208 protein-coding genes, 6 tRNA genes, 2 pseudogenes and 1 riboswitch (2 of these 217 cut by a window edge) are annotated in these 223665 nt (G+C 62.1%); of the genes and pseudogenes, 129 read left to right on the forward strand and 87 right to left on the reverse strand.

Features of this window, described 5'->3' with window-relative positions; translation table 11 throughout:
• The 14 genes from ILFOPFJJ_RS22320 to ILFOPFJJ_RS22385 all read left to right on the forward strand — a co-directional run.
• Nucleotides 1-141 carry the 3' end of a deoxyguanosinetriphosphate triphosphohydrolase gene (locus tag ILFOPFJJ_RS22320; RefSeq protein WP_173512750.1) on the forward strand. The gene continues 1077 nt to the left of window position 1, outside the view, so 141 of the gene's 1218 nt are visible here — the last part of the coding sequence; its start codon lies beyond the left edge, outside the window; its stop codon occupies nucleotides 139-141.
• A 96-nt stretch (nucleotides 142-237) separates the two neighbouring features.
• Complete coding sequence (argS, locus tag ILFOPFJJ_RS22325; RefSeq protein WP_173512751.1) at nucleotides 238-1998, forward strand: arginine--tRNA ligase; 1761 nt, start codon at nucleotides 238-240, stop codon at nucleotides 1996-1998.
• A 63-nt stretch (nucleotides 1999-2061) separates the two neighbouring features.
• Nucleotides 2062-5058 carry an SPOR domain-containing protein gene (locus tag ILFOPFJJ_RS22330; protein ID WP_173512752.1) on the forward strand — a complete coding sequence of 999 codons (2997 nt, stop codon included), beginning with the start codon at nucleotides 2062-2064 and terminating at the stop codon, nucleotides 5056-5058.
• A gap of 139 nt (nucleotides 5059-5197) precedes the next feature.
• On the forward strand, nucleotides 5198-6214 hold the full coding sequence (nagZ, locus tag ILFOPFJJ_RS22335) for a beta-N-acetylhexosaminidase (protein ID WP_173512753.1): 1017 nt from the start codon (nucleotides 5198-5200) through the stop codon (nucleotides 6212-6214).
• A 75-nt stretch (nucleotides 6215-6289) separates the two neighbouring features.
• A complete protein-coding gene (locus ILFOPFJJ_RS22340) occupies nucleotides 6290-7108 on the forward strand; it encodes a segregation and condensation protein A (RefSeq protein WP_173513324.1) in 819 nt (272 codons plus the stop codon).
• On the forward strand, nucleotides 7101-7829 hold the full coding sequence (scpB, locus tag ILFOPFJJ_RS22345; protein WP_173512754.1) for an SMC-Scp complex subunit ScpB: 729 nt from the start codon (nucleotides 7101-7103) through the stop codon (nucleotides 7827-7829). The genes ILFOPFJJ_RS22340 and scpB overlap by 8 nt, the downstream gene beginning before the upstream one ends.
• A gap of 81 nt (nucleotides 7830-7910) precedes the next feature.
• Entirely contained in the window at nucleotides 7911-9020 is a 1110-nt protein-coding gene (locus ILFOPFJJ_RS22350; RefSeq protein ID WP_173512755.1) for an ABC transporter ATP-binding protein, read from the forward strand.
• A 91-nt stretch (nucleotides 9021-9111) separates the two neighbouring features.
• Nucleotides 9112-9318 carry a twin-arginine translocase TatA/TatE family subunit gene (locus ILFOPFJJ_RS22355; protein WP_173512756.1) on the forward strand — a complete coding sequence of 69 codons (207 nt, stop codon included), beginning with the start codon at nucleotides 9112-9114 and terminating at the stop codon, nucleotides 9316-9318.
• Between the two features lie 71 nt (nucleotides 9319-9389).
• Nucleotides 9390-9995: a Sec-independent protein translocase protein TatB gene (gene tatB, locus ILFOPFJJ_RS22360; protein WP_173512757.1), complete on the forward strand. Its 606-nt coding sequence runs from the start codon at nucleotides 9390-9392 to the stop codon at nucleotides 9993-9995.
• The gene (gene tatC, locus ILFOPFJJ_RS22365; protein ID WP_173512758.1) at nucleotides 9992-10834 is read left to right on the forward strand and encodes a twin-arginine translocase subunit TatC; all 843 of its coding nucleotides are present in this window, start codon (nucleotides 9992-9994) and stop codon (nucleotides 10832-10834) included. The genes tatB and tatC overlap by 4 nt, the downstream gene beginning before the upstream one ends.
• 146 nt (nucleotides 10835-10980) lie before the next feature.
• Entirely contained in the window at nucleotides 10981-12264 is a 1284-nt protein-coding gene (serS, locus tag ILFOPFJJ_RS22370; RefSeq protein ID WP_173512759.1) for a serine--tRNA ligase, read from the forward strand.
• A gap of 25 nt (nucleotides 12265-12289) precedes the next feature.
• Complete coding sequence (gene surE / locus ILFOPFJJ_RS22375) at nucleotides 12290-13060, forward strand: 5'/3'-nucleotidase SurE (RefSeq protein WP_173512760.1); 771 nt, start codon at nucleotides 12290-12292, stop codon at nucleotides 13058-13060.
• Nucleotides 13057-13710, forward strand: coding sequence for a protein-L-isoaspartate(D-aspartate) O-methyltransferase (locus ILFOPFJJ_RS22380; RefSeq protein WP_173512761.1), 654 nt, complete (start codon nucleotides 13057-13059; stop codon nucleotides 13708-13710). The genes surE and ILFOPFJJ_RS22380 overlap by 4 nt, the downstream gene beginning before the upstream one ends.
• Nucleotides 13711-13962: 252 nt before the next feature.
• Nucleotides 13963-14613, forward strand: a complete 651-nt coding sequence (locus ILFOPFJJ_RS22385; protein WP_173512762.1) for a biotin biosynthesis protein BioC — start codon at nucleotides 13963-13965, stop codon at nucleotides 14611-14613.
• 108 nt (nucleotides 14614-14721) lie between these two features.
• On the opposite strand, the gene ILFOPFJJ_RS35165 is transcribed toward ILFOPFJJ_RS22385, so the two are convergent.
• Nucleotides 14722-14916, reverse strand: a complete 195-nt coding sequence (locus tag ILFOPFJJ_RS35165; protein ID WP_246299733.1) for a hypothetical protein — start codon at nucleotides 14914-14916, stop codon at nucleotides 14722-14724.
• A 13-nt stretch (nucleotides 14917-14929) separates the two neighbouring features.
• Here ILFOPFJJ_RS35165 and ILFOPFJJ_RS22390 point away from each other — a divergent pair, with 13 nt between their 5' ends.
• A complete protein-coding gene (locus tag ILFOPFJJ_RS22390; protein ID WP_246299734.1) occupies nucleotides 14930-16306 on the forward strand; it encodes a peptidoglycan DD-metalloendopeptidase family protein in 1377 nt (458 codons plus the stop codon).
• Nucleotides 16307-16379: 73 nt separating this feature from the next.
• On the opposite strand, the gene ILFOPFJJ_RS22395 is transcribed toward ILFOPFJJ_RS22390, so the two are convergent.
• A complete protein-coding gene (locus ILFOPFJJ_RS22395) occupies nucleotides 16380-17255 on the reverse strand; it encodes an ATP-binding protein (RefSeq protein WP_173512764.1) in 876 nt (291 codons plus the stop codon).
• 307 nt (nucleotides 17256-17562) lie between these two features.
• Here ILFOPFJJ_RS22395 and yajC point away from each other — a divergent pair, with 307 nt between their 5' ends.
• From yajC to ILFOPFJJ_RS22420, 5 genes are all read left to right on the forward strand, one after another.
• The gene (gene yajC, locus ILFOPFJJ_RS22400) at nucleotides 17563-17895 is read left to right on the forward strand and encodes a preprotein translocase subunit YajC (protein ID WP_153442401.1); all 333 of its coding nucleotides are present in this window, start codon (nucleotides 17563-17565) and stop codon (nucleotides 17893-17895) included.
• 50 nt (nucleotides 17896-17945) lie between these two features.
• The gene (gene secDF, locus ILFOPFJJ_RS22405; protein WP_173512765.1) at nucleotides 17946-20516 is read left to right on the forward strand and encodes a protein translocase subunit SecDF; all 2571 of its coding nucleotides are present in this window, start codon (nucleotides 17946-17948) and stop codon (nucleotides 20514-20516) included.
• Between the two features lie 2 nt (nucleotides 20517-20518).
• Nucleotides 20519-20905 (forward strand): Mth938-like domain-containing protein, encoded by a 387-nt coding sequence (locus tag ILFOPFJJ_RS22410; protein ID WP_173512766.1) that lies wholly within the window; start codon nucleotides 20519-20521, stop codon nucleotides 20903-20905.
• An 18-nt stretch (nucleotides 20906-20923) separates the two neighbouring features.
• Nucleotides 20924-21766 carry a phytoene/squalene synthase family protein gene (locus tag ILFOPFJJ_RS22415; RefSeq protein WP_173512767.1) on the forward strand — a complete coding sequence of 281 codons (843 nt, stop codon included), beginning with the start codon at nucleotides 20924-20926 and terminating at the stop codon, nucleotides 21764-21766.
• A 117-nt stretch (nucleotides 21767-21883) separates the two neighbouring features.
• Nucleotides 21884-22348 (forward strand): hypothetical protein, encoded by a 465-nt coding sequence (locus ILFOPFJJ_RS22420; protein WP_173512768.1) that lies wholly within the window; start codon nucleotides 21884-21886, stop codon nucleotides 22346-22348.
• Nucleotide 22349: 1 nt separating this feature from the next.
• Here ILFOPFJJ_RS22420 and trmFO read toward each other — a convergent pair whose 3' ends face one another.
• The 3 genes from trmFO to ILFOPFJJ_RS22435 all read right to left on the reverse strand — a co-directional run bounded on the left by trmFO (nucleotide 22350) and on the right by ILFOPFJJ_RS22435 (nucleotide 24683).
• The gene (gene trmFO, locus ILFOPFJJ_RS22425; RefSeq protein WP_173512769.1) at nucleotides 22350-23777 is read right to left on the reverse strand and encodes a methylenetetrahydrofolate--tRNA-(uracil(54)-C(5))-methyltransferase (FADH(2)-oxidizing) TrmFO; all 1428 of its coding nucleotides are present in this window, start codon (nucleotides 23775-23777) and stop codon (nucleotides 22350-22352) included.
• 199 nt (nucleotides 23778-23976) lie between these two features.
• Complete coding sequence (locus tag ILFOPFJJ_RS22430) at nucleotides 23977-24120, reverse strand: DUF1127 domain-containing protein (RefSeq protein WP_173512770.1); 144 nt, start codon at nucleotides 24118-24120, stop codon at nucleotides 23977-23979.
• 419 nt (nucleotides 24121-24539) lie between these two features.
• Nucleotides 24540-24683, reverse strand: a complete 144-nt coding sequence (locus tag ILFOPFJJ_RS22435; protein WP_168799006.1) for a DUF1127 domain-containing protein — start codon at nucleotides 24681-24683, stop codon at nucleotides 24540-24542.
• 1069 nt (nucleotides 24684-25752) lie between these two features.
• Here ILFOPFJJ_RS22435 and ILFOPFJJ_RS22440 point away from each other — a divergent pair.
• The 4 genes from ILFOPFJJ_RS22440 to tig all read left to right on the forward strand — a co-directional run bounded on the left by ILFOPFJJ_RS22440 (nucleotide 25753) and on the right by tig (nucleotide 29531).
• A complete protein-coding gene (locus tag ILFOPFJJ_RS22440) occupies nucleotides 25753-26856 on the forward strand; it encodes a DUF2157 domain-containing protein (protein ID WP_173512771.1) in 1104 nt (367 codons plus the stop codon).
• Complete coding sequence (locus tag ILFOPFJJ_RS22445; RefSeq protein ID WP_173512772.1) at nucleotides 26853-27446, forward strand: GDYXXLXY domain-containing protein; 594 nt, start codon at nucleotides 26853-26855, stop codon at nucleotides 27444-27446. The genes ILFOPFJJ_RS22440 and ILFOPFJJ_RS22445 overlap by 4 nt, the downstream gene beginning before the upstream one ends.
• A gap of 341 nt (nucleotides 27447-27787) precedes the next feature.
• Nucleotides 27788-27872 (forward strand) — tRNA-Leu (locus ILFOPFJJ_RS22450).
• Nucleotides 27873-28049: 177 nt separating this feature from the next.
• Nucleotides 28050-29531: a trigger factor gene (gene tig, locus ILFOPFJJ_RS22455; protein WP_173512773.1), complete on the forward strand. Its 1482-nt coding sequence runs from the start codon at nucleotides 28050-28052 to the stop codon at nucleotides 29529-29531.
• A 105-nt stretch (nucleotides 29532-29636) separates the two neighbouring features.
• Here tig and sthA read toward each other — a convergent pair whose 3' ends face one another.
• On the reverse strand, nucleotides 29637-31040 hold the full coding sequence (sthA, locus tag ILFOPFJJ_RS22460) for a Si-specific NAD(P)(+) transhydrogenase (protein ID WP_173512774.1): 1404 nt from the start codon (nucleotides 31038-31040) through the stop codon (nucleotides 29637-29639).
• 221 nt (nucleotides 31041-31261) lie between these two features.
• Here sthA and ILFOPFJJ_RS22465 point away from each other — a divergent pair, with 221 nt between their 5' ends.
• The gene (locus ILFOPFJJ_RS22465; protein WP_246299735.1) at nucleotides 31262-32305 is read left to right on the forward strand and encodes a magnesium and cobalt transport protein CorA; all 1044 of its coding nucleotides are present in this window, start codon (nucleotides 31262-31264) and stop codon (nucleotides 32303-32305) included.
• Nucleotides 32306-32340: 35 nt separating this feature from the next.
• Here the strand turns inward: ILFOPFJJ_RS22465 and radC are convergent, their stop codons facing one another.
• From radC to phaC, 4 genes are read right to left on the reverse strand one after another with little or no spacing between them, the layout of a single operon-like run.
• The gene (gene radC / locus ILFOPFJJ_RS22470; protein WP_210267547.1) at nucleotides 32341-33087 is read right to left on the reverse strand and encodes a RadC family protein; all 747 of its coding nucleotides are present in this window, start codon (nucleotides 33085-33087) and stop codon (nucleotides 32341-32343) included.
• A 38-nt stretch (nucleotides 33088-33125) separates the two neighbouring features.
• Nucleotides 33126-33965, reverse strand: coding sequence for a type I methionyl aminopeptidase (map, locus tag ILFOPFJJ_RS22475; RefSeq protein ID WP_173512776.1), 840 nt, complete (start codon nucleotides 33963-33965; stop codon nucleotides 33126-33128).
• Between the two features lie 29 nt (nucleotides 33966-33994).
• Nucleotides 33995-34714, reverse strand: coding sequence for a DNA/RNA nuclease SfsA (gene sfsA, locus ILFOPFJJ_RS22480; RefSeq protein ID WP_173512777.1), 720 nt, complete (start codon nucleotides 34712-34714; stop codon nucleotides 33995-33997).
• A gap of 11 nt (nucleotides 34715-34725) precedes the next feature.
• On the reverse strand, nucleotides 34726-36573 hold the full coding sequence (gene phaC / locus ILFOPFJJ_RS22485; RefSeq protein ID WP_173512778.1) for a poly(3-hydroxyalkanoate) polymerase subunit PhaC: 1848 nt from the start codon (nucleotides 36571-36573) through the stop codon (nucleotides 34726-34728).
• 212 nt (nucleotides 36574-36785) lie between these two features.
• Between phaC and ILFOPFJJ_RS36245 the strand changes: the two genes are divergently transcribed.
• From ILFOPFJJ_RS36245 to recJ, 4 genes are all read left to right on the forward strand, one after another.
• Complete coding sequence (locus tag ILFOPFJJ_RS36245) at nucleotides 36786-37091, forward strand: SHOCT domain-containing protein (RefSeq protein WP_173513325.1); 306 nt, start codon at nucleotides 36786-36788, stop codon at nucleotides 37089-37091.
• A gap of 125 nt (nucleotides 37092-37216) precedes the next feature.
• Complete coding sequence (locus tag ILFOPFJJ_RS22495; protein ID WP_173512779.1) at nucleotides 37217-38434, forward strand: LL-diaminopimelate aminotransferase; 1218 nt, start codon at nucleotides 37217-37219, stop codon at nucleotides 38432-38434.
• Between the two features lie 78 nt (nucleotides 38435-38512).
• Entirely contained in the window at nucleotides 38513-39835 is a 1323-nt protein-coding gene (locus ILFOPFJJ_RS22500; protein WP_173512780.1) for a homoserine dehydrogenase, read from the forward strand.
• A gap of 132 nt (nucleotides 39836-39967) precedes the next feature.
• Nucleotides 39968-41770 (forward strand): single-stranded-DNA-specific exonuclease RecJ, encoded by a 1803-nt coding sequence (gene recJ, locus ILFOPFJJ_RS22505; protein ID WP_173512781.1) that lies wholly within the window; start codon nucleotides 39968-39970, stop codon nucleotides 41768-41770.
• A gap of 80 nt (nucleotides 41771-41850) precedes the next feature.
• Here the strand turns inward: recJ and ILFOPFJJ_RS22510 are convergent.
• The 4 genes from ILFOPFJJ_RS22510 to ILFOPFJJ_RS22525 form a co-directional block, all read right to left on the reverse strand.
• Nucleotides 41851-41926: transfer RNA gene (locus ILFOPFJJ_RS22510), tRNA-Glu, on the reverse strand.
• Nucleotides 41927-42099: 173 nt separating this feature from the next.
• Nucleotides 42100-42175, reverse strand: a tRNA-Glu gene (locus tag ILFOPFJJ_RS22515).
• Between the two features lie 110 nt (nucleotides 42176-42285).
• Nucleotides 42286-43635 carry a YcbK family protein gene (locus tag ILFOPFJJ_RS22520; protein ID WP_173512782.1) on the reverse strand — a complete coding sequence of 450 codons (1350 nt, stop codon included), beginning with the start codon at nucleotides 43633-43635 and terminating at the stop codon, nucleotides 42286-42288.
• A gap of 399 nt (nucleotides 43636-44034) precedes the next feature.
• On the reverse strand, nucleotides 44035-44475 hold the full coding sequence (locus tag ILFOPFJJ_RS22525; RefSeq protein ID WP_173512783.1) for a VOC family protein: 441 nt from the start codon (nucleotides 44473-44475) through the stop codon (nucleotides 44035-44037).
• Nucleotides 44476-44669: 194 nt separating this feature from the next.
• Here ILFOPFJJ_RS22525 and ILFOPFJJ_RS22530 point away from each other — a divergent pair, with 194 nt between their 5' ends.
• The 9 genes from ILFOPFJJ_RS22530 to ILFOPFJJ_RS22570 all read left to right on the forward strand — a co-directional run bounded on the left by ILFOPFJJ_RS22530 (nucleotide 44670) and on the right by ILFOPFJJ_RS22570 (nucleotide 49286).
• Nucleotides 44670-45248, forward strand: coding sequence for a cold-shock protein (locus tag ILFOPFJJ_RS22530; protein ID WP_173512784.1), 579 nt, complete (start codon nucleotides 44670-44672; stop codon nucleotides 45246-45248).
• Nucleotides 45248-45727, forward strand: a complete 480-nt coding sequence (locus tag ILFOPFJJ_RS22535; protein WP_173512785.1) for a DUF192 domain-containing protein — start codon at nucleotides 45248-45250, stop codon at nucleotides 45725-45727. The genes ILFOPFJJ_RS22530 and ILFOPFJJ_RS22535 overlap by 1 nt, the downstream gene beginning before the upstream one ends.
• A gap of 91 nt (nucleotides 45728-45818) precedes the next feature.
• A tRNA-Pro gene (locus ILFOPFJJ_RS22540) sits at nucleotides 45819-45895 on the forward strand.
• A gap of 381 nt (nucleotides 45896-46276) precedes the next feature.
• The gene (locus ILFOPFJJ_RS22545; protein WP_173512786.1) at nucleotides 46277-46582 is read left to right on the forward strand and encodes an ETC complex I subunit; all 306 of its coding nucleotides are present in this window, start codon (nucleotides 46277-46279) and stop codon (nucleotides 46580-46582) included.
• 36 nt (nucleotides 46583-46618) lie between these two features.
• Nucleotides 46619-46695: transfer RNA gene (locus ILFOPFJJ_RS22550), tRNA-Arg, on the forward strand.
• 815 nt (nucleotides 46696-47510) lie between these two features.
• Complete coding sequence (locus ILFOPFJJ_RS22555) at nucleotides 47511-47744, forward strand: hypothetical protein (RefSeq protein WP_173512787.1); 234 nt, start codon at nucleotides 47511-47513, stop codon at nucleotides 47742-47744.
• Nucleotides 47726-47926 carry a hypothetical protein gene (locus ILFOPFJJ_RS22560; RefSeq protein WP_173512788.1) on the forward strand — a complete coding sequence of 67 codons (201 nt, stop codon included), beginning with the start codon at nucleotides 47726-47728 and terminating at the stop codon, nucleotides 47924-47926. Before ILFOPFJJ_RS22555 ends, ILFOPFJJ_RS22560 begins: the two co-directional genes overlap by 19 nt.
• A gap of 248 nt (nucleotides 47927-48174) precedes the next feature.
• A complete protein-coding gene (locus ILFOPFJJ_RS22565; RefSeq protein WP_173512789.1) occupies nucleotides 48175-48507 on the forward strand; it encodes a hypothetical protein in 333 nt (110 codons plus the stop codon).
• A 326-nt stretch (nucleotides 48508-48833) separates the two neighbouring features.
• Entirely contained in the window at nucleotides 48834-49286 is a 453-nt protein-coding gene (locus ILFOPFJJ_RS22570; RefSeq protein ID WP_173512790.1) for a BA14K family protein, read from the forward strand.
• Nucleotides 49287-49412: 126 nt separating this feature from the next.
• Here the strand turns inward: ILFOPFJJ_RS22570 and ILFOPFJJ_RS22575 are convergent, their stop codons facing one another.
• From ILFOPFJJ_RS22575 to ILFOPFJJ_RS22585, 3 genes are all read right to left on the reverse strand, one after another.
• The gene (locus ILFOPFJJ_RS22575) at nucleotides 49413-49586 is read right to left on the reverse strand and encodes a hypothetical protein (RefSeq protein WP_173512791.1); all 174 of its coding nucleotides are present in this window, start codon (nucleotides 49584-49586) and stop codon (nucleotides 49413-49415) included.
• A 318-nt stretch (nucleotides 49587-49904) separates the two neighbouring features.
• On the reverse strand, nucleotides 49905-50168 hold the full coding sequence (locus ILFOPFJJ_RS22580; RefSeq protein WP_173512792.1) for a hypothetical protein: 264 nt from the start codon (nucleotides 50166-50168) through the stop codon (nucleotides 49905-49907).
• Between the two features lie 214 nt (nucleotides 50169-50382).
• Nucleotides 50383-51030 carry an outer membrane protein gene (locus tag ILFOPFJJ_RS22585; protein ID WP_173512793.1) on the reverse strand — a complete coding sequence of 216 codons (648 nt, stop codon included), beginning with the start codon at nucleotides 51028-51030 and terminating at the stop codon, nucleotides 50383-50385.
• A 274-nt stretch (nucleotides 51031-51304) separates the two neighbouring features.
• Between ILFOPFJJ_RS22585 and ILFOPFJJ_RS22590 the strand changes: the two genes are divergently transcribed.
• Nucleotides 51305-52351: a GlxA family transcriptional regulator gene (locus tag ILFOPFJJ_RS22590; protein ID WP_210267529.1), complete on the forward strand. Its 1047-nt coding sequence runs from the start codon at nucleotides 51305-51307 to the stop codon at nucleotides 52349-52351.
• 7 nt (nucleotides 52352-52358) lie between these two features.
• On the opposite strand, the gene ILFOPFJJ_RS22595 is transcribed toward ILFOPFJJ_RS22590, so the two are convergent.
• Both ILFOPFJJ_RS22595 and ILFOPFJJ_RS22600 read right to left on the reverse strand, forming a co-directional pair.
• Nucleotides 52359-52658, reverse strand: a complete 300-nt coding sequence (locus tag ILFOPFJJ_RS22595) for a hypothetical protein (RefSeq protein ID WP_173512794.1) — start codon at nucleotides 52656-52658, stop codon at nucleotides 52359-52361.
• A gap of 466 nt (nucleotides 52659-53124) precedes the next feature.
• Nucleotides 53125-53532: a DUF1236 domain-containing protein gene (locus ILFOPFJJ_RS22600; RefSeq protein ID WP_173512795.1), complete on the reverse strand. Its 408-nt coding sequence runs from the start codon at nucleotides 53530-53532 to the stop codon at nucleotides 53125-53127.
• Between the two features lie 518 nt (nucleotides 53533-54050).
• Between ILFOPFJJ_RS22600 and ILFOPFJJ_RS35170 the strand changes: the two genes are divergently transcribed.
• Nucleotides 54051-54350 carry a hypothetical protein gene (locus ILFOPFJJ_RS35170; protein WP_246299736.1) on the forward strand — a complete coding sequence of 100 codons (300 nt, stop codon included), beginning with the start codon at nucleotides 54051-54053 and terminating at the stop codon, nucleotides 54348-54350.
• A gap of 198 nt (nucleotides 54351-54548) precedes the next feature.
• Here ILFOPFJJ_RS35170 and ILFOPFJJ_RS22605 read toward each other — a convergent pair whose 3' ends face one another.
• The 3 genes from ILFOPFJJ_RS22605 to ILFOPFJJ_RS22615 form a co-directional block, all read right to left on the reverse strand.
• The gene (locus ILFOPFJJ_RS22605; protein ID WP_173512796.1) at nucleotides 54549-59285 is read right to left on the reverse strand and encodes a beta strand repeat-containing protein; all 4737 of its coding nucleotides are present in this window, start codon (nucleotides 59283-59285) and stop codon (nucleotides 54549-54551) included.
• A gap of 287 nt (nucleotides 59286-59572) precedes the next feature.
• Nucleotides 59573-60343, reverse strand: a complete 771-nt coding sequence (locus ILFOPFJJ_RS22610) for an outer membrane protein (RefSeq protein WP_173512797.1) — start codon at nucleotides 60341-60343, stop codon at nucleotides 59573-59575.
• Between the two features lie 247 nt (nucleotides 60344-60590).
• Complete coding sequence (locus ILFOPFJJ_RS22615; RefSeq protein WP_173512798.1) at nucleotides 60591-61595, reverse strand: GlxA family transcriptional regulator; 1005 nt, start codon at nucleotides 61593-61595, stop codon at nucleotides 60591-60593.
• A 439-nt stretch (nucleotides 61596-62034) separates the two neighbouring features.
• On the opposite strand from ILFOPFJJ_RS22615, the gene ILFOPFJJ_RS22620 reads away from it, so the two are divergent.
• The 3 genes from ILFOPFJJ_RS22620 (at nucleotide 62035) to ILFOPFJJ_RS22630 (ending at nucleotide 64470) form a co-directional block, all read left to right on the forward strand.
• Nucleotides 62035-62325 (forward strand): metal/formaldehyde-sensitive transcriptional repressor, encoded by a 291-nt coding sequence (locus tag ILFOPFJJ_RS22620; protein ID WP_173512799.1) that lies wholly within the window; start codon nucleotides 62035-62037, stop codon nucleotides 62323-62325.
• On the forward strand, nucleotides 62322-63272 hold the full coding sequence (gene dmeF / locus ILFOPFJJ_RS22625) for a CDF family Co(II)/Ni(II) efflux transporter DmeF (RefSeq protein WP_173512800.1): 951 nt from the start codon (nucleotides 62322-62324) through the stop codon (nucleotides 63270-63272). The genes ILFOPFJJ_RS22620 and dmeF overlap by 4 nt, the downstream gene beginning before the upstream one ends.
• A 121-nt stretch (nucleotides 63273-63393) precedes the next feature.
• Nucleotides 63394-64470: a diguanylate cyclase gene (locus tag ILFOPFJJ_RS22630; protein ID WP_173512801.1), complete on the forward strand. Its 1077-nt coding sequence runs from the start codon at nucleotides 63394-63396 to the stop codon at nucleotides 64468-64470.
• A gap of 146 nt (nucleotides 64471-64616) precedes the next feature.
• Here the strand turns inward: ILFOPFJJ_RS22630 and ILFOPFJJ_RS22635 are convergent, their stop codons facing one another.
• Nucleotides 64617-64814: a hypothetical protein gene (locus ILFOPFJJ_RS22635; protein ID WP_173512802.1), complete on the reverse strand. Its 198-nt coding sequence runs from the start codon at nucleotides 64812-64814 to the stop codon at nucleotides 64617-64619.
• A gap of 123 nt (nucleotides 64815-64937) precedes the next feature.
• Entirely contained in the window at nucleotides 64938-65282 is a 345-nt protein-coding gene (locus tag ILFOPFJJ_RS35175) for a hypothetical protein (protein ID WP_246299737.1), read from the reverse strand.
• A 228-nt stretch (nucleotides 65283-65510) separates the two neighbouring features.
• Between ILFOPFJJ_RS35175 and ILFOPFJJ_RS22645 the strand changes: the two genes are divergently transcribed.
• The 3 genes from ILFOPFJJ_RS22645 to ILFOPFJJ_RS22655 all read left to right on the forward strand — a co-directional run bounded on the left by ILFOPFJJ_RS22645 (nucleotide 65511) and on the right by ILFOPFJJ_RS22655 (nucleotide 67346).
• A complete protein-coding gene (locus tag ILFOPFJJ_RS22645; RefSeq protein WP_173512803.1) occupies nucleotides 65511-66401 on the forward strand; it encodes a LysR substrate-binding domain-containing protein in 891 nt (296 codons plus the stop codon).
• A 126-nt stretch (nucleotides 66402-66527) separates the two neighbouring features.
• On the forward strand, nucleotides 66528-66839 hold the full coding sequence (locus ILFOPFJJ_RS22650) for an ArsR/SmtB family transcription factor (protein ID WP_173512804.1): 312 nt from the start codon (nucleotides 66528-66530) through the stop codon (nucleotides 66837-66839).
• A gap of 39 nt (nucleotides 66840-66878) precedes the next feature.
• Nucleotides 66879-67346: an SRPBCC family protein gene (locus ILFOPFJJ_RS22655; protein WP_173512805.1), complete on the forward strand. Its 468-nt coding sequence runs from the start codon at nucleotides 66879-66881 to the stop codon at nucleotides 67344-67346.
• 23 nt (nucleotides 67347-67369) lie between these two features.
• Here ILFOPFJJ_RS22655 and ILFOPFJJ_RS22660 read toward each other — a convergent pair whose 3' ends face one another.
• The gene (locus tag ILFOPFJJ_RS22660) at nucleotides 67370-67621 is read right to left on the reverse strand and encodes a hypothetical protein (RefSeq protein WP_173512806.1); all 252 of its coding nucleotides are present in this window, start codon (nucleotides 67619-67621) and stop codon (nucleotides 67370-67372) included.
• 172 nt (nucleotides 67622-67793) lie between these two features.
• Between ILFOPFJJ_RS22660 and ILFOPFJJ_RS22665 the strand changes: the two genes are divergently transcribed.
• Nucleotides 67794-69782 (forward strand): BTAD domain-containing putative transcriptional regulator, encoded by a 1989-nt coding sequence (locus ILFOPFJJ_RS22665; RefSeq protein WP_173512807.1) that lies wholly within the window; start codon nucleotides 67794-67796, stop codon nucleotides 69780-69782.
• A gap of 80 nt (nucleotides 69783-69862) precedes the next feature.
• On the opposite strand, the gene ILFOPFJJ_RS22670 is transcribed toward ILFOPFJJ_RS22665, so the two are convergent.
• Nucleotides 69863-71017, reverse strand: coding sequence for a M20 aminoacylase family protein (locus ILFOPFJJ_RS22670; protein ID WP_173512808.1), 1155 nt, complete (start codon nucleotides 71015-71017; stop codon nucleotides 69863-69865).
• Entirely contained in the window at nucleotides 71010-72257 is a 1248-nt protein-coding gene (locus ILFOPFJJ_RS22675; RefSeq protein WP_173512809.1) for a diaminopropionate ammonia-lyase, read from the reverse strand. The genes ILFOPFJJ_RS22670 and ILFOPFJJ_RS22675 overlap by 8 nt, the downstream gene beginning before the upstream one ends.
• A gap of 216 nt (nucleotides 72258-72473) precedes the next feature.
• Between ILFOPFJJ_RS22675 and ILFOPFJJ_RS22680 the strand changes: the two genes are divergently transcribed.
• Nucleotides 72474-72953 (forward strand): Lrp/AsnC family transcriptional regulator, encoded by a 480-nt coding sequence (locus tag ILFOPFJJ_RS22680; RefSeq protein WP_173512810.1) that lies wholly within the window; start codon nucleotides 72474-72476, stop codon nucleotides 72951-72953.
• Between the two features lie 59 nt (nucleotides 72954-73012).
• Here the strand turns inward: ILFOPFJJ_RS22680 and ILFOPFJJ_RS22685 are convergent, their stop codons facing one another.
• The 9 genes from ILFOPFJJ_RS22685 to ILFOPFJJ_RS22725 form a co-directional block, all read right to left on the reverse strand.
• Entirely contained in the window at nucleotides 73013-75061 is a 2049-nt protein-coding gene (locus ILFOPFJJ_RS22685; protein ID WP_173512811.1) for an ASKHA domain-containing protein, read from the reverse strand.
• 21 nt (nucleotides 75062-75082) lie between these two features.
• Nucleotides 75083-75418 (reverse strand): hypothetical protein, encoded by a 336-nt coding sequence (locus tag ILFOPFJJ_RS22690; RefSeq protein WP_173512812.1) that lies wholly within the window; start codon nucleotides 75416-75418, stop codon nucleotides 75083-75085.
• Between the two features lie 2 nt (nucleotides 75419-75420).
• Complete coding sequence (locus ILFOPFJJ_RS22695) at nucleotides 75421-76383, reverse strand: methyltetrahydrofolate cobalamin methyltransferase (protein WP_173512813.1); 963 nt, start codon at nucleotides 76381-76383, stop codon at nucleotides 75421-75423.
• A 232-nt stretch (nucleotides 76384-76615) separates the two neighbouring features.
• Complete coding sequence (locus ILFOPFJJ_RS22700; protein WP_173512814.1) at nucleotides 76616-77707, reverse strand: methylenetetrahydrofolate reductase; 1092 nt, start codon at nucleotides 77705-77707, stop codon at nucleotides 76616-76618.
• On the reverse strand, nucleotides 77704-78291 hold the full coding sequence (locus ILFOPFJJ_RS22705; RefSeq protein ID WP_173512815.1) for a methylenetetrahydrofolate reductase C-terminal domain-containing protein: 588 nt from the start codon (nucleotides 78289-78291) through the stop codon (nucleotides 77704-77706). The genes ILFOPFJJ_RS22700 and ILFOPFJJ_RS22705 overlap by 4 nt, the downstream gene beginning before the upstream one ends.
• The gene (locus tag ILFOPFJJ_RS22710; RefSeq protein ID WP_173512816.1) at nucleotides 78284-78586 is read right to left on the reverse strand and encodes a virulence factor; all 303 of its coding nucleotides are present in this window, start codon (nucleotides 78584-78586) and stop codon (nucleotides 78284-78286) included. Before ILFOPFJJ_RS22710 ends, ILFOPFJJ_RS22705 begins: the two co-directional genes overlap by 8 nt.
• A 531-nt stretch (nucleotides 78587-79117) precedes the next feature.
• Nucleotides 79118-79297, reverse strand: coding sequence for a hypothetical protein (locus tag ILFOPFJJ_RS22715; protein ID WP_173512817.1), 180 nt, complete (start codon nucleotides 79295-79297; stop codon nucleotides 79118-79120).
• 475 nt (nucleotides 79298-79772) lie between these two features.
• On the reverse strand, nucleotides 79773-79970 hold the full coding sequence (locus ILFOPFJJ_RS22720) for a hypothetical protein (RefSeq protein ID WP_173512818.1): 198 nt from the start codon (nucleotides 79968-79970) through the stop codon (nucleotides 79773-79775).
• A 27-nt stretch (nucleotides 79971-79997) separates the two neighbouring features.
• Nucleotides 79998-80819, reverse strand: coding sequence for a formyl transferase (locus ILFOPFJJ_RS22725; protein ID WP_173512819.1), 822 nt, complete (start codon nucleotides 80817-80819; stop codon nucleotides 79998-80000).
• Between the two features lie 325 nt (nucleotides 80820-81144).
• On the opposite strand from ILFOPFJJ_RS22725, the gene ILFOPFJJ_RS36505 reads away from it, so the two are divergent.
• Complete coding sequence (locus ILFOPFJJ_RS36505; protein ID WP_376741443.1) at nucleotides 81145-81282, forward strand: hypothetical protein; 138 nt, start codon at nucleotides 81145-81147, stop codon at nucleotides 81280-81282.
• 15 nt (nucleotides 81283-81297) lie between these two features.
• A complete protein-coding gene (locus tag ILFOPFJJ_RS36510; RefSeq protein ID WP_376741448.1) occupies nucleotides 81298-81408 on the forward strand; it encodes a DUF2798 domain-containing protein in 111 nt (36 codons plus the stop codon).
• Between the two features lie 10 nt (nucleotides 81409-81418).
• Here the strand turns inward: ILFOPFJJ_RS36510 and ILFOPFJJ_RS22735 are convergent, their stop codons facing one another.
• Complete coding sequence (locus tag ILFOPFJJ_RS22735; protein ID WP_173512820.1) at nucleotides 81419-82039, reverse strand: DUF1638 domain-containing protein; 621 nt, start codon at nucleotides 82037-82039, stop codon at nucleotides 81419-81421.
• Nucleotides 82040-82117: 78 nt separating this feature from the next.
• Here ILFOPFJJ_RS22735 and ILFOPFJJ_RS22740 point away from each other — a divergent pair, with 78 nt between their 5' ends.
• Nucleotides 82118-82237: an entericidin domain-containing protein gene (locus tag ILFOPFJJ_RS22740; protein WP_376741449.1), complete on the forward strand. Its 120-nt coding sequence runs from the start codon at nucleotides 82118-82120 to the stop codon at nucleotides 82235-82237.
• 111 nt (nucleotides 82238-82348) lie between these two features.
• Here the strand turns inward: ILFOPFJJ_RS22740 and ILFOPFJJ_RS22745 are convergent, their stop codons facing one another.
• Nucleotides 82349-83047: a cobalamin B12-binding domain-containing protein gene (locus tag ILFOPFJJ_RS22745; RefSeq protein WP_173512822.1), complete on the reverse strand. Its 699-nt coding sequence runs from the start codon at nucleotides 83045-83047 to the stop codon at nucleotides 82349-82351.
• 524 nt (nucleotides 83048-83571) lie between these two features.
• Here ILFOPFJJ_RS22745 and ILFOPFJJ_RS22750 point away from each other — a divergent pair.
• The 5 genes and pseudogenes from ILFOPFJJ_RS22750 (at nucleotide 83572) to ILFOPFJJ_RS22770 (ending at nucleotide 89419) form a co-directional block, all read left to right on the forward strand.
• On the forward strand, nucleotides 83572-85146 hold the full coding sequence (locus tag ILFOPFJJ_RS22750) for a trimethylamine methyltransferase family protein (protein WP_173512823.1): 1575 nt from the start codon (nucleotides 83572-83574) through the stop codon (nucleotides 85144-85146).
• A gap of 107 nt (nucleotides 85147-85253) precedes the next feature.
• Entirely contained in the window at nucleotides 85254-85952 is a 699-nt protein-coding gene (locus ILFOPFJJ_RS22755; RefSeq protein WP_173512824.1) for a 4Fe-4S dicluster domain-containing protein, read from the forward strand.
• A 530-nt stretch (nucleotides 85953-86482) separates the two neighbouring features.
• Nucleotides 86483-86818, forward strand: a pseudogene (locus tag ILFOPFJJ_RS22760) (phosphodiester glycosidase family protein); the annotation flags it as partial.
• A gap of 76 nt (nucleotides 86819-86894) precedes the next feature.
• On the forward strand, nucleotides 86895-87422 hold the full coding sequence (locus ILFOPFJJ_RS22765) for an RNA polymerase sigma factor (RefSeq protein WP_173512826.1): 528 nt from the start codon (nucleotides 86895-86897) through the stop codon (nucleotides 87420-87422).
• Entirely contained in the window at nucleotides 87419-89419 is a 2001-nt protein-coding gene (locus ILFOPFJJ_RS22770) for a vWA domain-containing protein (protein WP_173512827.1), read from the forward strand. Before ILFOPFJJ_RS22765 ends, ILFOPFJJ_RS22770 begins: the two co-directional genes overlap by 4 nt.
• Nucleotides 89420-89609: 190 nt before the next feature.
• On the opposite strand, the gene ILFOPFJJ_RS22775 is transcribed toward ILFOPFJJ_RS22770, so the two are convergent.
• The gene (locus ILFOPFJJ_RS22775) at nucleotides 89610-89954 is read right to left on the reverse strand and encodes a hypothetical protein (protein ID WP_173512828.1); all 345 of its coding nucleotides are present in this window, start codon (nucleotides 89952-89954) and stop codon (nucleotides 89610-89612) included.
• A gap of 126 nt (nucleotides 89955-90080) precedes the next feature.
• Between ILFOPFJJ_RS22775 and ILFOPFJJ_RS22780 the strand changes: the two genes are divergently transcribed.
• Entirely contained in the window at nucleotides 90081-90719 is a 639-nt protein-coding gene (locus tag ILFOPFJJ_RS22780) for a helix-turn-helix transcriptional regulator (RefSeq protein WP_173512829.1), read from the forward strand.
• 55 nt (nucleotides 90720-90774) lie between these two features.
• Nucleotides 90775-91926, forward strand: a complete 1152-nt coding sequence (locus ILFOPFJJ_RS22785; protein WP_173512830.1) for an aminotransferase class I/II-fold pyridoxal phosphate-dependent enzyme — start codon at nucleotides 90775-90777, stop codon at nucleotides 91924-91926.
• A gap of 84 nt (nucleotides 91927-92010) precedes the next feature.
• Here ILFOPFJJ_RS22785 and bmt read toward each other — a convergent pair whose 3' ends face one another.
• Together bmt and ILFOPFJJ_RS22795 are read right to left on the reverse strand one after the other, a co-directional pair.
• On the reverse strand, nucleotides 92011-93030 hold the full coding sequence (gene bmt, locus ILFOPFJJ_RS22790) for a betaine--homocysteine S-methyltransferase (protein WP_173512831.1): 1020 nt from the start codon (nucleotides 93028-93030) through the stop codon (nucleotides 92011-92013).
• 111 nt (nucleotides 93031-93141) lie between these two features.
• A complete protein-coding gene (locus ILFOPFJJ_RS22795) occupies nucleotides 93142-94017 on the reverse strand; it encodes a LysR substrate-binding domain-containing protein (protein WP_173512832.1) in 876 nt (291 codons plus the stop codon).
• Nucleotides 94018-94123: 106 nt separating this feature from the next.
• On the opposite strand from ILFOPFJJ_RS22795, the gene ILFOPFJJ_RS22800 reads away from it, so the two are divergent.
• Nucleotides 94124-94534 carry a tautomerase family protein gene (locus ILFOPFJJ_RS22800; protein ID WP_173512833.1) on the forward strand — a complete coding sequence of 137 codons (411 nt, stop codon included), beginning with the start codon at nucleotides 94124-94126 and terminating at the stop codon, nucleotides 94532-94534.
• Nucleotides 94535-94645: 111 nt separating this feature from the next.
• Here the strand turns inward: ILFOPFJJ_RS22800 and ILFOPFJJ_RS22805 are convergent, their stop codons facing one another.
• From ILFOPFJJ_RS22805 to ILFOPFJJ_RS22815, 3 genes are all read right to left on the reverse strand, one after another.
• Nucleotides 94646-95692 carry a quaternary amine ABC transporter ATP-binding protein gene (locus ILFOPFJJ_RS22805; protein WP_173512834.1) on the reverse strand — a complete coding sequence of 349 codons (1047 nt, stop codon included), beginning with the start codon at nucleotides 95690-95692 and terminating at the stop codon, nucleotides 94646-94648.
• Nucleotides 95685-96593, reverse strand: coding sequence for an ABC transporter permease (locus tag ILFOPFJJ_RS22810; RefSeq protein WP_173512835.1), 909 nt, complete (start codon nucleotides 96591-96593; stop codon nucleotides 95685-95687). Before ILFOPFJJ_RS22810 ends, ILFOPFJJ_RS22805 begins: the two co-directional genes overlap by 8 nt.
• A gap of 255 nt (nucleotides 96594-96848) precedes the next feature.
• On the reverse strand, nucleotides 96849-97847 hold the full coding sequence (locus ILFOPFJJ_RS22815) for an ABC transporter substrate-binding protein (protein WP_173512836.1): 999 nt from the start codon (nucleotides 97845-97847) through the stop codon (nucleotides 96849-96851).
• Between the two features lie 139 nt (nucleotides 97848-97986).
• Here ILFOPFJJ_RS22815 and ILFOPFJJ_RS22820 point away from each other — a divergent pair, with 139 nt between their 5' ends.
• The 3 genes from ILFOPFJJ_RS22820 to ILFOPFJJ_RS22830 all read left to right on the forward strand — a co-directional run bounded on the left by ILFOPFJJ_RS22820 (nucleotide 97987) and on the right by ILFOPFJJ_RS22830 (nucleotide 102409).
• Nucleotides 97987-98364, forward strand: coding sequence for a hypothetical protein (locus tag ILFOPFJJ_RS22820; RefSeq protein ID WP_173512837.1), 378 nt, complete (start codon nucleotides 97987-97989; stop codon nucleotides 98362-98364).
• Between the two features lie 686 nt (nucleotides 98365-99050).
• Nucleotides 99051-100523, forward strand: a complete 1473-nt coding sequence (locus ILFOPFJJ_RS22825; protein ID WP_173512838.1) for a cobyric acid synthase — start codon at nucleotides 99051-99053, stop codon at nucleotides 100521-100523.
• A gap of 128 nt (nucleotides 100524-100651) precedes the next feature.
• Nucleotides 100652-102409, forward strand: coding sequence for an adenylate/guanylate cyclase domain-containing protein (locus ILFOPFJJ_RS22830; RefSeq protein ID WP_173512839.1), 1758 nt, complete (start codon nucleotides 100652-100654; stop codon nucleotides 102407-102409).
• A gap of 24 nt (nucleotides 102410-102433) precedes the next feature.
• On the opposite strand, the gene ILFOPFJJ_RS22835 is transcribed toward ILFOPFJJ_RS22830, so the two are convergent.
• The 3 genes from ILFOPFJJ_RS22835 to ILFOPFJJ_RS22845 all read right to left on the reverse strand — a co-directional run bounded on the left by ILFOPFJJ_RS22835 (nucleotide 102434) and on the right by ILFOPFJJ_RS22845 (nucleotide 105721).
• Entirely contained in the window at nucleotides 102434-103093 is a 660-nt protein-coding gene (locus ILFOPFJJ_RS22835) for an aspartate/glutamate racemase family protein (RefSeq protein WP_173512840.1), read from the reverse strand.
• Nucleotides 103090-104553, reverse strand: coding sequence for an MFS transporter (locus tag ILFOPFJJ_RS22840; protein WP_173512841.1), 1464 nt, complete (start codon nucleotides 104551-104553; stop codon nucleotides 103090-103092). The genes ILFOPFJJ_RS22835 and ILFOPFJJ_RS22840 overlap by 4 nt, the downstream gene beginning before the upstream one ends.
• A 325-nt stretch (nucleotides 104554-104878) precedes the next feature.
• Nucleotides 104879-105721, reverse strand: a complete 843-nt coding sequence (locus ILFOPFJJ_RS22845; RefSeq protein WP_173513327.1) for a MurR/RpiR family transcriptional regulator — start codon at nucleotides 105719-105721, stop codon at nucleotides 104879-104881.
• Nucleotides 105722-106428: 707 nt separating this feature from the next.
• Here ILFOPFJJ_RS22845 and cobU point away from each other — a divergent pair.
• Genes cobU through ILFOPFJJ_RS22870 form a run of 5 tightly spaced genes read left to right on the forward strand, consistent with a single transcriptional unit; the run spans nucleotide 106429 to nucleotide 113407 of the window.
• Nucleotides 106429-106956, forward strand: a complete 528-nt coding sequence (gene cobU, locus ILFOPFJJ_RS22850) for a bifunctional adenosylcobinamide kinase/adenosylcobinamide-phosphate guanylyltransferase (protein WP_173512842.1) — start codon at nucleotides 106429-106431, stop codon at nucleotides 106954-106956.
• A 3-nt stretch (nucleotides 106957-106959) separates the two neighbouring features.
• Nucleotides 106960-108024 carry a cobalamin biosynthesis protein CobW gene (gene cobW / locus ILFOPFJJ_RS22855; protein WP_173512843.1) on the forward strand — a complete coding sequence of 355 codons (1065 nt, stop codon included), beginning with the start codon at nucleotides 106960-106962 and terminating at the stop codon, nucleotides 108022-108024.
• Nucleotides 108025-108035: 11 nt separating this feature from the next.
• Complete coding sequence (gene cobN / locus ILFOPFJJ_RS22860) at nucleotides 108036-112325, forward strand: cobaltochelatase subunit CobN (protein ID WP_173512844.1); 4290 nt, start codon at nucleotides 108036-108038, stop codon at nucleotides 112323-112325.
• A gap of 12 nt (nucleotides 112326-112337) precedes the next feature.
• Nucleotides 112338-112982 (forward strand): cob(I)yrinic acid a,c-diamide adenosyltransferase, encoded by a 645-nt coding sequence (cobO, locus tag ILFOPFJJ_RS22865; protein ID WP_173512845.1) that lies wholly within the window; start codon nucleotides 112338-112340, stop codon nucleotides 112980-112982.
• Nucleotides 112982-113407 (forward strand): EamA family transporter, encoded by a 426-nt coding sequence (locus tag ILFOPFJJ_RS22870; RefSeq protein WP_173512846.1) that lies wholly within the window; start codon nucleotides 112982-112984, stop codon nucleotides 113405-113407. The genes cobO and ILFOPFJJ_RS22870 overlap by 1 nt, the downstream gene beginning before the upstream one ends.
• An 83-nt stretch (nucleotides 113408-113490) precedes the next feature.
• On the opposite strand, the gene ILFOPFJJ_RS22875 is transcribed toward ILFOPFJJ_RS22870, so the two are convergent.
• The 3 genes from ILFOPFJJ_RS22875 to ILFOPFJJ_RS22885 form a co-directional block, all read right to left on the reverse strand.
• Nucleotides 113491-114168 (reverse strand): methyltransferase family protein, encoded by a 678-nt coding sequence (locus ILFOPFJJ_RS22875; RefSeq protein ID WP_173512847.1) that lies wholly within the window; start codon nucleotides 114166-114168, stop codon nucleotides 113491-113493.
• Nucleotides 114168-114980, reverse strand: a complete 813-nt coding sequence (locus tag ILFOPFJJ_RS22880) for a sterol desaturase family protein (RefSeq protein WP_173512848.1) — start codon at nucleotides 114978-114980, stop codon at nucleotides 114168-114170. The genes ILFOPFJJ_RS22875 and ILFOPFJJ_RS22880 overlap by 1 nt, the downstream gene beginning before the upstream one ends.
• A gap of 401 nt (nucleotides 114981-115381) precedes the next feature.
• Nucleotides 115382-116167: a TSUP family transporter gene (locus ILFOPFJJ_RS22885; protein WP_173512849.1), complete on the reverse strand. Its 786-nt coding sequence runs from the start codon at nucleotides 116165-116167 to the stop codon at nucleotides 115382-115384.
• A 420-nt stretch (nucleotides 116168-116587) separates the two neighbouring features.
• Here ILFOPFJJ_RS22885 and ILFOPFJJ_RS22890 point away from each other — a divergent pair, with 420 nt between their 5' ends.
• The 6 genes from ILFOPFJJ_RS22890 (at nucleotide 116588) to ILFOPFJJ_RS22915 (ending at nucleotide 122105) form a co-directional block, all read left to right on the forward strand.
• A complete protein-coding gene (locus ILFOPFJJ_RS22890; RefSeq protein WP_173512850.1) occupies nucleotides 116588-117049 on the forward strand; it encodes a cobalamin biosynthesis protein in 462 nt (153 codons plus the stop codon).
• A gap of 136 nt (nucleotides 117050-117185) precedes the next feature.
• The gene (gene cobA / locus ILFOPFJJ_RS22895) at nucleotides 117186-118028 is read left to right on the forward strand and encodes a uroporphyrinogen-III C-methyltransferase (protein WP_173512851.1); all 843 of its coding nucleotides are present in this window, start codon (nucleotides 117186-117188) and stop codon (nucleotides 118026-118028) included.
• Nucleotides 118025-119329: a cobyrinic acid a,c-diamide synthase CobB gene (locus ILFOPFJJ_RS22900; protein WP_173512852.1), complete on the forward strand. Its 1305-nt coding sequence runs from the start codon at nucleotides 118025-118027 to the stop codon at nucleotides 119327-119329. The genes cobA and ILFOPFJJ_RS22900 overlap by 4 nt, the downstream gene beginning before the upstream one ends.
• Entirely contained in the window at nucleotides 119326-120327 is a 1002-nt protein-coding gene (cobD, locus tag ILFOPFJJ_RS22905) for a threonine-phosphate decarboxylase CobD (RefSeq protein WP_173512853.1), read from the forward strand. Before ILFOPFJJ_RS22900 ends, cobD begins: the two co-directional genes overlap by 4 nt.
• Complete coding sequence (gene cbiB, locus ILFOPFJJ_RS22910; RefSeq protein ID WP_173512854.1) at nucleotides 120328-121311, forward strand: adenosylcobinamide-phosphate synthase CbiB; 984 nt, start codon at nucleotides 120328-120330, stop codon at nucleotides 121309-121311.
• A gap of 41 nt (nucleotides 121312-121352) precedes the next feature.
• Complete coding sequence (locus tag ILFOPFJJ_RS22915) at nucleotides 121353-122105, forward strand: glycerophosphodiester phosphodiesterase (RefSeq protein WP_312032729.1); 753 nt, start codon at nucleotides 121353-121355, stop codon at nucleotides 122103-122105.
• A 32-nt stretch (nucleotides 122106-122137) separates the two neighbouring features.
• Here the strand turns inward: ILFOPFJJ_RS22915 and ILFOPFJJ_RS22920 are convergent, their stop codons facing one another.
• Entirely contained in the window at nucleotides 122138-122875 is a 738-nt protein-coding gene (locus tag ILFOPFJJ_RS22920; protein WP_173512856.1) for a Crp/Fnr family transcriptional regulator, read from the reverse strand.
• Nucleotides 122876-123124: 249 nt separating this feature from the next.
• On the opposite strand from ILFOPFJJ_RS22920, the gene hemN reads away from it, so the two are divergent.
• The 7 genes from hemN to ILFOPFJJ_RS22955 all read left to right on the forward strand — a co-directional run bounded on the left by hemN (nucleotide 123125) and on the right by ILFOPFJJ_RS22955 (nucleotide 130152).
• Nucleotides 123125-124474 carry an oxygen-independent coproporphyrinogen III oxidase gene (gene hemN / locus ILFOPFJJ_RS22925; protein WP_173512857.1) on the forward strand — a complete coding sequence of 450 codons (1350 nt, stop codon included), beginning with the start codon at nucleotides 123125-123127 and terminating at the stop codon, nucleotides 124472-124474.
• A gap of 111 nt (nucleotides 124475-124585) precedes the next feature.
• Nucleotides 124586-124873 carry an acyl carrier protein gene (locus tag ILFOPFJJ_RS22930; protein WP_010969581.1) on the forward strand — a complete coding sequence of 96 codons (288 nt, stop codon included), beginning with the start codon at nucleotides 124586-124588 and terminating at the stop codon, nucleotides 124871-124873.
• A 224-nt stretch (nucleotides 124874-125097) separates the two neighbouring features.
• Complete coding sequence (locus tag ILFOPFJJ_RS22935) at nucleotides 125098-125574, forward strand: 3-hydroxyacyl-ACP dehydratase FabZ family protein (protein ID WP_173512858.1); 477 nt, start codon at nucleotides 125098-125100, stop codon at nucleotides 125572-125574.
• A 2-nt stretch (nucleotides 125575-125576) separates the two neighbouring features.
• Nucleotides 125577-126779, forward strand: coding sequence for a beta-ketoacyl-ACP synthase (locus ILFOPFJJ_RS22940; protein WP_173512859.1), 1203 nt, complete (start codon nucleotides 125577-125579; stop codon nucleotides 126777-126779).
• A 13-nt stretch (nucleotides 126780-126792) separates the two neighbouring features.
• A complete protein-coding gene (locus ILFOPFJJ_RS22945; protein WP_173512860.1) occupies nucleotides 126793-128076 on the forward strand; it encodes a beta-ketoacyl-ACP synthase in 1284 nt (427 codons plus the stop codon).
• 113 nt (nucleotides 128077-128189) lie between these two features.
• Complete coding sequence (locus ILFOPFJJ_RS22950; protein WP_173512861.1) at nucleotides 128190-129218, forward strand: zinc-binding dehydrogenase; 1029 nt, start codon at nucleotides 128190-128192, stop codon at nucleotides 129216-129218.
• 10 nt (nucleotides 129219-129228) lie between these two features.
• Nucleotides 129229-130152: a lipid A biosynthesis lauroyl acyltransferase gene (locus ILFOPFJJ_RS22955; protein ID WP_173513328.1), complete on the forward strand. Its 924-nt coding sequence runs from the start codon at nucleotides 129229-129231 to the stop codon at nucleotides 130150-130152.
• Nucleotides 130153-130162: 10 nt separating this feature from the next.
• On the opposite strand, the gene ILFOPFJJ_RS22960 is transcribed toward ILFOPFJJ_RS22955, so the two are convergent.
• Both ILFOPFJJ_RS22960 and ILFOPFJJ_RS22965 read right to left on the reverse strand, forming a co-directional pair.
• Nucleotides 130163-133198 (reverse strand): AAA family ATPase, encoded by a 3036-nt coding sequence (locus ILFOPFJJ_RS22960; RefSeq protein WP_173512862.1) that lies wholly within the window; start codon nucleotides 133196-133198, stop codon nucleotides 130163-130165.
• Nucleotides 133182-134564 carry a hypothetical protein gene (locus ILFOPFJJ_RS22965; protein WP_173512863.1) on the reverse strand — a complete coding sequence of 461 codons (1383 nt, stop codon included), beginning with the start codon at nucleotides 134562-134564 and terminating at the stop codon, nucleotides 133182-133184. Before ILFOPFJJ_RS22965 ends, ILFOPFJJ_RS22960 begins: the two co-directional genes overlap by 17 nt.
• Nucleotides 134565-134968: 404 nt before the next feature.
• Here ILFOPFJJ_RS22965 and ILFOPFJJ_RS22970 point away from each other — a divergent pair, with 404 nt between their 5' ends.
• Nucleotides 134969-135679, forward strand: a complete 711-nt coding sequence (locus ILFOPFJJ_RS22970; protein ID WP_173512864.1) for a PAS domain-containing protein — start codon at nucleotides 134969-134971, stop codon at nucleotides 135677-135679.
• Nucleotides 135680-135917: 238 nt separating this feature from the next.
• Here ILFOPFJJ_RS22970 and ILFOPFJJ_RS22975 read toward each other — a convergent pair whose 3' ends face one another.
• Nucleotides 135918-136136, reverse strand: coding sequence for a hypothetical protein (locus ILFOPFJJ_RS22975; RefSeq protein ID WP_173512865.1), 219 nt, complete (start codon nucleotides 136134-136136; stop codon nucleotides 135918-135920).
• Nucleotides 136137-136167: 31 nt separating this feature from the next.
• Complete coding sequence (locus ILFOPFJJ_RS22980; RefSeq protein WP_173512866.1) at nucleotides 136168-138087, reverse strand: hypothetical protein; 1920 nt, start codon at nucleotides 138085-138087, stop codon at nucleotides 136168-136170.
• A gap of 296 nt (nucleotides 138088-138383) precedes the next feature.
• On the opposite strand from ILFOPFJJ_RS22980, the gene ILFOPFJJ_RS22985 reads away from it, so the two are divergent.
• Complete coding sequence (locus tag ILFOPFJJ_RS22985; protein WP_312032730.1) at nucleotides 138384-138842, forward strand: GNAT family N-acetyltransferase; 459 nt, start codon at nucleotides 138384-138386, stop codon at nucleotides 138840-138842.
• Nucleotides 138843-138867: 25 nt separating this feature from the next.
• Here ILFOPFJJ_RS22985 and ILFOPFJJ_RS22990 read toward each other — a convergent pair whose 3' ends face one another.
• Nucleotides 138868-139377: a hemerythrin domain-containing protein gene (locus tag ILFOPFJJ_RS22990; RefSeq protein WP_173512867.1), complete on the reverse strand. Its 510-nt coding sequence runs from the start codon at nucleotides 139375-139377 to the stop codon at nucleotides 138868-138870.
• A gap of 192 nt (nucleotides 139378-139569) precedes the next feature.
• Between ILFOPFJJ_RS22990 and ccoN the strand changes: the two genes are divergently transcribed.
• From ccoN to ccoP, 4 genes and pseudogenes are all read left to right on the forward strand, one after another.
• The gene (gene ccoN, locus ILFOPFJJ_RS22995) at nucleotides 139570-141189 is read left to right on the forward strand and encodes a cytochrome-c oxidase, cbb3-type subunit I (RefSeq protein WP_173512868.1); all 1620 of its coding nucleotides are present in this window, start codon (nucleotides 139570-139572) and stop codon (nucleotides 141187-141189) included.
• Between the two features lie 12 nt (nucleotides 141190-141201).
• Nucleotides 141202-141933, forward strand: coding sequence for a cytochrome-c oxidase, cbb3-type subunit II (gene ccoO / locus ILFOPFJJ_RS23000; protein ID WP_173512869.1), 732 nt, complete (start codon nucleotides 141202-141204; stop codon nucleotides 141931-141933).
• Nucleotides 141934-141947: 14 nt separating this feature from the next.
• A pseudogene (locus ILFOPFJJ_RS35185) lies at nucleotides 141948-142097 on the forward strand (cbb3-type cytochrome c oxidase subunit 3); the annotation flags it as partial.
• 87 nt (nucleotides 142098-142184) lie between these two features.
• Entirely contained in the window at nucleotides 142185-143048 is an 864-nt protein-coding gene (gene ccoP / locus ILFOPFJJ_RS23010; RefSeq protein WP_173512871.1) for a cytochrome-c oxidase, cbb3-type subunit III, read from the forward strand.
• Between the two features lie 41 nt (nucleotides 143049-143089).
• Here the strand turns inward: ccoP and ILFOPFJJ_RS23015 are convergent, their stop codons facing one another.
• Nucleotides 143090-143386 (reverse strand): hypothetical protein, encoded by a 297-nt coding sequence (locus tag ILFOPFJJ_RS23015; protein WP_173512872.1) that lies wholly within the window; start codon nucleotides 143384-143386, stop codon nucleotides 143090-143092.
• 11 nt (nucleotides 143387-143397) lie between these two features.
• Nucleotides 143398-143688: a hypothetical protein gene (locus tag ILFOPFJJ_RS23020; protein WP_173512873.1), complete on the reverse strand. Its 291-nt coding sequence runs from the start codon at nucleotides 143686-143688 to the stop codon at nucleotides 143398-143400.
• A gap of 323 nt (nucleotides 143689-144011) precedes the next feature.
• Between ILFOPFJJ_RS23020 and ILFOPFJJ_RS23025 the strand changes: the two genes are divergently transcribed.
• Nucleotides 144012-145790: an SLC13 family permease gene (locus tag ILFOPFJJ_RS23025; RefSeq protein ID WP_173512874.1), complete on the forward strand. Its 1779-nt coding sequence runs from the start codon at nucleotides 144012-144014 to the stop codon at nucleotides 145788-145790.
• Nucleotides 145791-145800: 10 nt separating this feature from the next.
• Here the strand turns inward: ILFOPFJJ_RS23025 and ILFOPFJJ_RS23030 are convergent, their stop codons facing one another.
• The gene (locus tag ILFOPFJJ_RS23030) at nucleotides 145801-145995 is read right to left on the reverse strand and encodes a hypothetical protein (RefSeq protein WP_173512875.1); all 195 of its coding nucleotides are present in this window, start codon (nucleotides 145993-145995) and stop codon (nucleotides 145801-145803) included.
• A gap of 143 nt (nucleotides 145996-146138) precedes the next feature.
• Nucleotides 146139-146351: riboswitch (cobalamin riboswitch) on the forward strand.
• Between the two features lie 108 nt (nucleotides 146352-146459).
• Here ILFOPFJJ_RS23030 and ILFOPFJJ_RS23035 point away from each other — a divergent pair.
• From ILFOPFJJ_RS23035 to ILFOPFJJ_RS23050, 4 genes are all read left to right on the forward strand, one after another.
• Nucleotides 146460-146924: a DUF1636 family protein gene (locus ILFOPFJJ_RS23035; protein WP_173512876.1), complete on the forward strand. Its 465-nt coding sequence runs from the start codon at nucleotides 146460-146462 to the stop codon at nucleotides 146922-146924.
• Nucleotides 146925-146941: 17 nt separating this feature from the next.
• The gene (locus tag ILFOPFJJ_RS23040; protein ID WP_173512877.1) at nucleotides 146942-147838 is read left to right on the forward strand and encodes an ABC transporter ATP-binding protein; all 897 of its coding nucleotides are present in this window, start codon (nucleotides 146942-146944) and stop codon (nucleotides 147836-147838) included.
• Entirely contained in the window at nucleotides 147835-148782 is a 948-nt protein-coding gene (locus tag ILFOPFJJ_RS23045) for an ABC transporter substrate-binding protein (RefSeq protein WP_173512878.1), read from the forward strand. The genes ILFOPFJJ_RS23040 and ILFOPFJJ_RS23045 overlap by 4 nt, the downstream gene beginning before the upstream one ends.
• 275 nt (nucleotides 148783-149057) lie before the next feature.
• Nucleotides 149058-150062, forward strand: coding sequence for a FecCD family ABC transporter permease (locus ILFOPFJJ_RS23050; RefSeq protein ID WP_312032731.1), 1005 nt, complete (start codon nucleotides 149058-149060; stop codon nucleotides 150060-150062).
• A gap of 79 nt (nucleotides 150063-150141) precedes the next feature.
• Here ILFOPFJJ_RS23050 and ILFOPFJJ_RS23055 read toward each other — a convergent pair whose 3' ends face one another.
• Complete coding sequence (locus tag ILFOPFJJ_RS23055; protein ID WP_173512879.1) at nucleotides 150142-150699, reverse strand: RBBP9/YdeN family alpha/beta hydrolase; 558 nt, start codon at nucleotides 150697-150699, stop codon at nucleotides 150142-150144.
• A 110-nt stretch (nucleotides 150700-150809) separates the two neighbouring features.
• Between ILFOPFJJ_RS23055 and ILFOPFJJ_RS23060 the strand changes: the two genes are divergently transcribed.
• From ILFOPFJJ_RS23060 to ILFOPFJJ_RS23070, 3 genes are all read left to right on the forward strand, one after another.
• The gene (locus tag ILFOPFJJ_RS23060) at nucleotides 150810-151283 is read left to right on the forward strand and encodes an Lrp/AsnC family transcriptional regulator (protein ID WP_173512880.1); all 474 of its coding nucleotides are present in this window, start codon (nucleotides 150810-150812) and stop codon (nucleotides 151281-151283) included.
• A 78-nt stretch (nucleotides 151284-151361) separates the two neighbouring features.
• The gene (locus ILFOPFJJ_RS23065) at nucleotides 151362-151922 is read left to right on the forward strand and encodes a DUF924 family protein (protein ID WP_173513331.1); all 561 of its coding nucleotides are present in this window, start codon (nucleotides 151362-151364) and stop codon (nucleotides 151920-151922) included.
• A gap of 47 nt (nucleotides 151923-151969) precedes the next feature.
• Nucleotides 151970-152437: a GFA family protein gene (locus ILFOPFJJ_RS23070; protein WP_173512881.1), complete on the forward strand. Its 468-nt coding sequence runs from the start codon at nucleotides 151970-151972 to the stop codon at nucleotides 152435-152437.
• Between the two features lie 19 nt (nucleotides 152438-152456).
• Here ILFOPFJJ_RS23070 and ILFOPFJJ_RS23075 read toward each other — a convergent pair whose 3' ends face one another.
• Genes ILFOPFJJ_RS23075 through ILFOPFJJ_RS23090 form a run of 4 tightly spaced genes read right to left on the reverse strand, consistent with a single transcriptional unit; the run spans nucleotide 152457 to nucleotide 156194 of the window.
• The gene (locus tag ILFOPFJJ_RS23075; protein ID WP_173512882.1) at nucleotides 152457-152669 is read right to left on the reverse strand and encodes a hypothetical protein; all 213 of its coding nucleotides are present in this window, start codon (nucleotides 152667-152669) and stop codon (nucleotides 152457-152459) included.
• Nucleotides 152670-152712: 43 nt separating this feature from the next.
• Nucleotides 152713-154428: a SulP family inorganic anion transporter gene (locus ILFOPFJJ_RS23080; RefSeq protein ID WP_173512883.1), complete on the reverse strand. Its 1716-nt coding sequence runs from the start codon at nucleotides 154426-154428 to the stop codon at nucleotides 152713-152715.
• 17 nt (nucleotides 154429-154445) lie between these two features.
• Nucleotides 154446-155678 (reverse strand): HlyD family secretion protein, encoded by a 1233-nt coding sequence (locus ILFOPFJJ_RS23085; protein WP_173512884.1) that lies wholly within the window; start codon nucleotides 155676-155678, stop codon nucleotides 154446-154448.
• 3 nt (nucleotides 155679-155681) lie between these two features.
• A complete protein-coding gene (locus ILFOPFJJ_RS23090) occupies nucleotides 155682-156194 on the reverse strand; it encodes a hypothetical protein (RefSeq protein WP_173512885.1) in 513 nt (170 codons plus the stop codon).
• 387 nt (nucleotides 156195-156581) lie between these two features.
• On the opposite strand from ILFOPFJJ_RS23090, the gene ILFOPFJJ_RS23095 reads away from it, so the two are divergent.
• From ILFOPFJJ_RS23095 to ILFOPFJJ_RS23105, 3 genes are all read left to right on the forward strand, one after another.
• The gene (locus tag ILFOPFJJ_RS23095) at nucleotides 156582-158861 is read left to right on the forward strand and encodes a hypothetical protein (RefSeq protein ID WP_173512886.1); all 2280 of its coding nucleotides are present in this window, start codon (nucleotides 156582-156584) and stop codon (nucleotides 158859-158861) included.
• Between the two features lie 285 nt (nucleotides 158862-159146).
• A complete protein-coding gene (locus tag ILFOPFJJ_RS23100; protein ID WP_173513332.1) occupies nucleotides 159147-161732 on the forward strand; it encodes a mechanosensitive ion channel family protein in 2586 nt (861 codons plus the stop codon).
• Between the two features lie 481 nt (nucleotides 161733-162213).
• Nucleotides 162214-162672 carry a DUF4168 domain-containing protein gene (locus tag ILFOPFJJ_RS23105; protein WP_173513333.1) on the forward strand — a complete coding sequence of 153 codons (459 nt, stop codon included), beginning with the start codon at nucleotides 162214-162216 and terminating at the stop codon, nucleotides 162670-162672.
• Nucleotides 162673-162818: 146 nt separating this feature from the next.
• Here ILFOPFJJ_RS23105 and ppk2 read toward each other — a convergent pair whose 3' ends face one another.
• On the reverse strand, nucleotides 162819-163733 hold the full coding sequence (gene ppk2 / locus ILFOPFJJ_RS23110) for a polyphosphate kinase 2 (protein ID WP_173512887.1): 915 nt from the start codon (nucleotides 163731-163733) through the stop codon (nucleotides 162819-162821).
• Nucleotides 163734-163961: 228 nt separating this feature from the next.
• Here ppk2 and ILFOPFJJ_RS23115 point away from each other — a divergent pair, with 228 nt between their 5' ends.
• Complete coding sequence (locus tag ILFOPFJJ_RS23115) at nucleotides 163962-164600, forward strand: hypothetical protein (protein WP_173512888.1); 639 nt, start codon at nucleotides 163962-163964, stop codon at nucleotides 164598-164600.
• Nucleotides 164601-164749: 149 nt separating this feature from the next.
• On the opposite strand, the gene ILFOPFJJ_RS23120 is transcribed toward ILFOPFJJ_RS23115, so the two are convergent.
• Nucleotides 164750-165658, reverse strand: coding sequence for a helix-turn-helix domain-containing protein (locus ILFOPFJJ_RS23120; protein WP_173512889.1), 909 nt, complete (start codon nucleotides 165656-165658; stop codon nucleotides 164750-164752).
• Between the two features lie 215 nt (nucleotides 165659-165873).
• On the opposite strand from ILFOPFJJ_RS23120, the gene ILFOPFJJ_RS23125 reads away from it, so the two are divergent.
• From ILFOPFJJ_RS23125 to ILFOPFJJ_RS23145, 5 genes are all read left to right on the forward strand, one after another.
• Nucleotides 165874-166533: a (2Fe-2S)-binding protein gene (locus tag ILFOPFJJ_RS23125; RefSeq protein WP_376741444.1), complete on the forward strand. Its 660-nt coding sequence runs from the start codon at nucleotides 165874-165876 to the stop codon at nucleotides 166531-166533.
• Between the two features lie 2 nt (nucleotides 166534-166535).
• Nucleotides 166536-167513: an FAD binding domain-containing protein gene (locus tag ILFOPFJJ_RS23130; RefSeq protein ID WP_173512890.1), complete on the forward strand. Its 978-nt coding sequence runs from the start codon at nucleotides 166536-166538 to the stop codon at nucleotides 167511-167513.
• Nucleotides 167510-169741: a xanthine dehydrogenase family protein molybdopterin-binding subunit gene (locus ILFOPFJJ_RS23135; RefSeq protein ID WP_173512891.1), complete on the forward strand. Its 2232-nt coding sequence runs from the start codon at nucleotides 167510-167512 to the stop codon at nucleotides 169739-169741. The genes ILFOPFJJ_RS23130 and ILFOPFJJ_RS23135 overlap by 4 nt, the downstream gene beginning before the upstream one ends.
• A 200-nt stretch (nucleotides 169742-169941) precedes the next feature.
• Complete coding sequence (locus tag ILFOPFJJ_RS23140) at nucleotides 169942-170541, forward strand: YdeI/OmpD-associated family protein (RefSeq protein WP_173512892.1); 600 nt, start codon at nucleotides 169942-169944, stop codon at nucleotides 170539-170541.
• A gap of 168 nt (nucleotides 170542-170709) precedes the next feature.
• Nucleotides 170710-172848, forward strand: a complete 2139-nt coding sequence (locus ILFOPFJJ_RS23145; protein WP_173512893.1) for a CHASE2 domain-containing protein — start codon at nucleotides 170710-170712, stop codon at nucleotides 172846-172848.
• 53 nt (nucleotides 172849-172901) lie between these two features.
• Here the strand turns inward: ILFOPFJJ_RS23145 and ILFOPFJJ_RS23150 are convergent, their stop codons facing one another.
• On the reverse strand, nucleotides 172902-173870 hold the full coding sequence (locus ILFOPFJJ_RS23150; protein WP_173512894.1) for a FecR family protein: 969 nt from the start codon (nucleotides 173868-173870) through the stop codon (nucleotides 172902-172904).
• A gap of 493 nt (nucleotides 173871-174363) precedes the next feature.
• Here ILFOPFJJ_RS23150 and ILFOPFJJ_RS23155 point away from each other — a divergent pair, with 493 nt between their 5' ends.
• On the forward strand, nucleotides 174364-174627 hold the full coding sequence (locus ILFOPFJJ_RS23155; protein WP_173513335.1) for a hypothetical protein: 264 nt from the start codon (nucleotides 174364-174366) through the stop codon (nucleotides 174625-174627).
• 229 nt (nucleotides 174628-174856) lie between these two features.
• Here ILFOPFJJ_RS23155 and ILFOPFJJ_RS23160 read toward each other — a convergent pair whose 3' ends face one another.
• From ILFOPFJJ_RS23160 to ILFOPFJJ_RS23170, 3 genes are all read right to left on the reverse strand, one after another.
• Nucleotides 174857-175276 (reverse strand): CBS domain-containing protein, encoded by a 420-nt coding sequence (locus ILFOPFJJ_RS23160; protein WP_173512895.1) that lies wholly within the window; start codon nucleotides 175274-175276, stop codon nucleotides 174857-174859.
• A gap of 145 nt (nucleotides 175277-175421) precedes the next feature.
• Nucleotides 175422-176081 (reverse strand): dihydrofolate reductase family protein, encoded by a 660-nt coding sequence (locus ILFOPFJJ_RS23165; RefSeq protein WP_173512896.1) that lies wholly within the window; start codon nucleotides 176079-176081, stop codon nucleotides 175422-175424.
• A gap of 130 nt (nucleotides 176082-176211) precedes the next feature.
• Nucleotides 176212-177261, reverse strand: a complete 1050-nt coding sequence (locus ILFOPFJJ_RS23170) for a GlxA family transcriptional regulator (RefSeq protein ID WP_173512897.1) — start codon at nucleotides 177259-177261, stop codon at nucleotides 176212-176214.
• A gap of 168 nt (nucleotides 177262-177429) precedes the next feature.
• Between ILFOPFJJ_RS23170 and ILFOPFJJ_RS23175 the strand changes: the two genes are divergently transcribed.
• Complete coding sequence (locus ILFOPFJJ_RS23175; RefSeq protein ID WP_173512898.1) at nucleotides 177430-178506, forward strand: class I SAM-dependent methyltransferase; 1077 nt, start codon at nucleotides 177430-177432, stop codon at nucleotides 178504-178506.
• On the opposite strand, the gene ILFOPFJJ_RS23180 is transcribed toward ILFOPFJJ_RS23175, so the two are convergent.
• Entirely contained in the window at nucleotides 178478-178897 is a 420-nt protein-coding gene (locus tag ILFOPFJJ_RS23180; RefSeq protein WP_173512522.1) for a hypothetical protein, read from the reverse strand. The genes ILFOPFJJ_RS23175 and ILFOPFJJ_RS23180 overlap by 29 nt on opposite strands.
• Here ILFOPFJJ_RS23180 and ILFOPFJJ_RS23185 point away from each other — a divergent pair.
• Both ILFOPFJJ_RS23185 and ILFOPFJJ_RS23190 read left to right on the forward strand, forming a co-directional pair.
• Nucleotides 178887-179459: a DinB family protein gene (locus tag ILFOPFJJ_RS23185; protein WP_173512899.1), complete on the forward strand. Its 573-nt coding sequence runs from the start codon at nucleotides 178887-178889 to the stop codon at nucleotides 179457-179459. The genes ILFOPFJJ_RS23180 and ILFOPFJJ_RS23185 overlap by 11 nt on opposite strands.
• 145 nt (nucleotides 179460-179604) lie before the next feature.
• Nucleotides 179605-180276, forward strand: coding sequence for a redoxin domain-containing protein (locus ILFOPFJJ_RS23190; protein WP_173512900.1), 672 nt, complete (start codon nucleotides 179605-179607; stop codon nucleotides 180274-180276).
• Nucleotides 180277-180290: 14 nt separating this feature from the next.
• On the opposite strand, the gene ILFOPFJJ_RS23195 is transcribed toward ILFOPFJJ_RS23190, so the two are convergent.
• The 3 genes from ILFOPFJJ_RS23195 to ILFOPFJJ_RS23205 form a co-directional block, all read right to left on the reverse strand.
• Nucleotides 180291-180698, reverse strand: coding sequence for a GFA family protein (locus ILFOPFJJ_RS23195; protein WP_173512901.1), 408 nt, complete (start codon nucleotides 180696-180698; stop codon nucleotides 180291-180293).
• A 72-nt stretch (nucleotides 180699-180770) separates the two neighbouring features.
• Complete coding sequence (locus ILFOPFJJ_RS23200) at nucleotides 180771-181034, reverse strand: hypothetical protein (RefSeq protein WP_173512902.1); 264 nt, start codon at nucleotides 181032-181034, stop codon at nucleotides 180771-180773.
• 97 nt (nucleotides 181035-181131) lie between these two features.
• Nucleotides 181132-182541, reverse strand: coding sequence for an adenylate/guanylate cyclase domain-containing protein (locus tag ILFOPFJJ_RS23205; protein WP_173512903.1), 1410 nt, complete (start codon nucleotides 182539-182541; stop codon nucleotides 181132-181134).
• 170 nt (nucleotides 182542-182711) lie between these two features.
• Here ILFOPFJJ_RS23205 and ILFOPFJJ_RS23210 point away from each other — a divergent pair, with 170 nt between their 5' ends.
• Nucleotides 182712-183575 (forward strand): alpha/beta fold hydrolase, encoded by an 864-nt coding sequence (locus tag ILFOPFJJ_RS23210; RefSeq protein ID WP_173512904.1) that lies wholly within the window; start codon nucleotides 182712-182714, stop codon nucleotides 183573-183575.
• Between the two features lie 62 nt (nucleotides 183576-183637).
• Here ILFOPFJJ_RS23210 and ILFOPFJJ_RS23215 read toward each other — a convergent pair whose 3' ends face one another.
• Nucleotides 183638-184177, reverse strand: a complete 540-nt coding sequence (locus ILFOPFJJ_RS23215) for an AAA family ATPase (protein ID WP_210267531.1) — start codon at nucleotides 184175-184177, stop codon at nucleotides 183638-183640.
• A 141-nt stretch (nucleotides 184178-184318) separates the two neighbouring features.
• Between ILFOPFJJ_RS23215 and ILFOPFJJ_RS23220 the strand changes: the two genes are divergently transcribed.
• From ILFOPFJJ_RS23220 to ILFOPFJJ_RS23230, 3 genes are all read left to right on the forward strand, one after another.
• Nucleotides 184319-185152, forward strand: coding sequence for a response regulator (locus tag ILFOPFJJ_RS23220; RefSeq protein ID WP_173512905.1), 834 nt, complete (start codon nucleotides 184319-184321; stop codon nucleotides 185150-185152).
• A 398-nt stretch (nucleotides 185153-185550) separates the two neighbouring features.
• The gene (locus tag ILFOPFJJ_RS23225) at nucleotides 185551-186843 is read left to right on the forward strand and encodes a GGDEF domain-containing response regulator (RefSeq protein WP_312032732.1); all 1293 of its coding nucleotides are present in this window, start codon (nucleotides 185551-185553) and stop codon (nucleotides 186841-186843) included.
• Nucleotides 186844-187052: 209 nt separating this feature from the next.
• A complete protein-coding gene (locus ILFOPFJJ_RS23230) occupies nucleotides 187053-187358 on the forward strand; it encodes a hypothetical protein (RefSeq protein ID WP_173512906.1) in 306 nt (101 codons plus the stop codon).
• A gap of 72 nt (nucleotides 187359-187430) precedes the next feature.
• Here ILFOPFJJ_RS23230 and ILFOPFJJ_RS23235 read toward each other — a convergent pair.
• Nucleotides 187431-187506, reverse strand: a tRNA-Lys gene (locus ILFOPFJJ_RS23235).
• A 304-nt stretch (nucleotides 187507-187810) separates the two neighbouring features.
• On the opposite strand from ILFOPFJJ_RS23235, the gene ILFOPFJJ_RS23240 reads away from it, so the two are divergent.
• Together ILFOPFJJ_RS23240 and ILFOPFJJ_RS23245 are read left to right on the forward strand one after the other, a co-directional pair.
• Nucleotides 187811-188557 (forward strand): cytochrome c biogenesis CcdA family protein, encoded by a 747-nt coding sequence (locus ILFOPFJJ_RS23240; RefSeq protein ID WP_173512907.1) that lies wholly within the window; start codon nucleotides 187811-187813, stop codon nucleotides 188555-188557.
• Nucleotides 188558-188776: 219 nt separating this feature from the next.
• Nucleotides 188777-189739 (forward strand): AEC family transporter, encoded by a 963-nt coding sequence (locus ILFOPFJJ_RS23245; RefSeq protein WP_173512908.1) that lies wholly within the window; start codon nucleotides 188777-188779, stop codon nucleotides 189737-189739.
• Here the strand turns inward: ILFOPFJJ_RS23245 and ILFOPFJJ_RS23250 are convergent.
• Nucleotides 189707-190918 carry a UbiH/UbiF family hydroxylase gene (locus tag ILFOPFJJ_RS23250; RefSeq protein WP_173513338.1) on the reverse strand — a complete coding sequence of 404 codons (1212 nt, stop codon included), beginning with the start codon at nucleotides 190916-190918 and terminating at the stop codon, nucleotides 189707-189709. The two genes, ILFOPFJJ_RS23245 and ILFOPFJJ_RS23250, sit on opposite strands and share 33 nt — an antisense overlap.
• 280 nt (nucleotides 190919-191198) lie before the next feature.
• Between ILFOPFJJ_RS23250 and pcsA the strand changes: the two genes are divergently transcribed.
• The 8 genes from pcsA (at nucleotide 191199) to ILFOPFJJ_RS23290 (ending at nucleotide 200083) form a co-directional block, all read left to right on the forward strand.
• On the forward strand, nucleotides 191199-191924 hold the full coding sequence (gene pcsA / locus ILFOPFJJ_RS23255) for a phosphatidylcholine synthase (protein ID WP_173512909.1): 726 nt from the start codon (nucleotides 191199-191201) through the stop codon (nucleotides 191922-191924).
• Nucleotides 191925-191933: 9 nt separating this feature from the next.
• Nucleotides 191934-192911: a quinone oxidoreductase family protein gene (locus tag ILFOPFJJ_RS23260; protein WP_173512910.1), complete on the forward strand. Its 978-nt coding sequence runs from the start codon at nucleotides 191934-191936 to the stop codon at nucleotides 192909-192911.
• A gap of 49 nt (nucleotides 192912-192960) precedes the next feature.
• Nucleotides 192961-194535: an ABC transporter ATP-binding protein gene (locus ILFOPFJJ_RS23265; protein WP_173512911.1), complete on the forward strand. Its 1575-nt coding sequence runs from the start codon at nucleotides 192961-192963 to the stop codon at nucleotides 194533-194535.
• Nucleotides 194525-195619: an ABC transporter permease gene (locus ILFOPFJJ_RS23270; RefSeq protein ID WP_173512912.1), complete on the forward strand. Its 1095-nt coding sequence runs from the start codon at nucleotides 194525-194527 to the stop codon at nucleotides 195617-195619. The genes ILFOPFJJ_RS23265 and ILFOPFJJ_RS23270 overlap by 11 nt, the downstream gene beginning before the upstream one ends.
• Entirely contained in the window at nucleotides 195619-196539 is a 921-nt protein-coding gene (locus ILFOPFJJ_RS23275) for an ABC transporter permease (protein ID WP_173512913.1), read from the forward strand. The genes ILFOPFJJ_RS23270 and ILFOPFJJ_RS23275 overlap by 1 nt, the downstream gene beginning before the upstream one ends.
• 38 nt (nucleotides 196540-196577) lie before the next feature.
• On the forward strand, nucleotides 196578-197648 hold the full coding sequence (locus tag ILFOPFJJ_RS23280) for a BMP family ABC transporter substrate-binding protein (protein ID WP_173512914.1): 1071 nt from the start codon (nucleotides 196578-196580) through the stop codon (nucleotides 197646-197648).
• Nucleotides 197649-197919: 271 nt separating this feature from the next.
• Nucleotides 197920-198666, forward strand: a complete 747-nt coding sequence (locus tag ILFOPFJJ_RS23285; RefSeq protein ID WP_246299769.1) for a FadR/GntR family transcriptional regulator — start codon at nucleotides 197920-197922, stop codon at nucleotides 198664-198666.
• A gap of 124 nt (nucleotides 198667-198790) precedes the next feature.
• The gene (locus tag ILFOPFJJ_RS23290) at nucleotides 198791-200083 is read left to right on the forward strand and encodes a hemolysin family protein (RefSeq protein ID WP_173512915.1); all 1293 of its coding nucleotides are present in this window, start codon (nucleotides 198791-198793) and stop codon (nucleotides 200081-200083) included.
• Between the two features lie 216 nt (nucleotides 200084-200299).
• Here the strand turns inward: ILFOPFJJ_RS23290 and ILFOPFJJ_RS23295 are convergent, their stop codons facing one another.
• From ILFOPFJJ_RS23295 to ILFOPFJJ_RS23315, 5 genes are read right to left on the reverse strand one after another with little or no spacing between them, the layout of a single operon-like run.
• Entirely contained in the window at nucleotides 200300-201511 is a 1212-nt protein-coding gene (locus ILFOPFJJ_RS23295; protein ID WP_173512916.1) for a molybdopterin molybdotransferase MoeA, read from the reverse strand.
• A complete protein-coding gene (gene moaC, locus ILFOPFJJ_RS23300) occupies nucleotides 201511-202005 on the reverse strand; it encodes a cyclic pyranopterin monophosphate synthase MoaC (RefSeq protein WP_173512917.1) in 495 nt (164 codons plus the stop codon). The genes ILFOPFJJ_RS23295 and moaC overlap by 1 nt, the downstream gene beginning before the upstream one ends.
• Nucleotides 202005-202820, reverse strand: a complete 816-nt coding sequence (gene trpC / locus ILFOPFJJ_RS23305) for an indole-3-glycerol phosphate synthase TrpC (protein WP_173512918.1) — start codon at nucleotides 202818-202820, stop codon at nucleotides 202005-202007. The genes moaC and trpC overlap by 1 nt, the downstream gene beginning before the upstream one ends.
• A gap of 15 nt (nucleotides 202821-202835) precedes the next feature.
• Nucleotides 202836-203849 carry an anthranilate phosphoribosyltransferase gene (trpD, locus tag ILFOPFJJ_RS23310; RefSeq protein WP_173512919.1) on the reverse strand — a complete coding sequence of 338 codons (1014 nt, stop codon included), beginning with the start codon at nucleotides 203847-203849 and terminating at the stop codon, nucleotides 202836-202838.
• A gap of 32 nt (nucleotides 203850-203881) precedes the next feature.
• Complete coding sequence (locus ILFOPFJJ_RS23315; protein ID WP_173512920.1) at nucleotides 203882-205774, reverse strand: peptidylprolyl isomerase; 1893 nt, start codon at nucleotides 205772-205774, stop codon at nucleotides 203882-203884.
• Between the two features lie 366 nt (nucleotides 205775-206140).
• On the opposite strand from ILFOPFJJ_RS23315, the gene ILFOPFJJ_RS23320 reads away from it, so the two are divergent.
• The 5 genes from ILFOPFJJ_RS23320 (at nucleotide 206141) to ILFOPFJJ_RS23340 (ending at nucleotide 212483) form a co-directional block, all read left to right on the forward strand.
• Entirely contained in the window at nucleotides 206141-207787 is a 1647-nt protein-coding gene (locus ILFOPFJJ_RS23320; protein ID WP_173512921.1) for a Na/Pi cotransporter family protein, read from the forward strand.
• Between the two features lie 150 nt (nucleotides 207788-207937).
• Nucleotides 207938-209308 carry a bifunctional UDP-N-acetylglucosamine diphosphorylase/glucosamine-1-phosphate N-acetyltransferase GlmU gene (glmU, locus tag ILFOPFJJ_RS23325; protein ID WP_173512922.1) on the forward strand — a complete coding sequence of 457 codons (1371 nt, stop codon included), beginning with the start codon at nucleotides 207938-207940 and terminating at the stop codon, nucleotides 209306-209308.
• 143 nt (nucleotides 209309-209451) lie between these two features.
• Complete coding sequence (gene glmS, locus ILFOPFJJ_RS23330) at nucleotides 209452-211278, forward strand: glutamine--fructose-6-phosphate transaminase (isomerizing) (RefSeq protein WP_173512923.1); 1827 nt, start codon at nucleotides 209452-209454, stop codon at nucleotides 211276-211278.
• Complete coding sequence (locus tag ILFOPFJJ_RS23335; protein ID WP_173512924.1) at nucleotides 211275-211772, forward strand: GNAT family N-acetyltransferase; 498 nt, start codon at nucleotides 211275-211277, stop codon at nucleotides 211770-211772. Before glmS ends, ILFOPFJJ_RS23335 begins: the two co-directional genes overlap by 4 nt.
• Nucleotides 211773-211790: 18 nt before the next feature.
• Nucleotides 211791-212483 (forward strand): DUF502 domain-containing protein, encoded by a 693-nt coding sequence (locus tag ILFOPFJJ_RS23340; protein WP_173512925.1) that lies wholly within the window; start codon nucleotides 211791-211793, stop codon nucleotides 212481-212483.
• A gap of 15 nt (nucleotides 212484-212498) precedes the next feature.
• Here the strand turns inward: ILFOPFJJ_RS23340 and recG are convergent, their stop codons facing one another.
• Nucleotides 212499-214604, reverse strand: coding sequence for an ATP-dependent DNA helicase RecG (gene recG / locus ILFOPFJJ_RS23345; RefSeq protein ID WP_173512926.1), 2106 nt, complete (start codon nucleotides 214602-214604; stop codon nucleotides 212499-212501).
• A gap of 121 nt (nucleotides 214605-214725) precedes the next feature.
• Here recG and ILFOPFJJ_RS23350 point away from each other — a divergent pair, with 121 nt between their 5' ends.
• Nucleotides 214726-215031: an FAD assembly factor SdhE gene (locus ILFOPFJJ_RS23350; RefSeq protein WP_173512927.1), complete on the forward strand. Its 306-nt coding sequence runs from the start codon at nucleotides 214726-214728 to the stop codon at nucleotides 215029-215031.
• An 8-nt stretch (nucleotides 215032-215039) separates the two neighbouring features.
• Nucleotides 215040-218549 carry a transcription-repair coupling factor gene (gene mfd, locus ILFOPFJJ_RS23355; protein WP_173512928.1) on the forward strand — a complete coding sequence of 1170 codons (3510 nt, stop codon included), beginning with the start codon at nucleotides 215040-215042 and terminating at the stop codon, nucleotides 218547-218549.
• A 54-nt stretch (nucleotides 218550-218603) separates the two neighbouring features.
• On the opposite strand, the gene ILFOPFJJ_RS23360 is transcribed toward mfd, so the two are convergent.
• Together ILFOPFJJ_RS23360 and ILFOPFJJ_RS23365 are read right to left on the reverse strand one after the other, a co-directional pair.
• Nucleotides 218604-219266 (reverse strand): DsbA family oxidoreductase, encoded by a 663-nt coding sequence (locus ILFOPFJJ_RS23360; protein ID WP_173512929.1) that lies wholly within the window; start codon nucleotides 219264-219266, stop codon nucleotides 218604-218606.
• Nucleotides 219267-219447: 181 nt separating this feature from the next.
• Complete coding sequence (locus ILFOPFJJ_RS23365; RefSeq protein ID WP_173513340.1) at nucleotides 219448-221235, reverse strand: extracellular solute-binding protein; 1788 nt, start codon at nucleotides 221233-221235, stop codon at nucleotides 219448-219450.
• A 386-nt stretch (nucleotides 221236-221621) separates the two neighbouring features.
• Between ILFOPFJJ_RS23365 and ILFOPFJJ_RS23370 the strand changes: the two genes are divergently transcribed.
• Nucleotides 221622-222245, forward strand: coding sequence for an invasion associated locus B family protein (locus ILFOPFJJ_RS23370; RefSeq protein ID WP_173512930.1), 624 nt, complete (start codon nucleotides 221622-221624; stop codon nucleotides 222243-222245).
• 164 nt (nucleotides 222246-222409) lie between these two features.
• Here ILFOPFJJ_RS23370 and hspQ read toward each other — a convergent pair whose 3' ends face one another.
• Both hspQ and glnA read right to left on the reverse strand, forming a co-directional pair.
• The gene (hspQ, locus tag ILFOPFJJ_RS23375; RefSeq protein WP_173512931.1) at nucleotides 222410-222739 is read right to left on the reverse strand and encodes a heat shock protein HspQ; all 330 of its coding nucleotides are present in this window, start codon (nucleotides 222737-222739) and stop codon (nucleotides 222410-222412) included.
• 175 nt (nucleotides 222740-222914) lie between these two features.
• On the reverse strand, nucleotides 222915-223665 hold the 3' portion of the coding sequence (glnA, locus tag ILFOPFJJ_RS23380) for a type I glutamate--ammonia ligase (protein ID WP_173512932.1). Its footprint extends 659 nt past the window's final position; 751 of the gene's 1410 nt are visible here — the last part of the coding sequence; its start codon lies beyond the right edge, outside the window — the gene reads right to left on this strand; its stop codon occupies nucleotides 222915-222917.

Here is a 223665-nt window from a genome sequence, read left to right on the forward strand (position 1 = left end):
CACTATTGGATCGACCAGATCGCCGGAATGGCGGAACCGGCCCGGGCACGCCACGTTGGAGATTATCTCGCCGGGATGACGGACACTTTTGCGATCAGTGCGCATAGGCGCTTGTTTGACCATACGCCTGATTTGCGGTAGTGACGCCCCGCCCGGAGGCTGCAGGTTCGTCGAACCCGGCCTCCTTTTGAGTTTTGCGCCATTCTCCAGTTTGGCTGGAAAAAGCGGACGGATCAGATGAACCTTTTCACAGACTTCGAATCAAGAATTAAAAACATTCTAGAAGCGCTTGATATCGTGCGTGAAAAGCGAGCCGACCTTGATTTCGGGCGCATCAATATCGAGCCGCCGCGCGATGCGAGCCATGGCGACGTTGCGACCAATGCGGCGATGGTTCTCGCAAAATCGCTGGGCATGAATCCGCGCGCGCTCGCCGACCTGATCGTAGAGAAGCTGCGGCAAGATCCGGAAATCACCGAAGTCTCCGTTGCTGGACCGGGTTTCATCAACGTTCGCCTGTCGGTCCCTTATTGGCAGAAGCTCCTGGCTTCGGTGGCGAGGGCCGGGACCGACTACGGTCGCAGCACCGTCGGTGCCGGGCGCAAGGTGAACGTCGAATACGTCTCCGCCAACCCGACCGGGCCGATGCATGTCGGGCATTGCCGCGGCGCCGTTGTGGGCGATGCGCTGGCCAATCTTCTCGCCTTTGCCGGCTACGACGTAACCAAGGAATATTACATCAACGACGCGGGCTCGCAGATCGATGTTCTCGCGCGTTCCGCGTTCCTTCGCTATCGGCAGGCGCTCGGCGAGGAGATCGGCGAGATTCCGCCAGGCCTTTACCCCGGCGATTATCTCGTGCCGGTGGGCGAGGCGCTGGCGGACGAATTCGGCACAAGCCTCAGGATCATGCCGGATGACAAGTGGATGCCGCTCGTCAAGGAGCGCGTGATCGACGCGATGATGGCGATGATCCGCGAGGATCTGGCTGCACTGAACGTCCATCACGATGTGTTTTTCTCCGAGCGGACGCTGCACGACAGCAACGCAACGCGGATCCGTACGGCAATCAATGACCTCACGTTCAAGGGGCACGTCTATAAGGGCACGCTGCCGCCGCCGAAGGGGCAATTGCCGGAGGATTGGGAGGACCGCGAGCAGACACTGTTTCGCTCGACGGAGGTCGGCGACGACATCGACCGTCCGCTGATCAAGTCCGACGGCAGTTATACCTATTTTGCAGCCGACGTTGCTTACTTCAAAGACAAGTTCGATCGCGGCTTCAACGAAATGATCTATGTGCTCGGCGCTGATCACGGCGGCTATGTCAAGCGGCTGGAAGCACTGGCGCGCGCCGTGTCGGGCGAGACAGCCAAGCTGACGGTGCTGCTTTGCCAGCTCGTCAAGCTCTATCGCGGCGGCGAACCGGTGAAGATGTCCAAGCGGTCCGGCGACTTCGTAACGCTGCGCGACGTAGTCGATGAAGTCGGCCGCGACCCGGTTCGCTTCATGATGATCTACCGGAAGAACTCGGAGCCCCTCGACTTCGATTTCGCCAAGGTCACCGAACAGTCGAAGGATAACCCGGTCTTCTACGTGCAGTATGCGCATGCGCGTTGCTGCTCTGTGTTCCGCCAGGCGGCGGAAGCCTTTCCTGACCTTGATCTCCCGTCGCTTGATCTTGCCGCAGCAGTGACGGGTGCAATTGTTGATCCTGCAGAGATGCAGCTTGTCGCCAAGCTCGCAGAATATCCCCGTGTCATCGAGGCGGCGGCACTCTCGCAGGAGCCCCACCGAATCGCTTTTTATCTGTATGATCTTGCCGCAGTCTTCCACGGACACTGGAACAAAGGTAAAGAAAATCCTGGATTACGTTTTGTTAACGATAAGGACAGAGAATTAAGCATTGCCAGACTCGGGCTGGTGCATGCTGTCGCCTCGGTACTCAAGTCGGGCCTGTCTATTACAGGCACTTCAGCGCCGGAAGAGATGCGGTAAGTATTGTCACCATTTCCCCACAATGCACTGGCAAACGAACGCAGGCAATTGTGAGTGGAGAGTATGGCAGACAAACAATTCGCACGAAGCGGGCCGGCTGAATTCGACGTATTGGCCGACGATGATCCGTTGAGCGAACTTGCCCGCATTGTCGGTTACGATGCTCGGCCAGCCGTTCAGCAATTGCAGGAACTGCAGCGTCACCAGGAGGCCGTCCGGCGGGGCCCCGCCTTCGACCTCGAGGAAGAGCTTCTTCGCGAATTTGACAGCTATGACGCTCCGCGTGCAGTTGCGGTTCATCCGGACAGCGGGCTTGTCGAACATCCGGTCGGCGGGGGCGTGACGGAGCAGCATCACGCCAATCCGGATGGCGCTCTGGCGCCCGCCGAGGCGATTGCCGAGAACTTCGCCCCTGTGGTCGAAGACAGCGTTTCTCCGATTTCCGAGCCGATCGAAGATCGACATGACGATTTGGCTTCGCTGGCTCCCGTTGTCGACGCCGCGGCGACGGCCGAACTCGATGCAGTCGACGTCGCCGAGTTTCCGGCGGTCGACCTGGAGCGCGAACTCGAACTTTCGCTCGGCTACGAGGACCTGTCGCTTGCTGAGGATGCGCAAGGTTCCAACGATATCCGCTCGAATGCCGGCGTTCAGTCGCACTCGGAGCAGCGTGAGGCGTTCGACGCGCCCGCTTTTGGTGCGTTGCATGTGCCTCTTGCTTTTCACGCGGCCGCCTTCGCCGGGGCGGACAAGCTCTCGGTAAGCTCGGAACCAGTCTTTATCGACATGGCGGACGAACTTGCCAGGCGCAACGAGGAAGCGGCTGCGGCTGCGGCTACTGACGTTGCCGTCGCAGCGCCGGTTGCCGCTTCGCCTAGCCCTCAGGACGATGTCGATCAGTTGCTTGCTGACGTTGAGCGTTTTCCAGTGCCGGTCGCGACAGGTTTGGTGGCAGCCGCCGTGGAGGCCCATCCGGCCGTTCATGCGCGCCCTGCTTCGCCCGTTAAGAAGAGTAGCTATCCTTTCAAGCCGACCTTCAGCCGTGCGACGCCGGTTGCGTCTGCGACTGGTGCGTCGCAGCAGCGCGCCTTTGCCGCGCCTATCATCGAACCGAACGTGGCGAAAATGCCCGCAGCGCCCGCCGCTTCGCCGGTGGCGACGCCGGCGCCCGTTCTGGCGCCCGAGCCTGTTCAGGAGTTGGAGCCTGTTCAGGAACTGGAGGCGGTCGAGTCGGAACCCAGCTTCGACATCGAGAATTTCGAACTGGAACTGTCTGAAATCGCCCTCGACATCGACCCGCCGAAAGATGATGTGCAGGGCGATGTCCAAACGGCGGCTGAACAGCCGGTTGTCGCTCATCCTGCATTGGTCGAGCCGGCGGCGCAGCCATTCCTGCAGGCGCTGTCGGTGCCCGTTGAGGCCGAAATCCGCCGCGACGAGCCGCAGGCGGCGACGCCGGTGATCGCAGATGAGGAGGCTTCGGTCGAGAGCGTATTGCCTTTCGATCCCGCAATGATTGCCGAGCCGGAGAGCGGCGTGGCGCCGATCGCGGACGTCGACGTGCCACAACTGCCGGCACTGGACGCCGAAGAGAAGCCCGTCGTCTATCCGACTGACTATGATCTGGATATCGATGCGGAGATGGCGCAGCTTTTTGGCGCACCAGCGCCACGGAGCGGTACGCGCGTCGACGATCACGGCGCTGATGCCGCCGCGCTGCCTGCTGCGAAGCCACATTCTCAGGCGGTGGCGGTCGATGATTTCGATGAATTCGAAAAGGCGATGGAAGAAGACTTCCAGCGGTCGATGGCCGAGCGTCAAAGCACGGCGCAGGATACAGAGCGTCTGGCGGCGCCGAGACTGGACCGCACCACGGAATACGGCGAGCGGGGCTACGGTCGCCGCTCGCAGCGTACGATGCTTCTGGCCGCCAGCGTAGCGGGCGTCATCATCCTCGGCGGGGCCGGGGTCTATGCCTGGATGGGTGGGAGCAGTGCCGTCCTGTCCGGAGATGGTCCGAAAATTATCCTGGCGGACAAGGAGCCGGTAAAGGTCGTCCCGGACGTGAAGGGCGGCAAGACCGTACCCAACCAGGACAAGGCCGTCTACGATCGGGTCGCCGGAGCGCAGGGGGATGCACCTCGCCAGGAGGCCTTGGTTTCGTCGACCGAGGAGCCGATGGATGTCGTCCAAAGAACGCTGACGCCGGAGACTCTGCCGCTGGAAGGCAGCGAGGGTGAGGAGGCGTTGACGGCCGCCTTGCCGGCGGAAGACGAGGAAGTGGCGCGCCTGCTGCCTGACGGAGAAACAAGCGATGCCGCGTCGGCCGAGGAGGAAAAAGCTCCTGCGGTTGCGCCGCGCAAGGTCCGCACGATGATCGTCAAGCCCGACGGCACGCTGGTCGCTCGCGAAGAGCCGGTGGCTCCGCCGGCGAATGACGTGACGGCAAGCGGCAACGATCAATCCATTCCCGCGACCGCCTCCGGTCAGGCCGCGGCCTCCGGTTCGAAGGGGGCGGCAACCGTCGCCGATGCGGGCTCTGAACTGCGCGCCGGGGAACAACCGGCCGGCGGAGCCGAAAAGGTCGCCCTTGCCGCGCCAGGCGATGCTTCGCTCGAGGAGCTCGCTCCGGTTCGCAGTGTGAAGACGACAGCGGTTGGCGGTCAGCTGGCACCTGTGCCGCAGACGCGTCCGACTGGCCAGGACGATGCCAGTGCTTCAACTAACGCAGCGAAAACGCCGGCGGAAAAGGAAGCCGTGACGGAAACGGCGAATGCCGCACCGGCCGCGCCGCTTGCGACCGCGTCCGTGCCGGCAGGCAGCTACGTGATCCAGATCGCATCGCTGCCCTCGGAAGCAGAAGCGCAGAAGAGCTACAACAATCTCTCCGCGAAGTTTGCGGGCGTGATCGGTGGCCGCGGCGTTGATATTCGCAAGGCTGAGATCAGCGGCAAGGGCACCTATTACCGGGTGCGTATTCCGGCCGGCACGCGGGAGGAGGCCAATGCCCTTTGCTCTCGTTACAAGAGCGCCGGCGGAAGCTGCCTCGTGACGAAGTAAGTCCGGGAATGAAACAAAACGAGGCGCGGCAGAAATGTCGCGCTCTTTTCTTTTGCGGGACGACACTTTGTCTGTGAATGACCGAGGAACTGCGGCTTTGTGACTTCGCGCCGAACGGTGCGCGCACTATGATTCTGGGATGAGCGAATCAAAAGCATTTATTTCCGGCTGCAAAGGCCTTTCCCTGACCGAAGAAGAGCGGAGGTTCTTCGACGGCGAGCGCCCATGGGGCTTCATCCTCTTCGGCCGCAACATCGGCGAGGAAAATCAGATCTCCGATCTTGTCGCTCAGTTGCGCGACAGCATCGGCAATCCGAATGCCCCGGTGCTGATCGATCAGGAGGGCGGTCGCGTCCAGCGCATCCGCCCGCCGCTGGTTCAGCAATACCCGAGCGGTGCCGCCATCGGTGAGATATATCGCCGGGACCCGGAGCAGGGCTTGCGCGCCGCGTGGCTTATGGGACGTCTCCATGCCTTTGATCTGATGCGGTTCGGGATCACGGTCGATTGCCTGCCGGTTCTCGATGTACCCGTGCCTGGCAGCCATGATGTCATCGGCAACAGAGCCTATGGCCACGATCCGGAGACGGTGACCGCGATCGGCCGCGCAATGAGCGAGGGGTTGAAGGCGGGCGGCATGCTGCCGGTGATGAAGCACATGCCGGGCCATGGCCGCACGTTCGTGGATTCGCACCACAATCTGCCCGTTGTGGAAGCCGGTATCGAGGAGTTGCAGCGAAGCGATTTCCTGCCCTTCATCGCCATGAAGGACGAAGTCATGGCCATGTCGGCGCATATGGTCTTTACCGCGATCGATCCCGACAATCCGGCCACGACCTCGCCAAAGGTCGTGCGCGAAATCATTCGCGGCCATATCGGTTTCGACGGGCTCTTGATGTCGGACGATGTTTCGATGAATGCGCTTGCCGGGGATATGGCCGCTCGCGCCCGCGGGATTATTGGCGCGGGCCTTGATCTCGTCTTGCATTGTCATGGCATAATGGAAGAAATGAGGGCCGTTGCGGATGTGGTTCCGGTTCTGTCGGGCGATCGGCTGCGTCGGGCGAGAGCTGCGCAGGCGGCCTTCGGGAAGCCGGACGATGCGGACCAGGAAGCATTGAGGACGGAGTTCAACGCGATGTTCGCCCTGGCTTAGGCGAGAAAGCGGCGGAAAGGCGAGTTGGTGAGCAATACGGGTGAATGGCAGCGCCAACCTGGAGCAAAGGCACCGATGGAGCCGTTGTGGCAGGAGGAGGCTGCCGATCGCGGATTGCATGAGGAAGCCCTCGTCGTCGACCTCTCCGGTTTCGAAGGCCCGTTGGACCTGCTTCTCCATCTCGCGCGCAGTCAACGCGTCGATCTTTCGCGCATCTCGGTGCTGGCGCTCGCGGAACAATACATAGCCTTCATCGAGCGCGTCCGTTCGATCCGCATAGAGCTCGCGGCCGACTACCTCGTCATGGCCGCGTGGCTTGCCTATCTCAAGTCCCGCCTGCTGCTTCCGCAACAGGCCAAGGATGAAGGTCCTTCCGGCGAGGAGATGGCCTCGGCACTGGCGTTTCGGCTGAAACGCCTTGAAGCCATGCGCGATGCAGCGACAAGGCTCGTCAACAGGAATCGCCTCGGCCGCGATGTTTTCCCCCGCGGGGCGCCAGAACATATCGTCGCCGAAAAGAGATCGGGTTACGACGCGTCCCTCTATGATCTGCTGACCGCTTACGCGAGCCTCAGGCAGCGCCAGGCGATAACGCAGGTGACGATCGAGAAGCGCCACGTCTGGTCGCTGTCCGATGCGCGCCTGATCCTGGCGCGGATGATCGGCAATCTCGACGATTGGACGGCGCTTGATCATTTTCTCCTCCGCTACATGACGAGCCCGAAAGAACGCGCAACGGCGATCGCGAGCTCCTTTGCCGCGTCACTCGAAATGGTTCGCGAGGGAAGGCTGGAGATACGGCAGGAGGGTGCCTTCGCGCCCATCTATTTACGGCGTGGACCAAAGCCGATCGATGCGGCAACCCTGGCGGAAATGGAGGCAGCGCGTGGCTGAAGCGCAGAAGTACTTGCCGGGGATGCCCGACGAAGAGATGGAGCACGAAGCGGTTACCCTCGATCCCAGGCTAGAGCGGGAAGCCGAACGGATCGCTGAGGCGCTGGTCTTCGCATCGGCTCAGCCTGTTTCCGAAACCTACATCGCGAGCCGGCTTCCCCGCGGTGCCGACGTCGGGCGGATCATGTCGCGGCTGAAGGCACATTACGCCCCGCGCGGTGTCAATCTCGTCCAGGTCGCAGACCACTGGGCCTTCCGTACGGCCGCCGATCTCTCCTTCGTCGTTCAGACGGACGAACAGGAGGTCAAGAAACTGTCGCGGGCAGCCCTCGAGGTGCTGGCGATCATCGCTTATCATCAGCCGGTCACGCGCGCGGAAATCGAGGACATACGCGGCGTACAGACATCGAAGGGAACGCTCGACGTTCTCATGGAGGCCGGCTGGGTGCGCTTTCGTGGACGCAGGCGGACTCCGGGACGGCCTGTCACTTTCGGGACGACGCGGGATTTCCTCGATCAGTTCGGCCTGGAGGAAATTCGCGATCTTCCCGGTATCGAAGAATTGAAGGGGGCCGGTCTCCTGTCCGGGCGCGTTCCCTCGAACCTGCACATTCCGGTTCCCGCCGGCGAGGATGAGCTCCCCGAGAACGAGGATCCCATCACGCAAATGGACCTCGAAGAACTCGGCCTCTTGACACCGAAGGCTGAAGAAGACGATTAAAAATCCTGACTAGGAATATCGGCTTTAGATCCGGGCACGGGCATTTTGCCGCGAAGCCGTCGGTTCGAGGAATGACTGAGCATGGTTTCAGACCCACACAACGGGGCCGTCATGGCAACGCGACGGTCCGGGGTGTCGTTCGCGGCGAGCCTGGCATTCGAGAATATCAGCCACCGCTATCATTCCAAGGAAACGATCAAGGGTGTCTCGCTCACGGCGAAAGCCGGAGAAGTGCTTTGTTTGCTCGGTCCTTCGGGATCGGGCAAGACGACATTGCTTCGCATTGCGGCCGGCATCGAGATGCAGACCGGCGGCCGTCTCCTCCTGAACGGCCAGGAAATCTCCGGCCCATCCGTCTTTCTCCCGCCGGAAAAGCGCGGTGTGGGGCTGATGTTCCAGGATTTCGCCCTTTTCCCCCACATGACGATCCGCGACAATGTCTGCTTCGGGTTGACGGCCTTGCCGAAGAAGGAGGCATTGGTGCAGGCGGATGCGGCGCTGGAACGCGTCGGCCTATTGCATTATGCCGACCGCTACCCACATGTGCTCTCGGGCGGCGAACAGCAGCGCGTGGCGCTTGCCCGAGCGCTTGCGCCGCGTCCGGCGGTATTGCTGATGGACGAACCTTTTTCGGGGCTCGACTCTCGCCTGAAGGATTCGATCCGCGCGGATACGCTCGCCATTCTGCGCGAGACGCGCGCAACGGCGATCGTCGTGACCCACGATGCGGAAGAGGCTATGCGCATGGCGGACAGGATCGCCCTCTTGAAGGACGGGCGCCTGGTTCAGGTCGGCACGGCGGACGAGCTCTATCGGAAGCCGCGCGATCTTTTTGCGGCCGGGTTCTTTTCCGAGATAAATGTCTTTGACGCGCGTGTGCGGGGCGGCCGCGTCGAAACGCCGCTCGGAGCCGTGCCCGCGGGACAATACAAGGAGGGGCAGCCCTTGAGCGTCGCGGTCAGGCTCTCCGGCGTTCACCTCAAGGAGGAGGGCGGCGACATCCCCGCGCGCATCCTGTCGAGACGCTTTCTGGGCGTTGTCGAACTGTTGGAGCTTGCTGTGCCGCAATTCGAGCGTACAGTGCGGGCACGTATCCGCGCCGATCTGTTGCCGCAAGGATTGCGTGATGTCACGCTTTCCGTTAACGAGCGCGACATATTGCTGTTTGAAAAAGACGTCTCGACATCTTAGGGTCCGTCGAGAACGAGGGCTTGCCGACGGCACGCCTGAAAATTGACAACGTAATGGGCTGTGGTTGAACGAGGCCCTAGGGAGTAAGTGCATGGGTTCCTTTAGCATCTGGCATTGGCTGATCGTCCTGGTGGTGATCCTGCTGCTGTTCGGCCGCGGCAAGATCCCGGAACTGATGGGTGATGTGGCCAAGGGCATCAAGAGCTTCAAGAAGGGCATGGGCGAAGACGACACCGCTCCGACCGACAAGACGATCGACGGCAAGACCGTCGAGCACAAGTCTGACGAAGTCCGCTAACGAGCAGAAGCTGGCGAGACCGGGCGGATACATGCCCGGTCGACCGCGTCACGGGTTGTAGGGCACGTTGGATGCTTGATATCGGCTGGACCGAGCTTGTTGTTATCGCAATCGTCTTGATTGTCGTCGTTGGGCCGAAGGATCTGCCGCCAATGCTGCGGGCCTTCGGTCGGATGACGACGAAGTTGCGCGGGATGGCCGCGGACTTCCGCCATCAATTTGACGAGGCCTTGCGCGAGGCGGATCTCGATGAAGTGCGCAAGACGATCAGCGATGCGCAAAGTCTCAATCCGACCGCGGCGTTGCGGGACGCCATGAATCCGTTGCGCCAGCTCGGAAACGAGATCAAGTCCGATCTGCAGAAGGCGACGACGCCCGATAAGCCGGCGCAACCGGCACCGGAGCAGCCTGCGGCCGAACCGGCGAAAGCCGAAGCTCCCGTGGAGGCCGTGGCGAAGCCCGCCGAAGTTCCGGCGGCTGCAAGCGAGCCGAAGATAGAAGAGAAGAAGGCGAAGAGCGCCGTCAAGGCCAAAGCCGCGCCGGCCAAGAAGCCTGTCGCCGCAACGGCAAAGAAAACCGCGACCAGGGCACCGGCAAAAAAGGCAGCGGCAACCGGGCAGGCCGAGACCAAGACGCAGAAGGCGCGCACGGCTTCGCGCAAGAAAGGTGACGCATGAGCGGCGATATCGAGGACCGGCCGCAGCCGCTGATCGAGCATCTCGTCGAGTTGCGCACAAGGCTGATGTGGGCGGTCGGCGCATTTTTCGTCGCCTTTCTCGTCTGCTTCTATTTTGCCAAGCAGCTGTTCAACTTCCTCGTCCTGCCGTTCAAATGGGCGGTGAGCTGGGCCGGCCTCAGCCATCGGAACGTCGAGCTCATCTACACTGCTCCGCAGGAGTTCTTCTTCACCCAGATCAAGGTTGCGATGTTCGGCGCTTTGGTGATCGCCTTCCCGGTGATCGCCTCGCAGGTCTACAAGTTCGTCGCGCCCGGTCTTTATAAGAACGAACGCGCAGCCTTCCTGCCGTTCCTGATCGCTTCGCCGGTCCTGTTTCTCCTCGGGGGCGCGCTGGTCTATTTCTTCTTCACGCCGATGGTCATGTGGTTCTTCCTCGCCATGGAGCAGGGCGGCGGCGAAGGGCAGGTGGCGATCCAGCTCCTGCCGAAGGTGTCGGAATATCTGAGCCTGATCATGTCGCTGGTGTTCGCCTTCGGCCTGGTTTTCCAGTTGCCCGTGGTTACGACGCTGCTTGCGCGCGTCGGTTTCGTCACGGCTCAGGGGCTCGCCGAGAAGCGCAAATATGCGATCGTCATCGCCTTTGTCGTCGCGGCCGTTTTGACGCCGCCCGACCCGGTTTCCCAGATCGGTCTTGCACTGCCAGCCATCCTTCTCTACGAAATTTCCATCTATACGGCGCGACTCGTCGAAAGACAGCGCGCGAGAGACGCACTCGCAAGCGAGATCGCCTCTTCGCAGGAAAGTTCCTCCGAGACGACCGGACCCGCGAAGGGCTGACTGTCTGACGTTCTCGCGCCGTGACCTGCAGCGCCGCGCGCCTGTTCGGACGCGCAAAGGCCGCTGTAGCACTTTGAATCCGCTGCATGATTCCTTGGATCGAAGCCGGTTTGAGGAGCATGGGGCAACCAACGCGTGGAACGATTATGCTCGATATCAAATGGATCCGTGAGAATGCCGACGTGCTCGACGATGCCCTGGCGAAACGGGGCGCGGAGCCGTTGTCTGCGTCGTTGATTGCGCTGGATGAGCGCCGCCGGTCAATTCTTCAATCGCTGCAGGACATGCAGTCGCGCCGCAACGCCGCCTCCAAGGAGATCGGCGCGGCGATGGCGCAGAAGAACGGCGAACTGGCGGAAAGGCTCAAAGCGGAGGTCGCCGAGCTCAAGAATTCCATGCCGCCCCTGGAAGAGGAAAGCCGTAGCATAGATGCTGAGCTTTCGGATGCACTCTCGCGCATTCCCAATATCCCGCTCGAAGATGTCCCGGTCGGTGCCGACGAGGCGGCCAACGTTGTGACGCGGGTTGTCGGCGCGAAGCCGACCTGGAATCACAAGCCGCTTGAGCATTTCGAAATTGGCGAGGCGTTGGGGCTCATGGATTTCGAAGGTGCCGCGCGGATTGCCGGCTCGCGCTTCACGATCCTGAAGGGGCAACTCGCCCGCCTCGAACGGGCGCTCGGCCAGTTCATGCTCGACCTGCACACGCAGGAGCACGGATATATCGAGGTGCAGCCGCCGCTGCTCGTCCGTGACGATGCGATGTACGGCACCGGGCAGCTGCCGAAGTTTGCGGAAGACCTCTTCCGCACCACGGACGAACGTTGGCTGATCCCGACGGCGGAAGTTCCGCTGACGAATATGGTTCGCGAGCAGATTCTCGACGGAGAGAAGCTGCCGCTGCGCTTTACCGCCTTGACGCCGAGCTTCCGTTCGGAGGCCGGTTCCGCTGGACGCGATACCCGCGGCATGCTGCGTCAGCATCAGTTCAACAAGGTCGAGCTGGTCTCGATCACCGATGCGGGAAGCTCCGTCGACGAACATGAGCGTATGACCGCCTGCGCCGAGGAGGTGTTGAAGCGCCTGGGGCTGCACTATCGGGTCATGACACTCTCGACCGGTGACATGGGCTTCGGTGCGCGCAAGACCTATGACCTTGAGGTCTGGCTGCCGGGTCAGGATACCTACCGCGAAATCTCGTCCTGCTCGGTCTGCGGCGATTTCCAGGCACGCCGCATGAACGCGCGCTACCGCACGAAAGAGGAGAAGGGAACGAGATTCGTTCACACGTTGAACGGTTCGGGCGTTGCCGTCGGGCGCGCGCTAATAGCCGTTCTCGAGAATTATCTGAACGAGGACGGCTCCGTCGCGGTGCCGGACGTCCTTGTTCCCTACATGGGCGGTCAACGGCGCATCGAGAAAACAGCCTGAGCGCGAGAAGCGGAAGAGAACCGGAATGCGGATCCTGCTGACGAACGATGACGGCATCCATGCCGAAGGACTTTCGGTGCTGGAACGGATCGCGAGGACAATTTCGGATGACGTATGGGTGGTCGCGCCGGAAGTGGACCAAAGCGGCCTTGCCCATTCGCTGACGCTTTCCGAACCTCTGCGTCTGCGCCAGGTCTCGGAAAGGCGCTTTGCCCTGAGGGGAACGCCGACGGATTGTGTGATCATGGCGGCCAAGAAGCTTCTCGACGGCAAGCCGGATCTGGTCCTTTCGGGCGTCAATGTCGGCGCCAACCTTGCGGATGACGTTACCTATTCCGGCACGGTGGCCGGCGCCATCGAAGGTACGCTTCAGGGAATCCGGTCGATCGCGCTCAGTCAGGCCTACCAGCACACGCTCGGCAGGGACGTTCCGTGGGACGTGGCAGAGACCCACGCGCCGGCATTGATCCGCACTTTGCTGGACGTCGAGTTGCCGGTTGGTACGCTCATCAACCTGAACTTTCCGAATTGCGCCGCCGAAGCCGTCGCGGGGGTGGAAGTCACCTCGCAAGGCAAGCTTGAGTTCGGGCTCACCATCGACGAGCGCACCGACGGCCGCGGTTTTCCGTATTTCTGGCTGCGCTTCGGCGAGCGCGCCGGCGATTTTCGTGACGGAACCGACATTCACGCTTTGCGCGAGAACAAGATCTCGGTAACCCCGCTTAAACTGGATTTGACCGACTATACCGTCCAGGATCGTATAGCGCGCGCATTGCGAGAAGGGACTGTCGCTTGAACGGACGCGTTTCCCAGCAGGAGGGATTTGCAGCGATGGTGCTGCGACTGCGCGGCGAAGGAATTGCGAATCACGATCTGCTGAAGGCGGTGGAACAGACGCCACGCAGCCATTTTGCTCCGCCGCAATACCAGGCCGAGGCCTATTCCCAACGATTGATACCGCTCGATTGCGGGTCGTTCATGGAAGGCTATGATTTCGCCGTGCGGCTGTTGCATTGCCTGAACATCAAGCCGGGGCAGCGCATTCTCGAGGTCGGCACCGGCAGCGGTTTCACGGCGGGCGTGATGGGGCGTATCGCCGAGCGCGTATTGACGATCGATCGATATCAGACACTGGTGGGTTCGGCGCAGAAAAACCTGGAAAAGGCCGGCATTCGCAACGTCGTCGTCAGGCAGGCCGATGGCAGCGCAGGCGTCCCGGGCGAGGGCACGTTTGACCGCATCCTGATCACGACCGCATTCAACAGCCTGCCTCGCATGTTCTCCGATCATCTCGTCTCCGGCGGAACCTTGCTGGTCCCGATCATGATGAGCGAAACGCTATGCCGGATCGTTCGCGTCAACCGCACCGGCAGCCGGTTCGATCGCGAGGACCTGTTCGACGCCCCGTACCTTCCGATCGTGCCGCAGCTTGCATCATTCCTCTGACGCGCACTTGCGATCTTCAGGAATTCAAAGTGCAGCGAGCATTGTGCGTCTGAAAGGACGCCTGGTGCTGTAAGTTGCCACTGCCGAATTGTATCTCCGGCTTTCCCCAAACAGACGGTTAATGGATTCTTAACGGAATCCAGCCCGGCGCAAGCTTGTCGCCATAGGCCAGAAAGGCACGACGGATTTTGGGCGCGGTATGCGCGTGTTCTGCGTTTTTCGTTTTGCTCGTGCAAATGACGGAGACGGCGGATGCAGATTGCGAACAGGTTGACTGCGGCAACGGCCGGCGACGGCTTGGGCAACCTCGCTGGACGTCCGGCCGGCCAGGTCGTTGCCGGGAGCAAGGACGAGAGCGGAACGCAAGTCTCGCAAGCGGGCTTCTTCGATCCGACACCGCGCATCTCGCTGTCGGTCGATGCCCTCCTCTATCTCAGCCGCACGAAAAAATCGCCGGAGCGATTGCCGCCTCTCACCAGGGAGGAATGGGACAACAAGCTCTCACCGCAGCTGGCGTCACGCGAATATCAAGCCTTCGGGAGGTTCGCCGAGACCGGCGACTACAAGGCTTATTACAGAGCCTTCATCGAGTACTACGACAGTCTCCGTCCAGAGGATCAGCACAGCCTGCGCTATTTCGGGACACGCGAGGCGGCTGTCGCCGGTTTGCGGTCGCTTGAATACGACGCTGAAAGCGGCCTCGATGTGGAGGCCAATTTCCAAACCCTGGTCAGCGTTTTCCTGGATGAGGATAAGGTCGCCCAGCCCGAAATCCCGCGCTCGTCTTCTCGGACAGGAGGCGGTCCGTTTGATTGGGACAAATCCAATATCAGTTACGAAGATCAACCGCCTGAGCCGAGAACCGTGTCTGAGATCGAGCGGCTCTATTCCGAGCTCTTTTAAGCCGGGTGCATGCCTTTCCCTTGCCAGGCAAGGAAGGACGTGGCGGCTATGGTTAGCGTTTCGTCAAATTGGGTGCCGTCCTTAACCGGCCGGTAACTCTAATGCGCTTTAATCATTCCACAGCGAGTTGCGTTCGGAGTGGGTAAGCGTCATGCGTAAATTTGTATCTCCCAGTGCAGGGAAGTCCACGATCCGCCTGTGTGCGGCGATCTTGCTGGCAGGCGCTGCCACCGGTTGCAGCTCGGATGTCAGCCGCTTCAGCGGACTTTTTTCAAGATCTGACGATATAACGACCAGTTCCATCCCGCAAAATACCATGCTGGTCCCGCGGGGCGATGTTGCGGCCGGCCAGCTTGCGGCGGCTCCGTCTGGTGGGGGCGGCGCGACTTTCGGTCAGCCGTATCCGGTGGCCAGCCAGAACACCGTTTATGCACCGGCTCCCGTTTCCAGCGCGCGCGTCGCCTCAACGCCGATGAGTGTTCAACGTACCGTGCTGGCGGACCCGTCCGTGGCTGCTCCGCGGTCGCAACCGCAGGCGCTTCCCGCCGAACGGCAGGCGCAGCCGGTGGCTGTCGCCAAGGCCGAGACTCTGTCTGCGACGGCAAGGGAGACGGCAGGCAAAGGTGGTTGGGGCACCCAGAACGCACCGTCGGTCATGGTTCGTCCGGGCGATACGGTCGCCACCCTCGCCAAGCGTTTCGGAGTGCCGGAGAGAGAGATCCTGAAGGCGAATGGCTTGAAGTCGGCAGGTCAGGTAGAAACCGGCCAGCGCCTTGTGATCCCGACATTCGGTGTTGCGAGCAGCGCTGCGAAGGCGGCCGCCTCCAGCTCGATCCCCGATCTCGATGGCGGTAACAAACGGCCGTCGCCGTTGCCGACGGAAAAACGCGAGGCGGCAATCCTTCCCGGCCAATCGCAGACGCGTGAGAAGAGCGAAAGCCGCAGCGATGTTGCCGCAGGCAAGCTTGCGTCCAAGGGAGAAGGCAGCGGCGGTGACGGCCTCTACACGGTGAAGCCGGGCGACTCGTTGAACCGTATTGCCAAGGCGAACGGTGTCTCCGTCAGCGCCTTGAAGCAGGCGAACGGCCTAACGGCCGAGGGGATACGCATCGGCCAGAAGCTGAAGATGCCGGGCGCGGCTCCCGCGGCGACGGATGCGCTGGCGACGGCTTCGGTGCCGACCAAGAAGGCAGAGACCAAGGTCGCTTCGCTCGAGCAGGGCAAGCCTGCCGAATACAAGCCGCCGGTCGCCAAGGAGAGCGTTTCGGAAGTCGCGATCAAGTCGGATATCGACGAGGACCTGCCGAAGTCGACCGGCATCAGCAAATATCGTTGGCCGGTGCGCGGCGCGGTCGTTGCCGGATACGGTGCGAATGTCGACGGCAACCGCAATGACGGCATCAACATCTCTGCGCCCGAAGGAACGCCGATCAAGGCGGCCGAAAATGGTGTGGTCATCTATTCCGGCAGCAGTCTGAAGGAACTGGGCAATGCCGTTCTGGTCCGCCACGACGACGGCACTGTTACGGTCTACGGCAATGCCTCCGAGCTCAAGGTGCAGCGCGGACAGAAGGTGCAGCGCGGCCAGACACTCGCTGCCTCGGGCATGACCGGCAAGGCGACCCAGCCGCAGGTGCATTTCGAGGTGCGCAAGAACGCTACCCCGGTGAACCCGGCGACCTATCTCGAATAGAGCAATTCCAGGAAAAGTGTCTAACGGTTTTCCGTCCGGAATGGCGTGATTTCAAAGAGTTGTGCCTCCGAAATTATGCGGGATCGCCGAGTTGCAGGCGGAGACGGCCGGCCAGATCCTGAATGAACTGCCAAGCGACGCGGCCGGATCTCGATCCCCGCGTCGTTGCCCATTCCAGCGCGTCCGCATGCAGCGTCTCCCGTTCGACCTGCAGGTCGTAGTAGCGGGCGTATCCGTCGACCATCGCCAGATAATCATCCTGGCTGCACTTGTAGAAGCCTAGCCAGAGGCCGAAACGGTCCGACAGCGAGACCTTCTCCTCAACCGCCTCCGATGGATTTATCGCTGTCGATTGCTCGTTTTCCATCATGTTGCGAGGCAGCAGGTGCCGGCGGTTTGAGGTTGCGTAGAGCAGAACGTTGGCGGGGCGGCCTTCAACGCCGCCGTCGAGAACCGCTTTCAGCGACTTGTAAGACGTATCGTCATGGTCGAAGGAAAGATCGTCGCAGAAAACGATGACCGGCATCGGCGCCGCTTTAAGGATTTCCATCAGAACCGGCAGGCTTGCGATGTCTTCCCGGTGCACTTCGACAAGCTTCAATGCACTGCCGGTTTCGTGTGCGACTCGTGCATGGACCGCCTTGACCAGCGAAGACTTGCCCATGCCGCGCGCGCCCCAAAGAAGCACGTTGTTCGCAGGATAGCCCTCGGCGAAACGAAGTGTGTTGTCGAAAAGGATGTCGCGCACGTGGTCGACGCCCGTAATGAGCGCGAGGTCGATTCGGTTCGGCTTCGCCACCGGCTGCAGATGGCGATTGGCCGGCGCCCAGACGAAGCATTCCGCCTGGCTCCAATCGTTCACGGCAGGCGCCGGTCCCGCGATCCGCTCGATAGCCGCCGAAAGCTTCTGCATCTCGTTGATCAGAACATCGATCTTGTTTTCCTGCATCTGCTTGTCTCCGGTACCGCGCGGCGCTTGGCGCTTCGTGCATCTGTAATTCCTTGAAATGCCGCAGGTTTGGTCTGCTGAAATTATCCGTAGACAAAGCCGCGCGGCAGCTTTTTTCCGGTAGCACGACGGTTTGCGCTGGAAAAGGCCAGGCGCGAGTGCTCGGGGGGTTCTCCTCCCGCGGAATTTGTGTCAGAGGCAGGAGAAACGGATAGGGGCGGCCGATTTGCGTCGCGGCGTCGCATCCCTATATTCCGGCGGATTTCGCGCGGGGGGATCCGCGCAATTTGAACTTAAGGAGTGATCGATGTTCATTACCGAAGCTTTTGCGCAGACTGGTGCCCCGAGCGCGGGCGGTGCAGACATTTTGATGTCTATTCTGCCTTTCCTCCTGATCTTTGTTGTCATGTATTTCCTGATCATCCGCCCGCAGCGCGCGCAGATGAAGCGTCGCGAGGAGTTGCTGAAGAACATTCGCCGCGGTGATCAGGTCGTTACCGGCGGCGGCATCGTTGGCAAGGTCACGAAGGTGGTTGATGATGCGGAACTCGAGGTCGAGATCGCCGACGGCATCAAGGTTCGCGTCGTCCGCAGCGGGGTCTCCGAGGTTCGCGTGAAGGGCGAACCGGTCAAGGAATAACTCGGGCACGAACCGCAACCGGCAGAGCCGGCGAATGGAGCATTTAGAGCATGCCCAAGTTCTCGCCGCTGAAAAACGCGATCATCTGGCTCGTCGTCCTGGCCGGTTTTGTTCTTGCTCTGCCCAACCTCTTTTCCAAGCAAGAACTTGCGGAATGGCCCGCCTGGGTGCCGCAGCGGCAGGTGCCGCTCGGCCTTGATCTTCAGGGCGGTTCCGATTTCACGCTAAAGTTGGTCCGCGACGATATCATCTCCGAGCGGCTCGAGACCACGATCGATGCGATCGGTAAGGCGCTTAGGGACGCGGATATCGCCTATACGGGCCTGTCGGGCAGCGGGCAGGCGATTCAGTTCCGGGTACGTGATGCGACGAAGGTCTCCGCCGCGCGCGACGCATTGCGTGAACTCACCGCTCCCGTCGACAGCGCCGGTCTCATTCGAAACCAGGTTCAGGAGCTGGTTTCGGAAGGAGCGGAGCAGGGCGAGGCGGTTCATCTGCGGCTCACCGACGAGGGTATAGATCTCAGGGTGGCCTCGGCGGTGACCGAAGCTATCGACGTGGTGCGCCGGCGCATCGGTGAAGTCGCCGTCGCGGAGCCATCGATACGCCGTAGCGGTAACGATCGTCTCGTCGTTCAAGTACCCGGATTGGACGATCCGCAGCGGCTGAAGGATCTCCTCAGCCAGCGCGCGGAGCTCACGTTCCGGTGGCTCGATCCATCGATGCCGGTGCAACAGGCGGTCGACACGAAACCGCCGGCAGCAAGCGAGGTCCTTTATTCGCTCGACGATCCGCCGGTTCCGTATCTGGTCGAAAGGCGAGCCTTCGTTGCGGTCAGGGATGTTGTCGAGGCGCAACCTGATTACGACCCCACAACCGGCGAGCCTGTTGTCAGCTTCAAGCTCGACGCCGACGCGCTGGCGCGCATCACGCCGCTTGTGGAGGCCGACTCCAGAAGGCAGTTCGCGATTGTACTTGACGGGCAGGTGGTGTCGACACCCGCGCTTGCCGATGCGATTAGCGGCGACACTGGTCGGATCTCTGGAAACTTGTCCGAGGACGGCGCCAAGAACCTCGCCGCTTTGCTGCGCGCCGGGCCACTCCCTGCGACCCTGACGGTGGTCGAGGAGCGCACGGTCGGCCCCGGTGTCGGAACCGACGCCATCGCAAGCGCGTGGAAGGCTGGTATGATCGCCGCGCTCGCGGTCGCAGCGTGCATGATCGCTTTCTATGGCTTCTTTGGCGCCATTGCGGTGGTTGCGGTCATTGTGAACGTGGTGCTGATCATTGCGGCGCTCTCCCTGATCGGCGCGACTTTGACCTTGCCGGGAATCGCCGGGATCATTCTCACGATCGGTGTCGCAGTCGACTCGAACGTTCTTATCTACGAGCGCCTTCGCGAGGAGGCGCGCGGCGCCGGACCGTTGCGAAAGGCGCTCGACACAGGCTTTTCACGCGTCTTCAGCAGCATCGTCGATGCCAATCTGACCATGGCGATCGCCGGTGCCATTCTGTTCTATTTCGGTTCCGGCGCCTTTCGCGGCTTTGCCGTGACGCTGGCGATCGGAAGCGTGACGACTATCCTGACGGCGCACAGCCTGACACGCCGTCTGGTTCGCGGCTGGTATCGTCGTCGCCGGCCTTTGCGGCTGCCGAGAGGCATTCGCACCGGCTTCTTCAGTGAGGCGGATATTCGGTTCATGGCGATCCGCAATCCGGTTTTTATTCTGATGGCGGCGCTGTCGCTTGCTTCGCTCATCTTGCTGGTCAGCCTGGGACCTAACTTCGGCGCGGACTTCAAGGGCGGGTCGATAATCGAACTGCGGGCGAAGTCTGGTGTGGCCGACGGTGCGGATCTCCGCGCTCGCCTCGACGAGTTGAACCTCGGGGAAGTCCAGGTGCAAGAACTCGGCACGGAACGAGACGTCCTCGTCCGCGTTCCTTCCCAGGAGGCGGGTGATAATGCCGAGCAGACAGCGATCGGATTGGTGCGCGCCGAACTCGAGGACCAGTACACATTCAGGCGGGTGGAGGTTGTCGGACCAGCCGTTTCCGGCGAGTTGATACGAGGCAGCAGCCTCGGCATCGGCGCAGCGGTTCTGGCCATTCTGCTCTACGTCTGGATCCGATTCGAATGGCGATTTGCTCTCGGTGCGATGATAGCCACCCTGCACGACGTATTGCTGACCATCGGCTTCCTTGTCGTCACGCGCACGGAGTTCAACCTTGCGAGCATTGCCGCCTTGCTGACCATCGTCTGCTTTTCACTGAACGACACCGTCGTGATTTACGATCGCATCCGCGAGAATTACGTGCGCTATCGAAAGATGTCCCTCTCGGTGCTGATCGACGCGTCGATCAACCAGACGCTTTCGCGTACGGTGCTGACGGCCGTGACGACAATATTGGCGCTCGCGGCGCTGTATCTGTTCGGAAACGGTCTTATTCGCTCCTTCAGCATGACGTTGCTTTTCGGGGTTGTTGTCGGAACGCTCTCGTCGATTTATATCGCAGGGCCGGTTCTCATCCTCTTCAACCGCAGAGGCGGCCGAGCAAGGGGCGGGCAGGATTCTGCCAGCGGTGATGATGAGCCGGCGAACACCGCAACAGGGACAGCCTGACGATGGCAAAAGGCATCGAAATCCGCGAAGCGCATTTTCCGGGACGGGCGCCGATAGACGCCTATGGAAACGGCGGCTTCCGCTTCGCAGACATGTCTCACCGCGGCTCCGTCCTGATGTTGCCGTCCGGCATCTACGCATGGGACGTGGTCGAGGGTGACCCGCTTTCGGTGGACAAATTCGAACGTGCGCTGGAGGAGGCGCGTGATATCGAGGTCCTGCTCGTTGGGACGGGGCGCGAAATCCGGCCGCTGCCCGCCGAACTCAAGGCGGCCTTGAGGGCGCAGAACATCTCCTCCGATCCGATGAGCACCGGGGCGGCGGTCCGAACCTATAATGTGATGCTCGCCGAATCGCGCGCCGTTGCCGCGGCCCTGATCGCGGTGTGATTTCGAAGGAAACTGCGCGTGCAAGAGGCCGATACCCAGATCCTCGCAACATTGCGGGACACAGATCGCGATCGATATCTGGCTTGCCTGCTTTCTCCACCTGAAAAGAGGCGCTCGCTTGCGGCGCTCTATGCGTTCTACGCGGAAATCGCCCGCGTGCGCGAGTTGATACATGAGCCGCTTCCGGGCGAAATCCGCTTGCAATGGTGGCGCGATGTTCTCGGAAAAGAGCAATCGGGCGGCGAGGGGCATCCGCTGGCGGAAGCGCTTCTGCAATGTGTTCGCGAACATCATCTGCCCGTCACAGTGCTCGAGAACATGATCGATGCGCGGATTTTCGACCTTTACGATGATCCGATGCAGGACAGGTCGGCGCTGGAGGGCTATGCCGGTGAAACCGCGTCGGCCCTCATTCAGCTTTCGTCGCTGATCCTTGATCCGTTGAATGCCGCCAAATCGGCGGAGGCCGCCGGACATGCCGGCGTCGCCCAGACGATCGCCGGCCTTTTGTTGCTTCTGCCTGTTCATTGCCGACGCGGGCAGGTTTACCTTCCGGCGGAACTCCTGCGCGCGACCGGGCTCGACCGTGAAATATTGCTCGCCGGCAGCGACACTGAAGCCATCGATAGGGCAATCCGTGCATTTTGTGGCTTGGGCCGGGATCATCTTGCCAAGGCGCGTGAAGGCATAGGCTCGATCTCTTCGGCGAATTTCTTCGCCTTTACCCCCGTGGCTCTAGCGGAACCGGTGTTCGACCGGGCGGAGGCGGCGGGGGCGAGTCTCCTTCAGCGACCCATCCAGCCATCCCAGTGGCAGCGGCAATGGCGAATGTGGCGCGCGAGCCGGCGCAACCGCTTCTGATCCGATGCCGGCGTCAGGCGAAGCGGCCCCGGAGTTGAATTTGGTCAAGCTGGCGCAAGTCTCACATCGTATAGGCAGGAGCTACCGGATTCATGCCGTCCGAAAGGGGCTCGTGTGATGTTGTGGCTTTTGCTCATCATGGTGGTTGTCGCCGTCGGCGCGTTCTACATCAGGATGAACGCCCGTGCCGAACGGGATTTCGACAATCCCGACGCGGGTTCGGCGATGGTCGAATTCGGCCGCGCTTTCCCCGACGAAGCAATCCGCGCCCTGCATTCAACCGTCGACAGGAAGGCGATCTTCCTCCGTCTGCATGACGGCAAGGCCGGCTTCATCCAATCGCACGGCACGCATTACGTCTGCCACGTCATTCATCCCGGCAAGGTGCGGGTCAACACGTCCGACAGCGGGCGCGGCTTGATCGTTCACTTTCCGGATTTTGCCTATCTGGACAACACATTCGAGTTCCGGACCGCGGCCGAGGCAGCGGAGGTCTCGCTCTGGCTGCTCGGCAGCTTCAACCCGAAGTCGGAATTCACCGACGAAGCCGGGAAGCCGCAGGCAGTCCAGGCGAACGAATAGCCTACGCCGTCTTCTGAGCGGGGACGCCGAGCCAGTTTGCGCAGTCGCCGAGAGCCCGCGCGGCTGTCGCCTGCTTCTTTGCCAAGGCCTTCTCCTTGCCGCGAAAGCGCTTGGCGCCATCCGGCTTTGCCAAGGCACCCGGCTCCAGCGGCGGAAACAAACCGAAATTGACGTTCATCGGCTGGAATGAGCGCTTGCCCGGCTCGTCGTCGGAGACGATGTGCCCGCCGGTGATGTGATTGAGCAGCGCGCCGAAGGCCGTCGTTGGTGGCGGTGGCGCCAGCGTTTCGCCCTTGCGCTCGGCCGCAGCGAAGCGGCCGGCAAGCAGGCCGATGCTGGCGCTCTCCACGTAGCCCTCGCAACCGGTGATCTGGCCGGCGAACCGCAGGCCCGGTCGGGACTTGAGCGTCAAGGTCGAGTTGAGCAGCGTCGGCGAATTGATGTATGTGTTGCGATGCAGGCCACCGAGACGGGCGAATTCGGCCTTTTCGAGTCCAGGGATCATCCGGAAGACTTCCGCCTGCGCGCCGTATTTCAATTTCGTCTGGAAGCCGACCATGTTGTAGAGCGTGCCGAGCGCGTTGTCCTGTCGAAGCTGTACGACGGCATAGGGTTTGACTGCGGGATTGTGCGCATTGGTCAGCCCCATCGGCTTCATAGGGCCGTGACGCAGCGTTTCGCGTCCGCGTTCGGCCATCACCTCGATAGGCAGGCAGCCGTCGAAATAAGGCGTGCCCTCCCATTCCTTGAAACCGGTCTTGTCGCCGGCGATCAGGGCGTCGACAAAGGCGTTGTACTGCTCCTCGGTCATCGGACAATTGATGTAGTCCTTGCCAGTGCCACCCGGGCCGACCTTGTCGTAGCGCGACTGGTGCCAGCAGATATCCATGTCGATCGTGTCGGTGTAGACGATCGGAGCAATCGCGTCGAAAAAGGCGAGGGCGTCGGCGCCGGTTTCCGCGCGGATCGCCTCAGCGAGCGCCGGCGCGGTGAGGGGCCCGGTGGCGATGATCGCCAGATCCCATTCCTTCGGCGGCAGCCCGGTGATCTCCTCGCGGACGACCGTGATCAAGGGATGATTGCCGACCGCGGTGCTCACGGCTGCTGAAAAGCCGTCGCGATCCACGGCGAGCGCTCCACCGGCGGGCACCTGGTTGCGGTCCGCAGCCTGCATGATCAGCGAGCCGGCAAGCCGCATTTCCGCATGCAGCACGCCAACAGCATTGCTGGTCGCGTCGTCGGAGCGGAATGAGTTGGAGCAGACGAGTTCGGCAAGGCCGTCGGTCTTGTGGGCATCGGTTCCGCGCACGCCGCGCATTTCGTGCAGGATGACTGGCACGCCGGCTTCGGCGATCTGCCACGCGGCCTCCGATCCGGCAAGACCGCCGCCGACGACATGAATGGGGGAATAGGAAGTGTTCGCTGTCATGGGCGGCTTCCTATCACAGGCGCCTCCCGGTTCCAATTGCAGAAACGAAAACGGCGCCTCTACAGCGCCGCGCGTCTTATCAGACGCGCAAAGGACGCTGTAGCACTTTGAATTGCTGCATGTTTTTATCCTTAAATCGGCTACGATTTAAGGAAACATGCAGCGGGCGCCGTCTTGAATGTTGGGATGTTCGTTCCGATTAGCGGAAGGAACGAGCCGCAATGTTGCGGATATCGTAGCGGGTAATCCCGATATCGCTGAGCGCGTGGTTCGAGAGGCTGCCGAGCTCGGCAACGGTGCGGCGATAGTTCATCCAGCTTTTTGCAATGCGAATCGGGTTCATGGTCGTGTCCTCAAGATCTGTTTGTCGCGACAGTGATTTGTCTGCGCCGTTGAGGTTCTTATACGCTTGTCTAATTGGCAGATGGAGTGCAAAGAAAATGCATCTGCTATGCATTTGTGCAGTGCATCGCCAGTTTTGTAAGCACGAGGCGAGCGCAGCTCGAAAATTCGCCACAGGTTAAGGATTGGCTGAACTGCTCGGCTGCTCGTTAATATGTTGTATTCCCGTAACTTTCGTTCGGACTTGGGAGCTGACGACGTCCTGGCGAAGAGCGCCGATTTCAGGTGCCGTCACAGCTTTCGCACGTGCGAAATCACGGCGCTGCGCGAGCTTGGTTGAACGGGATGGCTTGTAAAACAGAAAAACGCCCTCCAGCGAGGCTGGAAGGCGTTTTCAGAAGCAGGTATTCGCTGCTTGGATTACTTGATGGCCTGACGTGCAACGTAGGGAATGTCGCCGCGGCCGATGCCGAGGTCGTTCAGCTCACGGTCGCTCATGCGGCCGAGTTCGTTGCAGGTCTGACGATACTTGCGCCAGTTGTTGAAAGAACGTGCGAGGTTCATGATCCTATCCTTTCTAGGGTCGTTTGCCAGCGCTCTATCTCTCTTGCTGGCCGTCATCTGATGGTGTGAAATATAATCGATTTGATCGGCATATACAGAGACAATGCTGCATCGCACCCATGCATGGTGTGCAATCCTTGGCCTTCGCGTTAATTCACCTTTAGCTCCAACCTTTTCCGGCGCGTCGCCGATACGTCCCGGCTGTGGCGAGAGGATGGATCCGCTTGGGGGCAGAGATGCACAAAAAGCAACGCCCGCCGGGGAGGAGGTCCGGCGGGCGTTGCTTTGTTCTGATTGGCAACCGGGAGGAGGAGTGTCGCCAATCCGTATCGGGGGTGCGCTGGGAGGAGGAGTGCGCCGCCCCGATCGATGGTTGAAAAATAGGTCTCGGGACTCACTTTGTGTAGAGGCGATACCGAATGGCACCTATGCATATTATGCATGGCAATGTGGCAAATGCCGAGAAATTGCTCGAATATTGTGCAGCTGGGCGCTCTTGCGAGTTCAGCGCGGCAGAAAGCAAAACGCCCGCTGGGGGAGGAGGTCCAGCGGGCGTCGTGTAAATGATTGGCAACCGGGAGGAGGAGTGTTGCCAATCTTATCGGAGAAGCGTTGGGAGGAGGAGTACGCTGCTCCGAATTCTTCGAGCTTCCGCTCGGGTCTTTCCGGGTCCCGGAAGCGGGCGACCAATCCCGCTGGCGTCCGTTCGGTTCGTCACCTCGCGTCGCCTTCGATGGTTTGAATATAGTCGCTTTAAATCGATTTGTGCAGTGCAATATCCGCATGGAAGATATGCGGCTCGCGCAACTCCCGTGGCGCATTTCCATTGCGGATAAGCCGTTCACGCTACGGGAGGAAGAAGCCCGTTGTTTTTCTTTAAAACGCCGCGTGTCGTATCAGACGTGGGAAGGACGCTGTAGCACTTTGAATTGCTGCATGTTTTTATCCTTGAATCGGCGACGACTTAAGGAAACATGCAGTAGCCATTTTCCCTGATTTGCTATTCTCTGAAGCCGGGTCGCGGCGTCGGGAAGGCCCGATATGGCCAGGAGGACGGTCCGGAGGTGAGATGTATCGAGGACGCATTGAGCGGGATCTGAAGCGCTGGGTGGACCTCGGCCTGCTTCCCCAGTCGTCGGCAAGCGCGATGCTGGCGGAATATGACGCACGCGAATCCACTTTCAGCGTCGGCCGTGTCCTGTTGGCGCTGGCAGCACTGTTGCTTTCGGCCTCGCTGCTTTTGCTCATCGCGGCGAATTGGGAGGTATTGCCGCGCCTCGTCAGAGTCTCGGGCGTCGTCGCATTGATCTGGCTCTTCCATTTTCTCGGTGCCTATTTCCTCGGGCGCGGAGCCAAGGCGATTGGCGTCGCTCTGCTTATTCTTGGCACCATGTCCTTCGGCGCCGGCATCGCTCTGGTCGGCCAAATGTATCATCTGTCAGGCGATGCAGCGGATGCGATGCTTCTCTGGTTCGCCGGGGCATGCCTGTCGGCAGCGGCCTTCGCGTCGGCCGCCGTCACGACGATCGCCGCATGCCTTGCCTGGGCGTTTCTGATCACGCTGTTCGACAGCGGAGGACTTGTTCCGGCGATTGAGTCTTATTTCTGGGTCGTGCCGGTGCTGGCGGTCATCGTGCTCACGCTGGTCCGCTACGCCAATGCAGGGCGCACGCGCCATTTGGCTTATCTTCTCTGCGTCGCCTGGCTAGGCGCGCTTTACGTCGACAACCCGGGACTCTGGCTCGCAATCTCCTTCTTTGCCGCCGGTTTGATCGCCTTTCTCCTCGCGTCGCTGCCGCGATCGCCGCTGTATGGTCTCGCTTCCGAGGCCGGTTCCGCGCCTTCGTTCTATTCTTTCGCCGTTTCTGTCATCGGCCTTATCGCCTTGCAAAGTGAAGCGGAAGGCGTTTTGGCGGAGACAACCGTTGGCGTCGGCCTGCTTGCCGTTGCCCTCATGGGTATTGGAATTGTGGGCGCGCGCAACGGTGCGGTTCGTTATCTGGGCTACACGGTATTTGCTCTGGAGATCTTGTATTTGGCCTTCGAGACGCTCGGATCGATCCTCGGCACATCCGGCTTCTTCCTGATTTCTGGAATGGTCGTCGCGCTTGTGGCTTGGCTCGTCATCCGTGTTGAACGACGGCTTGGACGAGTGGGGGAGGCTTCTCAATGAACGCTGTTTTGCCTGGCGCCCGCTGGCGCAGTCCCATTGTCGCGGCACTTGCGGTCGCAGCGCTCCAGACGGCCGTGCTCGGATACATGATCGAAAGCCGCGCTTCGATCCTGCGCAACGGCAAGGACGTGCTTCTGAGAAGTGCGCCGGTCGATCCGCGAGACCTCCTGCGTGGCGACTATGTGATCCTGACCTACGACATCTCCCGCATCTCGCCCGATATCGTTGCTGGCGACTTGCCCGAGGAGACGACGAGGGCGGTGCTTTTCGTGCGGCTCAGAGAGCAGGCGGACGGTTTCTGGGGACCGGTCGAGGCATCGTTCGGGCCGCTGGCGCAAGCGCCGGACAGCGTCGTCATCAGATCGCTGCCGTTCTCCTACTATCCGCCACTTGGAACACCGCCGCAAACCTTGCAGCCGAACTACGGCATTGAGCGCTATTACGTGCCGGAAGGCGAGGGCCGTGTTCTTGAAACCGCCCGCGACGCCCATGCGCTTTCGGTCAACGTGCGGGTGAACGCGGATGGGCGGGCCCAGATCAGGCAGGTTTCCGTGAATGGGGCGCAGCTTTATGTGGAGCCGCTATATTGATGGTGCGTGCTGCTGCATGTTTCCTTAAATCGTAGCCGATCTGGGGATAAAAACATGCAGCAAGCCAAAGTGCTACAGCGTCCTTTGCGCGTCTGATAGGGCGCGCGGCGCAGTAGCGTTAAGGAGTTTCATTTTCTTGCCGGCTTCTTGGTCCAGAATAATTAGGAGAAGGTGAAGACACGGGCGTGCATTGGCGCATTTTCTCTTTGATCCGGCAAAAACGAGTGATATAGAGACGCCGCGCTCGGGAAAGCCCGAACCCTTCGCATGTCCAGAATATCCGCGGTGCTCCCGCTGGTTGTCTTGCGGGAAATGCGATCAGGCGGTGTGGTTGTCTGAACGCGGGTATGGTGAAATTGGTAGACACGCCAGATTTAGGTTCTGGTGCCGCAAGGCGTGGGAGTTCAAGTCTCTCTACCCGCACCAGGACAATACGGTTGCCAAACGTCGGAATTCGACGGTGAAGAGGGTTGGCGGAGTGCCATTTTGCTTGCAAAAAGGTCAAGGAATTGCGTAAAGCCACTCCCGGCAAATGGATCGGCTCACGTGCTCGCCAAACCTTTCGAGGCAAGAGCACTGTCAACGTGAAATGAAGGTTTGAACATGCAGGTTATCGAAACGCTCGCTCAAGGGCTGAAGCGCGAACTCAAGGTCGTCATCCCGGCCAAGGACATGGAAGCTCGGATGAATGAGCGTCTGGCCGAAGTGAAGGACCGCGTCCGCATCAACGGCTTCCGCCCGGGCAAGGTGCCGGTTGCGCATCTGAAGAAGGTCTACGGCAAGTCGATCATGGCTGATCTCGTCAACGAGATCGTTCGTGACAAGCCGACCGAAATCCTGACGGAGCGTGGCGAGAAGTCGGCAACGCAGCCGGAAATCGCGATGACCGAGGACGAGGCCGAAGCCAACAAGATCCTCAATGCCGAGGCCGATCTCGAATTCACTGTTGCCTACGAGGTCATCCCGAAGATCGAACTCAAGGATGTGAGCGGCATCAAGGTCGTCCGCGAAGTCGTCGACATCGCCGAAGACGAGGTCAACGAGCAGATCCTGCGCATCGCCGAAAGCGCCCGCACCTACGAATCCAAGAAGGGCAAGGCCGCCAATGGCGACCGCGTCACCATCGACTATCTCGGCAAGGTCGACGGCGTTGCCTTCGACGGCGGCAAGGATGAGGATGCGGAACTGGTGCTCGGCTCCAACCGATTCATCCCGGGCTTCGAAGAGCAGCTCGTCGGCGTCAAGGCCGGTGACGAAAAGACGATCACCGTGACCTTCCCGGCCGACTATCCGGCCGCCAACCTCGCTGGCAAGGAAGCAACCTTCGACGTCACAGTGAAGGACGTCGCCGCCGCCGCTCCGCTCGAGATCAACGACGAACTCGCCACCAAGCTTGGCCTCGAATCGGCTGACAAGCTCAAGGAAATCGTTCGCGGCCAAATCGAAAGCCAGTACGGCTCGGTTACCCGTCAGAAGGTCAAGCGCCAGATCCTCGACCAGCTCGACGAGCTCTACCAGTTCGAGACGCCGGAGCGCCTCGTCGATGCCGAATTCGAAAACATCTGGCGCCAGATCAACACCGACCTGCAGCAGGCCGGCAAGACCTTCGCCGATGAAGACACGACCGAAGAGGAAGCTCGCGCCGAGTATCGCAAGCTCGCCGAACGCCGCGTCCGCCTCGGCCTCGTTCTCTCCGAAATCGGCGAAAAGGCCGGTGTTCAGGTGAGCGACGACGAAATGCAGCGCTCGCTGTTCGAACAGCTGCGCCAGTTCCCGGGCCAGGAAAAGCAGATCCTCGACTATTTCAAGAACACCCCCGGCGCCGCCGCTTCGCTGCGCGCACCGCTGTTCGAAGAGAAGGTCGTAGATCACCTGCTTTCCGAAATCTCGGTAACCGACAAGTCGGTTTCCAAGGAAGAGCTGATGGCTGACGACGAGGAAGCCGAAGACAAGCCGGCCGCCAAGAAGGCGTCAGCCAAGAAGAAGGCTGCTGCAAAGGCCGAAGCTGCTGAAGGCGAGGAAGCCGCTGCACCGAAGAAGAAGGCTCCGGCCAAAAAGAAGGCCGCTGACGAGAGCGCCGAATAATCGGTTTCCGTCTGGCAGAATTTAAGAGGCCGCCTTCCAAGGCGGCCTTTTTCTTTGGGAAGGAAAAGCCGAAACGGCGGCTGAGATGGGAACCAGGAGGACGGTTTAAGCCGTCTTGATCTCGCCCATTCGGTTCCACGCGTCGAGGCCAGCGATTTTGTAGGCTTCGGCGAGCGTCGGATAGTTGAATGTGTTTTCGACGAAATATTCGACGGTGCCCTTCAGATTGAGAACGGCCTGGCCGATGTGCACGAGTTCGGTCGCGCCTTCCCCGATGATATGGACACCGAGCAGACGCCGGGTCTTCAGTGAGAAGATCATTTTCAAAAGACCGGAATCGAGACCCATAATGTGTCCGCGCGACGTTTCCCGGAACCGGGCGATGCCGCATTCATAGGGAATGCCGCGTTCCTTGACCTCTTCTTCGGAGAGGCCGCAGGTCGAGATTTCCGGCACGGCATAAATACCGTAGGGGAAATATTTCTGCGGCTCCTTCGCAATCGCGCCGACGGCGACGCGGGCGGCGACACGCCCCTGTTCCATGGAGGTCGAAGCCAGGCTCGGGAAACCGACGACGTCGCCGGCGGCATAGATGTTGGGAACCGAGGTCTGGAATGTTTCGGGGTTCACCTTCAGTCGCCCGCGGCTGTCCGCTTCCAGCCCGGCGGCAGGCAGGTTGAGCGCATCGGTGGCACCGATGCGGCCAGCTGCAAACAAGACCATCTCCGTCGTGATCTTGCGGCCATTGTCGAGTGTGAGCCGAACCTTACCGTCTTCGAGCCGCTCCACCTTCTCGGCCTTCTGACCGAGATTGAGCTTCATGTTGCGGTCGCGCAATTGATAGATGAAGTCCTCGACGATCTCTTTGTCGATGAAATCGAGCATAGTCGTCTTGGGATCGATGACCGTCACCTGCGTGTCCAGGGCGCTGAAGATCGTGGCATATTCGATACCGACGACGCCTGCGCCGATTACGACCAGCGAACGCGGCAGTTCCTCGATGTCGAGCAACTCGTCGCTGTCGACGACGGTCTTGCCGTCAAACGGGATGTAGTCCGGGCGGAAAGGTTTCGTTCCGACGGCAAGCAAGATGCTCGTCGCGGAAACAGGAATGCTCTCGCCGTCTTCCTTGACGACCTCGATCGTCGTCGGATCCACAAAACTTGCGCGGCCGCGGATGTGCTGGACGCGGTTCCGCGCGAATTGGTGTTCGAGCACCTCGACCTCGTGGTTGAGGGTGATGATGAGGCGACGGCGCAGATCTTCTGCGCTGATTTCCTGCTTCACCCGGTAGGAGCGGCCGTAAAAGCCCCGTTCGCGCCAGCCGGAGAGGTTAAGCGCAGTCTCGCGAAGCGTCTTCGACGGGATAGTTCCGGTATGGACGGAGACGCCGCCGACGCGTTTACCCTGCTCAATAACAAGTACTTTCTTGCCGAGTTTCGCGGCCTGAATGGCACCCCTGCGCCCCGCTGGGCCGCTTCCGATGACGATAAGGTCGAACTGGTTCATGAACGCTTCCCGTATGCGAAGGAGAATCGTTGTGCGATGCGGCAAATTTCACCCGCACGCGTTTATAGCGTCAATTGCGCAGTTTGATGAAGCGCGATGCGCACTGTTCTATCGTGGATGCGCCTGTGCGGAAATACGGCTATGTTGGCTCATTAGGCGTCGGGTATCGGGGGCACCCGCCTTTCGGTTTCTCGCGCGGCGAATTGCGGTGGAGTCTAGAAATGGCATCAGAGGCGACGGCGACCCCCCACCAGGTGACTGGAGCGATTCAAGCGGAAGTGGCAGTTCCGGCTCGCCCGGGCGTCGTAGCTGCCGCGGTATACCAGAACGGGCAGCGTCTGCGCGACATCCAGATCGAAGAGGCGGGACAATGGCGGGGCCGCGAAGACGTCGTTGTTTGGATCGGCCTCCACGAGCCGGATGAGATGCTGTTGCGCCAGATTCAGGCCGAATTCAATCTCCACGACCTGGCAATCGAGGACGCCGGAAAGGCGCATCAGCGTCCGAAGCTGGAAATCTACGGCGATGCGATCTTCGTCGTGGCGCGCACCGCCCATATGGCGGACGACCAGATTTCGTTCGGCGAAACGCATCTCTTCGTCGGTCGCGGCTACGTCATTTCCGTTCGTCACGGCGCGTCGACCTCTTATATGGCGGTCAGACAGAGATGCGAGGCATCACCCGCGGCACTCGCTCACGGTGAGAATTACATCCTCTATTCGATCCTCGACTTCATCGTTGACAACTATATGCCGGTGGTCGAGGCAATCCACAGCGAGGTCGAGGAACTCGAGGACCGGTTGCTGCGCGACCGCTTGGATAAGGCCGATATAGAACGGCTCTACCTGTTGCGTCGAAACCTCCTGCGCCTGCGCAATGCGGTCGTGCCGCTGGTGGACGTGTGCCGCCGGCACGAGCACCTGGAACTTCCAGGCATGGACGCGGCGATGCAGCATCTGTTCCGGGATGTGACTGATCATGTTCGACGGGTGCAGGAAGACATCGATGCGCTGCGCGAAGTGCTTGCCTTCACTTTCGAGGCGAGCCTGATGATCGGCCAGTCGGAGCAGACGGAAATCTCGCGCAAGCTCGCCTCGTGGGCCGCCATTCTCGCGGTCCCGACGGCGATCGCCGGTATCTACGGCATGAACTTCGAGGACATGCCCGAACTCAGGTTCCGCTACGGCTATTTTGTCGTTCTGGCCATAATCGTCGGACTGTGCGTTACCCTCTACCGGTTCTTCCGGCGTGCGAGATGGCTGTGAGGAGACGTTAAGGGATCGCGCAGTAGGCCCCAAGTCTAGAACAATCGAAGTCCTTTGAGGCTCGCGTGGCCGTCCTTGCCGATGATGATATGGTCGTGCAGGGCAATGCCGAGCGGCTTTGCGGCTTCGGCAATCAGCTTGGTCATCTCGATATCCGCGCGAGAAGGCGTCGGGTCGCCGGAGGGATGGTTATGGACGAGGATGAGTGCGGTCGCGGATAACTCGAGTGCACGCTTGATCACTTCCCGAGGGTAGACCGGCGTGTGATCGATCGTGCCTCGCTGCTGCACTTCGTCGGCGATCAGCGCGTTGCGCTTGTCGAGGAAGAGGATGCGAAACTGCTCCTTGGTCTCGTGCGCCATCGCCGCATGGCAGTAGTCGATAACGGCGCTCCAGGATGACAGGACCTGCTTCTCGCGCAGTTCGCTCTTCAGCATTCGGTGGCTGGCCGTGGCGATGAGCTTGAGATCGAGAGCGACGGATTCTCCAACGCCCTTGACCTCCTGCAACAGGTTGAGCGGCGCTCCGAAAACGCCGGCGAGCGTTCCGAAGCGGCTGAGCAGCGCCTTGGCAATCGGCTTCGTGTCACGACGGGGGATGAGCCGGAACAGAATGAGTTCGAGGATCTCGTAATCAGCCAGCGCCGCATCGCCATGTTCACGGAAGCGGTCTCGCAAACGATCGCGGTGACCATGATAATGTGCTTCTGCGGGCGGAGCAGCATTCACTTCGGCGTCGCCGACGCGCGGTTTTGGCTGCGCGAAAAACTGCCGCTCGTCCATCGGCTGCAACTCGCCTTCAGAGAGGGGCGGAGTTCTCGTCACGCGTTGCCCACTGCGGCAACGCCGGGCTTGAACAGGCCGGCCGGCGAAAGCGTGAAGATTTCGCAGCCGTCGGCGGTGACGCCGATCGTGTGCTCGTATTGCGCCGAGAGCGAACGGTCGCGCGTGACGGCCGTCCAGCCGTCAGAGAGAACCTTCACATGCGGGCGGCCCAGATTGATCATCGGCTCGATCGTAAAGATCATGCCTTCGCGCAGTTCGGGGCCCTCGTTGGCGCGACCATAGTGGAGGATGTTCGGGGCGTCGTGAAACAGTCGGCCGACGCCGTGGCCGCAGAAGTCGCGCACCACCGAACAGCGCTCCGACTCCGCGTAGGCCTGGATGGCCTCGCCGATCGCACCGGTGCGTGCGCCGGGCCGCACGGCCGCGATGCCGCGCATGAGGCATTCGTGTGTGACGTCGAGCAGCCGTTCCGCAGCACGCTTGACCTCGCCGACGGGGTACATGCGACTGGAATCGCCATGCCAGCCATCGACGACATAGGTAACGTCTATATTGACGATATCGCCTTCGCGCAGCGGCTTTTCGTTCGGAATGCCATGACAGACGACGTGGTTGATCGACGTGCACGAAGATTTCGTATAGCCGCGATAGTTCAGCGTCGCGGGAAGCGCGCCGTGATCCATGCCGAATTCGAAGACGAAACGATCGATCTCTTCTGTCGTCACGCCCGGCCGCACGCGGGGCACGAGTTCGTCCAGGCAACGCGCCGTCACCTGACAGGCTTTGCGCATGCCTTCGAAACCATCCGGTCCGTAGAGCCGGATGACGCCGGTGTTCTTGTACGGGGCAGCGCCAGCCTCGATATAAGTTACCATTCCAGAACTTTCATTGTTGCAAGCGCATGTCATAAATCAGCGAAGGCGGGGTCGTCCACAGTCATCGCTCCCGTTGGCACTATTTGCGAGGGCGATATCGCGCATTTGATGGCATAGGCCTCGACGCCTCGCACGGTCGCCCGTTCGAATGCACGAGCATAGACCGGATCGAGTTCGCGGCATATGCGGAACACATCGCAATCAGGTCTTTGGACAAGGTAGAGCATGATTGCGCGGTGGCCGGCCACCACCATGTCGCCGAGTTCCTCGAGATGCTTGGCACCGCGCTCAGTCGGGCTGTCGGGGAATTCGGCGAGACCCCGGTCACGGCTGAAGTGGACGTTCTTGACCTCCACATAGGCAAGGCCCTTCGTCGGGTCGCTGAGAAGGATATCGATCCTGGAATTGCGGCCGTATCTCTGCTCGCGTCGAAGTGTCTCGTAGGTGTGAAGATCACCGACGAGTTCAGCGGCGATCGCTTCCTCGGCAAGCCGGTTCGGCAAGCCTGTGTTGATGCCGACGAGTGTTCCGTCCGCTTCGACGATCTCCAGCATATGGCGGTATTTCCGTGTCGGGCTGTCGTGCTCCGAAAGCCAGATCGGGGAACCCGCGGTGGTCAATCCGCGCATCGAGCCGGTGTTCGGGCATGAGCCGGTAATTTTCGTTCCATCGGCAAGAATGGCGTCAAAAAGAAAGCGCTTGTAGCGCTGCACAAGCGTTGCTGGAACGAGCGGACGGGAGAAGTTCACGAGTGATCCGATCAGGCGCGGGCGCGTACGTAGGAACCCGGCGCTTCTTCAAGCGAGTTGAGCGGGCCGCCGGGCTTTCGGGCCGGAACGCGTTTCCTGTCGAGCTTTTCTGCCCAGCTGTGCCAATGCGGCCACCAGGAGCCAGGTGTTTCCTTCGCCTTGCTCAACCACTCGTCGATGTCGCCCTTGGCAGGCCCCCCGGTCCAGTATTGATACTTGCTCCTGTCCGGGGGGTTGACGACGCCGGCGATATGGCCGGAGCCTGACAGGACGAACGTGACCTTGCCGCCGAAGCAGCTGCTGCCAAGGAATACCGATTTGGCGGGGGCGATATGATCTTCCCTCGTCGCCAGATTGTAGATCGGGATCTTGACGTCAGCGAGCGATACTTTCCGGCCGGCCAGTACCATCTCCCCTTTGGAGAGCTTGTTCTCCAGGTAGCAGTTGCGAAGATAGAAAGAGTGGTTGGCTGCCGGCATCCGGGTTGAATCGGAGTTCCAGTAAAGCAGGTCGAAGGGCAGGGGCTCCTGTCCCTTCAGATAGTTGTTGACGAAATATGGCCAGATCAGTTCCGAGGCCCGGAGCATGTTGAAGGCGGTGGCCATCTTCGAGCCTTCCAGATAGCCGGTCGCACTCATATTCCGCTCGACCTGGCGGATCTGATCATCGTCGACGAAGACCTTGAGGTCGCCCGCATAGGTGAAGTCCACTTGCGTCGTGAAAAGCGTCGCCGAGCGGATACGGTCATCGCCTTCGGCGGCGTGCAGCGCCAGCGTGGCAGCAAGCAATGTGCCGCCGACGCAATAACCGATGGCGTTCACCTCGCGTTCGCCGGTCGCCTGCTCGATGATATCGAGAGCGAAGCCGATGCCTTCGCGCGCATAGGCCTCCCAGTCCTTCGAGGCATGGCGCTCATCGGGATTGACCCAGGAGATGACGAACACTGTGTGGCCCTGATCGACCGCCCATTTGATGAAAGATTTCTGCGGGTTGAGATCGAGGACGTAGAATTTGTTGATCCACGGCGGGCAGATCAGCAAGGGCCGCTTGAGCACGGTCTCGGTGCTCGCCTCATACTGGATGACCTGGCAGACATCGCTCTGCGCGATCACCTTGCCAGGCGTGATCGCGATGTTTTCGCCGATGGCGAACTTGCTCGTATCCGTCTGCCGCAACTTGAGATCACCGCGCCCGGCCGCGATGTCTTCCGCGAGCATCTGCATGCCCCTGACGAGGTTGGCGCCGTTTGACGCCACGGTTTCGCGATAGAGCTGCGGGTTGGTCGTGATGAAATTGGTCGGCGAAAGAGCGCTCGATATCTGACGAACGTAGAAGGCCGCCTTGTGCTTGGTGTGATCATCGAGCCCCTCGGCATCGTTGACCATTCGCTCGGCCCAGTCCGAGGTCACCAGGTAGGCCTGGCGAATGAAGTCGAAGAAAGGATTCTTCACCCAGTCCTCGTCCGCAAAGCGCTTGTCGGTGCGCTCGAGACTTGTCGGGTCGGTCGTGATGTCGCCGGCCATGCGCTGGAGGCTGCGCGACCAGATGTCGAAAAAACTGCCCATGAGATGCGTCTGGGCTTCCAGCGTTCGACGCGGATCGGAGAGCCAATACTCCGATATCTTGGACAACGTCTTGACCATGTCGGAAACGGGCTCGGCGAAAGTATGGCTCCTCTCGCCAGCTTCGCGCGGGGCAAGCCATGCAGAGGCTGCCTTGCCGAGTTGTTCTGCTGCGCGGGCCAGATTGACGGCCAGGCTTTCCGGGTCCTTCACGATGTAGGGCTCGACCGATTTCGGATCAAAGCCGGCAAAACCGCTTTTAGTACCGCCGTCCTCGGCCTTCCTGTCTGCTGTCACCCGGCGTCCTCCACAGCATCTTATCTGTTTTGCATTTTTACATTCTGCCCGAAAATGATTACAAGAGCTAGAGCGTTCAGCTTTCCAATGGAATCACAGGAAGCAAGTAAATCGCTTTGAATTCAAGTGGTTAAAGTGTCATCGGCATGTCTTTTCCGGGCGTGTGGTGCACTGGTCCATCCTCGCGCCGCAAAACAGGGGTCATCGCCAGCATGCTTGTCGTCGGAAAACAGGGCTCGATTTCTTGGGTTTTGGGTTTGCTCCTTGCGGGCACCCTTGCCGGATGCAGTTCAACGGCGGAACTCGCCACGTATCCGTCCGTCTATGGGCAAAAGCCGGCCGCCACTCTGCAAATGACCGACGAGGAGGCGGTTTCGATGCAGTCCCAGTTGACGGCGCTTGGTGCTGCCCGCAAATCCGGCGCAATTTCCGAGGCCGAATACCAGCGGCGCTTGAGGGAATTGCAGTTGCTGGCCGAGCAGCACGGTGCCGATACGCTGAAACAGATCGAGAATTAGCGCTTGCCTTTCACGTGATTTGGACGCAAAGCGTTCAATGGCCGTGATGGCGGCCATTCACCACCGCGTTTGCTTTCGCGAAAGCCGAACGGCTCGTGGAGGCTTGCGCCAAGCGAGGTTTGGAGATGGAAGAGTTTCATAAAGTCCGGCGTTTGCCGCCCTATGTTTTCGAACAGGTCAACCGTTTGAAAGCAAGCGCGCGAGCGGCCGGTGCTGACATCATCGACCTCGGCATGGGCAATCCGGATCTTCCCACACCGCAGTCGATCGTCGACAAGCTCTGCGAGGTCGTCCAGGACCCGCGCACGCATCGTTATTCCTCGTCGAAGGGCATCCCGGGGCTGCGCCGCGCCCAGGCCGCCTATTATGCCCGCCGCTTCGGCGTCAAGCTCAACCCCGAGACCCAGGTCGTCGCGACGCTTGGCTCGAAGGAAGGCTTCGCCAACATGGCGCAGGCGATCACCGCACCCGGCGATGTCATCCTTTGCCCGAATCCGACCTATCCTATCCACGCCTTCGGCTTCCTGATGGCAGGCGGTGTCATCCGCTCCATCTCGGTCGAACCCGATGACAGCTTCTTTGCGCCGTTAGAGCGGGCTGTACGGCATTCGATCCCGAAACCTCTGGCGCTGATCCTCAACTACCCGTCGAACCCGACGGCGCAGGTCGCCTCGCTCGACTTCTACAAGGAAGTGATCGCGTTTGCGAAGAAGCACGACATCATCGTGCTCTCGGATCTCGCCTATTCGGAAATCTATTTCGATGACGCGCCGCCACCCTCCGTGCTGGAAGTGCCTGGCGCGATCGACGTGACGGTCGAGTTCACGTCGATGTCGAAGACGTTCTCCATGCCCGGCTGGCGCATGGGCTTTGCCGTCGGCAATGAACGGTTGATCGCAGCGTTGACGCGGGTGAAGTCCTATCTCGACTATGGCGCGTTCACGCCGATCCAGGTTGCCGCGACACAGGCGCTCAACGGCGATGGCAGCGATATTGCCGAGGTGCGCAACATCTACCGGCGCCGGCGCGACGTGATGGTCGAGAGTTTCGGCAAGGCCGGCTTCGAGGTGCCACCGCCGCCGGCGACCATGTTCGCCTGGGCAAAGATCCCGGAGAAGTTCCGTCATCTGGGTTCGCTCGAGTTCTCGAAGCTCCTCGTCGAAAAGGCGGACGTCGCCGTGGCGCCCGGTATCGGCTTCGGCGAGCAGGGCGACGACTACGTCCGGCTGGCGCTCGTCGAAAACGAACACCGGATCCGACAGGCGGCACGCAACATCAAGCGCTTCCTGTCCTCGGCGGACGAGACGATGCACAACGTCATCTCGCTTAACGCACACCGCTAGGAAATCGGATAAATACCGATAAACAAACCAGAATAGCCCTGCCGCATTGGCGGGGCCTCTACATGTTAGGAACTTGCTATGGCAGATGCCCTCAAAATCGGCATTGCGGGCTTGGGGACGGTCGGTGCCTCGCTCGTGCGGATTCTCCAGGATCGTCATGAGATGCTGGCAACCACATGCGGGCGGGCGATCGAGATCATGGCCGTGACTGCGAGGGACCGGTCCAGGGATCGCGGTGTGAACCTCTCGGAGATCAAGTGGTTCGACGATGCGGTATCGCTGGCGTCCGAGGCGGACATCGATGTCTTCATCGAGTTGATGGGCGGTGCCGGAGATCCGGCCTATTCAGCCGTGAAGGCTGCGTTGCAGCGGGGCATTCATGTGGTCACCGCCAACAAGGCACTGCTCGCCGCGCATGGCATCGAGCTCGCGGGCATTGCCGAAGAGCATGGCGCACTGCTCAACTATGAGGCAGCGGTTGCCGGCGGCATTCCCGTCATCAAGGCGCTTCGCGAATCGATGACGGGCAATACCGTATCGCGCGTCTACGGCATCATGAATGGCACCTGCAACTACATCCTGACCAAGATGGAGAAGGAGGGGCTTTCGTTCGAAGACTGCCTGAAGGAAGCACAGCGCCTTGGCTATGCCGAGGCGGATCCGGCCTTCGACATCGAGGGCAACGATACGGCGCACAAGCTGTCGATCCTGACCAGCCTCGCCTTCGGTACCGCAATCGCTGCCGATGACATCTATCTCGAAGGCATCACCAACATCTCGATCGAGGACATCCAGGCGGCCGCCGACCTCGGCTACCGAATCAAGTTGCTCGGGGTCGCGCAACGCACCGAAAGCGGCATCGAACAGCGCGTTCATCCGACGATGGTGCCCTACGATTCCGTCATCGCACAGGTCGACGGCGTAACGAACGCGGTTGCGATCGAGTCCGATATTCTCGGCGAACTGCTGATGGTCGGCCCCGGCGCCGGCGGCGATGCGACCGCCTCGGCCGTGCTCGGCGACATCGCCGATATCGCCAAGAGCCGCCCGGGCGCACAACACGTACCGGCTTTCGGGCGCCCGGCGACCGCACTGTTGCCCAACAAGCGGGCCCGCATACAAAGCCACGAAGGCGGCTATTTCATCCGGCTGAAAGTTCTCGACCGCACCGGCGTCTTCGCCAATATTGCCGGGCATATGGCCGAAAACGATATCTCGCTCGAATCGATCATGCAGCACTCCAAGCACTATGTGGATTCTGCGGAGCCGAAGACGATCATCCTGGTGACGCATGCCACATTCGAAGCTTCCGTGCGCAAGGCGATCGTTGCGATCAAGGGCGAGGGCTATCTCGTTGGCGAACCGCAGGTCATCCGTATCGAACGGCCAAAGGCCGTGTGATCGCCGCTCGGCACATTAAATCTGTTGAGAAACGGCTCCGACGGGCATCTGGCCCGCCGGAGCCGTCTTCATGCGGGTTCTTCCAGCCTGAAATGTCCGCTAAGAACAGGGGACTGCAGGCGGGCGAATAGCATGGACGTATTGGCGGATCCGATCCAACGGGCATTTCTCGGCGTGGAACGCTCGGTGAGCGGGCAGCGCTGGGTGTCACGTCTGGATCAGGCCGGGCAAAATCGGGCACTAGCGATCAGCCAGGTACACGGCTATTCCGAGATGATTGCCCGCGTGCTCGCAGGCCGCGGCGTAGCGCTCGACGATGCCGCCGCCTTTCTCGACCCGACGCTCCGCTCTCTGATGCCGGATCCGGACACCCTGACCGACTGCCGCAAGGCGGCCGAGCGGCTGGCGCTGGCGGTGCGCCGCCGCGAGAAGGTGGTTATATTCGGGGATTATGACGTCGACGGCGCTGCCTCCTGCGCGCTGATGGTCCGATTCCTGCGCCACTTCGGCATCGAAGCCGACATCTACATTCCCGATCGCATCTTCGAGGGTTACGGCCCGAATCCGCAGGCAATAGAGCAACTGCTCGACAACGGTGCCGGCCTTATCGTCACTGTCGACTGCGGTTCGACCAGTCACGAGTCTCTCGCTGTTGCCGCCGGACGCAGCGTCGACGTCGTCGTCATCGACCATCATCAGGTGGGCTCTTCCCTTCCGCCGTGTCATGCGCTTGTCAATCCGAACCGCGAGGACGACTTGTCCGGGCAGGGGCATCTCTGCGCCGCAGGTGTTGTCTATCTCGTGCTCGTCAACACCCTGCGGGTGCTGCGCGGCCAAGGGGCCCCGCGCGCCGCTTCGTTCGATCTGTTGTCGCTGCTCGATCTCGTCGCGCTGGCAACGGTCTGCGATGTCGTACCGCTCAAGGGGCTCAACCGCGCCTATGTCGTCAAAGGCCTGATCGCCGCGCGGCATATGGGCAATCCGGGGCTTGCGGCGCTCCTCCGCAAGGCTGCAATTGGCGGCCCTGTGACGCCCTATCATCTTGGATTCCTGATCGGTCCGCGCATCAATGCGGGCGGGCGTATCGGCGATGCGGCTCTCGGCAGCCGGCTGTTGACGCTTGACGATGCCGCAGCCGCGGAATCGATCGCGGGCCGGCTCGACGAGCTTAACCGCGAGCGCCAGGCAATGGAGGCGGCAATGCTCGCCGAGGCCGAAGCGGAGGTGCTGGCGGAGTATGGGACTGGCGAGGCGGCCTCGGTGATCATTACGGCGCGGGAAAACTGGCATCCGGGCATCGTCGGGCTCATTGCCGCGCGCATCAAGGAGAAGTTCCGTCGGCCGGCTTTCGCGATTGCCTTTGACCCAAGTGGGCGAGGGACCGGCTCGGGGCGTTCGATCAATGGTTTCGACATGGGCAGGCTGGTGCGGGCGGCGGTCGAGAGCGGTCTCCTCTTCAAGGGTGGCGGCCATGCAATGGCGGCCGGCCTGACCGTCGAGCGCGCGAATCTCGGCAGACTTCGTCAATTCTTTGAAGAGCGTGCCGAAACTGTCGTGCGCGATCTGGTTTCCGCCGAAACGCTGAAGGTCGACGGAGCACTTGGGGCGTCAGGCGCGACGATCGAGTTGGTCGATCTTCTGGAGCAGGCCGGTCCCTACGGTTCCGGGCATCCGCAGCCGATCTTCGCCTTTCCGCAGCACCGGCTGCGCGACTGCCGGCAGGTCGGCTCCAATCACGTCAAGGTAACGCTGGAGGGCCAGGATGGCAGCCGGATCGACGGTATTGCCTTTCGCGCCACGGAAACGCCGCTGGGCGACTTCCTGCTCGGCAGCCGCGGCTCGACCATTCACGTCGCTGGATCGGTTTCGGCGGATCTTTGGCAGGGAACCCGCCGCGTCCAACTGCGCGTGACGGACGCCGCGAAGGCCACCTGATCGCATTCGTCGCGATAACAGCCCCACCTTCCAAATCAGCGACTTGGAAGAGAAACCTCAATAAGTTTGTGAGGAGAGAATGGCACGCCCAACGGGACTCGAACCCGTGTTTCCGCCGTGAAAGGGCGGCGTCCTAGACCGCTAGACGATGGGCGCCCAAGACGAGGTGGCTTATAGAGAAGCCTTGTGGTTCCCGCAAGTGATCAGCTGCCGCCAATTCGATTTTTCTTGCGGAAAACTTCTTGAAAGTTTTCGGTCTTCTTCAGGCAAGCATAAACGCGATGCGACAACGCAACCCTGAAGTATCCAGAACTATATCGAAGAAGGAATGGCACGCCCAACGGGACTCGAACCCGTGTTTCCGCCGTGAAAGGGCGGCGTCCTAGACCGCTAGACGATGGGCGCCCAAGACGAGGTGGCTTATAGAGAGCGCTTCGGATTCCCGCAAGCGGCTAAATTCATTTTTCTCAAAAAAATGACGATGCGATCGAACGGGCTTTCTTCGGGCGCTAAGGTTAGCCTTTACGTCTGCGGCAGCGCCAGTTCCAGTCCCGCTCAGGACCGATGTCGATGTGGACCGATTCCGTGTGGCAGTAGGTGCCGACGCCGCCGCGACCCGGAATGCTGCGCAGGAAGCTCGCGAGCTCCCACTTGTTGACACCCTTGATCTGTATGTCGGCCGCCGCGCACTGCGTGTGGAGAGATTGGCGTTTCCGGTTGACCTTGATCGCCCGGAGCCCGGAGGTCACCATTACCTTGCGGCCGTAGTGCCTCTCGACCGTCTTCAACATCTCGAGAAGCTCGGGCTTGAAGCAGCCGGTTTCCACTCTCTCTGTTTGCAGGATGAGGCCATTCGGCGCGAGACGCGCAAGCCCGGATAACGCCGCCGTTTCGACGGGTGCGTCCTCCTCGTCGGCAACGTGAGCTTCATGCTCCATGCTGAACAGGGGATTCATGTTGACGCCAGGCAACGACGCGTAGGCGAGGGAGGCAACCTGTGGCTGGCGCGCATTGCTGGCTGTGATCGTTTTCTTCTCGCTCAGCCGGGCGGTGCGTTCGCCGTCGGAGCGCGGCTTCTCCTTCCGCTTCGGAGCAAAGAGGCTCGCGAGCGTCCAGGTTTTGCTCGTTTCCTGCGTCTCGCTCTCTTTTCTCTCTGGATCGACAGGCTGATTGGGATTCGTTTGCTGAAGCGCCGCTGGATTCACCGAGGCAACTTCTACCGGCTGAAGCTCGGCCGGCATCTTGCCGGACAACGCCGCCTGTGCGCTGAGCGGCAACGGAACGGCGACCGGAATGTCGTTCCCTTCCGCTGTCGCAGGTCCGTTCGCTGCCGTCTCCGCAACGGTCTGCGCTTCAGCCGGCGCTTCATTGCTTGCGCCCTGTTGGGAAGGGGCGGCCGGTTCGGCCATGGTTTGCCCGTTGCTGAAGAGGCTGTTCGTTGTTGCATTGACCGCCGTTGGCTGGGGCAGGACACCGTTACCGGGCGCTGCAACTGCCGCTTCGTCGGCGTCGTTTTGGCCCTCGGCCGTGGCGGTGGGGTTTTGTCCATAAATGCTGGCCGATGTGGCGCGCAGGCCGGTGCCCTGCATCGTCAACGCTTGCTGTGTCGCCTCTGGACCGGTCTGGGCAGCGACGCCCGGCGCCTGCTGCGCCCCGTTGGCGGAGCTGGCCGCAAGCTCCGCTTCGCCGGCGTCGCCTTCGGCCTCGGCTGTCTGCGACGGTGTCGTCGATTGTTGCGGTTTCAGTGAAGCCGTTGTCTCGTCGCCAGCCGACGACATGCAACCTGCCAATGCGAACAATGATACGGATAATGCCGCCGCGCGCCCGAATGTCAGGAACGCGCACTTCGCCTCCAGATGTTGCAACGTCTTATCCCCGCTCTCCGTGCACGCTCGAGGCTTTCCCCCTCGTGCATGCATTAAGTCTCAGTTCCGAAACATCGCCCCAGAACAAACAACTCATTTTCCTCGCGGCGAGCAAATAGGCTCGCCACGGGAAAGGTCAGGCCAAGTAAAGGGCTTTGACGCGCAACTGGTTGCGAAGCAGAACCCCATTTCAACGTCTGGTGCGCAAAGTTAATGAACCTCGCCCAAATTGTAAACCTGGGCTAACCTTTTTGCACCTTCACAATAGATATGCGAAGGCCCGGCATCTGGCCGGGCCTTAAGACCGCTCGTCGATGTTCGGGCCTTGCCTTGTGTCATGCCACACGGGTCAAACCGCTGGCACGGTTCAGACGCTAGTCAGCCGGAATTGCGCGGAGCTTACCAGCTGCCGGTATTGCCCATGGATGCCCACGGCTCCTGCGCGGGCAGGTTCTCGCCCTTTTGCAGGATCTCGATCGAAATTCCGTCGGGCGAGCGCACAAAAGCCATGTGTCCGTCGCGGGGCGGACGGTTGATGGTGACGCCATTGTCCATCAGGTGTTGGCAGAAGCCGTAGATGTCGTCCACTTCATAGGCGAGATGACCGAAGTTGCGACCACCGCTGTAGTCCTCTGTGTCCCAGTTGTAGGTGAGTTCGAGGCAGGGGGAGCGTTCGTCGTTCGCCCGGTCGAGGTCGCCAGGCGCGGCAAGGAAGACGAGCGTGAATCGGCCTTTTTCGTTTTCGTACCGGCGTATTTCCTTGAGGCCGAAGAGCGTGCAATAGAAGTGCAGAGCCTGGTCCAGGTCTCTTACACGAACCATCGTGTGCAGATAGCGCATTGGGTTGTCCCTGTTTCTGAGAATATGGCGTATACTTAACCTGCAGCAAGCCAGAGGCAAGGCTGCGTCCCCATAAATGACCCCGGCCAAAATATGTCGTGGGACTTGCGCAGGCGCGGCGGGACGATGTTATTCTGGTCAATAAGAATCAGTTAACCGTATCAAGAGTTGCGCGTAAACGAGGGGCTGGGAGAATGGCGGATAGAACATCTTCGAAAGACGTCATCCACAATGACGACTTTGGCAATGACGCCCTTGACCTCATCGAAATTACCGGCGTTATCAAGTGGTTCGACGTAGCGAAAGGCTTCGGGTTCATCGTACCTGACAACGGCATGCAGGACGTTTTGCTGCACGTGACCTGTCTGCGGCGCGACGGCTATCAGACGGTTCTGGAGGGTGCGCGCGTTGTCGCTCTTGTTCAGAAACGGGACCGCGGATACCAGGCTTTCCGCATTCTTTCCATGGATCAGTCGACCGCCGTTCACCCGTCGCAGCTTCCGCCGGTCAGAACGCATGTTCAGGTCACGCCGACCAGCGGCTTGGAACGAGTGCTCGTCAAGTGGTTCAACCGCACCAAAGGCTTTGGCTTCCTGACGCGCGGCGAGGGCACCGAAGACATCTTCGTGCATATGGAGACGCTGCGCCGCTTTGGGCTTACGGAGTTACGGCCCGGGCAGGTGGTTCTGGTGCGCTTCGGCGACGGCGAAAAAGGTCTCATGGCTGCGGAGATTCATCCGGACGGCCCGACGCCAACCAGCCGGTCCCACTGATGATCCCGTCTCCCCGCATTTTTGCAAGAAGCGCCGTCACGGCGCTTTTTTTGTTGTCGCTGCTCGTCTCCGCCGTCTCCGCCGACATTTCCTTTGCCCGCGACAAGCTCCGCCTCCTGACAGGCGCCGGCCCCCGCGATCTGACGGTTGAACTCGCGGTCGATCCGGCCCAACGCGAGCAGGGGTTGATGTATCGCCGACAGATGGCGCCGGATCACGGCATGCTGTTCGATTTTGGAGAGACGCGCCGGGTGATGATGTGGATGAAGAACACTTACCTGCCACTGGATATGCTCTTCATCGCCCGCGATGGAACAGTTCGCACGATTCATGAGAATGCCGTGCCGTTGTCCGAGGCGATCATCGATTCGGGTGAACCGGTGGCATTCGTGCTCGAACTCAACGCCGGAACCGTGAGGCGCCTCGGCGTAAAACCTGGCGATCGGCTCGAGGGCTCCCGGATTCCGGCCACGAACTGAGTGCGTCGGGTCTCCCCGTGCCCTTCAACTGGGCACGAAAATTCATGTTGCAGGCACGAGGCGAAGCGTGTATCTCCGGGCCTCGTTGGCACGGAGTGTAGCGCAGTCTGGTAGCGCATCTGGTTTGGGACCAGAGGGTCGGGAGTTCGAATCTCTCCACTCCGACCACTAAATTCTCTGATTTATTTTCCTGTTTCTCGCCGCCGTGGCCGGAATTTGTGGTGCGGTGCCGCAATAGTAAGTTCTCCGACGCTCCGGTTCCGCCGGTAAGTAAGCAGCCGAGTCGCGGTGTCGGGAGCGAGTTTTCGATGCGGCACGCATGCTGTCGGAAAAGCCTCATTTTCGGTTCATTGGTCATTCCGTTTTGGATCAATCTGCGCTAAGGGAAGACACGAGGCGCGGGCGAAAGCCCGCTGCGCTGCTGCATAATTTCTTAATCGGAATCGATTTAGACTCAGGAATCATGCAGCAAATCAAAGTGTTTCAGCGATCGTTGGCGTCTGAGAAAGGCGCAGCGCTGCGATGGGTAAACGGGAGCCGTTCGAAACAATGTCCGCGAAGATCTATCGTCCCGCAAAGACAGCCATGCAATCCGGCAAGGCCAAGACGAATCTGTGGGTGCTGGAGTTCGATCAGGAAAGGCCGCGTACCATTGATCCGATCATGGGATACACAAGCTCCGGCGATATGCGCCAGCAACTGCGTCTCACCTTCGAAAGTGCAGAACAGGCCATCGCCTACGCCGAACGCAACGGCATCGATTACCGGGTGATTGCGCCGAAGGATTCGACGCGCAAGAATGTGTCCTATTCGGACAACTTCCGTTTCAACCGGATGCAGCCCTGGACCCATTGAGGTTCCTGGGAAGTCCGCGAGAGGGCGACGCCCAACGGCCCCTTAGCTCAGTTGGATAGAGCACCTGCCTTCTAAGCAGGTTGTCGCAGGTTCGAATCCTGCAGGGGTCGCCAACTTTCCAATATTGTCTCGTCCAGCCGAACAGCGCAGCAAGTTCATGAGCCGTCGCGCCCTCGTCGGCTAGTGGTCCCGCGATCCTGTGGGTGGTTTCATCGTCGCGCGCTCGCGAGGTGCATCTCCGCCAGCAGGTAAGCGGCACTTCTGACCAACTGTTCCTTCTTCGAATCGGCGGCCGCATCGCCGATAAAGCTCCACCGCGACTATCGCCGCCGCCGCTCCCTGTGTTTTGCTATTTTCTCCGGGGGGTCGATGAACAGCACGATTACAACCGCTGCTGCTACGAGCACGTAAGAAGGGATGCCTGTTCCTGCGCTCGCAAGTGCGGCGATCAGCATGGCAGCCGCAATATAAAGGACAATCGATGCGGGGCTGGATATAGCTCCCCAAGCGAAACTGGAAATGCGATCTCTCCATTCCGCGTCCGAAAAAGCCATAAGTAAAGATCCCCGTCGAACTGTCGTGAGGTGGTCGGCGACATTCGTAGCGCATCGTCGCCGCAACATCGTCGACAAACCATATCGCACCTGGCGGCACGGCGCGTCGGACCTTTGGACGTCCAAACGCAGCCCGGCGCCGGACTAAAGTCCGATATAACGTTGTCGCAGTGCAGCCACAGTTAACGAGCCTTGCCAAGGTCGGAGCATTGCCCTTGGCGCGCTACAGGGGGCTCTGGTAAGCTCGTTGAACAGGGAGCGAGCGGGGACGATCCGCTGACGTTTAATCTGCCATAGGAATGGCCGCGCGGTGCGGAAGGACCAAGCTGGGAACCTCCGGGCTGCAACTTTGTTAGACCGGTCAGGAGGAGCGCATGCCGCCACCAAAAGAGATGGACTTCGTATTGGCCAGTCTTCCTTTGAGGATAGGGACCTACGTTCCTGATGATCTCCTCGAAGATTGGTTCGCTCCCGGTACGGGAATGAATCCGCCGGCTCAGGCGGCATTGGCGGAAGCTGCGTCTTACGGCCGGCAATTCGAGTGCGAGTTCAAGCATTATCCCGAGCGCAAGGAAGGCGTTTTCTGGAAATGGGTACCAGCAATCTGAATGAGGGCAATCTGGAGGCGAAGGCCATTGCCGCGGTTGTCGAAGAACTTGAACGGCAGGCGGCCGAGAATCCCTCGAAACTGCGTGTCAGCCGTGCCGGAGACAAGCTCACGGTCGATGGTGAAATCGATGTCGACGCGGTCGTGATGGTGGTCGTCGGATCGATGGCAGGCGGTCCATAACCGGCAAGTAGCCATGGTCGGTCGGCCCGCGCTCGCCCACGGCGTTCCCGAGCGGGCCATCATTCATCGCACACACGTTCTCGCATGATCCGAGAACTCACCCCCAGTCCGCGATGGCCGACGGCAACACCGACAAATGTTCCCATTATGTTCTCGTCGAGCCAGCGGTTTTCTGGAACTTTATCCGCTCCAGCACCGTTCAAGTATCAGTTTAGCGGCAACTTAAATGAGGATATGGAGGAGAAGCCATGAACATTGGCAAGGTTCTCGCGACCGGATTGATTATGGCCGGCGCCCTGGCGGCCCTGCCATCTGCTTCGCCGGCCCAGTCTCTGGACTTGTACATCGGCCCAGGTGGTCCTGACGTGCAGATGCGTGACCGACGGTATGATGACGATTATCGACCTTATCGCGGCTGCAGCGAACGGCAGGCTATTCGCCGTGCCTACAGGCTGGGGCTACGTGATCCCGAGATTGAAGCGATTACGCGCAGACAGGTCGTCGTGGACGGCGTCGGTCGCCGGGGTCGATACACGACCGTGTATTTTGCAAATCGACCAGGCTGCCCTCGCATAGGCTGACGCCTGTTGGTTCGGTGATTTTTCCCTGATCCCCTAGCGGATCAGGGAAAGTCGTGTTCTGTGACGAGCCGGCTTGATGTCGGGCACAAGGATACCGCCCTCAATAAGTCGACAATCGTCGTCGGGCTCGGAAACAACGCAGATCTAAGACGCGACCAGTTTCTGCTCCCCAGAAGTCCGGCCACAGTTCTCCTCTGGTCTGTAGACTTCCCCATCGAGACGCGACTGATCTCGTGCGCGATGCGGTTTCACTGCCGCGCTCGTTCATACTCGGTTCAGTTGCCACAAGGAAAGATCGCCTCATCGGAAACAGATTCGGTGATACGATGAAGAAAATCGGCACATTGATCCTTGCGGCTGTTACGGCATTTACAAGCTATGCACCGGCTCAGGCCATGCCCTTTGCGCCAGTGTCGCAGTCCAACTCGAGCGGCATAGACTTGGTCCACCACAGGCCATGGCACCACGGTGGACCGCGTTGGCGCGGGTACGACGGGCCTCGCTACGGTCGGTACAACGGTTATCGTGGTTATCGCTATCGCCGCGACGGTTATCGCCGGCACAGTGACGGTTGGTGGTATCCGTTGGCAGCGTTCGGAGCGGGCGTGGTCATTGGAGGTGCAATCGCGGCACCACCGCCGCCGCGACGCGTCTATAGGGACTTCAGCCGAGCCCATGTGGATTGGTGCTACGCCCGATATCGTTCTTACCAAGCATACGACAACAGCTTCCAGCCTTACTACGGGCCTCGCCAGCAGTGTATCTCACCTTACTACTGAGCGTACTCGAAGCCGCTGATTGTTATATGTTTCGCTGAACACGGATCGGCGATTCAAAGGTGTCACAGCGCCGCATGCCTCAAAGGGATGCGGCGCTTTTGCGTTCAGCGCAGCGAGCAGGAATGCTTACTGTGTTGTCGCGGGTTGCTGTGGCGTTGCCGGTTGCTGTGGCGCTGGTTCCGTCGTCGTCGGAGCAGGAGCCGTCTCGGTTGTCTGTGGACCGGTTGCTGGCATCAGATACATCACGGCAAGGACGATAAGCGCGACAACGATGATGCCGATAACCACATTTCTGTTCATGGCGGCTCCCTCCTCAGGTTGGTCGTCTCACCGTGAATATTGGAGCCAGCAGTCGGATTTTTCAACCAGTAGAATTGAAGGCGTCCTCAATCTACCGAAGACTGCACTCGGATTTCGAGCCACGCGAACGGTGTCGCATGGCGTTGTGGTCGCGGAATCCACTTTGATCCGCAGTGCGTTGACAGCGACGAGTGCGCGGCTGAAGAGATCGATGTTCGGCGGCCGCAAGGTCCCGTCAGGCCGGAAAATCGCCGCTAACCCGTCGCGACAATTCAGGTTCATGCCGTACAGCCGGGTCGTTGCTAGCGGCCTTCGCCCCTATTCGGCCTTTGGCGGAGCCCGTCGGTCGAGCAGTTTCTGGAAGATGTCCGCCTGTTTTTCCGCAGCTGAGCGGATCGCGGCGAGGTGATCGAGCATCGAGCCGAAGGCAACCAGAATGAGGCCGCCTGCAATTGCCGGAAACGCCCAGGGGAGCACCGCCAGCAGGGTCCTGATATCGAGAGAAGGTATAAGCGTCATCGCCAGCAAAGCGAGCGTGCCGATCGTGATGATGCCACCCAGAAATTCGAGAAACTTTCCCATTGCTCCTCCCGTTTTTCCACCCCTTCGTGCGTGGCTCCTCCAGCGCCGCGTCTCACCGGATGCGCAAAGATCGCTGTAGCACTTTGAATTCCCGCATGTTTATCCTTAACAATAGGGCAATATTGCTTGACATCTTGCGCCCGGCTGGTGGTCTATCCTCAGAAAAAACCCCCGGGGGTAGAGCCGGGGGTGTTGATCGGGCCGATCGCAGGCGTCAGAATTTCACTCCGACGCCGACTGTGAATTGGTGTTGGTCGAGATCGACATTGACGCCACCCACATCCTTGTCGCCGAAATCATTGTAGCGATACTCGGCCCGACCGAAGACACTGTTGGTGAAGCCGTAATCGACGCCGGCTCCGATGGTCCAGCCGTTGAATGTCTCCTTCTCCTCCGAAGCGCCGGCAACATCGACGAAGCCGCGGGTCACCGCCCAGCCGCCGGTCGCGTAGAGCAGGGCTTTTTCGTTGAACGTGTAGCCGACGCGCCCGCGCACCGATCCGGAGACATCGGTGCCGACTTCCGTATTCGCGCCGAAGACTGTGAAGGTCTTGTCGTTCCAGTTGTAGGTGACGTCCCCTTCGATGCCGAAGACCCAGTCACCATGCTGGTAATTGTAACCAGCGAACGCGCCGAAGAGGCCGCCGTTGAAGTCTTCCGAGGCACTTGCCCCGGGGACGCTTAAATCGCTGTTGAGCCATCCGCCGCCGCCTTGAAGTCCGACATAGCCGCCGGTCCAGACGAATGTGGGGGCTGCTTCGACAACCGGCGCGGGCGCTGGAGCCTCCGTCAAGTCTGCTGCGTGGGATGTCCCTGCCAACAGCGACGCGCCGAAGATCGCAACAAGCACATTTCTGATCATCACAAATGCCTCCTGTTGTCCAACTGACGATATCAACTAATGGGCGACGAGTCTGCCAAAAATCAGGTGGGCCGAATCATGTGCATTCGCACAAAGAAAAAAACGGACCGGCGGGTTTGAATCCGGCCGGCCCGTCCCGGAAAAATCGCGGAAAGGGGAACGTCTCTGCGCGGGGCTGCAAACGCCGCGCGAAGGGAGATCGATTGCCTGTCGATAATGCCTGAAAGCCGTTTTCGGATTTGACATAAGCCGCATAAAATTTGACGTTATCCGCATGAGGGAACGTATTGAAAAACAATCTCCGATTGAGGTCGTGGTTGTCGTCCTGCCCGAGTCGTCGATCATGTCGCTGGCCTCTGTGCTGGATCCGATGCGCGCCGCAAATCGGGTGGCCGGCAGACAGGTCTTTCGCTGGCGGCTTCTGTCCGGGGACGGAGAGGCGGTCATGTTGACCTGCGGCGTGCCAATCAATGTCGACGGCCGATTCGCGCCGCCGCTCGGCGGTGATCTTCTCCTCGTGATCGGCGGCTTCAATCTCCACCGGCATGTCGGCAAGCGGTTTCTCGCCACGCTGCAGGAGTGCGCTCGCCATTTCGACATTGTGGCGGGCATCGAGTCCGGTTGCTGGCTGCTCGGTCGATCAGGACTTCTCAATGGCCGCAAGGCAACGGCGCATTGGGAAGAGCTCGAGGATTTCAGCCAGACTTTTCCTGCGCTTACCGTCATCGGTGACCGCTTCGTCACCGACGGCAAATATTGGACCTCCGGTGGCGCCTCGCCGACGTTCGACATGATGTTGCATCTGATCACCGAGAGGTTAGGCCCCGCTTTGGCGCTCGATGTTGCCAGCATCTTCGTTTACGACCAGATGCACAGCGCCACCGATGTGCAGCCCTTCGTGTCGCTCGGCCGCATCGAGGCCCGAGATCCCGAGCTCGCCGGCGCAATACGGCTGATGGAGCGCACCTTGGAGCGACCGATGACCGTGGCGGCGCTGGCACGGCGGTTATCCATCTCGCGGCGCAAGCTCGAACTCCTTTTCGCGAAAGGGCTCTCGATCAGTCCTGCGGCCTATTATCTTCGCCTTCGGCTTCAGGTGGCGCACCGGCTTGTTCGCGATTCAGGGATTCCGATTCGGGATATCGCGCTGCGCTGCGGCTTCGACAGCCTCTCTGCCTTCTCGCGCGCCTACAGCCGCGAATATCAAACAAGCCCACTGAAGATGCGAAGTGCCAATCGCGAAGAAACTGCTCTGCGTGCCGAAGCGGTGGCCGGTCGCAAAGCACGGATGAAACCGCTACGGATGTCAGACACGGGTTGAGGTGTCCTCAACGGGACGACTGGGCCGAATCGATCGCCGCGCAGGCCCTTTCGAACTCTTTGACCGTTTCCGGTGTATTGTCTTCGGGCAAGACGGCGTCGGCGGCATCGGCCTGACCTGCGACATCGCTCTCATAGACATAGGATTGAATGTAATAGGCGATCGCACCTTTCCAGACCCTGCGGCCGTCTATCTCCTCACAGGCAACCGCGTTCTCGAAGTCCGCTTGCAACTCTTCCACCGTAGCGACATTGGAGGGTACGTTCGTGGGCGCCAGGAGCGAAGCGACGAACAGGGCGGTAAACATCATGGCTGTCCTTTTGACGCAAGCTGCAGGGAAAACCGTTGGAAGGTTCGTTGGTTCCATCCGATAGAGAACGGAATGCGCACTGGCGGAAGAGCGAATTTGGCGACGCCGAGTTTTATCCGCCACGCGATGTGTATGAGCCACAGTTCGGGATTCGTCGAATTGTTGCGCGTCGCTCAACCGATGGGATTGCGAAACACGGGCGCAACCGTCACGAGAGTGTTTCGGACTCGGAGTTTGCTGAATTCCGGCGGGCGGAATCCGAAGATGGAGACGAGCGAGACGGGCGCGTCGAGCGCGTGATCAGGGCTCGGATTGATGCGGACCTACCATAAAGGGACGGAGCACCCGTGCCTCGTCCTGGCTCCGCATCTCAGAATGAGAGTGGAATGTGGCCGATAACCAACCCCACCCCCCTGCAGGGTAGGTGGGGCTGAGTGGTGGTGGGGTGTTGCAACTCGCCCGGTCAGTTGATGACCTGCACCACGGTGCGCGATTTCGGCTCGGCGATCACGCGCTGCTCGTTAACGACGGCATATGCGTAGGCGGGGTTCTCCGGCACCGGCGTCAGCACGACAGCCTCCGGAAGAGGCTTGCCGACAGCGATCGGCTGCTGCACGACGACGGATTGCTGCACCGGCTGCTGCTCGACGTAGGCGACGACCGGAGGAGGAGGCGGTGCGAGTGCGCCGCCTAGTGCGCCGCCGACTACGGCTCCAACGCCGGCCCCGATCGGGCCGCCGATTATGGCGCCAGTTGCAGCGCCGCCGACCATGCCCGTCGCAGTTCCGCCCTTACCCTCGTTGTTGGTCTGAGCGATAGCGGAACCCGCAAGCAATGTGGCTGCCGTTGCGATGAGTACAAGTTTTTTCATTGTCTCGTCCTCCTGTTGGATTCGTCAAAACAACGAACGGGCTGTGCAATGGTTCCGGTCTTGGGACTTTGGTCCGATTATCTTGAGGATCGCGCGAAAGTGAGCCTGTTCTTCATAGCTTTACTTTAGAAATTCATCCGATGGATAAAAATTACGGAGAAATAGTTGATCCGGAAATCACATCGACTCGTGGCAGCCCATCCACAATCACCCAATAGCTGGAAAGAACAACGCCGCTTGATCCAGAACAGCGACGACGTGACCGTGAGTCAGGCTTCGCGGTACCTTGTCGCTTGCGAATCCTCCGAATCGGCGCGCAAACAGGCTGTGTCCCGACGCGTTTCGGCGACTGTTGGCCGCGCGCGGCCGGCGCCGTCTGTGCCATACCGCCGGTCGACAACTATTTTTTCAAAGTCTCCGGCGATCGAGAGCGCGATTTGTGGCGGCGACGCGTGGGCCGTTCATCGGAGGTTCAGGCTTGACGGTGCAATGTAGTAGCAAGCGAAGGAGAGTATACGATGAAAAAACTCCTATCCGCCCTGACAGCCACAATCCTGGCCGTGTCCTTTGCCTTACCGCTAAACGCCGCACCGATTTTCGTGCCGAAATCCGAGCAAGTGCAGACCGGCCCTGTAGAACAGGTCAGACACCGGCGCCATCGCCATTGGCATGCGGATCGTCACTGGAACAGGCGTTACGCTTGGCGTTCCTGCCGCTATTATGGTCGGTGCTACCCTCGCCATTATGGGTACTACGGCTATCGTGACTACTACCGCTACCACCGGCGGCCGGGAGTCAGTATCTATTTTAACTTCTAGCCAGTAGCGCCCGCAGCATCGTCGCGTGCAAAGGGCTAAGTTCATGCGTTCGTTGCCAGAAATCTAGAACGCGGCTGGATTTCTGTGCTCGTCACAGGAGGCCAGCCACGGCGCGTCTGCGCCATGATTGACTTCACGCGTGACCTCCATGCGAGCTTTCCATTCGGACCCGCGCACTTGCGCGCTAGGCATTTCGCCTCACAGAAGGAAATCGCCAGCTGTGAGCGGCTTGAGTCCCGAAAGCTCGATCTGGAAGTCGGCGCGGCCGTCGCCGGTGACGTCGCCGTAGACGATCGTCTTGTCGTTGGCGGTGCCGGTGGTGTCGAAGGTCTTGTAGATCAGTTCTCCGGCCTTGCGCGTGAATTCGCCCTTACCGCGCCAGGTGAAGCCCTGGTTGCCGACAAGCGCGGTATTGGCGTCAATTGCCGTCAGGCTGATCACGTCGTCGCCATTGCCGAAGTCGGTAATGATGTCGCGATAGCCGGCGCCCGAGGCCGGGCCATAGGCGACATTGTTGACGTAGCCGGAGAAACCCTTTGCCGAGTCGTCTATCAGGTTGAAGACGAAGGTGTCGTTTCCTGCACCGCCAGTCAGCCGGTCCGCGCCGAGTCCGCCGACGATCGTGTCCTTGCCGGCCCCGCCATTGATCGTGTCATTGCCGGCGCCGCCGTCGAAATACTCGCTCGCGGCCGACGTGCCCGTCAGCGTGTTGGCGCCCGAACTGCCGACATAACGCTCGACGGCGTCGGCGACCGAGACCCGGACCGCTTTCGTCACTTCGGCGCCGGTCCCGATGGTCCTGTCGTCGACCAGGACGGAGACATCGAGGAAGGGATTGGTCTCGAAATCGAGCCGCGCGCCGGCCTTGAGCCACAGTGCGTTGTCATGGACGGCAAAGAGCGCGGAGTCGGCGCCCGCGAGCGTGAGGACGTTGCTGCCGAGCTTGTCGTCAGTGACGAGGAGATCGGCGACCTTGCGCTCGGAAGCGGTCGAGGCGTTTTCCGCGATGGCGGCGAGACGCTGCGTCAGGGCGAGCGACGGGGCGTCGTTGGCCGCGCTCACAGTGAAGGTGAAGGTGGCGGGAACGGGTGCCGAAAGGTCCTCGTTGCCGTCTTCCACAGCCACCTTGAAGGACGCCGCCGTCGTCTCCGAGCCGTTGTGGCGGAAGGTAACGAGGCCGGCTGCGAGCTGCGCGCCGGTGAAGCGCGTCGCCGCGACGCCGTTGACGAGCACGGTTCCGTTGGTGACGCTGGAGACGTTGAAGGCAACGCCCGCGGCCGTGTCGTCCGGGTCAGTGAAGCCGAGATCGGCGGCAACGAGCTTGTAGCTGCCGCCTTCCGTGACCGTCGCCTTGAGATCGCCGGTAAGGCGAGGGGCATCGTTGACCGGGTTGACGGTGAAGTTGAACGTCGCGGGAATGGGTGGCGTTGTCTCGTATCCGTCCGATGCGGTGAACTGGAAGGAGGCCGATGAGGTCTCCGACCCATTGTGACGGAAGGTGACGAGGCCATTCTTGATGTCGGCCGCAGTGAAGCTCGTCGTCTCGGCGCCGTTGACGAACACTACGCCGTTTTTCAGGTTGGAAACCTGAATTTCGATGTAGGGTGCGGCACCGTCCGGATCGGTGAAGTTGACGTCAGCGACGGTAAGCTTGTAGCTGCCGCCCTCCGCAACCGCGGCCCTGAGATCGCCGGTGCGGATCGGTGCGTCGTTGATGGAATCGATCGACAAAAGGAACCTGTCGGTGCCGTCGTCCACATGAACATAGAACGGAGCGAAATAGTCTTCCGAGCCGTCGTGCTGGAAGGTGACGAGCCCGTTCGCAAGCTGTGCTCCCGTGAATTGCGAGGCCTCGGCTCCGTTTACCAGGAGTTTTCCGTGGTTCACCCCGGATACTGTGAATACGGCGTCGGCGGCATTGTCGGCCGGGTCGCTGAAAAAATCCTCGACCGTGAATGTATACGAGGCCCCCTCGGCCAGCGAGGCCTGCCTGTCGCCAGTGAGACTTGGGGCTCCGAAGGAGCCATCGATGACGATGTCGTTCTGTCCGCCGATCGAATGGCTCCCTCCGACGCTTGGCAAGGTGAGGAGGGCGTCGAGGGAGTTGAGCGCTTTGATGGTTGCGCCGTTCAGCATCAGCGCATTGATGGAGGCGTAGTCCAGATCGGCGCTCGAGTCGCCCTTCTGCACCGTATAGGCGAAGGTGAGCGTCTTGCTTCCCGAACCACCAAGGTAAACGGCCTCGCGATCGATAGCTCCCGTCTCGAGGAGCAGCGTCGGGCGCCCGCCAGTGGTATCGACGGAGATCGCCTTGTCGAAGGTCACAACGATGGTGACCGTATCGCGCATATGGTAGGTGGTATCGAACATACCCTCGACATTGACCACCTTGGGCGGACCGACATTGATGGCGATCGTGTCGGTATCGCTCTGCATGCCGCCCGATCCTGCAAGCCCCAGATCGTTGGTGGTGATCTGCAGCGAAGCGGGGCCGGAGTAGCCTCCCGTCGGCAGGAACGACATCCCGTTCAGCGCCGTGTTGATGTCGGTAACGGTCCCCTCGAAGGTCATCGTCGAATCGGCGCTGCCGCTGCCGGTGATGAAGACCAGTCCGGTCGTTCCCGCGAGCGCGAGCACACCGTTGCTTGCCGTCAGTGTCACCCGCACCGTGCCGCCGCCGGCATCGGTATCCGAGATCGTGATCGCATTGCCGTTGCCGCTGCTGAAGAGAACGGGCGCATCCGTCTCGGTCACCTGCTGTACCGGCACATGGTTGACCGGCGCGTCGTTCACCGCGGTCACCACAAACGTCACGGTCGCTGGGGTCGTCAACGCACCGCCGATGCCGCTATTTCCGCCGTCATTGACCAATGCGGTCAGCACCACGTTGGATGTGGTGTTGGCGGCCGGGGTGAAGGTCACGTTGGATGCGGCGATGAAGGCGTTGATGTCGGCGATCGAACCGCTCAGCGTCAGCGACCCGGTTCCGCTTCCGGCTACGGCGACGCCGCCTCCCGAGGAGCCTGCGAGCGTGCCCGAAGCGAGCGAGAGCGTCACGCTAATCGAAGCGGACCCGGCATCGACATCGCTGATGATTATGCCGGTGATCGCCGTTGCCGTGTCCTCGTCGACTGCGATCGAAATGGGCGCGGTTACCACCGGCCCGTCATTGACTGGCGTCACGGCAAGCGTCACCGTGTCGCTGCCGGTTTGCGCGCCGCCGCTGCCGGTGTTCCCGCCATCGTTGATCGTCGCCGTCAGCGTCACATTGCCCGTGGCGTTGGCGGCTGTCGTGTAGGCGACGTTCGCGGCAGCGATAAAGGCATTGATGTTGGCGATCGTCCCGGTGAGGGTCAGTGCGGTCCCGCTTCCCCCGACCGTCACGCCACCGCCGCTGGTGGCGGCAAGGCTTCCGGCGCCGACCGAGAGCGTGACGGTTACGCTTGCACCACCCGCGTCGGTGTCGGAGAAGCTGATCCCGGTGATCGCGGTTGCAACGTCTTCGACGACGCTGATGCTGGCCGGAACCGTCACCTCAGGCGCATCGTTGACTGACGTCAGCGCGACGGTCTTGGTGGCGATATTGCTGCTTTCCAGCCCGTCATCGATCGCGAAGCTGATCGTTCTCGTCGCAGTCGTCGGCAAATTCGAGCTGTTCGTGTAGGTGACGGCGCGCAGCGCAGCCTGCCATTCGGCCAGCGTCGCCGTGCCGCCCGCGGAGATCAGCGTCAGCACGCCGGTCGCGGCGTCGTAGGACGCCGCGATGTTGCCCATCGTGCCGCCATCATTCGTGAAGCCGAGAACATCCTGGCCGGACTGGAAATTGCCGGTAATGGCAACCGTGGCGGAGGCGAGGGTGGTGTTGTCGCTGTCGGAGACGGTAATGCCGCCATCGACGGTGATTGCTGCATTGCCCTCGGCAAACGCGGCACTGCCGCCGGATGTGGTCACGACCGGAGCGTCATTCGGAGAAACGAGATTTATCGTCGTCTGTGTCGATGCCGACGTGCCGCTCTCGGCATCGCGAACGGTCAGCGAGATGGTTCTCGTGCCGCTGGGGGACGCACCCAGGTTGCTATAGGTAAGATTGTGGATGATGGCGTCGATTGCCGCGGTCGTTGCGCTGCCATTGAGCGTGACTTGCAGGAAGCTCGAGCTCGTGCCGCCTCCGCTCAACGTTCCGATCACTACGCCGCCATAGGTGACATCGCTGCCGGAAATGCCGATCTGTCCGGCGGCGGTGCCTTCGTTGCGCAGGCCGAGCGCATCTTCGCCCGCGATGCGCCCGGAAAGCGTGAAGCGGACCTGTCCGCCGCTCCAGCCGGTGTTGTCGGGGTCGGTGACGGCGGCGAGACTGGCGGTGTCGACGAGGACAGCGCTCTGGCTGCCACTAACGTAGTCCTTCGCGTCGGCGGCATCGAAATTCGCGACGACCGGTCGATTGTTCGAGTCGATCGTTATGTTGTCGAGCCAGAAGCTCATCGTGCCGGTCGTGGTCGTGTCCGGAATGATGATGTCGGCCAGGCTGAGCGACGTTCCCCTTGCGACGGCGGGAACGCTGCCGCCAAAGCTCGCTCGATAGTAGTACGGCCCGACGCCGTCTCCGTGGATCCCGTCATCGGGCCAGGATGTGCTGTCGACATTCAAGGAGGGTGCCCAGCCGCCGCTGACCATCGGATCAGCGTTCACACTGATCTGGTAGTCGTAGAAGTCGATCAGCGCGCCCGTTGCGCTGGTGATGGTGATCGTGAACTGCTCGCCGCCATAGGCCGGATCCTCGGTGAAGTTGAACCGGCCGTTATCGAAATTGGCGCTCCAGTTGCCTTGCGCCGCTATCGTGAAGACCAGCCCGCCGGCGCTGAGGGTGGTGTCGGCCCCGCCCGCCGATCCGTCGGTGATCTGGCCGGCGGAAAAGTCGATCAATGTCTGCGCCATGTCTGCACTCCTGCGATGGTCCACCGGTCTGCTGGCGACAGCGGTGCCAAATGAATGTCGGCGATTGCCGGCTTACGGACGGGAGTTGGGCCGGCCATCAAGGCTCTGGGCTCACCCGTCCCTGCTGATTATCGATCTACAGTGCCGATCGCCCTTCGAGGCGTGCGAAAAAATCACTGTAATATCTCGTTTAAATAAGATTTTTGTCTCTAACTTTGTTGAAGGCCAATGCCTTCGCCTCCGCCCCTCGTTCACCCCCGACGGCTGACGTTCCCCTTCGTCAAGCCTTAAAGTCGCCACCTCAGCCCGACGCGCACGACATCGAAATCGAGGTCGTTCTCGAAGCGCGGGAAAGCGCCGGCCGGATCGATTGCCGCGCCGGTGGCGGTGACATTGTCGAAATCGTAATGGAGATATTCGAGCGAGGCCGACCAGTTCGGCGCGAGGCGCCATTCCGCCCCGGCGCCGGCCACCCAGCCGGTCTTGACGCCTCCGCCGGAGACATCCATGAGGCCGATCGTCGGGAAGGTCTGCGTGTCGAAGGCTCGTACGTCGATATCGGCGACCGCCAAACCGCCGGTTACGTAGAACAGGAGGTCCTCGGCGGCGATGCCGGCGCGCAGGCGCGCGGTACCGGCCCAATCGGTGTCGAAGCTCGTTCGCGTGTCTCCAACGATCTTCGATGCCCCGCCGGAGCTGAGGTCCATCAGGCTGAAATCGATCGCACCGCCGAACACCAGCGACAGCCCGTCGACGTCCACTTGCCGGTCGCATCCGGCCTCGACGCCGCCGATCGCTGCGTGGTCGTCGCTCTCGATCACCTCATAGGGTGCGCCGAGGCTGTTCCAGGATGTGCCCGTGCCGGCGAAGGCGCCTTCGGTAAACGGTGAATCGGTCGCCTCTGCTTTGGCGTGCGCGTAACCTGCATGGGCGCCGACATAGCAGCCGGACCAGTTGCTTGAGGCGGCCTCATGTGTGAGATCGCCGGCTTGCACTCCGTAAGCGCAAAGCAACAGCGCTCCCGCGGCAAGCCCCGCGGACAAATTATGGCCGGACATGCATTCCTCATGAGGTCAAGAACAGATGCGATTGGCGAACGCCTTTCGCGTTATGCGAGCATAGAGGGCGTCGGGCAGCAGGAAAAGCCGGAGGTAAAAATAATATTAATGGACCTTTGCTTCCGCGCGAACGGAGAAAATAATGCACTATTCAACGCATTACGGAGATCTCTTCGTCCTGTAAGAGATCTCCGTATGTGTTTGACTCCACGCTGCGCGTAAAGATTTGGCAGGTGGTGTGGCAGATTCAGCGCGCCATCTGCAGCGTCAGCTTGCGCTCTGCGCGCTCCTGCTGGGGCGAGCGATTGTAGAGCTCGCGATAACACTTGGAGAAATGTGAGGCGGAGACGAAGCCGCAGGCAACGGCCACCTCGACCACCGGCATCGACGATTGGATCAGCAGATGACGGGCACGGTCGAGCCGGATCTCAAGATAGTAGCGTGCCGGCGAGCGACCCATTTCCTGGCGGAAAAGACGCTCGATCTGGCGGCGGGAAAGATCGGCGTTCTCGGCGATCTCCAGCAGCGACAGAGGTTCGGCGAGATTGCTTTCCATCAGCTCGATGATCGACAGAACCTTGGAGTTCTGCACGCCGAGACGGGCCCTGAGCGGCAGGCGCTGGCGGTCATGCGGTCCGCGCACGCGGTCGGTCAGCGCCTGTTCGCAGACGCGATTTACGAGGCTCTCGCCGAAATCCTGATCGATCAGGTTCAGCATCATGTCGAGCGAGGCGGTGCCGCCGGCACAAGTGTAAATGTTGCTGTCGATCTCGTAGAGATCGGCATAGACCTCGGCCTGCGGGAAGCTTTCCGAGAAGCCGGGCAGGTTTTCCCAGTGGATGGCGCAGCGCTTGCCCGTGAGGAGGCCTGCGGATGCCAGCACATGGGCACCGGTACAGAGACTGCCGACGGCGACGCCGCGGTTGTAGACCTCGCGCAGCCAGGCGTTGACCGACTTGTTCTGGAAATCCTCGACATAGATGCCGGAACAGACGAGCACCATCGACGGCCGGTTCTCGCCGCCGAGAAACTTGCGCTCGTCGGCAAGGGAGGTGTTGACCTCGAGCGCGATGCCGCTGGAGGAAAAGACCTTCTGACCGTCTGTGGAGGCGAGGCGCCATGTATAGGCCTCGTAACCGAGCATCCGGTTGGCGATGCGGAGCGTTTCGATCGCCGCCGAGAAGGGCAGCATGGAAAAGTTCGGCACCAGAAAGAAAACGAGCGAACGCTTTTTGGTCAGGGGTTTGTTCATGAGGCCTCCCAGGCTTACGCTGCGCATATTCGTCGCGTGGAACAGGCCGCTCGGCTTGTCAATTTGCGACATTGACATGGAAAGCCGCGACTGCAAAGAAATTTCCCATTGCGACATGGCGACAATGGCGACCGTCTCCGGCCGCTTTCCGCCGATTTTGTGAAATAGCGACACAATGCGTCCGGTGCATGGCGCAATCTGGCAAAAAACGCTCTGGCTGAGTTGCGTTTGCACTTGCGTCTCTTGGTTGTAACGTTGTTGATTGCGACCTCTCGAAAGGGCGCTTCGGGCGTGTCGGTATTTGACAAGCTCTCTTGCGCGGCCCGCAGTGTGCGACGCGAGCCTCATCAATACCGGAGGCGTCCTGCGCAGTCGCCCGGTTCGGCGGCGTTTCCGGCGAGCTTGCTCTTGGGGTAAATATAGGGTACTCCCCTATGCTATGCACACGATCCGGAACCAAACGAAACTGCTCGCCCGCGTCCGCCGCCTGAAGGGACAGATGGAGGCGATCGAGCGCGCGCTGGAGGCCGAGCGGCCCTGCGGCGAAATCCTCAACCTGGTGGCCTCGGTGCGCGGCGCGGTCCAAGGCCTTACTGTCGAGTTGATCGAGGACCATATTCGCGAACATGTTGCCGCGCCGGGGACGGGCGCCGATCGCGAGCAGGAGCAGCGCGCCCGCGAGCAGGGCGCCGACGAATTGATCGAAGTCGTCAGGAGATACCTGAAATGAACAAGGCCCATCTTTCCGCCTCGTCCGGCCACGATCATGTGTTTCTCGGTGAGAATCACCAGCGCAACGAGCGCCGCACCTGGTTCGTCATTGCGCTGACCGCGACAATGATGGTCGCGGAAATCGCGGCGGGCACGTTCTATGGCTCGATGGCGCTCGTCGCCGATGGCTGGCACATGTCGACGCATGCCGCCGCCATGCTGATTGCGGCGCTCGCCTATCTCTTTGCCCGACGCAACGCTCGCAACCGCCGTTTCACCTTCGGCACCGGCAAGCTCGGCGATCTCGCCGGTTTCGCAAGCGCGATCGTGCTTGCGCTGATTGCACTGCTGATCGGCTGGGAAAGCCTCGTCCGTCTCATGAACCCGGTGGCGATCAGCTTCCCGCAGGCGATTTCCGTCGCCGTGCTCGGCCTTGTCGTCAATCTCGTCAGCGCCTGGCTGCTGCGTGATGATCATTCCCATCATCACCATCACCACCACCACGATCACGATCATGCGCAGGGTGCGCGCGGCCATGGCCGCGACAACAATCTGCGCGCCGCCTATCTGCACGTGCTGGCGGATGCACTGACCTCGGTCCTGGCGATCGTCGCCCTGGCAGCGGGAAGTCTTTACGGCTGGCTGTGGCTCGATCCCTTGATGGGCGTTGTCGGCGCGCTGGTCATCGCCCGCTGGTCCGCGGGCCTGATCCGCGACGCCGGCAGCGTGCTTCTGGATTACATTCCGGCGGGCGAGGAGCTACCGGAGGAGATCCGCGCGGCGATCGAGAGGGACGGCGATCGCATCACGGATCTCCACGTCTGGCAGCTCGGCCCCGGCCATCACGGCGCCATCGTTTCGCTGGTGACGAAAAATCCGCAAAGCCCATCGCTCTATCGCGACAAGCTCCGGCATCTCCACGAGCTCTCGCACGTGACGGTCGAAGTCGAGCGCCTGGCGGCATGAAATTGCGCGCCGCTGTCTGCATCGGCCCGGGTGGCTGAGCGATGCGGCAGAAAGTAACACTTGGAACGGAAGCATCCGTTAGGTTATCCAGCGTACCCAAGGCGCCCGAAGGAGGACGCGTGTGAACGGTACGATGCATTTTCTCAACAGTCTGGGTCTGATGGCGTTGCTGGCGATCTTCTACGGCTCGCTGCTGCGTCGACGCATGTCAAGTGCGCTGCGGAAAGTGGTGATGGGCTTGCTGTTCGGCGGTGCGGCGGCGATCGCGGTTTTCCAACCCATCTATCTAGGCTCCGGCGTGCTGGTCGATGCGCGCAACCTCATCGTCGGTTGCGCTTCCGCATTCTTCGGCCCGCTCGGAGCCTCCGCCACGCTGATCATCACCGCCATCGCCCGCGTCCATGCCGGTGGAATCGGATTGTCGGCCGGGCTTGCATCCATGGTCATCGCCTATCTGATGGGAGTCATCTGGGCGCAATCGGTGCGATCGCGGTTGAACAGCACCTTCGTGAGCTTCCTCGCGCTTGGCGCGATGATTTCGCTCAGCCTGCTCGGCACGCTGCTGCTGCCGGCGGTGCTTCGAACGAAACTTTTGTCCGAGATCGGCGCCTTCAGCGTCGGCTTCAATCTCTTCGGAGCGGTCATTCTCGGTGGCTTCATCGACAGGGAACGGCGGCACGCGGCGCGTGAGTCGCGGCTCAGCAATGAAGCAAAGACCGATCCGCTGACCGGCCTCCTGAACAGGCGCAGTTTCCAGGAGCGATACGAACGGCAGGCGCAGGAGCGCAACCGCATCGGCTCGGCCCTGCTGGTTGTCGACCTCGACCATTTCAAGGATATCAACGACGCCAATGGCCACGACGTCGGCGACATCGTGCTGCAGTCCGTCGGCCGCCTGCTGAGCGACACCGTACGGCAAAGCGATGTAGTCGCCAGGATGGGCGGCGAGGAGTTCGTGGTTTTCCTGCCGAACACGGAATTCGGCAGCGCCAGGTCATTGGCGGAACGCATCCGGCAGAATGTCCAGGGGGCAGGCCTCGAGGTGGATGGCAGGCAGATCAGCATCACCACAAGCGTTGGCGGACACTGGCACCATGGCATCGTCGATCTCGCCGTGGCGCTGAAGCAGGCCGACGTCGCCCTCTACCGGGCTAAGGAAAGCGGCCGCAACAGGGTGGAGTTCAACCTGGCCGCCTGAGGCTGGAACTTCCGGGACCATTAGCATCCGGACGAGCCGCGAACCGCGCAAGGCCTCAAACAAAAAGGGCATTCCGTTTCGGGAATGCCCTTGGAGGAGGTCAAGTCTTGCCCGATGTCGGGCGGGAGGACATTTAACGTCGGCGCTCATTGTTCGGTCTTGTGGACCTCGTCGTCGGCGGACGGGAAGCCGATATCCTTCAGGGTGTCGTAGGACAGGCTTTCCAGGACGACTTCATTGCGGTGCCGCTTCCAGGCGGCCCAGGCGCGCGCGCGCAGGTTGAACAGGCCGGGCAGGGCGGACAGCCCGTGGCTCGATGACGATGATGACTGGTTCGTGGACATTTCTGGTTCCTTCTGAGTCTCTCAAAAGGTCGCGACCATGAAAGTACATATGGTGCAACCTCATTGATCATTCAAACGAATATGTTTGATGCTTTTCATCAAACATGGTGATCGGTTGCCGCCTTATGAAACAACTCTATCCGATAGCGTCACCGGTTGTTGTTCCGCGAGTAACAGGTCATTCCTGACCCGTGCCGGAAGTTTCGCCAGTTCGCGGCGGGTTTCCACCCGGTTCCTGGCAATGTTGCTCGCGTGCCGCCTTGTAGCGATCCGGTCGATAAGGGACCGGGCGCGCGACAGGAGGGCGAGGACGATGTCGCCGTCTCCGGCGATCTTCGAGGGAAGCGCCGCAGTTTCCGGCTGAAGCCGAACGATCGCGTCCTGCTTGGTCTTGGCTGCCATCTGCCTGCCGCCTTTGACGTAAGAGGCATTGCCGTGCGGTGTAAACACCAATGTCAACGCAGACATGAGCTTCCTCCTTCCGGGATCGCGCTGCCCTGGATCGGGTCGATCCAGAAGCATGGACGGGATCGGTTCCTCTGAAGTTCGGGCGGGACGTGGGCGAAAAATTCGCTTCCCCCTTGTCTGATCCTGCCCTGAACCTTCCTTGCAGCTTGACTATCGCCCACCAGTGATGTTCAATCAAACGAAATGAAATCATGTTATCTTTCAGATTTTCTGAATGAGGATTCCGCCATGAACATGATGTTGCGCCACGCGCTCCCGCTCCTCGAAATGGACGTGCTGAAGACCTTTGTCGCCATTGCCGAAACCGGCAACTTTACGACTGCGGCGGAGACCGTCTACCGCACGCCGTCGGCTGTCTCGATGCAGATCAAAAAGCTGGAGGAGCTGCTCGGCTGCACGCTGTTCCTGCGCGACGCGCGCTCGGTGTCGCTGACACCGAAGGGCGAAATGCTGCTTGGCTTTGCCCGGCGGCTATTGTCGCTCAACAATGAAACGGTATCGCGGTTCCTTCTGCCCGACATGAACGGCGTCGTCCGGGTCGGCGCGCCGGAGGATGTCGGCGAGCGGATCCTCCCGGACGTGCTGAAGCGCTTTGCCGACTCCTACCCGAATGTCACCGTCGACGTATCGATCGGCATGAGCAACGCCATGCGCAAGCGGGTCGACGAGCATCGGCTCGACATCGCCATCTTCAACAGCCTGACCGACGATGTGCCGAAGGACACGGAAATCCTGATGCAGGAAAAACTTGTCTGGGCCGGCGTGAAATGCGGCAATGCGCATCTGCGCGATCCTCTGCCGGTTTCCATGTGGGAAGACGGCTGCGTCTGGCGCGCCGATGCGGTCGAGAAGCTGTCCCGGGCGGGGCGCAAGTTCCGCATCGCGTTCCTGAGCGCCTATACCACCGGGCAGCGGGCCGCGGTGCTCGCCGGACTCGCCATTGCGCCGCTGCCGCGCTATCTCGTCCGCGGCGAGATGGTGCCGCTCGGCGAACACGACGGGCTGCCGGATCTCGGCCATTACGACATTGGGCTCAAGGTCATCGATGATGCGCCGGCGCCGGTGCTGGCGGTCGCCGAACATGTGCGCGCCGCCTTTGCTGAACTGCAGATGCAGTAGATCCGTTCAACTCATTGAAGAGTCGCGTTCTGGCGCCGCGTGTTCGATCGAATGCGCGGCGCTTCGCTTTCCGGGACTGTCGTCGCACGCCGATTGACAGAAATAAGTCATGACTTATAATAAGCCATGACTTATGAAGATAGATTGTTCGCAGCTCTTGCCGACCCGACCCGGCGCGCGATTTTCGAGCGTGTCGCCGGGCGGCGGCAGTCGGTCGCGGAGTTGGCGCGGGGAATGCCGGTGTCGCAGCCGGCGATTTCGCAGCATTTAAAGGTGTTGAAGGAAGCGCGGCTCGTTCGTGACGAGCCTTCCGGCGCGCGCCGGATCTATTCGATCGATCCGGAGGGGCTAGGGCCTCTCCGCGCATGGCTCGACCGCTTCTGGAGCGACCAGCTTGCCGCCTTCAAGGCCGTGGTCGAGACGGCGGACGATAACTGACACAGCATGACATCATCGATGCAACGGGAGGAAAGCATCATGCACACGATAGACCCGGCACCGGTCCGCAAGTCCGTCACTGTCCGCGCATCGCCGGAGAAAGCCTTCGATGTCTTCGTCAACGGCATGGGAAGCTGGTGGATCAAGGGCCATAGCCTGACCGAGTCCGGCCAGAAGACGGTTGTCGTCGAGGCCATTGCCGGTGGCCGCTGGTACGAGATCGGCAATGCCGGCGAAGAGCGGGACTGGGGCCGTGTCATCGCTTGCGACCGACCAAACCGCATCCTCTTCGCCTGGCAGCTCAACGCCGAATTCGACTTCGATCCCGCGTTCCGCACCGAAGTGGAGGTGCTGTTCGAGGCGAAGGGGGAGAACGAGACGACAGTCGTCCTCGAACATCGCCAGCTCGAGAGTTATGGCGCCAGAACCCAGGAACTGCGGGGCGTGCTCGATTCGGAGAGCGGCTGGGGCGGGTTGCTGGCGTCCTATGTCGCCAAGATGGCGTAACTCACAGGAGGCCCGCGCCAAGCTCACCGCATCGACATCAAGTTGGTCATCAGGCCAGCCTTGATCTCGATGGCGGGTCTCGATTCCAGCGCGTTGGCCGGATAGCCGATGTCCTGCAGCTGGTCGTGGCCAAGGCTTTCGAGCGCTCTCAGCGTCTGCGCGTGCCGGTGCTGCTTTGCAAAGGCAGCTGCGGCACAGGCGAGGCGCTCTTTCAGAGCGTGGACGATATCGCCGGCGTGGGTTGCGTATCCGGAGCGATAGTCTGTGGTAGCCATCTCGGCCTCCATCTTCGAACTGATGGAGGGAGCTTGCCATGGCCGCGTTTTACCGCTGTTCAGGCGGGAGTGAAATGCGGATGAGACCGAAGGGGACGAGCGCTAAATCTGCGTTAAATCGAACGCAATCAATGCTAACGTGGCTCGCATTTCGTGAAAACGGAGCCAGCGCATGCGCATTCGGTTGCTCGGGGATCTCACCGTCGTTTCGCCTTCGGACGAGCCGGTCAAGTTTACGACGCGCAAGACCGCGCTCGTCTTTGCCGCCCTGGTTCTCTCCGGGCGGCGCGGCGTGCGAAGGGCCTTGCTGGCCGATGCCTTCTGGCCGGGGCGCGGCGAGGTCCAGGCGCGCAACAGCCTGCGCCAGGCGCTCGTCGATATCCGTCGCGCTTTCCCGACCGGCAATGGCGCAGCGATCGAGATCGAGACGGATCTCGAAACCATCAGCCTTGCCGCCGGTAATGGCGAGGCCGACATTTGGGTCTTCGATCGTCTGATCGAGCGGGGCGGGATCGGCAATCTAGCGGCGGCGGCCGAACTTTATCGCGGTGATCTCCTTGCGGAGATCTCAATTCCCGAAGAACTCGAGCAATGGTTTCGGCCGCATGTCAGCAGCTACCGGCAGAAGGCGCTGCAGCTCGTCGATCGGTTGAGCCGCGACCTGAAGGGTGGCGGCGACACGGCTGGCGAGTTGGCCTGCGAGCGCCTGGCGGAGCGGCTGCTCGCTTCGGAACCCGCCGCCGAGGAGGCGCACCGCGCCATGATCCGGATCTACCAGCATCGCGGGCAGGCGAACGCCGCCATGCGGCAATATCTCCTCTGTCGCGAAGCCCTGCAGCGGGAACTCGGTGTCGAGCCGGAAGCGGCGACGAGGGCGTTGATCGAAAAGCCTACGGGCCCGCAGACGCAGGAGAAGGCGCCGTCCGTCGCGGCTGCGAAAACCCACGCCGCGGTGCCCCCCGAAAGGGAACAGCCTTCTGTCGTTGTCATGCCCTTCGACAATCTGAGCAGCGAGGAGGATGACTATTTCGTCGATGGCGTCGTCGAGGAGATCACCGCGGCGCTGTCGCGCGTTCGCGATTTCTTCGTAATCGCCCGCCAATCGGCCTTCACCTACAAGGGCCGCTTTATCGATGTGCGCGAGGTGGGAGCGGAGCTCGGCGTTTCCTATGTGGTGGAGGGCACGGTTCGACGCGGTGGCAATCGCCTGCGCATCTCGGTGCAACTGGTCGATGCGGAATCGCGCAAGCAATTGTGGTCGGATCGCTACGAAGGGGCGAGCGCGGATCTGTTCGAGTTCCAGGACCGGATCGCGGCCCAGGTCGCCGGCGCGATCCATCCGGCGGTGCGCCACGCGGAGATCGAATCCGCGACGCGAAAGCCGCCCGCAAATCTCAGAGCCTACGACCTCGTGATGCGCGCCTTCCCGAAGCTCTGGGGCCAGAATGCCGCGGCAATCGCGGAGGCGATGAAGACCCTTCAGGAAGCGCTGCAGCTCGACCCGAAATATGGTCGGGCGCATGCGCTGCTTGCCTGGTGCCACGCGCTAAACATCACCTATCTCTGGTCGCCGGACCAGGCCGCCGAGTTGCGGACCATGTTCGCGGCCATCGATCGGGCATCTGGCCTGGTCGAGGACGATCCGACGGCGCTGACGGCTTGTGGAGCAGCCGCTAGTCTTGGCGGCGACCAGCAAAGAGCGTCCGCGTTCATCGAAAGCGCACTTGCGCTTGATCCGAACAATGCCTGGGCCTGGACCCGTTACGGCTGGGTCGGGATCTACCAGGACCAGGCGACCGAGGCGCAGGAGCGATTCGAGCGGGCGATGCGGCTGAGTCCGCTCGACCCCTTCGCCTTCAACATGCGCATGGGGCTCGGGGCTGCCTACGCGCTGGCCGGCCGGTTTTCGGAAGCGGCCGCGATCGCCCGGGACGTGGTCACACGCCATACGAACGTCACCTGGGCGTATCGTCAATTGGCGGCCTGGGCAGCCATGAACGACGACATGAAGACAGCCCATTGGGCGGCCGAGCGGTTTCTCGCCATTCAGCCCGACTACACGATCGCGAAATATGTCGCGCTTCCCTCGCTGCGTGACGTCAGCCGTTTCCGCGAAACGATGGCGGCAGGCATGAAGAAGGCGGGCCTGCCGGAGAATTAGATCACTTTCGCAACAATGAAATGATTTAACTTCTTGAAACTACGTGGTCCGGCCGGAAACCCGTTACGCACCGAAATTATTCAGCCCGCCGGCAGACGCTGCCTGACTATGGCGGCCTGGAAGAGGGCGCCGTGAATCAGCCCGGCGTCGTTGAAATCGTAGGCAGGATTGTGCAGCGGCGCGGAGTCCCTGCCGTTGCCTAGAAAGACGAAGCAGCCCGGAACGTGTTCGAGGAAGCGGGCGAAATCCTCGGATCCAGTCATCGGCTCGCGAGCCGTTGCAATATGATCCGGTTCGAACAAGGTTCTTGCGGCGGCGAAGGCTTCCTCGACGAGGGCCGCCTCGTTGAGGAGGGGCACGAATTCGCGCGTATAGGTCACCTCGGCGGAGACGTTGTAGGTCAGCGCCGTGCCTTCCGCGATCACGCGCATCTGCTTCTCGATCTCGGCACTCACTTCCGGCCGGAAGCTGCGCGCATCGCCAAGGATGCGGGCAAGGCCGGGCAGGGCGTTGCGGGTGCCGTCAGTGATAAGTTCCGTGACCGAGACGACGCCGATATCAGCGGGACTTAAGCGGCGCGAGACGATCGTCTGCAGGTTGGTGACGAGGGCGCAGGCGGCGACCAGCACCTCGTTGGCCGCGTGGGGCCGGGCCGCATGGCCGCCGACGCCCTTGAGGACGATTTCGAAATTGTCTTCCGCCGACATGATGGCGCCGGCACGGGTCTCGAAATGGCCGACCGGAAGCCCCGGCATGTTGTGCAGCCCGTAGATTTCCTCGAACGGGAACCGCTCCATCAGCCCGTCGTCGAGCATGGCGAGTGCGCCCTTGCCCCATTCCTCCGCCGGCTGAAAGATGAAGCGCACGGTGCCATCGAAGCCGCCGTCTTCGGTGAGCAACTTTGCGGCACCGAGCAACATCGTCGTGTGGCCGTCGTGGCCGCAGGCATGCATGACGCCTGGGTTTTGCGAGCGATACTCGAGCGCTCCCTGTTCCGGAATGCGCAGCGCGTCCATGTCGGCGCGAAGCGCAATGGCTCGGTGGCTGTTGCCGCTGCGGAGCGTACCGACGACGCCGGTGCCGCCGACGCCTTCGGCGACATCAAGGCCGAACTCACTGAGCTTCGCCACGACGAAGGCGGAGGTCCGCTTCTCCTCGAAGCCGAATTCCGGATGGGCGTGAAGATCGCGCCGCCATCCGCGCATTTCGCGTTCGAGCAGTTTCAGGTCAGCCATTTGTTTCCTCCGCCAATGCAACGGCAGCGTGCACGCATCGCGCCCGATTGGTTTTTGCGCAGACTTGTGCCGGCGTCATGCCGACAAGCTCGGCATAGCGCTCTGGGTCTGTCGCGCCTTCGGTATTGAAAAGCAGGATCCGCGCGTTTTCATCGAGACCGACGGCCGCCCGAATTGCCGGGGTCGATGCCGCCCGGATGAGGCCTGCCAGTCCGGCGCCGCCGCTTTCTCCGGCGACGATTGCCGGATCGTGGCCGGACGGGCGCGCCAGCCGGTTCATCGCTGCAATGGCGTCATCCTCGTCGACGGTCATGAAGACGTCCGCCACATGCTTGAGCACCCGCCAGGCGACAAGCGAGGGGTCATAGCATTCGAGCATGGCCATCACCGTCGGCTCGCCATGTGCGATCTTCACGGGATGCCCGGCACGCGCGGTTTCGAAGATGCAGGCTGCACGCACCGGGTCGACGACGGTGAAGGTCGGCCGCCGGTCGCCGAATGTAAGCGCGAGATGACCGCTGACGGCTGCGGCGACGCCACCGACACCCGCCTGCACGAAGACATGCGTCGGCGGTTCCGGCAGCCGGCGCAGCGCCTCCCGGACCATTGCCGTATAGCCCTGCATCACCAATCCGGGAATGCGCTCATAACCCGCCCAGGACGTATCTGAGACGATCGTCCAGCCGTGCTCGGTCGCGACCCGCGCCGCTTCCGCAACCGTATCATCGTAGGTACCGTCGACACGGACCATCTCGGCGCGGAAACGAGAGATCGCCGCCACGCGCGCCTCGCTGACGCCGCCGTGAACGAAGATCACCGCCTTCGCGCCAACAAGCTCGGCCCCTTGCGCCACCGAGCGGCCGTGATTGCCGTCGGTCGCGCAGGCGAAGGTCATCGTCGCCGCCACCGCCATCACCTCCGGCGAATGCAGCTCGGCGATATCGACCGGGCGTCCGAGGCGCCGTTGCGCCTCCTCCAGAACCAGCCGGATCACCGCATAGGCGCCGCCGAGCGCCTTGAAGCTGCCGAGACTCAGCCGATGGCCCTCATCCTTGACATGGAGCGCGCCGACGCCGAGCTCGCGGGCGAGCGCCGGCAGCGCATGCAGCGGCGTCTCGGCATGATTGGTGCGATGCGCCAGGAAGCGCTCGACCGTGTTTGCCCCGTTTTCTCCAAGCGTTTCGGCATCAGTCGGCTCGAGCGGCTTGTTGTAGTCCGGATGGGTATTCAGAACAAACATGGGCGTCCTCGTTCATCAGCGGGATGAGGAAAAGTGTATGCGGTTTTCCGCCCGCATCCCGCGCCGCAAAGAGCGGGATGACGAAAAGTGTGATGCGGTTTCTCCGCCCGCATCCCGCCTCAAATCAGCAGATTGGCGAATTTGTATTGCACTGTGCATGAAAAATGCGCTGTATTCCGGCGCCTGAAATGCAAGTTTGTTTCGTGGAAAGAACGCTTGGCAAAGACTCGTCCCGAAATCGCCCTCGATTCCTTCGACCTTGCGATCCTGAAGATCCTGCAGAAGGACAATGCCACGCCGCAGCGAACGATTGGCGAGGCGGTCAATCTCTCGGCGCCGGCGGTGCAGCGGCGGATCAAGCGCATGGAGGAGGCGGGTGTCATCGCGGCCAATTGCGCCATCGTAGATCCGGCCAGGGTCGGCCAACCGATCACGATCTTCGTCGAGGTAGAGGTGATCAGCGAGACGGCCGAACTGATCGACGCGGCGAAGGCGGAGTTTTCGGCCGCGCCGGAGGTACAGCAATGCTACTACGTCACAGGCGAGGCGGATTTCATTCTGGTCATCGTCGTCGCGACCATGGCCGACTACGAGGCGCTCACGCGACGCCTCTTCTTCGGCAACAACAACGTCAAAAGATTCCGCACCTTCGTTGCGATGGATCGGGTGAAGGTCGGGCTGACGGTGCCGCTTTAAGGCTCAAATTCGGGTGGTGATCCCGGATCGCCCCGATGAGCAGGGATGGGCAATTGCGCCTAGTCCCTGCTGCGGCGTCTCCTGCGGCCGCCGCCTTCGCCGTCATCGGTCAGCACCTTGCGCTCGGGAAGCGTGACGACTTCGGCGAGTTTCGGGAAGGCATCGACCTTGTTCGGCATCGCCATGGCGTTGACGAAGTGTTCCTGAAATTTCGATTCAAGAGCCGTCTCTATCTTCTCGATTTTCCTCACCGTTTCCTCGATCTCCCGGCGGTGGCCGCGATTGAGGAGCGCCATCAGCGCACCGGTCCCGGCGGCGTTGCCCACCGCCTTCACCTCGTTAAGGTCGCAGTCCGGGATGAGGCCGAGCACCATGGCGTATTTCGGATCGATGAAGGAGCCGAAGGCGCCGGCGAAGCGGATCGTGTCGACATGGTCGACGCCCTGCTTTTCCATCAAGAGCTTGATGCCGGCATAGAGCGCGGCCTTGGCAAGCTGGATTGCCCGGATGTCGTTCTGCGTGACGGTGATGCGTTGGTCGCCCTCATGCACAAGATAGGAGAAGGTCCGGCCGTTCGGCACGATGCGCGGGCTTTTCGCGGCCATGGCGCCGTCGACGACGCCGTCCTGTGAAATGATGCCGGTCAGATACATTTCCGCGACGACCTCGATGATCGCAGAGCCGCAGATGCCGGTAACGCCGACCGCGGCGGCGGCCTCGGCAAAACCCTCCTCGTTCGACCACTTGTCGACGCCGATCACGCGGAAGCGCGGCTCCAGCGTCTCGGGGTCGATGCGCACGCGCTCGATCGCTCCGGGCGCGGCACGCTGGCCGGAGGAGATTTCGGCACCCTCGAAGGCCGGGCCGGTCGGCGAGGAGGCGGCGACGACGCGTTGCCGGTTGCCGAGCACGATCTCGGCATTGGTGCCGACGTCGACAAGCAGCATCATCTTGTCCTGCCGGTGCGGGCCTTCCGAAAGTGTCGCACCGGCGGCGTCCGCCCCGACATGGCCGGCAATGCAGGGCAGCATATAGAGCCTCGCGCCGCGATTGACTTCGATGTCGATCTCGTGCGCCCAGTATTGCAGCGCACCGGAAACAGCGAGCGCGAAGGGCGCCTGGCCGAGTTCCGTCGGGTCGATACCGAGGAACAGGTGGTGCATGATCGGGTTACCGACGATCACCATGTCGAGGATGTCGTGGCGGTCGATTTCGCCCTCGGTGCAGACCTTGCCGATCAGGCCGTTCACCGCCTCGCGCACCGCTTTGGTCATCGCCTCGCGGCCGTCGGGATTCATCATGACGTAGGAGACGCGGCTCATCAGATCCTCGCCGAAGCGGATCTGCGGGTTCGACGCGCCCGAGGAGGCGACGATGCGGCCGGACAATAGCGACACCAGATGCATGGCGATCGTCGTCGAACCGATGTCGCAGGCGATGCCGTAGGCCTCATTCTTGAGGCCCGGCCAGAGGCCGACGATGAAGGGACGCGAGGAATCCATGTCGCGGTGGATCGCGGCGGTCACAGCCCAGTTGCCCTTGCGCAGGATGCCCTGCACCTGCGGGATCAGGTGCGGCGCGATCAGGAGATCTTTCCAGCCCCAGTCCTTTTCGAGGATGGCCTTCATCCGGTCGAGATCGCCGAGCGGCTTGTGCATGTCCGGCTCATCCACCTCGACATAGCAAAGCTGGACGGCGGCATTGCGCTCGATCACCCGGTCGGTTGCGGCCTTGCGCACCACCTGCGCATTGATGACGGTATCTTGCGGCACGTCGATGACGAGATCGCCGAGAATCTGCGACGAGCAGGAGAGCCGGCGGCCGTCGGGCAGCTCGCGCACGCTGGCGTAACGCTGCTCCTTCGGGCCGATCGGCGAGATATGGTCGTTCGACGAGACGATCTTGTGTTTGGCGAAGTTGCCTTCCTGCACGGAAACCTGGCAGCGCCCGCAGGTCGCGCGGCCGCCGCAGACGCTTTCGACATAGACCCCGAGCGAACGCGCGGCGTCAAGGATCGGCGTGCCGACCGGGAACCGGCCGCGCTTGCCCGATGGCATGAACAGCACCAGCGGATCGTTCTTGTTTTCCTTCGGGGACACGTTCAGCATCTTTCTGCCTCGCCAGTCGACTTACTTCCGAAGCCTGCGGACATTGGCCCGCACGCGCTTGGCATAGGGACGAAGTGCCGCGGCCGTCACCCGGTCGTGGCCGCCGGAAACGGCCTTCCCAGCGGCAAAGGCTGCCGCGAGCCCCATTCCCTCCTTCGCGATGGCGACGTTCGCTGCCATGACGCTTTCCGCGACCGCAGCCATCTTCTCCGTCACCATGCGGCTGGTTTCGGCATAGTCCGTTGCTGAGCCCGTCATAGCGGCAATTGCCATTGCTTGTGTGCGGGCGGCAATAACCATGGGCGCCTGGAACCACAGCGCCATCAGATCGCTCGCGAGGGAATGGTGCCTTGCCATGGCTATTCCGCCCGCGCAGCGGCACCGGCCCGCGCTGCGCGTCCGCCACGCCGTCCGCCACCGCCAGCCGGCGCCGCGGCTGCGACCGCATGGCCGCCTTCGGCCGGCTTGTGGTCGCGATAGGTCATGATCCAGTTGGTGCAGTTCGCGTCCGTGCCGTTCAAGACGTTCGCGGCGCGCACGGCTTCCATTTCCTGCGGACGGCAGGGGTTCATGATCGCCGAGGTCATGCCGGCGCCGATCACCATCGGAATGAAGCCGGCATTGATGCCGTGGCGGTGCGGCAGGCCGAAGGAGATGTTGGAGAGGCCGCACGTGGTGTTGACCTTCAGCTCCTCGCGCAGGCGGCGCAGAAGAGCGAAGACCTGCCGGCCGGCATCGCCCAGAGCGCCGATCGGCATGACGAGCGGATCGACGACGATGTCGTGCGGCTTGATGCCGTGATCCATGGCGCGCTCGACGATCTTCTTGGCGACGGCGAAGCGGACGTCCGGATCCATGGAAATGCCGGTCTCGTCGTTGGAGATCGCGACGACAGGGACATCGTATTTCTTGACGAGCGGCAGGATCGCTTCCAGCTTCTCCTCTTCGCCGGTGACCGAATTCACCAGCGGACGGCCCTTGGCGACGCGCAGGCCCGCTTCGATCGCGGCGGTGACGGAGCTGTCGATCGACAGCGGCACGTCGACGAGGCCCTGGACGATCTCCAGCGTCTTGACGAGCAGCGGCGGTTCGGTCTCGTTCGGGTTGACGGCGGTTACGCCAGCATTGACGTCGAGCATCGTCGCGCCGGCGGCGACCTGCTCCAGCGCGTCCTTGATCACGGTGTCGAAGTTACCTTCGATCATCTCGGCGGCGAGTTTCTTGCGGCCGGTCGGGTTGATGCGTTCGCCGATGACGCAGAAGGGCTGGTCGAAGCCGATGACGATCTCTCGGGTGGCGGAAGCGACGATGGTGCGGGTCATGTAAGATCCTTTGATCCTGAGCGTAGGGCTTTGTAATAGGCCCCGTCTTCGTTTGTAAGGCGCTGGACAGGCCGATGCGCCGGTTTTCCTCTTATATCGAGCGGGGAGCGCGATTTCTCGCCCCAACGTCCTAGTGCGCCGTGCGTTCAAATGAACGCACAAAGGATGCTCTAGCACTTGGATCTAGAGCATCTTATCCGCTTTCGGTGATTCCACCTGAAAACGGGATGCTCTAGTGCGGGTGGTGCGCCGCGGCCTCCGCCATTTGCTCCTGGTTCTCCTCGATGCCCTCGCGAATGTGTTCGAGCCGCTCGGCAACCAGCGCATCGCTCGGCAGGCTCTCGCGCTTCCAGGGCCGGCGGCCCTTCAACACGCCCGAGTCATGCACGATCTCGGCGACATATTCTTCCTGCCGATAGGCCATGACGTGAACGCCCGAGACCCCCTCGATCTCCTTCACCTCGTTGATGATGTCGATGCAGAGCTGCTTGCCTTCCTTCTTCTGGTCCTGCGCACCTTCGAGGCGCGCGACCACGCTGTCGGGAATATGGATTCCGGGCACGTTCGAGCGGATCCAGCGGGCAGTCTTGGCGGAGGCCATCGGCCCGACGCCGACGAGGATGAAGCACTTTTCGTGCAGGCCGAGATCGCGCACCTTCTTCATGTATTCGCGGAACATCGGCACATCGAAGCAATACTGGCTCTGCACGAACTGCGCGCCGGCCTCGATCTTCTTGGCGAGCCGGTATGGGCGGAAATCGTAAGGCGGCGCAAAGGGGTTGATCGCAGCGCCAAGAAAGACATGCGGCGGCGTCGTCAGCTTGCGGCCGGACAGGAACTTCGAATTGTCGCGCATGATGCGGACAGTCTCGAGCAGCGACATACAGTCGAGGTCGAAGACCGGCTTTGCGCCCGGCTGGTCGCCGGCCTGCACGCCGTCGCCGGTCAGACACATGATGTTCTGCACGCCCATGGCGGAAGCGCCGAGCACATCGCCCTGGATGGCGATGCGGTTCTTGTCGCGGCAGGCGATCTGCATGATCGGCGCGTAGCCCATGCGCGTAAGAAGCGCGCAGATCCCGACCGACGACATATGGCAGTTGGCGCCGGACGCGTCGACCGCGTTGATGCCGTCGACCCAGCCGTCGAAGACCGCCGCGCGCTCGTAGACGTCCTCGGGATTGGCGCTGTCCGGCGGGTTGAGTTCGGCGGTCACGGCAAATTCGCCGCGGCGCAGCACACGCTCCAGCCGTCCGCGCGAGGAATGGCCGGGCAGGGGATCGAGCGGGGCGCCCGGATCGTGAGGATTGATATCCGGGCTCATTGCTGCGGGCCTTCCTTCTTCGCCGCGTCGCGAGCGGCCGCGGCTTCCGCCGTCACCCGCAACCACGACGACGTTTCGCGCAGCGACTGATTGACCGGCTTCTGCACATTCATGATCGCGTCACCCTTCACCATGTTCTGCGAGCCCTTCCACGCCTGCACCCAGACGCAGGGCATGTCCGGCTCCACCTCGCAGTTGCCGTTGGCACGCACGCCGCCGCAGGGGCCGTTCCTGAGCTGCTTCGGACAATTCATCGGACAGGACATGCCGGTCGAGGACAGCGCGCACTGGCCGCACATGCGACAGTCGAAGAGGAAGCCCTTGACGTGACGCTCGACGAAGGTCACCGGCCGTTCAACGCGGCCGTAGCCGATCGCGTTCCACAGCGGATGGAGCAGCAGGAACATGTCGGCGAAGCGGTTATAAAACCATTCGAGAAAGCGCGAATTGCGCACCGCCCAGAGCCGCACCGTATATTTGTGGCGCGAGCGCCGGCTCGGCGACACGCCCTGCGGGGTATAGGCGCCAGTCGCGGCCTTCTTGGCGGGCTGAGCGTTGCCGGTGACGACCTTCGGGTCAGGCATTTTCCCGGCCTCCGGCCTTGACGAGCGCGACCAGCCGTTCCCGGTCATAGGCGGCTTCAAGTTGCGCCGCAGCCTTGTCGGCCTCCGCCTCCAGGTCGTCGGAGACCGGAACCGGGTCGGCCTTGCGCCATTCGGCAAGGTAGTCGTCGGTCTCGGCGGCGCCGGTGCGCATTGCGCACATGTCGATCGCCTCGGTGAAGCGCAGCGAGAGTTCGCGCTTGGCGCTCTTGCGACCCTGTTTGATGATGACCTGGGCGGGAATGTCGCGCCAGTAGACGATGATGCGATCTGCCATGGGATTCTTCTTCTCCTCAAGAGCCGACAATGCGCATGTCCATGCGCGGTGGCTCACCTTGCCACGACGTCGGATATGTCCAAAAACGACGCTCCCCAGCCGCGCATCCGGGCGGGCGCGCATTCGTCGCGAATGCGCCGGCGCGCGGTGCTTTCAGCGGGGCACGGACCGGTCACGCGCCGGCGGCTACCAGTACAAGCCTTATGGAAAAACTTGGCGGCGATTTGCGGGCCGCAGCTTGCATGGAAAGAACACGTCGCTCGCAACAGAGCGCGCGGAACAGCGGACTGTCTCGCTCGTTTAAAGCCCGAGGACCCTCGGCATGCGTGACGCAAATTTGCTACAGATCGTGGTTCTGGCGATCATCGTCGCCGCCCTTGTGTTCGCCGTCGTGGCGCTCATCGAATGAGATCGTCGCCCGCCGTTCCCTAGAGCATCCCGCTTTCAGGTGGAATCACAGAAAGCGCATAAGATTCTCTAGAATCAAAGTGCTAGGGCGTCCTTTGTGCGTTCATTTGAACGCACGGCACCCTAGTAGCCCGAACTCCCGCTTCCCTGTCCGCCACCGCCCATGCCCCCGCCACCCGAGGAGCCGGTACTGGCGGACGGAGGGGGAGGCGTGCTGGCGTTTTGACTGGTCTGACTGGTGGTGCATCCCGCAACCGCCAGAAGCGCTGTCGCAATTGCGACGACAAGAGTTTTGCGGTCCATGGTCTTCTCCAATCATGGAGGCTATGGCGGATCGAAGCAATCCAGGCAGCTTTGAGCGGAACGCGGCATGAAAAACCGCTCTCCTCATCCCTCTTTGATGTTCCGCTACTTGCTGGTCAAAAACATGGCGTTGGGAAGGCGGCACGCCTTCGTGATCGCCACGTCCTTGCGATGGGGTTGATTTCGCCACGAGGTGCATCATCTCCCTGGGATCGCGCGCAGATAGCGCGCCTATTCCGGAGACGGCGATGCCCAAAGTCGTGATCGCAATGATGTGCCTCGGGCTTCTTGCGCTTTCGTCTTGCGCAAACACCGCTCGGGGTTTCGTGCAGGACAGCACCCAAACAGGCCACGCCGTCGACAGCGCTACCCATCGTGTACTCAGGGCAGGCGCTCGGTAGAGGCAGGTCCGTCGCGTCCGCATGAAGGAAACACCGGGGGAATTCCCGTCAGCGCGCTCGGCTTGTTCTTGCGACTACGCCGCATTCTCGACGGCGGTCGCCATGCGATTCCGGTCAAGTTCGACCAGCAGCTTGACGGCCGCCTCTGCTTCCTCTTCGGTGAGACCCCCAAGGATCTGATCGGCGAACACCACAGGCACGCCGGTCACATTGTCCCATACCGTCCAATGATCGGTCGGATCGAGAACGAGTTCATAGCGCTCTTGTGACATTTGCGTTCTCCTCACTTTCCCACCTGATTACCAGATTCGGCGCCGCGCGCCATTCCAAACCCAGGTCCAGAGCGGCGGATGGTACCATTGCCGCGACGCGGCTGGGACATCGATCGGCTGAAGATTTCCGGCAAGCGCGTCTTCGACAGCCTGGATGGCGATCCCGGTCGAAGCGGCGGTCTGCAGCAGCGGATAGGTGTGCATCGTATCGGCGCGCGTCGGCACCTGCCGGGATTGGTAGAGGATGGCACCGGTGTCGACGCCTTCGTCGACGACGTGGACGGTCGCGCCGAAGTTTTCGAGGTCGTTGTTGACTCGCGCCCAGTAGCCGCCCATCAAGCCGCGATATTGCGGGTTGATGCCGGCGTGGAAATTGAGAACCGGGCAGGGGATTGCCGCGAGGGTCTCCGGCTTCAGCATGCGGCAACTGATGAGGAAGACGACGGCGGGTCGAAGGGCGACAAGCCGCGCGCGGCCTTCGGCATCGTTGATCGAGGCGACATGGTGTACTGCGACCGATGGGCTGGGCGCGGTCGAGACGCCGTGCTCACGGATGATCTCTTCCGCCCGCCGGCGGATGAATCGCTTGCCGATACGGGACGCGATCATCGTTGCCAGCTGCCCAGATGCTGTTGGCCAGCCAAGCTTTCGTGCCCGCCGCTTTAGGAAGACCGCCTTCGACTCCGGCTGCTCCTGCAGCACCACCACGTCGGCGAAATGCGCGGCGAGCGCATTGATCATGATATTCGGATTGTCACCGCCTGCGGTCACCACGACGATACGTTCCGACGCCGCGGAATGCACTCTCCCCTTGCTTGCCCCAGCCGTCACACAGGTCTCCCGGCGCATTCTCCATGAATACCCAACCGTTAGAGCAAGAGGCTTAAGCATCGGTGTATCGAGGAACTCGCTGGCTTCGCAGTCGCCCCGTCCGCCCGGATCAGAGATCGCGAAGATCAAGGTGCGCCGCCAGCATATCGAGAAAGGCGCGGACTTTGTGGCCGCTGCATACCCGACATGCGCGCCCAGCGCGAGGCAAGGGTCCGCGCTCTCGCCGCGATCCGGCCAAGGTTGAAGCGGCGAACGCCGCGAAGCTATATAGACGAACTGGCGCGCCAAGCCGCCTGACCAGATTTATCGACCCGACCCTCCGGACCAACGAAAAGGATCTCGAATGCTCACGCTCGTGCGCAATTCAATGAGGATGAAAAAACTTCCCGCGCGCTACGCCGCCATCATCACGCCGCTGATACTCTCGGTGTTCATGTCCGGAATCGTGTCATCGGTGTCGACACTGATGAATGCCGGGTAGGATCGCTTCGCCGCGATTTGGCCTCACGCCTGGGGCGCGTCCTGGGCCATTGCCTTCCCCAGCCTCATGCTGGTGCTTCCGGTCGTTCGCCGCATCGTTGGAGCGATCGTCGAGCAACGAGCCTGAATGCCCGATTTCAGGTGTCGATAAGCGACCGGGTCAGGTCGCCATAGCCGGTAAAGCGGTATTCATATTCGAGGCCGAGGGTGTCGGCGGCGCGGCGGGCCTTTTCCTGGAGCGCTGCGTCCTCCACCTGCGAGAGGTAGACGAGCTTGCGGTAGTGGCCGAAATACATGTCGCGCAGTTCTGGGTGCCGGTCGAGGCCGAGCGGTTCTATGACGAAGGCTTCGAACTGGCGGGCGAGGAAATCGGTGAGGAAGAAGGCGCTGAGGTCGTCGTCCCAGCGCTTTGCGAAATCATCGTTGCCGGCGAAGAAGGAATAACAGTGGGGGCCGGGGATGCGCGTGACACCTTCCTCCTCGCAAAGCCGGTCGAGCTGACCGCCGGTGCCGCAATCGGCATAGGCTATGAAGATGCGCTCGAAGCCCTTTTCGCGCGCCCGAGCGATCGCCTCGCGCAGGCCGGGCGTAATCTTTTCCGGGGTGTTGTGCCAGATGGCGGGCAGGCAATGGAGATCGATGTGGTCGAGATTGTTGGCTTCGCAGATCGCAAGAATTTCGCGCGCGATGGCGCCGCAACCAATGACATGAACTTTCTTTGGTTGTGCACGTTCTCTTGCCGACGTTGCGTTTTCCATTTTTATTCCGCCTTGCAGCAACATGAAGGAATCATGGTCATGACAACGAAGACTCTCGCAACGATCGGCGTCATCCTGATGGCGCTGACAACCCTGAGTTCCTGCGCCAACACGATCCGCGGCATGGGGCAGGATACCGCAAACACCGTCAACGCGACAGAGTCGGCTGGTCGCCGGGTTGCAAGAGCCGCGAACTGACGATTTAAGGCTGGGCGCCGTATCTGCGCCCTTCCTTTCGCTTAAAATAAGAAAGCCGGCTGCCGTTTTCATCCGCGCAGCCGGCCTTCTTCTTGAAAAGCCATTTCAGGCTCAGCCGGCAGCAAGCCTGTTGTGCTTGCGCTTCATGAAGTCCTTGGCGGTCTCGACGGCGACGGCGGCATCGCGGCAATAGGCGTCCGCGCCGACAGCCTTGCCGAATTCCTCGTTGAGCGGCGCACCGCCGACGAGGACGACGTAGTCGTCGCGCAGCCCCTTTTCCTTCATCGTGTCGATAACGACCTTCATGTAGGGCATGGTGGTCGTCAGCAGCGCCGACATGCCGAGGATATCCGGCTGCTCGCGCTCGATCGCTTCCAGATAGTTCTCGACCGGATTATTGATGCCAAGGTCGACGACGTCGAAGCCGGCACCTTCCATCATCATGCCGACGAGATTCTTGCCGATGTCGTGGATGTCGCCCTTGACTGTGCCGATAACCATCTTGCCGAGCTTCGGCGCGCCTGTTTCGACGAGCAGCGGACGCAGGATCGACATGCCGGCCTTCATCGCGTTCGCCGAAAGCAGAACTTCCGGCACGAAGAGAATGCCGTCGCGGAAGTCGATACCCACGATGCGCATGCCTTCGACGAGCGCCTGGGTCAGGATATCGTATGGCGTCCAGCCGCGCTTGAGGAGGATGTTCGTCCCATCCTCGATTTCCTCCTTGAGACCGTCATAAAGGTCGTCATGCATCTGCTGCACGAGTTCCTCGTCGGAAAGGTCCTCGAGAATGATTTCATCGTCTGCCATAGTAGGGTTCCTCGGTTCCTGGCACGGTAGTCTTCGCGCGGTGATCTGGCACGATCGGACACGATCCGGACGCGTTGCTCATCCTTAGCGGCCCAAACCTAAAAATCTCTTTTTGAAAGCGACGTCGCATATGATGAAAAGCGACGGCGCCGCCGGTTCGTCCGCGCATTCACAGTCCTATCGCATCTGGACCGCATTCGTAATCGGGCGGCCGGTAAAATTCTGCAACAGTTCAAGATGTTACATTGGGCGCCGTCTGCCTCCTGCAACGGCTTTCGTACGCGTCGTGCCGAATTTGGCCCCATGCCGGGTCTTGACGGGTGTCGAGGTTGAGTGTCTGAGATGCGCCACGTCTTGGCGCATTGAGACCCGTACCGGTTCGGCGGCTTGGTAGCATTAGCCAAAAATCGATCCCGGTGCATGGTTCCGACAGTTGGTGTCGACCTTCGGAAGGAAAATGCGCCACTTAATCAAAGCGTTGCCGCGTCCCTTGCATAGAGGCGCGGCGGGAGAGGAATGAGCGAATGAGCGACGTGACAGAACAAGGCGCGGTCGAAGGCGGCGGACGCCGCGCGCGTGGCGAGGGACGAGGAGCGGCGGCGCGCCGGGCATCCCGCACCGGCGGCGGTCCGGGACCGTCTCTGCCCTACATCCAGCGCAAGATTCGCGAATATGAAGTGCTCGACGAGGAAGGTCTGCAGCTCATCGAGCGCAATGCCGATACGGTTCTCGAAGAGATCGGCATCGAATTCCGCGACGACGCCGAGGCGCTTGACCTGTGGAAGGCCGCCGGCGCCGATGTGCGCGGCCAGCGCGTTCATTTCCCGAAGGGACTCTGCCGCGAACTCCTGAAGACCGCGCCGTCGAACTTCACTTGGCATGCGCGCAATCCCGAGCGCAGCGCCCATGTGGGTGGCAAGGCGACGATCTTCGCGCCGGTCTATGGCCCCCCCTTCGTTCGCGATCTCGACGGCAACCGCCGCTACGCGACGATCGAGGATTTCCGCAATTTCGTAAAGCTCGCCTATATGGCGCCGTCGATGCATTCGTCCGGCGGCACGGTCTGCGAGCCGGTCGATGTTCCGGTAAACAAGCGCCATCTCGATATGGTCTACAGCCATATCAAATATTCCGACAAGCCGTTCATGGGCTCGGTCACGGCGCCCGAGCGCGCGGAAGACACGATCGCCATGGCGAAGATCGTCTTCGGTGACGACTTCGTCGAGAACAACACGGTGACGCTGAACCTCATCAACGCCAACTCGCCGATGGTCTTCGACGAGACCATGGTGGGCGCGCTCAAGGTCTATGCCCGCCACAACCAGGCTTGCGTGCTTTCGCCGTTCATCCTGTCCGGTGCGATGAGCCCGGTCACCGTCGCCGGCACACTCACGCAGATTCTGGCCGAAGTGCTCGCGGGTGCCTCGTTCACCCAGCTCATCCGCAAGGGCGCGCCGGTGCTCTTCGGCACCTTCGCCGCGTCGATCTCGATGCAGTCGGGCGCGCCGACCTTCGGTACGCCGGAGCCGTCGCTGGTTTCCTACGGCGCGGCGCAGCTTGCCCGCCGTCTCGGCCTGCCGTTCCGTACCGGCGGCTCGCTCTGCGGCTCGAAGGTTCCGGATGCGCAGGCCGCGCACGAATCGGCGAACACGCTGAACATGACGTTGCTTGCAGGCACCAATTTCGTGCTGCACGCGGCCGGCTGGCTCGAAGGCGGTCTCGTGTCGTCCTACGAGAAGTTCATGATCGACCAGGACCAACTCGGCATGATGCAGAAGATGGCCGAAGGCGTCGACCTTTCCGAAAACGCCCAGGCGCTCGACGCGATCCGCGAAGTCGGCCCCGGCAGCCACTATCTCGGCTGCGCCCATACGCAGGCCAATTTCCAGACCGCCTTCTACCGCTCGCCGCTCGCCGACAACAATTCCTTCGAGCAGTGGGAAATCGAAGGCGAGAAGCGGATCGAACAGCGCGCCAATGCGCTCGCCCGCTCGTGGCTCGAACATTACGAGGCGCCTTACCTCGATCCGGCGATCGACGACGCTCTGAAGGAGTATATCGCCAAGCGCAAGGACTCGATGCCGGACGCCTTCACCTGAAAGGCTCCCGAGCGAGCCAGGGAGCAAGGCGGCAGGGCGCAGGTGGCCGACATGATCCAGAAGGACGTCTGGCGCCCGCATTACGATCTACAGGGGCCGAAGCCGAAATGACGGTTTCTTCGGCGGAAGAATTGGTGGAAACGATCCGTGCGGCGCTCGCGCCGCACGGTCTTTTTTTGCGCGGTACGGTGAATTTTGCAGCCAGCGAGGGCGCACCGATGCGCGCGGATGGGAAGCCGGCTGCGAGCGTGGTGCTCATCGGCAATGTCGGCGGTTCGCTCTGGGAGCCTTTCAGCCGGTGGCGCGAGCACGAGCCGGATCGCGGCGGCGCGAATCCGCTCGACAATTGGTCGAGACAGGCGATCCATCCGGTGGCCGAGACGACAGGTGCGACGGCCTATTTCCCCTCCGATCCGCCGTGGCAGCCGTTCCAGCAATGGGCGATGCGCGCCGAGGGCCTGAAGGCGTCGCCGCTCGGTATCCTGATCCATCCTCGCTTTGGCCTCTGGCACGGTTACCGCGGCGCGCTCGGCTTTGATCGAGAGCTGCTGCATACGGGCAGCGTTCCGGCTGGCCATCCCTGCGATGCCTGTATGGAAAAGCCGTGCATTTCCGCCTGTCCGGCCGACGCCTTGGCTTCCGGCACTTTCGATGTCGGCCGCTGCCGCACGTATCTGAGGACGCAGCCGGGGGCAGGCGGTTGTCTCGCTCACGGCTGCCTCTCGCGCGATGCCTGTCCGATGGGGCGAGACTATCGCTACCCGGATGCGCAACTCCGTTTCCATATGGCGGCGCTGAGCCTCTAGGTGAAGAGGTCTCCTGCGCCGCGGACGCGGCGCTGCTGGATTCCTGTGACAAGCACAGGAATGAGGGGCCATATTTTTGGCCGCGCACGAGCAGTTCAATTGACTTGATGAGAGAGCTTAGCGGGTGCGCGGCGTTCTACTATTCATCGCAGCGACACGCCGCGCGCGTGAAGATGCTTTGAAACCAGGTCGCAACGGGCTATCCGCCCGCCTTCACCAGGTCAGTTGGCTGGTGACGCGTAGACAGCACGAACTCCCGGTCATCAAGTTGGTTAGCCTGGCAGCACGGTAGCAACATTCTCTCCCTCATTCCTGTGCTTGTCACAGGAATCCAGCCACGGCGCGTCCGCGCCGTTATTGACCTGCCAACCCTATATCCCGGAAAAGACCGCGCGCATCAAACCGCCGCAATCCGTGCGATGCTACGCGTCACGATCCGCTTCGAGTCGCGAACCATGCCACTGTTTCCGAAAGCCTTCCTCGTCGGCGCTGCCATTCTCACGGCCGGCTTTGCCAAACCCTCGCCGGACGACGCGGCAGATGCTGCCTGCCGCTTTGCGACGCAATCGGGGCCGATGCTGGTGATCGACGGGGCGCTGCATCCGCGCTTCCTGCCGAACAGCGATAGTTTGAAAACCCGAAACGGCGTCGGCGTGACGAAAGGCGGCGAGGTCGTCTTCGCGGTGTCGAAGCGGCCGGTGCGCTTTCATGATTTCGCGACGCTGTTTCGCGACATGCTCGATTGCCCGAATGCGCTCTTTCTCGACGGCACGATTTCGAGCCTCTATGCGCCGGAGATCAATCGCCACGATCGGCTGTTCCCTCTCGGGCCGATCATCGCAGTCGTCGCTTCGTTCCCGCGATAACTTTTTTTCGACTGGACCCAAGGAATAGCGACTGGCGGACGTCTAACGGGAAAATAGGTCAAAAGCGGGCACGGACTTGGACGCGGAACTCGTTGAAAAGGCGGTGAGGGGCGACAGGGAGGCGTTCAGCCTCTTGGTCGAGCGCCATTATGATTTCGTCCATGCGGTCGCCTGGCGCTGGTCCGGCAATGGGGCCGATGCGGAAGATATAGCGCAGGACGTCTGCATTCGCCTCGGCTCGGCTGTTCGCGGCTTTCGCGGCACCAGCCGTTTCCGCACCTGGCTCTACACGCTGACGCTCAACGCCGCGCGCGACCACAGACGACGGCAGGTGCGCGATGCGCGCAAGATGCAGGCCTATGCATCGGATCAATCGGCGCAGGGCACATCCGACGGGGAGGACGACGACCGGCAGGAGGCGCTCTGGGCGGCCGTGCGGGCGCTGCCGGAAAAGCAATGCGATGCCGTCCTGCTCGTCTATGCCGAGGGCTTGAGCCATGCCGCAGCGGCCGACGTGCTCGGCTGCTCCGAAGCGACCATCTCCTGGCACGTCCATGAGGCGCGGAAGCGCCTGCGGACATTGCTCGGCAAGGAGGCTGTATGATCATGACCGATGATTTCGAAACGCTTGCCGGAAAGCTGCCGCCGACGCCTTCGAGCGAAGCGCGGGCGCGCGCGCTCGCCGCAGCTATGGATGCCTATGACACGGCGGAAAATTCGAGTGCCGCCCAAGGATCAGCCATGCCCGGTCGTCCAAGCTCCATCCTCAACCGGATATGGAGCCCCATCATGAACCGGAAACTGCTCGCGGGATCGGCACTGGCAACGCTCATCGTCGTGCCCGCCGCCGCCTTCCTGGCCTTGGAAATGATCCGCAACGATCGGCCCCCAGAGCCGGAGACCGAGGTTGCCGTGAAGGTGGAGCCTAAGCCGGCTGCGCCCGCGGCGGGCAACGGTGCGTCGCTCGCCCGCTCGCAGGCCACCACAAAACACTCCGAAAAGACAGAAAGCGAGGCATCGGCCGCGGGAGCCGACGCGACGGCGAGCCAGACGGCTGCCGACACCGCGGCACCGAGCACCGTTGGCGAGGCGGTCGGCTTTGCGATGCGCGGGCGAATGGAGGTCATGCCGGCGCCGGCCGCACCGGCCGATATTCTCCCCCAGCCGGATGAGAACCGTGAGCGATTCGGCAACGCGGATGCCAATCCGGTGAAGAGCGTCGCGACCGAGCCGGTCTCGACCTTCTCCGTCGATGTCGACACGGCCTCCTATTCCTTCGTCCGCCGCTCGCTGATGGCGGGCGAAATGCCCAGTCCCGATGCCGTGCGGATCGAGGAGATGGTCAACTATTTCCCCTATGATTGGCCGCGCCCGGCATCGCCCGCCGAGCCCTTCAAGGCAACGGTCACCGTTACTCCGACCCCGTGGAATGCTGGCACGCGCCTGATGCACGTGGCGATCAAGGGCTATGAGGTCGTGCCTGCGGAGGCGCCGAAGGCCAACCTCGTTTTCCTGATCGACGTTTCCGGTTCAATGGACGAGCCGGACAAACTGCCGCTGTTGAAGAACGCTTTCCGCCTGCTTGTCGATAAGCTGAAGCCCGAGGACACCGTGTCGATCGTCACCTATGCCGGAAACGCCGGCACCGCGCTCGAACCGACCGCGGTCAAGGACAAGGCAAAGATCCTGGCCGCAATCGACACGCTGGCACCCGGCGGCTCGACGGCCGGCGCTGCCGGCATCGACGCGGCCTATCAGCTGGCCGAAAGAGCCTTCGTCAAGGGTGGCGTCAACCGCATCCTGCTGGCGACGGACGGCGACTTCAATGTCGGTCCGTCGAGCGACGAGGAGCTGAAGCGGCGGGTCGAGGAAAAGCGCAAGAGCGGCATCTTCCTCTCGGTGCTCGGCTTCGGTCGAGGCAATTACAACGATGCGCTGATGCAGACGATCGCCCAGAACGGCAACGGCGTTGCCGCCTATATCGACACGCTGGCGGAGGCGCAGAAGACATTGGTCGAGGAAGCGGGCTCATCGCTCTTCCCGATCGCCAAGGATGTCAAGCTGCAAGTGGAGTTCAACCCTGCCGCGATCGCCGAATATCGCCTCATCGGCTACGAGACCCGCGCCCTGACGCGCGAGGATTTCAACAACGACCGCGTGGATGCGGGCGATATCGGCTCCGGCCACAGCGTCACCGCGATCTATGAAGTGACGCCGAAGGGAAGTCCGGCCGTCCTCAACGATGACTTGCGCTATGCAGCCGCGGAGAAGCCTGCCGCTGGCGCACCTTCGCGTGCGAACGAGCTCGCTTACGTCAAGATCCGCTACAAGAAGTCGGACGGCGACAAAAGCGAGCTGATCACCACGCCGGTCACGGAGGCGAATGCCGAGCCATCGCTCGCCGACGCTCCGGCGGACGTCCGCTTCTCGGCCGCCGTCGCCGCCTTCGGCCAGAAGCTTGCGGGGAACTCGGCGCTTTCCGGCTATTCCTATGCGGCGATCGCCGATCTCGCAGCCGCCGCCAAAGGGGCCGACCCCTTCGGCTACCGCGCCGAGTTCGTCAATCTGGTGCGCCTCGCCAAGGGGCTTTCTCGTGAATAATCGATGGATGGTCGCCACCCGCCTGGCCGGTACCTTCTCCCCGTGAGGCGGGGAGAAGGGATTCGCGGCGGCGTTTCCCGGTCCTCATTCCTGCGTTCGTCACTTGGCATCGAGCAGCGGTCCAAGTCGGCGGCGCGGAAGACTTTACATACCAGTGCCATATGGCCCAGGCTCGAGGGCGACAACAGCCTCAAGTCTTAAACGCCCGCTGGAGTCCTCCGGATCGCGTCAATCCTGTCCTGAAAGCCTGGTAGGCCGGATGCTGGCTCGAGCGCGCGGCTTCCATGAGGCGCATCTGCAGGCGGGCGGGTGCCTCGTTGCCGAGCCATTCGCCGAGCTTTTCGAGCTTCAACGAATTCAGAAATCGCGTTTGCGAGGCGAGATCCAGATGGCGGTGCAAGCCTTCGATCAGGTTTTCGTCCTGTTCGGAGCTTTCCATCAGCAACTTGACGAAGGCCTGGTCGGTCTCGCCGAAGCTCGAAAACCTGGCGGCTGTCGTTTCTCTGTCCGGAAAGGCTGCTGGCCCGGCGTTCATGGATCGTCTCCCCTCGAATCGAACGTGCTTCGGGGATAGGACAGCCGCCAGTCGTCCGCAAGCACACAACAAATGGACAATTCGTCTAATATTGACAAAACACGCAAATGTGTTGATGTGGGTGTCATGAATATCGAACCAACCATCCCCTTCAGTCTCGCCATGCACGCACCATCCGCGGCCGCGATCAGCGCGCTGCTCTACCCTCACGCCGAGGTCGTCCTGCACGATCTTGCGACCGGTCGGATCGCCGGCATCTGGAACGCCTTTTCGGGCCGTGCCGCCGGCATGGAGTCGCTGATGGAGGAGGAGTTCGGCAAGGGGCCAGGCAACGAAACCGTGCTCGGCCCCTACGAGAAGGTCGGGCCTGACGGCCGGCGGCTGAAATCGGTCTCGGCCGTGCTGCGCCACGCCGACGGCAGTGCCGCCGGGCTGCTGTGCATCAACCTCGACGTTTCGCGGATCGACGATGCGGTGAAATTGTTGGCGGCATTTGCGGGCACGCCGGAGCCGCGGCCGCAGGCGCTGTTTTCCCGTGACTGGCGAGAGGAAATCAATGCCGCGCTGCATGGCTGGCTGAAGGCGAGGGGGCTTGCGCTCTCCGCCATGAAACGTGCCGACCGCATCGCCCTCGTCGCCGCACTCGAAGAACAGGGGCTCTTCAAGACGCGCAACGCGGTCGACCACCTGGCGGGCCTCATCGGGGCCTCGCGCGCCTCGATATACAACTACCTCGCGGCCGCACGGCGCGGCGAGGCCGCCTGAATTCGACACGCGACCGCTTCGCCAGCGAAGCCCGCGCTCAAGAAGGACAATCGACATGACGACCCTGCCGGCCTTCCGCCTCGAAACCCATTTCTCGCGCTGGGAATTCACCGCACGCCACCACATGACCGCGAGCGACAGCGAAACCATGACGATGGCGGAACTGCTTTCCCTTGCCGATGATGCCGATCGGGAGGCCTGGGAGCAACTGACGCTCGGCTATACCGAAACCTATGGCGCGCCGGCACTGCGCCAGGCGATCGCCGCCACTTACGACGGGCTAGATGACGGTGATATCCTCTGCTTTGCCGGTGCCGAGGAGGGGCTCTATTGCGCGATGCTCGCACTGCTCGGGCCTGACGACCACGCCATCGTGACGGTGCCGAACTACCAGTCGATGGAGACGCTGCCGGTGACCATCGCCGCTTCGGTGACCGGCGTGCCCTTGCGGCCGGAAAACCACTGGCAGCTCGATATCGCCGATGTACGCGCGGCGTTGAAGCCGAATACCAGGCTCGTTGCCGTCAACTTCCCCAACAATCCGACCGGCGCGATTGCCAATCAGGCGACCTTCCGGGCGCTCGCCGATCTCTGTGCCGAGCGCGGCATCCACCTCTTCAGCGACGAGGTCTATCGCGGGCTGGAGCGCGATCCGGGCAAGCGCCTGCCGCAGGCGGCCGAGCTTTTCGAGCGCGGCGTATCGCTTAACGTCATGTCCAAGGCCTATGGTCTTCCGGGCCTCCGAATCGGCTGGATCGCCTGCCGCGACCATGCGCTTCTGCAACGCATGGAGGGCATGAAGCACTATCTCTCGATCTGCAACTCCCGGCCGTCGGAGGTTCTCGCGACGATTGCGCTGAAATCGCGAGCGCAGATCCTCGATCGCAACCTGGCGCTCTGCACGGCAAACCTCGCAAAGCTCCAGGCATTCTTTGCCGAATTTCCGGATCTCTACGAATGGCGCGCGCCGGATGGCGGCTGTGTCGGTTTCGCCCGCTATCTCGGGGCGGACGGCGTCGGGGAACATTGCCGGCGGCTGGTCGAGGAATCGGGCGTGCTGCTTCTGCCATCCAGCCTATTCGCCTCCGATCTCCTCCCGGTCGCGGCAGACCGCTTCCGCGTCGGCTTCGGCCGCAAGAATATCGAGGTCGGGCTCGACGCCTGGCGCAGTCATCTTCGCGACGGTGCTGCACGCCGCAGCGCCTGACGTTTCGCCGAAGAACAAAAGAAAACGCTCCGGGCATTCCGCTCCGGAGCGTTTGTCGTTTTCGTGCTGTGCTGCTTCGGCTTCTCAGGCGCGGCGGCGACCGCTGCGTTCGCGGGTCGGGGCGGAGGCGCCCTCGTTGGCGGTCTTGTTCCGCAAGGGCCCGATCTTTTCGACGATCATGTCGAGCGTCGGGCGTTCGCCCCTGGAGTGATTATCGAGCGCGAGACGCATCGCGGCCAGGTGATTGCAGGTAGTGCCGCAGCAGCCACCGATGATCTTCGCGCCGGCGTCGACCGCCAGCCGCACATATTCCGCCATCAGCGGCGGCGTGCCGGAATAATGAATTTCGGAGCCGCGGAATTCCGGAATGCCGCAATTGCCCTTCACGACGACGGTCGCCTCCGGAGCCGCCGCGGTCATGTCGAGCAGTGACGACAGGATGTCGGAGGCGCCGACACCGCAGTTGGCGCCGACTGCAACCGGACCTTGGCCGATGTCGCCGGCGACAGCGTGAATGTCCTTGGGGTGAAGACCCATCATCGTCTTGCCGGCTGTGTCGAAGGAGCCGGTATAGACGTAAGGAAGGCCGACATTGGTGGCCGCTTCGGCCGCCGCGCGGATTTCGTCCGGCGAGGACATGGTCTCGATCCAGGCGATTTCCGCGCCGCCCGCCTTCAGGCCCTCGATCTGTTCGGCGAAGGCTGCGACCGCATCCTCGTAGGAGAGGGCACCGAGCGGGATCAGCAATTCGCCGGTCGGGCCGACGGAGCCTGCGGTGATGACCTTGCGCGGCGCCTTGTCGGCAACGGCGCGGGCGATCTCGGCGGCGCGCTTGTTGAGCGCATGCACGCGGTCCTCGGCCTGATGCAGCTTCAGGCGATGACGCGTGCCGCCGAAGGAATTGGTGAGAATGATGTCGGCGCCGGCATCAACGAAATCCTGATGCAGCTTGGTGATCCTTTCCGGCTTCGCCTCGTTCCAGAGCTCCGGCGCTTCGCCGGCTTCGAGACCCATGGCGAAGAGCGACGTCCCGGTCGCCCCGTCGGCAAGCAGGACGCCCTTCCGGGCGAGGAGATCGGAAAGGGCATTGGCGGAAGCGGACATCGGTTTTTCCCGGCTGAATGAAATTACAACAAGATATAAAGATATCTTTATGTGATTGCAACCAACTTCGCAGGCGCGTGGCGGAAAAGTCGGAAAGCCGGCCTCAAGCTGTCATGCGCCGGGCCGTGGCTGCGGGACATTCCACGGCAGGCCGTCTGCCAGAAGGGCGGCAAGGTCTGTCGCGGGCTTGCCGGCGTTGGCCCGCACGCGCAGGCTGAATTCGGCGACGGGCAGGGGCGGCAGGTCGAGATGCATGGGGGCGGGCGCCATTCCCGGCCCCAGGAACCGCGCCGTGCGCGTCGTCACGGCGATGCCGCTCACGACGGCGGCACGCAGACCCGACAGGCTCGGGCTCGTCGCCGCGAGCCGAAACGGGCGCTCGGCCGATTCGAGCGCCGAAATGGCAGCGGACCGGAATCCGCAGGGCGGGTCGAGCACGGCCAATGGAAGCTGCGCATCGACCGTCGCCAACCCCCTGTCGGAGCAAAGCCAGATCATCTCTTCTCTCAGCACGAGCAGTTCGTCGGTCGCGGTCGCCTGCCGCATGGTGAGCAGGATGTCGACCTGACCCTGATCGAAGGCCAAGGCCAGTTCCTTCGATCTGCCGATCCTGAGATCGAGGCGAACCCTTGGATGCGAGCGGGCGAAGCGGCGCAGGAGGTCGGGCAGCGTCGTATCGGCGAAATCCTGCGTGCTGGCGAGCGAAATCCGACCGTCGGCGCGCGCGCCCCTGAGGCTGAGCCAGGCATCTCGATGCGCGTCGAGGATGCGGCGAGCATGATTCACGAGTTCCTCGCCGACTGGCGTCAGCGAACGTCCACGGCCGGCCGGCGCCAGAAGCGGTTCGCCGATGAGCGCTTCGAGACGCTGCATCTGCGCCGTCACGGCGGACGGGGACCGATTGACGACCGCCGCGGCGCGGGCGAGCGAACCACCTTCGGCGAAGGCAAGAAAAGTGCGCAGGAGATCGGGGTCGATTGCGTCCATAATTCGATTGTACAGAACCATTCGTGCAAAACAATTTGATTTTTTCGATGCACCGTTGGTGGCAAGGTCTGTCGCAAGGCAACAGTCATCAGAGAAGGAGCCTGATATGCCCATCATCAACATCACCGTCACCGGCCGGCCGGATCCGGATCGCTCCGCGGAACTCGCAGCGAAAGTGAGCGATCTCACCCAGGAGCATCTGCGCAAGGATCCGACCGTCACCGCCGTCGCGGTGACCTATGTCGATCCGCAGCACTGGTTCGCCGGGGGAAAGTCGATCGCGTCGCAGGAGACGAACAGTTTTTGGCTCGACATCAAGGTGGTCGACGGCACCAACACCAAGCAGGAATTGGCCGCTTACATCGAAGCCATCTTCGCTGTCTTCGAGACGCTTCTCGGAAAAGTCCATCCGGAGAGCTACGTGCTCGTTCACGAAGTTTCCGCCGCTGCCTATGGCTATGGCGGTAAGACGCAGGAATTCCGCTTCATCAGCGGCAAGCTCAAGTCGGCTGCATAAAGCAATTCCCTCCGGAATTGCTTAGCTTCAAAAAGAGTGGATCGGACGGCTGCGCATGCAGGAAGGGCGCCCGCGCGGGCGCCCTTCGTGACGTTCAATCGTCATTCCAGCCTATGCCGCCTGGCGGTCGGTGTGGCTCGTCGGGGTCACCATGGCGGCGATGATCGTCTGCAGGTCGATGGCGCCGATCGGCCGGCCGTCGGTGTCGACCACATGGGCCGTATTGACATGTGCGCCGGTCATCGTGCGCGCGGCGGTTTCGAGAACCGTGCCCGCCGCCAGCGGCAGGCCTTCCGGGTTGCCGGAGAGCGGCCGCATGATCGTCTCCACATGGACGACGCGGCCGCGGTTCACTTCCTTGACGAAGGCGGTGATGTAGTCGTCGGCCGGCGACAGCACGATTTCCTGGCCGGTGCCCTGCTGTACGACGCGGCCGTCGCGCAGGATCGCGATCTTGTCGCCGAGCCTCAGCGCCTCGTCGAGATCGTGGGTGATGAAGACGACGGTCTTCTTCAATTCCTTCTGGAGATCGAGCAGCACCGATTGCATGTCCACGCGGATCAGCGGGTCGAGTGCTGAATAGGCTTCGTCCATCAGCAGGATGTCGGCGTCGTTGGTGAGCGCCCGGGCGAGGCCCACGCGCTGCTGCATACCGCCCGAAAGCTGGTTGGGATAGTGGTTTTCAAATCCCTTGAGGCCGACACGCTCGATCCAGCCGAGCGCCCGCTTTTCGCTCTCGCGCCGCTCGACGCCCTGGATCTCGAGCCCGTAGATCGTGTTTTCGAGAACAGTGCGATGCGGCAGCAGCGCGAATTTCTGGAACACCATCGCCGTCTTGTGGCGGCGGAACTGGCGAAGATCGTTTTCGTTCATCTTGCAGACGTCGGTGCCGTCATAGAGCACCTCGCCCGCCGTCGGGTCGATCAGGCGGTTGATGTGGCGAATGAGCGTGGACTTGCCGGAGCCGGACAGGCCCATGACCACCGTGATGCAGCCGCCGGGCATCAGGATGTTGATGTCCTGCAGGCCCAGGACATGGCCGTGTTTCTCGTTGAGCTCGGCCTTGCCCATCCCTTTTTTGACGACATCGACATAGTCCTCGCCGCGCGGGCCGAAGATCTTGTAGAGGTTCTTTACCTCGATTGCGTGACTAGCCATGAATAACCTCCGAATGCTTCTGCAGCCGCCTGCCGAAGGCCTGGCTGGTACGATCGAAAATGATGGCGATGCCGACGAGGGCAAAGCCGTTTAGGAAACCGACGGTGAAGAACTGGTTGGCGATCGCCTGGAGCACGTTCTTGCCGAGTCCGCCGACCCCGATCATCGAGGCGACCACGACCATCGCCAGCGACATCATGATCGTCTGGTTGATGCCGGCCATGATGGTCGGCAGCGCCAGCGGCATCTGCACGTTCTTCAGTTTCTGCCAGGCGGAGGAGCCGAAGGCGTCGGCTGCCTCCAGCACTTCCTTGTCGACGAGCCGGATACCAAGATTGGTGAGCCGGATCATCGGTGGCACCGCATAGATGACGACGGCGATCAGCCCCGGCACCTTGCCGATGCCGAAGATCATCACCACCGGGATCAAATAGACGAAGCTCGGCATCGTCTGCATGACGTCGAGGGCCGGGTTGACGAAGGCCTGCACACGGTCGGAGCGGGCCATAAGGATCCCGATCGGGATGCCGATCACGATCGAGATCAGCGTACAGACGGTGACCATGGCGAGCGTGATCATCGTGTCGTTCCAGAGTCCGACGAGGCCGATCGCCACCATCGACAGCGCCGTGCCGATGGTAATCTTCACGTTGCGGCTACCGAAGTAGACGATGGCGACCATGATGATCAGCACGAAAATCCAGGGCGAACCGACGAAGGCCCGCTCCAGATAGTTCAGGAACCATTGAAGCGGCTGGACCACCGCGTCGATGGCATTGCCGTAGCTGCGCACAAACCCCTTGAATCCGTCGTCGACGCTCTTGCGCGCCATGCGAATAGTGCCATCGTCTATGGCAGGGAACTTGCAGAGCAGTTCCGGCAAGAAACTGCAGATAGCCATTTTTTCCCCTTCTTGGCCCGGAAGTCTTATGCCGCCGGCTGCGTCTTCGGAACGACCGCGTGCGGCACTCCAGCGCACACCTGCTTGTGACCTCTTATGTGTCCCGGCGTAAGAAATGTGACAGCGGAACAGCGGTTCCGCTCTACTGTTTGCGACGTCAGGAAAAACACTGTGCCGCTGTGAGCCTAATCAGGCGTGCAATGCCGAGGCACGGGCGGCGGCCGAAGCGGCTGCCGCCCACCTGCGTTGCCTCTGTCAGAGGGCCGCCTTGACCTTCTCGGCAACCTCGGGACTGACCCATTGCGTCCACATGTCCTGATAGTTTTCGAGGAAGTGCTTCGCGGCGTCCTCGTTGGTTCCCTGGTTCTGGTCCATCCACGCCAGAACCTTGTTCACCGTGCCGTTGTCCCATTTGCGGACTTTGACATAGTCCATTGCAACACCTGCCTTTTCGGCAAACGACTTCGTCACCACGGTGAACACGTCCGAGATTGGATAGGAATTGACCTTCGGGCTCGGGCAATCGGGAACGGCGGAGCAAGCGTCCCACTCCTTCTTGTCGTGCTCGACGCCGAAGGAGAGGCGGGTCATCTCGTATTTGCCGAGAATGGCAGTTGGCGCCCAATAGTAACCGAGCCAACCGGTCTTCTTCTCGAAGGCGTTCGCGATCGATCCGTCGAGGCCGGCGGCCGACCCGGTGTCGATGAGTTCGAAGCCGGCTTTATCCGCTTCGAGTGCCTTGTAGAGATTGGCCGTCGAGACCTGGCAGTTCCAGCCGGACGGGCAATTGTGGATCGCCGCCTTGGAGGGGTCTTCCGGCGCCGGGAACAGGTCGGGGTGCTTTAGCGCGTCCTGAACGGTCTTGATGTCCGGATGGGCGTCGGCCAGAAATTTGGGAATCCACCAACCCTCGACGCCGCCTTCGCTGAGGAGCGGTGCGGCCTGGATAAGGCGGCCTTCCTTGATCGCTGCGTCGAGCGGCGTGCGCACGGCGTTGACCCAGAGTTCCGGCGCCATGTCGGGTTGCGCCTTCTCGTTCATCGAGGCGAAGGTAGGCATCGTGTCGCCGGTGACGAGCTCCACAGTGCAACCGTATCCGTTTTCGAGGATGAACTTGTCCACGTGGGCAGCAACGCCCGCGGAGGCCCAGTTCATCTCGGCAATACTGACGTCGCCGCATTCCGCGGCTTGCGCCGAGCCCGCCACGGCGTACAGGCCCGCGGCGAGAAATGTGGACGCGAGAAATTTCTTCATCTTTGCAAGACCTCCCAGTCTTTGTGCAGCCAACGATCCAGGGTGCCGCAGGGTTACTGCTGTTCCGACACCAGACTTTATTCAGTGAGCAGCGCGAGGTTCGGCATCAGAAAGGCCAAAGTCATGCCCCGCTGCAGCAGTGTGGGAGTTCTTTCAAATCCTGACCGCGGAACCCTGTCGCCGGCCGGATCTCCTCTGCACCGCTGCGGCAAGCCTAGATATTCCCGAAGAGAAATCAACCTCTTCAATCGGAGGGCGGCGTCGAACGGCGTTGTCAGGCGCCTGTCCGCGCCGCTTGTCGCGCGCGCAATTTTTCGCCGTTGGCTGCGAATTTGAGCATTTACGACAACAATTGCCGCAAAATGCGGCCCGCAAGTCCGGGCCGTTTTCGAACATGGTTCAATCCGGACGTTTCCTGTCGCGATTGCGTCGCGGCATCGACCCGAAAATGTCGCGAAGAAAATTCAAAAAAAACCGCGATTCACCATTGATTAAGCCCTCAATAACCATCCGGTAACGATGTCAGGCTAATTGTTTGCCTGCGGCGGGCGACTGCCGCAGGTCCGGATCAGGTATTGCGTGCCGGACCTTAAACTTCCCGATCTGGCTTGTTGTGCGGACGGGCAGGGCGCTCTCGAGCCCGAAGAGAGTAGCGATTGCCGGCGTGTTGTGCCGGAGAGATCATGCGTTATGTTGACGGCCGCATCCCCTCGGCGGAGGTCGGGTGCGGCTTTCGTGTCGGGCCCGCTACCAAACCGACCAATAAAAAAGCCGCCCCGAGTGGAGCGGCTTGAATCGGGAAAGCGCCCGATTATCCGATACTATACGTACGGATGAAACCGAGCGGGCCGCGAGGCGCGTCCATCTCCACATTGCGCACGCGGGACTGGCTCAACGGCGCCTTGGAGTTCCAGGCGATCTGAACGAAGTTGGGTTTGCTGAAGACGAACAGCATGACTTTTCTACCTTGGGAGTCCGGGGCTTCGCCCGGGGTTGTTTCGATGCCGCTGATATAGGCGCGAGCGGGTGGAATTTAAATGCCAATGTCGCCATCGCATGTCGCAATTCCGCTAGTCCTGTCGCGATTTCGAACAACGTTCGTGAGTGGCCGAAACGGGCCGTGATCGCGAATGGCGAAATGAGGTTGAATCCCGTCGAAAACGGGCCTTTGCCGGCGATGGTTTCGATGTTACGGGAGGTCGCATGATACAGAAAATCATGCTGCAGGGGACCGGCTCGGATGTCGGAAAATCGGTATTGGTGGCTGGGCTCTGCCGGCTCGCCGCCAATCGCGGATTGAAGGTCAGGCCATTCAAGCCGCAGAATATGTCGAACAACGCCGCGGTTTCCGATGACGGCGGCGAGATCGGCCGGGCGCAATGGCTGCAATCGCTGGCCGCGCGGGTGCCGTCTTCTGTTCACATGAACCCGGTGCTTTTGAAGCCGCAGTCGGACGTCGGCAGCCAGATCATCCTCCAGGGCAGAGTGGCAGGCCAGGCGAAGGGCAGGGAATACCAGGCGCTAAAGCCGAAGCTGCTCGGCGCCGTTATGGAGAGTTTCGAACTGGTCTCCGCCGGGGCCGATCTCGTCATCGTCGAAGGCGCCGGGTCGCCAGCGGAAATTAACCTCAGGGCCGGCGACATCGCCAATATGGGCTTTGCCACGCGGGCGGGCGTGCCGGTGGTGCTTGTCGGCGACATCGACCGCGGCGGCGTCATCGCCTCGCTGGTCGGCACGCACGCGATCCTGCCGGAAGAGGACCGGCGCATGGTCGGCGGCTATCTCATCAACAAGTTCCGTGGTGACGTGACGCTTTTCGACGATGGCATTGCGGCCGTTCACCGCTTCACCGGCTGGCCCTGCTTCGGCGTCGTGCCCTGGCTGAAAAGTGCGGCCCGGCTGCCTGCCGAGGATTCGGTGGTGCTCGAAAAGCTCGCGCGCGGCGGCGGCAAGGCGCTGAAGGTCGCGGTGCCGGTGCTGTCGCGGATCGCCAATTTCGACGATCTCGATCCGCTGAGAGCAGAGCCGGAGGTCGACCTCGTTTTCGTTCGCCCCGGCACACCGCTTCCCGACGATGCCGGGCTCGTCGTCATCCCCGGGTCCAAATCGACGATTTCAGACCTCAAGGATTTTCGCGCCGAGGGCTGGGATCGCGACCTCGAACGCCACGTGCGGCGCGGCGGTCGGGTGATCGGAATTTGCGGTGGCTACCAGATGTTGGGTGCGCGCGTCACCGATCCGCTCGGCATCGAAGGCAGCGAACGCGAGATCGCCGGTCTCGGCCTGCTTTCCGTCGAAACCGAGATGGCGCCGGAAAAGACCGTGCGCAACAGCCGCGCCTGGTCGCTGGAGCACGACGTGGCGCTCGATGGCTACGAGATCCACCTCGGCAAGACTGCGGGCGCCGATTGCGATCGCGCGCCGGTTTCGATCGACGACCGCCGTGACGGGGCTATGTCCGCCGACGGCAAGGTGATGGGCACCTATCTGCACGGGCTCTTCGGCAGCGACGCCTATCGGACCGCGCTGCTCAGAAGCTTCGGCATCGAAGGCGGTGGAGGCAACTACCGCCAGTCCGTCGATGCGGCGCTCGACGATATCGCCGGTGAACTCGAAGCCGTGCTCGATCCCGCCTGGCTCGACCGGCTGCTCGGCGGCGAGTGCAAGACCGAATGAGGCCGTGGCGAAGCGCGGAAGCCACCGGCACCCGGCGCCCGGCGGTGCCAATTTGTTGCTTCTCCGGATTCCGCATTTAAGCTACGCTTAAAATGTTCTGGCCAGATGCCGCAGGAGCGGCTGCCCCCGTGGAACGGAAGCTCGCAGTGATCCTTGCCGCCGACGTCGCTGGTTACAGCCGGTTCGTCGCTGTCGACGAGGAAGGCGCGCTTGCGACGCTCAGCACTTACAACGCCACGATCGGCGATCTCGTCGCAGAGCATGGTGGGCGCATATTCGGATCGGCCGGCGACAGCGTCGGGGCGGAGTTCCACAGTGCCGTGCAGGCCGTGCGGGCCGCGGTCGCGATCCAGCGGGCGCTGCATCGCCGCAATGCCGATCTCAGTCCCGATCAGAGGATGGAGTTCCGCATCGGTCTCAACCTTGGCGATGTCGTCGTGGAAGGCGACAATCTTCTCGGCGACGGCGTCAACGTGGCGGCGCGGCTCCAGGAGGTCGCGCTGCCGGGCGGAATCTGCGTCTCGGGCACGCTTCATGATCAGATCGAGGGCAAGCTCGATTTCCCGATGGTCCATCTCGGCGACCGCAGCCTGAAGAACATCCCGCGTCCCGTGCCGGTCCACAGGGTCGACTGGCGTCGCGAGGATCCGGTTGAGGCCGGTGTGCTCGGCGGACCGCTCCACCTTCCCGACAAGCCCTCCATCGTCGTCCTTCCCTTCGTCAACATGTCCGGGGACCCGGAGCAGGAGTATTTTGCCGATGGGCTGACCGAGGACATCATCACCGCGCTTTCGCTTTATCGCTGGTTCTTCGTCATCGCGCGGAATTCCTCCTTCGCCTACAAGGGCCACGCCGTCGACGTGAAGCAGGTCGGCCGCGATCTCGGCGTGCGCTACATCGTCGAAGGCAGCGTGCGCCGCGCGGGCACGCGCCTGCGCGTGACCGGCCAGCTCATCGAGGCCGAGACGGGCGTCCATCTCTGGGCCCAGCGCTACGACCGCGAACTTGCGGATATCTTCGCCATCCAGGACGAACTCACCCAGAACGTCGTCGGCGCCATTGAGCCGGAAATCCTCATCGGCGAGAGCCGGCGCGCCTTGCTCAACTCCACCCATAATCTCGACGCCTATGAATGTCACATGCGCGGCACGTGGCTGCACAATGCCCAGGACACAGCCGAGCACTTCAAGGAAGCGATCGTCTGGCATCGGCGGGCGATCGCCCTCGATCCCGATTTCGGCCGCGCGCACATGATGCTTGCCCGCTCGCTCTATGCGCGCTGCTTCCACGGCTTCAGCGACGATGTCGACCGCGACAGCGCCGAACTCTACGCGGCTGCCGAGCGCGCCGTGGCGCTTGAGGAGCGCGACCCCTATTCGCACTATGCCGTGTGCCTTGCCCATTTCGCCGCACAGCGCGCGCCCGCGGCCGTCGAAGAGGCGCAGCGCGCGATCGACCTCAATCCGAACCTGGCGTTGGCGCATATGGCGCTCGGCTGGGCGCGGATATTCACCGGACATTTCGCCGAGGCACTCGATCCGCTCCACATGGCGCTGCGGCTCAGTCCGCATGACCCGCTGACATACCTGTTCCTCGACAGGATCGCCCTCGCTCACTATCACCTCGGGAACTACGAGGAAGCCCGGCATTATTCGGAGCGCGGCGTTTCGCTTCGCCGCGCTTATTTCAACCGGGTGGTGCTGCTTGCGAGCCTCGGCCAGCTTGCCCGTGAGGAGGAGGCGCGCGAACTCATCCCCGAGATCACCGCCAGCATTCCCGCCGACCTCGCCCACTACTGGCGGATACTCACGCCCTATGTCGAGCGGGAGCATTATGCGCATTTCATCGAGGGGCTGCGCAAGGCCGGCTTGCCGGTCATTGCTTAGGCTACTGTGCTGTCGGACGCGCCCTCAGACGTTCACCTGCAGTAGGTCGAACACGCGCTCGATAGCGCAGGGGATGGGGGCGATGATCGGTGTTTCGAAAAGCGGTTGCAATTGCTCGGCCGCCTGTCCGAGCGGGCCGCCACCGATGATGACGGCTTCGGCGCCGTCGATTTCGATGCAGGCGCGGACTGCCTCGGCAAGCGATTGCCTGAGCAGTGCTTCGTCGGCGGCGAGGGCGACAGGATCGCCAGCCGTGCAGCGGATGCCAGTATAGAGATGTGCGACGCCGAGGTCGCGGGCCCGATCTCCGATCGCCTCCAGGAGGTCCGGTGTCGTGGTGGCGACGCCGAACCGCCGCCGGGCACGCGAAGCTTCGATCATCGACGCTTCGCAGATTCCGACGACGGGAATGTCGACGCTTTCCCGAAGCGAAGCTAGTCCCGGATCGCCGAAGGCGCTGACGATGATGCCGAGGCAAGCGGGATCGTGTTTTGAGCCGATCTCGACGACCTCGGCGGCGGACGCCTTCAACTGCTCAGGGGTCACGATCATCGGGGGGGTGCGCTCAGCCGTGGCAATTGCCACGGCCAAGCGCCCGGTTGCAGCCTTGCGCGCGATGGAGACCATCATGTCGCTTGTCGCGCGCGAGCTGTTGGGGTTGATCAGGAGGATGTGCGAGGTCACGTTCTCAGTTCCACTCCGACGCGGACCTGCTGCTGGGCAGCCTTGGGCTGCTCCGCTTCGGCCGGTTGCTGAAGATCTTCCATCGACATGCCGTAGGTTTCCGGACCGAGCTGTATGCAGAAGGCGAAGACCGCATACATCGCCGCCGCCAGAGCGAAGACGCCGACCATGCCGTAGCTGTCGAACAGTGCGCCGGAAATCGTCGGCACGAAGGAGCCGGCCGCCGACCCTGTTGCGAGGATGAGGGCCACGCCGAAGGCGCGGATGCGCGTCGGGTAAAGCTCTGGCGCGTAGATCCAGATCGACGTGTTGAGCAGCAGGACAAAGAACTGGAAGATGGCGCCAAACAGCAGGACGAGGTAGATATTGGTGCCGAGATAGGCGATCGAGATCGCTGCCAGGCAGGCAAATACGGCGCCAAGCGTCAGCACTTTCTTGCGCGGGAAGTAATAGCCGAAGGTAGAGGCGGCGATGGCGCCGAGCACGCTGCCGCTCTGGATGATCATGCTGTAGAGCAGGCTTCCGGAGAGCGTATATCCCATCGAAACGAAAATGACCGGCATCAGCGTCAGCACGGAGAGCTGGGCGCCGTAGCTCATCAGGATCGCGATCGCCACCGGGATGGTCCGCCCAAGGAACGGAGCCCGGAAGAGTTCCTTCCAGTCGCTTTTCTGCGGAGCCTCGTCCTGGATGTGGTCTTTCGTCAGATATTCCTGGACGACGAGATTCCGGGGCCGAAGCGATCCGGAGGCAAGAATGGACAGGACCTTGTTTGCCTCGTTGATCTTGTTTTTCGATGCGAGGAAGCGCGGCGTCTCCGGGACAAAGCGACGGTAGAAGACGACGAGCAGCGCGGGCAGGGCAAGCGCGGCGAACAGCCAGCGCCAGCTGTTCTCGCCCGGGAACAGCGTAAAGATCAGCAGACCGAACGCCGGGGCGAGGAAATTGCCGAAGCCGCCGGCGCCGACATTGACGAGACCCGCCGCGGTGCCGCGGAATTTTGGTGAGCAGAATTCCGACAGCATCGTCACCGCAGTGGAGATCTCACCGCCGACGCCGAAGCCGACGATCGCGCGAGCGAAGCAGAGCGTCGCGAAATTCGGCGCGAGCGCGCAGGCGGCCGAACCGATGGTGAAAAGCAGAAGGTTGATCGTCAGCATCACCCGCCGGCCATACCGGTCGCCGAGTATGCCCGACAGCAACCGGCCGAGCGCGGCGCTGCCGAAGGTGATCGTGTTGAGAAAGCCGATATCGGTGCCGGTGAGCCCCCAATGCTCCTTCAGGATGGGGCCGGCGACGCCGATGGTATTCTGTTCGAAGCTGTCGAACAGGCAGCCAATCAGCACGAGAGCGAGGATTTGCTTGTGCGCTCCCGTCACACCGATTTTCGTGAAAGCCGATTCCAGTTGCCGTATAACCGGCGAGCTCCCGCCGGACTGCACCATATTTTCCGCTGCCATGGTTTGTTCCCCTTGTTGGCTAACAACGTGAAAACTCAGTTTCATAAGTCTACAGCATGAAACGAGGATTTCATAACGGATTTTGCCCGGTGGAAGGTGATTTGCATTTGCCGAACCGTAACAAAGACATACGGATGCTATGCGCTGCGATCATCTTCCTGGACACCAACGGGAAGGCAGGTTTCATGCCAATATTTGTGAAAATCGGATTTCACGTGGGAGATCAAGCATCTACCACCAGAACTTCGAAATTCTTGCGCGTGAAACTGCCGTTTCTTGTGATTAAATAATGTTCTGCAATTTCAGGCAGGTGCCCAAAGGGCGATCAGAGTTCTTCGAGCGCGTCGTTCAGCGCCTCGATGCCACGCAGGCGGTTTCGACCGGCGACGCCGGCGACCTCGATGCAGCGGGTCGTGAGCAGATGGCAGAGCGCCATGACCGAGACATGGTTGAAGAGCGGCCCCGGCGCCAGCGTCTGGCAGCGGAAATGCCACTCGGCCTGGCTGAGAAAAGGCACGCCTTCATCGGTGATGTACAGCAGCTTGGCGCCGGATTTCTCCACTTGTGCGAGCAGGCTATCCATCAGCGCGATGCGACGGCGCAAGCCGAAGACGATGATGACGTCGTCGTCCGAGAAGCTGACGAGATGTTCGCCCATCGTTTGCCCGCCGCCCGGAATGGCCGCGATGTTCTCGATGACCTGCGTCAACTGCCATTGAAGATAAGTGGCGAAGGAATGGCTGGCGCGAAAGCCGATGACCCAGACCTTGCGGGCCTTTAAGATTGCTTCCGACGCGGCGTTTATCTGGCTCTCCGCTATAGCGAGGAATGTCGCTTCGAGATTGGCGACGCCTTGCGCCACATGCGCGGCAACCGATTGTTCGCCGGCTGAATCGGTGGCAGTCGCCAGGAAAAGCCGCGATCCGGTTTGCTTGTCCGCGCGCGCGTGCCGGCGTGCCGCCTCGTAGTTCTCATAACCGAGGCGCTGGATGAAGCGCGAGACGGTGGCTTTCGACACATGCGCAAGTGCTGCGAGTTCCTGCGCCGAATAGCTGGCGATCTCGCCCGGAAAATCGCAGACGAAGTCGCCCAGGCGCCGCTCCGCCGGATGGAGCTCCGGCAGAACGTCGCGCACGCGGGTGAGAAAGGATCTTTCCTTGGCGTTCATCATTGATTCCATGAAATTCTCGTTTCATGGGAATGTCCGATTTCCACGCGTCCTTGGCAATAGCGACGCGGTGAAACTCGGCTTCCGGTTGTCGGTTATGGTTGCTGGCGTATTTCGGGGCGGCCCATGTCGCAGCCGGTCGATTGACTTTGCGGGTTCCGCTTCATAATTAACGATAAAGGATGGTTCCCCCGCGCCGGAGCGGAGCGGGGGAGTAAATGGGAATGTGACGGGGCGGACCCAAACCGGGCGCCCTTATCGCAGCCGACCCCGCGACTGTAGAACGGTCAGGGTTCGCCATCGGGTCTGTCACCTTTTCCTGACGCGCTGCATGGGGCAGTTTCGCGGGATTGGACTTTCAGGCCGGAAAAGCCACTGGCATGGCATCGTGATCAGCCGGGCTGGACGCCTCTTCTTCTACGAATCGTCCGCCTTTCACGATGCTGCATATGCCGGGAAGGCGAGGCGGACCCGTTCGGCTTTTTGGCGGCTTGTGTTCAGCAATCGTTGAACGCACGTTGCTTTGAAGCCGTGACGCCGTGAGCCAGGAGACCTGCCATCCGTCAGGGCATTCCGCCCGCAGGGGAGATCAATCCCCGATGCCAGCACGGAGGTTGTCGTGGCTTACAATTTGTCTTTTGAACGCGCGACAGGCGTGTTGTCCGCCCATTTCCGGTCGAAGCCGTCAGTGAACTGAGGCTGGCCGAATGTCCATTTCCAGTGCCGGGCCGATTCTCGTGCTTGGCGGCGCCCGCTCCGGCAAATCCTCTTTCGCGGAAAAGCTCGCCGAAGCCTCCGGGCTGCCGATGCATTACGTCGCGACCGGACGAGCCTGGGACGACGAGATGCGCGATCGCATCCGCCACCACCAGGACACGCGGCGCGGCAAGGGCTGGACGACCCATGAGGAGCCGGTCGACGTCGTGGGATTGCTTCGCCGCATCGACGATCCGGCAGGCGCGATCCTCGTCGATTGCCTGACGCTCTGGGTCACCAACCTGATGATGGAAGAGCGCGACATGGCGGCGGAATTCGCCGCGCTCGCCGCCTTCTTGCCCGAGGCGCGGGCGCGCCTCGTCTTCGTTTCCAATGAGGTCGGCCTTGGCATCGTTCCGGAAAACCGGATGGCGCGCGATTTCCGCGACCATGCCGGCCGCCTCCACCAGATCGTCGCGGAGAAATCCGCCGAAGTTTACTTTGTCGCGGCCGGACTGCCGCTGAAAATGAAGGGTTGATCCATGACACTCGCTAAGGCCCAGCAGGGCAAGATCCCGGCTACCGTCATCACCGGCTTCCTCGGCGCCGGCAAGACGACGATGATCCGCAATCTGCTGCAGAATGCAGACGGCAAGCGCATTGCGCTGATCATCAACGAGTTCGGCGATCTCGGCGTCGACGGCGATGTCCTCAAGGGCTGCGGCGCAGACGCCTGCTCCGAGGAAGACATCATAGAGCTCACCAATGGCTGCATCTGCTGCACCGTTGCGGATGATTTCATTCCGACCATGACGAAGCTGCTCGAACGCGAGAACCGGCCCGACCATATCGTCATCGAAACTTCGGGCCTTGCGCTGCCGCAGCCGCTGGTTGCCGCCTTCAACTGGCCGGATATCCGCAGCGAAGTGACGGTCGACGGCGTTGTGACCGTCGTCGATAGCGCCGCGGTTGCCGCCGGCCGCTTTGCGGACGACCACGACAAGGTCGATGCGTTGCGCGTCAACGACGACAATCTCGACCATGAGAGCCCGCTTGAAGAACTCTTCGAGGACCAGTTGACGGCCGCCGATCTCATCGTTCTCAACAAGACCGACCTGATCGACGCCTCGGGCCTGAAGTCGGTGCGCGACGAGGTGGCTTCCCGCATCAGCCGCAAGCCGACGATGATTGAGGCGAAGAACGGCGAGGTGGCCGCCGCCATCCTGCTCGGCCTCGGCGTCGGCACCGAAGGGGAGATCGCCAACCGCAAGTCGCATCACGAGATGGAGCATGAGGCCGGCGAAGAGCACGACCACGACGAGTTCGACAGCTTCGTCGTCGAGCTCGGCGCGATCGCCGATCCGGCCGCTTTCAACGACCGGCTGAAGAGCGTGATCGCGGAGCACGATGTGCTGCGCCTCAAGGGCTTCGCCGACGTCCCCGGAAAGCCCATGCGCCTCCTGATCCAGGCGGTCGGCAGCCGCATCGACCAGTATTACGACCGGGCCTGGGCGGCCGGCGAGGCACGCGGCACGCGCCTCGTCGTCATCGGCCTCCACGACATGGACGAGGCCGCCGTACGCGCCGCGATCTCGGCGCTGGTGTGATCGGGTAGAAAATGCATCTGCTTCTCGCCCAGAAAGGCACGATCGCCGATGGCAACGAGGCGATCGATCTCGGGCAAAGCCCGGCCGACGTCCTGTTCCTCTCGGCCGCCGACACCGAGCTTGCCTCGATTGCCGCGGCCTACGGGCGGCGGACGAGGGCGAGAACGCTGCGCATCGCCAGCCTGATGAACCTGATGCATCCGATGTCGGTCGACACCTATGTCGACCGTACGGCGCGGCATGCGAAGCTCATCGTTGTCCGCCCGCTCGGCGGCGCCAGCTATTTCCGCTACGTGCTCGAGGCACTGCACGCGGCAGCGGTGATGGGCAAGTTCCAGATCGCGGTGCTTCCCGGCGATGACAAGCCGGATCCAGGCCTCGACCCGTTTTCGACGGTGTCGGCGGAGGACCGGGAGCGCCTCTGGGCCTATTTCACCGAAGGCGGCGCCGACAATGCCGGCCTCTTCCTCGACTATGCCGAAGCACTGATTGCCGGTTGCGAGAAGCCGCAGCCGGCAAGGCCGCTTTTGAAAGCGGGCATCTGGTGGCCGGGCGAAGGGGTGATCGGTGTCGAGCGGTGGCGCGCGATTGCGGGGTTGCCGGGAACACCCCCCTCTGTCCTGCCGGACATCTCCCCCACAAGGGGGGAGATTGACCCGCGGGCGGCCCCCGTTTCACCGACTAATGGGCGGCCCTCCAACCCAGTAGCCGCCGAAACGCAGGCGGTTACCTCCGTGGTCTCCCCCCTTGTGGGGGAGATGTCCGGCAGGACAGAGGGGGGTACAGCGACCACGACGGAGGGGAATAAGGAAGCCGAACCCACCGTCGCCATCTGCTTCTACCGCGCCCTCGTGCAAAGCGGCGAAACCAAGCCCGTCGAAGCCTTGATCGAGGCGCTTGCGGCCGAAGGCATGCGGGCGCTGCCGGTCTTCGTCTCGAGCCTCAAGGATCAGGTGTCGATCGGTACGCTGCAGGCGATCTTCGCTGAATCCGCTCCGGACGTGGTGATGAACGCCACCGGCTTTGCCGTCTCCGCGCCCGGTGCCGATCGTCAGCCGACGGTGCTCGAATCGACCGGCGCGCCAGTCCTGCAGGTGATCTTTTCCGGTTCCTCGCGCGCCGCCTGGGAGGCCTCGGCGCAGGGGCTGATGGCGCGTGATCTCGGCATGAACGTCGCCCTGCCGGAGGTGGACGGCCGCATTCTCTCCCGCGCCGTCTCGTTCAAGGCGGCGTCTGTCTACGACCCGGCCGTGGAAGCGAACATCGTTGGGCACGAACCGCTTTTGGATCGCGTCCGCTTTGCCGCGCGGCTTGCCGCCAATTGGGCGCGGCTGCGCCGGGCAAAGCCCGAGGCACGCCGCATTGCCATCGTCATGGCCAATTACCCGAACCGCGACGGCCGCCTCGGCAACGGCGTCGGCCTCGATACGCCGGCCGGTACCATTGAAGTGCTGAAGGCGATGGCCGCGGAAGGCTATCCGGTCGATGACCTTCCCCAGGACGGCGATGCGCTGATACGTTTCCTCATGGCTGGGCCGACCAATGCGGCGAGCCGCGACCGCGAAATCCGCGAGGTCATTTCGCTCAATCAATACAAGGATTTTCTCGCCTCTCTTCCGAAGCAGATCCAGGACGAGGTGACGGCGCGCTGGGGCGAACCGGAAGCCGATCCCTTCTTTCTCGACGGCGCCTTCGCGCTGCCGCTCGCGCGCTTCGGCGACGTGCTTGTCGGCATCCAGCCGGCGCGCGGCTATAACATCGATCCGAAGGAAACCTATCATGCGCCGGACCTCGTGCCGCCGCACGGCTATCTCGCCTTTTATGCTTTCCTGCGACAGGTCGTCAAAGCCGACGCCATCATCCACATGGGCAAGCACGGCAATCTCGAATGGTTGCCGGGCAAGGCGCTGGCACTTTCGGAGAATTGCTATCCCGAGGCGGTGTTCGGCCCGACGCCGCATCTCTATCCCTTCATCGTCAACGATCCGGGCGAGGGTACGCAGGCGAAGCGCCGCACCAGCGCCGTCATCATAGATCATCTGACACCACCTTTGACGCGGGCGGAGTCCTATGGGCCGCTGAAGGACCTGGAAGCGCTGGTCGACGAATATTACGAGGCGGCAGGCGGCGACCCGCGGCGGCTTCGGCTCCTGAGCCGACAGATCCTCGACCTCGTCCGCGACATCGGACTCGATCATGATGCCGGCATCGAAAAGGCCGACAGCGACGACAAAGCGCTGGAAAAGCTCGACGCCTATCTCTGCGACTTGAAGGAAATGCAGATCCGCGACGGGCTGCACATCTTCGGCGTCGCGCCGGAAGGGCGTTTGCTGACCGACCTCACTGTGGCACTGGCGCGGGTGCCGCGCGGCTTGGGCGAGGGCGGTGACCAAAGCTTGCAGCGGGCGATCGCGGCGGATTTGGGATTGGGTGGTTCGGCGCGAATCCCCCCCTCTGTCCTGCCGGACATCTCCCCCACAAGGGGGGAGATCGGGGATGCGTCCGCTCTTACATCGGCGGCGCCGCAACGTGAGGCGAGCCCACCGGCTCGGCAACGCGATGCAAGTCTCGTGGCCCGGTCACCCCAGGCGGGTCTGACGGCAGAAGGTGCAGTTGTTAGCGATAGCGTAGACCAACCGCGTATTGGCGGCAGCGCCGGGGAACCGAACGGTCGCCACCTGCCAATCTCCCCCCTTGTGGGGGAGATGCCCGGCAGGGCAGAGGGGGGTGCGTCTCCACAGCCCCAACCTTTCGACCCCCTCGACTGCGTCATGTCCACCCCGTGGACTGGCCCGATGCCCGCGCTCCTCGCCTCTCTCTCGGATGCACCCTGGCGCACCGCCGGTGATACCGTCGAGCGTATCGAACTCCTCGCCGCGAAGCTGGTGTCCGGCGAGATCGCCTGTCCCGCTGACTGGCCAGCCACCCGTGCTGTCCTTGACGGGATCGACGCGCGACTGAAGCCCTCGATCGAGAATTCCGGTGAAGCGGAAATCAAAGGTCTGCTCACCGGGCTCGACGGCCGCTTCGTGGCACCCGGGCCGTCCGGCGCGCCGACGCGCGGCCGTCCGGACGTGCTGCCGACCGGCCGCAATTTCTATTCCGTCGACAGCCGCGCCGTACCGACGCCAGCGGCTTACGAGCTCGGCAAGAAATCTGCGGAATTGCTCATCCGCCGCTACCTCCAGGACCATGGTGAATGGCCGTCCTCATTCGGGCTCACTGCCTGGGGTACGTCCAACATGCGCACCGGCGGCGACGACATCGCCCAGGCGCTGGCGCTGATCGGCGCAAAGCCGGTCTGGGACATGGCCTCGCGCCGCGTCACTGGCTACGAGATCGTACCGCTGGCGGTGCTCGGTCGTCCGCGTGTCGATGTCACGCTCAGGATTTCCGGTTTCTTCCGCGACGCCTTCCCGGAGCAGATCGCACTGTTCGACAAGGCGATCCGCGCCGTTGGGGCCTTGGAAGAGGACGACGCCGACAACATGATCGCCGCGCGCATGCGTGCCGAGACGCGGCGACTCCAAGAGAAGGGCGTCGATCCGAAGGAAGCGGCGCGACGCGCCTCCTATCGCGTCTTCGGCGCCAAGCCGGGTGCTTACGGGGCCGGCCTGCAGGCGATGATCGACGAGAAGGGCTGGGACAAGCGCTCCGATCTCGCCGATGCCTATCTCACCTGGGGTGGCTATGCTTATGGCGCCGGCGAGGACGGCAAAGCGGAGCGCGGGCTTTTCGAAGAGCGGCTGCGGTCGATCGAGGCCGTCATCCAGAACCAGGACAATCGCGAGCACGACCTGCTCGACAGCGACGACTATTACCAGTTCGAGGGCGGCATGAGTGCTGCGGCGGAGCACCTTAGCGGTCAGCGCCGGGCGATCTATCACAACGATCATTCGCGCCCGGAAAAGCCGGTGATCCGCTCGCTGGAAGAGGAGATCGGCCGCGTCGTGCGCGCCCGTGTTGTCAATCCGAAATGGATCGACGGCGTCATGCGTCACGGCTACAAGGGCGCATTCGAGATCGCCGCGACGGTCGATTACATGTTCGCTTTCGCCGCGACCACCGGCGCTGTACGCGACCACCATTTCGAGGCCGCCTACCGCGCCTTCATCGCCGACGAAAAGGTCCTTGCCTTCCTGCAGGAAAAGAACCCGGCTGCGCTTGCCGAGATGGCGGAGCGTTTCCTGGAAACGATCGATCGCGGCCTGTGGAATCCGCGCTCCAACTCGGCGCGCTTTGAACTGAACAGCCTGTCCGCAGAGGCTGCCGCCCGTCGGCTGCGTACCGGAAACGAATAGGGAGAGATCACGATGAGCGACGAAACGGTAAATAGCGGCGAAGTTGCGCCGGAAAAGGACGAAGCCCGCCACGCCATGAAGATGGCGAAGAAGAAGACCGCGCGCGAGAAGATCATGGCGACGAAGACGGACGAAAAGGGTCTGATCATCGTCCACACCGGCAAGGGCAAGGGCAAATCGACCGCCGGATTCGGCATGATCTTCCGCCACATTGCCCACGGCATGCCCTGCGCCGTCGTGCAGTTCATCAAGGGCGCCATGCACACCGGCGAACGCGACCTGATCGAGAAGCATTTCGGTGATCTCTGCCAGTTCTACACGCTCGGCGAAGGCTTCACCTGGGAAACGCAGGATCGCGCCCGCGACGTGGCCATGGCTGAGAAGGCCTGGGAAAAGGCCAAGGAGCTGATCCGCGACGAGCGCAACTCCATGGTGCTGCTCGATGAAATCAACATCGCGCTGCGTTATGATTACATCGACGTCGCCGAGGTCGTGCGCTTCCTCAAGGAAGAAAAGCCGCACATGACGCATGTGGTCCTGACCGGCCGCAACGCCAAGGAGGACCTGATCGAGATTGCCGATCTGGCAACCGAGATGGAACTCGTCAAACATCCCTTCCGCTCCGGAATCAAGGCGCAGAAGGGCGTCGAATTCTGATGGCACAAAGCTGGCAGTTGTGGGCGTTGCTTTCAGCCGCGTTCGCGGCGCTCACTGCCATCTTCGCAAAGGTCGGTGTCGCGAATGTCAATTCCGACTTCGCGACACTTGTCCGCACGGTCGTGATCCTCGTGGTGCTCGTCGGCATCGTCGCCGCGACCGGGCAATGGCAAAAGCCTGCGGAGATTCCGGGGCGCACATGGTCGTTTCTCGCCCTTTCCGGCCTTGCCACCGGCGCCTCCTGGCTTGCTTATTTCCGCGCCCTGAAACTCGGCGATGCCGCTCGCGTCGCCCCGATCGACAAGCTCTCGATCGTCTTCGTCGCCATGTTCGGCGTACTTTTCCTCGGCGAGAAGCTCAACCTGATGAACTGGCTCGGCGTCGGCCTGATTGCCGCCGGCGCGTTGCTGCTCGCGGTATTCTAACGCCCCGCGCTTAATCAGACGCGAGCTGTATCACTTGGATTACTGTATGATTTTGGCCATCCTCGCCACGGTTGGGACCGTCGTCACCCTCGTTCTGTTCCCGGGATCGGCCTCGACAGTCGCGGAATGAGCATAGGCACCCTGCTGGCATAATCGGGATAATCGGAAAAGGTAGCCCGCAACACCCGTTCTTCATTGAACATTCGCCGGAATTGGAACGCGAAGTGGGCTGCGCCAACCACGAATGCCGCAAGCGACCAGTTGGCGATCAGAAAGCCCACTGCACTGACGGCTTCGGCGGCATAGAGCGGATGCCGAACGATCGCGTAGGGGCCGCCAGTGACCAATTCTCGCGCGGTCGCCATTATGGAAAATGAGCGACCGAGCCAAAACAGGCAGTAGATGGACAGCGCGAATCCGACTGCGACAAGAACAGTGGAAAAGAGCAGCAGACCTGGTCCGATCGAGCCCCCGGGTAAGACAGGGATGATCATGAGGATGAATGTGCCGGCGAGAGCACTTAGCCGCGGCTCTGCGCCTTCTGCATTTCGTCGCGACGGCAGGCGGATCAACGTAAGACACACGACCATACAAAGGAACAGCAGGCCCAGGGCGCGCGAAGTAAGAGCCAGCCCCCAATAATCGGTGGTCTCGCGATGGTTGATCATCACCATGATCGCCGCGCCCTGTCGGACGGCGAAGAAAAAGAAAACGACAATGATCAAACCCTTGCCGATCAGGTCTTCGAGCCTGTCGCTCATCAGCGTGCTTTCTCCGAGATTTGCGCCTCAGATGTCGATGCTCGGTGTGTTTGCATCTTGATCGGATAGGCGAGTTGCTGGTGATAAAGTGGCGGTACCGGCTCATCGGTGCCATAGGCAGTCGGCATTCGCGAGGGCATGTAGAGCGTGCCCGCCAACACGTCGATGAATGACAACTGCCCCGCGAAATTCTTGTCAAATGCCTGGCGCTCGTTCGCATGGTGCCAGTGGTGGAACTGCGGCGAGGCGAACAGCCATTTCAACGGGCCGAGACTGATCCGCGTGTTTGAATGGATCAACAGCGATTGCGCTTGGTAGAGGAGGGCATAGATCGCGACTGCGGAGCCCGAGAATCCAAGCGCAAATATCGGCAAAAGCGAGGCAGTCATCGTCGCGATCTGGTCTACCGGATGGACGCGATGTGCGGCAAGCCAGTCCATTTCCTCAATGCTGTGGTGGATCGCGTGGAACTTCCACAGCAAGGGAACGGCGTGGAAAGCTCGGTGCGCGAGGTAAAATCCCAAGTCGGCGATCAGGATCACCTCGATCGCCTGGAGCCAGATCGGTTGCGCTTGCACATAGGCCGGCAGGCCTTGTTCCGGAATCATCACCCGTATGGCGATCATCAGCGAGCCAACGACAAGGAGCAAACCGAGTTTGATCAGGATTCCGTTGAAGAACAGGTAGATCACGTCGTTGAGCCAGTGCCTGCGGAACACCTTCTGTTCCGGATGAAGCGGAAGCAGTCGCTCCAGAGGAATGAAAATCAGCGCGATGATCATGATCGACTTCAGGCCTAGCAATTCCATCATCGCGGATGACCCGGAGCTTGTCTCAAGATGTGTGCAGAGAAAGAATTCGAGAACAGAAGAACCGCCGCGATAGATAGATAGGCGTCCACGACGTGGTGCCAGCCGAAGTACGCTGAACTAGCGAGCATCAGTGCCGCAGAGGCGAGAAGCCCTGCGGTACGGCGTATGCGGAGGAGAAGGCGTATGCGGAGGAGAAAAAGCACGTCAGGGGTGGCGCCAGCCGCAGCAATGCTGGGCATCACACAACCCCCGGCAAAGTAGCTCGCCCCAGCCTCGGTCATCGTTTTGAGTCCCCACTCGAAGGCAATAGAACCACGGCACGCGAATCGCGGCAAGCTCAGCCTTTCGGATTAGTTAACCGCTCGAGTGGTGGCGGAGGTCGGCGAGTCTGGAGGGCGACCTCACATGCCGAGCCAGATCCGTAGCGGATGCGCCGGGTCGGCGAGCAGCCGGATCGCCAGCGCGATCGAGGTGATGACGAGCAGCGGCTTGATGATCTTCGCGCCCTTCGCCATCGCGAAGCGCGAGCCGACCTGGGCGCCGAGGAACTGACCGGCGCCCATCGTCAGGCCGACCTTCCAGAGCACCACGCCATAGGCAAGGAAAACGAAAAAGGCGCCGAGATTGGAGCCAAAGTTCAGGAACTTCGTGTGGGCGGTCGCTTTGATGATACCGAAGCCGCCGAGCGTGATGAAGCCGAGCATGAAGAAGGACCCGGTGCCGGGACCGAAGACGCCGTCATAAAAGCCGATGAGCGGTACGAAGGTGAGGGTGAAGGCGAACTTCGAGATACGGTGGTGCCTTTCGACCTCGCCGAAGTTGGGCTTGCAACCGAAATAGACGGCGATGGCAATGAGCAGAAAGGGCAGAACGGCCTTGAGCGCGTCGGCGGGAACGACCGTCGCGAGCAGCGCGCCGAGGACAGAGCCGAGCGCCGCCATTGCGGCCATCGGCAGCTGCTCCTTCAGGCTCACATGGCCATATCGCGCATAGGCGAGGCTGGCGGAACCCGAACCGAAGAGCGATTGCAGCTTGTTGGTGCCGAGCGTTTCGAGCGGCGGAATGCCCGCGATCAGCATGGCGGGAATGGTGATCATCCCCCCGCCGCCGGCGATCGAATCGATGAATCCCGCAATGAAGGCGGCAGCGAAGAGGAAGAGCAGGATGTGAAGGGCGAGATCGTGCACGGAAAGCTCGGGAAGCGGAGTGGCAGCGGAGTTGTTTCCGCCTTGTGTCAGAGCTGGCGGGGAAATGCAAAGGGTGAGGGTGTCCGTCGGCTCAGGCAGACGCAGAGTCTTCCGCGCCGATTACGACACGTGGATGGCGCAATCCGGTTTGACCGGCCGGATGGGCTCCGGTAAAAATGACAATCATGCGACGGCGTCCGTTTCGAGCGGACTGTAAGAGCGTCCGGTGCGGCCGACCCATGCAGGGGGCCCGATCCGGTGCTGTCCAGACCGGTGCGGGTATCTGCCCAGGCCGGCGCTTCGTATGGAACGCCGACCGCTGCATGCATTCCCGGATGGCTCGGGAAGCCGTGCAGCAAATCAAGGAGCAGCTTGCGTATCGAGGCGGATGCGCGGCGCTGCAGGGGAGCCGCACAGCAGATGCTTTCGGTCAATGGACCAACCGTCACCACCACCAAGCTTGTCCTTGGCCTCGGCTGCGAGCGGAACGCCGCGCCTGAGGAAGTGATCGCGCTTGCCGAACGGGCGCTTGCCGAAGTCGGTGCCGGCAAGGAAGAGATTGAGCTTGTCGCCTCGCTTGATGCCCGCGCCGAGGAGGCGGCGATCCATGCCGCCGGCCGTCATTTTTCCGTGCCTGTGCGCTTCTTCGACGCCGCGACGCTGGAGGCGGAGGCGGCGCGATTGCAGAATCCCTCGGAGATCGTTTTTGCCCATACCGGCTGCCACGGCGTGGCGGAAGGCGCGGCACTTGCCGGAGCAGGTCTGGATGCAATTCTGATCGTGCCGAAAATCCGTTCGGCCCGCGCGACGGCGGCAATCGCCGGTCCCGCGCGTGATGCCGGCAGGATTGCTATCCGGACGAAGCGCGCGGGGGCCACCTGATGGCGTTGTCCAGTGATCGGCGGGTGCCCTTTGATGAGCAGATTCAATTCTCTGTCGTCGATTTCTATGAAAATAAATTACCTGCCTTGCGGGTTGAATCAGGTCTGCAGTCCCGCAGGACCTCAAGGATTATGCAATGACGGATGCACTTTTCGCCGGCCTGCCCGAACTTGAACCCGGTTGCGTCTGGCTGGTCGGCGCCGGCCCGGGTGACCCTGGCCTTCTGACGCTGCACGCCGCCAATGCCCTGCGCCAGGCGGACGTTATAGTCCATGATGCGCTGGTGAACGGCGATTGCCTGAAGCTCGCGAAGCCCGGCGCAACGCTCGAATTTGCCGGAAAACGGGGCGGCAAACCCTCGCCAAAGCAACGCGACATCTCGCTGCGCCTCGTCGAACTGGCGCGCGCCGGAAATCGCGTGCTGCGGCTCAAGGGCGGCGATCCCTTCGTCTTCGGCCGTGGCGGCGAGGAAGCGTTGACGCTCGTCGAGCATGGCATTCCGTTCCGCATTGTTCCCGGCATCACCGCCGGCATTGGCGGTCTTGCCTATGCCGGCATTCCGGTGACGCATCGCGAAGTCAATCATGCGGTCACGTTCCTGACCGGGCATGATTCCTCCGGCGTCGTGCCGGATCGGATCAATTGGGAAGGCATTGCCAAGGGTTCGCCGGTGATCGTCATGTACATGGCGATGAAGCATATCGGCCAGATCGCAGCCAATCTCATCGCCGGCGGTCGCTCGCCAGAGGAGCCGGTGGCCTTCGTCTGCAATGCCGCGACGCCCGATCAGGTGGTGCTGGAGACCACGCTTTCGCGCGCCGAAGCCGATGTCGCGGCCTCCGGCCTCGAGCCGCCGGCAATCGTCGTCGTCGGCGAGGTCGTTCGCCTGCGCGCGGCTCTCGACTGGCTGGGGGCACGTGATGGCCGCGTGCTCGCGACCGATCCCTTCGCGAACCGCGTTCTCCGGGATCGCGCATGAGCGGTCTGTTGATTGCTGCCCCGAGCTCCGGCTCGGGCAAGACGACGGTGACGCTCGGGCTGATGCGGGCGTTGAAGCGGCGCGGCATCGCCATTGCGCCCGGCAAGGCGGGGCCTGACTATATCGATCCCGCCTTCCACACCGCGGCAAGCGGTGAACCCTGTCTCAATTATGATCCCTGGGCGATGCGCTCCGAATTGCTTGTCGCCAATGCTGCGCAGGCGGCCGCCGACGGGCGTAGGCTTGTGGTCGAGGCGATGATGGGTCTTCACGATGGCGCCGCTGACGGCACCGGGGCGCCGGCGGACCTTGCCGCGACGCTCGGCCTTGCCGTGATCCTGGTCGTCGATTGCGCCCGTCTGTCCCATTCGGTCGCGGCGCTGGTTCGCGGTTACGCGGACTACCGCGACGATATCCGCGTCGTCGGCGTCATCCTCAACAAGGTCGGCAGCGATCGCCACGAGATGATGCTGCGCGATGCGCTCGAGCGTGCCGGCGTGTCGATCTTCGGCGTGCTTCGGCATGAGGGCACGCTGAAACTGCCAGAGCGTCACCTGGGACTGGTGCAGGCGGGCGAGCACGGGAGCCTGGAGCCGTTCATCGATCATGCCGCGGATCTCATCGAGACCAATTGCGATCTCGATGCCATTCTGCGCGCCGCAGCACCACTGCCGCCACAGCCGGCGAAAGCCGAAACCACGACGCTGAAACCGCTCGGCCAGCGAATCGCCATCGCCCGTGATGTCGCTTTCGCCTTCTACTATGCGCATCTCGTTTCCGGTTGGCGCGGGCAAGGCGCGGAAATTTCCTTCTTCTCGCCGCTTCAGGACGAAGCGCCCCAGAGCGGCGCCGATGCCATCTATCTGCCCGGCGGCTATCCCGAACTGCACGCCGAAAAACTGGCCGGGGCGACGCGGTTCTGCAAGGCCACGCGGGACGCGGCGGAGGCAGGCGCGCGCATCTTCGGGGAGTGCGGCGGCTACATGACCCTCGGCGAGGGGCTTGTCGCAGCGGATGGCAGGCGTTACGAGATGCTTGGCCTCTTGCCGCTGGTGACCAGCTTTGCAGAGCGCAAGCGGCATCTTGGATACCGGCGCGTCGCGCCGCTCGACAACGCATTTTTCGATGGACCGATGACGGCGCACGAATTCCATTATGCGACGATTGTCTCCGAAGGGGCGGCAGAACCGCTCTTCGCGGTCCGTGACGCCGCGGGTGTCGATCTCGGCCATGCTGGCCTCCGGCGCGGTAATGTCGCTGGCTCCTTCATGCATCTCATCGATCTCGCGGACAGGCGATGACCGCTCCCATCCTTCATGGCGGCGGGATCACCGAGGCCGCCGCGCGTTTCGGTGGAACCCCGGGCGACTGGCTCGATCTTTCGACCGGCATCAACCCGTGCCCGGTTTCTCTGCCAGAGATCGACCCGCACATCTGGCATCGCCTGCCGGACCGCTATGTCGAAGAGGCAGCGCGACTGGCTGCGAGCCGCTATTACCGAACCGGCGATATCATGCCCCTGCCGGTGCCCGGGACCCAGGCGGCAATCCAGTTGCTGCCGCGACTGGTGGAGACGAGCAAGCGCGCCGCCGTATTCGCGCCGACCTATGGCGAATATGCCCGCGTGCTCGCAGTCGCCGGCATAGCGGTCGACTCCGTCGAGCGCGCTGACGATCTCACTGCGGCGCATCGCCTTGCCGTGGTCGTCAATCCCAACAATCCGACTGGTCGGCTCTTCCCGCCGGAGGAAATTCTTGCGATGGCCGAGGCCATGAAAGCACATGGGGGCTTGCTCGTGGTCGACGAAGCCTTCGGGGATCTTGAGCCGGATGCGAGCGTCGCCCGATATGCCGCCGCTTTCGACAACCTCATCGTCTTCCGCTCCTTCGGCAAGTTCTTCGGGCTTGCGGGCCTGAGGCTCGGCTTCGTCGCCGCCGGCGCTCCCGTGCTTAGGGCGTTCGGCGAATGGCTCGGTCCTTGGGCGGTTTCCGGCCCGGCGCTTGCAATTTCCGCGAAACTCATGGAAGGCGACACCGATGCGATCGCGAGAGGCATTCTCGCTCGCAAGGCCGGACTGGACGCGGTGCTCCGCACGGCCGGCCTGAAGATCGCGGGCGGTACGGGGCTTTTCACCCTAATCGAAAATCAGCGCGCCCATGAGCTTCACACCGCGCTCTGCGAAGTGCACGTCCTGACCCGCAGGTTCGACCACAACCCGCACTGGCTCAGGATCGGACTCACCCCGGACGAAAACGGTGATCGGCGCCTCGCCGATGCCTTGCAGCGGACAGGTGTGTAAATGACGGCTGAAATTTTCCTCATCCTCATCGTCGCGCTAATAATCGACCGTCTCGTCGGCGATCCCGACTGGCTCTGGTCGCGCGTGACGCATCCGGTCGTTTTTTTCGGCAAGGCGATCGGGGTTTTCGATCGGGCGCTCAACCGCGGCAGGGCGGGAGCGGGCGCCCTGAAAATGCGGGGCTTGGCGACGATCCTGCTCCTGCTGATGGCGAGCATCGTAGTCGGCGTCGTTCTTAACCGCCTGTTCGGTGCACTGGGTGCCATTGGCTTCCTGCTGGAAGCGTTCCTCGTTGCGGTCTTTCTCGCCCAGAAGAGCCTCGGCGAACATGTCATGCGCGTGGCGGAAGGTCTGCGTCGCGATGGGCTGGAAGGCGGCAGGACGGCGGTGTCGATGATCGTCGGCCGTGATCCGAAGACGCTCGACGAGCCCGGCGTCTGCCGGGCAGCGATCGAGAGCCTTGCTGAAAACTTCTCCGACGGCGTCGTGGCGCCCGCCCTATGGTACGCAGTCGCCGGGCTTCCGGGTCTGTTCGCCTACAAGATGCTGAACACGGCGGATTCGATGATCGGCCACAAGAGCCCGAAATATCTGCATTTTGGCTGGGCCTCCGCACGGCTGGACGACCTTGCCAACTGGCCTGCCGCGCGGCTTTCGATCCTGCTCGTTGCCGCCGGCGCGCGCCTTTATCGCGGCATCGAGGCGGCGCGCAATGCCATCTCCGTTGCCTTGCGCGACCATGGCCTCCATCGCTCGCCGAATTCCGGATGGCCCGAGGCGGCGATGGCGGGCGCACTCGACATCCAGCTGGCTGGGCCGAGGACCTATGGCGGCGTGAGGGTCGACGAGCCGATGATCAACGAACCCGGAAGATCGGTTGCGATCCCGGAGGATATCGACGCCGCCGTATCAGTCTTTTACGGGGCCTGCTCTGCCATGACGCTGGCTTTTGCCGCCGCAGCGCTGGTGGCATTGCTGTTCTGAATTTCTTCTGTTTTGTCTGATCCCTGCTTATATCAGATATGATGACCTCATTGTGGACCGAGCAATGCAAACGCCCGCCGCTCATCATCGCCCATCGCGCCGGTGCGGCTCTCGCCACTGAAAATACTGTCGGCGCTCTCAACGCGGCAGCGGCGGCTGGCGCCGATGCCATCGAGACGGATGTCCGCCGGACAAGGGATGGAGCCCTTGTCTGCATGCACGATGCCGATCTTCGGCGGCTGTGCGGTGACACGCGTGCCGTGGCCGAGCTCGATCTAGCAACACTCCGCAGCCTGCTGCCGGCGGTAATGACATTAAGGGATGCCTTGGCTGCCTCTCATCCGTTGGGTCTTCTGCTCGACGTCAAGCTGACGGGGGAACGGCATCTTTCGCAAATCATCGGCGAAATCGTGTTCATGGACGCGGTCGAGCGAACTCTGCTTGGATTGCGTGACATCGGACTTATCGGTGCCGCGCAGGACATCATGGCGGATATCGCTGTTCTTGCTTTCCTGGAACAGCCAGACTCCGCACCAGAAGCGCGGCGAGCGGGTGCAAGCTGGTTCAGGCTGTGGCAGGGCGATGCGACCGCCGAACGTGCTACCGCCGTGCGTAACGCCGGCATGCGCCTTGCCGTGATGGTTGGTCAGCCGCGGATGGTCCCTCGTGCCGAGTACCCGCCGTTTCCCGTCGGCTTGGTCGATCGGGAAGGGCTTGAACGGCTACGACAGATCGCACCGGACGCGATCCTCCTCGACGATCCGCGCTTGGCCGTGGAAGGTATCTTCAAATAGAGCTTCGATTCGCGGTCCAACGCGCCGTGCTGTTAATCCATACCGGCGAAGCGCATCAGTCGGCCGACGTCGGGCACGATGACCCGCCGGCTGTTCTCGACGCGGATCACGCCGTCCTTGCGCAGCTTGGTGATCTGGCGGCTTACCGTTTCGATGGTGAGACCGAGGTAGTCGGCGATATCGGCGCGCGATAGTGGCAGGTCGAACTCGGTTGCATTGCCATGCTCCGGATCGATGTGCGTGGCGATGAGGTAGAGGAAGCTCGCGACCTTTTCCTGCGCGGTCTTGCGGCCGAGTGTCAGCATCCAGTCGCGTGCTTCGTCGAGCTCCTTCAGAGCCTGCTCGTGCAGCCGATGTTCCAGCCCGGGCGCTTCCGCGACCAGCCGCTCGACGACGGCGCGCGGGAAGGCACAGATATCGATGCCGGTTGCCGCTTCCGCGCTCAGTGCGCTCTCGCGCGTGAAGGGCCTGCCCATGAAGTCGGGTGCGAACTGCAGTCCGACGATCTGCTGGCGACCGTCGGAGAGCATCTTGCTGAGCTTCACCACGCCGCGAATGATGTTCGCATAATTGTTGGTCGCTTCGCCCTGGCCGACCATCTCACTGCCCGGATCGATGCGTCGGCGGGTCGAATGGCGGCTGAGTTCGGTGAGCTGACTTGGCGTGAGTGTACTGCAGACGCCACCGTGGCGCGCCTCGCATGCAGCGCAGACGAACGGGATGTCCGAATTATGGATGTCCTTGCGGCTATGTTCGCTGACGATTTGCAATTCTTCCGTGCCCCACTGTGTAACAGCGTCCTTTGCGCTTTGATAAGACGCGCGGCGCTGAAGGAACCAAAGAGGATTGAAGTTCTCAAATCAAGAGTTGACAGGTGCCAGTTCCGGAACCGCGAAACTATGTCTCAGATGAAATTGCGAAGTGTCAATTTTTCGGAAGTTGGCGAGTATACTTGATCAAAATCAAAGGCTGTCGCGCTACTCTCGCTTATCTCTTCTTCACCCTTCTTGGAGAGAAAGATGGAAGACGCACTCGTTCTGAAATATGCGGCGGCGGTGCCGCGCTACACCAGCTACCCAACCGCGCCGCACTTCTCCGGAGAAATCGGCAATGCGGAATACGAGAGGTGGCTCGGTGCGATCGGCGAGGGCGACAGCCTGTCGCTCTACGCGCATATTCCCTATTGCGACCGCCTCTGTTGGTTCTGCGCCTGCCATACGAAGCACACGCTGCGCTACGAACCCGTGGCCGCTTATCTGGCGGGCCTCCACAAGGAAATAGAGGCTGTCGGCAACCGGGTGACGTCGGGCGCACGCGTGACCGCGCTGCATCTCGGCGGCGGTTCGCCGACACTCGTGCGGCCTGATGATCTTATCGCGCTGAAGAACCGCTTCTCGCGGCATTTTAGCTTTGCCGAGGATTGCGAGATCAGCGTCGAGATGGATCCGAACGATCTCGACGAGGCGCGCCACGATGCCCTGGCGGCGATCGGCATGACCCGGGCGAGCTTCGGCATCCAGGATTTCGATCCGGTGGTGCAGAAGGCCATCAATCGCATCCAGACCTACGAGCAGACGCGCGATGCCATCGAGGCGTCGCGGGCGCGCGGCGTGCGTTCTGTCAATTGTGACGTGCTCTATGGTTTGCCGCATCAAACCATGGCAACGCTCGAGCGGACCATCGAAGCCGTTCTGTCGCTTGAGCCCGATCGCGTTGCGCTGTTCGGCTATGCGCACGTCCCGTGGATGAAAAAGCATCAGCAGATGATTCCGGAGGCGAGCCTGCCGGACGTCGTCGCCCGCTATGCGCAGATGGCGCGGGCGAAGGAGATGCTCGTCGCCGCCGGCTACGAGGCGATCGGCATCGACCATTTCGCGCGACCATCTGACTCGCTCGCTGTCGCCAGCCGGGAAGGGCGGTTGCGGCGCAATTTCCAGGGTTATACGGACGACACGGCCGAAACGCTGATCGGCCTTGGCGCCTCGGCGATCGGTCAGTTCCGCGAGGGCTACGTGCAGAACATGCCGGCGACCGGGGAATATCTGCGCCAGGTGGAGCAGGGCGGCCTTGCGGCTCTTCGCGGCTACGCCCTGACGCCGGAGGATCGGCTGCGGGCGCGGGTGATCGCTCTCGTCATGTGCGAGTTCGGCTTCTCCTTCGCTCGCATCGAGGAGGAATTCCCGGCGCTCGCCTCATCGGTCATCGACGAGGCACGGCTGTTCCGTGCGCGCGACACCGATGGCCTCTCGACGATCGAGACTGGCGCCTTCAAGCTCACGGCGCGCGGGAGGCCCTTCGCCCGTTCGGTCGCCGCCGTCTTCGACGCCCATCTTTCGAACGGGCGCGGCCGCCATTCGGTCGCCGTTTAGCAACACCGTTTTTTTAATCGCCACGGCAATCACCACGGCAAAAGCCAAGAGGCATTGGCTTTTGCCGTGCATTTTTCTATAGGGATCGCCAAGACTCGATTTTCATGAGGTATGCGCGTGACAGCAACATTCGACAAGGTCGCCGATATTATTGCGGAAACCAGCGAGATCGATCGCGAGACGATCAAGCCGGAAAGCCACACGATCGATGATCTCGGCATCGACAGCCTGGACTTCCTCGACATCGTTTTTGCGATCGACAAGGAATTCGGGATCAAGATCCCGCTCGAGCAGTGGACGCAGGAAGTCAACGAAGGCAAGGTCTCGACCGAGGAATACTTCGTGCTGAAGAACCTCTGCGCGAAGATCGATGAACTTCGGGCTGCCAAAGCGGGATGAGGAAAAGTGTGAAGCGGTTTTCCGCCCGCATTCCGCTTTACTTTGTTGAAATCGATCACGTTTATGATTTTGGTTTTTCAAACCAAAAGCACGTGATCTAGAGCCTGATTGACCTTCCGCTGACGCGGTTCGTTCCGTTTCCCGATGCCGCCTGTCGCGTCCCGCGCTTGACAGGCGGCATCGGCGTTTTTACTTGAGCCCGAAACCAACGGGGGTCAGCCTTCATGCTCCTTGAATACTTTCAGATGATCGACCGCGTCGAAACGGTCGATCTCGCGGCGGGTCGCCTGACGGCACGATCCGTCGTTCCGGAAAAGAGCCCCGTGTTCGAGGGGCATTTTCCGGGTTATCCCCTGGTTCCAGGCGTGCTCCTGATCGAGACCATGGCGCAGGCCTCGGGTTTCCTCGTGCTTGCCGCGACGAAATTTGCGGCGATGCCCTTCCTGATGTCGGTCGACGGCGCCAAGATGCGCTCCTTTGTAGAGCCTTCCACCGAGCTTGAGATCGAGGCGCTGCTGGAGCATGAAGGATCCGGCTTTGCCGTAACAAAGGCGAAGATCACCTCGGGCGGCAAGAAGGTATGCGATGCCCAGCTGAAGCTGAGGACGATGCCGTTCGATCAGGTGCCGCTCGGCGATATCGTTCGGAAGCGTGCCGAGGAACTGGGACTGATGGCCGCGACGGCCGGTTCGGAGAACTGAAGATGACGAAATCCGCAAACGATGTGGTGATCACCGGCGTCGGTATCGTGACGAGCCAGGGCGTCGGTGTTGATCCGCATGTCGCGCTCTTGAGCGCCGCCGAGCCGCCGAAGGCGCGCATCGAGACCGAACGCTTCGCCCCCTATCCGATCCACCCGCTGCCGGAGATCGACTGGTCGCAGCAGATCGCCAAACGCGGCGACCAGCGGCAGATGGAGAACTGGCAGCGCCTCGGCGTCTTCGCCGCGGGCCTCGCGCTCGACGATGCGGGCCTGAAGGACAATCTCGAAGCCTGCGGCAGCATGGACATGATCGTGGCGGCCGGCGGCGGTGAGCGCGACATCAACGTCGACTCGCTGATCGTCGACGAGGGCCTGAAGCGCAACGATCGGGAGCAGCTCCTGAACGAGAAGCTGACGACGGAGTTGCGTCCGACGCTCTTTCTTGCACAGCTTTCCAACCTGCTCGCCGGCAATATTTCCATCGTCCACAAGGTGACGGGCTCGTCGCGCACTTTCATGGGCGAGGAGGCGGCCGGCATTTCCGCCTTTGAAACCGCCTTCGCCCGCATCAAGGCCGGCCAGTCAAGCCACACGCTCGTCGGCGGCGCGTTTTCGGCCGAGCGAATGGACATCATACTGCTGATCGAAGCCATCCAGGGCCATGCCCTCGGCGACTGGCACCCGATCTGGTCACGCAAGGCTGAGGATGGCGGCGGGTTGATCCTCGGTTCCGTCGGCGCCTTCCTAGTTCTCGAATCCCGCCAATATGCCGAGGCGCGGGGCGCCCGCATCTATGCATCGATCGAGGCGATCGGTGGCGATCGCGGCAGCCGCCAGGACGGCCGGCTGGAGGCGCGTCTCTCCGATCTCGCGGCACCGGCAGCGGCCTTCGAGCCGCAGTCGACCGTCGTCTTTTCCGGCACCAGCGGCTTCCACGATCTCGCCCGGCGCGAGAAGGCGTTTCTCGAAACGAAGCTCGCCCACCGGCCCGTTCGCGCCTATGGCGGTATCGTCGGACACGGCATCGAGGCGCAGTTTCCGGTGGGGCTGGCGCTCGCGGCGCTCTCTCTCGGCCACGCCGCAACGGTTCCGCCCTTCGATCCCGAGGCGGAGGCCGCGATGACGGCGCCGGCAAAGACGGCGATCGTGACGACCATCGGCCACGCCCGCGGCGAAGGCATCGCCGTGCTTTCCGCGGAATAAGGGGGCTCGCACCATGAGCAAGGCATATACGGATCATCTCGGCCGCCCGATCGTCGCCGTTACCGGCATGGGCGTCATCACCTCGCTGGGCCAAGGTCTCGAAGACAACTGGGCGGCGCTGACCGGCGGCGTTTCCGGCATCCACAAGATCACCCGTTTCCCGACCGAGGGGCTTTCGACGCGCATCAGCGGTACCGTCGATTTCATTGAACTACCGGCGGAAAATGCGGTCGAGCGCTCCTATGCGATGGCGCGCGAAACGACGCTGGAGGCGCTGGCGCAGGCCGGTCTTTCCGGTGATTTCAACGGTCCGCTGTTCCTGGCCGCCCCGCCGATCGAACCGGAATGGAGCGCTCGCTTCGAGCTTGCGGACCGTTCGCCGCCGTCCGAGCGGCCGGGCGACGCCTATAACCGCTTCCTCGCCGCGATGCGGCAGAAGGCGGATCCGGTGTTTCACGAGGCGGTGCTTTTCGGTTCTATCTCGGAACGCCTTGCCGACCGCTTCGGCACGCGCGGCCTGCCGGTGACGCTTTCGACGGCCTGTGCTTCCGGCGCGACGGCGATCCAACTGGGCGTCGAGGCTATCCGCCAGGGCCGCACCGACCGGGCGCTGACGGTCGCAACGGACGGCTCGGTCAGCGCCGAGGCGCTGATCCGCTTCTCGCTGCTCTCTGCGCTCTCGACCCAGAACGACCCGCCCGAGAAGGCTTCGAAGCCCTTCACCAAGGACCGCGACGGCTTCGTCATCGCGGAAGGCGCTGCGACGCTGGTGCTGGAATCCCTGGAAGCGGCTCTTGCCCGCGGCGCGCGCATCTACGGCATCCTCAAGGGCTGCGGCGAAAAGGCAGACCTTTTCCACCGTACGCGCTCGTCGCCGGATGGTGGCCCGGCGATCGCGACGATCCGCGCAGCGCTCGAGGACGCCGGCATCGACGAGACCGGCATCGGCTATATCAATGCCCATGGCACCTCGACGCCGGAAAACGACAAGATGGAATACCTGTCGATGTCGTCCGTCTTCGGCGAGCGCCTGCCGACGATCCCGGTTTCCTCGAACAAGTCGATGATCGGCCATACGCTGACGGCCGCTGGTGCTGTCGAGGCGGTCTTCTCGCTCCAGACCATGCTGACCGGCACCCTGCCGCCGACCATCAACTACCAGAACCCCGACCCGGCGATCGTTCTCGATGCCGTGCCGAACGTGAAGCGCAGCCAGCAGGTAACTGCCGTGCTGTCGAACTCCTTCGGCTTCGGTGGTCAGAACGCCAGCCTTGTCATGACCGCCGAGCCGGCCTAAGCCCCGGCCCACAACGAACAGAGCGGGGTGAGGAAAAGTGTGAGCGGTTTTCCCGCTCCGCATCCCCGCTCAAAACTTTTAGAATCGATGCCGCCCTCGGCAAAGGAAAGACCATGCGCGCCCTGCAACTGCTCGATGACCGCAAGCTTGAAATCACCGACCTTCCGGAACCGGAAGCGCCCGGTCCCGGTGAAGTCACGCTTCGCGTCAAGGCCGTGGCGCTCAACCATATCGACGTCTGGGGCTGGCGCGGCATGGCCTTTGCCAAGCGCAAGATGCCGCTGGTAATCGGCGCGGAAGCCTCTGGTGTGGTCGAGAGCATCGGTCCCGGCGTCGCCAATGTTCTGCCCGGCCAGCTCGTCTCGATCTATGGCGCGCGCACCTGCGGGCTCTGCCGTCCCTGCCGCGAGGGGCGCGACAATCTCTGCGAACATGTAGGCGGCGTGCACGGCTTCCACCTCGACGGTTTCGCGCAGGAACTGGTGAACCTCCCGGCGCGCCTGCTCGTTCCGGCGCCTCCGGGCGTCGATGCCGTCGGTGCGGCGCTGGCACCCGTCACCTTCGGCACGGTCGAACACATGCTCTTCGACAACGCCAAGCTCGAACCCGGGGAAACGATCCTCGTCCATGCCGGCGGTTCCGGCATCGGCACGGCCGCGATCCAGCTTGCCAAGAAGATCGGCTGCACGGTGATCACCACTGTCGGTTCGGATGACAAGATCGAGAAGGCGAAGGCACTCGGCGCCGATCATGTCATCAACTACCGCACGGACCGCTTCGAGGGCGTGGTGCGCAAGCTCACCAGGAAGAAGGGCGTCGACGTTGTCTTCGAACACGTGGGCAAGGACACCTGGGCAGGCTCGATGCTGTCGATGAAGCGGGGAGGGCGTCTCGTTACCTGCGGCTCGACGTCCGGCGTCTCGACCGACATGAACCTGATGATGCTCTTCCAGCAGCAGTTGAAGCTGCTCGGCTCCTTCGGCTGCCGCATGGAAAACATGGCGAACGCCATGCAGAAGATGGGTCGCGGCCTCGTGCATCCGGTGATCGATACCGAAGTCGGCTTCAACGATATCGACCGGGCGCTGGAACGGATGGAAACGCGACAGGTCTTCGGCAAGATCATCCTTCGGATGGACTGAACACGTGCGGATGCTGATTGCGCGGCTTGTGCTGGCCGCCAACCATTTTCGGCAATGGCTGATTGCGCAGTTCGTGTTCCTGCTGCTGACGGTGCTTAAGCTCTTTCCGCCGGACACGGCGATCAACTTCATGGATCGTGTCGCCCGGTGGATCGGCCCGAAGACCGGGCGCTACAAGCTGACGCTCACCAATCTGCGTAATGCCTTTCCGGAAAAGAGCGAGGCGGAGCTCGAGGAGATCGCACTCGACAGCTGGGGCAATATGGGCCGGATGGCAGCGGAATACGTCTTCCTCGACCAGCTCTTCGATTTCGACCCTCATCGGTCGGAGCCGGGCAGGGTGGAAGTGTCGGGTATCCCGCTGTTCCTGGACTTGCGCGACAACCCGCGGCCCTTCATCGTCTTCACGGCCCACAGCGGCAATTTCGAGATGCTGCCCGTCGCGGGCTCAGCCTTCGGTCTCGACGTCACGGTCCTCTTCCGCCCGCCGAACAACCCCTACATGGCTGATAAGGTCTTCGAGTTCCGCAAGGCGCGGATGGGCAATCTCGTGCCGTCCCATGCCGGTTCTTCCTTCGCGCTTGCCCGTCAGTTGGAGCGCGGCGGTGGTGTGGGCGTTCTGGTCGATCAGAAGTTCCGCAAGGGTTTGAAGACCAGGTTCTTCGGCAGGGACGTGCAGACCAATCCGCTGCTGGCCAAACTCGTGCGCCAGTTCAACTGCGAGGTCTATCCCGCCCGCTGTATCCGCCTGCCTGGCGGTCGCTTCCGGCTGGAGCTCGAACCGGCGATCACGATTCCCCGCAGGGCCGACGGCAGCGTCGACGTCAATGCTACGGCCCAGATGCTGAACGACAAGGTAGAGAGCTGGGTGCGCGAATATCCGGGCCAATGGCTCTGGTACCACGACCGCTGGAACATCAAGCGTAGCCTCTAAACGCGCCCCGCTAGCCCATCCAAAGCGCCGCCTTGTTGCGTGCCGCGCGTTCCCGCGCGATCTGCATGGCAGCGGCTGCGCCACCGGGGTCGCCGGCTGCGGACAAGAGCACCGCCCGCGACTTCGCCAGCAGCGGCTCGAACTGGGCCTCGCCAAAACGCGCCGCCCTTTCATCGTGCCGGTCCAGCAGCGCGCGTGCTTCGTCGAGCCGCCCGACGGCCACATAGGCGTCGGAAAGCAGGCTTGCGAAATAGGCCTGCCAGTTCTCGAAGCCGGTCATCGCCCAAAGAGCGGAGCCTTCCTCCATCTGGTGGATACCGGTATCGATCGCGCCCCGTTTCGCCTTCGCCCAGCCTTGGCAGATCATCGACATGGCGACCATTTCGGGAAAGCCCTGACGGCCGGCGAATTCGATGCCTTCTTCGCTGTAACGGGATGCCGTCGGCACATCGTCGCGCAGCATGGCGGTTACGAAGTTGGCGAGCAGTGCGAAGCCGTAAACGTGCGGACGCTTGACCAGCTTTGCGAGTTCGAGCGCCGCCTTTGCATGCTTCGCACCCTCGGCGGTCTTCCCCATGACGGTATGCGTCAGGCCGAGATAGAACCGCCCGAAGACGCCGAATTCCTTGAGGAAGCGCATGTAGAACTCGCGGTGTAGCGCGCGATCATAGCGCGCGACGGTGGCGCTCAGGTGTTCGAGCGCAGCCGGATTATCGCCGCGATGCCAGGCGACGAGGCCGCGCATCGTATGGGCGGCGAGGTAGGCCGCATCCGATGGTTCCGCGTCCAATATCGCGAAAATCTGGTCGTTTACCCGGTCCGCCTCGGCGAGCCTGCCACACGCCCAGTCATGCAAGGCCGTGTTATAGATGACGGGAACCAAGTTGTCGGGTTTGTTCTGACGGCGCAGCAACTCCAGCGCACGCGCCTGGGCGGCGCCAAAAGCGGGGTTGCCCGGGCCGCGGGTCACCATGAGCGTCGGACCTTCGATCGCCCGCAGCCGCAGTTCAACGTCGTCGCGTTCGTCGCCTGCCGGCAATTGCTCCGTCGCCGCCAGACCACGGGTGATATGCGCCAGCGCCTCCGCCGCGCTTCCTTCTCCGGCCGCCGCCATCGCGGCCGTCAAGCGCCATTCGGCTGACTCCCTGTTGCGTCCGGCGGCAAGCAGGTGATCGGCCAGCACCTCGGCAGTGATCCGGCGCCCACCCTTGTCCGCGAGCATGGCGTCGGCCACGAGGCCGTGCAGCCGGCGTCGCTCGGCCGTGCTCAACGATCCGTATACCGCATCCTGCACCAGGGCATGTTTGAAGATCGCCGCCGGCTGGCTTCCGGATGCCGTTCCCCTATGAGCGATATCGGCGGCTTCGAGCGTGGCGAGCGCCTTGTCGAAGGTGGTCCGGCCGAGTGCCGACAGGGAGCGGACCAGTTGAAGGTCGAAGACGCGCCCGACCGTGGCCCCGATCCTCGCGACCTTCTGGGCATGGGGATTGAGCCGGTCGAGCTTGTTCTGCACGAGCCCGCCAAGAGTCATGGGAACGTCGCGCCGCACCTTCTGACCTTCGGCCTTTTCTCGCCCGCCGAGGTTTTCCGCAAGCATGGAGGCGTATTCCTCGACGAAGAGCGGGACGCCATCGGATTTTTCGACGATGACGTGCAGCGTTTCCTCGTCCATGCCGGCAGCAAGGCCGGTCGCCTTCGCGAGTTCGACGGACTGTGCATCGGTCAGCCGCTCCAGTTGCACGACTTCGCCCAGTGCACTCAGCCGTCCCGCAAACGGGCCCTCCGGCCGGGTCGTGGTCAGCACGGTGCAGGCATGGTCAGCGGCGTTCCTGACCAGATTTTCGAGGAATTCCGCAGAGGTGGGGTCGATCCAGTGCACGTCCTCGAAAACCAGCAACAGCGGGTGCCCGGGCACGGCCGTGCTGAACACCTTCTTGGACAAGATCTGGAAGGCCATGCGCCTCTTGAGGAGGATGCCGATATCGGCATTCGCTTCCTGCTCGGGGCCGCTCGACGCAACCACGTCCATCAGCACCGCGGTTTGTTCCTCGTCCGTCTGCCAGGCCGATTGGAAAAGCCGCCGAAGCTTGTCGCGCCGGACGTCCCGTGCATCGTCGGCATTCACACCGGACACCCAGTCGAGATAGTCCTTGACGGGATGAAGCGATGAAAACTGGTGGGCGGGCGAGCATTGCAGAGACAGAAAGCGAGCGCTTTCCATGACTCGATCGCGCCGCAACACGTCGATCAGTCGCGACTTGCCGATGCCGGGTTCGCCGACGAGAACCGCGGCTCCACCCGACCCGCCGGCGGCGCGCGCCATCAATTTGCGCAACAGGGCGAGCTCTCGGTCGCGGCCGACGAGCGGCGTGCGGCGCTCGCCGCGCAACGCCTCGAAACGGCTGAGGCCCTTGCGCCGTCGCGGCCGCAGTCTGAAGACGACCTCCGGCTGCTCGAACCCCTTCAGGTCTTGCGGACCGAGGTCCTCGAATTCGAATGCCTTTCCCGCCAGCTTGCGTGTCGCGGCGCAGACGACCGCCGTATTCGCGGAGGCGAGCGTCTGCAGTCGTGCCGCCTTGTTCAGACAGGCGCCGACGACGTTCTCGCCGTAGTAGTCGCCCGGCTTCTGATGAATGATGACACGCCCGGTCGCAATGCCGATCCGCGCCGCAAGCCGGGCACCCGCCAGCTTGCGGTTGAGTTGCTCAAGGTTCTGAAGGATCGTCCAAGCGGCCTGCACGGCCCGCAGCGGATCATCCTCCGTGCCGCGCGGATAGCCGAAGTAGCTGATGACGCCATCGCCCAGATAGTTCGCCACCGTGCCGTCCTGCGTCCGCGTCGCCTCCGTGCAGAGGTTGTGATAGATGCGCAGCAAGTCGCTGAATGCCTCCGGCCCGTGTTCCTCCAGGAGAGCGGTCGAGCCAACGAGATCGGCGAACATCACGGTCAGTTGCCGGTGCTGCGAGGGCATGTCGGAGGGCTCCGCCGGTCCCTGTGCGATCAGCGCGCCGAGCCGGTCGCCCGGGTGCCTAGTGGACGTCGACATGTTCTTGAACGAAGACGTCGTTGCCGGCGGCGGCGTCGAAGGCACTGAGGGCAAACATGATCAGCATGTCGTAGTCGAGCGCGACCGCATCCTCATTGTCGTTCTGCGGTTTTGACCCCGGTCTGTTCTGAAACCAGCGCGCCCACATCTCCGAGCCGGGCGGATACATCGGAAAAAGCGTTCCTTCGCGCGGAAAGGCCTTGTTCGGAGAAGGATACAGGTTTGCGACGAAGGGAAACTGCGCGGTGCCGTGGCAGCTGAGACAGGAGGAGGCCCGCTGCATCGGGACCCGGCTGCCGTCGGTCAGAAGCACATTGTGGCGTTCGGAGACGTCGATCGGACCGGAAAGCCGGCCGCCCCAGCCGAGCGAAGAGAGCGCATAGGCGGGCGCCTTCTGATTGATCCATGTCTCTTGCAGGGGGCCGCCTTTCGGGTCAGTGCCGTTCGGTTCACGTGCGAAAGCCGGGTCGTTGCCCCACATGGCGCCAAGCGGCACCAGCTTGTCCCAGGCAGTCGCGCCCGGGGCATCCTTGTCATAAACGTAGGTGACGAAGACCCAGCCGGTCTGCGGGGAGGCGACCGTGTCCTTCACGATGATATCGAACTGCAGCACCCGGAGCGGCACGACCACCGCCTTGGCGTTGGTGTAGGGATTGTAGTCCGGCCCCTGAAGCGACTCGACGGTCGGACGATAGACATTCCATATGCCGGAGCCCTCGACGACGGGCCATTGCTCCGGCGTCGGCGTCACCGCCGCCGCCTTGACCACCATCCCGCCCTCCGGGAACGACACCGCCGTTCGATTTGGCCTGAACGGATCGGCCCAGAGCTTCTTCAGCATCGTGGCGGAGAGGGCATCGTAATAGATGACCGTATGGTTCTGCATATTGACCGTCAGGCCAGAGTCCTGGAACGTCCCTTGAGTGATTATCTGCCCGGAAAACGAGCCGAGGATGGCTTCCTGCCCGCTCTCCGGATCGACGACGCCGTTCGGGCCAGCGGTGCCAGCGCCCTGCCAGATCATTCCATACCAGCCATTCGCGGCCGGATCCCAGGTGTCCGGCGCATCGATCATCGCCCGCATGTTCGGCTCGACGAAGGCCTTGAGCTTGGCAACATAGTCGCCGGCATTTTCGATGTTCAGCGGCATGCGTGGCGCAACCGCGAACCACTTGTTTCCGGCTGTTTCCGGATAGTTGTAGTTCAAGCTGCGGTAAGGGCCGCTCCATTCGCTCGCCGTCGGATAGAGACCGTTGTTCGAGGCGTAAGGGTCCGTTGCGGATGCCGGCAGGGACCACAGGGCTGCCGGGAGAAATATCGCTAGCGCCGAAATCCGAATGCCAAGCCGATAAAGTCCCCGCATCATGCGTGCCCCCTCGATCCGGATATGATCCCGAATTGCAATGTATCACGGAAGATCACGGGCGCCAGCAGCGATCTTCAACTGGAGGAGTTAGTCCGAGATTGTCGCTCTGCGCTCTCGATTCTGGCTGCCGGCTCGCTACTCGACTGTCCTTCGACGGTCCCCGAGCCGCTCATTGCCTTGATTCGAAAATGCTTGAAGCGCGCGCTTTCTCGCTGTTGAACGATGCCGCAATGAGTGTAAACTCATCGTTGTGGTACGGGGGCTGCTGCAAGCGCCGTGGGTGACAGGCGCACTGCAGTTTTGGGATCGAGGGGAAATCATCAAAACCCGGATATCGTCTGCGACATTACCGTCTAGCTTGAAGTGCATCGACGCGGCATTGCCGTGGGGAATGGGGATTCGAATTGAACGCACTGATTGAACTGTTCTGGTTCAAATATTCGCAGTTGCAGTATGCCGTGAGCGTGGCTGACGAACACCTGATCGGCATTCTGGATCGTGAGCTTGATCCTATCCTGAGCGCGGTTTACGACGAGAAGGCCGCGAGCGTGGAAGACGCCCGGCTGCAGTTTCAGTTCCTGGTCGACATCCTGCGTGCCGAGGCGGACGACATGTCCTGCGTGCTGCGCCATTCGCACTTGCTTCAATCGCTGATCGATCGCTATTTCGCGGCGACGGGGGTGGCGGACCTCGCCGGTCTCGACCTCGACCGTCGGGCAATATTGCCGAGCAAGGGGCGCGCAGACGAGGGATTGCTCAACGAGGCGATTCTCGACTGCTTTCCCGACCGGATCGCCGTCATCACGCCGGATTACCGCTATCTCTACACCAATCCCTTGAATGCGAATCATCTCGAAAGCAGGCCGATTGATCTCATCGGCCGGCACATCGTCGAGTTCATCGGCCTCCAGCGCTTCGAGCAACGCGTGAAGGCCCATCTTGACCGCTGCTTCGGCGGCGAAGTCGTCGACTACACCTTTGCCAAGACCGTCGACGCACGGACGGTGGTGGTTCGCTGCCGCATGACGCCATGCCTGTCGAGCAACGGCAAGCTGATCGGCGCAATCCTGGTCATACAGGAACATGCCGACCGGCGCAGGGCAATTGCGGCCTGAGCGCTTAAGGGTAGGACCGTAGCGCGCCGATGTCGGCGTCGTGCTTCCGGGAAATCGATAATCCGCGCTGAGAGAAACGCAAGGCGGCGCGGTCGATAATGATCGACTTCGATCCTGAGCCGCAGCGCCGTCGATCAATGGCGCTGCTGCAAGGCACAGCGAGGCAGTTGTTGACGGCGTGATCACCGGCTGCGATATCTGCGCTTTCGGATTTCAAGGGCCGTACTGGGTTTACAGGCTAGCCATCATAGTGACCTGAAAATGCGGCCTCGGCTGACCTGACGACCACCGCAATGTCCACGCCCTTCGTCACGATTGTGCCGCTTGCGCGAAGGTCGGTCACTGTCTTGAGCCCCCCTGCCTTGGGCGGATCGAGAGGCACTACGCTCCCGGCATCCAGATCGACCACCCAGAGACCTTCTTCACCCGCTATGCTAATGACGATAACTCTAGCCATTTGCTTTATTTCCCCGGTTGCAGATTTGCGGTTAAAATCCTGCCTTCTTTAGTCCTTCACGGTAGAGATCCTTGTGCCATTGCTCCTTACTCGGAACGGCGGCCAGCCACTGGTCGACGTCGAAAGCCGGATTGGCTTCGCGAACGCTGCGCACAAAAAAACGCGCCTTGTCCATGTGGTCCAGCATCGCCCAGTTGGCGGCTGAAAGCCTGTCCGCCAAGCTGGGATCTTCCATCTGGCTGATATAGTCCAGCGACGCCTCGAAGTGGCTGAGAGCGTAGTTGGCTCCCGCAGCGGTCCAGAGATAAGCGTCCGGGCTGAGAGGGTTCAACTCGATCGCGCGCTCAATCTTCTGCAAGGCCATGGCAGGGCGCGAACAATGGACCAACGTATCCGCGTAGTCGGCGATGACATCCGCATAGTGCGGACCAAGCGTCTCTGCCAATTCCATCGCTTCAGCGCTTTCATCGAATGCACCCTGCAACAATTTGGCAACGCCAAATTCGCGATAGCCATCGGCTAGGTCCGCGCGCGCTCCCATGGCCTGCGCTGCGAAAGTCTCCGCCGTCTTCAAAAGATCGATATCGCCTCGTGCCGTTAACAGCCACTCCTTTGAGTAAGTTCGGGCCATGGCGCTCAGCGCCGGCGCGAAATCAGGACTTGCCTGCAGCGCGGCTTTCATCTCCTTGCGCGCACGTCGCAAGTTTGGAAGCGTGAGTCGATTAAGGTGCGGTCTGCCGACAAGATATCGATGGTAGGCAATCGGGTTCAGCTCAAGATAGGAGCGTGTCGTTTCATGCCGCTCGATCTCACTGGAAACAGAAAGTGCGATACGTCGCGAAATCACTCTTCGATCGCGAGCAAGGTCAAGATGACCGAGGCCGAACCTCTCCGCCCAGGTAATCTCGCTATCGGGAAGAAAGATCAGCTGGGCGAATAACGTCACTTCGCCGCCCAGGCTGCTGATCCGGGTGTCGAGAACGTAGGTGACCGAATGGTGCTCGAAGAACGCAACCTGGTCCTCCATATCGTGGCCAATTCGAACGGCCGAATGGGGGGCTATAACCTGGAGGCTGTTAAGGGCACAAAACCCGATCGTAATATCTTCGATCAACGATGCGGCGACGAGGCCAGCGTCGGGACGGCTGGATTGATTGGTCGGAGGCAGCAACACAAGGCGAGGAATTGCTGCTTTGATGCCGGATATGCCGGCATCAGATGAGTGCGCTCGTACCTTGGCCGGGATCTTTGCCGATTTCTTGTCGATGGCAGAGCTAAGAGCATCGATGCCCCGCGAAATTGAACTGCTTCTCTGCTCAAAAAACCGTCGCAGGTCCTCAACGTCTCTTTCCGCACCAAATATTTTTACGAGAAATTGGAGCGTATCCGGATCCGCGGGTTCGGCTCGGAAGAGGAGGATGGCCGCATCCTTGACGGCTTCGGATTCGGCTTGGGTGCGGGCCAAAGGTGCCGCTCGTTCCAGCGAATCTTTGAGAATGCCCTTGTGCTGATTTCTGCGTTCCGCAAGCCAGGTGTCAAAATCGGAGCTGTCGCAGTCAACTGTCCCGATGAAGGGCTGCTTCAATAGGCCTATGAGGCGCATGAGCCGAGCAACAGGCTCTGCCACACCCTCTTTGTCAATCGACAGGAGATCGGAGGACAGAGACCCCCGATCAACGTAAATCATGGTTTCCGTGAAGGAAAGGAACTGCGCTCTGAGTTCATTTTGGCGAGTCTTTATTCTCGAAACGGTCTTACGCAAGTTCGAAAGCGAAACGGCCTTGTCCTCGTTGCTCCACAAGAACGCGGCCAACTCCTGTCGATACGCGGAACCATTTGAGGTTGTGAGCAAGTAAACGAGAATCAGCAATCCCTTTTCGGGGAAAGCAACGTGGTTGCTTTCCGAGTCGACTAGCCTCAAACCTCCAAAGGTCTGCAGAAAGAAAGCCATTTTATCCTTCACGACGCGACCCGATGCAGAAGATGTGCCCAGGGCCGGAGGAAAGCTGCCGACTATGTATCAGCGGCAGTTTGTTCCAACTGTGCATTAATTTCAACAACTGCGTTCATTTCTCGGTACGCTATCGTTAGGGTAGATTTCAGTAGCAAATTGCGCGACGATTTCGAGATGTTTGCGACTCTTGTACATCACGGGAGCTGAGCACGATCGACTGTAGGCGGCGGAGTCCGCCGGTTCGAAACGCTCACATCACTGGTGTTCGAGAGACTTACTGTGGAAGGTCATTGATGAAATCTGAACGCATGTCTTTCTTGATCACCCAGATGAACGAGGCAGATCTCGAAGCGGCAGCAACCATCATTTCTCGCGCGTACGCCGCGCCTCCTTGGAATGAAGACTGGTCAGTCGAAGCCGCAACTGAGCGTGTTTCGCAGCTCTTGGCCGCGCCAAGGCGAATAGCGTTAGCGGCTTGGGATGCAGATAGTCTCGTTGGGATTACAATCGGCACACGGCATCGACACTATGCGGGCCAGTTGCTGTACTTGGAGGAGGTTGCGGTGCTTCCAGGTGCGCAGGGTGCCGGTGTCGGAACGGCACTGCTCGGCGCCATCGTCGCGGCAGCAAAAGCGGCGGGATGTCACAAAGTATGGCTGGTATCGCAACGCACGGGCAGAGTATCCGAGTTCTACCGCCGGAATGGATTCGTCTCCAGCGACAAACTCGATATCTACTCCAAAGTGGCTTGAGCGCCAGCAGGCTGGTTGCAGGAAATTAGCAGGGCGTTTTGCCTGAACGCCGGACAAGCATGCTGCGAAGGCACTCCTGCTCGAAGCTGATGTGGCGGCGCACATTGGTGAAGAAGCCGCGCAGCATGTAGCCGGCGGTCTCGGCATTGACGGTCCTGTCCGCCGCGCCAAGGCGACCGAGCATTTCGGTCAGTTCCTCGGCGAAACACTCGTCTTCGCAATGCTCGTATTTCAGGCGCTCAAGCAGGGCATGCACCGACGTGTCGTCCGGGAAGCGCTGCTCGATCCAGGCAAAAACCAGCCTTTCCTCGCCGGCATGAAGATCCCTGATCGTCGGCCCGAGCATCTTTGCGGCATAGGCGCAGGTCTCGCGGTTGATCTCATCCGGCAGGCTGTCGGCAATGGCTTCCAGGCTGTCGCAGAGCGCGAGTTGGTCCTGATGGGCGCCGGCCAACCAGCTCAGCGGCTCAACCGGCGACTCTGTCAAAGCCGAGGGAAGTGTCTCTAACGTTCGGCGGTTGATTTTTGCTCTCATGCGCCACCGGCCCTTCCAACCATCGCCTCACGAGCCGCCTCCATGATCGCAAGATGCGTCGATGGGTGAGCGCGGGCCTTGATCTGAATCAAGGTTGCCGGCGTGCGATTCTGACAGACCAGGGCAGGTTGCGGCGGCATGCGTCGTTCGGTGCGCCGTCGTTAGCGATTTGAGAAAGTTGGGGACCCAACCATGAAATACACATTCGAGATGATCGTGCTCGGGGTCGGCGCCTTCCTGGCGCTGGTTGGGGCCGGCTTCGCTCAAGATCGCCTTTTCGGGGCGCATATGTGGGTGCTGTTCTTCGTGCTGCTCGGCGGCACGATCCTGTTGCTGCAGCGGATCGAGTTCCGCCCGGCGGTCGCGGGTGCGGCACCCCGGCAGTCAGAATATTTCGACGAGGTCGTGAAATACGGCGTCATCGCCACGGTATTCTGGGGCGTCGTGGGCTTCCTGGTCGGCGTTATCGCTGCGCTACAGCTTGCCTTCCCGGACCTCAATGTCGAGCCCTGGTTCAACTTCGGGCGCGTCCGGCCGCTGCACACCTCCGCCGTCATCTTCGCCTTCGGTGGCAACGCGCTGATCGCAACCTCGTTCTACGTCGTTCAGCGCACCAGCCGCGCACGCCTCTTCGGCGGCAATCTCGGCTGGTTCGTATTCTGGGGCTATCAGCTCTTCATCGTGCTGGCGGCAACGGGCTACCTGCTCGGCATCACTCAGAGCCGCGAATATGCCGAGCCTGAATGGTATGTCGACCTCTGGCTGACGATCGTCTGGGTCGCCTACCTCGTTGCGTTCCTCGGCACGATCCTGGTGCGCAAGGAGCCGCATATCTATGTGGCGAACTGGTTCTATCTCGCCTTCATCGTCACCATCGCCATGCTGCACATTGTCAACAATCTGGCGGTGCCGGTCTCCTTCTTCGGTTCGAAGAGCTACTCGGCCTTCTCGGGTGTTCAGGACGCGTTGACGCAATGGTGGTACGGTCATAACGCCGTCGGCTTCTTCCTGACGGCCGGCTTCCTGGCGATGATGTATTACTTCATCCCCAAGCAGGTGAACCGCCCCGTCTACTCCTACCGGCTGTCGATCATCCACTTCTGGGCGCTGATCTTCATGTACATCTGGGCGGGGCCGCACCATCTCCACTATACCGCGCTGCCCGACTGGGCCCAGACCCTCGGCATGGTCTTCTCCGTCATGCTCTGGATGCCCTCCTGGGGCGGCATGATCAACGGCCTGATGACGCTTTCGGGCGCCTGGGACAAGGTCCGCACCGATCCCATCGTCCGCATGATGGTCATGTCCGTGGCCTTCTACGGCATGGCGACCTTCGAAGGGCCGATGATGTCGATCAAGACGGTCAACTCGCTCAGCCACTATACCGACTGGACCATTGGCCACGTGCATTCCGGCGCGCTCGGCTGGAACGGGCTCATCACCTTCGGCGCGATCTATTATCTCGTCCCGAAGCTCTGGAACCGCGAGCGGCTCTACAGCATGCGCATGGTCAACTGGCACTTCTGGCTCGCCACCCTCGGCATCGTCGTCTACGCCGCCGTCATGTGGGTCGCCGGCATCCAGCAGGGCCTGATGTGGCGCGAATACGACGACCAGGGCTTCCTCGTCTATTCCTTCGCGGAATCGGTAGCGGCCATGTTCCCCTACTATGTGCTGCGCGCCGTCGGCGGCGGCCTGTTCCTCGCCGGAGCGCTGCTCATGGCCTTCAACGTAACAATGACGATCCTCGGACGCGTGCGCGACGAAGCCCCGATCCTCGGTGCAATGCCGGTGCCGCAGGCTGCGGAATAGGAGGACAAACCCATGTCCATTCTCGACAAACACGCCACCCTCGAACGCAATGCCACGCTCCTCCTGGTCGGCTCGCTGCTCGTCGTCTCGATCGGCGGCATCGTGGAAATCGCGCCGCTCTTCTATCTCGAAAACACCATCGAGAAGGTCGAAGGCATGCGACCCTATTCGCCGCTGGAGCTTGCCGGACGCGACATCTATGTCCGCGAAGGCTGCTATGTCTGCCACAGCCAGATGATCCGGCCGTTCCGCGACGAGGTCGAGCGCTACGGGCACTACTCGCTCGCCGCGGAGTCGATGTACGACCATCCGTTCCAGTGGGGCTCGAAGCGCACGGGGCCGGACCTTGCCCGCGTCGGCGACCGCTACTCCAACGAATGGCACGTCCAGCACATGATCGAGCCGCGCTCGGTGGTGCCGGAATCGGTGATGCCGAGCTACGCTTTCCTCAAGGAAACGCCGCTCGAGGTGACGAACGTCGCCATGAACCTCAAGGCCAACAGGGCCGTCGGCGTTCCCTACACGGACGAGATGATCGATAACGCGGCTCAGGACCTGAAGGCGCAGGCCGATCCCAACGCCGACACCGCCGGTGTCGAGGAGCGTTACCCGAAGGCCAAGCTCGGCGATTTCGACGGCGATCCGCAAAAGTTGACGGAGATGGATGCGCTCATCGCCTATCTCCAGATGCTCGGCACGCTCGTCGACTTCTCCACCTATGACGACACCACCGGCTATCGCTGAGGAGGGAAACCGACATGGAAACCTACACGCTCATGCGCCACTTCGCCGACAGCTGGGGCCTCGTCGCCATGATGGTCTTCTTCTTCGGTGTCGTCGTTTTCATCTTCCGGCCGGGCGCTAGGAATGCCGCCCATCAGGCCGCCTTTATCCCCTTCGATCACGATGTGATCGGCTCTGAGAAGTCAGAACGGCATGCGGGCGGAAAACCGCTGCACACTTTTCCTCATGCCGCTCGTAAGGAGGATTGATCCATGGCGGACAAACACATTGACGAGATCAGCGGCGTCGAGACCACCGGTCATGAGTGGGACGGCATTCGCGAGCTCAACAACCCGATGCCGCGCTGGTGGGTCTACAGCTTCTACGCAACGATCATCTGGGCAATAGGCTACGCAATCGCGTATCCCTCGTGGCCGATGCTGACGGACGCGACCAAGGGCGTGCTCGGCTATTCGAGCCGCTCCGAGGTCAGCGTCGAGCTTGCCAATGCCAAGGCGGCGCAGGCCGGCAACCTGGAGCGGATCGCCTCGAGTTCGCTCGATGAGATCATTGCCGATCCGCAATTGCAGCAGTTCGCCGTTTCGGCCGGTGCTTCCGCCTTCAAGGTGAACTGTGCGCAGTGCCATGGCTCCGGTGCGGCGGGCGGGAAAGGCTTCCCGAACCTGAACGACGACGATTGGCTCTGGGGCGGCAAGCCCGACGAGATCTACCAGACGATCGCGCACGGCATCCGCCATGCCAGCGACGGCGAGACCCGCGTCTCCGAGATGCCGTCCTTCGCGGAGATGCTGGAGCCCGAGCAGTTGAAGCAGACGGCGGCCTTTGTCGTGAGCCTTACCGGCACGCCGTCGAATCCGGCGCTGATCGAGCCCGGCAAACAGCTCTTCGCGGACAACTGCGCTTCGTGCCACGGCGAGGATGCGAAAGGCAGCCGCGAGATGGGCGCGCCTGACCTTGCCGACGCGATCTGGCTGAACGGCGAGGGCGAGCAGGCGATCATCAACCAGATGAAGACGCCGAAGCACGGCGTCATGCCGGCCTGGCTGCCTCGCATCGGCGACACCACGGTCAAGCAACTCGCGGTCTTCGTTCACTCGCTCGGCGGCGGGGAATAGCGGCCACCGCGTGGCGCCGCCGTCCGAAACCGAACCGAACGTCAATCGTCCATATCGCCGAAAATATCATAGTCGATGCGACGGCCAACGAGTCGCAACGAGCGGTCCGGTTCGATCACATAGGTTTCGTAGACCCGGTGGCCGAAATTGTCGAAGAACTGGTGCGGCACGATGCTGCCGACCGGCGACTTGGTCAGCCTCGTGCGCGGCTGGCCGCCATAGGTTATGCTGCCGGGAATGGGCTCGAGATAGCGCCCGTAGCCGACCGACGGCGGCGGCGTGGCCGTGCAGGCGCCAAGCAGCAGGGCGGCAAGGAGGGCGGGCGAGGCATATTTCATGGCGATCCATCCTATCGGTCGCTGGGGAGGTCATAGTCGATGCGGCGACTTATCAATTGCAGCGAACGGTCCGGCTCTATGACATAGGTTTCGGAGACCTGACGGCCGAATTTGTCGCGAAACCGGTGCGGCACGATGCTGCCGACTGGCGCCTTGGTCAGCTTCGTGCGCGGCTGCCCGCCATAGGTTATGCTGCCGGGAATGGGCTCGAGATTGCGCGAGTAGCCGATGGACGGCGGGGCGGTGGAGGCGCAGGCGGCGAGCAGAAAACCCAGGCAAATGGCGGGCAGGGCGATCTTCATGACGGTTTTCCTTGGCTCCGGCGATTGCGCCCCTCTCCATTGCGCGAGCGGCCCGTTGATACACGCCAAACTGGCTGCATATCTTATTCCTTCTTCAACAACGATCAAAGGAGCCAACGAGTTTCGGGCAGTTTCCTGGTGACGTTTGGTGCTTCGATGCGAATTCTGTTGCATCTGGTGGCCGCTTTGAAGGATGTAAGGAGCCGGACTCGCCGGAGGGCCACGGTCGCACGAACTGCTGTTCGCGCGTTTCGTTGGGGCTGCCTGCGTAGGCCGCTTTTTGGAAGGCCATCGCCCGACCCGCGTTGCTTCAGGTACTGCCCATGACCGCCGAACAATCGCTCTCGTTTCTTGTCATCGGCACCATGATGGCCTTTTTCATCTGGGACCGCTTCCGCTACGACATTGTCGCGTGTTCGGCGCTGATGCTCTCGGTCGCGGTCGGCATCGTGCCCTTCGACCATGCCTTCGACGGATTCAGCGACGATATCGTCATCATCGTCGGCAGCGCGCTTATCGTCAGTGCGGGTGTTGCGCGCTCCGGCGTTGTGGATGCGGCGATCCAACGCTTCCTGCCGGACCTGACGTCGGTGAGGGCGCAACTCGCGCTTCTCGTCGTCACCGTCACGGTGCTTTCCGCCTTCATCAAGAATATCGGGGCGCTGGCGATCATGATCCCGGTCGCCTTCCAGTTCGCGCGCCGGTCGAATGTGCAGCCTTCGGTGTTCCTGATGCCGATGGCCTTCGGTTCGCTGATCGGCGGGCTGATGACGCAGATCGGCACCTCGCCCAATGTCGTCGTTTCGCGGATGCGGCAGGATCTGACCGGCGAAAGCTTCACGATGTTTGATTTCACCCCCGTCGGCGCATCGCTGGCGGCGGTCGGCGCGGTGTTCCTGCTTTTCGCCTACAGGCTGGTGCCGGAGCGCAAGAGCCAGCACGTTTCCGTCAACCAGGCGATCGAAATCACGGACTACACGTCCGAAGCGATCGTCCCGGCCGGTTCGCCTGGGATTGGCAAGCCGCTCGGAAACCTGGTCAAGCTCGGCGACGGCGGCGCCGTCGTCATCGCCATCTTCCGGCGCGGCACACATCTGGCACCGCTGCCCGATATCAAGGTCGAGGCCGACGATATCCTGCTGCTCGAAGGCGGGCCGGCGGCGCTCGACCGCATCGTTTCCCAGGCGAAGCTCAGGATTTCCGGCGACCGCTCGCCGGCGGCCAGCAACGGCAAGGCGCCGGCCGACATCGAGGCGGTCGAGGCGGTGATCGCCAGCGGCTCGCCGCTCGTCGGCATGACGGCGCAGCGGCTGGCACTCTTCAACAATCACAACATCAATCTCCTGGCCGTCAGCCGCCAGGGCGAGCGGCTGAAGCAGCGTCTCGGCAGCATCCGGCTGCAGGCCGGCGACATCGTCGTCTTGCAGGGGACGCGGCGCGATCTGCCGCCCTTCCTGCAGGATTTCGGCTGTCTGCCGCTTGCACAGCGCGAAATCCTGCTCGGCACGATCCGCCGCGCGACGGTGCCGCTTCTCGTGCTCGCCGCAGCCATGGGGGCGACCGCGATCGGCGTCGTGCCGGTACCGGTCGCGTTTTTCGCGGCGGCGCTGGCTATGGTGGTCTTCCGCGTGATCCCGCTGCGCGACGTCTACCGCGCAGTCGACGGGCCGATCCTCGTCATGCTGGCGGCTCTGATCCCGGTCAGCGACACGCTGCGCACCACCGGCGGCTCGGACCTCATAGCTGGCTGGCTGAGCGGCGTCGCCTCGGGCCTGCCGCCCGCGGGCGCGCTTGCCCTCATCCTCATCGCAGCGATGGCCGTCACGCCCTTCCTCAACAATGCCGCCACCGTGCTCGTCATGGCGCCGATCGCCGCGAGTTTCGCCGCGGCGCTCGAATACCGGCCGGATGCCTTCCTGATGGCGGTGGCAATCGGCGCGGGCTCGGATTTCCTGACCCCGATCGGCCACCAGTGCAACACGCTGGTCATGGGTCCCGGCGGCTACCGCTTTAGCGACTATCCGCGCCTCGGCCTGCCTCTTTCCATTGTCATCGTGCTCGTTGCCGTGCCGATGCTGTTGTGGGTCTGGCCGCTGAGATAGACCCGGTGGTTCATCGCGTCGTCGCCTGATCTTTCAGATAGTTCCTGTTGTACCAGTCGGCGATCTCGCCGCCGGTCGCGAGCCACACATCCCGGCGCGAGGTGATATGGCCTCCAGCCGCCGCTGCCCGTCGCCGAAACGTCGTCTCTTCGTGGACTTCTTGGCCGGAAACCCTGTTTTCGGCGTGAGATGTTTGCTCGGTCACGCGCTATCATCACATTGCGAGAGTCCGTACCTTGCCAAATGTAATGTTATTTAATAACAGTGCATAGCTTCGCAACGAGACACCCACCCGTGTTGATATCTCCCTGCCTCCCTCATCCACCGGTTGCTTGCCACCGCGATTCATGTCACCAAGGGCGCGATGGTGCTGCTTCCGTGACCCGGAAGCGGCTGAAAAGGGAACACGGTGAGGACGACCCAGGAGGGGCCGAAACCGTGGCTGCCCCCGCAACTGTGAGCGGAAAGCGCATTCACACCATGTCACTGGCGACGAGCCGGGAAGACGTGGATGCGCGACGACCCGCGAGCCAGGAGACCTGCCATCGAACCGATCAACCACAACGGACGGGGTGTTCCGATGGAAAAGAACTGGCTTCTGCTTGGCGGGCAACCGTCTTCTTGCATTTTCGCCATTTTCTCTCCGGCCCAGCCCGGCGGGAATGAGCCATGGCGAAATCAGACTTCCGACAGCACAAGATAACCCTTTGCACCGATTGCCGCTTCACCGGAGGGCCGTGCCGGCCCGGCGCCGAGCTGCTCGCGCAGTTGAACCGCAGCCTCAGCGCGCTCGGCAAGCCGCTCGACCGGGATTTCGCGATCGCCGGCACCGTCGCGATGACCGCCTGCACACGGCCTTGCACCATCGCCTTCCAGGCGACCGGCAAAGCGACCTACCTCTTCGGCGACATTTCGCCGGAGGAAAACATCGATGATCTCGTGAGCTTCGCCGCCACTCTTGCCAAGGGGCAAGGCAGCGTCTTGCCCTCGACCGGGTGTGACGGCCAGTCGGAGCAGGACGCGCAGTTGTTTCCCGCCTTCCCGCATCCGGACTTCGGCCCGGGCGGCAAGGGCCTTTCCCGCATTCCGGCAGCGCTCCTCGTCTCCGAGGAAACCGCAGGGCGGTTCCAATGAGCGGAGAGGGCACTTTCATGAGCTGTGACAAGTTCAATGGGCCGCGGAATGCGGGCGGACAACCGCTTCACGCCTTTCCTGATCCCGCCGCGGGCGCCAGCCTCCGCGTCGAAGGACTGGAATGGGGCCCGCGCGCTGGTCTTCGCCTCGTCCGCAACATCAGCTTTTCCGTCGCGCCGGGCAGCCGGTTGGCGATCATCGGCCCGAACGGCGCCGGCAAGACCTCGCTGTTGCGCTGCCTCTACCGCGCGGTCGAGCCGATCGCCGGCCGCGTCGAGATCGACCGCGTGAGCCTCTGGGCGATGACCGCGCGCGAGGCGGCAAGGACGATCGCCGTGGTGCTGCAGGAAATGCCCGGCGATTTCCCCTTCAGCGTGCGCGACGTCGTGATGATGGGACGGATCCCGCGTCGCGGGGGAATCAGCGGCTGGAGCGATCGCGATCGCGAGCGGGTCGCGCATGCGCTCGAGCATCTCGACCTTGCCCATCTGGCGCGACGGCAGTTCGCCACGCTTTCGGGCGGCGAAAAGCAGCGGGTGCTGATTGCCCGCGCTCTTGCCCAGGAACCGAAGATCATCATCCTCGACGAGCCGACCAACCATTTAGACATCCGCCATCAGCTCGAAATCCTCGATCTCCTGCAAACGCTGAAGCTGACGATCGTCACGACGCTGCACGACATCAATCTCGTGGCCGAGTTCGCGACCGATGTTGCGATCCTGACGGAGGGGCGGCTTGCCGCCTTCGGCTCGCCGGAGGCGGTGCTGCAGCCTTCGGCGCTCTCGGCTGCCTTCGGTGTCCACGCGACGGCGCATGGCGATGCCGCCGGCTGCTCCCGATTTTCCTTCACGCTCGCGCCGCCTGCAGCGCCTGCCGTCGCGCGATCTTCCAGTTCCACAGGAGCCACCCGATGAACAGACTTCTTTTTGCCGCCGGCCTGTTTGCCCTTGCCGCGGCGCCCGCGCTTGCCCATCCCGTCACCGTCAAGAGCTGCAACCGCGAGGTCACCTTCGATGCCGCACCTGAGCGCGCGATCTCCAACGACGTCAACCTCACGGAGATGATGCTGGCGCTCAAATTGCAGGACCGCATGGTTGGCTATACGGGCGTGTCCGGCTGGAAGACGCTGAACGAGAGCCTGCGCGAGGGCGTCAAGGCGCTGCCGGAGCTTGCGGAAAAATACCCGACCAAGGAGGTGCTGCTCAACGCCGATGCCGACTTTTACTTCGCCGGCTGGAACTACGGCATGAAGGTTGGCGGCGAGGTGACGCCGGAGACGTTGTCGCCCTTCGGCATCAAGGTGTACGAGCTCACCGAGAGCTGCATCCACATCATGGCCAAGGGCAAGCCGACGATGGAAGACATGTTCGTCGATCTCCTGAACCTCGGCCGCATCTTTGGCGTCGAGGAGAGGGCGGAGGCGCTGGTCGCGGGCTACCGACGTGAGCTTGCCGGCATCACCGGCAAGATCAAGGGCGCCGCGCGACCGGTGCGCGTCTTCGTCTACGATTCCGGCGAGGAGAAGCCCTTCACTTCCGGCCGTTACGGCATTCCGACCGCGATGATCGAGGCGGCCGGCGGAGTCAACATCGTTGATGATGTCGAGAAGAGCTGGACGGAAATCTCCTGGGAGCCGGTGATCGACCGCAATCCGGAGGTGGTGGTGATCGTCGACTACGGCGAGGTGAGCGCCGAGCAGAAGATCGCCTTCATGAAGAACAATCCGGCCTTCAGGAATGTGGACGCCGTAAAGAACGACCGCTTCGTCGTGCTCGAATATGTCGAGGCGACGCCAGGCCCGCGCAACATCGAGGGGATCCGGCGGCTGGCGAAGAGTTTTCACGCAGAAGCGATGTGAGTGGCCGTGACGTGCGAAGACGGATTGCGTCAGCTTTCCGCGCCTGCTGTCGCACGTTCCGCGGCATCGCGGCACTGGCGGAAGGCGCGATGGCTTACGCCAGAACCTCACGTCCGTGCTCGTCACAGGAATTCGGCAGCGCCCACGTCGGCGGCGTGCAAGAGCGGCTGCTCACCGCGACCGGATGAAGAAGGCTCTGCAACCCCAATGATTCCTAGTAATGATGCCGCGGCATCTGGCCCTCAAGTCCGAGAAACCCGGAGGCTACAACCGACGTGAAATCCGCGCTTTTCTTCCTCGCCGCAGCGCTGTTGTTCTGTCTGACGGTCACCGCTGGCGTTTCGCTCGGCTCGGCGCCGATCCCGTTTGCGACCGTCTGGTCGATCATTGCGGCGAAAGTCGCGCCGGGCAGCGTCGAGGTCCTGTGGTCGGCCGGGCGCGAGAGCATCGTCTGGGACGTGCGCCTGCCGCGCGTGGTGCTCGCCGCGCTCGTCGGGGCGGGCCTTGCGGTGACAGGCGCCGTGCTGCAATCGGTGACGCGCAACCCGCTGGCCGATCCGCATCTCCTCGGCGTCTCGGCCGGCGGGGCGCTCGGCGCGATCGTCGCGCTGCTCCACACCGGCCTTGTCCTCGGTCTTGTGACGGTGCCGTTCTTCGCCTTCACCGGCGCGCTCGGCGCCACGGCGCTGGTGGCGCTCGTCAGCCGCGTGCTCGGCATGGGCGCCGACCGCCTCGTGCTTTCCGGCGTCGCGGTCGCATTTACTCTGACGGCGGCCGGCAATCTCCTGATTTTCCTCGGCGATCCGCGTGCCGTTCACACCGTGATCTTCTGGATGCTCGGCGGTCTCGGCCTCGCGCAGTGGCCGCATCTCGTCTATCCGGCGCTGGTGCTCGCCGTCTGCCTCGGCTGGCTCACCATCCGGGCGCGCGAGATCAACGCGCTCGCCATGGGCGACGAGACGGCAATGACGCTCGGCATTCCGGTGCGCCGCTTCCGCCTGATGCTCTTCGTGGTGACGGCGCTGCTCACGGGGGTGATGGTGGCGTTTTCGGGCGCGATCGGCTTCGTCGGGCTGATGATCCCGCATTTCGTTCGTCTCTTCGCCGGCAGCGACAATGTCCGCGTCATCCCGCTTTCGGCCTTTGCCGGCGCGCTGACGCTGATCCTCGCCGACCTCATCGCCCGCGTCGTCGTGGCGCCCGAGGACATGCCGATCGGCATCGTCACCGGCCTTGCCGGCGGCATCGCCTTCATCGGCATTCTCAAGCGTCGGGGGTGAGCCACGTTCTGCCGTCACGTGTCGTCACGGGGCGCTCCGTTCGGTAACGTGACTGCACGGTTTGCCTTGGCGGCCCTCGTTAGGCTTGGAGGCCCGCCACAGGCACGCATTTGGCCGCAAATGTCATCAGCAGGTTCAAACCTTCCGGCCAGCGGCCAAGACCGCTCTCCCCATTGACGTGACCGCGGGCGCCGATTTCAACGAGCCGGCTTTGCCATTGGGGGGCACGGGCTTGTGCATACGCCAGGGTGCCGTAGGGGTCGTCAGCGCTGGCGACGATGACGGAGGGAAAACGAAGTGTGGCCGTGGGTGGGTCTGCGAAGCCCTTCGCTTCGCTCGGAAATGCCGCCGCTTGCGGATCCGGGACCGCCACAAGGAACGCGCCGGCGACCGGCAGGACGGAAGCCTGTTGCCAGTGTGCGACGAGAAGGCATGCGAGGCTGTGCGCCACGAGCACGGGAGGTGTGGGCGCTGCGGCGACCGACCGCTCCAGCGCGGAAATCCAGTCCGTCAGGTCCGGGCTGTCCCAGCTCGTCGGCCGAAACCGGCGCATTCTCCGGTCTTCGTTCTCCCAGAGCGTCTGCCAGTGGGCATCGCCCGAGCCGCCGATCCCCGGCAGAATGATGAAGGTGGTCATGGGGCCTCCTGTCGTTTCCAATACCGGGAGAGGATGACGGCTTTCATTTTCGCCTGGAATGCAGAACTATCGGAAAACGTCTCCGGTATCCGATGAATTAAAGGCCAGACATGACATTGGTGGAAAATCATCGCACACTCGACCCGACCGACATCGCCATCCTCGAAGCGCTGCAGGACGATGGCCGCATCGCGATCTCGGAACTGGGGCGCCGGGTGGGGCTCTCGCAGCCGGCGACGTCGGAACGCGTCAAGCGGCTGGAGGAGCGCGGCTTCATCGTCGGGTATGGCGCGCGGGTCGACCCGGCCGCGCTTGGACTGGGCATGATGGCCGTCATCCGGCTGCGCACCACGCACGAGAACATCCGGCCCTGTCTCAAGCAGTTTGCCGAGATGCCGCATATCGTGGAAGTGCTGCGGCTGACTGGCGAGGACTGCTTTCTGCTGAAGGTGCTGGTTCCATCGCCCGGAGAGCTTGAGACGATTGTCGACGCGATCGCCAGATTCGGGGCGGTGACGACGTCGCTGGTCTTGCGCGCGGAGCCCCCGAAATCCATCGGCCGGGCTCTGCTTAAGCGGCGATGAACCGACGGCGTTGCGATCGGCGGTGGAAACGGCATGATCGCCCTCTATCTGATGGCCGGAAGTCACGAGAGGCAAGGAATGGCTGACGAGATCGAGATCTGCACGCCGGAAGAGGTCCTTAAATTCTGGTTCATGGAGCTTTCCTATGAGCAATGGTTCACGCCGAGTGACGAACTCGATCGGCATTGCGTGCAGCGCTTCCAGGCCTCGCATCTGGCGCTTTCGAGAAAGCTCGACGACATCTGGCGCGAGACGCCCCGCAACTGGCTCGCCGCCATCATCCTGTTCGACCAGCTGCCGCGCAACATGTATCGCGGCTCGCCACTCGCCTTCGCCACCGATTGCCTGGCGCTGCGCGAGGCGAATCTCGCCATCGGCGCGAGCGCCGATCTGGCGGTGTCCAAGGAATGGCGCGCCTTCTTCTACATGCCGTTCGAGCATTCAGAAAACCTAGCCGACCAGACGATGGCGGTAAAACTTTTCACCGAGCTCGGCGATGCGGACTATCTCGACTATGCCATCCGCCATCGCCAGGTGATCGAGCAGTTCGGCCGATTCCCGCACCGCAACGCCATCCTCGGACGGACCTCTACACCGGCCGAGGAGGCTTATTTGGCTAAGCCGGGCGCAGGATTTTGATAGGCCGGGCGGTGAGCCAATACCGACGGACACTGAAGGAGAAAAGCATGACCGAAAGCAATTTGCCTTGGGAAGGGGGATGCCGCTGCGGCGGAGTGAGGTTTAAGGTCAGCGCTCCGCCGCTCCTGACAATGGCCTGCCATTGCACCGGCTGTCAGCGGATGACCGCCAGCGCCTTCTCGCTAAGCGCCGCGATCCCGAGCGAGGGGTTTTCCGTCACCAAGGGCGAGCCGGTGATCGGCGGCCTGCACGGCGCGAGCCGACACTATTTCTGCCCGCACTGCATGAGCTGGATGTTCACTCGTCCCGAGGGCATGGACTGGTTCGTCAATCTCCGCGCGACGATGCTCGACGACCCGAGCTGGTTCTCGCCCTTCGTCGAAACCTGGACGAGCGAGAAACTGCCCTGGGCGACAACGCCCGCCGTCCACAGCTACGAGGCGCTGCCGCCGTTCGAGGCCTATGAGGGGCTGGTCGCGGAATATCGCAGGCAGGCCGGATATCCGGCGGCGTGAGGCGCCGGGCGGCTATGCTTTAGGAAAACCGTTCCCAGGCCGCTTGCCGCGATATGCCCAGCGCCTGGCCGATATGGGCCCAGCTCACGCGTCGCGACCGCAAGGTTTCCACGACGGATTGAAGCTGGTTGCTCTTGCCCTCGACCGTTTCCTCTATCGGCTTCAGCAGAGAAAGCAGCCTTTCCGTCGGCGCTTCCTCCAGCGGCGCGCGGTCCGTTCCTGCGATTGTCACCGGGCCTCGATCATTGAACTGCGCAATTCCGGATGGAAGACAGCTACACACTTTTCCTCTCGGCGGCGGCCGCCTTGCGATCAGCCGCTTCGAAAGCGTCCAGCGCATCCTCGAGATCCTCGAAGATCATCCCGGCGCCGATCTTCGCGATCACGCCGGCCCGCTCGAGGATTTCGCGGGCCTCGAAATGCAGCTCGGCGATCGCAAGCGCGATGCCGCGTTTTGCGAGATCGTCATGAACCTCCTCTAGCATCGCGGCCGCCGAGATGTCGATCTGGGCGATCGCGCTCGCATCCATCACGAACCACCGGGTATCGGCCGGCAGCTCGTTAGTGACGGTGCGCAGGCGTGCCCGAACGTAATCGGTGTTGAAGAAAAGGAGACTGCCCTGGACCATGTAGACAGTGAAGCCGGGCACCGGGCTGGCGGCGGGAACGCGATGCAGTTTGTAGAAGCCGTCACGGCCGGAAAGGCGGCCGAGCAAGGCGTCACGCGGAAACATTGTCTTGCGCAAAATGTAGACCAGCGTCGCGGCGATGGCCGTAACCACGCCCTCCAGGACGCCGAAACTGATTGGGCCGAACAATGCGATCAGCGCGAAGACGAACTCCATGCGGCTGATGCGCCAGATCGCCCTCAGGGCGGAAAGATCGATCAGGCTGAGGGCGGTCGCCGCCAGCACCGCGCCGAGCGTGGGGATCGGCAGGATGCGCAGGATGTTACCGAAGAACAGGAGGACCGCCATCAGCGCCGCCGCTGCAATGATGCTCGCGATCTGCGACCGGCCTCCGACGGTGAAATTCACCGCGGTGCGTGAGTCCGAGGCGGTGACCGGAAAGGCGCCGAAGAGGCCGGCGGCGATGTTCGCCGCTGCGAAGCCTTCGAGCTCACGGTTCGGATCGACCACGTAGCCGCCCCTGGTTCCGAAGCTGCGGGCGGCGATGATGCCGGAGCCGAAGCTCACCAGAAAGATGGCCCCGGCGCCAAGCAGGAGCGACTGGAGGTGGAGGCCCGCGATCGACGGCAGCGTCAAGGACGGCAACCCGCGGGGAATTTCGCCGACGACCGCGATGCCCTGTCCTTCGAAATCGAACAGGGCCGACAGCAGCACCGAGAGCACGACGACCAGGACTGGCCCGGGAATGCGCGAATGCACGATGCGCGCCGCCTGCAGGAGCGCGAACGACACGGTCGCCAGTATGAGGGACGGCCAGTGGATCGATCCGGCCTTGCCGACAAGTTCGAGGATAGGAGTGATCAGGCCCTCGGCCTCGATATCGATGCCGGTGATGCGATCGATCTGGCCGATCAGGATCGAAAGCGAGATGCCGGCGAAAAAGCCGATCAGGATCGGGCGCGACAGGAAGGTCGCGAGCACACCGAGCCGCACCGCGCGCGCGATAAGGCACAGGGCGCCGACGGCGAGCGCCAGCAATGCCGCCACGGCGACCCGGTCCTCAGCCACCCCCGGCACGGCATAGACGGTGGTGAGGACCGCTGCCAGCACCGTCATGGTCGGGGCGTCCGGCCCAACGATCAGCCGCCGCGAAGGGCCGAAGAGCGCATAGGCGATGAGCGGCGTGATGCTGGCGTAGAGGCCGGCTTCCGGCGGAAGACCGGCGATCGCCGGATAGGCGATGGCGCTCGGCAAACCCACGGCAGCGATCGCCAGGCCTGCGGAGATGTCGCCGCTCAGCCAACTCGCCTTGTAGCCGCGAAGATTCGCAAGCAGCGGCAGCCGAGGGGGAGTGAACCGCAATGCCGGTCGCCTCCGTATCAATGGCCGCTGAGGACAAGGGTCTGGACGGGAAGCAGCAGCGCCTGGAGTCTCAGGATCGCCGCATGCACCAGCCCGACCGCATCGACCATATGCAGGTACAGCCACCGCAGCGTGCCGATGTTCCCCGACTCCAGCTCGTCGTGATTGCTGGTATAGGCATTGGCGATGCAGCTGCTTCCCGGCGGGATGCCAGCAAGCTGGCCCGCATACAGCGGCTCCAGATAGGTCGTCAGAGTGCCGGGGCGTGCCAATTGCTGGGCGTCGACGAGCAGATCCGTCGGCCGATACTGGCCGGCGGCGATGACGTCCTGGACTTGCGTGACCACCATCGGGATGATGGTGAAGGGCTTGCCGATGCAGGTCGCCTCGGCGATCATCCCGGCCTTCATCACCTGCGCCTCTATCTGGCCGAAGCCGGCGACAAGTGCCACGCGCCCGGCCTGTTCGGGCACGAGGACGCCCGCGGTGCGGATCATCGGATTGACGATGTCGCCGGGCCGAAGGGTAAATTGCTGCACGGTGCCGGCGACGCCGGCGCGCACCGTCGTCTTGTCCAAGTCCACCTGAGCCTGGGCGAGTGCCGCCTCGGCGCTTGCCTTCTGCGCCGGCAGGAGCGAGGAGATCTTCGTCTCCAGGGTCTGCTTGTTCGAAACGGCGGCGGCGAGTGCGCCCTTGCGGCCGTCGGCGGCGACCTGCAGCCGCTCGATTTCCCGCCTCGAGACAATGTTGGCGTTGCGCTGGTTCAATTCGACCTGCGTCTGAAGTTCGTTCAACGCTTGGAGGTAGGCGCCCTGCGCTTGTGCGATCAGGCCGTCGGCGGAGGCAAGCTCGCTCTGCGCCACGGTCGTCTGCGCCTCAATTTCCGCGACGCGCCGGCGTGCGGTTTCAAGCGCCGCCCGCTGCTGCGCATCGTCAAGGCGGAAAAGCGGTGTGCCGGCCGCGACCTTCTCATTGAGGCCGACATAGACCTCGGCCACCCGCCCGTTCGACTCGGGCAGGATGGTGACCGTGCGGAAGACGGCGGTGACATTGGTGGTCGAAGGGTGGAAATAGAAGATCATCGTGATCAGCGACACTGTGAGAATCACGCAAGCGGTGATGCCGTAGCGCAACTCGAACCACATCGAATAGAGATTGATCTCGCGGCCGATGCGCTTGCCCTGGACATAGCGGCGGACGAGATAGTCGGGAAAGATGGTGAGCAGCGAGCAGATCAGGAATTCCAGCATGGCTCACCCCCTGTGCTCGATCTTGTCGTCGCCCGGCGCCGGCACGACTTCGAGCGGCACCCATTGCGGCCCGCCTGCCGGCGGCTGCTCCGGTGGGGGCGCTTTCCGTTGAGCTTCTGACCTCATCGCCGCCAGTCCGCTCTGCGCGGCCTCGCGCTCGTCGGCCCTCTCGTCGCGGCGAGCAATCCTGGCGAGCGAGCGGGCGATCGACTTCACAGGGGAGGCAAAGTCCGGAAACTCGACCATGGCGAGCAGCAGCGCGGCGATCCAGAACAGATGATTGTGGGTGAAGAGCGCGATCAAACACAGCACGCCGATGATCTGCAACTGCCCCTTGCTTGCGCCATGCGCCATGTGTTCGGGCAGCGCGTGCAGCCTGAGATAGAGGATGCCGACCAGGAAGACCACGAGCAGCACGAAGACGGTCATCACATTGAACAGGACGTCCGTCTCTCCCGGTGCGGTAATGAAAACAGGCAGATGATCCACTGCCGCCGGATGCAACGCTTCCGCCATTTCGTCCCCCCAAAGCAGACCGTGCCAAGGCCGCATCATACGCCTTATGTCGTGGACTTCAAAGCGTTCCCCGGGACCGATACGGCGATGGCCGCGCATGAAAGGATGGGGGTGGCGGCGGGTTGGTTTTAGTGGGGTAGGGGAAGGGGCGGTGTCAGCGGTCGTTATCGGTTCAGCCCATCTCGCCACTACAGGCGACCACGAGCCGCCCGCGATTGCGCCTCTTGATTGCCAAGCAATTGACAATACAACCGTTTTGGGCTATGCCAAGGTCGTTTTCCGAAATCTGAAATACGTTCCTTGCAGCGAATTGCGTTTAGTCGTTCGAAACTGAACTGCAGCGCCGTGCGTCCTTCCGGCGCACGCCCGTCCGCCCAGGAGTGTTTCATGGTTCTCCCGCTTCCGCCCATCGTGCATGGGCCGATCACGCGCTTCTCTCCCTCAGTTCGGGTCACCGGAGTTCTCGCCGACGCGACGGTCGAGCTCTTCGCCGACGGCGGCCAGATCGGAAAATCCGTCGCCGGATCGAACGGCACCGTCTGGGTGACAATCTTCGACACGCCGAATGCCGGGCAACTGATCACCGCCGTCCAGACGACGACGGACGGCAGCAGCGCGCCTTCGCCGCAAAGCGTGCCGGTCATCGACCTCCCCAACCCCCCGCCGTCGCCGGTCTTCGTTTCGCCGCTGACGACGGCCATGTCCGCCGTGCGGCTGAGTGGCCTCGTGCCCGGCGCTTCGGTAACGATCAGCAACAACGGCACGGTCGTCGGGCTTGGCGGCGGCAGCGAAACCACCGCCTGGATCCCGATCCTTGCGGGCGCCAGCCTCGATGCCGGGACGCCGCTCGTAGCGGAGCAGACGCTGGCCGGAATCTCCAGCCCGTCCGTCGCCAGTCTTCCGCTCGTGCAAATCGGCCGTGAAGTGGATCTTCCAACGCCAAACGTCGCCCAGCCGGTGACCGCCTGCGAGACCAGTATCAACGTTTCGGGCGTCACGCCGTCGGCCGACCTCATCGCCGACAACGAGGGCGTCGTCACCACCTGGTTCAATCCGGCCGAGGCCTATGCCGCCTGGGGCGCGCCGCAGTTCCGGCAGGGGAAGATGCTGGTCAAGCAGGCGTTCCCGCGTCTCAACAGTGAAAGCGGTACAACCACGGTGCCGGTCGGACCACCGGTAACGCCTCCGACGCCGACGATCCAGTCCGACATCTGCCCGCAGATCGCACAGATCAAGCTTTCGAATCTGGCACCGGGATCGGTCGTCACTGTCTACACGCGCGCACCCGACCCGGCCAATCCGGGAACGATCGTCGAGACCGCGATCGGAACGGCCGGCGTCAGCGCCTCGAGCGAGCCCTTCAACCTGCCGCCCGGCGTCAACCCGGTTACGTCCGCCGGACAGCCAGTGCTGCTGACGGCCGCGCAGAGCCGTTGCGGGCTGACGAGCGCGAAAGCCGCGCCAGCGAAATTTGCGGCCGCAGGCGGACCCTATATGGTGCCGATCCTCGCCGGCCCGCTCTACGACTGCGCCCGCGTCGTGGTGATGCAGAGCGCCCATCCCGGCTCGCAGGTCGAGGCGCGCTCGACTGCAACGGGTCTGCCGCTCGGCGATCTCGTCTTCGTCGATCAACCGACGGTGTTCTTCAAGACGTGGTTCCCGCTCGTCGAGGACGACAAGGTCTTCATCCGGCAATATGGCTGCAATGCCAACGGCGATTCCGCGGCGGACCGCGTGCATCCCTTGCCCGCGCCGATCCCGGTGCCGGAGATCGGGGCGCCGGTCAGGCCGGCCGCGCCCTTCGTCTACGCCCATGGCTTCCTGCGCGGCGCCCGCGCGCATCTGCTCGTCAACGGTGTGCTCCGGTCGAGTGTCGACACGCAATATTCCGATGCCTGGATTCCGGTAGGGGCGCCGCCGCTTACCGAAGAGGACGTGGTCTTTGTCGTGCAGACGCTTTGTGCTCACGCCAGCGCCAAGGAGGGGCGCGGCGTGCCCGTCACGCGCGGCCATCTGAAGGTCAGCGTCACGCCGGAGACCGTGGTGCGGGGCTCGACCGCATCGGTTACGGTGACGGCGGTTGACGTCGATACCGGCGGTGCGGTGACCGGTGCACAGGTCCTGCTTGACGGAAAGGTCGTCGGCAGCACGGGTACCGCCTTTTCCTTCTCGCCCAAGGCCGGCCAGCCCAACCCGGCGGGGTTGGTCAAATCGCCGGTCCAATATTTCGACGCGCCGTTCTCGATCACCCTGACCGACCCGCCGCCGCAGACGGGCAAGCTCCATCTCAATGTCGGCCCGGGAGCACCGATCCCGCAGAAGGTCGCGCTCGCCGGTGCGACATGGACGGTCACGCCCCAGTGGTTGACCGGCCAGTCGTTCACGGCAAACGGCGCGAGTGCCACCATCGCGCTGCCGCAGCCGCCGACCGGCAGCCAGGCCAAGGTCACGGTCAGTCTCGCGACCACCTGGGCGGTCGCCGGCGAGATCAACGGCGCGGTGTTCCCGCCTCAAACCTTCCCCGGGCTGATGAACCCCGATCCGACCGTCCTGAGCTGGACCGGCAGCGACCTCACCGCCGGCTGGTGGGCGCTGGTGTCCGTCAGCGAGGACGAGGACGGCAATGCCCGCCTCAATGTCGTTGCGACCTTCCAGGGCGTGCAGTAGCCGTGCGTGCCATCGGCCGGGCATTCGCGAGCCGCCCTCCCGCCCAGCGGAAAGCGCGGCATGGACGCCTGGGTTCAGGCAAAAAAACGTCCCAATCCTCTGCTTCTGCATTTTTTTGCCGTGTTGCGCATGCAGAGCGGATCGTCGCGAGCGTTGGCGCGAGATCCGGGAGGAACGGCAATGGCCGGCACGCTCGCTGTTTTCGGTTGATTCAAGCTGGAATCATCGTGATCTAGGCTTGGACGTGATTCCGTGTCGTCATCCGGGACTTCGAAGGGTATCGAATTGCATCTTGTTGGAAAGTTGACCGCCGTTTCGCTCGCCGTCCTGACCGGAGCCATTGCGCTTGCCGGCGGCGGCCCGGCCATCGCCCAGCAGGCGACCGAATCCGCACAGCCGGCCCAGCAAACGCAGCCGGCCGCACCGGCACCGCAGGCCCAGCCTGCGCAACAGGACCAGCCCGATGATGGCGCGGAGACTGCTTCTCCGGCTCTGCAGCAGGCTGAGGAGCAACTCGCCAATGCCGATCGTGAGCTGAAGCTGCTTGGCGAGCGCGTCGAAAAGGCGAGGGAAGACGATACGCTGCTGGCAGAATTGAAGGTGCAGGTCGATGCCCTTTCCGGCCAGATCATTGCCGCCACGGTTGCGATGCGGCCGCGACTGGAGGAGATCAAGGCGAGGCTCACCGAGCTTGGTGAGCCGCCCGGCGAAGGGCAACCGCCGGAAGCCGCTATCGTGACGGAGGAACGAAAACGCCTGATCGCCGAACGGGGGGAGATAAACGCGCTGACGGGGCGTGCCGAAAACCTTTCGGTCGAGGCGAGGAAGCTTGCCAACGGCATCACCGCGACTAGACGCGCGCTCTTCTCCAACACGCTTCTGAGACACACCGAGATCTCGGCGGCAACGCTGGCGGAGGCCGTCACGACGACAATCGGCGAGACTCAAGCGCTGTCGCGCAGCGTCGGAAGCTGGCTGACCTTTGCCTGGAACTACAAGCGCGTACCGCTTCTCATCGCGATTTTCCTCTCGCTCTGCGCGGCGCTGATCTTTCTCGCCGGCAGCCGCCGTCTCTTCGCGCCCTTCCTCCGGCAGAATGGAGACGAGGAGGAGCCGAACTATTTCAGGCAGCTCTCGGTCGCCTTCTGGTCCACGGTGATCCCGACAGTGTCGGCAACCGCCTTCGCAATGTCGAGCTACTTCTTCCTCAATAGCTTCAATGTGTTGCGTCCGGATATTGCGCCGATTCTGGCGATCACGCTGGCGGTCGCCGTCGTGCTGCTCTTCGTCACCAGCCTCGCCCAGGCGGTGCTGTCTCCTCGGCAATCGAATTGGCGTCTCGTGCGCGTTTCCGACCAGGGCGCACGCATGCTGTTCATCTCGATCGTCGCGATGGCGCTGGTCAACGTCCTCGATTACCTCGCTGGACGCATCAGCGAATCTCTCGGCTCGCCGGTCATCCTGACCGTTGCCAAGAGTTTCGTGGCCTCGATCATCATCGGCCTCATCCTGATGTCGATGGCCTGGATTCGGCCGATGTTGCGGCCCGACGAGCCCTTCGATGCGCCCGGGCGGGCCTGGCCGCGCGTCATCTGGATTTCGTTTCTTCTCTTCGGCGCACTGCTTGTCGCCATCGCGCTTGCCGGCTATGTCGGCCTCGCTCGCTTCATAGCCACCCAGATCATCGTCACCGGTGCGATTCTGGTGACGATGTATATCGGCATTCTCACGGGCAAGTCCGTCTCCCGCCAGGGCGCCTTTGCCGAAACGGTGCCAGGGCGCTACCTCGAGCGCCGCTTCAATCTGGAGCAGGTGGCACTCGACCAGATCGGGCTTGCGGCCGGGCTCGGCATCTATGCGCTGGTGCTGCTGTTCTTCATTCCGCTGATCCTGCTGCAATGGGGCTTCCAGACCGCCGATATCGAATCCTGGGCCTATCGCGTGCTGACCGAGATCAGGATCGGCACGATCACCATCTCGCTCGTCGGCCTGTTTGCCGGCGTGCTCTTCTTCGCGCTCGGCTTCGTCGTCACCCGCTGGGTGCAGCGCTGGATCGACGGCAACGTCATGGCGCGCAGCCGGGTCGATGCCGGCGTGCGCAACTCTATCCGCACCGGCATTGGCTATGTCGGCGTCGGCCTTGCCGGCCTCATCGGTCTCTCGGCGGCAGGCATCGACCTGTCGAGCCTCGCGCTCGTCGCCGGTGCTCTGTCCCTCGGCGTCGGTTTTGGCCTGCAGAACATCGTCTCGAACTTTGTCTCTGGCCTGATCCTGCTCGTCGAGCGGCCTTTCAAGGTGGGTGACTGGATCGTCAGCGGCACGACCGAAGGTTTCGTCCGACGCATCTCCGTGCGCGCCACCGAGATCGAGACCTTCCAGCACCAGTCGATCATGATGCCGAACTCACTGCTCATCAACGCCTCGGTCGGCAACTGGACGCACCGCAACAAGCTCGGCCGTTCGGAGATCACCGTCACCGTTACCTATGCGAGCGATCCGCGCCGGGTGATCGATCTGCTGCAGGAGATCGCCGCCGCCCATCCGATGGTGCTGAAGAACCCGTCGCCTTCGGTCGGCTTCACCGCCTTCGGCGACGAGCGCATGACCTTCGAATTGCGCATCTATGTCGCCGACGTGCTGACGGCGGGCAACGTGCGCAACGACATTCGTGTCTCGATCTACGAGCGCTTCCGCGACGAGGGGATCGGCGCGCCGTTCCCGCTGAAGATCGAGGACACGACGCCGGAGGAAGAGGCTTCGGCCGAGGCAGAGCCTTCGTCCGCGCAAGAGCCCGAGCCTTCGGCCGAACCGGAAGAGGCGCCGGAAAGCGCGCCGTCCCGCGTCGCCAAACGCGGATCCCGCAGGGGGTGACGAGGCGGCCGCCGTTTGCGAGGTTTGCGCGCCGGGATCAGCCGCGGACGGGACTGAATTGCTTCAGCGCCTCGGGTTGTCACGAAGACTGGCGCTTCTCATTCCAGTGACGGGTACAGGAATGAGAAGCGCATTGCTAACCGCCAAGCGTTCGCTTTGCGCCGCCGCGGTTTTGGCCAAAGCGGGGGCGGACGTCGTCGTTACGCTCGCCGCGCCGCTCGCGTCGATGACCACAAAGCTGCCGCTCAATGGTCAGCAAATCGCCCCGGTACCGCCCCATCGAGCACTCTTAGACGGTTCATCGTCACCAATGCGTCGCCCCCCTAGGGGGAGGAACGAACGACTGCTGCGTGTTCCTTGGACCGGTACCGATCCAGAACATGCGGCAATTCAAGTACTACAGCGACCTTTGCGCGTCTGGAGACCCACGGGCGCTGTAAGGCGGTATTGCTGCCGATCAAGTCATGCACGTTACAGAGGAATGAACATGATCACTCGCTATACACCCGTTGCAACGTTGACCGCTGCGGCATTCAGCTTGATGGTTTTCAGCCCGGCGTCCGCGTTGGAAATGGCCCAGGCGCAACAGACGCAGCCCCAGGCGCAACAGACGCAGCCGATGCAGGGGCAGCCCGATAGCACCGGCGCGGCCGTCAGCGACCAGAAGATCGAGGCCTTTGCGGTCGCCTATCTGCAAGTCGACAAGGTCCGGCAGGAATATTCGGCCAAGATCGAAGCGACACCGGACGACGCTGCAAAGCAAAAGCTGCAGACCGAAGCCAGCCAGCAGATGGTTCAGGCCGTTGAAGCCTCCCCGGACATTTCCGTGGAGGAATATACATCCATCCTGACGGCCGCGCAGAACGACCCGGCTTTGGCCAAGAAGGTTCAGGAGAAGATCCAGAACTCCGCACCCGCGCAGGCACCGGCTCAGCAATAATTGCGGCGCGCGGAAGTCACCATGAACCGGCGCAACGGTAATCACACCGTCGCTCCACAAGCAGTGCCCGCACTTTCGCGGGCACTCGCATCATTGAAAGTGCAAGCCTTTGCGCGCCCGACAGGACGCGCGGCGCCGTAGCTGCGTCAGTATTTCGACGGAACGTAGAGTTCCTGCGGCAGCACCTTGCGTTCGTAGTCGGGATTGAACACCCGCTCGGGCAAGGCAATGTCATCGTGCGGCACGTCCTCGTAGGGGATCTGCTGGAGCAGGTGGTCGATGCAGTTGAGTCGGGCCCGCTTCTTGTCGTTGCCCTCGACGATGTACCACGGCGCCTCGGGAATGTTGGTACGGGCGAAGGTCTCTTCCTTGGCCTTGGTGTAGGCCTCCCAGCGCACGCGCGACTGCAGGTCCATTGGCGACAGCTTCCACTGCTTCAGGGGGTCGTGGATGCGCATCAGGAATCGCATCTGCTGCTCCTCGTCGGTGATCGAAAACCAGTATTTGACCAGCCGGATGCCGGAGCGCACGAGCATGCGCTCGAACTCCGGCACGTCATTGAAGAATTGCTCCACCTGGTCTTCGGTGGCGAAACCCATGACGCGCTCGACGCCGGAACGGTTGTACCAGGACCGGTCGAAGAGCACGATCTCGCCGCCGGCCGGCAGGTGGGGCACGTAACGCTGGAAGTACCATTGCGTCTTTTCGCGGTCGGAAGGGGCGGGCAGCGCCACGACCCTCACGACACGTGGATTGAGGCGCTGGGTGATGCGCTTGATCACGCCACCCTTGCCGGCGGAGTCGCGCCCCTCGAAGATCACGACGACCTTCTCCTTGTGATAGGCGACCCAATCCTGCAGCTTGATCAGCTCCGCCTGCAGCTGGAGCAGCGCGCGGAAATATTCGAGGCGTGGAATCGAGGGCGGGTGGGCCTTGCGGTAGATCTTGCGGATCTCATCGGAAAGGGCCGGCTCGGAAAGCTCAAGCTCATAGTCCTCATCGATCGTATCGGCCAGTTCGGCTTCCAGCCAGTCCGGGCCTTCCGCATCCTTCTTGTCCATGTCATCTCTCCCGTATTCTCACCGTCAACCGCGGTCTCTCGCGACTGTTCCACAACCGCGTGAAAGAAATTTGAACCGCTGGCCGCCACCTGTGCCGGGGCGGTTCGCCCGCCACGCCGTGAGCAGCGATCCTCTCGCGAATCCTATCACAAGGTTTTGATTTTACTCCTATCTTCGCCGCCATAGGCTCATTGTCGCGGGTTTGGAACCTGCATCAGGGAGGAGACCATGAAACGCACAGTTGCACTTGTTGCGGCCGGCTTGGCCTGTTCGGTCGTGGCCGCCAATGCCCCCGCCCATGCCCAGGATACGAGCATGAGCTTCTTCGTCACCAGCGCCAATCCCGGCAAGGGCGGCGACCTTGGCGGTCTTGCGGGTGCTGACGCCTATTGCAACACACTCGCGACGGCGAGCGGTTCGACCGGCAAGACCTGGAAAGCCTATCTTTCCACCGACGCGGAGAATGCGAAGGATCGGATCGGCAGCGGCCCGTGGTACAACGCCAAGGGCGAAAAGATCGCCGATGACGTGGCGTCGCTCCATAGCGACAAGAACAACGTCACGAAGCAGACCGCGCTCAACGAAAAGGGCGAGGTCATCAACGGCCGCGGCGACACGCCGAACCGTCACGACATCCTGACGGGCTCGAATCCAGACGGGACCGCCGCGGCAGAGACCTGCGGCAACTGGACGATGGGCGGGACTGAGGGCGCGGCGATCGTCGGCCACAGCGACCGGACCGGCCTCGACGATTCCGCCGCGGCCAAGTCCTGGAATTCCTCGCACACGACGCGCGGCGGCTGCACGCAGGAGGCTTTCAAGACCACCGGCGGCGATGGGCTCTTCTACTGCTTCGCCGCGAACTGAGCGGGACGGTATCGCATGTTTCCGGAGCCCCGAACGGCAGGGCGGCGGTCCGGCTGGAGCAAATCCAGGAGTGGTGTGCAACGGTTTTCCGTCCGCAATTGCGCGGTTCAAGAGCTAGATCACTTCACTGTTTGGTACAGTGAAGTGATCTAGCGGCGGCGGGAACGCCGCCATTCGCCCGGACCGGCCTGCACGATTTTCGCGAAGACCCGGGTGAAATGGCTCTGGTCGGCAAAGCCGCAACTGCTGGCGATTTGGGTAATCGAGAGGCTCGAGTTCAGTAGCAGGTCCTGTGCTCGTTCGATGCGCCGGGCGAGCAGCCATCGATGCGGTGGGGCGCCGGTCGTTTCCTTGAAGGCGCGGGCGAAATGGCTGCGCGAGAGACCGCATTCGCGGGCGAGGGCCTCTAGCGCGATGTCGCCGTCGAGATGCGCCAGCAGAATCTCCTTGGCGCTCCTTTCCTGCCAGGGCGCAAGGCCGCCGCGCCGCGGCCGGTGCCCGGTCGGCATGTCGCCATAATTGCTGCCGAGATGGGTGAGCAGGGCCATGCCGACATGGTCGAGGAACAGTTGATTGGCCTGTTCAGGCCTTTGCAGTGCGGGCAGGAGGCTGGTTCCGAGACTCCGCACGACGATGTCGTCGTTGGGAACGCCAGGCGCTATCCCGATCGTGCCCATGCGCGAGACGCCCCGTTCCTCGGCCGTCCTGTCGAGCGCCTGGCGCGATATGTAGATGGCCAGGCAGTCGATGGGGTCCGTGAGGACGGAGGAATGCTCGGAATTCAGGTCGAGAAGCGTGAACTGGCCGCTTCTGATCGGCGCAATCTGCACCGGGCGACCACCTACCCAATAGGGATGCGGCTCGAGATCGAGCAGTTGCAGGCAGACGAGATAGCCGTCCTCCCGCTCGATCCGGCCGGCGCCGTCTCCTTCCCTCTTGTCCCAGCTGACACGCGTGGCGGCGAACTCCGTCCTTTGCAGACGCTGGACGCTTATGCTCGGCGGCGCTTCGACGCCGACAGACTCGCCCAAGCGCTGGCCATATGCTCCTCTGGCCATTCGCGAACTCCTATCAAGTGGAATTACCGCTCGAGGTCCGTTGCCGCTGTTCTTCCCGGACGCCCCGCAAAAACATAGCACTTCCGTACAAAACGCAGCAACATGGACGCTGGCGCGCTCGGCGCGCCTGCATAAGCTTGGCCCGTTGCACTCCCAAAATCGACTGATCGCTTGAAAGAACGAACACGCGTTCCAGCAAGGAGTCTGCGTTTACCATGTCCGAACACGACAAATCCGAGAGCGGGGAAGCGGGATCACCGGTCACAACCGCGGCCGTCCATTTCGCATTTTCCCGACGCAACGTTCTGCAGATGGCAGCAGGGGCCGCGACGCTCGCGGCCATTCCTCACGGCACGGCGCAAGCCGCGTCGCCGGCCGCAACAATCGCAAATCAGGAGGGAACGAGCGTGACGCCAGCGCGCATACGACTGACGGTTAATGGGGAATTGCGCGAACTGGAGCTCGATCCGCGCCAGTCGCTGCTCGACGTTCTTCGCGAAACGCTCGACCTCACCGGCACGAAGAAGGGCTGCAATCAGGGCGCCTGCGGTGCCTGCACGATCCTCGTCGATGGCAAGCGGATCAATTCCTGCCTGACGCTCGCCGTCATGCACAACGGTGCCGAGATCACCACGATCGAGGGACTGGCGAAAGGCGACGAACTCCATCCGCTCCAGGCGGCGTTCATCGAGCATGACGGGCTCCAGTGCGGCTTCTGCACGTCGGGCCAGATCATGTCCGGCGTCGGCTGCATCGCCGAGGGGCACGCCCATTCGCCGGAGGAGATCCGATTCTGGATGAGCGGCAATATCTGTCGGTGCGGGGCCTATCCGGGCATCGTCGCCGCCGTCGCCGATGCCGCCGGGAGGACCTGACCATGTTTCCATTCAGCTACGAAAAGGCCCACAGCGAACAGGAGGCGATCGCCGCCGCGGCCGCGGGCGCGCGCTATATCGCTGGCGGGACGACGCTCATCGATCTCATGCGTGAGGAGGTGGAACGTCCCGAACGGCTCGTCGACATCAATGCGCTTGCGCTCGGCGGCATACGGGTCGAAGGCTCCGATCTCGTCATCGGCGCGCTCGCCCGGATGACGGAGGTTGCCGCCCATCCCGATACCCTGCGTCTGCAGCCGCTCGTCGCCGAATCCCTGATCGAAGGCGCATCGCCGCAGTTGCGCAACGTCGCCTCGATCGGCGGCAACCTGCTGCAGCGCGTGCGCTGTCCCTATTTCCGCATGCTCGATGCGCCATGCAACAAGCGCGAGCCGGGTTCGGGCTGCTCTGCGATCGACGGCCTCAACGGCGGCCACGCCATACTCGGCGTCAGCGATCATTGCATCGCCACCCATCCGTCCGACGTTGCGGTGGCGCTGATCGCACTCGACGCGAGGATGCGCGTCCGCGGGCCGGAAGGCGAGCGCACTTTTCCCGTCGAGGAACTCTTCCGGCTGCCGGGCGATACGCCGCATCTCGAACACACGCTCAAGCCGGGCGAACTGATCGTGGACGTGCGGGTGCCCGGCGGCCCGCACAGCCGTCGCGCGCGCTACCTCAAGGTGCGTGACCGCGAGTCCTACGAGTTCGCCCTGGTCTCGGCGGCCGTTGCCATGGAAACGGAGGGCGGCGTGATCCGCTCGGTCCGGATCGCCTGCGGCGGCGTGGGGACGCGACCATGGCGGATGCGCGCCTCAGAGGCGGCGCTGATCGGCAAGGAGCCGGGCCGCCCGGCCTTCGATGCGGCTGCGCGGCTGGCGGCCGACGGCGCACGGCCGGCTTCCGGCAATCACTACAAGGTGGAACTCCTGCAGCGGACGATCGTCCGCACGCTCGAAATGGTAGGAGAAATGGCATGACGACGAATGTCATCGGACAACCGCTCCCCCGCATTGACGGCCGCGCCAAAGTCTCGGGAGGTGCACGCTATGCGGCCGATTTCAACCAGAAAGGCCAGGCTTATGCGGTGATCGTCAGCGCCACGGCCGGTCTTGGCCGCATCACCGAGATCGGCGCGGAGGCCGTTTCCGCCATGCCGGGCGTGATCGCAGTGATTAGCCACCTCAATGCGCCGCGACTTGCCTACGGCGAGCACAAGGGCTCGATCGACCCGGCTATCGGCGAGCGCCTGCATGTGCTTCAGGACGACAAGGTGCGCTTCTGGGGCCAGCCGGTGGCGATCGTCGTCGCCGATACGCTCGACCACGCCGAACGCGCCGCCGCGGCACTTAATGTCGCTTACGCCGCCGAGCGTCCGGTCGTCAATCCGACCGGTCTGCTCGCCAGCGCCGTTGTTCCGGAGGCCACGAAACGGGGTGGTCGGGCGGATGCCGACGCCGGGCGGGGCGACGCGGACGCGGCGCTTGCGAGCGCTGAGGTGAAGGTCGACGAGAGCTACGACATCGCCCGCCAAAACCACAATCCGATGGAGCCGCACGCCACCGTTGCGGCCTGGGACGGCGACCGGCTGACGCTCTGGAGCAAGAGCCAGTATGTCATCAACGAACAGGCCGAGATCGCTGCGATCTTCGGCCTGCCTGTCAAGAACGTGCAGGTGATCTGTCCCTTCGTCGGCGGCGCCTTCGGCACGAGCCTCAGGACGTGGCCCCACGTCACGCTTGCGGCCATCGCGGCGCGGCAGGTGGGTCGGCCGGTCAAACTCGTTCTCACTCGCAAGCAGATGTTCTTCACGACCGGGCACCGGCCCCGCACGCTCCAGCGCATCGCGCTCGGGGCGGCGAGCGACGGCAAGCTCAAGAGCCTGATCCATGAGGGCTACGGCGAGACCAGCCGCTACGAGGAGTTCATCGAGGCGCTGACCTCGGTCTCGGGCTTCCTCTATTCCTGCCCCAATGTGCGGACCCGCTACCGGCTCGTGAAGCTCGACACCGGCACACCCACCTACATGCGCGGCCCGGGCGAGGCGAGCGGCGTCTTCGCGCTCGAATGCGCCGTGGACGAGCTTTCCTACAAGCTCGGTCTCGACCCGATCGAACTGCGCCGTCTGAACGAGCCTGAGATCGACGAGGCCGAGGAGAAGCTGTTCTCGAGCCGGTCGCTGATGAAGTGCTACGATGCCGGTGCCGAGCGTTTCGGCTGGTCGAAACGCGATCCGAAACCGCGCTCCATGCGCGATGGCCGACTGCTGATCGGCATGGGCGTCGCGTCCGCGAGCTATCCGGCGTTCCACGCTCCATCGAGCGCACTCGCGCGCCTGCTTCCCGACGGAACCGCCGAGATCGAAGTGGCGGCGAGCGACATGGGGCCGGGGACATATACGTCGATGACGCAAGTTGCCGCCGAGACGCTCGGACTGCCGGTCGAGAACGTCCGCTTCAGCCTTGGCCGTTCGGACTATCCGCCGGCTCCCTCCCATGGCGGCTCGTGGACGATGGCGTCCGTCGGCTCGGCGATCCGCGCCGCCTGCATCGCCGTGCAGGAGGAGGCGGCAAGGCGCGCCGTCGCGGATCAGCGCTCGTCGGTCTTCGGCGAGTCGATCGATGGCGTCATGTGGGAGGAGGGGCGGCTGCGCCGCCGCGGCGACACTGCCCCGGGGCAGGCCTACGGCGACATTGCGGCGAGCGCCGGCGGTGCGATCGAGGCGAGCGCGTCCACCAAGCGCGATCCCGACGTCGCAGGCAAATATTCGATGCATGCCTTCGGCGCCGTCTTTGCGGAGGTGGCGGTCGATCCCGATGTCGGCACGATCCGGGTACGCCGCGCGATCGGGACCTATGGCGCCGGTCGCATCATCAATCCGCGGCTTGCCGCAAGCCAATGCGTCGGCGGCATGGTCGGCGGCATAGGCATGGCGCTGATGGAGCGGACCGTGCTCGACACGCGCGACGGCCGGCCGGTCAACGCGCATATGGCGGACTATCTCGTGCCCGTGAACCTCGACATTCCGGACATCGAAGCGCATTTCGTCAACGAGGTGGACCCGCACGTCAATGCGCTCGGCGTCAAGGGCCTCGGCGAAATCGCGCTCGTCGGCATGGCACCCGCCATCGCGAACGCCGTCTTCCACGCGACCGGCATTCGCGTGCGCACGCTGCCGATCCGGATCGAGGACATGCTGGTCTCGTGACATCCCGCGTTCGGTCGGCGCCCCCCGGCCGAACGCTTCGTCCCTCCCGTCTCGCCCATGCCGAGGAGCCCCTGTTCGAGTTCGCCTGATCGGCTTCCATGTGTTGCACTCGATCGCCTGCTGCGTGAAGATGGCGGCCGGGTGAATCGTCGAGGGAGATTGGTGCGAAACATGGCGGCAACAAAAGGGCGGGTCTGCCGATGGCCCCGGTAACGGTCGATCCGGAGAAGGTTCGCGAGTTTGCGGATGCCGAGAGCTTCTATCGCTGGCTCGGCGCGCACCACGACACGGCGGACGAGGTGTGGATCAAGATCCACAAGGTGAGTTCGGGGCTGAAGTCGATCACGCCCAAGGAGGCGATCGACGTCGTGCTGTGCTGGGGCTGGATCGACGGCTTGCGCAAGGGGCTAGACGACAAGAGCTTTTTGCAGCGCTATACGCCGCGCAGCAGGAAAAGCACCTGGAGCCAGATCAATGTCGACAATGTGGCTCGGCTGATCGCGGAGGGCCGGATGACCGAGCACGGGCTGAAGCAGGTCGAGATGGCGAAGGCGGACGGGCGCTGGGAGCGCGCCTATGCAAGCGGCAAGGACATGAAGATCCCGGACGATCTGCAAGCCGCCATCGACGCCGAACCCCGGGCCAGGGAGATGCTGGTGAAGCTCAGCGAGCAGAACCGTTTCGCGCTGGCCTTCCGCACCCACAACATGAAGACCGAGGCCGGGCGCAAGAGGAAGATCGAGACCTTTGTCGAAATGTTGAAGCGCGGCGAGACGATATACCCGCAAGGGAGAAAATGATTTCCGATAGGGCCACGGTTCTGCCGCGCGGGACGCGGCCGTAACGCCTTGAATCGGCGATGATCTATCCGATTCCGCTTTGACGGATTATGCAGTAAGCTTGCCCGCGCTACTGCGTTCTTTGCGCGTCTGATAAGACGCGCGGCGCTGTAGGGGGGCGGATGCTGCATGACACGCGCGCAGCAGGTGGGCGTCATTATCGGTTTGGCGATTGTAGCGGCGCTGACAATGCTGCGGGCAAGCGATCCGCCGTTGCTGCGGCTCGCGCGCAATCTGACGTTCGACGAGTATCAGCGCATTGCACCGCGCGCCTTCGAGAACATGCCGGTCCGGATCGTCGATATAGACGAGGCGTCGCTCCGGGAGCTCGGCCAGTGGCCCTGGCCGAGAGATCGCATCGCCGTGCTGGTGAACAGGCTGACCGAGATGGGAGTGTCGGCAATCGCCTTCGACATTCTGTTTGCCGAGCCCGATCGCCTTTCGCCGCGCAATATCGTCCGCGACATTGACGGCGTCGACCCGTCATTGCTTGGCCGACTGCCTGACAATGACGAGATCTTCGCGCAATCGATCGTGGGACGGCCCGTCGTCCTGGGCTTCGGCATCTCGAACGAAGGAAGCTATCGCCCGCCCGTCAAGGCGGGCTTTGCGTTTACGGGCGAAAGCCTTTTCGCCGCGCCGCCGCATATAGAGGCGGCGACGCCGCTCCGGCCGCAGCTTGAGGAAAATGCCGCCGGTCTCGGGCATATCAGTCTCAATCCCGGTGCTCCGTCGCCGGTTGTGCGGGCGGTGCCTCTTTTCCTGAGCGACGGCGAGCAGCTTTATCCGAACCTTGCGCTCGAAGCGCTGCGCGTCGCGCAGGGGGCCACGACCTACGTGCTGGCGGGCGCCCCGGACGTGCAGGATACGATGACGCATGCGAAGATCGGGGATTTCGTGGTTCCGGTGACGGCGGCGGGCGAACTCTGGCTCTATGTCAGCCCCGACCGGGCCGAACGATATGTCTCCGCTAGGCATGTGCTCGCGCCCGGAGATCCAAGTCCCGCGACCAAGGCCGCGATCGAGGGCAGCATCGTGTTCGTCGGCACGTCGGCCGCAGGCCTGCAGGACATCCGCACAACCGCCCTCGGGCAGAACGTGCCCGGCGTCTCGCTGCACGCGCAAACCGTGGAGCAGATCTTGTCCGGTCGCTTTCTCTCGCGCCCGGATTGGGCCGACGGGCTCGAGATCCTCTGCATCGCCGCGGCGGGCTGCCTGCTGGTGATGCTGACGACCTTTGTCAGCCCCGCGGTCGCGCTCGCCTGCGGCCTGTTCATCACCGCGATGGGCCTTGTCGCGTCCTGGCTCGCCTTTCTTTACGGCGGGCTGCTCTTCGATCCTCTAGCCCCGATCGTCAGCGGATCGATCACGCATTTCGCCGCAACGGCATTCCGGTTCCTGGTGACCGACCGGGAACGCCGAGCGGTCCGGCGTGCCTTCGGCCATTATCTTTCGCCGTCGCTGCTCTACCGCATCGAGCATAACCCGGATGCGCTGCGCCTCGGCGGCGACGACCGCGAACTAACGGTGATGTTCGTCGACGTCAGAAACTTCACCGAAATCAGCGAGCGGCTTGCGCCGACCGCCGTCGTCGGTTTCCTGAACACGCTTCTCGATGCGCTGAGCCGCCACGTCATTGCCAACGAGGGCACGCTCGACAAGTTCATCGGGGATTCGATCATGGCCTTCTGGAACGCCCCGGTCGATGTCGCCGACCACCCGGCCAAAGCCGTCCGCGCCGCGCTCGCCATGCGCGAGACGCTTACGCGCCTCAATGCCGACGACGCGTTCGGCTTCGGAGGCGAGCAGAGCGTCTCGATCGGGGTCGGCATTCACACCGGCATCGCCTGCGTCGGCAACATGGGCGCCGAGGCGCATTTCAACTATTCGGCCGTTGGCGACACGGTCAACGTCGCGGCGCGGATCGAAGCCTCGTGTAAGGACGTTCTCTTCGACATTCTGGTGTCCGAGGAGACCGCAAAGGCGCTGCCGGGCCATGCCTTACTCGAGGCGGGGGCGCTGGCGCTCAAGGGGAAAAGCACGCGGAGCAGGCTCTTCGCGGTCGTCGGCGACGAAAAAGTCGGCGCGTCGGCCGAATTCGCCGAACTGCGGTGCCTCCACTTGAAGCTCGTCGACGCGCTGCGTTCCCGCGCGCCGAACCGCAAGATCCTGAACGCGGCGAAGCTCAAGGCGGCGAAACTCGACGGATTGGCGGATTTCTACCGCCGGATCTCTCGCCGGGCTGACCACTTCGCCGATCATGCCTGATGAGGATGAGGCGGAACAGCCGTTGCCCATCCAGAATTCAATAAGTCTTGCGCCTAGCCCTCGCGTACCGGATCCGGGCGGGGGGCGCCGGGATCGCGCGCGGGCTCGCCATGGTCGGGACGAGAATCGCCGCGGTCGGGACGTGGATCGTCATGCTCGTGACTGGGCCTGCCCGGATCGCGGCGGGGCTCGTCATGGTCGGGACGCTTGTCATCGTCGCGACGTGGCCTGCCAGGATCGCGAGGATCCTTGTCGTGGTCGACGCGGGGTTTTTCGCGTGGCGGAGGTTTTGGTGCCTCAGGCTTGGGGGCGCGTCGCGGAGTGACTTGCGTTGGCGGAATCGGAAGCGCCGCTCGAATGCTGCAGCCACCGCCGACCCAGCCCAGCCCTCCGGCGAGCTGCTGATTGCCGGAGAGGAACGGCAATGCTGCCTCGTCGCCGAGCGTCTCCAGGATGCGGCGGTCGACGCGGCGGGCATCCGAGAGTTTGCCGTTGCGGTTGGCGACGATGCAGTCGCACCGCCGCGTCAATTGCTTGCAGCCGCCGGGACCGCAGAAGCTGGCCGCGCCGTTCAGCAGGACGACGGCGGTCGTCCCGTCGCCACGCACATAGAAGTCGAAGGCGGTGCCGCGAACGCCGATCGTTCCGGCGGGCGTCAGGATCTCGTAGGCAGTGCTTTTCGATTTTCCACTGATCCAGCGGAACGTGCCTTTCGTCGCCCTCAGGCTGAGCTTCTGCAGGGAGTTGGAGTCGTCGAAGACGAACTTGTCGATCACCACTGACGAGCCCCAGCCTATGGCCAGCTTGGTGCCGTCGCGGAAGACAAATTGTCCCAGTCCGGATTTTGAGGTCAGAATCCGTTCGTCCCGGTGGACCGGGTCTTTGACCGCCAGCGGACCGCCCGCACCCCTGACTTCAGTCCTGATCCGCGTTGCCTCGCCGATTACCTCGGCGGCCAACGACAGCGGACCGTGAAACATGACACCGAGTGCGACGATTGCAGCGCCACGCAAATAAGACATGGCACCCCTCCTGGATCACGGCGACTCTGGATTGTAACAACCTGAAGTCTTTCTGCGTGATCACTAGTTTCAAAGAGTTAGATCGATTTCACTGTTTCCACGGACAATGAAACGATCCAGCTGGAGCGGGGATTGGCTGAAATATTTGCAGCACTTGTTCTTCGCCCCACTCGAAGTTGTTTGACTATTTACCATGTGACGGGGTGGCGTGTCTCTAATCCGTTCGGGCTAACGGATCGCCTCGAGCTGCTGCGACTTCAAGAAAACACGAGTAAAAGCAACGTTTTATGGTCGTGAGATTCACGCCGGACACAAGACCCCGTACGGGCGGGGCACCGTTCAGCACGCATTCAGCCGTCCAGCGATAAAAAGCATGCAATTCGTCCCGCCGCGGTTTAGGCTGGCGCGGGCTGAAGAGGGGGCCGGAGCTTACGTCAAGGACGTAGGGCGCGACCGGCGACAAGGGGCGGCGCTTGATGAGCGTCGGTGGGCGATGAAGACAATCCTGATTGCTTTGCTTTCCGGCATTCTTGTGACGGGAGCCACTTCCGCTGCGACCGTGACGAACAAGGACGGCGAGACCGCCGTACTGGTCGTCGTCGAGGGCGAAAGCCGGATGGAAGTCGCGGTGGGTTCAGGCGCAACGGAAATGATCTGCCCGAGCGGCTGCTTCGTCACGGCGCCGAGCGGCGACCGCATCGGCCTTCAGGGGGACGAAACGATCGAGATCGTCAACGGCTCCGTCGTCGTCAAATAGGCGTGGGCGCCACGCCGCGGACGAGTGGCTTGGTCGCGACGCAGACTGCCGCGCTTGCCGCGAGGTGAAGGCGTATCGATCTGACCTCGCGGATGCAGGTCGTTCACGGCGCGGACGCACCGTGATTGACTCCTTGCCGAAAGCGACGCCGGCAAGCGCCTCCGCGGCAATGGCATGGATCGTCACCTCAGCAACCCGGAGCGGCGACCACCGCTACCAGCCGTCTCTATCAGGCGTGATGGTCGCTGACGGCCTTGAGCAGTTCGCCCGTCATTTCCCGGCTGCTGCAGTGGGAAATATCACCGAGCGACAGCATGCCGACCATCCGCTTGTCCTCATTGATCACCGGCAACCGCCGAATTTTCTTCTCTTCCATCAGGTGGATGGCGTCCTCGATGGATTCGCTGGTGCGGCAGAAGACGATCTCATTGGTCATGACGTCTCGCACCGTGAGCGAGGAGACATCGTGGCCGTTGGCGAAGGCCCGCAGGGCCATGTCGCGATCCGTGACCATCCCGACCAGGCGATCGTTTTCGCCGACGGGCAGGGCGCCGATATCGTCATCCTTCATGATGCGTGCTGCCGTGCGCAGGTCCGTGTCCGGCGAGATCCAACGTACTCCGGAGTGCATGGCTTCCGAGATTCTCATCGTAACCTCCATGTTCGGCAAACATGAAGCATAGGCGGAAATCATGGCTAATCATTGATATCCGGCGGGATTACACAAGGGAAGGGCCGCTCGCGCCGCCGGCGGAGCGGCCCTCGACACCGGTCGATCCGGTAATTCGTCCCCCTCAGGTCAGGTTTTTTCGCCGCTCCAGTTCCGCTTCGGTCGGCTGCTCGAATTCGAACGAGCCGGTGACGACCTCGCCCGCGCGGACGTACTTGTTGACGGTCACACCGGAGCCGGAGACCTTCGAATTGACCAGCTTCAGAGCCATCGGCGAGGCGCCGTCGCCGAACAGTTTCTTGCCCTTTCCGAGCACGACCGGAAAGATCGATACATACATCTCGTCGACCAGATCATTCCGGAAAAGCGTCTGCAGCAAGTCGGTGGAGCCCTGCGTCAGGAGGTCCGGCCCGTCCTCGCTCTTCAGCTTCCGGAGCGTGGCAACGACGTCGCTGCCGAGGCTCTGGCTGTTCTGCCAGCCGAGCTTGAAATCCGGATTGCGTGTCGCGACGAATTTGGTGATGCGGTCGAACAACGTGCCGATCGGATCATCGGCGCCGGCATAGGGCCAGTGCGCCGCGAAAATGTCGTAGGTCTTCCGGCCAAGCAGAAGATCGAACGGTTTGGCAAACATCTCGTCGACCGCCGCGCCCATCGTCTCGTCGAAATAGGGCGCGACCCATCCACCGTATTTGAAACCGCCTGTCGGATCCTCGTCTGGTCCGCCCGGCGCCTGCATGATTCCATCGAGACTTACGAATGCACCAACGACGATCTTCCTCATTGTGGTTCTCCTTCGCGGTTTTGTTTCCGGCGTAGCTTTGTTTCTGGGTCTAGGACGCGCGACAGTGGGCGAGACCGACAGCGGTTCAACAAAAATCTCCGCTTGGGACGTTCGGACGGTGAAGTCTCCGCTATTTCCTCCGCTGCGGCCGGGCGTAGTCGGGAATCCTGAATCGTCGGCGGTAGCTTCCCGGCGTCAACGCCGTGACGCGCTTGAAGAGGCGGCGGAAGAAGGCGGGGTCCTCGTAGCCGACCTGCCAGCTGATCTCATCGACCGGGGCTTCCGTTCGTTCGAGCCGGCGCTTGGCGTCCTCGATCCTCAGCCGCTGGACGTAGGAGATCGGGCTCAGGCCGGTTGCGCCGGTGAACCGGCGCTTGAACGTGCGTTCGGTGAGTCCGGCGCGGCGGACCATCTCCTCCAGCGGGTTGGCGACAGAGAAATGCGTCGCGATCCATTCCTGCGCCGCCCGGATCGCAACGTCTCCGTGGTCGTTGCGCCCCTCGAAGACGATGTAGGGCGCGAGCCCGTCCTGATGCCATTGCAGCGCGAAGTAGCGCGCGATGGCCTGCGCCGCCGTTGCTCCGGCGTGGCGGGCGATCAGATAGAGTGCCAGATCATGCCAGGTCATCGAGGCGCCCGACGTGATCAGTTCCTCGCGCACGCCGGAAACGACCAGAACGCGTTCAGGGTGGATCGTCACCTTCGGGAAGGTGCTCTGAAAAGCCTGGGCGTAACCGAAATGCACCGTCGTATCGACGCCGTCGAAAAGTCCGGTCTCTGCGAGCAGGAAAAGGCCCGAGCAGGCCGAGCACAGAAGCGCGCCGCGGTGATGCATGGCGATGAGCCAATCGACCAGATCCGGATGCCGACCCTTCTGCCACCCGTCTGGTCCGAGCAGGATAGAGGGGACGATCACGATGTCGGTCGTCTGGAGCGCGGCGATGCCGCGCTGCACGATCACCGGCACGCGACTGGCGAGTTCCAGCGGTCCGGGCTGCAGTCCCACGATCTCGACCCGAAACGGCGGCGCACCGGATGGGGCGTCGCCGGGTGGAGGTAGCACGGCGAAGGCATTCATCACGTCGAAAATGCCGCTCAGCGTCGACACGACCGCCTCGGGTATGGCGACGAGGCTCACGTGAAGCGGGTGTGATCCGGTCTCGGCGGTGTTGCGCGGCATCTCGAATCCATGAAAGGCGGGCGGCGCCACGTCGGTGAATAAGTTCTACCGCGAGACGGCGCGTGGCGCAAACGGCCCGATTCCGGACAATCCCGCTCTGCCGCCCGGCCACGGCAGATGCGATCCTTCAAATCCTTGGACCTTCGGATGGATGACAGGAGCACGAACATGGAAAAGCTGGACAACAACAGGATCGATCAGGCGAAGCTCGATGCGCTCGTCTCGCGGGCGATCGGCGATCTCTCGGCGGGTTACGGCGGCGTGATGGTAAGCCTCGGCAATCGCCTCGGCCTCTACAAGGCGATGGCCGGAGCCGGCCCGCTCACTTCGAACGAACTGGCGAGCCGCGCGGGCTGCGCGGAACGTTACGTTCGCGAATGGCTGGGCTCCCAGGTGGCGGGCGGCTATGTGACCTATCATGCGGTGAGCGGCACCTACGAGCTGTCGCCGGAACAGGCGCTTGTGCTCGCGGAGGAGGACAGCCCTGTCTTCATCCCCAACGCCTGGTCGGTCCCTGCCTCCATGTGGTCGGATGAGCAGAAGGCGGTGGAGGCTTTCCGCAGCGGCGCGGGCATTCCCTGGGGCGACCATGATGGCCGGCTTTATTGCGGTGTCGCCGCGTTCTACAGGAACGCCTACAAGGCAAGCCTGGTCGCCGAATGGCTGCCGGCTCTCGACGGCGTCGTCGAGAAGCTCCAGGCCGGCGCCCGCGTGGCCGATGTCGGCTGCGGGTATGGGCATTCGACGGTGCTTATGGCGAAGGCCTTCCCCGCCTCGCGCTTCCATGGCTTCGATACGCACCCGGAATCGGTGGCCGAGGCGCGCAAGGTTGCGGCGGAGGCGGGCGTCTCGGACCGGGTCACCTTTGCGACCGCGCGGGCGGACAGCTACCCGGGGGCGGATTACGACCTGATCTGCTTCTTTGATTGTCTGCATGACATGGGCGATCCGGTCGCCGCAGCGGCCCATGCGGCAAAGGCGGTGGCAGGCGAGGGGACGGTGATGCTGGTGGAGCCCTTCGCCAACGATCGGGTCGAGGATAATATCTCGCCGGTGGCGAGAATCTATTATGCCGCCTCGACGACGATCTGCTGCGCCCATGCGATTTCCGATGGCGGCCACCTCGTGCTCGGCGCCCAGGCCGGCGAAGCACGGCTCGCGGACGTCTTCCGCAAGGCCGGCTTCAATCGCTTCCGCCGGGCGATGGAGACGCCGTTCAACCTGATCCTCGAGGCGCGGCGCTAAGCAATTCCAGGAAAAGTGTGCAGCGGTTTTCCGTCGGGAATTGCGTTGTTTTAAAGAGCAATTCCAGGAAAAGTGTGCAGCGGTTTTCCGTCGGGAATTGCGTTGTTTTAAAGAGCAATTCCAGGAAAAGTGTGCAGCGGTTTTCCGTCGGGAATTGCGTTGTTTTAAAGAGCAATTCCAGGAAAAGTGTGCAGCGGTTTTCCGTCGGGAATTGCGTTGTTTTAAAGAGCAATTCCCGGAACGTGTGCAACAGTCCGGAATTGCGCCGTGACAAAGGATTGAAGCGTTTCACCGTTTCGAGCAGACGGTGAAACGCTCCAGTCGTTCGAGGAGGCGTAACGACAATTGCCGGCTGGACGCGCCGTCGCAATCGTCCCACTATGCGTGACATGACCCTGCCGCAGGATTTGATATGCCGGCCCTACCGCCAGCTTGCACGCAACGCCCGCCTTGCCAATGCGCGGCTGGATCACGCCTGCATGGCGCTCAGCCCCGGTGAATGGGAGGCGCCGCGCACCTCTTTTTTCCCGTCGCTCAAGGAGACGATGGTTCATCTCCTGAATGCCGACCGGTATTATATCGACACGCTGCGCGGCGAACGTCCCGGCCTGCCGGGACCGCCCGGAAGCCGCGCGACGGCGGCCGAATTCGCGATCGAACGGGCGCAGGTCGACGAATGGCTGCTCGGCTTCAGCGAGAGCCTGACGGTAGAGGAGCTTGCGCGCAGGATCAGCATTCCCTGGCCGGAGAGGACACTTAGCGAAACCGTCGCCGATACGCTGCTTCACGTTTTCCTGCATGGCCAGCACCACCGCGGTCAGATCCATTCGATGCTCTCGGGGACGAACGTCCCGCCGCCGCAGATTGACGAATTCATCCTCGCCGACAATGGCGAGGCGCGCGTCGAGGACCTCAAGGCATTGGGCTGGACCGAGGCACGGCTGACGCGATAGCGGCGTGCCGAGATCAGCGGCCCCCAACGGCGCGGCGCGACACGCAACGTCAGATGGATAAGGGATTCGGCGCTGCGCATTCCCGCGGCACGTGCTACGGTCATTGGCCGTCTTCATCTGAACGACACCACAGGGGAACGATCCGATGGGAGAGCCGATACGTCCGCTGCAGCCGGGAGAAGCCGCGCCTGCCTTCGCGCTCCCCGCGGCCAACGCCGAGGGCACCGTCTCCCTCGACAGCCTGCGTGGCCGCCCGTTCCTGATAGGCTTCTTTCGCGGGCTGCATTGCCCGTTCTGCCGGCGTCAGGTGAAGCAGCTTGCCCGCGTGCAGCCTGTCCTGCACGCAGCCGGGGTGGAGACGCTCGCCGTGATCAACACGCCGGTGGAGCGCGCGCGCCTCTATTTCCGCTACCAGCCGACGCCGGTAACCCTTCTTTGCGACCCGGATTGCCGCACGCACCGGGCGTTCGGTGTGCCGCGCATCGAATTCCTGCCCGAGGGCAGCGACGAGCCCGAGTGGCCTTCTCGCGCTAAGGTCGAGCAGTTCGAAGGGGCGCGCATCAACCCGACCGGCGAGCTGCCGCAGCCGTTGCAGCCGATGGCCGCCAACGTGGTGCTCAACGCCAAGGACGGGTTCGAGCCGGACGAAACCGACAACGCCATCTTTGCGAACCACGGCACGCAGCTCGTCGGGCACTTCCTTGTCGATGCGGCCGGCATCGTCCGCTGGGCGCAGCTTGAGGCGCGCGACGGGCCGGACAGCCTCTGCACCTTCCCGACCGCGGCCGAGATCATCGCCGCAGCCGACAACCTTTGACGCTGAGCCTTGCCTCAGGTCGGATCCTTGTCGTAGGTCCTTATTCCCGGCGGCAGCTGTACCCAGGAGTGCCTGCGGCAATCGTAGACCGAGTCTTCGGGCGGCGGAAAGCTGGGGTCGGCGAAGGCTCCGACGGCAACCGCGACAGACGATCCCTCGTAGCCTTCCTCTGTGTGGAAGAGGTTCGTCCCGCAGACGGGGCAGAAGCGGAACCTGAACCGCGCGCCCTGATCGCCGACTCGTACATATTCGGTTGCGGTGCCGGAAACCGCGTAGGGGGCGGCGAAGGCTGCCAGCGCCGCAAAGACGCTGCCCGTGCGCCGTTGGCAGGCGAGGCAATGACAGACGCCGACGCCGAGCGGTTCGCCATGGACGTCAATCCGCAACTGGCCGCAGGAGCAGGAGGCTGTTCGGGACACCATGGTGCACCTCGTGGGACATGTCGGCGGCGGCCGGTATCAAGCTAGTGCATGCGAGTGATCAGGCCAATGACCTCAATCATCGTCGTCATAGTAGCGTTCGCGATAGCGTCGGCCGCCGTCGTGGCCATGGTTGCGATATACCCGCCGCAGAACGTAGCGCTCGCAATAGCCGTCTTCGCAATAGGTTTCGACGATCCGCTCGTGGACGACGCCATTGTTGGACGAGCTGTTCGAGCTCGAATTCGACGACTGGCTCCCGGCCTCCGCGGTGCCGGTCGTCATCGCCACGGCAGCAAACGGGGCCACGGCAGCAAACAGGGCAAGCTGGATGCGCATGTCTTTCTCCTTGCGTTGCCATGATACTCGGCCATCGAGCCTGAATTGGCAATGAACGACGGAGCATGCCTTTTGCCAAAGTTGCCCAGCCCGGCGTTCACGGGATCGCAAAAATGCTGATCTCGTTGGTGATGCCGCGAAGCGTAACGTTGTGCGACATGGGATTGAGCCCGCGGTCGCTGAGGAGGCTCAAGGCGCGTGGGTCCTCGATAACGGAACCGGTGGCGAAGATCTCGCGCGAGGTGGCGAGGTGCTGGACGCGCGAGGCGATGTTGACGGTCTGGCCGAAATAGTCCTGACGTTCGTTGAGGCTGACGGCGATGCACGGTCCCTCGTGGATGCCGATCTTCAGAAGCAGGTCCTCGCTGCCGCGCTCCTCGTTGAGTTCGCGCATCGCATCGCGCATCCGCATCGCCGCGGCGACGGCCCGGTCCGGTGTCGGGAAGGTCGCCATCACCGCGTCGCCGATCGTCTTGACGACAGCGCCGGCCTCGGCCGCGACGATCTCGTTCAGGACGCTGAAATGGGTCTTCACCAGATCGAAGGCCGCGAGGTCGCCGACGCGTTCGTAAAGTTCGGTCGAGCCGCGCAGGTCGGTAAAGAGAAAGGTGAGGCTGGTGATCTTCAGCCGCTGGTCGACGTCGATCGTGTCGGTGCGATAAAGGTCGCGGAACGTCTGGTTGGAAAGCAGGCGCTTGGCCGTCAGGAATGGTCGCCGGCGGCCGAGCATGTCGTGGAGCACGTCGTTTGCGATGCACACCGTAGGCAGCGTGCGGACTTCGGCGTGGTTCTCCACCTGGATCCTCAGCGGCCCGGGCTGGAGGCGCAAGGTCTCGTTGTGGCGGTGGCCGCGGTCGAAGACGAGGGCAAGGTTCCTTCGCTCCTTGGTCGGCTCGCCCGTCACCTCCAGGAATTGCGCCGCATGCGTCACCGGCTCGAAGATGATGACAAACTGCGCCGGAAGCTGCAGCGCGATGACGGCCTTCTCGCCGGGCGGCAATTCGAGCGCCTCGATCATGAACTCGTCGATCTTCGCTTCAAATCCCTCTTCCGGCAGGTCGACGCCAGAGCCCCAGTAGACCTGGCGGAAATATTCGGCGGGCGGCAGCTTGTGCGGACTGTGCCCCTCGATGTGGCGCACCCGCGGGTTCACCGTGAAGGTCACCTCGACCATTTCGTCGAGCGTCGGCTCGTAGCCGGCGGCGCAGAGGGCGCAGGTATATTCCGCCCGCTGCACGGATTTGAGCGACGTATTGGCGTCGAGCACGCCGCCGCAGCCCGGGCAGAGCACGTTCCAGGACAATTCGAAGATGCCGTGATGGGAGGCATGCAGGAAGCCCGCGATCGTCAGCTCCTCGTCGAGCCCTTCGGCCGCCGCGAAGGCAAGCGCGTTGATGCGGCAGAGCTTGCGGTCCGGCGCATCCCGAACGAGCCGCTCGAAGGCATCGACGATCTCCGGCTTGACCGATTGGCGCAGTGCATCGAACAAAGTCTGAGCTTCACCCATGCGCGCATTCTATACGGAAATCGCGGCACGGACAGCGGATTTGTCATTGTCGCGCCGAAGGGAAGTGTCGGCCCGACATAAAATCCGGAGCGCCATGTCGGAGTACGCAAAGGCCGTTCGTCTTATTGTCGACGCCGGCACAGGCCGCGCACGAACGAGGAGGGATATCGATGTTCCGTACCGCTCTGATTGCCGGGGCTCTGTTTGTCGCAGGCCCCGTGCTCGCCCAATCCGAACCCGTGGGAGATCGGGTCAAGGTCAACGGCATGCTGATGTACTACGAGGTTTCGGGCGAGGGCGATCCGCTGATCGTGCTCCACGGCGCCTACATGAACATCCCGTCGATGGGCGAGATCATCCCCAAGCTTGCCGAGACCCATAAGGTCTACGCACTCGAGCTGCAAGGCCACGGCCGCACCACCGACATCGACAGACCGATCACCTATCCCAACCTGGCGGACGACGTCGCGGCGTTCATGGATGCCGCCGGCATCAAGAAGGCCGATGTCTTCGGCTATTCCATGGGTTCGGCCGCCGGGCTGCAGCTTGCTATCCGCCACCCGGAGAAGGTCAACAAGCTCGTCGCCGCTTCCGTCGCCTACGATGCCGAGGGCTGGCAGCCGGCCTTCAAGGAATTCATCCCGCAGATGACGGTCGAGATGTTCCTGGCGATGCCGTTTGCGGAAGAGTTTCGTAAGCTCGCGGCCAACCCGGACGGGTTTCCTGACCTGGTCAAGAAGTTGATCCAGCTCGAAAAGGAGCCGATGGCATGGGAGGCGGACGTGAAGGCGCTGAAGACTCCCGTGCTGATCGTCACCGGGGACGCCGATGTCGCGACCCTCGAACATTCGGTTGCGCTGTTCCGGCTGCTCGGCGGCGGCGTCATGGGCGACATGGGCAAGCCGTTGCCGGCGTCGCGCCTCGCCGTCCTGCCGGCGACGTCGCACACCGCCGTCATCAAACAGCCGCAGTTGCTGCATGCCTTCATCGAACCGTTTCTGAAGGGCGAGACGCCGAAGGGCATGTTCGAATAGGAAGATCGCCAGCCGAGCGGGGCAGAGCTGAAACGATCTGCCCTGCCGTTTCGCCTGTACCGTCACGGCTGCAGGCGAAATGCCCCGCTTTCCACGGCCACAATCACCTTTCGCAGCATCTGCTCGCGGCTCCAGTCCTCCGTCCGCAATGCATGCCGTTCAAGCTCTCCGAGCGTCGAGAGTTGCCTGTGAAGCTCAGTGATCGGGCCGGGATCGGTCAGCGTGTCGCCGCCGCGTTCGCGGCAACGCCTGATGGCGAGGTCTAGCGGCGGGCGAAGGACGATGTCATGCAGCGGTACAGTCAGGGCCGTGAATGCCGGCAGGAACCAGGGTCCGACGATGCCGTCCACAACAACGAAATAGCCGCCGCTCGCATATCCCTCCGCAGCCCTTGCCAGAACATCGATGACGATCCTGTTCTGCCCGGCGGATTCGGGCAGATAGGGCGCAATCGCGCCGTGCTTGATGAAATGCCAGAAATCATCGGCGTGAAGATGCACCTTCGGCGACCCTGGCTCCCTTGCAAGGGCCTTCGCTGTCGTCGTTTTTCCGGATCCTGGCGTGCCCGTCAGGATGAGAATGTGGCCTGCGAGATCGATCATGGGCTCGTTTTATGGGAATGCGTTCAAGACTTCCATATCATCGCGGCGAAACAGCAATCCGAGTGTCGGGTAGCATTAACCCCCAATAAAAGCTTTTGCCCCTAGCATGCTTCCCGGGACACTCTTTCTCATGGGCGATCAATGTCATTCTTCGGCGTTTCCGGAATGTACTATTCCGGCGAATCCCTTGGCGAGCACCGCATCGTGCTTGCCGAGGACTCAAACCTCTTTGCCTCGATGGTCTCGAAGCGGCTGAAGGAGCTGTTCGACATCGACGTGATCGTCTGCCGCGACTACGAGGATTTGCAGTTCGCCGTCGAGAACGCCTCTTTTCCGGCCTCGCTCGCGATCTCCAACATCAATCTTCCGGGTGCGGAAAACGGCGAGGCGCTGAACTACCTGATCGAGATGAGCGTACCGACGATCGTCTTCACCGGCTCTTTCCAGGAGAAGACGCGCGAGGCGATCCTGGCCAAGGACATCGTCGACTATGTCATCAAGGACAGCGTCTTCGCCGTCGACATGCTGGCGGAGTCGGTCTGCCGCTTTCTGACCAACCAGAAGCATCACGTGCTGATCGTCGACGACAGCCCGACGGCGCGCGCGCTTCTGACAACGCAGCTGAAACGCTATAACTTCCGCACGAGCTCGGCCGAGAGCGGTGCCGCCGCGCTCGAAATCCTCAAGAACAATCCCGATATCGCGCTTGTCATCACCGACTACAACATGCCGGATATCGACGGCTTCGAGCTGACGCGCCGTATCCGCGCGGCATACGGCCCGCATCAGCTGCGCGTCATCGGTGTCTCGTCCTCGACGAACCGGCTGCTTTCCGCCCGGTTCCTCAAGGCCGGCGGCAACGATTTCGTCGTGCGCCCCTTCGTCAACGAGGAGTTCTACTGCCGGGTCAACCAGAACCTCGACACACTGACGAAGATCCGGACGCTGAGCGGCAAGATGAAAATCCCGGCCTGATCTGGCGTCCCTTCCGATGCCTCGCGGGTAAACCGCGTATCCTATTTCGCACCGCCGGTTGCTGCGTTAACGAAATCGCAACCGGCAGGCCTTTCAATCCGTTTAAAACAAGAAATGGGGAACCCGGTGACGGACCCTGCCGAATGGCAACTCGGCAGATGAGGTCGGCACCGGCGCAATCGTTTAGGGCCAGCGTCATCCTAGGGAAACGCCTGCGGCCAATGCATGAACCCGTTGCATGAATTCCTGGATCGGAGCCGATGCAAGGAACCATGCAACATCGTGCATGAATTAAATTGGTTGCAGTTAGACGGCAGCTCTGGCGGGCTGCTGGAGCTGCAGGGATGGGGGCTGCTGGGATTTTGAGACTGCGTCGCACGTCCGGGCAGGCGAACTGCGTGCAGAAGCATCGCGACAAGCGGTTGCTGCTCGTCGAGGATTCGCGGATGTTCGCGACGGCGTTGAAATACGGACTCGAAACCACGCTCGGTGCGCGGGTGACGCATTGCGGAACGTTCCAAGCAGTGAAGACCGAGCTTGCCGCCGGACCTGACGAATTCTCGCTCGCGGTGCTCGACCTTAACCTGCCTGATGCGCCGAACTGTGAGGCGCTTGACTTCGTTCTCGCCAGTCGCTTGCCGGTGATCGTCTTCACCGCTGCCTTCAACGACGGCACGCGCGAGAATATCCTCGGCAAGGACGTGCTGGACTGCATCGTGAAGAACGAACCGGAGTCGATCCAGCGGCTGATCTCGGCGGTCGATCGGGCCCTGACAGAGGGCCGGACGACAGTGCTGGTCGTCAATCCCAACAGGGCCTCGCGCTACGATCTCGCCGGCCTTTTGCGCCGGCAGCGCTATTCGATCATCGAGGCGAGCACGGCCGGAGAGGCCCTGCAATTTCTCGATGCCGGCGAGGCTGTCGATCTGGTCGTCACCGAGACGGAACTCGACGACATGAACGGCGCGGTGCTGGTCGCCGAAATTCGCAACCGCCAGGGCGAGGATGCCGCGCCGGTCATCGGCCTCTCCGATGACGGCGATGCCCGGCTGGCAGCGCGGTTTCTCGAGGCCGGCGGCGTGGACTTCATCCGAAAGCCTTACCTTGAAGCGGAATTCAACGCGCGGGTAGCGCAGGCTATCGCCATGCACAAGCGCCTGCAGGCGCTTCGCCGGATGGCGGCGAGCGACTATCTGACGAACATTTATAACCGTCGCCATTTCTTTCTCACGGGGCCACGCCTCGTCGAGCAATGCCTGAGGCGCGGCGCAGGCGCCTCGATAGCCGTCGTCGACATCGATCATTTCAAACGCCTCAACGACACCTATGGCCACGAGATCGGCGATATCGTGCTGAAGCACGTGGCGCGGCGGCTGAAGTCGCTGGTGGGCGAGGAGCACCTGCTCGCGCGCCTCGGCGGCGAGGAATTCGGCATTCTCTTCAATGCGCTCGATGTCCGGCGCGCCTATGATTTCTGCGAGCGGCTGCGGCTCGAAATGGAACGCTCGAAGATCGTCGCCGACGACGAGGAACTGACGATCACGATCTCGATCGGCCTTGCGACCATCGAGGCACAGGAAGCCTTCGACAACTATCTCCACGCCGCCGACCAATTCCTCTACATGGCGAAGCATGCCGGGCGAAACCGGGTGGTGTCGGAACTGACGCTGCTGGAAGCGCTGGCGTCGTAAGGTTAGCTGACAGGGCTGCAAAATTCGGCGCTGTATTTACCCAGGCGTAAGTCTTGAGCCGTCCAGGACGTTGTATGCCGGAAAATAGCAGCGGATAATTTTTAGCTGACTGGCCAATGCAGGCGGTCATTGGCGCTGCGTTGGCTGAAGCATGGCCTTGCGAGCAGAACCCTGACTAGCTCTTGCAGCTCGCGGAGAGGTGTCCCTCAATGCACACTACCGACTCGTCGCATTTTGGAGAGCTCGTTCAGCAAGTCGACCAGAATGTCAGCCTGCTCGATCTCAAGACCGACCTGCTCAACATCGTTCACGCGTGCCGGCATACCCATGAAGATGTCAAATATCGTCCACGTGCCGTCGGTTTCTTTGCGACGGTCATAGCGATTCTCGCACATGGAATACCTTGGCTCAGCGAGCGAGAGCTTAGCATGGAAGACGCTTCTGGTAAGCCGATTCCGTTGCTGCCATGTGCCGTGCGCCAATCATGTGCCGCAGAAGCCGGAAATGTGCTGTAAATATCGCAAATGCGGCATGCATCGTAAACGTTAGAAAATGCATGCAACCCGTTTATTTCATTGGCAATTGGGTGGTGAGCGCGCAGGGATTCGAACCCTGGACCTACTGATTAAAAGTCAGTTGCTCTACCGACTGAGCTACGCGCTCCCGCGCCGCGGCCGTGAAGCCCGGTGGAAGTGGGCGGACATATGCACGCGAGCTTCGTCGTGGTCAACCCAAAAATTGCGTCGCATGGCGCTTATGCATTCGGATCGAAGCGATCGGAAATCGAGAATGCCACCGATTTGCATAAGTGCCATGTCAGTGCCAATGCGGAACCTGGTGTCTTCACTCTGGTTCCACGGCCGAGGGCGGCGATGCGTGCGGCAAAATGATCGCCAAAAGGTGATTGGTTTCACTGTATACGTATACGTATAGAGAGGCGATATGCCGAGTGCCGGAGTTGTAGCCGTTGTCGATTGCCGATATTTCCATCTGGACAGCCATCCTCGCAGGCGCTCTGTCCTTTCTTTCGCCCTGTGTCCTGCCACTGGTCCCGCCATACCTCTGCTATATGGCCGGCGTCTCCGTTGACCAGTTTCGCGGTGGCGATACCGTCGCGGTCGCCAGCACCCGGCGCGCCGTGCTGTCGGCGGCTTTGTTCTTCACGCTCGGCTTTGCGACCGTCTTCGTCGCGCTTGGGGCTGGGGCATCGTCGATCGGTCTCCTGTTGCGGCAATACATGGATCTGCTGTCGCGCATCGGCGGCATCATAATCATCGTCATGGGGCTGCATTTCCTTGGCGTTTTCCGGATCGGCCTGCTCGCGCGCGAGGCGCGCTTTCAGGGTGGCGGCAAGCCGGCTACGCTGTCGGGTGCCTATATCATGGGCCTTGCCTTCGCGTTCGGCTGGACACCCTGCATCGGCCCTGTGCTCGGCACCATTCTCGGGGTCGCTGCCGCGCGCGACACGGTAACCGACGGCGCGCTGCTTTTGGCGATCTATTCGCTCGGCCTTGCCGTTCCGTTCTGGATCGCAGCCGGGTTTTCCGGTGCTTTCATGCAGTTTCTCTCGCGCTTCAGGCGTCATCTCGGCCTCGTCGAGAAGTTGATGGGCGCACTGCTCGTCCTGGCGGGCCTCGCCTTCCTCTTCGGCCTCGTCAGTTCGGTCGCGATCTGGTTCCAGCAGACCTTTCCCATCCTGATGCAAATCGGCTAGCGCGTTTCGCCGTTCATTGGAAACGGTGAAACGGTCCAACTCTTTGAAACGACGCAATTCCGGACGGAAAACCGTTACATGCTTTCCCTGGAATCGCGCTACTGCACGACTCCTTAAATCGGAATTGATTCATGCAGAAACTCAAAGCTTTACAGCGACCTTGCGCGTCTGATTAGACGCGCCGCACTGTAAGGACGGTGGCGAGCGAGGGAAGGGGACATGGCGGAAATTGCAGGCTTGGTGCTGCCCTTCTTCGGGCTGATCTTCCTCGGTTATGTCGCTGCTCGCTTCGTCGATCATCCCGGCGAAGCGATGGGTTGGCTGAACACGTTCATCATTTATCTCGCCTTGCCCGCGCTTTTCTTCAAGCTGGTATCTCGCACACCGGTCGAGCAGCTGACGCGCGCTGACTTTATTCTGACCAGTGTCGGGACGACCTATGTCGTCTTTGCACTGATCTTCGCGGCCGGAGTGTTTCTGCGCCGGAGCACCATCCCCGAGGCAACGATTCAGGGATTTGCCGCCGCCTATGGCAACATCGGTTACATGGGGCCGGGACTGGCGTTGCTTGCACTGGGTGAGGCGGCGGCCGTTCCCGTTGCGCTGATCTTCTGCTTCGAGAACGCGGCGCATTTCACGGTTGCGCCCGCAATGATGGCCGCTGCTGGCGGTCGGAAGGAGCCGCCTGCCGTCCTCGCGCTCGGTATTGCGCGCAGAATTGCGCTGCATCCCTTCATTCTGTCCACATTGGCCGGTGTCGCCGCGGCGTTTCTTGCTGTGCAGCCACCGGTGCCACTGCAAAGGCTGATTGACTATCTGGCGCAGGCGGCTGCTCCTTGCGCGCTCTTTGCCATGGGCGTTACGCTGGCACTGAGGCCGATCAAACGGATTCCCGTCGAAATCGGTTACATCGTTTCGGTGAAGCTGATCCTTCACCCCCTGCTGATGTATGCCGCGCTCAGCCTCGGCGGTGACTATGATCCTGTCTGGGTGCAGACGGCGGTGCTGCTCGCCTCGTTGCCCACGGCGACGAATGTCTTCGTGATCGCCCATCAGTATCACGTCTGGCAGGAGCGCGCCTCGGCGACGATCCTGATCACGACGCTGCTGTCGGTCGCAACCGTAACGGGCCTGCTTTATCTGATCCGCTCAGGCGCTCTTCCGGCTGACCTTTTCCCGTAAACTTTCCTTGAGCGCGGTAATGGTGCTGCCGGGATGAATGCCTTCGCGCATCAGCAGGCCGCGAAGCGGACCCGCGGACGAGAGCAGATGCAAGCCGACGGCGCGCAGCGCCTGAACCGGAAGGAAGCCGGAGAGCAGGGAGCGGTTGAGAAGATCCACGCTCGCGGTTCTGCTGACGATATCGATCCGCCTGCGGCTGTCGAACCGGTCGCCGGTGCCGGCCGGCAGTTTGCTGCCGGTCGCCCGTCCCACGAGTTCGACGAGCGTCATGACGTCGCGGAGGCTGAGATTGAGACCCTGGGCGCCGATCGGCGGAAAGGCATGAGCAGCTTCGCCGACGAGCATGATGCGCCCCTTGCCGAAGCGGCGAGCGGTCATGCCGGAGAGCGGGAAGGACTGCGGAATGCCCTCTGCTGTAACCTTGCCGAGAATGGATTGCAGCCGATCCTCGATGACGCGCGAAAGCATATCCGGCGCGAGCTTCAGCGTCTCTTCCGCATCGCGCGGCTTCTGAACCCATACGAGGCTTGAGCGGTTGCCGGGGAGCGGAACCTGGGTCAGCGGTCCGGCTTCGGTATGGAACTCGGTCGACACGTCCTGATGCGGAAGCTCATGGCCGAAATTCAGCACGACAGCCGTTTGCGGATAGGACCACGTATGCACGAAGATGCCCGCGGCCTCACGCACGGCAGAGCGCCGCCCGTCGGCGCCGATTATCAGGTCGGCGGTGACCGTTCGGCCGTCGTCGAGCCCGATCCTCATTTCCTCTTCTGCGAGGTCGAAGGTCGTTGCCGCCGCGGTCAGCCGATCGAGCGTCGGCAGCCCGGCTTCATGCTTCTCCAGGATTTCGAGGAAAGGTGCATTCGGAATGTTGTAGCCGAAGGCCTCCAATCCTACTTCCGACGCCCTGAAATTGACCGGCGGCGCACGCAACAGCCGCTTTGTTGCGTCGATGATATGAATGGCGACGAGCGGCGCCGTCAGCGGCACGATCTCGTCCCAGAGATCGAGTTTCTTGAGGTATTCGATCGACTGGTCCATAAGCGCGGTGGTGCGTCCATCGGCGATTGCGGGCCTTGGCCCGATCAATGCGACCCGGTGGCCGTTTCGCGCCAGCGCGATCGCAGCGAGTGATCCTGCAAAGCCCGCTCCGATAATAACGATGTCGTAGTGATCCATAGCCGACAGGGACCTCTTCCCGCGCGCATCCTTGCGCATTTCTTAAGACCTCGGCGACTGTTCTACTCGCATAGCCCATTGAAATAAATGGGCTGAATCAGCGCGGCGGCAATCGCCGCATGTCCACAGGACAATTCCCTTGCGATGCTTTTGCACTTGAATTTTGCTGGCGATGCATCGCAAACGGTGCATATTACGGCCAAAGTGCCGCCGATGCGGTCGAGGCGTGACCTCTTGGTCGCGAAAAAAGACGGGATGTAGGGGATAGGCGGCGTCGCCCATGAAGTTCTTTAATTACCGAAGAGTTCCTTACGCCGAGATAAGGGCCTTCTCCGTACACATCCTGACGGCTTCCGGTTCGTTCCTCGCCTTTCTCGGAGTCGTGGCGGCGGCCGAGCATCGTTTCGTCGACATGTTCTGGTGGCTCGGGCTGGCGCTGCTCGTCGACGGCATCGACGGGCCGATCGCACGCAAGGTGCGGGTCAAGGAAGTGCTGCCCAACTGGTCGGGAGATACGCTCGACAACGTCATCGATTACGTGACCTACGTCTTGCTGCCCGCATTCGCGCTTTATCAAAGCGGCATGATCGGTGAGCCCTGGTCCTTCGTGGCCGCCGGCGCGATCGTCGTATCGAGCGCAATCTACTATGCGGACATGGGAATGAAGACGGACGAGTATTTCTTTTCCGGTTTTCCGGTCGTCTGGAACATGGTCGTCTTCACGCTCTTCGTGATCCAGGCAAGCGAACTGACGGCATCTATCGTCGTTTTCCTTTCCGTCGTGCTGACGTTCCTGCCGATCAATTTCCTGCATCCCGTGCGCGTCGAAAGGCTGAGGCCGCTCAATCTCGGCGTCTTCCTGCTATGGTCCGCGCTCGGCATCTATGCTCTGCTTCTGCATTTCGAGACGCCCGCCTGGGTAGCTATTGGCGTCGTGGTGACCGGGGTCTATCTCTACGTCATCGGTTTTGTTCTGCAGATATTCCCCAATCTCGGCCGCATGTAGGAGTTGACCATGGCACAGGCGATCGTTGTTCGCGAACTCGGTGGACCCGAAGTCCTGAAAATGGAAGGGGTCACGCTGTCGGCCCCTGGCCCGGGTGAGGTCCAGATCCGGCAAGTGGCGGTCGGTCTCAACTTTATCGACGTCTATTTCCGGACGGGCCTCTACAAATCGGCGACCGGCTTGCCGTTCATTCCGGGCAAGGAGGGGGCCGGCATCGTCACCGCCGTAGGCGATGGCGTGAACCTGTTTTCGGTCGGCGACCGCGTTGCCTACGCTTCCGCCGATGGTGCCTATGCGAGCGAACGCAATGTCGAGGCATCGCAACTGCTGAAGGTCCCCGACGGCATCAGCCTGGAGACGGCGGCTGCAATGATGCTGAAGGGCATGACCGCCCAATACCTCCTCAACCAGACTTTCAAGGTCGGTCCGGAGACGACATTGCTCTTTCATGCGGCCGCCGGCGGCGTCGGCCTGATCGCTGGGCAGTGGGCGAAGGCGCTGGGCGCGACCGTGATCGGCACGGCGGGATCCCAGGAGAAGATCGATCTCGCTCTCGCCCATGGCTACGACCATGTCATCAACTATGGGACGGAGAATTTCGTCACGCGGGTGAAGGAGTTGACGGGCGGGCGAGGCGTCGACGTCGTTTACGACTCCGTCGGCCGTGATACCTTTCCAGCCTCGCTGGATTGCCTGAAACCACGCGGCCTGTGGGTCAGTTTCGGCAATTCTTCCGGCCCGGTGGAGGCGTTCAACGTCGGCATGCTGGCGCAGAAAGGCGCGCTCTTTGCAACCCGCCCGACGCTTTTCACCTATGTCGCAACGCGGCCGGCGCTGGAGGCATGTGCAAATTCCCTGTTTGATGTTGTGCAAAGCAACAAAGTGCGTATCAATATCAATCAGACTTATCCGCTCGCCGAGGCCGGCCGGGCGCATACGGATCTGGAAACAAGAAAAACGAGTGGAACGACGTTGTTGATTCCGTGACCGAAACCTGAAGGTGGGCGGGGATCAAAAGAGGGGAAAAGAGGGCAGCGTGCCTGTTAAGGGACAAACTGCGAGCGGTCCATTGTTGGCCGTGAGCAACCTGACGAAATTGTTCGGCTCGTTCGCAGCCTGCAACGCGATCAATCTGCAGATAGAGCCCGGAGAAATCCACGCCCTGCTCGGTGAGAACGGGGCGGGCAAGTCCACCTTGGTGAAGATGCTCTTCGGGGTTCTCGCGCCCACGGCCGGCGAGATAGCGTGGCAGGGTGAACCGGTGCGCATCGCCAGCCCCAGTGACGCCCGCAAGCTCGGCATCGGCATGGTTTTCCAGCATTTTTCCTTGTTCGAGGCGCTCACGGTCGCGGAGAACATCGCCCTTTCGATGGATCGGAACGTGTCGCTTGCCCGCATCGCCGACGAGGCGTCGCGGCTTTCGCACGCCTATGGCTTGCCGCTCGACCCGAAAGCGCATGTTGCCGATCTTTCTGTCGGCGAGCGCCAGCGGATCGAAATCGTGCGCGCGCTTTTGCAAAATCCGCAGTTGATCATTCTTGACGAGCCGACCTCTGTGTTGACACCGCAGGAGGCCGACCGCCTGTTCGAGACACTGCAGAAGCTGAAGGCCGAAGGACGTTCGGTCCTCTATATCAGCCATCGTCTCGAGGAGGTTCAGCGCATCTGCGACCGGGCGACGGTTCTGCGGCACGGCAGGGTGACCGGCGCTTGCGATCCGCGTGCGGAAACGCCGGCCTCGCTGGCGCGGATGATGGTCGGAAGCGATGTGGCGCCGGTGACCCCGGAAGGCACGAACATCAAGGGCGACGTGCAACTGGAGGCACGCCATCTTTCGGTCGCGGCGCGCACGCCTTTTGCGGTTTCGCTGAAGAACATCTGTCTCAAGGTTCGGGCGGGTGAAGTGCTGGCGATCGCCGGTGTTGCCGGCAATGGCCAGAGCGAACTTTTCGACGCGTTGTCGGGGGAATATCCGGTCTCGGACGACAACGCGGTGCAGATACGGCAGAGGCCAGTTGGAACAAGGAACATCAACGCGCGACGTCTGATGGGGGCCGGCTTCGTCCCGGAGGAGCGGCATGGGCACGCGGCGGTCGCGGCGCTTTCCCTGTCGGACAATCTGGTCCTGGCACGCAATCAATCCGACAAGCGGGCGTTTCTCGGTGGCGGATTCCTCAAGATCATCCGCCAAAGTGCAGTGAAGGCTGCGACCAAGCGGATTTCCGAGGCTATGGATGTTCGCAAGAGCGGCGAGGACCCGCCGGCGGGTTCGCTTTCGGGCGGTAACCTGCAAAAATTCATCGTCGGTCGTGAACTCGATCGCCAGCCATCCGTACTCGTGGTGAACCAGCCGACGTGGGGCGTTGACGCGGGGGCGGCAAGCCGCATCCGTCAGGCTCTGGTCGATCTTGCCAAGGCAGGATCCGCGGTGCTCGTCATCAGCCAGGATCTGGACGAAATATTCGAGGTGGCGACCGAGATCGCCGTCATCAGCGAAGGGCGCCTTTCCGATCCTTATCCGGCATGGGAACTGTCGCGTGAGAAGATCGGTCTATTGATGGGGGGCATGTACGCCAAGACGGAAGGCACGGGAGTGGCGCATGCGCATTGAACTCGAAAAACGCGCTCAGGTTTCGGCGCTGTTCTCAATTCTGTCGCCGTTCATCGCTTTCGCGCTGACCATGATCTTCGGCGGAATCATGTTCGCGCTGCTTGGCAAGAATCCAGTTATAGCACTCTACAGCTTCTTCGTCGAACCCTTGAGCGAAGTCTGGTCGCTGCATGAGTTGGCGATCAAGGCCGCGCCGCTGATCCTGATCGGTGTCGGCCTCTCCGTCTGCTTCCGGTCCAACAACTGGAACATCGGAGCCGAAGGACAATTCATCATGGGGGCGATCGCGGGCTCGATCCTGCCCGTCGTCTTCTACGACTGGCAATCGCCGATGGTGCTGCCGATGATGATGGTGCTCGGCATGCTTGGCGGCGCTCTCTTCGCTGCGATACCGGCCTTCCTCAAGGCGCATATGAACACCAACGAGATCCTGACGAGCCTGATGCTGGTCTATGTCGCCCAGCTCTTTCTCGACTGGATCGTGCGCGGCCCCTGGCGCAATCCGCAGGGCATGAATTTTCCGGAAACCCGCACTTTTGCTGCCGACGCGATCCTTCCTGAAATGCTTGCCTCAGGGCGCACGCATTGGGGCTTCGCCTTCGCGGTCATCGCGGCGGTTCTGGTCTGGTTCATGATGCGTTACACAATGAGAGGGTTCGAAATCACCGTGCTCGGCCAGTCCGCGCGGGCAGGGCGCTTTGCCGGCTTTTCGTCGCGCAAGATGATCTGGTTTTCGATGCTGTTTTCGGGGGCGCTGGCAGGGCTTGCCGGCATTGCGGAAGTAAGTGGCGCCATCCAGCAGCTGCGGCCGGTGATCTCGCCCGGCTACGGTTTCACGGCGATCATCGTCGCCTTTCTCGGTCGCCTCAATCCGCTCGGCATCATCGCCGCCGGTCTGGTGCTGGCATTGACCTATCTCGGCGGCGAAGCGGCACAGCTCTCGATCGGCGTGTCGGAGAAGGTCACGCGTGTGTTTCAGGGACTGTTGCTCTTCTTCGTGCTGTCCTGCGACACGCTTATTCACTATCGCATAAGGCTCGTGTGGGAGAGGTTCGCCGCGATCAAGACGGATGGAAGCCACTGATGGGCATCGTTGAAGCAATCCTGTTGAGCGTCATCACGGCGGCTACCCCGCTCGTCCTTGCCGCTGCGGGCGAACTTGTCGCGGAGCGATCGGGCGTCCTCAATCTCGGCGTCGAAGGGATGATGATCATGGGCGCCGTCTGCGCCTTTGCTGCAACGCAGCTTAGCGGGGCGCCTTATGTCGGCCTGCTTGTCGGCATCGCCAGTGGGGCGTTGTTCTCGCTCCTCTTTGCCTTCCTTACCCTGACGCTTGTCGCCAACCAGGTGGCGACCGGACTGGCGTTGACGCTTCTGGGGCTCGGCGTGTCCGGCATGCTCGGCGAGAGTTTTCTCGGAATGCAGGGGATAAAGCTGCAGCCGATCGCGATACCACTACTCTCTGAGATTCCGTTTCTCGGGCCGCTCTTGTTCCGCCAGGACGCGATCTTCTATCTGTCGATCGCGGTGGTTGCCGGTGTCCACTGGTTCCTGTTCAGCAGCCGCACGGGGCTGAAGCTGCGCGCCGTGGGCGACAGTCACGCCTCGGCCCATGCGCTCGGCGTAGATGTCATAAGAACACGCTATCTGGCGGTCTTGTTTGGCGGCGGCTGCGCCGGTCTCGCGGGTGCACAGCTATCGCTCGTCTATACACCTCAATGGGTGGAGAACATGTCGGCGGGGCGCGGCTGGATTGCGCTTGCCCTGGTGGTCTTCGCATCCTGGCGCCCCTGGCGCGTTGTTGCCGGCGGATATCTCTTCGGGGCGGTTTCGATAAGCCAGCTTCACGCGCAGGCTTTCGGTATAGGCATTCCCTCGCAATTCCTTTCTTCGCTTCCCTATATCGCGACAATCGTCGTACTTATTCTTATCTCACACAACCGGCGCATGACCCTGATCAACACGCCGGCGTCGCTCGGCAAACCGTTTGTGCCGGACCGATGAACAAAAACAAGCCAGACGGACAACCGACAGAGGTCAAAATGAAAAAACTAATGCTCGCCCTCGCAACCACAACTGCCGTGCTCGGCTTCACGTCCGCGGCAAGTGCTCAGGAAAAGGCCAAGGTCTGCTTCATCTACGTTGGCTCGAAGACCGACGGCGGCTGGACGCAAGCACACGACATCGGCCGCCAACAGCTCGAAAAGGAACTTGGAGACAAGATCGAGACGCAGTTTCTCGAAAACGTGCCGGAAGGTCCCGACGCGGAGCGCGCAATTGAACGCCTGGCGCGTTCGGGTTGCGGGCTGATCTTCACGACGTCGTTCGGCTTTATGGACGCGACGATCAAGATCGCCGAGAAATTCCCCGACGTGAAGTTCGAACACGCGACCGGCTACAAGACCGCCCCGAACGTCGCGACCTACAACAGCCGCTTCTATGAAGGCCGTTACATCCAGGGCCAGATCGCTGCCAAACTTTCGCAGAAGGGCGTCGCCGGCTACATCGCTTCGTTCCCGATTCCGGAAGTCGTAATGGGCATCAACTCCTTCGTGATCGGCGCCCGCTCCGTCAATCCGGACTTCAAGATCAAGGTCGTGTGGGCGAATACCTGGTTCGACCCCGGCAAGGAGGCCGACGCCGCCAAGGCACTGGTCGACCAGGGTGTCGATATCCTGACGCAGCACACCGACACGACCGCTCCAATGCAGGTTGCTGCCGAGCGTGGCATCAAGGCATTCGGCCAAGCATCCGATATGATCGCGGCAGGTCCGCAGACGCAGTTGACGGCGATCGTCGATACCTGGGGCGCCTACTATGTGAAGCGCACGCAGGCATTTCTCGATGGAAAGTGGACAACGACATCGAGCTGGGATGGCCTGAAAGACGGCATCCTGACCATGGCGCCCTACACGAACATGCCTGATGATGTGAAGGCGATGGCCGAAGCAACCGAGGCCAAGATCAAATCGGGAGAATTGAAGCCGTTTACCGGCCCGCTAAACAAGCAGGACGGCAGCGCCTGGCTGAAGGCGGGCGAAAGCGCTGATGATGGCACGCTGCTCGGCATGAACTTCTACGTTGAAGGCGTTGACGACAAGCTGCCGCAATAAGCTGGCTAGACCTGCTAAACCAGCCACGTCGTTTAGTTCGACAGCCGGCAAACCCCGCGTCAACACGCGGGGTTTGCCGATTTTGGGCGGTCGACTATCAGGTGCGACAAACCGACCCCCGCCGTGGCTTCGGAGCGGCTTTGAGGAATCGCATATTCGAACTAGAGTTGAATTCCCTTCGCGCTGGGGCATGAAGATGGCGGTTGAAACGCCACCAACGATAGACGAGTGCGCGGCCTCCGCGGAGGTATTCTTGGGAGGGGGGACGGGTTTGAGCAAGAGCCTGTTTGAGACAGTGATATCCGGCGCACCGAAACGCACGAGCCACGCGCAAGTGGTGGATCAACTCGGAAAAGCCATCGTTTCAGGGGAATTTCCGGTCGGCAGCATCCTGCCTGGCGACCCGGAACTGGCGGCCCGTTTCAGGGTTTCAAGAACCGTGCTGCGCGAAGCGATGAAGACCTTGGCGGCCAAGGGGCTCGTCGTGCCGCGCGCCCGCATCGGCACGCGTGTGAGGCCCAAGAACGACTGGAATCTCTTCGACAGCGACATCCTGACCTGGCATTTCGCATCCGGTGTCGACGACGAATTCCTTTACCATCTCAGTGAGGTGCGGCTTGCGTTCGAGCCGCATGCCGCGGCGTTGGCGGCGCGAAACGCGACTGATGCGGAAATCAGCGGCATGATGCGTCTCGCCGTCGCGATGGGCGACGCGAACCACACCGCTGAAAGCCTCGCCGTCGCCGACCTCAAGTTCCATCTTTCCGTTCTGGACGCTTCCGGGAACCCCTTCCTGCGCACGGTCGGCAGCCTGATCGAGGCGGCACTTGTCGGCGTGTTCAAGTTGAGTTCGCCCACCGCTGAAAAGAGCGGCATCGACGAGGTCGCCCGCAATCACATGCGAATCGTCGAAGAAATCGGCAGAAGGGATGAGGCGGCGGCCCGTTCGGCGATGGAACATGTCATCAAGGTTGGTCGCGATCGTGTTCGACAGGCGCTGCACGCGGGTACCGCATAGAGGCGGCGCGGCTGCCTTTCGCCACGAAGTTGAAGCCTGACCTTGCCCGAGCTTCGCCCGTAGCCTATCTGGGAGACGGTCGTTCCGTGCAGTGCGGCCTTCCATCAACGGTGACCTGGAGACCATGGCCGAGCTTTTTGTCATTTTTGTCTTGCTCTTGATAAACGCCTTCTTCGCGCTCTCGGAAATGGCGATCGTCTCGGCAAGCAAACCATTGCTTCGCCAAATGGTAAAACAGGGAAATCCACGGGCGGAGGCCGCGCTAAGGCTGGCCGATGATCCCGGAAAGTTCCTGTCCACGGTGCAGGTCGGCATAACCCTTGTCGGCATTCTGGCGGGCGCCTATGGCGGTGCAACGATCGCCGCCAAGATAGCTCCCTTCTTCGACGGGGTGGCCTGGATCAACCCCTATGGACACACTGTCGCTGTCGGGTTGGTGGTCACGCTCATCACCTTCCTGTCCGTCGTTATCGGCGAACTCATTCCGAAGCAACTCGCGCTCAGGAATTCCGAGGGACTGGCGATGTTCGTCGCGAGGCCGATGACTTTGCTCTCCCGTATTGCCGCACCCGTCGTCTATCTTTTCGAGATGGCGGCTGCAGGGGCGATACGCCTGTTCGGCATGCGTCCGGACGATCCGGATCATGTGACGGAAGAGGAGGTCCAGGCGATCATGGCGGAAGGCGTCGAAAGCGGCGCGATCGAAAAGAGCGAGCATGAAATGCTCCGCCGGATCATTCGGCTTGGTGATCGCAACGTAAAGTCGATCATGACGCACCGCACGGAGATGCGCTTCATCGACGTCAACGACGACCTTGAGGTGATCCGGCGCAAGGTCCGGGAGTTCGGCCACTCCCGCTATCCCGTCGTAGATGGCCCCACAGGCGATGTTCTCGGTGCGATTCTGGCGAAGGAGGTTCTGAACATCCCCGCAACTGCGTCGTTCAACCTGCGTGCGCACCTCCGCGAGATCCTGACGCTGCCGGAGACGGCCTCATGCCTGAAGGCGCTCGATGCCTTCAAGACATCGAGCATCGACATGGCGATGATCGTCGACGAGTACGGCAGTACGGAAGGCATCATCACGACGGCTGACATCCTGGAGGCGATCGTCGGCGTGCTGCCGTCGAACTACGATGACATCGAGCACGCGCATATCCGTTTGCGCGAGGACGGCAGCTATATTGTCGACGGACGCACGCCGATCGACGAGATTCATCTGGCGATCGGCATCGAAGGCATCGAGGCGGACGGCAACTTCGAAACGATCGCGGGTTTTCTCGTTCAGCAATTGCGCAAGACGCCGGAGGAGGGCGATATCGCCGAGGCCCACGGTTACCGCTTCGAGGTCATCGACATGGACGGTCGCCGGATTGACAAGATTCTCGTCGCCCGCGGCGCCGACGACGAAGCCTGACGTTCCCGGCGAGCCGCTTTGCCAAAAAAGCAAAAGGCCGGGGCGTACCCGACCTTTCCTCAAACTGCCCTGGCGCCTGCTAGTCCATCCGTAGTCAGCCGCCGGGACAGATGACTGAGTGATTTCCTAGCTATACGCTTTCCATGTCTGTCGTATGACAGGCGGCTGATAATGTAGAAAGTCGCAGCGGGCGCGTTTTTGCTTGGGTTGAGCGGGTTAGCGCAGCCGTAATATGTTGCATGGATCGCCGCTCGAAGCTGCCGCGGCATGTGGAGCGCGAACGATGAGCCCGTCGGATTGCGCGAAGACGTTCATCATCGAGGAATCCTGGCGCGCGAACGGATGGGCGAGGAGCGATCCGTCAGGTTCGACGGTCAGGCGCGCGCGGATATAGTCCTGCCGGCGATCATTGACGGGCAAGGGGGCTGCAAGCTTTGCCGTTGTCATCCGCGACCGAGGCGGCAGATGCGCCAAGTGCCGGGCCAGCGGTTCGAGAAAGAGCACGGCGCATACGAGGCTCGAGACGGGATTGCCGGGCAAGCCGAGCACCGTCATGCCGGCGAGCTCGCCCACCATGAGCGGCTTGCCGGGGCGCATGGCGATGCGCCAGAAATCCAGGACCATGCCGCGCGAAAGCAGAGTCGATTGAACAAGGTCATGATCGCCGACGGAGGCCCCGCCGAGCGTAACGAGCACGTCCGCTCCAGCCGCCTGGGCCTTGGCGACGGCGGCGGAAATTGCCTCCTGGTCATCCGGCACGATGCCTAGGTCGAGGATTTCGGCGCCGTTCTCGCGCGCAATTGCGGCGACGCCGTAAGTATTCGATGCGATGATCTGGTCCGCACCAGGGGAACTTCCCGGCGGCAACAACTCGTCGCCGGTGGCGACGATAGCAATCCTCGGTCTCTCGAACACCGGCAGGCTTTCATGGCTCATGCCCGCAGCGAGCGTCAGTCGCCCGGCATCGAGCACGCTGCCGGCGACAAGCGCAATGTCGCCCTCGACGAAATCCTGTCCCGCAAGCCGGATGTGACGGCCCTTTGCCGGGGCAAACAACGTGCGGATCTTCCCGCCCGAAAGCTTTTCAGTATCCTCCTGGATGATCACGGTGTCGGAGCCGGCGGGCAGGGGCGCACCGGTGAAGATGCGCACGGCTTCACCGGCATGCACCTGTCCCCGGAATCCGTGGCCCGCGGCGGACTGACCGATGACGACAAGCTGCGCGCCGATGTCAGCGATATCCTCGTGGCGAACCGCGTAGCCGTCCATCGCGGAATTATCGAAGGCGGGATGCGTGACCCGTGCGGCAATATCCTGGGCCAGCACCCGGCCGAGACAATCGTGCAGTGGGAGTATTTCAGTCCGACGGTGCGGTCGAGCCTTGCCAATCACCCTGGCGAGTGCATCCTCAACCGAAAGCAGTGACATTAGCGCGTCTCTCCTTGGCGCCGATAATCGCCTGAGCGCCCACCCGATTTGCTGACCAGCCGAACACCGCCGATCTCCATCTCGCGGTCGGCGGCCTTTGCCATGTCGTATATCGTAAGGCAGGCAACGCTGACGGCTGTCAGGGCCTCCATCTCGACGCCAGTCCGCCCCGTCAGCTTTGCCATTGCCTCGACGCGCAGGCCGGGCAGGGCGTCATCACGCACGATATCCACCGCGACCTTCGTCAGCATAAGCGGGTGGCAGAGCGGAATGAGGTTGGACGTCTGTTTCGCAGCCATGATGCCGGCAAGCCGCGCCGTGCCGATGACATCGCCCTTCTTGGCATTGCCTTCAAGGATCAACGCGAGAGTCTCACTGCGCATTTTTACGTGGCCTTCGGCGACGGCGACACGCACGGTCTCGGCCTTGTCGCCAACATCGACCATGTTCGCCTCGCCGGCGCTGTCGATGTGGGTGAGGGAGGGACCGCTCATCACTCTGCCGCCAATACGCTTCCGGAGCCCGTCAGCAGCGCCCGCGTCGCCGCCTCGACATCGTCCTTCCTCATCAGGCTCTCGCCGACGAGAAACGTGGTGATGCCGCTCTTTTCCAGGCGTCGGCAATCCTCATGGGTAAAGATGCCGCTTTCGCCGACAAGAAGCCGGTCCTGCGGAACCATCGCCGCCAGTTGTTCAGAGACGGCGAGGTCGACATCGAATGTCCTGAGATTGCGATTGTTGATGCCGACGAGCGGAGAGGTCAACGTTAACGCGCGTTCCATCTCCCGGGCGTCATGCACTTCGACAAGGACATCCATGCCGAGCGCAAAGGCCGAATCCTCGAGGCGGCGCGCATCGTCGTCGCTCAAGGACGCCATGATCAGCAGGATGCAGTCGGCGCCCCAGGCTCGCGCTTCGAACACCTGATAGGGATCGAACATGAAGTCCTTGCGCAACGCCGGAAGGGTACAGGCGGCGCGCGCTGCCGTCAGGAACTCCGGCGCGCCGTGGAAGCTCGGTCCGTCAGTCAAAACGGACAGGCAGGCTGCGCCGCCGGCGGCATAAGCTCTGGCCAGTGCCGGGGGATCGAAGTCGGGACGGATCAGTCCTTTCGAAGGACTTGCCTTCTTGATCTCGGCGATCAGGCCGAATTCGCCTTCCTTGCGGCGCGAAGCGAGGGCCGCATGGAAGCCCCGCGGCAATGTCTGGTCCGCGATCCTTGCCTTCAGTTCCTCAAGAGGAACGCGCGATTTAGCCGCGGCGATCTCGTCGCGCTTATAGGCTTCGATCTTGCGCAGGATATCCGTCATGGAGCTACCTTCTCCTCAAGCGGCATTGGAGACGCTGATCAGCCGCTGCAGGGCAGTCTTCGCCGCACCGCTCGAGAGCGATTGCCGGGCGAGCGCCATGCCTTCGGTAAGATCATTGGCGCGCCCCGCTATCATCAATGAAGCGGCGGCGTTCGCAAGCGAAATGTCCCGATAGGCGTTCTCCGCGCCGTCGAGAACGGCCTGCAGCGCGACGGCATTGTGTGCCCCGTCTCCGCCTCTTAGCGCCTCAAGCGTGACCGTGGGAAGGCCGAAATCGGCCGGTGTCAACTCGAAGCTCGTGATCTTGCCGTCCTGCAACGCGGCAACTTTGGTCACGCCGGTCGTCGTGATTTCGTCAAGTCCTTCGCCATGGACCACCCAGACGTTTTCCGAACCGAGGTCGCGCAGCACTTCGGCAAGCGGGTCCACCCATTGCGGGGCATAGACCCCGACGAGTTGCCGTTTGACGCCGGCCGGATTCGAGAGCGGGCCGAGCAGATTGAAGATCGTCCGCGTACCGAGCTCGACCCGCGTTGGGCCGACGTGGCGCATGGCGGAATGGTGCTGCTGGGCGAACATGAAACCGACGCCGGCCTCGCTTATGCAGCGGGCGATCGCCTCGGGTCCGATGTCGAGCTTGACGCCGAGGCAGGAGAGCGCATCGGCGGTTCCGGATTTCGAACTCAGCGCACGATTGCCATGTTTGGCGACCGGGACGCCGGCGCCCGCGACGATCAGGGAGGCGAGCGTCGAGATGTTGTAGGTGCCGGCCCCGTCGCCACCGGTGCCGACGATGTCGATCGCATCTTTCGGGGCATCGACCGGCAGCATGCGCGCGCGCATCGCGCCCACGGCCCCGACGATTTCGTCGACGGTTTCGCCGCGCACCCGAAGTGCCATCAGGAAGCCGCCGATTTGCGAAGGCGTTGCCGCTCCGGACATGATGATCTCAAAAGCCGCCCGCGCGTCCTCACGATTCAGCGCCTCGCGAGCTGCCACTTTCGCGACGAACGGCTTCAAATCACTCATCAGTTCGTTTCCTTGTCGGTCAGCATTGTCCGTCAGCGTTGCGCCAATGCGGTTTCGGCGAGCGTCTGATTGATCGCCACCCCGTAAACCGCCTGCAGGGTGGAGACCATCTGGTCAAGGATGTCGTCGCCGCTAGCGCGAGCGACGGCTTCGATTTGACGGTCGTCATTTTCGAGGGCGTTGGCCGGGGCGCTGTCGTCGACGGCCGTTACCTGAATGAGGATTTGCCCTTCGCCGTCGATGCCCGGCGCGTTGGCAACGTGTCCGTTTGGACCGCCAAAGGCTGCCGCAACAGCGGCTGGGCTCAGTGCAGCATCTTCGGTCGAGCGGGTGAGGCCAGCTTTCGTCTCGACGACAAGGCCAAGCTCTGTTGCTATGTCCGCAAGCTTTGCGCCTTTCTCGACGCGTTGCTTGAGCTCTGCTGCCTTCGTGGCCAGCGCCATTCGCTGTTGCTCCGCGGTCCAATCCGCAGCCACTTCGTCGCGAACCTCGTCCAGCGTACGATCGCGGGCCGGGATGACCTCTTCAAGATCGAACCAGGCAGAGCCGTCGCGGCCGATATTGACCGAAAGCGTGTCGAGCCCCACTTCCGCCTTGAAGACTTCCTGGAGAAGCGTGCGCGCCTCCGGAATTCCGGGGACTTCATCGCCATTTTGATCCTTGCCCGTGGCGTCGATCGCATCGATGGTCACGAGCTCCAGCTTCATCTGGTCGGCCACCTGCTTGACCGTGGCGCCGGCGGCACGTTCATCCTCGATCCTGTCGTGAAGACTGACGACCTCTTCGCGCGCGGCAGAAAGGGCGATTTCCTTCCGCAGTTCTTCCTTCACCTCGTCGAAGCTGCGTGTGGTTTCCGGCTTGATGTTGGTTACGCGCAGGATGACCGGCCCGAACGCGCCTTCCACGACCGGCGTAACACCACCTTCTGCCGGAACGGCAAAGGCAGCCTCCGCGATCTTCGCGTCGGGCATGCGATCCTTGGTGAATTCGCCGAGAAGAACATCCGCCGCACTCTTGCCTTCGGCCTTGACCAGATCGTCGAACGACGTGCCGGTGGAGAGCTTGGCTGCCGCAGCGTCTGCCGCCTCACGCGAAGGGAAGGCGAGCTGTTCGACAGTTCTCGTTGCTGCCGAGCGGAAGCTTTCCTTGCGCTTCTCGTAGTCGGCGCGCAGTTCCTCATCGGATACGGTTTCAGTAGCAATCAGGTCTTCCGGTTCCAGCTTGATGTAGCTGAACTTGCGGTATTCCGGAGCGCGATAGTTCGGCTTGTGGCTTTCGAACCAGGGTGCAAGCACGTCGTCGGCCGGCGCCTTGACCGCATCGATGTTCGCGTTCGAGAGCATCAGGTAGTCGATCGAGCGCTTTTCGTGGCGATACTTGCCAACGGCGTCTGTCAGCACCTTGGGAGCGGTGTATCCATCGGACAGCGCATCGACGATCTGCGACCGGACCGCCACCTGGCTGCGGTTGTTGATGTAATCCTGTTCGGTAAGGCCCGCGTTGCGCAGCACGCTCGAGAAAGTCAGACGATCGAATTGGCCGTTGACACTGTGGAAGGCCGGGTCCTCGCCAATGAGCTTCGCAAGGCGATCCTCGGAAAGGCCGAGATTCATATCCTGGGCAAGTTGATCGAGCGCCGCGCCGGCGACCAGTTGAGAATAGACCTGTGCCTCAATGCCGAAGGCACGGGCTTGCTGGCGCGTCAGCGGCGTCCCGAGCTGCCTCGAAAGCAGGCTCAGTTGGCGCTCGTAAGCCAGGCGGAAATCACTGGGCGAGACCTTGACGTCGCCGACCGTCACCACCGCATTGGGAACACTCGCCACCATCAGCGTCTGACCGCCCCATACCATGAAGGACAGGACGAGAATGGCCATCAGGCCTTTGACGATCCATGTCTGGGAAGCTTTTCTGAGCGATTCGAGCATAGGGGCAGAAACCTTGTTGTAATGCGGTGGCTTTACGCCAAACGAATTCGTTCCTTAGAACAAACCAGACAGGAATTGAAGGGCGCTCAGCGGCAAATTGCGGCCCGTTGGTCGGGCGATTGGATTTCATTCCGCGCAACCCGTTCTTTCCCGCGCGGCGTCCGAGGATGTTCAGAAAAACGCGGGATTCCGGCAACATCGGACGCGAACAAGAAAGTCGATGTCGGATTCGTTAGCCGGCAACCGAAACTGATCTGCGAAATTCTCGATTTCCAGCGCATGTCTCATAGCGACGAAATGGGAATTGTGTGCTCGATAATGGAGTAAACTACTCCGATTCCAGCGGCCGTTACGGGAATTCATGCCATGCAGTCAACGATCGTGATGGTCAATCTTTTCGGAGCGGTGGCGCTACTTTTGTTCGGCCTGTCGCTCGTCAAGGATGGCGTCACCCGTGCATTCGGATCGAGGCTGCGCACCGGCCTCGCGCAGGGAACGAGCGGCGCTGTTCGCTCGTTTGTGACAGGTCTCATCGCGACCCTTGCATTGCAGAGTTCGACCGCCACCGCCTTGATGACGGCTTCCTTCGTCGAGAAGGGGCTGGTGCGCGCACAGATGGCGCAGATCGTTCTGCTGGGCGCCAATGTCGGCACGGCGATGACCGCCTGGATCGTCGCCACCGGGGTCGAGTGGCTCTCGCCGGTCATTATTCTCGCAGGCGTTGTCATCCACCGGATGAGCCGGTCGAGCGCGCGTCAGGGCGCCGGCTTCGCGCTTGTCGGCATCGGTTTGATGCTGCTGTCGCTTGATCTGCTCTCGGTCGCGACGGAACCGATGCGCGAATCCCGTGCGCTCGCAGCATTTCTCAGCATGCTCGACAGCGCCTGGCCCGTTGCGGTGATCATCTCGGCAGGCCTGGCTTTCGCATCGTCGTCCAGCCTGGCGATCGTCATGCTCGTTCTTTCCCTGTCTTCTGCTGGTGTGCTGTCCGCGGGGCTGACCGTCGCATTGGTGCTTGGCGCCAATATCGGAGGAGCCGTCCCGCCGGTTATCGCCACACTCGGTTCAGCGCCGCCAGCGCGCCGCGTGACGCTGGGAAACCTCGTAGTGCGCGGCATCGGCTGCCTCATTGCGCTTCCGATTGCAGGGATCAATGCCGAATGGCTGCAGCATTTGCCGTTGCCGCGACAAAACCTGCCGGTCGACGTCCATCTTGTTTTCAATCTCGTCGTCGCGATTATCGCCTGGCCGTTCGCAGGATTGCTGGCGCGGCTGATGGGCCGGTTCGTTCCCGACGAAGAGTCTGGCGAGACGGGCCCGCGTTATCTCGACGAAACGACGCTCGATACGCCGGTGATGGCGCTTTCCGGGGCGACACGTGAAGTGTTGCGCGTCGGGGATCTGGTCGAGGCGATGCTGACACGCGCCTCGAACGCCTTCAACAACAACGACCTCGGTGAGCTGCGTGACATCGGAAAAATGGAAAAGCAGGTCGACCTGCTCCAGCAGGAGGTGAAGATATTCCTGTCTCGTCTGGGCCGCGACGGGCTCAGCGCCGAGGACGGTCGCCGCTCGATCGTCATCATCGACTATGCGATCAATCTCGAGCACATGGGCGATATCATCGAGAAGGGAATCTGCGAGCAAATCGGCAAGAAAGTCACCAATGGGTTGAAGTTTTCCGAGGATGGCTATCAGGAGCTGAAAAGCCTTTTCAACCTGACCATCGACAACCTGCGCATCGCTCAGACGATCTTCGTCAGCCGCAATGCGGACCTCGCTCGCCACCTGATCGAGGTCAAGGTCGACGTCCGCCACATGGAGAAACGTTCGGCGGAGCGGCACCTCGAACGGCTTCGCGACGGCCTGCTGCAAAGCCTGCAGACGAGTTCGCTGCATCTCGACATGTTGCGAGACCTGAAGCGCGTCAACGCACACATAGCGTCCGTGGCCTATCCCATTCTCGAGGAAAGCGGCCTCTTGACGGAAAGCAGGCTGCGTCCGGAGGCTTGAGTGCTCGCAGGCGACCGGCGTCAGGTTTTAACCAGGGGTTACGCGACGTGATTGTGAGAATTGTGTTTCTCGCAATATCTTGCCTATAAGAACACCGTCGAGTCAGACGATAGGGCATCTGCCTGCGATCAATACCAAGGAGAAATGAGAATGGAACGGACGTGCCTGGCAATCATCCTGGCGGCTGGCGAGAGCACGCGGATGAAATCGTCCGTATCGAAGGTGTTGCATCCGGTGGCGGGCAGGCCGATGATCGCTCACGTCATCGACGCACTATCGAGCGCGTCGATCTCCGATGTGGCGCTCGTCGTAGGCCGCGATGCCGAGGCTGTTTCCGCCGCCGCCCAAACCGCCGGCATTACCGTGACTTCCTTCCTTCAGAAGGAGCGCCTCGGCACCGGGCATGCCGTTCTAGCGGCTCGCGAAGCCATCGCACGGGGCTATGACGACATTCTGGTCGTCTTCGGCGACACCCCCCTTATCACGGCAGGACCGCTAAAGGCAGCGCGCGACGGGTTGGCCGAAGGCAATGATGTTGTCGTCATCGGGTTCGAAGCCGCCGATCCGACCGGTTACGGACGCCTCATCATCGAAGACGGAGTGCTGGTCGCAATCCGCGAACACAAGGATGCTTCCGAGGCGGAGCGCCGCATCACCTATTGCAACGGCGGGCTGATGGCCATTAACGGCCGCAAGGCTCTCGACCTTCTCGGGCGTATCGGCAATGCCAATGTCAAGGGCGAGTACTATCTCACCGATCTCGTTGAAATCGTTCGCACCGCCGGAGGTAGGGCAATTGCCGTTGAGGCCCCCGAGGAGGAGCTGACCGGCTGCAACACACGAGCGGAACTCGCCTATATCGAGCGTCTCTGGCAAGAGCGCCGGCGGCACGAACTGATGCTGTCGGGAGTGTCGATGATCGCGCCCGAAACGGTTTTTCTTTCCTGGGACACCGAGCTTGCCCAGGATGTTGTTGTAGAGCCGAACGTGGTCTTCGGCCCTGGCGTCAGCGTCGAAAGCGGAGCCATCATTCACGCGTTTTCGCATCTTGAAGGCGCGCTCGTTCGCGCAGGCGCGACCGTGGGACCGTTTGCGCGCCTTCGCCCCGGCGCCGATCTCGGCCCCAAATCGAAGGTCGGCAACTTCTGCGAGGTCAAGAAGGCTGAAATCGGTGCCGGCGCCAAGGTCAACCATCTGACCTATATCGGCGATGCGTTCGTCGGTGCCGGATCGAACATCGGGGCGGGAACCATCACCTGCAACTATGACGGGGTGAACAAGCATGTGACCCGCATAGGAGAAAATGCCTTTGTCGGTTCGAACTCGTCGCTTGTGGCTCCGGTGGCGGTCGGCGATGGTGCGCTGGTTGCCTCTGGTAGCGTCATTACCGAGGATGTTCCCGCGGACGCAGTCGCCTTCGGGCGCGCGCGTCAGGAAATCAAGCCGGGCAGGGCGAGGATCCTGCGGGAGCGTTACGAAGCGGAGAAGGCTGCCAAGAAGAAGGCAAAGGCTGCCGAGTAGATCTCGTTAAACACTGAAACTGAAAGTGAAATCGAGGTGGATTGCCTCGAGCGTCAATTTCGTTACCAAGGCCCGAAGGCGGCGAGAGTCGCTTCGGAGAGTTGCCACGCGGTCATCGGCGTGAAGGGGATGCGGAGAGGGATATGTGCGGTATTGTTGGTATTGTCGGCAGTCAGCCGGTATCGGAGCGGTTGGTCGACGCCCTGAAGCGGCTGGAATACCGGGGCTATGATTCGGCCGGCGTCGCGACCATCGACGGAGGCAGGCTGAAGCGCCGCCGTGCCGAGGGCAAGCTGATCAATCTCGAAACGAGGCTCAAAGAGGAACCTCTGGCCGGCAGCATCGGCATTGCACACACGCGTTGGGCGACGCATGGCGCCCCGACCGAACGCAATGCGCATCCCCATTTCACCGATGGCGTTGCCGTGGTCCACAACGGCATCATCGAGAACTTCGCGGAATTGAAGGACGAACTCACCGCATCGGGCGCCGAGTTCCGGACCGACACCGACACGGAAGTCGTGGCGCATCTTCTGACGAAATACCATCGTGACGGCATGGGACGGCGCGAAGCCATGCACGCGATGTTGAAGCGCGTTACGGGGGCCTATGCGCTTGCCGTGCTTTTCGAAGATGATCCATCGACGATCATGGCGGCACGAAACGGGCCGCCGCTCGCAATCGGCCATGGCAACGGCGAAATGTTCCTGGGATCGGATGCTATCGCGTTGGCACCCTTTACCAATGAAATCACCTATCTGATCGATGGCGATTGGGCCGTTATCGGCGCGGCAGGTGCGCACATCTTCGACATTGATGGAAACGTCGTTACGCGTCCGCGTCAGATTTCGATGGCTGCTGCCTACATGGTCGACAAGGGCAATCATCGCCATTTCATGGAGAAGGAAATCTACGAGCAACCGGAGGTCATCTCCCACGCGCTCGGCCACTACATCGACTTCATCGAGAACCGGGTGACGCCGGTTTCCGACGCCGTTGATTTCGCCAAAGTGCCGAGCCTCGCTATTTCCGCCTGCGGTACCGCCTATCTCGCCGGGCTGATCGGCAAATACTGGTTCGAGCGTTATGCGCGTCTGCCGGTCGAAATCGACGTCGCTTCCGAGTTCCGCTATCGCGAGATCCCGCTCTCGCCGCAATCGGCCGCTCTTTTCATTTCGCAGTCGGGCGAAACGGCGGATACGCTGGCATCGCTCCGCTACTGCAAGGAACATGGCCTCAAGATCGGCGCCGTCGTGAATACCCGCGAATCGACAATCGCGCGGGAGTCCGACGCCGTCTTTCCGATCCTCGCCGGTCCCGAGATCGGTGTCGCTTCGACCAAAGCCTTCACCTGCCAGCTTGCCGTGCTCGCCGCGCTTGCCGTCGGCGCCGGCAGGGCGCGCGGCACGGTCAGCGAGCAGGAAGAACAGGCGCTGGTGAGAAGTCTCGCCGAGATGCCGCGCATCATGGGCCAGGTGCTGAACAGCATCCAGCCGAAGATCGAGCTCCTGTCGCGCGAATTGTCGAAGTGCCGTGACGTGCTCTACCTCGGGCGCGGCACCAGCTTCCCGCTGGCGATGGAGGGCGCGCTGAAGCTCAAGGAGATTTCCTACATCCATGCGGAAGGCTATGCCGCCGGCGAGCTGAAGCATGGTCCGATCGCATTGATCGATGAAAACATGCCGGTCATCGTCATCGCGCCGCACGACCGGTTCTTCGACAAGACCGTCTCGAACATGCAGGAAGTTGCGGCCCGTGGCGGACGCATCATTCTCATCACTGACGAATTGGGAGCTGCCGCGTCGAAGCTCGACACGATGCATACGATCGTATTGCCGAATGTCGACGAGATTATCGCGCCGATGATCTTCGCCTTGCCGATCCAGCTTCTTGCCTATCACACCGCCGTGTTCATGGGCACTGATGTCGACCAGCCACGTAACCTGGCCAAGTCGGTAACGGTCGAATGATCATCCGGCCGGAGCGGAGCGACGATCACCAGGCTATCCGCGATGTAACGGCGGCCGCCTTTGCCGGTCATCCGCACAGCGACCAGACGGAGCCGCTCATCATCGAGCGCCTGCGCGCCGCTGGCGCGCTTGCCCTGTCGCTTGTTGCGGAAGACGCGGGCGAGGTGATCGCTCATATCGCCTTTTCGCCTGTAACGATCACTCCCCCTGCCGCCGGGTGGTATGACCTTGGTCCAGTTTCGGTGCGGCCAGACAGGCAGGGGCGCGGCGTGGGCAGCACGCTCATTCGCCAAGGTCTTGATATGCTACGGAAATCCGGCGCTTCCGGCTGCGTCGTTGTCGGGGAGCCGGAGTTCTACCGAAAATTCGGATTTCGCAATGAACCCACACTTGTCTTTCCGGGGTGTGCGCCGCAATATTTCATGGTTTTGGCCTTGTCGGAAACGAAGGTTTCCGGCAATGTCGCGTATCATCCGGCTTTTGGGCCGATGTGACGAATTGATGGCAACGGCATGACGGAAGGCTCCAAACGCGGCATCATCGCAACCCGGTTGCGCAATTATTTTCTGACCGGGCTTATCATCTGTGCACCCCTGGCGATTACCGTCTGGCTGGTTCGTTCCTTCATCGAATGGGCGGACGGGTGGGTGAAACCTTACCTGCCGAACTTTTACAATCCGGACACCTATTCGCCGGTCGCCATACCGGGCTTTGGTCTCCTCGTTGCGATCATTGTCATCACGCTCGTCGGATTTCTGACGGCCAATCTCGTCGGGCGGTCGATCGTCTCCTTCGGCGAGTCGCTCGTCAACAGGACGCCGCTCGTCCGCACGATCTACAAATCGCTGAAGCAGATCTTCCAGACGGTTCTTCAGGAGCAGTCCTCGTCCTTCAAAAAGGCGGGGCTGATCGAGTATCCGAGCCCGGGCCTCTGGTCGCTGGTCTTCATCGCGACAGACGTGAAGGGTGAGATCGCCGCGAAGTTCGATGAGCGGGGGATGGACATGGTCACAGTGTTCCTTCCGCCGACGCCGATCCCGACGGCCGGCTTCCTGCTGTTCGTGCCGCGGGAGAAGATCATACCGCTCCAGATGAGCGCCGAAGACGCAGCCAAGCTCCTCATTTCCGGCGGCCTTGTCGCGCCCGACCATAAGCCGCTTGCCAACGCCCCGCCGCGGCCGATCACCCACCAGAAGACGGCCTAGTTACCGAACACCCGCCTAACCGGCGCGCAGGAACCGGATCGCTTCGTCGCGCCGGTAAAGGTAAAGAAGTGTCTGCAAGGCTTCGCCGCGCGCCGATGTCAGATCCGGATCGCGTTCGATGACATAAGCGGCATCTCTGCGGGCGATCTCGAGAAGATCTCCGTGCGCCTCCAGACTCGCGATGCGGAAACCGGGTGTGCCGGACTGGCGCGTTCCGAGAAGCTCGCCTTCGCCGCGCAATTTCAAATCTTCTTCGGCAATGACGAAGCCGTCCTCGGTCTCGCGCAGAATGGAGAGACGTGCGCGGCCGGCCTCGCTGAGCGGGCTCCTGTATAGAAGGATGCAGGTCGAAGCCTCGTCACCACGGCCGACGCGGCCCCGCAATTGATGGAGCTGCGCCAGCCCGAAGCGCTCGGCATGCTCGATCACCATGATCGTCGCGTCGGGAACGTCGACGCCGACCTCGACCACGGTCGTTGCCACGAGCAGGCGAATCTCGCCGTGCTTGAAGGCAAGCATCACGGCGTCCTTGTCCGGGCCGGACATGCGGCCATGGACAAGGCCGACATCATTTCCGAAGCGCCGGACGAGGCTTTGATAACGCTCATCGGCGGACATCATGTCGCTCTCCTCGGACTCCTCGACGAGCGGACAGATCCAGTAGGCTTTCTTGCCTTGCCCGAGGGCCGCATCGAGCCTGTCGATGATCTCGTCCGTCCGCTCGGTGGGGATCGTCACCGTCTGTATCGGTTTTCGCCCGGCCGGCTTCTCTGTCAGCTTGGAAACATCCATGTCGCCGAAGGCGGCAAGCACGAGCGTGCGGGGAATAGGCGTCGCCGTCATCACGAGCATGTGCGGGGAAATGCCTTTGGCAGTAAGCCTCAGCCGTTGGTGAACGCCGAAACGATGCTGTTCGTCGACGATCGCGAGCACGAGTTGGTGGTAGTTCACGGCCTCCTGGAAAAGAGCATGCGTTCCGATCACCATCTGCGTTTCGCCAGAGGCGATACGCTCCAGGATCGCATCGCGTTCCTTGCCTTTCGTGCGGCCGGTCAGAACATCGATCGTGATACCGGCCGGGGCGGCCATTTTTGAGAGCGTCGCATGATGTTGCCGGGCAAGGATTTCGGTCGGCGCCATCAGCACCGCCTGGCCACCGGATTCGATCGCGGCGAGCATCGACATCAGCGCCACCGCCGTCTTGCCGGAACCGACGTCGCCCTGCAGCAGGCGCAGCATGCGATCGCTGCCGGACATGTCGGCAAGTATGTCGCGGATCGCCGCGGTCTGGCTCGCCGTGAGAGAGAAGGGCAGCGCTCGGAGGACTGGCTCGGTCAATTTGCCGGTCGGATGAACGGGTGTGCCGGCGACCTTGCGCAGCCGCTGGCGTACGAGCGAAAGCGACAATTGCCCGGCAAGAAATTCGTCGTAGGCGAGTCGCCGCCGCGCCGGAGCCTGTGCGTCGATATCGGTTTCATCCCGCGGCTCGTGCAGGCGCTGGAAACTTTCCGTTGCGCTTTGAAATCCTTGCTGGCGGAGCAGCGGCTCATCGAGCCACTCGGGCAGATCCGGTACGCGCGCCACCGCCGCTTCGATCGAGCGCCGCAGCGTTCGCGGTGAGAGGCCGGCGGTCAGGCCATAGACAGGTTCGACGAGCGGCAGATTTTCCGCTTCGGCGACCCTTACCATGTAGTCGGGATGCACCATGGACGCCCGGCCGTTGAACCAATCCACCTTGCCGCTGACGACAACGGCTTCATCGAGAGGCAACGCCTTCTCCAGCCAATTTCCCTTGACGCGGAAAAAGGTAAGCGCCAGTTCGCCGGTATCGTCGTGCAGGAAGACTCGGTAGGGTACATTCGGCCTGCCGCGAGGCGATGGCTGATGTCGGTCGACGCGGCCGGTGATGGTGACGATGGATCCCTGCGGCGCATAGGCAATCCCCGGTTGCTGGCGTCGGTCGATCAGCGAGTGGGGCGCGTGGAAGACAAGATCGATCACCCGGCAATCGTCGATCGTTTCGCGGCCGAGCAGACGCGCGTAGAGTTCGCCGGTTTTCGGACCGATGCCGGGCAGCGTGTCGAGAGGCGAAAACAGCGGGTCGAGGAGGGCAGGGCGCATGATGATGAAATTGCGATGATAATTCCGGCTTTGGCAAGGCTGACAACCTGCCTTCCAGCGTTTATAGAGCCCAATGACTAAAAACCCGCCCCTTGGCTGCGGACGGCAGGAAGGATTTTCCATGACCGGCATCACGCGTACCAGCGCCGATCTCGACCCGCGTCGGCGCAGGATCCTCTTTCGTTCTTGGCATCGCGGCATTCGCGAGATGGATTTGATTCTCGGGCAATTCGCAGAGGCGGAACTGGCGACCCTCTCAGACGCGGAACTCGATGAGCTCGAGACGATCATGCGCGAGGAGGACAACGATCTCGTCCGGTGGATAACCGGCGAGCAGACTCTGCCGGAACGCTATGCGACGCCGCTGTTCGGCCGTATCGCAGCTTATCGCCCCGATTTCGACAACGCTCGCCAGGAAACGAAATAGACGCACCCATGATATCTGGCCTTGATCCGAAGAAGATCCTTTCCGCGAGAAGGGAAGTGACGATCGGCCCGGTGCCGTCCGGCGCCGAGGCATTGATTCTTGCCGAGTTGGCGCGAGCAGGAAGCCCCGTCGCCTATATCCTTTCCGACGGTCAGCGGATCGCCGACCTAGAGCAGGTTCTCGGCTTCGTGGCCCCGGACATTCCGGTTCTCACCCTGCCGGGCTGGGACTGCCTGCCCTACGACCGCGTGTCCCCGAGTGCAGACACATCCGCGCGGAGGCTTGCTGCCTTGAGCGCGCTGATAGCGCATCGGGCGAAGCCGCATCCGGCGATCGTGCTGGTTACCGTCAACGCGGCGCTCCAGAAGATCTCTCCGCAGGATGTGATTGAAAGCCTCGCCTTTTCGGCGAGACCAGGCAACCAGATCCGTATGGACGACATTGCCGCGCGACTGGAGCGGAACGGCTTCGAGCGCGTACCGACGGTGCGCGAAGTGGGCGAATTCGCCGTGCGGGGCGGCATCCTGGACGTGTATGTGCCCGGTAGCGGCGAACCGTTGCGGCTGGATTTCTTCGGCGACACGCTGGAGACGATCCGTTCCTTCGATCCGGCGAGCCAGCGCACGACCGGCCAGGTTCGGTCGCTCGACCTCAACCCGATGAGCGAAGTGTCGCTGACGCCGGAGACGATCAGCCATTTCCGCAAGCAGTATCTTTCGCTCTTTGGGGCTGCGACGCGTGACGATGCGCTTTACCAGGCGGTATCGGAAGGACGCCGCTACGCCGGTATGGAGCATTGGCTGCCGCTTTTCTATGACGGCTTGGAGACGGTCTTCGATTATCTCGATGATTTCCGCATCGTGACGGACCATCTGGTGCGTGAGGCGGCGGCGGAGCGATCGAAGCTCATCCTCGACTACTATGACGCCCGCCTGGCCTCGTCATCGCCGGGCAAAAGCCAGATCTCGCAGGGTACGCCCTACAAACCCGTGCCGCCGGAACTGCTTTACCTCGGAGCCGAAGGCTTCGGAGCGATGCTCAACGAACGCAACGCGGTCCGCCTGTCGCCATTCAATGAACATGAGGGGGAAGCGCGTCAGGTGGTCGCTATCGACGCGAGGCAGGGACTGCGCTGGGCAAAGGCGGCAGGCGAGGTAGAAAGCGACGGCGAGCGCGCGAACGTCTTCGATCAAGCCGTCAAGCACATCGCCGAAAGGCGGGCGAAAGGTGCAAAGGTCGTCATTTCGGGCTGGTCGGAAGGATCGCTCGATCGGCTTCTACAGGTTCTCGCGGAGCACGGGCTTGCCAATATTCGTCCGATCAAGGCTCTGTCCGATGTGCGCTCGCTGAAGCCGGGCGAGGCGGCTTCCGCGGTCCTCAGTCTCGAAGCCGGCTTCGAGAGCGGCGATCTCGTGGTTATCGGCGAGCAGGACATTCTTGGCGACAGAATGGTGCGCCGTTCGAAGCGTCGCAAACGTGGCGCCGACTTCATCGCCGAGGTGACCGGCCTTGACGAGGGCAGCTATGTCGTCCATGCGGAACATGGCATCGGCCGTTTCGTTGGCTTGCGCACGATCGAGGCGGCCGGCGCGCCGCATGACTGTCTCGAGCTTGTCTATGCGGAGGATGCCAAGCTCTTTCTGCCGGTCGAGAACATCGAATTGTTGTCGCGCTACGGTTCCGAGGGCACCGACGCGATGCTCGACAAGCTCGGCGGCGTCGCATGGCAGGCACGCAAGGCCAAGCTCAAGAAGCGGCTGCTCGATATGGCCGGAGGCCTTATTCGCATCGCTGCCGAGCGCCATACTCGCCACGCGCCTGTTCTGGCTGCCCACGACGGGGTCTATGACGAATTCGCCGCGCGCTTCCCTTACGATGAAACCGAAGATCAGATGAACTCGATCGATGCTGTCCGCGACGATCTCGGAAGCGGACGGCCGATGGACCGGCTGGTCTGCGGCGATGTCGGCTTCGGCAAGACCGAGGTGGCGTTGCGCGCTGCCTTCATTGCCGCGATGAACGGCGTTCAGGTGGCGGTCGTCGTTCCGACGACATTGCTTGCCCGCCAGCATTTCAGGACGTTCGCCGAGCGATTCCGCGGCTTGCCGATCCGCATTCAGCAGGCGTCGCGGCTCGTCGGGTCGAAGGAACTCGCGTTGACCAAGAAGGAAGTGGCCGATGGCAAGACCGACATCGTCGTCGGCACCCACGCGCTGCTCGGCTCTTCGGTCAAGTTCGCCAATCTCGGGCTGCTGATCATCGACGAAGAGCAGCACTTCGGCGTCAAGCACAAGGAACGGCTCAAGGAACTCAAATCGGACGTGCATGTGCTGACCCTGTCGGCTACGCCTATTCCGAGAACGCTGCAGCTTGCCTTGACCGGCGTTCGCGAATTGTCGCTGATCACGACGCCACCGGTCGACCGCATGGCGGTGCGCACATTCATCTCTCCCTTCGATGCGCTGGTGATCCGCGAGACACTGATGCGCGAGCATTATCGCGGCGGCCAAAGCTTCTATGTCTGCCCGCGCTTGAGCGATCTTTCGGAGATCCACGACTTCCTGAATTCCGATGTGCCGGAATTGAAGGTCGCGGTCGCCCATGGCCAGATGCCGGCTACCGAACTTGAAGACATCATGAACGCCTTTTACGAAGGGCGATACGATGTGCTCCTCTCGACGACGATCGTCGAATCGGGCCTCGACGTTCCGACCGCCAATACCTTGATCGTGCACCGCGCCGACATGTTCGGTCTCGCCCAGCTTTACCAGCTTCGCGGCCGGGTAGGTCGGTCCAAGGTTCGCGCCTTTGCGCTCTTCACCCTGCCGGTCAACAAGACATTGACGGGGCCCGCAGAACGCCGGCTGAAGGTGCTGCAGTCGCTCGATACGCTGGGTGCCGGCTTCCAGCTCGCCAGCCACGATCTCGATATCCGCGGCGCCGGCAACCTGCTTGGCGAGGAGCAGTCCGGCCACATCAAGGAAGTCGGCTTCGAGCTCTACCAGCAGATGCTGGAGGAGGCTGTCGCCGAGCTCAAGGGCGAGGAGGAAATCCACGATACCGGCTGGTCGCCGCAGATATCGGTCGGGACGCCCGTCATGATCCCGGAAGAGTATGTGCCGGATCTGAACCTGAGGCTCGGACTTTACCGTCGTCTCGGCGAACTGACGGACCTGAAGGAGATCGATGGTTTCGGCGCGGAGCTGATCGATCGCTTCGGGCCGCTGCCGACCGAGGTTCAGCACCTCCTGAAGATCGTTTACATCAAGTCGCTCTGCCGCACGGCCAATGTCGAAAAACTCGATGCCGGGCCGAAAGGCGTGGTTGTTCAGTTCCGCAACAAGGAATTTCCCAACCCGGCCGCCCTCGTCGGTTACATCGCCAAACAGGGAACGCTCGCGAAGATTCGCCCGGACCAGAGCATCTTCTTCCAGCGCGAACTTGCGACACCGGACAAGAGGCTGTCCGGCGCAGCCACGGTGATGACGCAACTCGCCGGACTTGCAAAGGTGGCCTGAAACAAAAATGCCGCCCGGTTTTACCGGGCGGCATTTCGGTTTCCATCAGCCGGTTCAGTGAGCAGTGCTTGCTTTCATCTGCGCGATCTCGCGCAATGCGTTCGTCAGCACATCGACCGATTGCGCGCCCATCACAGCATATTGCTCCTCGATGATGAAGCATGGGACGCCGCTGACACCCATCTCGCGAGCCACTTCGATCTCCTGCTTGACCGCGTCCTTGTCCGCGTCGGAGGTGAGAAGGGCGGCGATGACCGGACCGTCGAGGCCAGCCTGCTCGGCAATCTCCAGCAGGACGGCGTGATCGCCGACGTTTCGGCCTTCCTCGAAATTTGCCTTGAACAGCAGGCGCACGACCTCGGCCTGGGTTTCCTCGCCATTGGTTGCTGCCCAGCGGATCAGCCGGTGGGCGTCAAGGGTGTTTGGGCTGATCTTCACGGCATCGAAGTTGAAGTCGATACCGTCTTCCTGGCCAAGTCCTTCAAGCATCTTGTGGGCCCGGTCGACAGCCTCCTGACCGCCGAGCTTTGCGGCAAGGTGCCGCTTGTGGTCGACACCCTCCGGCGGCAGGTCGGGATTGAGCTGGTACGGCCGCCACTGGATCATCACATGGATGTCGCCGGCGACGTTGGCGATCGCTTGGTCGAGGCGGCTCTTTCCGAGATAGCACCACGGACATACAACATCCGAGACGATATCGATTTTGACGGTTTCCATAGTGCCAGCCTTTCTTTCTTCGTGAACCTGCGAGATAGGCCGCTATGGCGATGCTTTCAATGCGTTACCAAATAGGAACCTACTGCATGTTTCCTTAAATCGAAGCCGATTCACGGACAAAAACATGCAGCGATTCAAAGTTCTAGCCGTTTGTGCTTCTGAAAGACGCACGGCGCTGTCGTTACTGCGCGCGCTCGTCCCACCAGGTCGGTAGCTGGTAGCCGTAGAGCGGCACCGTGGCTGGGCGCCCGATGTGTTTCCACCGTGCGATCCATTGCGCGTCGAGATGGTAGAGCGGCACTACATAGGCGTTGGAAACCAGCAGCCGGTCATGAGCGCGGACTGCGGCGGTGAAGTCTTCGGTGGTCCGTGCCTGAAGGATATTGTTGATCAGTTTGTCGATGTCCTTGTCGGCAACGCCGGCAAAATTATCGCTGCCCTGCCTGTCCCGCGATTGCGAACCCCAGCGCCCGAGTTGTTCGACGCCCGGGGAAAGCGAAGAGGGGAAGGACTTAATGATCACGTCGTAGTCGAACGACTGGCTGCGTTGCTGGTACTGGGAATCGTCGACGGTGCGCACGGTCGCGACAATTCCGAGCGGCGCGAGGAACCGCTGGTAGGCGAGCGCGATCTTCTCCTGCCCTGCGTTCTGGCTCATGATCTCGAAGGCGAGCGGTGTGCCTTTGGCGTCGACCATCTTGCCGTCCTTGATTGCGTAGCCGGCTTCGCGAAGCAGCGTCACCGCCTCGCGCAGCACGTTGCGATCGCGACCGGACGCATCGGTGACGGGAAGGCGGTAGGTTCCATCGAGAATGGTCGGATTGACCTTCTCTCTGACATCGCCCATGAGGCCCAGCTCACGGTCGTCCGCCGCGACGCCGAGGAAGGAAAGCGACGAATTCTGCCAATAGCTCTGGGTTCGGGTATAGGCACCGTCGAACAGATTCTTGTTCACCCATTCGAAGTCGAAAACGAGCGCGAGGCCCTGGCGCAGCTTGATGTTGTTGAACATCGGCCTGCGCGTATTGAAGACGAAGCCGAGCATGCCGGAGGGCGTCTTCGGCGTGAAGCTATCCTTGATCACGTCGCCCGAGCGCACCGCCGGAAAATCGTAACCGCGTGCCCATTTCGTCGCGCTACCTTCCGGATAGACATCGACCTCTCCCTTCTTGAAGGCCTCGAAGAGGGAGTTCTCCTGGAGGAAATACTCGACCGAAATCTCGTCGTAATTGTCGAGGCCGATCTTGGAAGGCAGATCCTTGCCCCAGTAGTCCGGATTCCGGCGGTAGATGATGCGCTCGCCCGCCTTCACTTCGGCGACGCGATAGGGCCCGGAGCCAAGCGGCGGCTCGAGTGTCGTCCTGTCGAAGCTATCGACGTTGATCGCGTGTTTCGGCAATACCGGTGAAAGCGCGAGCAGAAGCGGGAATTCGCGGTCGACATCCTCGTTGAAAGTGAAGCGGACACTGCGTTCGCCGACCTTCTCCATCTTGGCGACCTTGGAGAGGCGGTTGCTGAAGGGCGCGCGTCCCTTGTCGCGCATCAACTCGAAACTGAACATGACATCTTCGGCCGTCACGGGCTGGCCGTCCGCCCAGCGTGCCTTGGGATTCAGATTGAACTGGATGAAGGTGCGATCGTCGTCCCACTCGACGCTTTCCGCAAGCAGCCCGTACATGGTGAACGGTTCATCCTGGGAGCGCTGCATCAGCGATTCATAGACGAGATTGCCGAAGCCCGGATCCCACATGCCTCGGGCGGTTGTCCGCATACTCTTCAGAATGAAGGGATTGAGGCTGTCGAAAGTGCCGACGACTCCATAGGAAATCTTGCCCCCCTTCTTCACGTTGGGGTTGACGTAAGGGAAGTTCTTGAAGTCGGCGGGCAGTCCGGGCTCACCATGCATGGAAATGGCATGCACAGGCGCGGCCACGGCTTCCTTGCCGAATGTGCTGGCGGCCAAAAGCATGACAAGGCCGGAAAGAACTGCGCGCAACTTCACCTCCCGAGGGATTTCTACAGGCCGATTCCCGCCACGTTACCAATGCGAGCCCACATTTCCAACCTTCGCCAGAGCGGTTTTCCGCCGGGCTCCCGCTCTGGCATCCGGGAATCGACCACCGCGATTCTTGATGGGTTCGATCCTGGAAGATCGTGGAATCCGGGTATTTCGAGCTTCACGGGTTGCAAAAAATGCAACGAAACACTGGATAAACATCACGAGCCAATGTAACAGGTGTTTCCGGAAACGGGGCCATTCAAATGCCTCAATTGGCCAACAGGACAACGGCGGCTGACGATACTCACCATCGGAACAGTTTGTTCCGGAACCGGATTTCAGGAGACGGAATCACAATGATCTTCAAGTCGAACTTCACCAATCGCGCGGCAATGGCAGCGCTGGCGCTCTCTGTTGCAGCCGCCGGTGCGCCCAGCGTTGCTTTCGCGCAGGCAGGCAAGCCGCCGCAGGGTTGGTTCAAGGTTTGCACCAAGCAGGAAGACAACGACGTCTGCATCGTTCAGAACCTGCTCACCGCCAACAATGGTCAGCTCATCACCGCCGTCGGCCTCATCACCGTCTCCGGCAAGATCAACCGCAAGGTTATGCAGGTTTCCGTACCTTCTGCCCGCATGATTCCGCCGGGCGTTCAGATGCAGATCGATGGTGGCAAGGGCGTCAAGCTCGACTACGCCATCTGCATGCCTGACAAGTGCGTTGCTGAAGCGCCGCTTTCCGACGCGCTGATCGCCAATCTGAAGAAGGGCAACGAAGTCGTCTTCACGTCGGTCAATTTCCAGCGCGCTCCGAACCCGATCAAGATGTCGCTGGAAGGTTTCACCGGCGTCTTCGACGGTGAGCCGATCGAACAGTCGCAGCTGGAAGAACGCCAGCGTCTGCTGCAGGAAGAAATGCAGAAGAAGGCGGAAGACGCCCGCAAGAAGCTGGAAGAGGCCCAGAAGGCCGCCAAGCAGCAATAACCATTCTCGGTTCCTGAAATCGGAACGCTCGGGCCACTGGTCCGGGCGTTTTTTGTTGCCGTGCAGCGCGATTATCCGACTTCTTCAGGCGGCCTAAGAACAAGACGCCCCGGGACCGTAGTGCCGGAGCGTCTTAGTCAAGCAATCGTCAAACTGACAATGCCCTAGTGTCGATAGGTGGCTTTGGGTTTGTAATGCCCGGCATCCGCCTTGTCGAACAGGGCGTCCACCTGCGGGTGGCGGACCGGTCTATCGCTGTCATCGGACACGAGGTTCTGTTCGGAAACATATGCGACATATTCGGTGTCGTCGTTCTCGGCGAAGAGATGATAGAAGGGCTGGTCCTTGCTTGGCCGAATTTCCGGCGGGATGGCATTCCACCATTCCTCGGTGTTGGCATATTCCGGATCGACGTCAAAGATGACGCCGCGGAACGGGAAGACCCGGTGGCGAACCACCTGTCCGATCTCAAATTTCGCGTTTCTTTGTTTCATGACGCAACACATCCTTTCAGACAATAATCTGGGTTGCCGCGTGCGGAACATCAATAGGTCTGCGGTGAACCGTTCTTTAGGGGCATTGCAAATGAAAAAAGGCGGGCTTCAAGTGAGCCCGCCTTTTCCGTTGTCGTAAGCGGACCGGACATGCCTGCTGACCGGTCCATTTTCGTCAGACCGAATAGTACATGTCGTATTCGACGGGATGCGGCGTCATTTCGAAGCGCATGACTTCCTGCATCTTCAGTTCGATGAACGAGTCGATCTGGTCGTCGTCGAAGACGCCGCCGGCTGTCAGGAACTTGCGATCCTTGTCGAGGCTTTCGAGCGCTTCGCGCAAGCTGCCGCAAACGGTCGGGATCTTCTTCAGTTCCTTCGGCGGCAGGTCATAGAGGTCCTTGTCCATCGCCTTGCCGGGATGAAGCTTGTTCTTGATGCCGTCGAGGCCGGCCATCAGCATGGCGGCGAAGGCGAGGTAGGGGTTCGCGCTCGGATCCGGGAAGCGGACTTCGACGCGCTTGGCCTTCGGGTTGCTGCCGAACGGGATACGGCACGAAGCCGAGCGGTTGCGGGCCGAATAGGCGAGCAGAACCGGCGCTTCATAGCCCGGGACGAGACGCTTGTAGGAGTTCGTCGACGGGTTGGTGAAGGCGTTGAGGGCCTTGGCGTGCTTGATGATGCCGCCGATGAAGTAGAGGCAGGTCTCCGACAGCCCGGCATATTCGTCGCCGGCAAAGGTCGGCTTGCCGTCCTTCCAGATCGACAGGTGGACGTGCATGCCCGAACCGTTGTCGCCGAAGACGGGCTTCGGCATGAAGGTTGCGGTCTTGCCGTAGGCATTGGCAACCTGGTGCACGACGTATTTGTAGATCTGCATCTTGTCGGCGTTGCGAACGAGCGCATCGAACTTGACGCCAAGCTCG

Source organism: Sinorhizobium psoraleae (genome assembly GCF_013283645.1).
GTDB classification, from domain to species: Bacteria; Pseudomonadota; Alphaproteobacteria; order Rhizobiales; family Rhizobiaceae; genus Sinorhizobium; species Sinorhizobium psoraleae.

Coding starts and splice junctions, on each gene's coding strand:
- argS (WP_173512751.1), top strand. CDS start 238: ATGAACCTTTTCACAGACTTCGAATCAAGAATTAAAAACATTCTAGAA.
- ILFOPFJJ_RS22330 (WP_173512752.1), top strand. CDS start 2,062: ATGGCAGACAAACAATTCGCACGAAGCGGGCCGGCTGAATTCGACGTA.
- nagZ (WP_173512753.1), top strand. CDS start 5,198: ATGAGCGAATCAAAAGCATTTATTTCCGGCTGCAAAGGCCTTTCCCTG.
- ILFOPFJJ_RS22340 (WP_173513324.1), top strand. CDS start 6,290: ATGGAGCCGTTGTGGCAGGAGGAGGCTGCCGATCGCGGATTGCATGAG.
- ILFOPFJJ_RS22350 (WP_173512755.1), top strand. CDS start 7,911: ATGGTTTCAGACCCACACAACGGGGCCGTCATGGCAACGCGACGGTCC.
- ILFOPFJJ_RS22355 (WP_173512756.1), top strand. CDS start 9,112: ATGGGTTCCTTTAGCATCTGGCATTGGCTGATCGTCCTGGTGGTGATC.
- tatB (WP_173512757.1), top strand. CDS start 9,390: ATGCTTGATATCGGCTGGACCGAGCTTGTTGTTATCGCAATCGTCTTG.
- tatC (WP_173512758.1), top strand. CDS start 9,992: ATGAGCGGCGATATCGAGGACCGGCCGCAGCCGCTGATCGAGCATCTC.
- serS (WP_173512759.1), top strand. CDS start 10,981: ATGCTCGATATCAAATGGATCCGTGAGAATGCCGACGTGCTCGACGAT.
- surE (WP_173512760.1), top strand. CDS start 12,290: ATGCGGATCCTGCTGACGAACGATGACGGCATCCATGCCGAAGGACTT.
- ILFOPFJJ_RS22385 (WP_173512762.1), top strand. CDS start 13,963: ATGCAGATTGCGAACAGGTTGACTGCGGCAACGGCCGGCGACGGCTTG.
- ILFOPFJJ_RS35165 (WP_246299733.1), bottom strand. CDS start 14,916: ATGGAACTGGTCGTTATATCGTCAGATCTTGAAAAAAGTCCGCTGAAG.
- ILFOPFJJ_RS22390 (WP_246299734.1), top strand. CDS start 14,930: ATGCTGGTCCCGCGGGGCGATGTTGCGGCCGGCCAGCTTGCGGCGGCT.
- ILFOPFJJ_RS22395 (WP_173512764.1), bottom strand. CDS start 17,255: ATGCAGGAAAACAAGATCGATGTTCTGATCAACGAGATGCAGAAGCTT.
- yajC (WP_153442401.1), top strand. CDS start 17,563: ATGTTCATTACCGAAGCTTTTGCGCAGACTGGTGCCCCGAGCGCGGGC.
- secDF (WP_173512765.1), top strand. CDS start 17,946: ATGCCCAAGTTCTCGCCGCTGAAAAACGCGATCATCTGGCTCGTCGTC.
- ILFOPFJJ_RS22410 (WP_173512766.1), top strand. CDS start 20,519: ATGGCAAAAGGCATCGAAATCCGCGAAGCGCATTTTCCGGGACGGGCG.
- ILFOPFJJ_RS22420 (WP_173512768.1), top strand. CDS start 21,884: ATGTTGTGGCTTTTGCTCATCATGGTGGTTGTCGCCGTCGGCGCGTTC.
- trmFO (WP_173512769.1), bottom strand. CDS start 23,777: ATGACAGCGAACACTTCCTATTCCCCCATTCATGTCGTCGGCGGCGGT.
- ILFOPFJJ_RS22430 (WP_173512770.1), bottom strand. CDS start 24,120: ATGAACCCGATTCGCATTGCAAAAAGCTGGATGAACTATCGCCGCACC.
- ILFOPFJJ_RS22435 (WP_168799006.1), bottom strand. CDS start 24,683: ATGAACCTCGCACGTTCTTTCAACAACTGGCGCAAGTATCGTCAGACC.
- ILFOPFJJ_RS22440 (WP_173512771.1), top strand. CDS start 25,753: ATGTATCGAGGACGCATTGAGCGGGATCTGAAGCGCTGGGTGGACCTC.
- ILFOPFJJ_RS22445 (WP_173512772.1), top strand. CDS start 26,853: ATGAACGCTGTTTTGCCTGGCGCCCGCTGGCGCAGTCCCATTGTCGCG.
- tig (WP_173512773.1), top strand. CDS start 28,050: ATGCAGGTTATCGAAACGCTCGCTCAAGGGCTGAAGCGCGAACTCAAG.
- sthA (WP_173512774.1), bottom strand. CDS start 31,040: ATGAACCAGTTCGACCTTATCGTCATCGGAAGCGGCCCAGCGGGGCGC.
- ILFOPFJJ_RS22465 (WP_246299735.1), top strand. CDS start 31,262: ATGGCATCAGAGGCGACGGCGACCCCCCACCAGGTGACTGGAGCGATT.
- radC (WP_210267547.1), bottom strand. CDS start 33,087: ATGGACGAGCGGCAGTTTTTCGCGCAGCCAAAACCGCGCGTCGGCGAC.
- map (WP_173512776.1), bottom strand. CDS start 33,965: ATGGTAACTTATATCGAGGCTGGCGCTGCCCCGTACAAGAACACCGGC.
- ILFOPFJJ_RS36245 (WP_173513325.1), top strand. CDS start 36,786: ATGCTTGTCGTCGGAAAACAGGGCTCGATTTCTTGGGTTTTGGGTTTG.
- ILFOPFJJ_RS22495 (WP_173512779.1), top strand. CDS start 37,217: ATGGAAGAGTTTCATAAAGTCCGGCGTTTGCCGCCCTATGTTTTCGAA.
- ILFOPFJJ_RS22500 (WP_173512780.1), top strand. CDS start 38,513: ATGGCAGATGCCCTCAAAATCGGCATTGCGGGCTTGGGGACGGTCGGT.
- recJ (WP_173512781.1), top strand. CDS start 39,968: ATGGACGTATTGGCGGATCCGATCCAACGGGCATTTCTCGGCGTGGAA.
- ILFOPFJJ_RS22525 (WP_173512783.1), bottom strand. CDS start 44,475: ATGCGCTATCTGCACACGATGGTTCGTGTAAGAGACCTGGACCAGGCT.
- ILFOPFJJ_RS22530 (WP_173512784.1), top strand. CDS start 44,670: ATGGCGGATAGAACATCTTCGAAAGACGTCATCCACAATGACGACTTT.
- ILFOPFJJ_RS22535 (WP_173512785.1), top strand. CDS start 45,248: ATGATCCCGTCTCCCCGCATTTTTGCAAGAAGCGCCGTCACGGCGCTT.
- ILFOPFJJ_RS22545 (WP_173512786.1), top strand. CDS start 46,277: ATGTCCGCGAAGATCTATCGTCCCGCAAAGACAGCCATGCAATCCGGC.
- ILFOPFJJ_RS22555 (WP_173512787.1), top strand. CDS start 47,511: ATGCCGCCACCAAAAGAGATGGACTTCGTATTGGCCAGTCTTCCTTTG.
- ILFOPFJJ_RS22560 (WP_173512788.1), top strand. CDS start 47,726: ATGGGTACCAGCAATCTGAATGAGGGCAATCTGGAGGCGAAGGCCATT.
- ILFOPFJJ_RS22565 (WP_173512789.1), top strand. CDS start 48,175: ATGAACATTGGCAAGGTTCTCGCGACCGGATTGATTATGGCCGGCGCC.
- ILFOPFJJ_RS22570 (WP_173512790.1), top strand. CDS start 48,834: ATGAAGAAAATCGGCACATTGATCCTTGCGGCTGTTACGGCATTTACA.
- ILFOPFJJ_RS22575 (WP_173512791.1), bottom strand. CDS start 49,586: ATGAACAGAAATGTGGTTATCGGCATCATCGTTGTCGCGCTTATCGTC.
- ILFOPFJJ_RS22580 (WP_173512792.1), bottom strand. CDS start 50,168: ATGGGAAAGTTTCTCGAATTTCTGGGTGGCATCATCACGATCGGCACG.
- ILFOPFJJ_RS22585 (WP_173512793.1), bottom strand. CDS start 51,030: ATGATCAGAAATGTGCTTGTTGCGATCTTCGGCGCGTCGCTGTTGGCA.
- ILFOPFJJ_RS22590 (WP_210267529.1), top strand. CDS start 51,305: ATGAGGGAACGTATTGAAAAACAATCTCCGATTGAGGTCGTGGTTGTC.
- ILFOPFJJ_RS22595 (WP_173512794.1), bottom strand. CDS start 52,658: ATGTTTACCGCCCTGTTCGTCGCTTCGCTCCTGGCGCCCACGAACGTA.
- ILFOPFJJ_RS22600 (WP_173512795.1), bottom strand. CDS start 53,532: ATGAAAAAACTTGTACTCATCGCAACGGCAGCCACATTGCTTGCGGGT.
- ILFOPFJJ_RS35170 (WP_246299736.1), top strand. CDS start 54,051: ATGAAAAAACTCCTATCCGCCCTGACAGCCACAATCCTGGCCGTGTCC.
- ILFOPFJJ_RS22605 (WP_173512796.1), bottom strand. CDS start 59,285: ATGGCGCAGACATTGATCGACTTTTCCGCCGGCCAGATCACCGACGGA.
- ILFOPFJJ_RS22610 (WP_173512797.1), bottom strand. CDS start 60,343: ATGTCCGGCCATAATTTGTCCGCGGGGCTTGCCGCGGGAGCGCTGTTG.
- ILFOPFJJ_RS22615 (WP_173512798.1), bottom strand. CDS start 61,595: ATGAACAAACCCCTGACCAAAAAGCGTTCGCTCGTTTTCTTTCTGGTG.
- ILFOPFJJ_RS22620 (WP_173512799.1), top strand. CDS start 62,035: ATGCACACGATCCGGAACCAAACGAAACTGCTCGCCCGCGTCCGCCGC.
- dmeF (WP_173512800.1), top strand. CDS start 62,322: ATGAACAAGGCCCATCTTTCCGCCTCGTCCGGCCACGATCATGTGTTT.
- ILFOPFJJ_RS22635 (WP_173512802.1), bottom strand. CDS start 64,814: ATGTCCACGAACCAGTCATCATCGTCATCGAGCCACGGGCTGTCCGCC.
- ILFOPFJJ_RS35175 (WP_246299737.1), bottom strand. CDS start 65,282: ATGTCTGCGTTGACATTGGTGTTTACACCGCACGGCAATGCCTCTTAC.
- ILFOPFJJ_RS22645 (WP_173512803.1), top strand. CDS start 65,511: ATGAACATGATGTTGCGCCACGCGCTCCCGCTCCTCGAAATGGACGTG.
- ILFOPFJJ_RS22650 (WP_173512804.1), top strand. CDS start 66,528: ATGACTTATGAAGATAGATTGTTCGCAGCTCTTGCCGACCCGACCCGG.
- ILFOPFJJ_RS22655 (WP_173512805.1), top strand. CDS start 66,879: ATGCACACGATAGACCCGGCACCGGTCCGCAAGTCCGTCACTGTCCGC.
- ILFOPFJJ_RS22660 (WP_173512806.1), bottom strand. CDS start 67,621: ATGGCTACCACAGACTATCGCTCCGGATACGCAACCCACGCCGGCGAT.
- ILFOPFJJ_RS22665 (WP_173512807.1), top strand. CDS start 67,794: ATGCGCATTCGGTTGCTCGGGGATCTCACCGTCGTTTCGCCTTCGGAC.
- ILFOPFJJ_RS22670 (WP_173512808.1), bottom strand. CDS start 71,017: ATGGCTGACCTGAAACTGCTCGAACGCGAAATGCGCGGATGGCGGCGC.
- ILFOPFJJ_RS22675 (WP_173512809.1), bottom strand. CDS start 72,257: ATGTTTGTTCTGAATACCCATCCGGACTACAACAAGCCGCTCGAGCCG.
- ILFOPFJJ_RS22685 (WP_173512811.1), bottom strand. CDS start 75,061: ATGCTGAACGTGTCCCCGAAGGAAAACAAGAACGATCCGCTGGTGCTG.
- ILFOPFJJ_RS22690 (WP_173512812.1), bottom strand. CDS start 75,418: ATGGCAAGGCACCATTCCCTCGCGAGCGATCTGATGGCGCTGTGGTTC.
- ILFOPFJJ_RS22695 (WP_173512813.1), bottom strand. CDS start 76,383: ATGACCCGCACCATCGTCGCTTCCGCCACCCGAGAGATCGTCATCGGC.
- ILFOPFJJ_RS22700 (WP_173512814.1), bottom strand. CDS start 77,707: ATGAGCCCGGATATCAATCCTCACGATCCGGGCGCCCCGCTCGATCCC.
- ILFOPFJJ_RS22705 (WP_173512815.1), bottom strand. CDS start 78,291: ATGCCTGACCCGAAGGTCGTCACCGGCAACGCTCAGCCCGCCAAGAAG.
- ILFOPFJJ_RS22710 (WP_173512816.1), bottom strand. CDS start 78,586: ATGGCAGATCGCATCATCGTCTACTGGCGCGACATTCCCGCCCAGGTC.
- ILFOPFJJ_RS22715 (WP_173512817.1), bottom strand. CDS start 79,297: ATGGACCGCAAAACTCTTGTCGTCGCAATTGCGACAGCGCTTCTGGCG.
- ILFOPFJJ_RS22720 (WP_173512818.1), bottom strand. CDS start 79,970: ATGTCACAAGAGCGCTATGAACTCGTTCTCGATCCGACCGATCATTGG.
- ILFOPFJJ_RS22725 (WP_173512819.1), bottom strand. CDS start 80,819: ATGCGCCGGGAGACCTGTGTGACGGCTGGGGCAAGCAAGGGGAGAGTG.
- ILFOPFJJ_RS36505 (WP_376741443.1), top strand. CDS start 81,145: ATGCTCACGCTCGTGCGCAATTCAATGAGGATGAAAAAACTTCCCGCG.
- ILFOPFJJ_RS22735 (WP_173512820.1), bottom strand. CDS start 82,039: ATGGAAAACGCAACGTCGGCAAGAGAACGTGCACAACCAAAGAAAGTT.
- ILFOPFJJ_RS22740 (WP_376741449.1), top strand. CDS start 82,118: ATGGCGCTGACAACCCTGAGTTCCTGCGCCAACACGATCCGCGGCATG.
- ILFOPFJJ_RS22745 (WP_173512822.1), bottom strand. CDS start 83,047: ATGGCAGACGATGAAATCATTCTCGAGGACCTTTCCGACGAGGAACTC.
- ILFOPFJJ_RS22750 (WP_173512823.1), top strand. CDS start 83,572: ATGAGCGACGTGACAGAACAAGGCGCGGTCGAAGGCGGCGGACGCCGC.
- ILFOPFJJ_RS22755 (WP_173512824.1), top strand. CDS start 85,254: ATGACGGTTTCTTCGGCGGAAGAATTGGTGGAAACGATCCGTGCGGCG.
- ILFOPFJJ_RS22770 (WP_173512827.1), top strand. CDS start 87,419: ATGATCATGACCGATGATTTCGAAACGCTTGCCGGAAAGCTGCCGCCG.
- ILFOPFJJ_RS22775 (WP_173512828.1), bottom strand. CDS start 89,954: ATGAACGCCGGGCCAGCAGCCTTTCCGGACAGAGAAACGACAGCCGCC.
- ILFOPFJJ_RS22780 (WP_173512829.1), top strand. CDS start 90,081: ATGAATATCGAACCAACCATCCCCTTCAGTCTCGCCATGCACGCACCA.
- ILFOPFJJ_RS22785 (WP_173512830.1), top strand. CDS start 90,775: ATGACGACCCTGCCGGCCTTCCGCCTCGAAACCCATTTCTCGCGCTGG.
- bmt (WP_173512831.1), bottom strand. CDS start 93,030: ATGTCCGCTTCCGCCAATGCCCTTTCCGATCTCCTCGCCCGGAAGGGC.
- ILFOPFJJ_RS22795 (WP_173512832.1), bottom strand. CDS start 94,017: ATGGACGCAATCGACCCCGATCTCCTGCGCACTTTTCTTGCCTTCGCC.
- ILFOPFJJ_RS22800 (WP_173512833.1), top strand. CDS start 94,124: ATGCCCATCATCAACATCACCGTCACCGGCCGGCCGGATCCGGATCGC.
- ILFOPFJJ_RS22805 (WP_173512834.1), bottom strand. CDS start 95,692: ATGGCTAGTCACGCAATCGAGGTAAAGAACCTCTACAAGATCTTCGGC.
- ILFOPFJJ_RS22810 (WP_173512835.1), bottom strand. CDS start 96,593: ATGGCTATCTGCAGTTTCTTGCCGGAACTGCTCTGCAAGTTCCCTGCC.
- ILFOPFJJ_RS22815 (WP_173512836.1), bottom strand. CDS start 97,847: ATGAAGAAATTTCTCGCGTCCACATTTCTCGCCGCGGGCCTGTACGCC.
- ILFOPFJJ_RS22825 (WP_173512838.1), top strand. CDS start 99,051: ATGATACAGAAAATCATGCTGCAGGGGACCGGCTCGGATGTCGGAAAA.
- ILFOPFJJ_RS22840 (WP_173512841.1), bottom strand. CDS start 104,553: ATGGCAGCGGAAAATATGGTGCAGTCCGGCGGGAGCTCGCCGGTTATA.
- ILFOPFJJ_RS22845 (WP_173513327.1), bottom strand. CDS start 105,721: ATGAACGCCAAGGAAAGATCCTTTCTCACCCGCGTGCGCGACGTTCTG.
- cobU (WP_173512842.1), top strand. CDS start 106,429: ATGTCCATTTCCAGTGCCGGGCCGATTCTCGTGCTTGGCGGCGCCCGC.
- cobW (WP_173512843.1), top strand. CDS start 106,960: ATGACACTCGCTAAGGCCCAGCAGGGCAAGATCCCGGCTACCGTCATC.
- cobN (WP_173512844.1), top strand. CDS start 108,036: ATGCATCTGCTTCTCGCCCAGAAAGGCACGATCGCCGATGGCAACGAG.
- cobO (WP_173512845.1), top strand. CDS start 112,338: ATGAGCGACGAAACGGTAAATAGCGGCGAAGTTGCGCCGGAAAAGGAC.
- ILFOPFJJ_RS22870 (WP_173512846.1), top strand. CDS start 112,982: ATGGCACAAAGCTGGCAGTTGTGGGCGTTGCTTTCAGCCGCGTTCGCG.
- ILFOPFJJ_RS22875 (WP_173512847.1), bottom strand. CDS start 114,168: ATGAGCGACAGGCTCGAAGACCTGATCGGCAAGGGTTTGATCATTGTC.
- ILFOPFJJ_RS22880 (WP_173512848.1), bottom strand. CDS start 114,980: ATGATGGAATTGCTAGGCCTGAAGTCGATCATGATCATCGCGCTGATT.
- ILFOPFJJ_RS22890 (WP_173512850.1), top strand. CDS start 116,588: ATGCTTTCGGTCAATGGACCAACCGTCACCACCACCAAGCTTGTCCTT.
- cobA (WP_173512851.1), top strand. CDS start 117,186: ATGACGGATGCACTTTTCGCCGGCCTGCCCGAACTTGAACCCGGTTGC.
- ILFOPFJJ_RS22900 (WP_173512852.1), top strand. CDS start 118,025: ATGAGCGGTCTGTTGATTGCTGCCCCGAGCTCCGGCTCGGGCAAGACG.
- cobD (WP_173512853.1), top strand. CDS start 119,326: ATGACCGCTCCCATCCTTCATGGCGGCGGGATCACCGAGGCCGCCGCG.
- cbiB (WP_173512854.1), top strand. CDS start 120,328: ATGACGGCTGAAATTTTCCTCATCCTCATCGTCGCGCTAATAATCGAC.
- ILFOPFJJ_RS22915 (WP_312032729.1), top strand. CDS start 121,353: ATGACCTCATTGTGGACCGAGCAATGCAAACGCCCGCCGCTCATCATC.
- hemN (WP_173512857.1), top strand. CDS start 123,125: ATGGAAGACGCACTCGTTCTGAAATATGCGGCGGCGGTGCCGCGCTAC.
- ILFOPFJJ_RS22930 (WP_010969581.1), top strand. CDS start 124,586: ATGCGCGTGACAGCAACATTCGACAAGGTCGCCGATATTATTGCGGAA.
- ILFOPFJJ_RS22935 (WP_173512858.1), top strand. CDS start 125,098: ATGCTCCTTGAATACTTTCAGATGATCGACCGCGTCGAAACGGTCGAT.
- ILFOPFJJ_RS22940 (WP_173512859.1), top strand. CDS start 125,577: ATGACGAAATCCGCAAACGATGTGGTGATCACCGGCGTCGGTATCGTG.
- ILFOPFJJ_RS22945 (WP_173512860.1), top strand. CDS start 126,793: ATGAGCAAGGCATATACGGATCATCTCGGCCGCCCGATCGTCGCCGTT.
- ILFOPFJJ_RS22950 (WP_173512861.1), top strand. CDS start 128,190: ATGCGCGCCCTGCAACTGCTCGATGACCGCAAGCTTGAAATCACCGAC.
- ILFOPFJJ_RS22955 (WP_173513328.1), top strand. CDS start 129,229: ATGCTGATTGCGCGGCTTGTGCTGGCCGCCAACCATTTTCGGCAATGG.
- ILFOPFJJ_RS22960 (WP_173512862.1), bottom strand. CDS start 133,198: ATGTCGACGTCCACTAGGCACCCGGGCGACCGGCTCGGCGCGCTGATC.
- ILFOPFJJ_RS22965 (WP_173512863.1), bottom strand. CDS start 134,564: ATGATGCGGGGACTTTATCGGCTTGGCATTCGGATTTCGGCGCTAGCG.
- ILFOPFJJ_RS22975 (WP_173512865.1), bottom strand. CDS start 136,136: ATGGCTAGAGTTATCGTCATTAGCATAGCGGGTGAAGAAGGTCTCTGG.
- ILFOPFJJ_RS22980 (WP_173512866.1), bottom strand. CDS start 138,087: ATGGCTTTCTTTCTGCAGACCTTTGGAGGTTTGAGGCTAGTCGACTCG.
- ILFOPFJJ_RS22985 (WP_312032730.1), top strand. CDS start 138,384: ATGAAATCTGAACGCATGTCTTTCTTGATCACCCAGATGAACGAGGCA.
- ILFOPFJJ_RS22990 (WP_173512867.1), bottom strand. CDS start 139,377: ATGAGAGCAAAAATCAACCGCCGAACGTTAGAGACACTTCCCTCGGCT.
- ccoN (WP_173512868.1), top strand. CDS start 139,570: ATGAAATACACATTCGAGATGATCGTGCTCGGGGTCGGCGCCTTCCTG.
- ccoO (WP_173512869.1), top strand. CDS start 141,202: ATGTCCATTCTCGACAAACACGCCACCCTCGAACGCAATGCCACGCTC.
- ccoP (WP_173512871.1), top strand. CDS start 142,185: ATGGCGGACAAACACATTGACGAGATCAGCGGCGTCGAGACCACCGGT.
- ILFOPFJJ_RS23015 (WP_173512872.1), bottom strand. CDS start 143,386: ATGAAATATGCCTCGCCCGCCCTCCTTGCCGCCCTGCTGCTTGGCGCC.
- ILFOPFJJ_RS23020 (WP_173512873.1), bottom strand. CDS start 143,688: ATGAAGATCGCCCTGCCCGCCATTTGCCTGGGTTTTCTGCTCGCCGCC.
- ILFOPFJJ_RS23025 (WP_173512874.1), top strand. CDS start 144,012: ATGACCGCCGAACAATCGCTCTCGTTTCTTGTCATCGGCACCATGATG.
- ILFOPFJJ_RS23035 (WP_173512876.1), top strand. CDS start 146,460: ATGGCGAAATCAGACTTCCGACAGCACAAGATAACCCTTTGCACCGAT.
- ILFOPFJJ_RS23040 (WP_173512877.1), top strand. CDS start 146,942: ATGAGCTGTGACAAGTTCAATGGGCCGCGGAATGCGGGCGGACAACCG.
- ILFOPFJJ_RS23045 (WP_173512878.1), top strand. CDS start 147,835: ATGAACAGACTTCTTTTTGCCGCCGGCCTGTTTGCCCTTGCCGCGGCG.
- ILFOPFJJ_RS23055 (WP_173512879.1), bottom strand. CDS start 150,699: ATGACCACCTTCATCATTCTGCCGGGGATCGGCGGCTCGGGCGATGCC.
- ILFOPFJJ_RS23060 (WP_173512880.1), top strand. CDS start 150,810: ATGACATTGGTGGAAAATCATCGCACACTCGACCCGACCGACATCGCC.
- ILFOPFJJ_RS23065 (WP_173513331.1), top strand. CDS start 151,362: ATGGCTGACGAGATCGAGATCTGCACGCCGGAAGAGGTCCTTAAATTC.
- ILFOPFJJ_RS23070 (WP_173512881.1), top strand. CDS start 151,970: ATGACCGAAAGCAATTTGCCTTGGGAAGGGGGATGCCGCTGCGGCGGA.
- ILFOPFJJ_RS23085 (WP_173512884.1), bottom strand. CDS start 155,678: ATGCTGGAATTCCTGATCTGCTCGCTGCTCACCATCTTTCCCGACTAT.
- ILFOPFJJ_RS23090 (WP_173512885.1), bottom strand. CDS start 156,194: ATGGCGGAAGCGTTGCATCCGGCGGCAGTGGATCATCTGCCTGTTTTC.
- ILFOPFJJ_RS23095 (WP_173512886.1), top strand. CDS start 156,582: ATGGTTCTCCCGCTTCCGCCCATCGTGCATGGGCCGATCACGCGCTTC.
- ILFOPFJJ_RS23105 (WP_173513333.1), top strand. CDS start 162,214: ATGAACATGATCACTCGCTATACACCCGTTGCAACGTTGACCGCTGCG.
- ppk2 (WP_173512887.1), bottom strand. CDS start 163,733: ATGGACAAGAAGGATGCGGAAGGCCCGGACTGGCTGGAAGCCGAACTG.
- ILFOPFJJ_RS23115 (WP_173512888.1), top strand. CDS start 163,962: ATGAAACGCACAGTTGCACTTGTTGCGGCCGGCTTGGCCTGTTCGGTC.
- ILFOPFJJ_RS23120 (WP_173512889.1), bottom strand. CDS start 165,658: ATGGCCAGAGGAGCATATGGCCAGCGCTTGGGCGAGTCTGTCGGCGTC.
- ILFOPFJJ_RS23125 (WP_376741444.1), top strand. CDS start 165,874: ATGTCCGAACACGACAAATCCGAGAGCGGGGAAGCGGGATCACCGGTC.
- ILFOPFJJ_RS23130 (WP_173512890.1), top strand. CDS start 166,536: ATGTTTCCATTCAGCTACGAAAAGGCCCACAGCGAACAGGAGGCGATC.
- ILFOPFJJ_RS23135 (WP_173512891.1), top strand. CDS start 167,510: ATGACGACGAATGTCATCGGACAACCGCTCCCCCGCATTGACGGCCGC.
- ILFOPFJJ_RS23140 (WP_173512892.1), top strand. CDS start 169,942: ATGGCCCCGGTAACGGTCGATCCGGAGAAGGTTCGCGAGTTTGCGGAT.
- ILFOPFJJ_RS23145 (WP_173512893.1), top strand. CDS start 170,710: ATGACACGCGCGCAGCAGGTGGGCGTCATTATCGGTTTGGCGATTGTA.
- ILFOPFJJ_RS23150 (WP_173512894.1), bottom strand. CDS start 173,870: ATGTCTTATTTGCGTGGCGCTGCAATCGTCGCACTCGGTGTCATGTTT.
- ILFOPFJJ_RS23155 (WP_173513335.1), top strand. CDS start 174,364: ATGAAGACAATCCTGATTGCTTTGCTTTCCGGCATTCTTGTGACGGGA.
- ILFOPFJJ_RS23160 (WP_173512895.1), bottom strand. CDS start 175,276: ATGAGAATCTCGGAAGCCATGCACTCCGGAGTACGTTGGATCTCGCCG.
- ILFOPFJJ_RS23165 (WP_173512896.1), bottom strand. CDS start 176,081: ATGAGGAAGATCGTCGTTGGTGCATTCGTAAGTCTCGATGGAATCATG.
- ILFOPFJJ_RS23170 (WP_173512897.1), bottom strand. CDS start 177,261: ATGCCGCGCAACACCGCCGAGACCGGATCACACCCGCTTCACGTGAGC.
- ILFOPFJJ_RS23175 (WP_173512898.1), top strand. CDS start 177,430: ATGGAAAAGCTGGACAACAACAGGATCGATCAGGCGAAGCTCGATGCG.
- ILFOPFJJ_RS23185 (WP_173512899.1), top strand. CDS start 178,887: ATGCGTGACATGACCCTGCCGCAGGATTTGATATGCCGGCCCTACCGC.
- ILFOPFJJ_RS23180 (WP_173512522.1), bottom strand. CDS start 178,897: ATGTCACGCATAGTGGGACGATTGCGACGGCGCGTCCAGCCGGCAATT.
- ILFOPFJJ_RS23190 (WP_173512900.1), top strand. CDS start 179,605: ATGGGAGAGCCGATACGTCCGCTGCAGCCGGGAGAAGCCGCGCCTGCC.
- ILFOPFJJ_RS23195 (WP_173512901.1), bottom strand. CDS start 180,698: ATGGTGTCCCGAACAGCCTCCTGCTCCTGCGGCCAGTTGCGGATTGAC.
- ILFOPFJJ_RS23200 (WP_173512902.1), bottom strand. CDS start 181,034: ATGCGCATCCAGCTTGCCCTGTTTGCTGCCGTGGCCCCGTTTGCTGCC.
- ILFOPFJJ_RS23205 (WP_173512903.1), bottom strand. CDS start 182,541: ATGGGTGAAGCTCAGACTTTGTTCGATGCACTGCGCCAATCGGTCAAG.
- ILFOPFJJ_RS23210 (WP_173512904.1), top strand. CDS start 182,712: ATGTTCCGTACCGCTCTGATTGCCGGGGCTCTGTTTGTCGCAGGCCCC.
- ILFOPFJJ_RS23215 (WP_210267531.1), bottom strand. CDS start 184,177: ATGATCGATCTCGCAGGCCACATTCTCATCCTGACGGGCACGCCAGGA.
- ILFOPFJJ_RS23220 (WP_173512905.1), top strand. CDS start 184,319: ATGTCATTCTTCGGCGTTTCCGGAATGTACTATTCCGGCGAATCCCTT.
- ILFOPFJJ_RS23230 (WP_173512906.1), top strand. CDS start 187,053: ATGCACACTACCGACTCGTCGCATTTTGGAGAGCTCGTTCAGCAAGTC.
- ILFOPFJJ_RS23245 (WP_173512908.1), top strand. CDS start 188,777: ATGGCGGAAATTGCAGGCTTGGTGCTGCCCTTCTTCGGGCTGATCTTC.
- ILFOPFJJ_RS23250 (WP_173513338.1), bottom strand. CDS start 190,918: ATGGATCACTACGACATCGTTATTATCGGAGCGGGCTTTGCAGGATCA.
- pcsA (WP_173512909.1), top strand. CDS start 191,199: ATGAAGTTCTTTAATTACCGAAGAGTTCCTTACGCCGAGATAAGGGCC.
- ILFOPFJJ_RS23260 (WP_173512910.1), top strand. CDS start 191,934: ATGGCACAGGCGATCGTTGTTCGCGAACTCGGTGGACCCGAAGTCCTG.
- ILFOPFJJ_RS23270 (WP_173512912.1), top strand. CDS start 194,525: ATGCGCATTGAACTCGAAAAACGCGCTCAGGTTTCGGCGCTGTTCTCA.
- ILFOPFJJ_RS23275 (WP_173512913.1), top strand. CDS start 195,619: ATGGGCATCGTTGAAGCAATCCTGTTGAGCGTCATCACGGCGGCTACC.
- ILFOPFJJ_RS23280 (WP_173512914.1), top strand. CDS start 196,578: ATGAAAAAACTAATGCTCGCCCTCGCAACCACAACTGCCGTGCTCGGC.
- ILFOPFJJ_RS23290 (WP_173512915.1), top strand. CDS start 198,791: ATGGCCGAGCTTTTTGTCATTTTTGTCTTGCTCTTGATAAACGCCTTC.
- ILFOPFJJ_RS23295 (WP_173512916.1), bottom strand. CDS start 201,511: ATGTCACTGCTTTCGGTTGAGGATGCACTCGCCAGGGTGATTGGCAAG.
- moaC (WP_173512917.1), bottom strand. CDS start 202,005: ATGAGCGGTCCCTCCCTCACCCACATCGACAGCGCCGGCGAGGCGAAC.
- trpC (WP_173512918.1), bottom strand. CDS start 202,820: ATGACGGATATCCTGCGCAAGATCGAAGCCTATAAGCGCGACGAGATC.
- trpD (WP_173512919.1), bottom strand. CDS start 203,849: ATGAGTGATTTGAAGCCGTTCGTCGCGAAAGTGGCAGCTCGCGAGGCG.
- ILFOPFJJ_RS23315 (WP_173512920.1), bottom strand. CDS start 205,774: ATGCTCGAATCGCTCAGAAAAGCTTCCCAGACATGGATCGTCAAAGGC.
- ILFOPFJJ_RS23320 (WP_173512921.1), top strand. CDS start 206,141: ATGCAGTCAACGATCGTGATGGTCAATCTTTTCGGAGCGGTGGCGCTA.
- glmU (WP_173512922.1), top strand. CDS start 207,938: ATGGAACGGACGTGCCTGGCAATCATCCTGGCGGCTGGCGAGAGCACG.
- glmS (WP_173512923.1), top strand. CDS start 209,452: ATGTGCGGTATTGTTGGTATTGTCGGCAGTCAGCCGGTATCGGAGCGG.
- ILFOPFJJ_RS23335 (WP_173512924.1), top strand. CDS start 211,275: ATGATCATCCGGCCGGAGCGGAGCGACGATCACCAGGCTATCCGCGAT.
- ILFOPFJJ_RS23340 (WP_173512925.1), top strand. CDS start 211,791: ATGACGGAAGGCTCCAAACGCGGCATCATCGCAACCCGGTTGCGCAAT.
- recG (WP_173512926.1), bottom strand. CDS start 214,604: ATGCGCCCTGCCCTCCTCGACCCGCTGTTTTCGCCTCTCGACACGCTG.
- ILFOPFJJ_RS23350 (WP_173512927.1), top strand. CDS start 214,726: ATGACCGGCATCACGCGTACCAGCGCCGATCTCGACCCGCGTCGGCGC.
- mfd (WP_173512928.1), top strand. CDS start 215,040: ATGATATCTGGCCTTGATCCGAAGAAGATCCTTTCCGCGAGAAGGGAA.
- ILFOPFJJ_RS23360 (WP_173512929.1), bottom strand. CDS start 219,266: ATGGAAACCGTCAAAATCGATATCGTCTCGGATGTTGTATGTCCGTGG.
- ILFOPFJJ_RS23365 (WP_173513340.1), bottom strand. CDS start 221,235: ATGCTTTTGGCCGCCAGCACATTCGGCAAGGAAGCCGTGGCCGCGCCT.
- ILFOPFJJ_RS23370 (WP_173512930.1), top strand. CDS start 221,622: ATGATCTTCAAGTCGAACTTCACCAATCGCGCGGCAATGGCAGCGCTG.
- hspQ (WP_173512931.1), bottom strand. CDS start 222,739: ATGAAACAAAGAAACGCGAAATTTGAGATCGGACAGGTGGTTCGCCAC.